Annotated in this window: 218 protein-coding genes and 1 tRNA gene (1 of these 219 cut by a window edge); 131 read left to right on the plus strand and 88 right to left on the minus strand. The window is 37.1% G+C overall.

All coding sequences use genetic code 11. The annotated features are described in order from the left end of the window. The first annotated feature begins 112 nt into the window (after positions 1–112). Entirely contained in the window at positions 113–949 is an 837-nt protein-coding gene (locus Q763_RS00005; protein WP_035129570.1) for a LytR/AlgR family response regulator transcription factor, read from the plus strand. A 90-nt stretch (positions 950–1,039) separates the two neighbouring features. Next, positions 1,040–2,503: a S41 family peptidase gene (locus Q763_RS00010; protein WP_035129574.1), complete on the plus strand. Its 1,464-nt coding sequence runs from the start codon at positions 1,040–1,042 to the stop codon at positions 2,501–2,503. A 28-nt stretch (positions 2,504–2,531) separates the two neighbouring features. Here Q763_RS00010 and Q763_RS00015 read toward each other — a convergent pair whose 3' ends face one another. From Q763_RS00015 to gldJ, 8 genes are all read right to left on the minus strand, one after another. Beyond that, a complete protein-coding gene (locus Q763_RS00015) occupies positions 2,532–3,413 on the minus strand; it encodes an SDR family oxidoreductase (RefSeq protein WP_035129577.1) in 882 nt (293 codons plus the stop codon). A gap of 75 nt (positions 3,414–3,488) precedes the next feature. Further along, positions 3,489–4,067, minus strand: coding sequence for a Crp/Fnr family transcriptional regulator (locus Q763_RS00020; protein WP_035129580.1), 579 nt, complete (start codon positions 4,065–4,067; stop codon positions 3,489–3,491). 90 nt (positions 4,068–4,157) lie between these two features. Continuing rightward, entirely contained in the window at positions 4,158–4,913 is a 756-nt protein-coding gene (locus tag Q763_RS00025; protein WP_262493959.1) for an MFS transporter, read from the minus strand. Continuing rightward, on the minus strand, positions 4,850–5,416 hold the full coding sequence (locus Q763_RS18050; protein ID WP_262493960.1) for an MFS transporter: 567 nt from the start codon (positions 5,414–5,416) through the stop codon (positions 4,850–4,852). Before Q763_RS18050 ends, Q763_RS00025 begins: the two co-directional genes overlap by 64 nt. A 33-nt stretch (positions 5,417–5,449) precedes the next feature. Continuing rightward, the gene (locus tag Q763_RS00030; protein ID WP_035129594.1) at positions 5,450–5,674 is read right to left on the minus strand and encodes a hypothetical protein; all 225 of its coding nucleotides are present in this window, start codon (positions 5,672–5,674) and stop codon (positions 5,450–5,452) included. 4 nt (positions 5,675–5,678) lie between these two features. Next, on the minus strand, positions 5,679–6,272 hold the full coding sequence (locus Q763_RS00035; RefSeq protein ID WP_035129597.1) for a TetR/AcrR family transcriptional regulator: 594 nt from the start codon (positions 6,270–6,272) through the stop codon (positions 5,679–5,681). Between the two features lie 109 nt (positions 6,273–6,381). Further along, complete coding sequence (locus Q763_RS00040) at positions 6,382–7,668, minus strand: UDP-N-acetylmuramoyl-tripeptide--D-alanyl-D-alanine ligase (protein WP_035129600.1); 1,287 nt, start codon at positions 7,666–7,668, stop codon at positions 6,382–6,384. A 69-nt stretch (positions 7,669–7,737) separates the two neighbouring features. Further along, positions 7,738–9,408 carry a gliding motility lipoprotein GldJ gene (gene gldJ, locus Q763_RS00045; RefSeq protein WP_035129603.1) on the minus strand — a complete coding sequence of 557 codons (1,671 nt, stop codon included), beginning with the start codon at positions 9,406–9,408 and terminating at the stop codon, positions 7,738–7,740. A 208-nt stretch (positions 9,409–9,616) separates the two neighbouring features. Between gldJ and porU the strand changes: the two genes are divergently transcribed. The 10 genes from porU to Q763_RS00095 all read left to right on the plus strand — a co-directional run bounded on the left by porU (position 9,617) and on the right by Q763_RS00095 (position 29,082). After that, a complete protein-coding gene (gene porU, locus Q763_RS00050) occupies positions 9,617–13,471 on the plus strand; it encodes a type IX secretion system sortase PorU (RefSeq protein ID WP_035129606.1) in 3,855 nt (1,284 codons plus the stop codon). Between the two features lie 42 nt (positions 13,472–13,513). Then, positions 13,514–14,731 carry a type IX secretion system outer membrane channel protein PorV gene (porV, locus tag Q763_RS00055; RefSeq protein ID WP_035129608.1) on the plus strand — a complete coding sequence of 406 codons (1,218 nt, stop codon included), beginning with the start codon at positions 13,514–13,516 and terminating at the stop codon, positions 14,729–14,731. 208 nt (positions 14,732–14,939) lie between these two features. Next, positions 14,940–15,941: a pyruvate dehydrogenase (acetyl-transferring) E1 component subunit alpha gene (pdhA, locus tag Q763_RS00060; protein ID WP_035129611.1), complete on the plus strand. Its 1,002-nt coding sequence runs from the start codon at positions 14,940–14,942 to the stop codon at positions 15,939–15,941. 2 nt (positions 15,942–15,943) lie between these two features. Beyond that, positions 15,944–17,584 carry a pyruvate dehydrogenase complex dihydrolipoamide acetyltransferase gene (locus tag Q763_RS00065; protein WP_035129624.1) on the plus strand — a complete coding sequence of 547 codons (1,641 nt, stop codon included), beginning with the start codon at positions 15,944–15,946 and terminating at the stop codon, positions 17,582–17,584. Positions 17,585–17,718: 134 nt separating this feature from the next. Then, positions 17,719–18,672 carry a M28 family metallopeptidase gene (locus Q763_RS00070; RefSeq protein WP_035129627.1) on the plus strand — a complete coding sequence of 318 codons (954 nt, stop codon included), beginning with the start codon at positions 17,719–17,721 and terminating at the stop codon, positions 18,670–18,672. Continuing rightward, the gene (locus Q763_RS00075) at positions 18,673–19,350 is read left to right on the plus strand and encodes an SDR family NAD(P)-dependent oxidoreductase (RefSeq protein WP_035129630.1); all 678 of its coding nucleotides are present in this window, start codon (positions 18,673–18,675) and stop codon (positions 19,348–19,350) included. It begins immediately after the preceding gene. 15 nt (positions 19,351–19,365) lie between these two features. Continuing rightward, positions 19,366–19,965, plus strand: coding sequence for a SprT-like domain-containing protein (locus tag Q763_RS00080; RefSeq protein ID WP_035129633.1), 600 nt, complete (start codon positions 19,366–19,368; stop codon positions 19,963–19,965). 82 nt (positions 19,966–20,047) lie between these two features. Continuing rightward, complete coding sequence (locus Q763_RS00085; RefSeq protein ID WP_035129636.1) at positions 20,048–21,112, plus strand: mannose-1-phosphate guanylyltransferase; 1,065 nt, start codon at positions 20,048–20,050, stop codon at positions 21,110–21,112. 451 nt (positions 21,113–21,563) lie between these two features. Continuing rightward, entirely contained in the window at positions 21,564–25,310 is a 3,747-nt protein-coding gene (locus Q763_RS00090; RefSeq protein WP_157499238.1) for a T9SS type B sorting domain-containing protein, read from the plus strand. A gap of 13 nt (positions 25,311–25,323) precedes the next feature. Further along, complete coding sequence (locus Q763_RS00095; RefSeq protein WP_084595983.1) at positions 25,324–29,082, plus strand: gliding motility-associated C-terminal domain-containing protein; 3,759 nt, start codon at positions 25,324–25,326, stop codon at positions 29,080–29,082. A gap of 53 nt (positions 29,083–29,135) precedes the next feature. Here the strand turns inward: Q763_RS00095 and Q763_RS00100 are convergent, their stop codons facing one another. From Q763_RS00100 to Q763_RS00115, 4 genes are all read right to left on the minus strand, one after another. Then, positions 29,136–29,939, minus strand: a complete 804-nt coding sequence (locus Q763_RS00100; RefSeq protein WP_035129644.1) for an ABC transporter ATP-binding protein — start codon at positions 29,937–29,939, stop codon at positions 29,136–29,138. Continuing rightward, positions 29,939–30,679 carry an MlaE family ABC transporter permease gene (locus Q763_RS00105; RefSeq protein ID WP_035129647.1) on the minus strand — a complete coding sequence of 247 codons (741 nt, stop codon included), beginning with the start codon at positions 30,677–30,679 and terminating at the stop codon, positions 29,939–29,941. The genes Q763_RS00100 and Q763_RS00105 overlap by 1 nt, the downstream gene beginning before the upstream one ends. An 82-nt stretch (positions 30,680–30,761) precedes the next feature. Continuing rightward, positions 30,762–31,610 (minus strand): glycosyltransferase family 2 protein, encoded by an 849-nt coding sequence (locus Q763_RS00110; protein WP_035129650.1) that lies wholly within the window; start codon positions 31,608–31,610, stop codon positions 30,762–30,764. A gap of 95 nt (positions 31,611–31,705) precedes the next feature. Continuing rightward, entirely contained in the window at positions 31,706–32,230 is a 525-nt protein-coding gene (locus tag Q763_RS00115) for a methyltransferase domain-containing protein (RefSeq protein WP_035129652.1), read from the minus strand. Positions 32,231–32,331: 101 nt separating this feature from the next. Between Q763_RS00115 and Q763_RS00120 the strand changes: the two genes are divergently transcribed. Next, positions 32,332–33,801: an MATE family efflux transporter gene (locus Q763_RS00120; protein WP_035129655.1), complete on the plus strand. Its 1,470-nt coding sequence runs from the start codon at positions 32,332–32,334 to the stop codon at positions 33,799–33,801. Between the two features lie 65 nt (positions 33,802–33,866). On the opposite strand, the gene Q763_RS00125 is transcribed toward Q763_RS00120, so the two are convergent. The 3 genes from Q763_RS00125 to gcvP form a co-directional block, all read right to left on the minus strand. Beyond that, complete coding sequence (locus Q763_RS00125; RefSeq protein WP_035129657.1) at positions 33,867–34,925, minus strand: 3-oxoacyl-ACP synthase III family protein; 1,059 nt, start codon at positions 34,923–34,925, stop codon at positions 33,867–33,869. Positions 34,926–35,045: 120 nt separating this feature from the next. After that, positions 35,046–35,417, minus strand: coding sequence for a group III truncated hemoglobin (locus tag Q763_RS00130; RefSeq protein WP_035129659.1), 372 nt, complete (start codon positions 35,415–35,417; stop codon positions 35,046–35,048). 113 nt (positions 35,418–35,530) lie between these two features. Further along, positions 35,531–38,380: an aminomethyl-transferring glycine dehydrogenase gene (gcvP, locus tag Q763_RS00135; RefSeq protein ID WP_035129661.1), complete on the minus strand. Its 2,850-nt coding sequence runs from the start codon at positions 38,378–38,380 to the stop codon at positions 35,531–35,533. Between the two features lie 137 nt (positions 38,381–38,517). Here gcvP and Q763_RS00140 point away from each other — a divergent pair, with 137 nt between their 5' ends. Continuing rightward, positions 38,518–39,336 (plus strand): hypothetical protein, encoded by an 819-nt coding sequence (locus tag Q763_RS00140; protein WP_035129671.1) that lies wholly within the window; start codon positions 38,518–38,520, stop codon positions 39,334–39,336. Here the strand turns inward: Q763_RS00140 and Q763_RS00145 are convergent. From Q763_RS00145 to Q763_RS00165, 5 genes are all read right to left on the minus strand, one after another. After that, on the minus strand, positions 39,331–40,233 hold the full coding sequence (locus tag Q763_RS00145; protein WP_035129673.1) for a TIGR01777 family oxidoreductase: 903 nt from the start codon (positions 40,231–40,233) through the stop codon (positions 39,331–39,333). The genes Q763_RS00140 and Q763_RS00145 overlap by 6 nt on opposite strands. A gap of 29 nt (positions 40,234–40,262) precedes the next feature. Continuing rightward, the gene (locus Q763_RS00150) at positions 40,263–40,616 is read right to left on the minus strand and encodes a hypothetical protein (RefSeq protein WP_157499240.1); all 354 of its coding nucleotides are present in this window, start codon (positions 40,614–40,616) and stop codon (positions 40,263–40,265) included. A 3-nt stretch (positions 40,617–40,619) separates the two neighbouring features. Continuing rightward, positions 40,620–41,006: a hypothetical protein gene (locus tag Q763_RS00155; RefSeq protein WP_035129677.1), complete on the minus strand. Its 387-nt coding sequence runs from the start codon at positions 41,004–41,006 to the stop codon at positions 40,620–40,622. Positions 41,007–41,017: 11 nt separating this feature from the next. Next, positions 41,018–41,368, minus strand: a complete 351-nt coding sequence (locus Q763_RS00160) for a hypothetical protein (protein ID WP_035129680.1) — start codon at positions 41,366–41,368, stop codon at positions 41,018–41,020. Positions 41,369–41,430: 62 nt separating this feature from the next. Beyond that, entirely contained in the window at positions 41,431–41,934 is a 504-nt protein-coding gene (locus Q763_RS00165; protein WP_035129682.1) for a GbsR/MarR family transcriptional regulator, read from the minus strand. A gap of 89 nt (positions 41,935–42,023) precedes the next feature. Here Q763_RS00165 and Q763_RS00170 point away from each other — a divergent pair, with 89 nt between their 5' ends. Next, positions 42,024–42,650, plus strand: a complete 627-nt coding sequence (locus Q763_RS00170; protein ID WP_157499242.1) for a hypothetical protein — start codon at positions 42,024–42,026, stop codon at positions 42,648–42,650. Positions 42,651–42,696: 46 nt separating this feature from the next. Here Q763_RS00170 and Q763_RS00175 read toward each other — a convergent pair whose 3' ends face one another. The 3 genes from Q763_RS00175 to Q763_RS00185 all read right to left on the minus strand — a co-directional run bounded on the left by Q763_RS00175 (position 42,697) and on the right by Q763_RS00185 (position 46,505). Further along, complete coding sequence (locus tag Q763_RS00175; protein ID WP_035129686.1) at positions 42,697–44,727, minus strand: M3 family metallopeptidase; 2,031 nt, start codon at positions 44,725–44,727, stop codon at positions 42,697–42,699. Between the two features lie 121 nt (positions 44,728–44,848). Then, positions 44,849–45,331 carry a 5-(carboxyamino)imidazole ribonucleotide mutase gene (purE, locus tag Q763_RS00180; RefSeq protein ID WP_035129688.1) on the minus strand — a complete coding sequence of 161 codons (483 nt, stop codon included), beginning with the start codon at positions 45,329–45,331 and terminating at the stop codon, positions 44,849–44,851. Between the two features lie 19 nt (positions 45,332–45,350). Further along, positions 45,351–46,505, minus strand: a complete 1,155-nt coding sequence (locus Q763_RS00185; protein ID WP_035129690.1) for a 5-(carboxyamino)imidazole ribonucleotide synthase — start codon at positions 46,503–46,505, stop codon at positions 45,351–45,353. 198 nt (positions 46,506–46,703) lie between these two features. Between Q763_RS00185 and Q763_RS00190 the strand changes: the two genes are divergently transcribed. The 3 genes from Q763_RS00190 (at position 46,704) to Q763_RS00200 (ending at position 50,314) form a co-directional block, all read left to right on the plus strand. Continuing rightward, the gene (locus Q763_RS00190) at positions 46,704–48,167 is read left to right on the plus strand and encodes a glycoside hydrolase family 130 protein (protein WP_035129692.1); all 1,464 of its coding nucleotides are present in this window, start codon (positions 46,704–46,706) and stop codon (positions 48,165–48,167) included. Positions 48,168–48,238: 71 nt separating this feature from the next. Further along, positions 48,239–49,513, plus strand: a complete 1,275-nt coding sequence (locus tag Q763_RS00195; protein WP_052123158.1) for an MFS transporter — start codon at positions 48,239–48,241, stop codon at positions 49,511–49,513. Positions 49,514–49,711: 198 nt separating this feature from the next. Further along, positions 49,712–50,314, plus strand: a complete 603-nt coding sequence (locus Q763_RS00200; RefSeq protein WP_157499244.1) for a hypothetical protein — start codon at positions 49,712–49,714, stop codon at positions 50,312–50,314. A gap of 49 nt (positions 50,315–50,363) precedes the next feature. Here the strand turns inward: Q763_RS00200 and Q763_RS00205 are convergent, their stop codons facing one another. Together Q763_RS00205 and Q763_RS00210 are read right to left on the minus strand one after the other, a co-directional pair. Beyond that, a complete protein-coding gene (locus Q763_RS00205; protein ID WP_035129696.1) occupies positions 50,364–50,927 on the minus strand; it encodes a hypothetical protein in 564 nt (187 codons plus the stop codon). Positions 50,928–51,032: 105 nt separating this feature from the next. Continuing rightward, on the minus strand, positions 51,033–53,018 hold the full coding sequence (locus tag Q763_RS00210; protein ID WP_035129698.1) for a T9SS type A sorting domain-containing protein: 1,986 nt from the start codon (positions 53,016–53,018) through the stop codon (positions 51,033–51,035). Positions 53,019–53,204: 186 nt separating this feature from the next. On the opposite strand from Q763_RS00210, the gene Q763_RS00215 reads away from it, so the two are divergent. After that, entirely contained in the window at positions 53,205–53,813 is a 609-nt protein-coding gene (locus tag Q763_RS00215; RefSeq protein ID WP_035129700.1) for an acyloxyacyl hydrolase, read from the plus strand. A gap of 36 nt (positions 53,814–53,849) precedes the next feature. Here the strand turns inward: Q763_RS00215 and Q763_RS00220 are convergent, their stop codons facing one another. Continuing rightward, positions 53,850–54,734 carry a T9SS type A sorting domain-containing protein gene (locus Q763_RS00220; RefSeq protein ID WP_035129702.1) on the minus strand — a complete coding sequence of 295 codons (885 nt, stop codon included), beginning with the start codon at positions 54,732–54,734 and terminating at the stop codon, positions 53,850–53,852. A gap of 276 nt (positions 54,735–55,010) precedes the next feature. Here Q763_RS00220 and hpt point away from each other — a divergent pair, with 276 nt between their 5' ends. The 5 genes from hpt (at position 55,011) to Q763_RS00250 (ending at position 61,547) form a co-directional block, all read left to right on the plus strand. After that, the gene (gene hpt / locus Q763_RS00225; RefSeq protein WP_035129703.1) at positions 55,011–55,538 is read left to right on the plus strand and encodes a hypoxanthine phosphoribosyltransferase; all 528 of its coding nucleotides are present in this window, start codon (positions 55,011–55,013) and stop codon (positions 55,536–55,538) included. 18 nt (positions 55,539–55,556) lie between these two features. Next, entirely contained in the window at positions 55,557–56,129 is a 573-nt protein-coding gene (locus Q763_RS00230) for an adenylate kinase (protein ID WP_035129706.1), read from the plus strand. A 15-nt stretch (positions 56,130–56,144) separates the two neighbouring features. Further along, positions 56,145–57,425, plus strand: coding sequence for a hemolysin family protein (locus Q763_RS00235; protein ID WP_084595984.1), 1,281 nt, complete (start codon positions 56,145–56,147; stop codon positions 57,423–57,425). Positions 57,426–57,508: 83 nt separating this feature from the next. Continuing rightward, positions 57,509–58,510 (plus strand): GTPase ObgE, encoded by a 1,002-nt coding sequence (gene obgE, locus Q763_RS00240; RefSeq protein WP_035129711.1) that lies wholly within the window; start codon positions 57,509–57,511, stop codon positions 58,508–58,510. Between the two features lie 892 nt (positions 58,511–59,402). After that, positions 59,403–61,547, plus strand: a complete 2,145-nt coding sequence (locus Q763_RS00250) for a S46 family peptidase (RefSeq protein WP_035129716.1) — start codon at positions 59,403–59,405, stop codon at positions 61,545–61,547. Between the two features lie 76 nt (positions 61,548–61,623). On the opposite strand, the gene Q763_RS17305 is transcribed toward Q763_RS00250, so the two are convergent. Beyond that, positions 61,624–68,115: an alpha-2-macroglobulin family protein gene (locus tag Q763_RS17305; protein ID WP_052123160.1), complete on the minus strand. Its 6,492-nt coding sequence runs from the start codon at positions 68,113–68,115 to the stop codon at positions 61,624–61,626. A 156-nt stretch (positions 68,116–68,271) separates the two neighbouring features. On the opposite strand from Q763_RS17305, the gene Q763_RS00260 reads away from it, so the two are divergent. Next, positions 68,272–69,630: a UDP-N-acetylmuramate--L-alanine ligase gene (locus Q763_RS00260; protein ID WP_035129719.1), complete on the plus strand. Its 1,359-nt coding sequence runs from the start codon at positions 68,272–68,274 to the stop codon at positions 69,628–69,630. Positions 69,631–69,642: 12 nt separating this feature from the next. On the opposite strand, the gene Q763_RS00265 is transcribed toward Q763_RS00260, so the two are convergent. Further along, positions 69,643–70,227 carry a DUF1287 domain-containing protein gene (locus tag Q763_RS00265; RefSeq protein ID WP_052123161.1) on the minus strand — a complete coding sequence of 195 codons (585 nt, stop codon included), beginning with the start codon at positions 70,225–70,227 and terminating at the stop codon, positions 69,643–69,645. A gap of 86 nt (positions 70,228–70,313) precedes the next feature. Here Q763_RS00265 and radC point away from each other — a divergent pair, with 86 nt between their 5' ends. The 6 genes from radC to Q763_RS00295 all read left to right on the plus strand — a co-directional run bounded on the left by radC (position 70,314) and on the right by Q763_RS00295 (position 75,014). Then, entirely contained in the window at positions 70,314–71,012 is a 699-nt protein-coding gene (gene radC, locus Q763_RS00270; RefSeq protein ID WP_035129721.1) for a RadC family protein, read from the plus strand. Positions 71,013–71,099: 87 nt separating this feature from the next. After that, positions 71,100–71,732, plus strand: coding sequence for an ABC transporter ATP-binding protein (locus Q763_RS00275; RefSeq protein ID WP_232297483.1), 633 nt, complete (start codon positions 71,100–71,102; stop codon positions 71,730–71,732). Continuing rightward, positions 71,729–73,111: an ABC transporter permease gene (locus Q763_RS00280; RefSeq protein ID WP_052123162.1), complete on the plus strand. Its 1,383-nt coding sequence runs from the start codon at positions 71,729–71,731 to the stop codon at positions 73,109–73,111. Before Q763_RS00275 ends, Q763_RS00280 begins: the two co-directional genes overlap by 4 nt. Then, positions 73,104–73,610, plus strand: coding sequence for a hypothetical protein (locus Q763_RS00285; RefSeq protein WP_035129738.1), 507 nt, complete (start codon positions 73,104–73,106; stop codon positions 73,608–73,610). The genes Q763_RS00280 and Q763_RS00285 overlap by 8 nt, the downstream gene beginning before the upstream one ends. Before the next feature lie 7 nt (positions 73,611–73,617). Further along, the gene (locus tag Q763_RS00290) at positions 73,618–74,301 is read left to right on the plus strand and encodes a YjjG family noncanonical pyrimidine nucleotidase (protein WP_035129741.1); all 684 of its coding nucleotides are present in this window, start codon (positions 73,618–73,620) and stop codon (positions 74,299–74,301) included. Between the two features lie 2 nt (positions 74,302–74,303). After that, entirely contained in the window at positions 74,304–75,014 is a 711-nt protein-coding gene (locus Q763_RS00295; protein WP_035129744.1) for a hypothetical protein, read from the plus strand. 2 nt (positions 75,015–75,016) lie between these two features. Here the strand turns inward: Q763_RS00295 and Q763_RS00300 are convergent, their stop codons facing one another. Next, positions 75,017–76,294, minus strand: a complete 1,278-nt coding sequence (locus Q763_RS00300; protein WP_035129747.1) for a replication-associated recombination protein A — start codon at positions 76,292–76,294, stop codon at positions 75,017–75,019. Positions 76,295–76,383: 89 nt separating this feature from the next. On the opposite strand from Q763_RS00300, the gene Q763_RS00305 reads away from it, so the two are divergent. Then, on the plus strand, positions 76,384–77,226 hold the full coding sequence (locus Q763_RS00305) for a rhomboid family intramembrane serine protease (RefSeq protein WP_052123163.1): 843 nt from the start codon (positions 76,384–76,386) through the stop codon (positions 77,224–77,226). Here Q763_RS00305 and rlmB read toward each other — a convergent pair. The 5 genes from rlmB to Q763_RS00330 all read right to left on the minus strand — a co-directional run bounded on the left by rlmB (position 77,223) and on the right by Q763_RS00330 (position 84,012). Continuing rightward, a complete protein-coding gene (rlmB, locus tag Q763_RS00310; protein WP_035130628.1) occupies positions 77,223–77,957 on the minus strand; it encodes a 23S rRNA (guanosine(2251)-2'-O)-methyltransferase RlmB in 735 nt (244 codons plus the stop codon). The genes Q763_RS00305 and rlmB overlap by 4 nt on opposite strands. A gap of 61 nt (positions 77,958–78,018) precedes the next feature. Then, the gene (locus tag Q763_RS00315) at positions 78,019–78,516 is read right to left on the minus strand and encodes a lipid-binding protein (RefSeq protein WP_035129750.1); all 498 of its coding nucleotides are present in this window, start codon (positions 78,514–78,516) and stop codon (positions 78,019–78,021) included. Between the two features lie 12 nt (positions 78,517–78,528). After that, complete coding sequence (locus tag Q763_RS00320; protein ID WP_035129753.1) at positions 78,529–79,287, minus strand: immunoglobulin-like domain-containing protein; 759 nt, start codon at positions 79,285–79,287, stop codon at positions 78,529–78,531. A gap of 16 nt (positions 79,288–79,303) precedes the next feature. After that, positions 79,304–80,845, minus strand: a complete 1,542-nt coding sequence (locus tag Q763_RS00325; RefSeq protein ID WP_035129754.1) for a SusD/RagB family nutrient-binding outer membrane lipoprotein — start codon at positions 80,843–80,845, stop codon at positions 79,304–79,306. An 11-nt stretch (positions 80,846–80,856) separates the two neighbouring features. Continuing rightward, positions 80,857–84,012: a SusC/RagA family TonB-linked outer membrane protein gene (locus Q763_RS00330; protein WP_232297484.1), complete on the minus strand. Its 3,156-nt coding sequence runs from the start codon at positions 84,010–84,012 to the stop codon at positions 80,857–80,859. 486 nt (positions 84,013–84,498) lie between these two features. Here Q763_RS00330 and Q763_RS00335 point away from each other — a divergent pair, with 486 nt between their 5' ends. After that, on the plus strand, positions 84,499–87,240 hold the full coding sequence (locus Q763_RS00335) for a fibronectin type III domain-containing protein (protein ID WP_035129758.1): 2,742 nt from the start codon (positions 84,499–84,501) through the stop codon (positions 87,238–87,240). A 53-nt stretch (positions 87,241–87,293) separates the two neighbouring features. On the opposite strand, the gene Q763_RS00340 is transcribed toward Q763_RS00335, so the two are convergent. Then, entirely contained in the window at positions 87,294–88,958 is a 1,665-nt protein-coding gene (locus tag Q763_RS00340; protein WP_035129759.1) for a BamA/TamA family outer membrane protein, read from the minus strand. A gap of 182 nt (positions 88,959–89,140) precedes the next feature. Between Q763_RS00340 and rpsL the strand changes: the two genes are divergently transcribed. The 45 genes from rpsL (at position 89,141) to Q763_RS00560 (ending at position 121,353) form a co-directional block, all read left to right on the plus strand. Next, on the plus strand, positions 89,141–89,521 hold the full coding sequence (rpsL, locus tag Q763_RS00345) for a 30S ribosomal protein S12 (RefSeq protein ID WP_035129761.1): 381 nt from the start codon (positions 89,141–89,143) through the stop codon (positions 89,519–89,521). Between the two features lie 26 nt (positions 89,522–89,547). Further along, positions 89,548–90,024 carry a 30S ribosomal protein S7 gene (gene rpsG / locus Q763_RS00350; protein ID WP_035129762.1) on the plus strand — a complete coding sequence of 159 codons (477 nt, stop codon included), beginning with the start codon at positions 89,548–89,550 and terminating at the stop codon, positions 90,022–90,024. A gap of 23 nt (positions 90,025–90,047) precedes the next feature. Continuing rightward, on the plus strand, positions 90,048–92,171 hold the full coding sequence (gene fusA / locus Q763_RS00355; RefSeq protein WP_035129764.1) for an elongation factor G: 2,124 nt from the start codon (positions 90,048–90,050) through the stop codon (positions 92,169–92,171). A gap of 11 nt (positions 92,172–92,182) precedes the next feature. Next, positions 92,183–92,488 (plus strand): 30S ribosomal protein S10, encoded by a 306-nt coding sequence (rpsJ, locus tag Q763_RS00360; protein WP_035129767.1) that lies wholly within the window; start codon positions 92,183–92,185, stop codon positions 92,486–92,488. Positions 92,489–92,598: 110 nt separating this feature from the next. Then, complete coding sequence (gene rplC, locus Q763_RS00365) at positions 92,599–93,216, plus strand: 50S ribosomal protein L3 (RefSeq protein ID WP_035129769.1); 618 nt, start codon at positions 92,599–92,601, stop codon at positions 93,214–93,216. After that, positions 93,216–93,845: a 50S ribosomal protein L4 gene (rplD, locus tag Q763_RS00370; RefSeq protein WP_035129772.1), complete on the plus strand. Its 630-nt coding sequence runs from the start codon at positions 93,216–93,218 to the stop codon at positions 93,843–93,845. The genes rplC and rplD overlap by 1 nt, the downstream gene beginning before the upstream one ends. A gap of 7 nt (positions 93,846–93,852) precedes the next feature. Next, positions 93,853–94,143, plus strand: a complete 291-nt coding sequence (gene rplW, locus Q763_RS00375) for a 50S ribosomal protein L23 (protein ID WP_035129776.1) — start codon at positions 93,853–93,855, stop codon at positions 94,141–94,143. Positions 94,144–94,149: 6 nt separating this feature from the next. Continuing rightward, complete coding sequence (gene rplB / locus Q763_RS00380; protein ID WP_035129779.1) at positions 94,150–94,974, plus strand: 50S ribosomal protein L2; 825 nt, start codon at positions 94,150–94,152, stop codon at positions 94,972–94,974. A gap of 11 nt (positions 94,975–94,985) precedes the next feature. Further along, positions 94,986–95,264: a 30S ribosomal protein S19 gene (rpsS, locus tag Q763_RS00385; RefSeq protein ID WP_020213638.1), complete on the plus strand. Its 279-nt coding sequence runs from the start codon at positions 94,986–94,988 to the stop codon at positions 95,262–95,264. 9 nt (positions 95,265–95,273) lie between these two features. Next, the gene (gene rplV / locus Q763_RS00390) at positions 95,274–95,684 is read left to right on the plus strand and encodes a 50S ribosomal protein L22 (RefSeq protein WP_035129784.1); all 411 of its coding nucleotides are present in this window, start codon (positions 95,274–95,276) and stop codon (positions 95,682–95,684) included. An 8-nt stretch (positions 95,685–95,692) separates the two neighbouring features. After that, on the plus strand, positions 95,693–96,418 hold the full coding sequence (gene rpsC / locus Q763_RS00395) for a 30S ribosomal protein S3 (RefSeq protein WP_035129787.1): 726 nt from the start codon (positions 95,693–95,695) through the stop codon (positions 96,416–96,418). A 19-nt stretch (positions 96,419–96,437) separates the two neighbouring features. Next, the gene (gene rplP / locus Q763_RS00400; RefSeq protein WP_035129789.1) at positions 96,438–96,857 is read left to right on the plus strand and encodes a 50S ribosomal protein L16; all 420 of its coding nucleotides are present in this window, start codon (positions 96,438–96,440) and stop codon (positions 96,855–96,857) included. Between the two features lie 12 nt (positions 96,858–96,869). Next, entirely contained in the window at positions 96,870–97,061 is a 192-nt protein-coding gene (gene rpmC, locus Q763_RS00405) for a 50S ribosomal protein L29 (RefSeq protein WP_035129792.1), read from the plus strand. 17 nt (positions 97,062–97,078) lie between these two features. Further along, positions 97,079–97,336, plus strand: a complete 258-nt coding sequence (gene rpsQ / locus Q763_RS00410; protein WP_035129794.1) for a 30S ribosomal protein S17 — start codon at positions 97,079–97,081, stop codon at positions 97,334–97,336. A 2-nt stretch (positions 97,337–97,338) separates the two neighbouring features. Continuing rightward, a complete protein-coding gene (gene rplN / locus Q763_RS00415; RefSeq protein WP_035129796.1) occupies positions 97,339–97,707 on the plus strand; it encodes a 50S ribosomal protein L14 in 369 nt (122 codons plus the stop codon). Positions 97,708–97,719: 12 nt separating this feature from the next. Beyond that, positions 97,720–98,034: a 50S ribosomal protein L24 gene (rplX, locus tag Q763_RS00420; RefSeq protein ID WP_035129797.1), complete on the plus strand. Its 315-nt coding sequence runs from the start codon at positions 97,720–97,722 to the stop codon at positions 98,032–98,034. A 2-nt stretch (positions 98,035–98,036) separates the two neighbouring features. Further along, positions 98,037–98,588 carry a 50S ribosomal protein L5 gene (rplE, locus tag Q763_RS00425; protein ID WP_035129798.1) on the plus strand — a complete coding sequence of 184 codons (552 nt, stop codon included), beginning with the start codon at positions 98,037–98,039 and terminating at the stop codon, positions 98,586–98,588. Between the two features lie 3 nt (positions 98,589–98,591). Next, a complete protein-coding gene (gene rpsN, locus Q763_RS00430; RefSeq protein WP_035129799.1) occupies positions 98,592–98,861 on the plus strand; it encodes a 30S ribosomal protein S14 in 270 nt (89 codons plus the stop codon). A 71-nt stretch (positions 98,862–98,932) separates the two neighbouring features. Continuing rightward, the gene (gene rpsH / locus Q763_RS00435; protein WP_035129801.1) at positions 98,933–99,331 is read left to right on the plus strand and encodes a 30S ribosomal protein S8; all 399 of its coding nucleotides are present in this window, start codon (positions 98,933–98,935) and stop codon (positions 99,329–99,331) included. A 17-nt stretch (positions 99,332–99,348) separates the two neighbouring features. Beyond that, positions 99,349–99,891, plus strand: a complete 543-nt coding sequence (rplF, locus tag Q763_RS00440) for a 50S ribosomal protein L6 (RefSeq protein ID WP_035129803.1) — start codon at positions 99,349–99,351, stop codon at positions 99,889–99,891. An 11-nt stretch (positions 99,892–99,902) separates the two neighbouring features. Then, on the plus strand, positions 99,903–100,253 hold the full coding sequence (gene rplR / locus Q763_RS00445; RefSeq protein ID WP_035129805.1) for a 50S ribosomal protein L18: 351 nt from the start codon (positions 99,903–99,905) through the stop codon (positions 100,251–100,253). A gap of 7 nt (positions 100,254–100,260) precedes the next feature. Continuing rightward, on the plus strand, positions 100,261–100,785 hold the full coding sequence (gene rpsE, locus Q763_RS00450; RefSeq protein WP_035129808.1) for a 30S ribosomal protein S5: 525 nt from the start codon (positions 100,261–100,263) through the stop codon (positions 100,783–100,785). Positions 100,786–100,797: 12 nt separating this feature from the next. Continuing rightward, a complete protein-coding gene (gene rpmD, locus Q763_RS00455; RefSeq protein WP_035129810.1) occupies positions 100,798–100,980 on the plus strand; it encodes a 50S ribosomal protein L30 in 183 nt (60 codons plus the stop codon). 15 nt (positions 100,981–100,995) lie between these two features. Continuing rightward, positions 100,996–101,448, plus strand: a complete 453-nt coding sequence (gene rplO / locus Q763_RS00460) for a 50S ribosomal protein L15 (RefSeq protein WP_035129813.1) — start codon at positions 100,996–100,998, stop codon at positions 101,446–101,448. Positions 101,449–101,462: 14 nt separating this feature from the next. Continuing rightward, the gene (gene secY, locus Q763_RS00465; RefSeq protein ID WP_035129816.1) at positions 101,463–102,809 is read left to right on the plus strand and encodes a preprotein translocase subunit SecY; all 1,347 of its coding nucleotides are present in this window, start codon (positions 101,463–101,465) and stop codon (positions 102,807–102,809) included. 8 nt (positions 102,810–102,817) lie between these two features. Next, on the plus strand, positions 102,818–103,033 hold the full coding sequence (gene infA / locus Q763_RS00470; protein WP_035129818.1) for a translation initiation factor IF-1: 216 nt from the start codon (positions 102,818–102,820) through the stop codon (positions 103,031–103,033). Positions 103,034–103,043: 10 nt separating this feature from the next. Then, the gene (gene ykgO, locus Q763_RS17655) at positions 103,044–103,160 is read left to right on the plus strand and encodes a type B 50S ribosomal protein L36 (protein ID WP_002987490.1); all 117 of its coding nucleotides are present in this window, start codon (positions 103,044–103,046) and stop codon (positions 103,158–103,160) included. A gap of 2 nt (positions 103,161–103,162) precedes the next feature. Next, a complete protein-coding gene (gene rpsM, locus Q763_RS00475) occupies positions 103,163–103,537 on the plus strand; it encodes a 30S ribosomal protein S13 (RefSeq protein ID WP_035129820.1) in 375 nt (124 codons plus the stop codon). An 11-nt stretch (positions 103,538–103,548) separates the two neighbouring features. Next, positions 103,549–103,932 carry a 30S ribosomal protein S11 gene (gene rpsK / locus Q763_RS00480; RefSeq protein ID WP_035129822.1) on the plus strand — a complete coding sequence of 128 codons (384 nt, stop codon included), beginning with the start codon at positions 103,549–103,551 and terminating at the stop codon, positions 103,930–103,932. Positions 103,933–104,023: 91 nt separating this feature from the next. After that, positions 104,024–104,629, plus strand: coding sequence for a 30S ribosomal protein S4 (gene rpsD / locus Q763_RS00485; protein WP_035129825.1), 606 nt, complete (start codon positions 104,024–104,026; stop codon positions 104,627–104,629). Positions 104,630–104,649: 20 nt separating this feature from the next. Further along, a complete protein-coding gene (locus Q763_RS00490; protein WP_035129828.1) occupies positions 104,650–105,642 on the plus strand; it encodes a DNA-directed RNA polymerase subunit alpha in 993 nt (330 codons plus the stop codon). Positions 105,643–105,675: 33 nt separating this feature from the next. Further along, complete coding sequence (gene rplQ / locus Q763_RS00495) at positions 105,676–106,173, plus strand: 50S ribosomal protein L17 (RefSeq protein WP_035129831.1); 498 nt, start codon at positions 105,676–105,678, stop codon at positions 106,171–106,173. A 167-nt stretch (positions 106,174–106,340) separates the two neighbouring features. Further along, a complete protein-coding gene (carA, locus tag Q763_RS00500; protein ID WP_035129833.1) occupies positions 106,341–107,450 on the plus strand; it encodes a glutamine-hydrolyzing carbamoyl-phosphate synthase small subunit in 1,110 nt (369 codons plus the stop codon). 213 nt (positions 107,451–107,663) lie between these two features. Then, entirely contained in the window at positions 107,664–108,959 is a 1,296-nt protein-coding gene (gene eno / locus Q763_RS00505; RefSeq protein ID WP_035129836.1) for a phosphopyruvate hydratase, read from the plus strand. Between the two features lie 170 nt (positions 108,960–109,129). Continuing rightward, complete coding sequence (locus tag Q763_RS00510; protein ID WP_035129838.1) at positions 109,130–111,103, plus strand: tetratricopeptide repeat-containing sensor histidine kinase; 1,974 nt, start codon at positions 109,130–109,132, stop codon at positions 111,101–111,103. Position 111,104: 1 nt separating this feature from the next. Then, entirely contained in the window at positions 111,105–111,866 is a 762-nt protein-coding gene (locus tag Q763_RS00515) for a LytR/AlgR family response regulator transcription factor (RefSeq protein WP_035129841.1), read from the plus strand. Positions 111,867–111,969: 103 nt separating this feature from the next. Then, positions 111,970–114,102, plus strand: a complete 2,133-nt coding sequence (locus Q763_RS00520) for a T9SS type A sorting domain-containing protein (protein WP_035129844.1) — start codon at positions 111,970–111,972, stop codon at positions 114,100–114,102. A gap of 316 nt (positions 114,103–114,418) precedes the next feature. Beyond that, positions 114,419–115,702, plus strand: a complete 1,284-nt coding sequence (locus Q763_RS00525; protein ID WP_035129847.1) for a citrate synthase — start codon at positions 114,419–114,421, stop codon at positions 115,700–115,702. 176 nt (positions 115,703–115,878) lie between these two features. Beyond that, a complete protein-coding gene (locus Q763_RS00530; protein WP_035129850.1) occupies positions 115,879–116,793 on the plus strand; it encodes a dimethylarginine dimethylaminohydrolase family protein in 915 nt (304 codons plus the stop codon). Positions 116,794–116,814: 21 nt separating this feature from the next. Further along, positions 116,815–117,750 carry a citrulline utilization hydrolase CtlX gene (ctlX, locus tag Q763_RS00535; protein WP_035129853.1) on the plus strand — a complete coding sequence of 312 codons (936 nt, stop codon included), beginning with the start codon at positions 116,815–116,817 and terminating at the stop codon, positions 117,748–117,750. Between the two features lie 2 nt (positions 117,751–117,752). Beyond that, a complete protein-coding gene (locus tag Q763_RS00540; protein WP_035129856.1) occupies positions 117,753–118,166 on the plus strand; it encodes an RrF2 family transcriptional regulator in 414 nt (137 codons plus the stop codon). A gap of 80 nt (positions 118,167–118,246) precedes the next feature. Beyond that, positions 118,247–118,516, plus strand: a complete 270-nt coding sequence (locus tag Q763_RS00545; RefSeq protein ID WP_052123165.1) for a DUF2061 domain-containing protein — start codon at positions 118,247–118,249, stop codon at positions 118,514–118,516. After that, a complete protein-coding gene (locus tag Q763_RS00550) occupies positions 118,491–119,204 on the plus strand; it encodes a phosphoadenylyl-sulfate reductase (RefSeq protein ID WP_394331002.1) in 714 nt (237 codons plus the stop codon). The genes Q763_RS00545 and Q763_RS00550 overlap by 26 nt, the downstream gene beginning before the upstream one ends. An 11-nt stretch (positions 119,205–119,215) precedes the next feature. Further along, positions 119,216–120,109, plus strand: a complete 894-nt coding sequence (gene cysD / locus Q763_RS00555; protein ID WP_035130632.1) for a sulfate adenylyltransferase subunit CysD — start codon at positions 119,216–119,218, stop codon at positions 120,107–120,109. Between the two features lie 2 nt (positions 120,110–120,111). Then, on the plus strand, positions 120,112–121,353 hold the full coding sequence (locus Q763_RS00560) for a sulfate adenylyltransferase subunit 1 (RefSeq protein ID WP_035129860.1): 1,242 nt from the start codon (positions 120,112–120,114) through the stop codon (positions 121,351–121,353). A 42-nt stretch (positions 121,354–121,395) separates the two neighbouring features. On the opposite strand, the gene Q763_RS00565 is transcribed toward Q763_RS00560, so the two are convergent. Further along, on the minus strand, positions 121,396–122,028 hold the full coding sequence (locus tag Q763_RS00565) for a MarC family protein (protein ID WP_035129862.1): 633 nt from the start codon (positions 122,026–122,028) through the stop codon (positions 121,396–121,398). A gap of 115 nt (positions 122,029–122,143) precedes the next feature. Between Q763_RS00565 and Q763_RS00570 the strand changes: the two genes are divergently transcribed. Beyond that, positions 122,144–123,250, plus strand: a complete 1,107-nt coding sequence (locus Q763_RS00570; RefSeq protein ID WP_035129864.1) for a carboxypeptidase-like regulatory domain-containing protein — start codon at positions 122,144–122,146, stop codon at positions 123,248–123,250. A 77-nt stretch (positions 123,251–123,327) separates the two neighbouring features. Further along, positions 123,328–123,696 (plus strand): CoA-binding protein, encoded by a 369-nt coding sequence (locus Q763_RS00575; protein WP_035129867.1) that lies wholly within the window; start codon positions 123,328–123,330, stop codon positions 123,694–123,696. On the opposite strand, the gene Q763_RS00580 is transcribed toward Q763_RS00575, so the two are convergent. Further along, complete coding sequence (locus Q763_RS00580) at positions 123,671–125,182, minus strand: sodium:solute symporter (protein ID WP_035129870.1); 1,512 nt, start codon at positions 125,180–125,182, stop codon at positions 123,671–123,673. The genes Q763_RS00575 and Q763_RS00580 overlap by 26 nt on opposite strands. A gap of 77 nt (positions 125,183–125,259) precedes the next feature. On the opposite strand from Q763_RS00580, the gene recR reads away from it, so the two are divergent. Further along, entirely contained in the window at positions 125,260–125,880 is a 621-nt protein-coding gene (gene recR / locus Q763_RS00585; RefSeq protein WP_035129873.1) for a recombination mediator RecR, read from the plus strand. A gap of 2 nt (positions 125,881–125,882) precedes the next feature. Here the strand turns inward: recR and Q763_RS00590 are convergent, their stop codons facing one another. From Q763_RS00590 to Q763_RS00620, 7 genes are all read right to left on the minus strand, one after another. Then, the gene (locus Q763_RS00590) at positions 125,883–128,681 is read right to left on the minus strand and encodes a COG1470 family protein (RefSeq protein ID WP_035129876.1); all 2,799 of its coding nucleotides are present in this window, start codon (positions 128,679–128,681) and stop codon (positions 125,883–125,885) included. 8 nt (positions 128,682–128,689) lie between these two features. After that, positions 128,690–129,709, minus strand: coding sequence for a hypothetical protein (locus Q763_RS00595; protein WP_035129879.1), 1,020 nt, complete (start codon positions 129,707–129,709; stop codon positions 128,690–128,692). After that, positions 129,709–130,506, minus strand: coding sequence for a fimbrial biogenesis chaperone (locus Q763_RS00600; protein ID WP_035129882.1), 798 nt, complete (start codon positions 130,504–130,506; stop codon positions 129,709–129,711). Before Q763_RS00600 ends, Q763_RS00595 begins: the two co-directional genes overlap by 1 nt. Before the next feature lie 35 nt (positions 130,507–130,541). Next, entirely contained in the window at positions 130,542–130,946 is a 405-nt protein-coding gene (locus Q763_RS00605; protein ID WP_157499246.1) for a hypothetical protein, read from the minus strand. A 270-nt stretch (positions 130,947–131,216) separates the two neighbouring features. Further along, entirely contained in the window at positions 131,217–131,762 is a 546-nt protein-coding gene (locus Q763_RS00610; RefSeq protein WP_035129887.1) for a hypothetical protein, read from the minus strand. A 193-nt stretch (positions 131,763–131,955) separates the two neighbouring features. Beyond that, positions 131,956–132,480 (minus strand): hypothetical protein, encoded by a 525-nt coding sequence (locus Q763_RS00615; RefSeq protein ID WP_035129890.1) that lies wholly within the window; start codon positions 132,478–132,480, stop codon positions 131,956–131,958. 116 nt (positions 132,481–132,596) lie between these two features. Further along, positions 132,597–133,478: a helix-turn-helix domain-containing protein gene (locus Q763_RS00620; protein WP_052123166.1), complete on the minus strand. Its 882-nt coding sequence runs from the start codon at positions 133,476–133,478 to the stop codon at positions 132,597–132,599. A 310-nt stretch (positions 133,479–133,788) separates the two neighbouring features. Here Q763_RS00620 and Q763_RS00625 point away from each other — a divergent pair, with 310 nt between their 5' ends. The 14 genes from Q763_RS00625 to Q763_RS00690 all read left to right on the plus strand — a co-directional run bounded on the left by Q763_RS00625 (position 133,789) and on the right by Q763_RS00690 (position 150,490). Next, complete coding sequence (locus Q763_RS00625) at positions 133,789–134,766, plus strand: SDR family oxidoreductase (RefSeq protein ID WP_394331004.1); 978 nt, start codon at positions 133,789–133,791, stop codon at positions 134,764–134,766. A gap of 30 nt (positions 134,767–134,796) precedes the next feature. Continuing rightward, positions 134,797–136,068 carry a nucleotide sugar dehydrogenase gene (locus Q763_RS00630; protein ID WP_035129907.1) on the plus strand — a complete coding sequence of 424 codons (1,272 nt, stop codon included), beginning with the start codon at positions 134,797–134,799 and terminating at the stop codon, positions 136,066–136,068. A 2-nt stretch (positions 136,069–136,070) separates the two neighbouring features. Beyond that, positions 136,071–137,462 carry a UDP-glucose 6-dehydrogenase gene (locus Q763_RS00635; RefSeq protein ID WP_035129910.1) on the plus strand — a complete coding sequence of 464 codons (1,392 nt, stop codon included), beginning with the start codon at positions 136,071–136,073 and terminating at the stop codon, positions 137,460–137,462. A 10-nt stretch (positions 137,463–137,472) separates the two neighbouring features. Beyond that, a complete protein-coding gene (locus Q763_RS00640; RefSeq protein WP_035129913.1) occupies positions 137,473–138,702 on the plus strand; it encodes an oligosaccharide flippase family protein in 1,230 nt (409 codons plus the stop codon). After that, a complete protein-coding gene (locus Q763_RS00645; RefSeq protein ID WP_035129916.1) occupies positions 138,689–139,276 on the plus strand; it encodes an acyltransferase in 588 nt (195 codons plus the stop codon). The genes Q763_RS00640 and Q763_RS00645 overlap by 14 nt, the downstream gene beginning before the upstream one ends. After that, positions 139,276–140,295 carry an ATP-grasp domain-containing protein gene (locus tag Q763_RS00650; protein WP_035129918.1) on the plus strand — a complete coding sequence of 340 codons (1,020 nt, stop codon included), beginning with the start codon at positions 139,276–139,278 and terminating at the stop codon, positions 140,293–140,295. Before Q763_RS00645 ends, Q763_RS00650 begins: the two co-directional genes overlap by 1 nt. Beyond that, positions 140,288–141,421: a hypothetical protein gene (locus Q763_RS00655; RefSeq protein ID WP_035129921.1), complete on the plus strand. Its 1,134-nt coding sequence runs from the start codon at positions 140,288–140,290 to the stop codon at positions 141,419–141,421. The genes Q763_RS00650 and Q763_RS00655 overlap by 8 nt, the downstream gene beginning before the upstream one ends. Before the next feature lie 14 nt (positions 141,422–141,435). After that, positions 141,436–142,506 (plus strand): glycosyltransferase, encoded by a 1,071-nt coding sequence (locus tag Q763_RS00660; protein ID WP_035129924.1) that lies wholly within the window; start codon positions 141,436–141,438, stop codon positions 142,504–142,506. 62 nt (positions 142,507–142,568) lie between these two features. Then, on the plus strand, positions 142,569–143,687 hold the full coding sequence (locus tag Q763_RS00665) for a glycosyltransferase family 4 protein (RefSeq protein ID WP_035129927.1): 1,119 nt from the start codon (positions 142,569–142,571) through the stop codon (positions 143,685–143,687). A gap of 11 nt (positions 143,688–143,698) precedes the next feature. After that, positions 143,699–144,610 (plus strand): NAD-dependent epimerase/dehydratase family protein, encoded by a 912-nt coding sequence (locus Q763_RS00670; RefSeq protein WP_035129930.1) that lies wholly within the window; start codon positions 143,699–143,701, stop codon positions 144,608–144,610. Next, positions 144,607–145,155, plus strand: a complete 549-nt coding sequence (locus Q763_RS00675) for a sugar transferase (RefSeq protein WP_035129933.1) — start codon at positions 144,607–144,609, stop codon at positions 145,153–145,155. The genes Q763_RS00670 and Q763_RS00675 overlap by 4 nt, the downstream gene beginning before the upstream one ends. A gap of 103 nt (positions 145,156–145,258) precedes the next feature. After that, entirely contained in the window at positions 145,259–147,205 is a 1,947-nt protein-coding gene (locus Q763_RS00680) for a polysaccharide biosynthesis protein (RefSeq protein WP_157499248.1), read from the plus strand. Between the two features lie 106 nt (positions 147,206–147,311). Further along, complete coding sequence (locus Q763_RS00685; protein ID WP_084595986.1) at positions 147,312–148,088, plus strand: polysaccharide biosynthesis/export family protein; 777 nt, start codon at positions 147,312–147,314, stop codon at positions 148,086–148,088. Positions 148,089–148,090: 2 nt separating this feature from the next. Beyond that, complete coding sequence (locus Q763_RS00690; RefSeq protein WP_035129943.1) at positions 148,091–150,490, plus strand: GumC family protein; 2,400 nt, start codon at positions 148,091–148,093, stop codon at positions 150,488–150,490. A 40-nt stretch (positions 150,491–150,530) separates the two neighbouring features. Here Q763_RS00690 and Q763_RS00695 read toward each other — a convergent pair whose 3' ends face one another. The 3 genes from Q763_RS00695 to Q763_RS00705 all read right to left on the minus strand — a co-directional run bounded on the left by Q763_RS00695 (position 150,531) and on the right by Q763_RS00705 (position 153,552). Then, positions 150,531–151,268 (minus strand): tyrosine-protein phosphatase, encoded by a 738-nt coding sequence (locus Q763_RS00695; RefSeq protein WP_035129946.1) that lies wholly within the window; start codon positions 151,266–151,268, stop codon positions 150,531–150,533. A gap of 76 nt (positions 151,269–151,344) precedes the next feature. Next, entirely contained in the window at positions 151,345–152,469 is a 1,125-nt protein-coding gene (locus tag Q763_RS00700; RefSeq protein ID WP_052123167.1) for an Lnb N-terminal periplasmic domain-containing protein, read from the minus strand. Positions 152,470–152,481: 12 nt separating this feature from the next. Then, complete coding sequence (locus Q763_RS00705; protein WP_232297486.1) at positions 152,482–153,552, minus strand: putative type IX sorting system protein PorV2; 1,071 nt, start codon at positions 153,550–153,552, stop codon at positions 152,482–152,484. A 97-nt stretch (positions 153,553–153,649) separates the two neighbouring features. On the opposite strand from Q763_RS00705, the gene Q763_RS00710 reads away from it, so the two are divergent. The 4 genes from Q763_RS00710 to Q763_RS00725 all read left to right on the plus strand — a co-directional run bounded on the left by Q763_RS00710 (position 153,650) and on the right by Q763_RS00725 (position 157,199). Then, positions 153,650–154,399, plus strand: a complete 750-nt coding sequence (locus tag Q763_RS00710) for a CDP-alcohol phosphatidyltransferase family protein (RefSeq protein ID WP_035129949.1) — start codon at positions 153,650–153,652, stop codon at positions 154,397–154,399. Then, complete coding sequence (locus Q763_RS00715; RefSeq protein ID WP_035129952.1) at positions 154,392–155,276, plus strand: glycoside hydrolase family 25 protein; 885 nt, start codon at positions 154,392–154,394, stop codon at positions 155,274–155,276. The genes Q763_RS00710 and Q763_RS00715 overlap by 8 nt, the downstream gene beginning before the upstream one ends. 65 nt (positions 155,277–155,341) lie before the next feature. Next, on the plus strand, positions 155,342–156,751 hold the full coding sequence (locus Q763_RS00720) for a hypothetical protein (protein ID WP_035129955.1): 1,410 nt from the start codon (positions 155,342–155,344) through the stop codon (positions 156,749–156,751). 145 nt (positions 156,752–156,896) lie between these two features. Further along, positions 156,897–157,199: a hypothetical protein gene (locus Q763_RS00725; RefSeq protein ID WP_052123168.1), complete on the plus strand. Its 303-nt coding sequence runs from the start codon at positions 156,897–156,899 to the stop codon at positions 157,197–157,199. Positions 157,200–157,243: 44 nt separating this feature from the next. Here the strand turns inward: Q763_RS00725 and lptB are convergent, their stop codons facing one another. The 4 genes from lptB to Q763_RS00745 are packed head-to-tail and all read right to left on the minus strand — an operon-like array spanning position 157,244 to position 160,213. After that, positions 157,244–158,029, minus strand: a complete 786-nt coding sequence (gene lptB / locus Q763_RS00730; protein WP_035129961.1) for an LPS export ABC transporter ATP-binding protein — start codon at positions 158,027–158,029, stop codon at positions 157,244–157,246. Between the two features lie 24 nt (positions 158,030–158,053). Beyond that, positions 158,054–158,410, minus strand: a complete 357-nt coding sequence (locus Q763_RS00735; RefSeq protein WP_035129964.1) for a carboxymuconolactone decarboxylase family protein — start codon at positions 158,408–158,410, stop codon at positions 158,054–158,056. A gap of 2 nt (positions 158,411–158,412) precedes the next feature. Next, positions 158,413–159,243 (minus strand): twin-arginine translocase subunit TatC, encoded by an 831-nt coding sequence (gene tatC / locus Q763_RS00740; RefSeq protein ID WP_232297487.1) that lies wholly within the window; start codon positions 159,241–159,243, stop codon positions 158,413–158,415. 4 nt (positions 159,244–159,247) lie between these two features. Next, positions 159,248–160,213 (minus strand): KpsF/GutQ family sugar-phosphate isomerase, encoded by a 966-nt coding sequence (locus Q763_RS00745; protein WP_035129967.1) that lies wholly within the window; start codon positions 160,211–160,213, stop codon positions 159,248–159,250. A gap of 88 nt (positions 160,214–160,301) precedes the next feature. Here Q763_RS00745 and recQ point away from each other — a divergent pair, with 88 nt between their 5' ends. Continuing rightward, positions 160,302–162,500: a DNA helicase RecQ gene (gene recQ / locus Q763_RS00750; protein ID WP_035129969.1), complete on the plus strand. Its 2,199-nt coding sequence runs from the start codon at positions 160,302–160,304 to the stop codon at positions 162,498–162,500. Positions 162,501–162,587: 87 nt separating this feature from the next. On the opposite strand, the gene Q763_RS00755 is transcribed toward recQ, so the two are convergent. Next, the gene (locus Q763_RS00755; protein WP_035129972.1) at positions 162,588–162,824 is read right to left on the minus strand and encodes a hypothetical protein; all 237 of its coding nucleotides are present in this window, start codon (positions 162,822–162,824) and stop codon (positions 162,588–162,590) included. Between the two features lie 95 nt (positions 162,825–162,919). On the opposite strand from Q763_RS00755, the gene Q763_RS00760 reads away from it, so the two are divergent. After that, positions 162,920–163,990: a DUF2891 domain-containing protein gene (locus Q763_RS00760; RefSeq protein WP_035129975.1), complete on the plus strand. Its 1,071-nt coding sequence runs from the start codon at positions 162,920–162,922 to the stop codon at positions 163,988–163,990. Here Q763_RS00760 and Q763_RS00765 read toward each other — a convergent pair. Further along, positions 163,969–164,442 carry a hypothetical protein gene (locus Q763_RS00765; RefSeq protein ID WP_157499250.1) on the minus strand — a complete coding sequence of 158 codons (474 nt, stop codon included), beginning with the start codon at positions 164,440–164,442 and terminating at the stop codon, positions 163,969–163,971. The two genes, Q763_RS00760 and Q763_RS00765, sit on opposite strands and share 22 nt — an antisense overlap. Before the next feature lie 68 nt (positions 164,443–164,510). Between Q763_RS00765 and Q763_RS00770 the strand changes: the two genes are divergently transcribed. After that, entirely contained in the window at positions 164,511–166,067 is a 1,557-nt protein-coding gene (locus tag Q763_RS00770) for an NAD(P)/FAD-dependent oxidoreductase (protein ID WP_035129980.1), read from the plus strand. A 63-nt stretch (positions 166,068–166,130) separates the two neighbouring features. Here the strand turns inward: Q763_RS00770 and Q763_RS00775 are convergent, their stop codons facing one another. Further along, positions 166,131–166,802: a hypothetical protein gene (locus tag Q763_RS00775; RefSeq protein ID WP_035129983.1), complete on the minus strand. Its 672-nt coding sequence runs from the start codon at positions 166,800–166,802 to the stop codon at positions 166,131–166,133. Between the two features lie 98 nt (positions 166,803–166,900). On the opposite strand from Q763_RS00775, the gene Q763_RS00780 reads away from it, so the two are divergent. Beyond that, a complete protein-coding gene (locus Q763_RS00780) occupies positions 166,901–168,547 on the plus strand; it encodes a serine hydrolase domain-containing protein (RefSeq protein ID WP_035129986.1) in 1,647 nt (548 codons plus the stop codon). Here Q763_RS00780 and Q763_RS00785 read toward each other — a convergent pair. Continuing rightward, on the minus strand, positions 168,537–168,929 hold the full coding sequence (locus Q763_RS00785) for a DUF1398 domain-containing protein (protein ID WP_035129988.1): 393 nt from the start codon (positions 168,927–168,929) through the stop codon (positions 168,537–168,539). The two genes, Q763_RS00780 and Q763_RS00785, sit on opposite strands and share 11 nt — an antisense overlap. 140 nt (positions 168,930–169,069) lie before the next feature. On the opposite strand from Q763_RS00785, the gene idi reads away from it, so the two are divergent. From idi to Q763_RS00810, 5 genes are all read left to right on the plus strand, one after another. Continuing rightward, the gene (gene idi, locus Q763_RS00790; RefSeq protein WP_035129991.1) at positions 169,070–169,603 is read left to right on the plus strand and encodes an isopentenyl-diphosphate Delta-isomerase; all 534 of its coding nucleotides are present in this window, start codon (positions 169,070–169,072) and stop codon (positions 169,601–169,603) included. Next, complete coding sequence (locus Q763_RS00795) at positions 169,603–170,013, plus strand: 6-pyruvoyl trahydropterin synthase family protein (protein WP_035129993.1); 411 nt, start codon at positions 169,603–169,605, stop codon at positions 170,011–170,013. Before idi ends, Q763_RS00795 begins: the two co-directional genes overlap by 1 nt. 29 nt (positions 170,014–170,042) lie before the next feature. Beyond that, positions 170,043–171,005, plus strand: a complete 963-nt coding sequence (locus Q763_RS00800) for a type I phosphomannose isomerase catalytic subunit (protein ID WP_035129995.1) — start codon at positions 170,043–170,045, stop codon at positions 171,003–171,005. Positions 171,006–171,060: 55 nt separating this feature from the next. Next, entirely contained in the window at positions 171,061–171,327 is a 267-nt protein-coding gene (locus tag Q763_RS00805) for a hypothetical protein (RefSeq protein ID WP_035129998.1), read from the plus strand. Between the two features lie 79 nt (positions 171,328–171,406). Next, positions 171,407–171,480 (plus strand) — tRNA-Thr (locus Q763_RS00810). Positions 171,481–171,745: 265 nt separating this feature from the next. On the opposite strand, the gene Q763_RS00815 is transcribed toward Q763_RS00810, so the two are convergent. From Q763_RS00815 to Q763_RS00850, 8 genes are all read right to left on the minus strand, one after another. Further along, positions 171,746–172,468, minus strand: coding sequence for a DUF4369 domain-containing protein (locus Q763_RS00815; RefSeq protein WP_035130001.1), 723 nt, complete (start codon positions 172,466–172,468; stop codon positions 171,746–171,748). A 106-nt stretch (positions 172,469–172,574) separates the two neighbouring features. After that, a complete protein-coding gene (locus Q763_RS00820) occupies positions 172,575–172,922 on the minus strand; it encodes a hypothetical protein (protein ID WP_035130004.1) in 348 nt (115 codons plus the stop codon). A 208-nt stretch (positions 172,923–173,130) separates the two neighbouring features. Beyond that, on the minus strand, positions 173,131–174,510 hold the full coding sequence (locus tag Q763_RS00825) for an alpha/beta hydrolase family protein (protein WP_035130007.1): 1,380 nt from the start codon (positions 174,508–174,510) through the stop codon (positions 173,131–173,133). Between the two features lie 6 nt (positions 174,511–174,516). Then, positions 174,517–175,104, minus strand: a complete 588-nt coding sequence (locus Q763_RS00830) for a hypothetical protein (RefSeq protein WP_035130010.1) — start codon at positions 175,102–175,104, stop codon at positions 174,517–174,519. A gap of 4 nt (positions 175,105–175,108) precedes the next feature. Next, a complete protein-coding gene (locus Q763_RS00835) occupies positions 175,109–175,384 on the minus strand; it encodes a DUF2089 family protein (protein ID WP_035130013.1) in 276 nt (91 codons plus the stop codon). A 139-nt stretch (positions 175,385–175,523) separates the two neighbouring features. After that, positions 175,524–175,802 carry a DUF2805 domain-containing protein gene (locus Q763_RS00840; RefSeq protein WP_035130016.1) on the minus strand — a complete coding sequence of 93 codons (279 nt, stop codon included), beginning with the start codon at positions 175,800–175,802 and terminating at the stop codon, positions 175,524–175,526. A 202-nt stretch (positions 175,803–176,004) separates the two neighbouring features. Beyond that, positions 176,005–176,358: a DoxX family protein gene (locus Q763_RS00845; RefSeq protein WP_035130019.1), complete on the minus strand. Its 354-nt coding sequence runs from the start codon at positions 176,356–176,358 to the stop codon at positions 176,005–176,007. Between the two features lie 36 nt (positions 176,359–176,394). Continuing rightward, a complete protein-coding gene (locus Q763_RS00850; protein ID WP_035130022.1) occupies positions 176,395–177,288 on the minus strand; it encodes an EamA family transporter in 894 nt (297 codons plus the stop codon). 123 nt (positions 177,289–177,411) lie between these two features. Here Q763_RS00850 and Q763_RS00855 point away from each other — a divergent pair, with 123 nt between their 5' ends. Continuing rightward, positions 177,412–178,017: a murein L,D-transpeptidase catalytic domain-containing protein gene (locus Q763_RS00855; protein ID WP_035130025.1), complete on the plus strand. Its 606-nt coding sequence runs from the start codon at positions 177,412–177,414 to the stop codon at positions 178,015–178,017. A gap of 50 nt (positions 178,018–178,067) precedes the next feature. Here the strand turns inward: Q763_RS00855 and Q763_RS00860 are convergent, their stop codons facing one another. Continuing rightward, positions 178,068–178,475 carry a DUF2721 domain-containing protein gene (locus Q763_RS00860; protein WP_035130028.1) on the minus strand — a complete coding sequence of 136 codons (408 nt, stop codon included), beginning with the start codon at positions 178,473–178,475 and terminating at the stop codon, positions 178,068–178,070. Positions 178,476–178,603: 128 nt separating this feature from the next. On the opposite strand from Q763_RS00860, the gene Q763_RS00865 reads away from it, so the two are divergent. After that, entirely contained in the window at positions 178,604–179,827 is a 1,224-nt protein-coding gene (locus tag Q763_RS00865; RefSeq protein WP_035130031.1) for a DUF6051 family protein, read from the plus strand. 66 nt (positions 179,828–179,893) lie between these two features. Here the strand turns inward: Q763_RS00865 and htpG are convergent, their stop codons facing one another. Continuing rightward, positions 179,894–181,780: a molecular chaperone HtpG gene (htpG, locus tag Q763_RS00870; protein WP_035130033.1), complete on the minus strand. Its 1,887-nt coding sequence runs from the start codon at positions 181,778–181,780 to the stop codon at positions 179,894–179,896. 357 nt (positions 181,781–182,137) lie between these two features. Between htpG and Q763_RS00875 the strand changes: the two genes are divergently transcribed. Next, complete coding sequence (locus Q763_RS00875) at positions 182,138–182,587, plus strand: lipocalin family protein (RefSeq protein ID WP_035130036.1); 450 nt, start codon at positions 182,138–182,140, stop codon at positions 182,585–182,587. 29 nt (positions 182,588–182,616) lie between these two features. After that, positions 182,617–183,306 carry an OmpA family protein gene (locus Q763_RS00880; RefSeq protein ID WP_052123169.1) on the plus strand — a complete coding sequence of 230 codons (690 nt, stop codon included), beginning with the start codon at positions 182,617–182,619 and terminating at the stop codon, positions 183,304–183,306. Between the two features lie 52 nt (positions 183,307–183,358). On the opposite strand, the gene Q763_RS00885 is transcribed toward Q763_RS00880, so the two are convergent. After that, on the minus strand, positions 183,359–183,970 hold the full coding sequence (locus tag Q763_RS00885; protein ID WP_157499252.1) for a hypothetical protein: 612 nt from the start codon (positions 183,968–183,970) through the stop codon (positions 183,359–183,361). Positions 183,971–184,276: 306 nt separating this feature from the next. Here Q763_RS00885 and Q763_RS00890 point away from each other — a divergent pair, with 306 nt between their 5' ends. From Q763_RS00890 to Q763_RS00900, 3 genes are all read left to right on the plus strand, one after another. Further along, positions 184,277–185,236, plus strand: coding sequence for an ABC transporter ATP-binding protein (locus Q763_RS00890; RefSeq protein WP_035130044.1), 960 nt, complete (start codon positions 184,277–184,279; stop codon positions 185,234–185,236). Between the two features lie 127 nt (positions 185,237–185,363). Next, positions 185,364–186,377 carry a 3-oxoacyl-ACP synthase III family protein gene (locus tag Q763_RS00895; protein ID WP_035130047.1) on the plus strand — a complete coding sequence of 338 codons (1,014 nt, stop codon included), beginning with the start codon at positions 185,364–185,366 and terminating at the stop codon, positions 186,375–186,377. Position 186,378: 1 nt separating this feature from the next. Next, positions 186,379–186,900, plus strand: a complete 522-nt coding sequence (locus Q763_RS00900) for a L,D-transpeptidase family protein (protein WP_035130050.1) — start codon at positions 186,379–186,381, stop codon at positions 186,898–186,900. A gap of 107 nt (positions 186,901–187,007) precedes the next feature. Here Q763_RS00900 and Q763_RS00905 read toward each other — a convergent pair whose 3' ends face one another. Further along, positions 187,008–189,407, minus strand: a complete 2,400-nt coding sequence (locus Q763_RS00905; protein WP_035130053.1) for a TonB-dependent receptor domain-containing protein — start codon at positions 189,405–189,407, stop codon at positions 187,008–187,010. 357 nt (positions 189,408–189,764) lie between these two features. On the opposite strand from Q763_RS00905, the gene argS reads away from it, so the two are divergent. The 5 genes from argS to Q763_RS00930 all read left to right on the plus strand — a co-directional run bounded on the left by argS (position 189,765) and on the right by Q763_RS00930 (position 197,626). Then, a complete protein-coding gene (gene argS / locus Q763_RS00910; RefSeq protein WP_035130056.1) occupies positions 189,765–191,549 on the plus strand; it encodes an arginine--tRNA ligase in 1,785 nt (594 codons plus the stop codon). Between the two features lie 15 nt (positions 191,550–191,564). Next, a complete protein-coding gene (locus Q763_RS00915) occupies positions 191,565–193,061 on the plus strand; it encodes an SGNH/GDSL hydrolase family protein (protein WP_035130059.1) in 1,497 nt (498 codons plus the stop codon). Next, on the plus strand, positions 193,054–194,472 hold the full coding sequence (locus Q763_RS00920) for a LysM peptidoglycan-binding domain-containing protein (RefSeq protein WP_035130061.1): 1,419 nt from the start codon (positions 193,054–193,056) through the stop codon (positions 194,470–194,472). The genes Q763_RS00915 and Q763_RS00920 overlap by 8 nt, the downstream gene beginning before the upstream one ends. Then, positions 194,472–196,142, plus strand: coding sequence for an MBOAT family O-acyltransferase (locus tag Q763_RS00925; RefSeq protein ID WP_035130064.1), 1,671 nt, complete (start codon positions 194,472–194,474; stop codon positions 196,140–196,142). The genes Q763_RS00920 and Q763_RS00925 overlap by 1 nt, the downstream gene beginning before the upstream one ends. 89 nt (positions 196,143–196,231) lie before the next feature. Continuing rightward, positions 196,232–197,626 carry a peptide-N-glycosidase F-related protein gene (locus Q763_RS00930; protein ID WP_035130067.1) on the plus strand — a complete coding sequence of 465 codons (1,395 nt, stop codon included), beginning with the start codon at positions 196,232–196,234 and terminating at the stop codon, positions 197,624–197,626. Between the two features lie 61 nt (positions 197,627–197,687). On the opposite strand, the gene Q763_RS00935 is transcribed toward Q763_RS00930, so the two are convergent. The 3 genes from Q763_RS00935 to Q763_RS00945 are packed head-to-tail and all read right to left on the minus strand — an operon-like array spanning position 197,688 to position 201,712. After that, complete coding sequence (locus Q763_RS00935; RefSeq protein WP_035130070.1) at positions 197,688–200,231, minus strand: TonB-dependent receptor plug domain-containing protein; 2,544 nt, start codon at positions 200,229–200,231, stop codon at positions 197,688–197,690. After that, positions 200,228–201,142 carry a FecR family protein gene (locus tag Q763_RS00940; RefSeq protein ID WP_035130073.1) on the minus strand — a complete coding sequence of 305 codons (915 nt, stop codon included), beginning with the start codon at positions 201,140–201,142 and terminating at the stop codon, positions 200,228–200,230. Before Q763_RS00940 ends, Q763_RS00935 begins: the two co-directional genes overlap by 4 nt. Before the next feature lie 48 nt (positions 201,143–201,190). Then, positions 201,191–201,712: an RNA polymerase sigma factor gene (locus Q763_RS00945; RefSeq protein ID WP_035130076.1), complete on the minus strand. Its 522-nt coding sequence runs from the start codon at positions 201,710–201,712 to the stop codon at positions 201,191–201,193. A gap of 105 nt (positions 201,713–201,817) precedes the next feature. Between Q763_RS00945 and Q763_RS00950 the strand changes: the two genes are divergently transcribed. From Q763_RS00950 to Q763_RS00965, 4 genes are all read left to right on the plus strand, one after another. Further along, positions 201,818–202,495 carry a hypothetical protein gene (locus Q763_RS00950; protein WP_035130079.1) on the plus strand — a complete coding sequence of 226 codons (678 nt, stop codon included), beginning with the start codon at positions 201,818–201,820 and terminating at the stop codon, positions 202,493–202,495. A gap of 73 nt (positions 202,496–202,568) precedes the next feature. Beyond that, complete coding sequence (locus tag Q763_RS00955; protein ID WP_035130082.1) at positions 202,569–203,030, plus strand: hypothetical protein; 462 nt, start codon at positions 202,569–202,571, stop codon at positions 203,028–203,030. A gap of 400 nt (positions 203,031–203,430) precedes the next feature. After that, positions 203,431–204,771: a signal recognition particle protein gene (ffh, locus tag Q763_RS00960; protein WP_035130085.1), complete on the plus strand. Its 1,341-nt coding sequence runs from the start codon at positions 203,431–203,433 to the stop codon at positions 204,769–204,771. A 57-nt stretch (positions 204,772–204,828) separates the two neighbouring features. Beyond that, a complete protein-coding gene (locus Q763_RS00965; RefSeq protein ID WP_035130087.1) occupies positions 204,829–205,716 on the plus strand; it encodes a bifunctional 5,10-methylenetetrahydrofolate dehydrogenase/5,10-methenyltetrahydrofolate cyclohydrolase in 888 nt (295 codons plus the stop codon). A gap of 94 nt (positions 205,717–205,810) precedes the next feature. Here Q763_RS00965 and Q763_RS00970 read toward each other — a convergent pair whose 3' ends face one another. From Q763_RS00970 to Q763_RS00995, 6 genes are all read right to left on the minus strand, one after another. After that, entirely contained in the window at positions 205,811–208,681 is a 2,871-nt protein-coding gene (locus Q763_RS00970) for a fibronectin type III domain-containing protein (RefSeq protein WP_157499254.1), read from the minus strand. Between the two features lie 408 nt (positions 208,682–209,089). Further along, on the minus strand, positions 209,090–209,932 hold the full coding sequence (locus Q763_RS00975) for an oxidoreductase (RefSeq protein WP_035130091.1): 843 nt from the start codon (positions 209,930–209,932) through the stop codon (positions 209,090–209,092). 85 nt (positions 209,933–210,017) lie between these two features. Further along, positions 210,018–210,914, minus strand: coding sequence for an AraC family transcriptional regulator (locus Q763_RS00980; protein ID WP_035130093.1), 897 nt, complete (start codon positions 210,912–210,914; stop codon positions 210,018–210,020). 64 nt (positions 210,915–210,978) lie between these two features. Next, on the minus strand, positions 210,979–211,818 hold the full coding sequence (rluF, locus tag Q763_RS00985) for a 23S rRNA pseudouridine(2604) synthase RluF (protein ID WP_035130095.1): 840 nt from the start codon (positions 211,816–211,818) through the stop codon (positions 210,979–210,981). A 17-nt stretch (positions 211,819–211,835) separates the two neighbouring features. Next, positions 211,836–212,681 carry an alpha/beta hydrolase gene (locus tag Q763_RS00990; protein ID WP_035130097.1) on the minus strand — a complete coding sequence of 282 codons (846 nt, stop codon included), beginning with the start codon at positions 212,679–212,681 and terminating at the stop codon, positions 211,836–211,838. A gap of 38 nt (positions 212,682–212,719) precedes the next feature. Further along, the gene (locus tag Q763_RS00995) at positions 212,720–213,499 is read right to left on the minus strand and encodes a zinc ribbon domain-containing protein (protein WP_035130099.1); all 780 of its coding nucleotides are present in this window, start codon (positions 213,497–213,499) and stop codon (positions 212,720–212,722) included. A gap of 147 nt (positions 213,500–213,646) precedes the next feature. Between Q763_RS00995 and Q763_RS01000 the strand changes: the two genes are divergently transcribed. Further along, positions 213,647–214,177 carry a DUF6584 family protein gene (locus Q763_RS01000; RefSeq protein WP_035130101.1) on the plus strand — a complete coding sequence of 177 codons (531 nt, stop codon included), beginning with the start codon at positions 213,647–213,649 and terminating at the stop codon, positions 214,175–214,177. A gap of 1 nt (position 214,178) precedes the next feature. Here Q763_RS01000 and Q763_RS01005 read toward each other — a convergent pair whose 3' ends face one another. Further along, complete coding sequence (locus Q763_RS01005; protein ID WP_035130103.1) at positions 214,179–215,270, minus strand: Nif3-like dinuclear metal center hexameric protein; 1,092 nt, start codon at positions 215,268–215,270, stop codon at positions 214,179–214,181. Positions 215,271–215,365: 95 nt separating this feature from the next. Here Q763_RS01005 and lpxK point away from each other — a divergent pair, with 95 nt between their 5' ends. Together lpxK and Q763_RS01015 are read left to right on the plus strand one after the other, a co-directional pair. Further along, on the plus strand, positions 215,366–216,391 hold the full coding sequence (gene lpxK / locus Q763_RS01010; protein WP_035130107.1) for a tetraacyldisaccharide 4'-kinase: 1,026 nt from the start codon (positions 215,366–215,368) through the stop codon (positions 216,389–216,391). Further along, positions 216,363–217,175 carry a purine-nucleoside phosphorylase gene (locus Q763_RS01015; RefSeq protein ID WP_035130110.1) on the plus strand — a complete coding sequence of 271 codons (813 nt, stop codon included), beginning with the start codon at positions 216,363–216,365 and terminating at the stop codon, positions 217,173–217,175. The genes lpxK and Q763_RS01015 overlap by 29 nt, the downstream gene beginning before the upstream one ends. 1 nt (position 217,176) lies before the next feature. On the opposite strand, the gene gap is transcribed toward Q763_RS01015, so the two are convergent. From gap to recF, 8 genes are all read right to left on the minus strand, one after another. After that, positions 217,177–218,178, minus strand: a complete 1,002-nt coding sequence (gene gap, locus Q763_RS01020) for a type I glyceraldehyde-3-phosphate dehydrogenase (RefSeq protein WP_035130113.1) — start codon at positions 218,176–218,178, stop codon at positions 217,177–217,179. A 30-nt stretch (positions 218,179–218,208) separates the two neighbouring features. Next, positions 218,209–219,099, minus strand: a complete 891-nt coding sequence (gene lipA / locus Q763_RS01025; protein WP_035130145.1) for a lipoyl synthase — start codon at positions 219,097–219,099, stop codon at positions 218,209–218,211. 126 nt (positions 219,100–219,225) lie between these two features. Further along, entirely contained in the window at positions 219,226–220,086 is an 861-nt protein-coding gene (locus Q763_RS01030) for an energy transducer TonB (protein ID WP_035130148.1), read from the minus strand. A gap of 216 nt (positions 220,087–220,302) precedes the next feature. Continuing rightward, positions 220,303–220,878 (minus strand): RNA polymerase sigma factor, encoded by a 576-nt coding sequence (locus Q763_RS01035; protein WP_035130153.1) that lies wholly within the window; start codon positions 220,876–220,878, stop codon positions 220,303–220,305. Then, positions 220,869–221,975 (minus strand): glycosyltransferase, encoded by a 1,107-nt coding sequence (locus Q763_RS01040; RefSeq protein WP_035130156.1) that lies wholly within the window; start codon positions 221,973–221,975, stop codon positions 220,869–220,871. Before Q763_RS01040 ends, Q763_RS01035 begins: the two co-directional genes overlap by 10 nt. 105 nt (positions 221,976–222,080) lie before the next feature. After that, positions 222,081–223,094, minus strand: coding sequence for a UDP-N-acetylmuramate dehydrogenase (gene murB, locus Q763_RS01045; protein WP_035130158.1), 1,014 nt, complete (start codon positions 223,092–223,094; stop codon positions 222,081–222,083). A gap of 42 nt (positions 223,095–223,136) precedes the next feature. Then, positions 223,137–223,805, minus strand: a complete 669-nt coding sequence (locus tag Q763_RS01050) for a DUF2461 domain-containing protein (protein ID WP_035130161.1) — start codon at positions 223,803–223,805, stop codon at positions 223,137–223,139. An 11-nt stretch (positions 223,806–223,816) separates the two neighbouring features. After that, a complete protein-coding gene (gene recF / locus Q763_RS01055) occupies positions 223,817–224,896 on the minus strand; it encodes a DNA replication/repair protein RecF (RefSeq protein WP_035130642.1) in 1,080 nt (359 codons plus the stop codon). Positions 224,897–225,042: 146 nt separating this feature from the next. On the opposite strand from recF, the gene Q763_RS01060 reads away from it, so the two are divergent. The 4 genes from Q763_RS01060 to Q763_RS01075 all read left to right on the plus strand — a co-directional run bounded on the left by Q763_RS01060 (position 225,043) and on the right by Q763_RS01075 (position 228,240). Continuing rightward, a complete protein-coding gene (locus Q763_RS01060; protein ID WP_035130164.1) occupies positions 225,043–225,822 on the plus strand; it encodes a tetratricopeptide repeat protein in 780 nt (259 codons plus the stop codon). Between the two features lie 5 nt (positions 225,823–225,827). After that, positions 225,828–226,322 (plus strand): 6,7-dimethyl-8-ribityllumazine synthase, encoded by a 495-nt coding sequence (gene ribH / locus Q763_RS01065; RefSeq protein WP_035130167.1) that lies wholly within the window; start codon positions 225,828–225,830, stop codon positions 226,320–226,322. 429 nt (positions 226,323–226,751) lie between these two features. Beyond that, positions 226,752–227,114 (plus strand): anthrone oxygenase family protein, encoded by a 363-nt coding sequence (locus Q763_RS01070; protein ID WP_052123170.1) that lies wholly within the window; start codon positions 226,752–226,754, stop codon positions 227,112–227,114. A 115-nt stretch (positions 227,115–227,229) separates the two neighbouring features. Then, positions 227,230–228,240 (plus strand): aldo/keto reductase, encoded by a 1,011-nt coding sequence (locus Q763_RS01075; protein WP_035130169.1) that lies wholly within the window; start codon positions 227,230–227,232, stop codon positions 228,238–228,240. A 19-nt stretch (positions 228,241–228,259) separates the two neighbouring features. Here Q763_RS01075 and Q763_RS01080 read toward each other — a convergent pair whose 3' ends face one another. The 3 genes from Q763_RS01080 to Q763_RS01090 form a co-directional block, all read right to left on the minus strand. Continuing rightward, positions 228,260–228,925, minus strand: a complete 666-nt coding sequence (locus tag Q763_RS01080; protein WP_035130171.1) for a hypothetical protein — start codon at positions 228,923–228,925, stop codon at positions 228,260–228,262. A gap of 117 nt (positions 228,926–229,042) precedes the next feature. Next, the gene (locus Q763_RS01085; protein WP_035130172.1) at positions 229,043–229,912 is read right to left on the minus strand and encodes a hypothetical protein; all 870 of its coding nucleotides are present in this window, start codon (positions 229,910–229,912) and stop codon (positions 229,043–229,045) included. 105 nt (positions 229,913–230,017) lie between these two features. Further along, on the minus strand, positions 230,018–230,686 hold the 3' portion of the coding sequence (locus tag Q763_RS01090; RefSeq protein ID WP_035130174.1) for a S9 family peptidase. The gene runs 1,323 nt beyond the window's last position; the window shows 669 of its 1,992 coding nt (coding positions 1,324–1,992); its start codon lies off the right edge, out of view — the gene reads right to left on this strand; the stop codon is at positions 230,018–230,020.

Here is a 230,686-nt window from a genome sequence, read left to right on the forward strand (position 1 = left end):
GTTCGAATCCCTCATCGCCCACAAGAAAAAGAAAAACCTTCAGTGAAAACTGAAGGTTTTTTTGTTTTAAGCTAATTCTTTTAACTTTACATAAATAGCAAAATACACTATAGTGCAAAAAGGAATAGCTAAAATAATTAATCAGCGTTACCCAATATCCGAATCAAGGAGAGAAATATTTCTGTCGTCGTTTTTTATTGCGGTTATGGGTTATCTTTTTCTTATAGTTTTTCAGCCTTTTGGAGCTCATACTTTTACCAATAACTACAAGTACCTTTTACTGGCTCCTTATCCTATTATTGCATTTGTGGTATATAGTGGGGCTAATCTCTTTTTTCTTAAAAAATCATACAACTGGAATCTGAATAAAGAACTGGTCAAGCTGCTTTTTGTACTCCTTATTTGTTCTGGTTTCAATTATGTTTATAATATTTACTTTATTAACCATGTTTCATTTAGTATCAGTCATTTGTTGTTTATGTGTTTGTACACTTTTGCAATAGCTGTACCCATAAGTATGGTTTATGTACTTGCTCGCTACCTGTATTTAACTCAATCGTGGAATACATTTGAGGAAGTTGTTGAAAAAGTTGAGCAAACAGGAGAATTGCTAAACATAATACCTGATTCCGGTCAGGAGGGACTGACTCTTACAGAAGATGATTTTTTGTATGCCGAATCAGATGGGAATTATGTAACGGTTCATTGCCTTGAAGAAGGAGTCGTAACAAATCGGCTATTAAGACTTTCGCTAAAAAACCTTGAAACCCAAATTCAAAATAATACTGTTATTAGGTGCCATAGGTCATTCATAGTTAATACAGGTAAGGTTATAAAGGTAAAAGGAAATGCTCAGGGTTATAAATTGTTTATTGATGGGATAACTGATTTTGTTCCTGTCTCCAGAAATTATATTCCTAAAGTAAAAGTGCTGGTAAAAGTGCTTTGATATTCGTCACATTTTCTTGACAAACATAACATTTTCTGTGGGTTACAAAGGATTTTATTGATTTTTGCTACAATGCTAAAATCAAAGAACATGCGAACAAACCACCAAAAAAATCAAAATCTTTCTGTTGCAGGATATATCTTCAAACAAAGAAACCTGTTAATTATCCTGGCTGTAATTTTTAATACTGCTAATTCCCGCGCACAACTAAAAACGGATAATTTGTCCGGTAAATGGCATCTTGAAATGGAACATAATGATTTAGGACTTTCCCAAATTATTATGGAATTTAATGTAACTGGTGAAAATAATTTTGAAGGACATACCCGTAAAGATGCATTAAAGGATATTCTGGGCGGAGCAAAATCGATGCTTGCAAAATCATTTAATGACGGACTAAAAGGAGGGAGTATATTACGAATTGAAAACGGAACCTATTCTTCGGTTTCTGACTCTTTAAAGTTTACCGGAGTGCTTACTTCTCTGGTAGGTAATTATAATATTAAGGGATACGTTTTTCAGGGAAAACTTTCGGCGACACTAAATGATATGAATAATAACTACAAAGGTTCTATAAAAGGAGAAAGAAATACCCATTTGTTGCCTTTGAGAGATTATCATGCACTTTATAAGGAAACAGCTAGCCTAACCTACAATAAAATATTTAATAGGGATATAATGCAGACTAAGGAATGGAAAAGGTTTGACAGGAAAATGAATGATGTTTCTGCAAAGGTTCAGGATGATCTCGAAATGGTATTTGCCTTTTTCTATTATGCAGGTAAATTACCTATATCCCACTATATGCTTATGAGACCTTTTGGGGATGATGAGACTGAACAGAGTCATGATACTGAGGTTGCAACAGGAGTATCTGAAAATTATAAGCAGAGGGTATTTCTGGAAGAAAAAGGCGCTGGTGTAGGCTATCTCAAAATCACCTCTTTTGATGGTAGTGCTGCCGAAATGGATAGTGTTTTTAAAGTTATAGCTAAAAACAATTATAAGAATCTTATAGTGGATTTGCGTAACAACCCGGGGGGTAGTGTAGATGCGGGTATGTCGTTTGCTACACACGTGGCAGATAATACTTTTTACGGCGGGGTATTTCTTACTCAGAAATATTTTAATAACCATGATGAATTGCCTACGGTTGCAGAATATGAATCATTTCCGCACTTTACCGAATCCAATTATGATATGCTTATGCATGGTATTCATACTACCGAAGGATTGTGTTTAAAAGTTGTTCCGAAGGAACCGGTTTACGACGGAAAGCTTTACATATTAATCAATGGTAGAACAGGAAGCACATGTGAACCTTTGGTGTATGGTTTTAAACAAAAGAAACGTGCGGTAATTATAGGCAAGCCTACAGCTGGTGCAATGTTAGCGGCAGAGATGTTTGAATTGTCTGACGGATTCAGGATGTTTTTGCCAACAGCTGATTATTATTCTTTTGACGGACAAAGATTAGATAAAATAGGCGTTAAACCCGATGTTGAGGTGGAAGGTGACGCATTAGAATATGTTATGAGGCTTATAGCCGAATAAAATAAAAGCCCTGAAGTGAGGGCTTTTATTAAAAATAATTTTTACTCAAATCTTCCAGTAAACCTATTTGTTCAGGTTTCCAGCCAAGTATATTTTGGGTTTTTTCGCTGGAGGCATAAGCATCCATGCCAGCAAAATGTGTGAACCAGGTAAAGTGGGCTTCTGCTTCTGCTTCAGTTAGGCTTTTTAAAGGGAATGCGGTGTTTTCGCTAATAACACGGGCAATTTCCTTAAAAGGTACACCTTCTTCCGCTATAGGGTGAAAAACGACTTGTTCCGGTTGTTTCTCTACAATCAGTCGATATAAGCTGGCTGCATCTTCTCGGTGTACTCCTGGCCATCTGTTAAGTCCGTCACCTATGTAGCCCGACTGTCCGTTTTCCTTATCCATCCCTATAACAATAGGGATAAAACCATGATCATCCTTACCATGTACAATAGGCAGGCGTACTATATAAGCATTAACGCCTTTTGATCTTGCTTCGAGTGCAGCTTCTTCCGATGCTGCCCTTGGTACTGATGCCGAACTGGTAGGGGTATCATCTTCGGTAATAGCTTTTTCACTACGTAGTATACCAACGCCCGATGTTATTACCAGTGGCTTTTGGGTTCCTATAAGGGCATCGGTAAAAATTTCAATGACTTTCCTGTCATCTTCACAGCTCTCCTTGTATCTGGAAAAATCGTGATTAAAGGCCGTGTGGATTACAGCATCGCACGAAGTGGCTCCTTTACGGATAATTTCCGGGTCATTGATATCACCCATTAGTATCTGGGCTCCTGAATCTTTTAGTTTTTCTGCCGAAGCCTGAGATCGTACCAGTCCAAGTACCTCTATGCCTGCGGCTATTAAATCGTTTACTACTGCTGAGCCTACAAAACCTGAGGCTCCTGTTACAAATACACGCATGATAATAAGTTTTTGTTTGTAACAAAGCACGTTAAAAACAAACCGAAAAACGTGGTCATTTGACCATAATCAGCATTAGCGCTGTAGCTGGTTGTGGCGTATTCTTGTTAGTGTTTTAATAGATATGCCAAGGTATGAGGCTATCATTCGTAAAGGTAGTCTTGTTAGTAGTTTTGGGAAACGCTGAATAAAATCGTCGTATTTCTCTTCGGGTGTAGCGCTAAGTGTGGTTAGCATACGTTGCCTGCTGTAGTATATGTTTCGGGATATAATTTGCTGCGATAATTTGTTGAGTTCAGGGACTTCACTTAGTAGATTATTAAAGTCGTCTTTGTGCCATAGCAATACTTCGGTAGGTTCAACGGCTCCCATGTTTGTTTCGGCAGGTATTTCTTTATCATAGCTTTCTACGTCAAGAGTCCAACTATGTTCCGGGGCAAACTGCAATATGTGCTCATTACCATTTGCGTCAATACTATAGGTGCGTAATAGTCCTTTAGCGATAAATACTTTTTGTTTGCATACGTTTCCTGACTGTAACAGTAGTTCATTACGACGTAATGTTTTGCCGACTGCTTTACTACTTATATGATGTATATCATCTGGAGTAAGGTTGGTGTTTTCTTTTAGGTATTTCTCAAATTCGGGATGCATAGTATAAAGATAAGGAATATCTTGTTTTGTTTGTTATATCAAAAAGCCCCGTTTGTGCGGGGCTTTTCTAACTGCGTTTTTGATTGATGTTTATACTTTTACCGGAGTAGGTGTAGGCATTTCTGTTTTGGGGTTTATTAAAATATCTACTCTCAGTATAAGCAGTATTGATAGTAGTGTTATTATACTAATCACATATCCTAATACATCATAGTTTAGAAGTGGACTCGTTTTGGTTTGCTGATGTACTATATACCCGGCGCACACGGCAGCTATACCACCTGCAATTTGCTGTAATGATGAGGTTATTGCCATATAAGCACCACGATCCTTTGTTTCGGGTACTGCGGTATTCAATGTAGTTGCAGGCACCATTCGGCTCATTATGCCCATAAACAGTATCATGTTTATTACTATAATTTGCCATACCGGGATAGGGGGCAGGTTAGTATATATTAATATCATCACTATTGATATAAGTGAACCTATGGTGAATAATTTTAGTTTACTCATTCTGTCACTTAGTTTACCAACCACTGGCATGATGAATAATACTGCAAGACCTGTGAAAAAGAATATTATAGGTAGTTCCTCGTGCCTTACTTTGATATTGTTAACCAGGTATGCAGTGCCAAAAGGTTGTAGCATAAAACCTCCTACCGATAGTATGGCAATTGCCATAAAGCCTGTTTGGTATCGTTTATTATTTAATGTATGTAGTAAATGAACAAATGGGTTCTTATCTGATTTTATCTCAAGATGTTTATTTACGGGTTCAAGTTTTATAATGATAAGTGCTGTATTGCGATTGCCAGTACTACAATCATTAGGAATGATGAATGCCATCCCCAATTATTGGCAAAATAAAGTCCCAGTGGTATTCCCAGTATCTGGCTTGTGGCAAATGCCATTTGAATAAAGCCCATTACACGACCACGTTGCTCTAATATAAATAAGTCGGTTACTATGGCCAGTGATACCGACCCGATAACACCGCCAAAGAGACCTGTAACAATACGTGCGGCAACAAGTGTTAAGTAACTGTTAGCCATGGCGCAGCAAAAAGTTCCTAATATGAATCCTGTGTAAAAGAAAATAAGAAGTTTTTTACGGTCAAATTTGTCGGCAAAGCCAGCTGCAAGTAGTCCTGATATTCCTGCACTGAAAGCGTATGCTGATACGGCAAAGCCAAAGTTTGCAGTTGTCATATCCAGGTTTTTCATTAGGATGTCCCCTAATGGTGAGATGACCATGAAATCGAGTATGACAGTAAACTGCGTTAGTCCTAGCATGGCTATAACCAGTTTTTGATGTGATGAGAATTTTGCAATTCCTTTTTTGACGTCCATTTTTTTGATTGATGATTTATATTGATGATTTGTTTATAGTTCACTGCAGTAGTGTCCGGATTCTGTAACCAGTTGTATAATTTGCTGTGGTACTATATTAGTGGTTACTATTCTTAAAATGTTATCCTTATCTTCTGTATCGATGGACCATTCATTGATTAAAGGGTGTGTATTAAGTTTTTTTGCTACCTCACAGTTACTGCATAGTTCAGTTATGTCGGTTTTAAATACTAATATCTGAGGGTTTGTTTGTTTCATTTTATCAGGGTTTTAGACCTTTTATCATTAGGTCAAAAGTTTGTTTCATTACATCTTCGGTTAGGGTGAAGGGTCTGCCTCCTATGCTTTTCCCTTCCCTGTGGAAACCAAGTAGTGTATACAATGGTCCGTAAGCAATACTCCAAAAAACATCAAGGCATATAGGGTTAAGCTCTTTATTCGCTATTGCATGCTCAAAAAACGCTGTCATATATTCTTTAAAAGCTGTCAATTCCCCTGTTTTAAGTATTTCATCAGCATAGGGAGAATGTTTCATAATCTCAAAGCAGGATACCTCCATGGGGTTCTCTAAAGCAAAAGCTGATCTGTTTCTCCATTGTATCCACATACCTTCCTCAAAAGGCATGTTTGGATTGAAATCATTAATAACCATGCTGAAGAATTTTTCTGCAATTGTGGTTCCTACTTTTTTTATAAGATCATCTTTGTCTTTATAATATATATAGAGGGTTGCTACAGATATATTACATGCCTTAGCCAGTCTATTCATGCTGAAGGTATTGAATCCTTCCTTCACAATTTGTTCTATGGCTTTTTCGTAAACCAGTTTTTCTTTATCTGTATCCCTTGTTCTCATGTGGTAGTGTTTTGAGAGAACAAAGGTATATAAATAAATGAATATTCATTTATTTATGGCTAAAAAAGTTTTAAATAAAAAAACGCCTTCAAAATGAAAGCGTTATGTTTTATATGATATCAAGGGTTCTTTCGAGAGCCATCCCTCGTGAGCCCTTAATTAATATGGTTTTTTCCATTGGTTTGACTTTTTCCATATATGATTTAAAGTCATCAAAACTTTCATAGAAGTTTAAATGGTCATTGCTAATTTTATTAGCAAAGAAATCTTTTCCTATAAAATGGGTTGTTATGCTAGGGGTGTGAGATAGTTTCTCTACCAGTTTTTTGTGTTCTTCAAGGCTTTCTTCTCCCAGCTCAAACATATCTCCCAGTATTGCTATTTTAGATTTGCCTTCAAGTTGTATAAGGTTGTTTAATGCTGCCTCCATACTGCTTGGGTTTGCATTATAGGCATCCATTATAATATGGTTTCCGTTTTTTTCTATAAGTTGAGACCTGTTATTGTTAGGAGTGTAATTTTCAATTGCTTCCTTTATTTTTTGGTCACTTATTTTAAAGTTTGTTCCAATAGTTATAGCGGCATTTATATTGTTAGCATTATAAATTCCTATAAGATTAGAGTGTATTTCCAGTCCGTTATATTTAATGGTAACCATTGGGTTGGCTTCAATTTGGTCTATGCGTATGTCACAGTTGTACTCATCAACTGCAAAAGTAATGCGTGACATGTCTTCTGTTCTTTTATTCTGAATAGGGTCGTCCAGATTTACAAAAGCAGTTTTTGTATGGGTTTTAAGATAAGTGTATAATTCGCTTTTACCTTCTATTACGCCCTGTACGCCGCCAAAACCTTCCAGGTGTGCCTTGCCGAAATTGGTTATATAGCCAAAGTTAGGTTCGGCTATTTCGCAGAGTTGTTCTATCTCTTTTTTGTGATTGGCGCCCATTTCTACAATACCTATTTCGGTATCTTTTGTGAATGAAAGTAGGGTAAGGGGTACGCCTATATGGTTGTTGAGGTTGCCTATGGTGGCTGTAGTATTGTACTTTTTGGAAAGTACAGCATTTATAAGCTCTTTAGTTGTGGTTTTTCCATTACTACCGGTTAATGCAATAATGGGCAGGCCCAAGTAATGCCTGTGGTATTTTGCCAGTTGTTGTAGGGCGGTAAGCCCGTTTTCTACAAGCAGTATTTTATCGTTTGTTTTGTATTCCGGATTATCAACTACGGCGTATGCAGCTCCTTTTTTTAAGGCTTCTTCAGCAAAAGTATTGGCGTCAAATCTTTCGCCTTTTAGGGCAATGAAAAGAGATCCTGATTCTATTTTTCGGGTGTCTGTAGTAACAGTTCCGCATGATAGGAAGTACTTGTGTAGTTCTTCGGTAGTTGTCATATGTATATAAAAAAATAAAGCCCTAAGATAGGGCTTTATTTTTTTATATATAAAGATTTTAGTCTTTGATTAACCGCGGTGTCTAGCAGATTTTTTAGTAGACTTAGGACCAACTTTAGACATTGCACATCTGAATCCGATGAAGTCTGTAGCCATATCCTGTGGGTAGTATCTTCTTTGAGCAGGGTCTAACCAGTAAGCTCTGTCTCTCCATGAACCACCTTTGTAAACTCTTACGTTATCGTTAATAAGTGTAGTTCTCTTGTTAGATTTATCCCATGACCTTACCATGTTACCTAAACTGTCAGTTTCAACTGTGTGTTGAGGTGAGTCGTACATTTGACCTGTAGTGTTAACACCTTCTTCAGAAGAACCTCCGTAGTCATAGAAACGGGTAGACTGTCTGTCACCATCTCTAAAGTTACGGTTATCACTTCTAGTGTAGTTTTGTCTTAGGTATACATCTTCTTCCGTAATTGGAGTTCTCGCGATTTGACCAGGAAGGTTTCTGTACTGAATTCTACCGTTACTTAAAGTATCATATTCGATAGTTTCAGAAGTTACAATCTCAGCTCTACCGTCTTCACCAATTTGGTTTTTCATGTAAACGTTACCCCTGTAGTAGTTAAAGTCACTAGCTTCATCGTCTATTATAGGACGGTAAACGTCAGCAACCCACTCGGCTACGTTACCAGCCATGTCATAAAGACCAAAGTCGTTTGGTGGATAAGTTTTTACAGGAGCAGTAATATCTGCATTATCATCAGACCATCCTGCAATTCCTCCGTAGTCACCTTTACCTTGTTTGAAGTTAGCTAACTGATCACCTCTTTTTTGTCTTTTACCAGAACGTGTGTATTGACCTTTCCATGGGTATTTTTTACTACCACGGTAAATGTTGTACTCACGGTTACCTACAAGAGCTACAGCAGCATATTCCCACTCAGCCTCTGTTGGTAGTCTGTATTCAGGTGAAATTAATCCTGAAGTTCTTTGAGCATAAACGTTTGTAGCTTCGTCGTCACCTGCTAATTTGTTGTTACGACCTCTAAGAACAACTTCTTCGTTACCTCCGTAAGCTTTTGTAGGGCTTTCAAGGTAAGTTTCTGTATCAAAGTTGTTTTCGGCTGTTACATCAAGAATTTTGGCATCTCTTTTAAGGTAGCCTTCTTTCTCTAATATAGATTCATTTACACGGTTTGTTCTCCAGTCACAAAACTCAACTGCCTGAATCCAGTTAACTCCTACTACCGGATAATTTGCATAAGCAGGGTGTCTCAGGTAGTTATTGGTCATTGTTTCGTTGTAACCAAGAGCGCTTCTCCATACTAATGTATCAGGAAGTGCGCCTACATAAATGTTTCTGTAATTCTCTTCTGTTGGAGGGTATACTCTTTTTAACCAGTCAAGGTATTCCATGTACATAACATTGGTAACCTCGGTTTCATCCATGTAGAAAGATTGAACGTGCTGTTGGTTTGGAGTGTTATTCCAATCGTGCATTACGTCATCCTGAACTCTACCCATGGTAAAAGTTCCACCTTCTACTTCTACAAGTCCCGGAGCTGGCTCCTGTTGTTTGTAGTTAGAGTTGTGCTGGAAACCGCCCTTCTTGTCATTGATTTTCCATCCGGTTGCAGAGGAAGTGTTACCACTGCCTTTTTTGCTACAACTGGTGTAACCAACTGCTACCGTAACTGCTAATAGCAGTTTAAAAGCTGTAATCTTGTTAATTTTCATACTTTCTGCAGGTAATTAATTTCGTGGCGCAATATAATAATTAACCATTAAACCGCAACACGTTTTTAAAATTTTTAATAAAATTCCAAAATTATGTTAATAGTGTTTTTAAATAACGCACTATTTGAAGTAATATTGCAATCGTTTGACAGAAAAAAAAGTTTTTCTGTATCGTAATATATTTTTACTATTTGCGTTGTCACAATTGATGAAAAAGAATTTACTCCTTATTATATTACTATTTTCTTTACTTTCCTTTGGTCAGCAAAATACTGTTAGTATTAACTGGAAAGACGGGGAAAAGTATACGGTTACCGACAGGGTAGTTGTATCAATTCCGCAGTTTGACTATGTTAATATGGATTACAGGTATTTGACTAAGGAGTTGTTTTTTAGACTTAATATTCCAGTTAGTGGTTATGTTGATGCTTCTTCATTGCAAATTACTAATGTAATATATGAGGGTGTTGCTTTAGAAAAACTGGGTATTCTTGATTTGCAAAAAATACCTACATCATTAAAGCCTAATATTATATCGTCTCATGCCCGTAATGACTGGTATGCTAATTTGTACTTGTCTCCTATTATAAAGGATGGTTCAGGGTATAAAAGAGTAAAATCTTTTTCTTACTCTTTTGCTACAGCAGCGCGTAGGTTTAATCCTAAAGATACTCAGGTTGTAACTAATTCGGTTTTGGCTTCCGGGGAGTGGCACAGGTTTTATGTGGAGCGATCTGGAGTTTACAGGATATCCAAAAGTTTTTTACAGCAGCTTGGTGTTAATGTGAATGTTGATCCAAGGCGAATTAAAATATATGGTAACGGCGGGCGCATGCTTCCGTTAAAAAACAATATTCCTTATCCTGATGATCTTGCTGAAAATGCTATTGCTTTTATAGGGGAGGAAGATGGTAACTTTGGCGATTCTGATTATATACTTTTCTATGCTGAAGGTGTTGATAACTGGAATGTCGAGAGTCAGACTCATTCCAACCTGTTTGCAAACAGGTCGTATTACTATGTTACTTCACAGGGTGGGGAGGGTAAGCGTATAACTACTCAAGTTCAGCCAACAGATCCTGTTACTGCAACTGTTACTTCTTTTGACGATTATTATTATCACGAAGAAGATTTAGTTAATATAGGTAGAATAGGAAGGAAATGGCACGGCGAACAATTTAATGTAAATAATAGTCAGGATTTTGAATTTTCTGTTCCTGATATTGATTTGAGTACGCCGGTTTCGGTAACGGTTAATGCAGCAGCCTATTCAGTGGTGCCAACTTCTATGACGGTTATGGCTAATGCTCAAAGTTTGGGAACGATTTCTTTTGTCGCTGTTCAGGAGCATGATTCGGCTGAAGACGGTACCGGTGGAAATAATGGTTACACGGCTACATTCACACCGGCGGGTGGTACAATAACTGTTAATCTTTCATATAGTAACGGAGGGGTGCCGGGGTCTAATGCCTGGTTGGATTATATTATTTTAAAAGCGAAACGTTTTTTAAAAGGTAACGGTTCTCAGTTTAGGTTTAGGTATAATGCGGCTTCGGGTAATACCGGGGTTTTAGAGTATCAAATGTCTAACGCTTCCGGAATAAGTGAGGTTTGGGATATTACCGATATATATAATGTAAAGAAATATGTGAATGAAGGAGGACAAAGTCAGTTTTCATTCAAGGCAGAGTCGGGAGAGGTAAGGCAGTATGTTACTGTGGTGTCTTCAAACTTTTATACTCCGTTAAGGGAGAGTCAGGCCAGGGTGGCTAATCAAAATATAAAAGGTACTGTGTTTAATAATAGTCAGGGGCAGTTTGAAGATATCGATTATCTTATCGTTACTCCGGCATCATTGAATTCTGAAGCTGAAAGGTTGGCTAATATCCATAGGTTGCGAAATGGTCTTAATGTAAAGGTTGTTAATCTTGAAAATATTTATCAGGAATTCTCTTCCGGTAAGCAGGATGTGGCTGCGATAAGAAACCTGGTGAAATATATTTATTATAACGCATCAAGTGATGCTAATAAAATAAAATATGTTTGTTTATTTGGGGATGCGTCGTTTGATTTTAAAAACCGTATTCCTAATAATACTAATATAGTGCCTACGCTCCACGGTTATGATCCTTCTGGCTCAATACCTAATTATAATTCTACTAATACATTTGTTTCAGATGACTTTTTTGCTCTAATGGATCCGGAGGAAGGAGCTGTGCTTTTTAATGACCCTGTAGGTGCTGATATTGCTGTAGGGCGTATGGCGGTGAGTAGTATGTCTCAGGCAAGGGAAATGGTAGATAAGGTAGAGCAGTATCTTAATGAGGAGTCTTATGGTAGGTGGAGAAATGAGTATGTTCTTTTATCAGACGATTTAGATGATGGTGGAGATAACTTTGTTCCTATAATGGAGGGGGCTTATACAGATATTATAGAGCAAAAGCCTTTTATCAATGTAAGGAAAATATATACCGATGCCTATGTTCAGGAGTCTTCATCAGGAGGTTTTAGGTATCCGCAGGCTAAGGAGCAAATAATAAGGGCGGTTAATAATGGTGCTCTTGTAGTTAATTATTTGGGGCATGGTGGTGAAGACGGTATGGCTGCTGAAAGGATTTTTGAAAAATCAGATGCACAAAATTTAAACAATCAATACAAGTACCCTTTGTTTGTTACTGTTACCTGTGAGCTTACACGTTTTGATAATCCTTACAGGCCTACATGTGGTGAGTATTTGTACTGGAACAGTGCGGGTGGGGCTATAGGTCTTATTACTACAACCCGTTCTATATTTGTAAGTGTGGCTTTTAATTTTAATGGATTGCTGCCTGAAAAATTATTTGCATTTGATGGGGGTGATTATCCTTCTATGGCTGAGGCTATGAGGCGAACAAAAGTTCAGTTGGGTAATAAAAATTTAAGGGTTATCTCTTTTATAGGTGACCCGGCTCTTATGTTGGCAATTCCTAAGCCTAAAGTTGTGTTAACAGCTGTGAATGATGTTCCGGTTGATCAGTCGGTAGAAGTTTTAGAGGCACTTTCTTTTGTGAAAATGACAGGGCGTGTGACCGACGAGGCGGGTAATTCAATGAATACTTATAACGGAGAGCTTGGAGTTACGGTATTTGATAAGGAGATATTAAGGCAAACACTGGCTAATGATGAGCCTACTAATGAGAGTTTAAAATACGATTTCAATACTCTTGGTGAAGCAATCTTTAGAGGTAATGCTTCGGTAACGGGAGGTCAGTTTGAATTTAATTTTGTTGTTCCTCGTGATATACGTATACCTGTTGGTAATGGTAGGGTGAGTTTTTATTCTAAAAGGGGTAATGTGCTGGAAGATCAAACCGGGTATGATAATTCTATACAGGTAGGAGGTATAAATGAAACTGCGGAGGAAGATATTACAGGTCCTACTGTTAGGTTGTATATGAATGATGAGTCATTTATATCTGGCGGGATTACTAACGATTCGCCAATATTTCTTGCTTTTCTGGAAGATGAGCACGGTATAAACACAGCGAGTGGTATTGGTCATGATATAATAGCTATACTGGACGGGGATGAAACAAATCCGTTTATATTAAATGATTATTATGAAACGAATGTTGATAGTTATACTAATGGTAGCTTAAGATATCCGTTTAGTGGTTTAGAGCCCGGACTTCATACTTTAACTTTTAAAGCCTGGGATGTGTACAATAATCCGGTTACGGCAGAGTTACAGTTTGTGGTGGTGGGCGACGAAGAGTTACGATTGGAAAAGGTGCTTAATTATCCTAATCCATTTGTGAGTTATACAGAGTTTTGGTTTACCCATAACAGGCCATATGAGCCGCTTGATGTTCAGGTTCAGATTTTTACCGTTAGCGGAAAGGTGGTTAAAACCATTAACCAGTCGGTTACTACCGAAGGTTTCCTTTGCAGGGATATAAAATGGGATGGACGCGATGATTTTGGTGATCGTATTGGTAAGGGAGTTTATGTTTATAAGCTCACTGTGCGCTCGGCTTCAACAAATAAGAAAGCCGAAAAGTATGAGAAACTTGTATTGCTATAAGAAAATACTATATTTGTTACCTTAAAATTTTCAAAATAAAAAATGAAGAAAATAGTTTTATTTGCTCTTGCTCTTTTAGGAGTGCAAATGGCAAAGGCTCAAACACAAACAGAGAGAGTAATTACTACAGGTGTTCCTTTTTTACTGATAGCTGCAGATGCCAGAGCAGCGGGTATGGCAGACCAGGGGGTTGCTACTTCTGCAGATGTTTATTCGCAGCAGTGGAACCCGGCAAAATATGCTTTTGCGCTTAAAGAGTATGGAGGGTCTGCGAGTTATACTCCTTACCTTACTGATATTGCAAACGATATTTCATTAGCTCAGCTAACATTTTATAACAGATTTAACGATAGGAGTGCTTTTGGTGCCAGTCTTCGTTATTTTGGTTTAGGAGATATTGAGCTTAGGCAAAATCCTGATGATGTGCCTGTGGTAAGAAGTCCTAACGAACTTGCTTTAGATTTATCCTATTCGCTAAAACTTAGTGAGCGTTTCTCTATGGCGGTTGCAGGTCGTTTTATCAGTTCTAATTTAAGGATTCCTGAAACAGCAGGAGGTGGAGATGCCAGTGCAGCAACAACATTTGCTTTTGATGTAGCGGGTTACTACCAGTCTGAAGAGATTCCTTATTCTGATTTTGACGGTAGATGGAGAGCTGGTTTTAACTTCCAGAATATGGGGCCTAAAATCAATTATAATAATGATGATAGCGAAGAGAATGCAAACTTCCTTCCGGCTAACTTAAGATTAGGTGGTGGATTTGACTTTATTTTCGACGAGTATAATAAAATTGGAGTAAATGTAGAGTTGACCAAGCTTTTGGTTCCTACACCTCCGGCTGTTGTTGAGCCGATAGACTCTAACGGTGACGGAGAAATTACTCAGGATGAGCAAGCGACAGCTAATGCTCAGTATGCTTCAGATCTTCAGGATTACAGAAACACAGGATGGGTTTCAGGTATATTTAAGTCGTTTGGAGATGCACCCGATGGTTTTAGTGAAGAACTTAAAGAAGTTACTTATTCTATAGGTGCTGAATATAGCTACCAGGATGCCTTTATGTTTAGAGTAGGTTATTTTAACGAAAGCGAAATGAAAGGTGCACGTAAGTTTTTATCACTTGGTGCAGGTTTCAGGTATAATGTAGTTAAAGTAGATGTTTCTTATTTATTCTCTGCTTCGCAGGTGAGAAACCCGCTTGAAAATACACTTCGTTTCTCACTGTCATTTAATTTTGGAGACGACTACGACGAATATTAGTAGTTAAACATAACAGTAAATAAAAAAGGGATTTATTGCAAATCCCTTTTTTATTTTGTAGTGCAAAAAAAAGCCTAAAATACTTTGATTTATTTTTTTAGTTATTAACGGGATGTGTTATTTTTGCAATTCGCAAATTTGTGTGAGGAAACTTTTTGCGTCACAATCAAATTTTTTAAAGAACACATTTAGCAACATCTATTAGGAAATGAAAGAAATTACAAAAGAAGTTTATCTGAAATGGTATGAAGACATGCAGTTTTGGAGAAAGTTTGAAGACAAACTTGCTGCTTTATACATTCAGCAGAAAGTTAGAGGTTTCCTTCACTTATATAATGGCCAGGAGGCAGTACTTGCCGGAGCCCTTCATGCAATGGACCTTTCAAAGGATAAAATGATTACTGCTTACCGTAACCACGTTCAGCCAATAGGTATGGGTGTAGACCCAAGAAGAGTAATGGCAGAGCTTTTAGGTAAAGGTACGGGTACATCAAAAGGTCTTGGAGGATCTATGCACATCTTCTCTAAGGAGCATGGGTTTTATGGAGGTCATGGTATTGTAGGAGCTCAAATTCCTGTTGGAGCAGGTATCGCTTTTGCCGATAAATATTTTGAAACAGGCGGTGTAACACTTACCTACTTTGGTGATGGTGCTGCACGTCAGGGGTCACTTCACGAAGCTTTCAACATGGCAATGCTATGGAAACTTCCTGTAGTCTTTATTGTAGAGAACAACGGTTATGCAATGGGTACTTCTGTAGAGAGGACTGCTAACCATACAGATATCTGGAAACTTGGTCTTGGCTATGAAATGCCATGTTGGCCGGTAGACGGAATGAATCCTGTGAAAGTGGCTGAGGCTATGCACGAAGCTATGGAGAGAGCAAGAAGAGGAGAAGGGCCAACTTTCCTTGAAATGAAAACGTATCGTTACAGAGGTCACTCAATGAGTGATGCTCAACACTACAGAACTAAAGAAGAGGTAGAAGAGTACAAAAAAATTGACCCTATCACTCAGGTTCTTGATATTATCAAAGAAAACAACTACGCTACAGAAGAAGAGATTGAAACTATCGACCAGAGAGTGAAAGATCTTGTTGCTGAGTGCGAGAAATTTGCAGAAGATTCTCCGTACCCGGATCTAAGCGTTATGTATGACGTTGTTTACGAACAGGAAAACTATCCTTTTTTACCACATAAATTACAATAAAAATGGCAGAAATTATTACAATGCCACGATTAAGTGATACCATGACCGAAGGGGTTGTGGCTACGTGGCTAAAAAAAGTTGGAGATAAAGTAGAAGAAGGAGATATACTGGCAGAGATCGAAACAGATAAAGCGACTATGGAATTTGAGTCGTTTCATGCCGGTACATTACTTCATATAGGAATACAGGAAGGGGAGTCGGCTCCGGTTGATTCACTTCTTGCAATCATCGGTAAAGAAGGCGAAGATATTTCAGGCCTTCTAAGCGGTGGAAGTGCTCCTGCTGCGCCAGCTGCAGAGGAGAAAAAAGAAGAAGCTGCACCAAAAGCGGAAGAGAAAAAAGCTCCTGCTACAGAATTACCTAAAGATGTTAAGGTGGTTACTATGCCTCGTCTTAGTGATACCATGACCGAAGGTACTGTTGCTACATGGCTTAAAAAAGTGGGTGATAAAGTAGAGGAAGGAGATATTCTTGCTGAAATTGAAACCGATAAAGCTACAATGGAGTTTGAATCTTTCAATGAAGGTACACTTTTATATGTTGGAATTCAGGAAGGCCAGTCTGCTCCGGTAGACAGCGTTCTTGCTATAATAGGTCCTGCAGGTACTGATGTTAGCGGTATTGCCGATAACTTTCAGGCAGGTGGTACCACTGAAGCAAAAGAAGAAGAAGAAAAACCAGCTGAGTCTAAAACAGAAACTGCTGAAGCTCCTAAAGCTGAGGCTGCTGCTGTAAGTAATGATGGTGGTAGAATTTTTGCTTCTCCGTTGGCCCGTAAAATTGCTGAAGAAAAAGGTATTAACCTTGGTCAGGTAAAAGGTACAGGTGAAAACGGAAGAATTGTTAAGAAAGACGTTGAGAACTTTACTCCTGCTGCTGCGCAGTCTGCACCGGCTACTCAGGCTGCTGCTACTCAAACAGCTGCTGCACCTGCTGCAAAACCATTTGTTCCTGCAGGTGAGGTAAGCAGAGAGGAAGTTAAAAATAACCAGATGCGTAAAACTATTGCGCGTCGTCTTGCAGAGTCTAAATTCACTGCACCGGAATACAGCTTAACTGTTGAGCTTGATATGGATAATGCTATCGCAAGCCGTGCTCTGATTAATGCTGTGCCGGATACTAAAGTGTCGTTTAACGATATGGTAATTAAAGCAAGTGCAATGGCACTTCGCAAGCATCCACAGGTAAATACACAGTGGAAAGATGATGTTACTGTATACAACAAACATATTAGTATTGGTGTTGCTGTAGCTGTAGAAGACGGACTTGTGGTTCCTGTACTTCCGTTTACTGACTTAATGAGTCTTTCTCAAATAGGTAGTAACGTGAAAGATCTTGCGGGTAAAGCAAGAAATAAAAAACTTACTCCGGCAGAGATGGATGGTAGTACGTTTACCGTTTCTAACTTAGGTATGTTTGGTATACAGGAGTTTACTTCTATCATCAACCAGCCTAACTCGGCAATCCTTTCTGTAGGTGCTATTGTACAGAAACCGGTTGTTAAAGACGGTCAAATTGTAGTAGGTAATACTATGACAGTAACGCTTACTTGTGATCATCGTACTATTGATGGTGCTACAGGTGCTCAATTCCTGCAAACACTTAAACAATATATTGAGAACCCTGTAACTATGCTTGCATAAACTAAGGGGTGTTGTATTATATAAAATCCGTTCTGGTTATCAGGGCGGATTTTTTTTGGCAACATAGTCAGCTATAAATCCCTTTAGGTATAGCAATTGTTTTTTAGTATTTTAGCAAAACAAAACAAAAGATAATGAAAAAAGTCGTTTTTTTAAGCGTATCGTTAATCGCGCTGCTAACATCGTGTGCTGTTAAAAAAAGCAATCCTGAAGATTATAAGGTTAATGAGGAAAGTGTAATAAATACACTTAAATTTTTAACATCAGATGAGCTTGAGGGGCGTGACAGCGGTAGTGAAGGGCTTGAAAAAGCTGCATTGTATCTTGAAGATGTTTTTGCTAAAAACAGTATTAAACCTTACTTTGCTACATACAGGGATACATTGTCTAATTTTCCTAAGCCGGCTTACAATATAGTAGGGTATCTTGAAGGGAATGACGCTAAGCTTAAAAATGAAGTTGTGGTAATTGGTGCTCATTATGATCATGTGGGTATAGGGATGGCAGTAGCCGGAGATAGTATTTATAATGGTGCCGATGATAACGCATCGGGAACTACTGCGGTAACTGAACTGGTAAACTACTATGCTAAAGAGAAAACCAATAAACGCAGTATTTTATTTTGTTTTTTCTCGGCAGAGGAGAAAGGCTTATTAGGCTCTAAACATCTTTCGGCAAAATTAAAGCAGGCTAACATGGATGTTTATCTTATGCTTAATTATGAGATGATAGGCGTACCAATGCCTGCCGGTAAAGATATGGTTGCCTTTATGACAGGGTATGGAAAATCTAATCTGGCTAATAAAATAAACGAGTACACAGGTAAAACTTTTATAGGGTATTATGATTTTGCAATAAAGTATCAGCTTTTCAGGGCTTCAGATAACTATCCCTTCTATTCTGAATTTAATATTCCTGCACACACGTTCAGTACTACTGATATGGAAAGCTTCCATTATTACCATCAGCCTGGTGATGAATTTGATGAAATGGATACGGCTCACATGACTGATTTTATTCAGCAGATGATTCCTGTTACAGAGAAACTGATTAATGCAGATACCAGAGAAATTGTTTTAAAGGACTAAATGAAAAATATAATAATAACAGGAACGAGTAGGGGGATAGGCTATGAGCTGGCATTGCAATTTGCAAATGCGGGTCATAAGGTATTGGCAATTTCCAGAAAAGTTCCGCAGGCATTTATAGAAAATCAGAATATTTCCTGTCTTGCAGTTGATATTTCTGAAGAAGATAATCTGCAAAAAGTGCATGATTTTATAGCCAATACTTGGCATAGTGTAGATGTTTTAATACACAATGCCGGTGCACTTATCAATAAGCCGTTTGGGCAAATTACGGCTCAGGAGTTTGAATATGTTTATAAAGTAAATGTGTTTGGAGTAGCTGTCTTAAACAGGGTAGTGCTTCCTTTTATGCAAAAAGGCGCTCATGTGGTTACTATAAGTAGTATTGGCGGAGTGAAAGGTACTGTTAAGTTTGCAGGACTTGCTGCTTACAGTTCGAGCAAAGGTGCTGTAATAACTTTATCAGAGCTTTTGGCAGAGGAGTATAAAGAGCAGGGAATAGCTTTTAATGTGCTTGCTCTTGGCGCAGTAAATACCGAAATGCTTCAGGAAGCATTCCCGGGGTATGAGGCGCCGCTTTCGGCTGACGAGATGGCTAACTATATTTATGATTTTGCCTTAACAGGTAATAAATACTATAACGGGAAAGTGCTTGAGGTTTCTTCAAGCACACCATAATGAAAGAATTTTTAAGTGAAGCATGTAATTGAGCCTTATTTGCCTGAGCACGCCGTAGACAGCGTTTTTGAGCTGATTAGGGAATATGGTGTTCATCTTAAAATAGTAAACGATAGGGTTACACGTCACGGTGACTATCGCAGGGATACAAACGGTCATCATCAAATCACAGTTAACGGGAGCCTTAATAAATACAGGTTCTTAATGACACTGATACACGAAATAGCCCATTTAGTGGCATTTGAAAAATACGGACGAAATATCAAACCTCACGGGGTGGAATGGAAGTCTACTTTTCAAAAACTGATGGTTCCTTTTATACGCCCCGAGATTTTTCCGTCTCAGTTGCTGCCCTTACTGGCAAGGCATTTCAGGAATCCAAAAGCCAGTAGCGATACTGATGCTACACTGTCAATTGCCCTTAAGCAATTTGATGAAGTATCAGATAAAAATTATATTTTTGAAATTCCGTATGGCAGTCACTTCCGTATCTACAACGGTAAGATATTCCGTAAAGGTGCGCAAAGGGTTAAACGGTATGAGTGTCTGGAGGTTAGCACCGGTAAGATTTATTTATTTAATCCGAATGCCGAGGTTGAACTCCTGCCACATTAATTGTTAAATAGAGATTAAAGCATTTTGAAATTGACTATTAAATTAAAAACTTTACACTAATACAAAAAACGATTACCATATAATGAACGAAAATTATTATGCTGTTTTAATGGCTGGAGGAGTAGGTTCTCGTTTTTGGCCGGTAAGTACGGTTCAGTTCCCTAAACAGTTTCATGACATGTTGGGTACTGGTGAAACACTTATTCAAAAAACTTTTTCAAGGCTATCTAAATTAATCCCTAAAGAAAACATACTTGTTTTAACAAACGATATATATAACGATTTGGTACTGGAGCAGCTTCCTGATTTGTCTCCGGAGCAAATGGTGCTGGAACCGGCTATGAGAAACACGGCACCGTGTATTTTATATGCTACTTTAAAGATTAAGAAACTTAATCCTAATGCTGTTATGGTAGTAGCACCAAGCGATCACTGGATTGAAGATGAAGACGCTTTTCTGGATAATGTTCAAAAGGCTTTTGACTGCGCTTTAAAACAGGAAGTTTTAATGACGCTGGGCATACAACCAACTTTCCCTAATACAGGTTACGGTTATATTGAGTACAATAAACAGGATACCAATTTGATTAAAAAGGTATCTCAGTTTAGGGAGAAGCCTGATTATAAAACTGCAAAAGAATTTTTAAACAGCGGTAACTTTTTATGGAATGCGGGTATTTTTATATGGACGGTAGAGTCGGTATTAAATGCTTTTGTAAAATTTCAGCCTAAAATGTACGAGCTGTTTGATGCCGGTTACGAACATTATAATAACCCTGAAGAAAAAGAGTTTATTGAGGGAAACTATGTTAAGGCTGATAATATATCTATTGACTATGCCTTAATGGAGAATGCAGAAAATGTATATGTTCTTCCTGCTTCGTTTGACTGGAATGACCTTGGTACCTGGGGATCACTGCATGAAAAACTGGGTAAGGATGAAAATAACAATGCTGTTGTTAATGCCAGGGTTTTTCTTGAAAATGCTACAAATAATATTATTCGTACTGATTCTGACAAAACTGTAGTTATTGACGGACTGGATAATTATATTGTGGTAGATCGTGATGATATATTACTTATTTATCCAAAGGAAAAAGAGCAGGAAATAAAGAAGATTACTGCTATTGTTACCAAAAATCAATAAATTTTGAGTCAGGCTATTTTGTTAAATTTAACGTTTAATTAAGAAATTAAATGCTAATGTTCTATATTTATTCTTGAAAACCAACAAAATAGCTTGAAAAAGATTTGTCAGTTCATACCTGTTTTCTGTAAACAGGCGGTGTTATGTAATAATTTATCTTGTATTTAGTGCATAAATCTGCTTTTACGAATTACAGATTATCTTTTTTATAAAGGTTCAGTGAACTGATTAGATCTATTACCCTTTCCTTTTTTTATTTTATTTATTGCGGGTTTAACCAATGTTGTTTTTTAACAATTAATAGCGATAAAGGTTACAACTATTTGTATGGTGAACAGCATCTTATACAATAAGAGCTTACACTGCTTTTAAATATTTATTGTAGTATAAACACTACGTGAACGCTTAATGGTATGTGCTTGCTTGGAACAACCAACAAAACCGCTATATAATGAACATAAGCCTTACTGTAAAGCGATTACTTTTTATGTTTTCGCTCCTATTGTTTAGTATGGCAACTTTTGCACAGTTACCTGATTTTACTTTAACGGTTACCCCAACTGCTCAAACCTGTTTGGGTAATGGTGTTTTGGGATTTTCGGTATCAGGGGTAAACCCGTCGGCAAATATAGATTATACCATATACCTTTTACCCGATACTGCAACTCCCGTAGGGATTACTACTTCCTCCACATACAATAATCTTCAGGCCGGCGATTATATGGTTGTCGCTACGCAATCCTTATCGGGGCAATCAAATACACAAACACAAAACGTTACTATTGATGATGAAACTGTTGAACTTACTTATCTTTTTGAATTAGCTGATGCAATATGTGGTAACGATGGTCGTATTACGGTAAATGTAACTTCGGGTACGGCGGTATCTTATGAAATTTTTGCGGGTCCGGTAACAAGGCCGTTACAGGTATCTAACGTGTTTAATAATTTACCCGCAGGTTTATATCAGGTAAGAGTACATGATATTTGTGGTGATGCAGTTGTCGTATCGGTACAGTTAGTGCAACTACCTCCGGGATTGATTATAGGTGAACAAACAAATTTTAGTCCGGATCCTTTACCGGATTGTAATACTATAACAATTTCACATGTGTTTGGTCCTCCTGCAGGCTATGCTTTAGCATCTCCCATTTCATTTACCTATACGTTGTATCCTCCCGGCGGAGGTACTCCTGTTATAGTGACTCCTGAAATTGAGGGTTCTTCTGAAGTAAATATTCCATTTTATAACGGGCAGGAGTATAGTTATGATATAACTGCAGTTGATGCCTGTGGAAATGTATATACTCTTAACGATATTGTTATAACACCGGCCTTTACAGGTATTGGGATACAGGAGGTATTTGGTTGTGACGGGTTTACTTTTGGTTTTCAGTTTGCAAATTACATGGAGCCTTTCAGTATTGAGTTTCTTTCGGCGCCCGATGGGTTTATTCCTTCAGATTTTAGTACGCTTCATCCCAATTTTAATACCGTAGAAGATATTGAATATGGTTCTGAGTCCAATCCTGTGCCTGTAGGGGAGTATAGTGTAGCGGTAACCGATGGTTGCGGACATGTGGCTATTATAGATTTTGAGCTGGAAATCCCGGAGCTGGACGTGTCTGTAGTGACTCAAAGTGTAGGGTGTGAAGGTGTTTCTATAGAACTTGAGGTGCCTACAAGATTAATTACAGAAGCAACGCTTCTAAGCGCTCCTGTAGGGTACCCGGAAACTCTGCCGGAGGACCTTGAAACTTATATAACGGACGAAGGAAAGGTATTAATGACCGATGTACAGTTTGGGGTGTATGTTTTTGAAGTGACTGATTCTTGTGGTTTTACGTATACAAAAGAAGTTTTGGCGAGTCCTTCTTCATTTAATGTTAGTGTAGAACAAAGACCTGGTTGTGATGAAGGCTATGGCTCTGTAAAAGTAGAGGGAGTGGGTACTGATTTAACAATGGTAGTTATTGAGTCGGCTCCTTCAGCATTTACTCAGGCTACTCCTTATGATGTTACTTTTAATTTAAGCTCAAACGGTAATTTTTATATGAATTCCTTACCCGAAGGAGAGTATGTATTTACGTTTATGAATACCTGTGAAGGTACTATAAGTGTGGATATAACAGTTGAAGGGTATCATAAAACAGTAAATAGTTATACATTAACCGAGAACTGTGGTTCTTTTGAGCTTAATATTCAAAACGCAAGCAATGGTGTGACAACACAGCAGTTTTGGTTACAAAAATATTATCCTCAAACCGGAGACTGGGGGCATCCTCAAACCGGAGAGCTATATGATGAAGGTGTCCCTCCGGTAGCAGATAACTCTTTAGTGTTGATTAACAATGCAAATAATATAAATCTTGCTTTTAGCGGGCAGTTCAGGATAGTAAAATCATTCTATACCTACAGTAATGGTATTTCAACAAACTTTAAGTGTTTTGAGGTTTTACATGAATTCTATTTTATGGGAGGGCCTAAAATTTTAGATATATACAGCTTTCCTTGTGACGATGGTCTTGCCGAAGTAGCAGTAATGGCTGAAGGAATACCTCCTTTGGCGTATAGTATTATCCAGAAAGACGGAGAACCTTTTACTGTTGATAATGGGGAGTCTAATGTTTTTTCAGAACTGGAAGCCGCAGTATATACTATGAGGGTAACCGATGAATGTGGGAATTTTAGAACCGCACAAATTGATATTAACGAAGCCGATCCAATTGAAATTGAGGCTTCAGGTTTGTGTGACGGTCAAAATGGGCTACTTTCGGTGCCACCTTTTTCTTTCCTTAATTATGAATGGTATAACGGAGACGATCCCGATACTATTTTAAGTACTTCAAGTACTCTTGAGTTTACCCCGTTCAATGAGAGTAATGATACCGGAACTTATTATGTGAGGATTTCTACCTCTAATCCGGTTTCGTGTATGAATCAAACTCTTGAATATGTTGTGGTGCCTTCTTCCGGGTTAAATGCAGGCGATGATAGTGCTGTTTTGTATTGTAATGACGGACAGGCTGTAAATCTTGAAGCGTATTTAAGTAACCCGCATGATGAAGACGGGATATGGATTGATATGAACGGTACCGGAGCCTTAGCAGATGGTACTCTTGATATAGCTGGCTTACCGGAGGGTGTTTATGAATTTAAATACATGGTAACCGGTATGTGTAATGCAGCAGATGAGGCAGTGATAACTTTTGAACTAAGGGATATTCCCGAAGCTCCTCAGGTTGCACCTTTAGATGGAGTGTGTGAAGGAGAAATGATTCAGCTCACAGCTACCGATGTGCCAAATGCAGTTTACGAGTGGACAGGGCCTAACGGGTTTACGGCTTCGGTACAAAACCCTGCTATTGAGAGCGTAAGTATTGCCGCAGCAGGTATTTATGAAGTAAGAGCTGTAGTTAACGGTTGTGCTTCAAACTTAGCTACAGTAAATGTGAATGTGAGGCCATTGCCTCAGTTTGAATTACAGGGCGATGCCACATTGTGTGAAGGTCAGGAAGGACTCCTAAGTGTTATTGCTGCAAATTTTGATGAAGCTATAGCAAGTTATCAATGGTATTATGATGATGCTTTGCTAAACGGAGTAACAGCTGCCGATATTGCAATATATGAAACCGGAGTGTACAGGGTTGAAGTGAGTAATGAAGGCTGTGTAACCGAAGAGTCATTTAATGTAACCGAGAATAATGACGCTTTTGAAGTAATACTGGATAATGGCTGTATTGATTTTGAATATGGTGTTTGGGTAACAAATGCAGATGAGCTTGACGGTTATTTGTTTAACTGGACAGGTCCCGAAGGATATAATGCTGCAGGTACACAAATAATAATATCAGAAATGCCGGCAGGTATTTATACAGTAGAAGTTACAAACCCTGACGGTTGCAGTGTAACGGCATCTGTAAATATTGAAAACACCTATTGCAGGATACCAAAAGGGATATCGCCTGGGGACGATGATTTTAATAATGAATTTGATTTGTCTAATTTGGGAGTGCAAAACCTGAAAATATTTAACCGATACGGGCTTAAAGTGTATGATAGAGATGGTTATCTCAATGAGTGGCACGGACAGTCTGACAAAGGAGAACTCCCTACAGGTACCTACTATTATGTAGCAACGCTTTCGGCAGGGAAACAGGTAACCGGTTGGGTTTACCTTCAAAGAAGAACAAACTAAACTACTATAAATTATGTATAGAAATTTTATTCACTCAAAACGATGGTTATTTATACTGTCGTTGCTGTTGTCCTGCACAGCAGCATTTGCACAGTTGCCTTCCTTTACTGTTTCGGCAACAGCGACACCTCAAACCTGTTTGGGTAACGGATCGTTATCGCTTTCAGTTTCCGGAACCGATCCTTCGGCTACGATTGATTATACCGTGTACTTATTGCCCGATACGGTTAATCCGGTGGCTACTACTACCTCATCTACAGTAAACAGTCTTGATGATGGTAACTACCTTGTTGTTGCTACTCAGTCATTAGGAGGAAATTCAAATACAGCATCAACAAATGTTACTATTGACGATGAAATAGTAGAACTTAACTATTCTATAGTAGGAACTAAGGTGCGTTGCGGAAATGACGGAGCATTAACTATAAATGTTACTGCGGGTAGCGGACCTTTTAGTTATGAAATTATGTCGGGTCCGGTTACGTTTCCTGAGCAGGCCTCAAATGTTTTTAGTAACCTGCCGGTAGGTACTTACCAGATTAGGGTGCATGATGCCTGTGGCGATGCAAATGTGGTGACCTATCAGCTTACAGCATTACAGCCGGGTATTTATATAGACGATCCAAATATTGTTTATGAGCAACTTCCGTCCTGTAATACAGTAAATATTATATTGCCATATATTAACTCAAGTGCAAATACTCAAATATTTTTCCCTGTTGTATTTCAATTTACTGTTTATCCCCCGGGGGGAGGAACACCAACTATTGTAAGCCAAACGGTAACAACCGGAAATGTATCATCTTTTAACGAACTTCTGGCTACAATACCGTTTTATAATGGAGAGGAATATAGTTATGATATACAGGCTACAGATGCATGTGGTAATGTTTTTACACTTGATGATGTTGTGGTTGATGCAGCTTTTGATTTTACTCTTATTGAAAAGAATTTTGGATGTGAGGAATTTGTGTTGAATATTACGCCTTCTTTATATGGAGCTCCTTATACAGTAACGTTCCTTTCTGCTCCTGCAGGTTTTGTACCATCTTCTTTTAACGCATCACACCCTACATTTAGTACGCCTATGGCAGCATATGGTACACAGGCTAATCCGTTACCTATGGGGACATACAGTATTCAACTAACCGATGCCTGTGGAAACTCTGTAACTAAAGATATTGAACTTACTAATGAAGGTCAGCCTACTTATATAACCAGTACTGATCCTACCACCTGTTTAGGACAGATAGGTGTTACTTTTAATGGTAGGGTTTTAGTGGGGGCAGAAGTAACCGATGCTCCGGATGATTATCCTAATGCACTTCCCGATGATGTTTCGTCATTAATAGACCCTGAGACAGGATTGTTTTTGGATGATATTCCAATAGGTACTTATACAATTGTAATAACCGATGCCTGTGGGGAAGAGTATACTCTTGTTATTGAAATTGTTCCATTTGGTGATGGCTTTGGTTTAAGCTTCTATCAATATGCAGGATGTGCCCTTGGAGAAGGTTCGGTTAGGGCTGGGGTAACAGATAATACTATTACAAGTATCATAATTACTGCTGCTCCTGCTACATTTACAGAAACACTGCCTTATGATGTGTCTTTTAATATAGCCGACGGATTTTTATACATGAATTCATTACCTGCCGGTAACTATACCTTTACTGCTATAGATAATTGTGGTGTGGAGCATACAGATTCGGTGTTAATTGAAGGTTATGAAGAGGAACTTTCTGATTTTGAGGTTATACCTTATTGCGGGTCTTTTGATTTGACTTTTACGTATACTTCAAATAGTAACTATGCAGTTTCTTACTGGTTACAAAAATATGATGAGACTACTGATAGTTGGGGACATCCGTTAACAGGTAACTCGTATCCTGAAGGAACTCAGCCTAATATAAATAATTCAAAATTACTGGATAATGGAGAGTTAAACGTAAATCTGCCTTATATAGGACATTTTAGAGTTATAAGGGTTTTCTTTGTGTATTCTAATGGTATGACTTCTACAACGCGTTGTGTTTCTACAATACATGAGTTTGACTTTGATGCACAGCCTAAAATTGTTGATGTATACAGCCTGCCGTGCGGAAATGATGGCATGTATGTGGCTGTAGAAGCCGAAGGTATAGCACCACTTCAATACAGTATTACACAGCCCTCTGTAATTGATAACGGTACTGATAATGTTTTTGCAAACCTTACTCCCGGAACTTATAACTTTAGGGTTACTGATGCCTGTGGTAATTTTAGGAATGTACAGATGGATATAAGTGATTTGGAGCAGGTGGAAATTGTTGGAGCAGGCCTTTGTGATGGTGCTGAAGGGCAGCTATATGTATCGCAGTTTTCGTTCTTTGATTATGAATGGTGGAAAGAGGGAGCTCCGGGTACTATTTTAAGTACTGCTAATTCATTGGATTTTGCTCCGTTTAACTCTGATACCGATGCCGGTACTTATTATGTGAAAATGACCTCAACTGGAGGAATAGAGTGTGAGCAGGTGCTGGAATATGTTGTTGAGCCAGCCTCGGCTGCTAATGCGGGAGATGATGATACTATAACATATTGTAATGATGAACAGCCTGTAAACCTAAACGACTTTTTAAGTAACCCGCACGATGAAGGCGGTACATGGACCGATGTGAACGGTAGTGGTGCACTTTCGGGCAATATGCTGACAACAGCAGGACTCACTGCAGGGACATATCAGTTTAGGTATCGTGTAACCGATATGTGCGATAATATGGATGAGGCAATTATTATTGTTGAATTAAGAAACATTCCTGATGCTCCGGAAGCCGATCCTGTAGCTGCTGTGTGTGAAGGGGAGAATGTTCAGCTATCTGCCGCAACAGTCGCCAATGCAACTTATGAATGGATAGGTCCTGATAACTTTACTTCTACAGACCAAAATCCGGTGCTTACAGGTGCAGGACTGGCGGCTAATGGTATTTACCAGGTACGGGTATTGATTGACGGATGTGCTTCATCTTTTGCTGCGGTTGATGTGGAGATAAAAGCATCGCCTGATTTTGTTATTGATGGTGATACTTCGCTTTGTGAAGGTCAGTCAGGACTACTTAATGTAGTGCCCTCAAATTTTGATGAGAATGCAGTGACTTACCAGTGGTATTATGAATCTGATTTACTTGATGGTGTGGATGCTGCCACTATTGAAGTATTTGAAGTAGGTCAATACCATGTTGAAGTTAATAATGACGGTTGTATTACCGAAGAGGTAATTCAGGTTAACAGGAACACTAATGCTTTTGATGTGGTGCTGAATAACGGTTGTAATGATTTTGAATATGTAATTACTGTAGCTAACCAGGATGAACTGGAAGGAGCCAGCTATAGTTGGTCAGGTCCTGAAGGATTTAGTGCTGCCGGACCGGAAGTAGTAATATCTGAAATGCCAGCGGGCACATATACTGTTGAGGTTACTAATACAGAAGGGTGCATGGCTATAGCTTCGGTAGATGTTGAAAATACTTATTGCAGAATTCCTAAGGGGGTTTCTCCGGGTAATGATGGTAAGAATGATACTTTTGATCTTACTAATCTTGAAGTGCAGGAGCTACTTATATTTAACCGATACGGACTTAAAGTATATGAGAAAGAAGGCTACCTAAACGAATGGCATGGTCAGTCTGATAAAGGAGATTTGCCTACAGGTACTTATTATTATGTGGCTACCTTATCTGCAGGGAAACAGGTAACCGGATGGGTTTACCTTAACAGGCAGGAAAATTAATCAGTTATTAATACAACATAAAAAAAGCTTAGCAATTGCTAAGCTTTTTTTATTTATTCATCTTTAATGTTAAGATCTTGTTTTCTTTCTTCGTCATCTTCTTCAAGTAAACTTTCGCGTACTTTTTTAAACAGTTCAGATGAGTAAACAAACTCCACTATTGATTTATTTCTTGTTTCAAGTATTTGTTCATTAGTACCTTCCCATTCCTTGATGCCGTTTTTAAGGAAAACAATTTTCTCGCCAATTTGCAGTACCGAGTTCATATCATGAGTATTGATAACCGTAGTCATGTCATATTCCCGGGTAATTTCCTGTATGAGTTCATCAATAAGTATAGAGGTTTCCGGGTCAAGTCCTGAGTTAGGTTCATCGCAAAACAGGTATTTAGGGTTGTTTACTATTGCCCTCGCGATTGCTACCCTTTTTTGCATACCACCTGATATTTCGTTAGGGAATTTATAATTGGCATCAACAAGGTTTACCCTTTCAAGTACTTCGTTAACCCTGTCTTTAATTTCTCTTCCTCTTTTATTGGTAAACATTTTTAGCGGGAAAGCCACATTGTCTTCCACATTCATGGAGTCAAAAAGGGCGCTTCCCTGAAATACCATTCCTATCTCGGTTCTCAGACTTCTTTTTTCGTCTCTAGTAAGTTCAGAGTATATTCTTCCGTCAAAAGAGATTGATCCCTTTTCAGGTGTATGTATACCTAACAGGGTTTTTAGCATAACGGTTTTACCCGATCCGCTTCGCCCTATGATAAGGTTGGTTTTTCCGGTTTCAAATGTTGTAGAAATACCTTTAAGCACTTTGGTATCCCCAAATGATTTTTCTATGTCTTTAATCTCTATCATTAGCTTAAAAGTAATTGTGTTATAATGTAGTTTACAGTAATTATAACCACACTGGTCCATACAAATGATGTGGTACTTGCCTTACCTACTTCAAGTGCTCCACCCTTCATGTAAAAACCATGGAAGGAAGGTATTGTAGCCAGCAGCATCCCGAAAACAAATGTTTTAAGGAAGGCATAAAAAACATGGAAGGGTATAAAATCAGTCTGTATACCTTCAAGAAACTGATCGCTTCCTACAAAACCACCATATACTCCCGCAAGCCATCCGCCCATTATACCTAAAAACATTGATATAGCAATCACAAAAGGATATAGAGTGAAGGCTACAATTTTAGGGAATATAAGGTAGTTAATGGCATTTACTCCCATTACCTCAAGGGCATCAATTTGTTCGGTTACCCTCATGGTACCAATACTCGATGTGATGTACGAACCTGCACGACCTGCCATAATAATAGAAATAAAGGTAGGGGCGAACTCTAATATTACCGACTGTCTTGTTGCAAAGGCAATAAGTGATTTAGGGATTAAAGGGTTAGTAAGGTTAAGGGCAGTTTGTATGGCAACAACCCCGCCTATAAAGAACGATATGAATGCTACGATACCCATTGATCCTATAATAAGGTCATCTATCTCTTTGAGAATTAGAGACTTCATTACCGACCATTTTGTAGGTTTATTAAAAACCTCCTTAATCATAAGGAAGTATTTGCCTATCTGGTTTAATGCTTTAATCATTTAGTTTAAAAATAAAGGCTAAAGTACCGAATTGTAGCCAGTTTTTAGTATTACTTAATAGTTTTTTAATATGTGCAATTAGTTAAAATAGCTTCTGTTTTATTTTTTTCCAGCGATACTGTCTTATAAATTTTGCCTGTTCTTTAGTTACAAGCATGGGCTTGTTTTCCTTCTTGGCTTTAAAGTATCCGTTTATATAATCAATAAACAAACCGGGCTTGCCTTTTTTCATAGCTAGTTTTAGAGAAGCTATTGCTGTAATAATGAATCCGTAGCCCAGAGTATAAAAAGCAGCTCCCTGTTTGTAGCGTGCCGTTTTATCATAATTAGCTCCGGTAGGTTTAAGGTGTTTTACTTTTAAACGTTCCAGGGTAATAACTTCCCAACCGTAAAATTTGGCAAGGAGTTCATCGGCAGTGTCCCAACCCATAGCAGTTCTTAACCTGTCCATTTGCAGGAACAGTTCTTTACGGTAGGCTTTAAAAGCGCCACGAATGTGGTCTTTATCAGTAAGGCTTTCCAGTACCCATTCACCGTTTTTCTCTATATAAGCAAATCCGCCTGCCATACCTGCTTTTGGGTTGTTTTTAAAAACTTCCAATATTGACTCAAAATAATCAGGAGGTAAAATCAGGTCGGCATCCAGTTTTACGATAATATCATATTCCTCATCAATGGTTTCATAACCGGTATTAAAAGCCTGTATAACCTTGCTTCCCGGTAGATGAATAGCATCAGAAGCTTTGTTTACCAATGATAGCCACGAGTACTTATCAGTAAACTCCTGTACTATTTCGGCAGTCCTGTCGGTAGAGTTATCGTTTACCACTACTGCTTTTGCCGGTAATACGGTTTGTGCTGCCAGTGACTGCAGTGTTGCAGCCATGAAAGCTTCCTCGTTATAAGCCGGAATAATAGTGTAATATCTCATGGTTACAGAAGTTGGTGCAAATATCTTTAAAAACTTTCAGTTTATAAATTATTAGCAGCCCTAACTGTAATTATAAGGCAGAAACTTTGCGAAGATTATTTAGCCCTTTCGGCATATACGATGTAGTAGCGCGGAACAAAGTGTCTTAATAACGGACGGATGCCCAGTTTTTTTGTAGGATTGGTCCATTTTTTACGATCTTTAATTACCCATCCTGTCTTTTCAAGAAGCCAGTCAAGCTGCCAGTCTTCAAACTCATGGTAGTGCCTGTCCCACATATCGGTTTTACTTCTGTATGCAGGGCTAAACCATAGTCGTAACGGAACCGATATAATGATTTTATCGCTTTTTACCTTCTGTAAAACGGTGTACGGATTTAGTAAGTGCTCAAAAATCTCAAAAGCGGCAAATACATCATACTCCGTTTCTGTAATGGCACTCTGGTTGTTATCTATATCTTCTCCGCCGGTATTTATTACGGTATAACCTACCTCTTTCATGATTTTAGAAAAAGGATTTTCAATCCCAAGGTCAAGCAGGGTGTTTGTTGTTGGGATGTGCTTTTTTAAAAAAGCCAGTGTAAGGTTATAGCGCTTGTGCGGAAAAGTCTTTTCGTACATTTTTTATCGAATTGAGTTTCAAAAATATAAAAAAAGTATATCTGTAGTCTCATAAATGAAAAGTATATTTGTTGTTACTTACATACTTTTACATTTAACTATTGGGGAATAAGGTTATACATAAACAGGCATTTTTTTACACTGTAATTAATTACCTGGGAACTGCAATAGGCATTGTTTCGGCATTGTTTATCTATCCTTTGGATTATGGTTTTTCGGGGATTATTAAATTTATAGATTACCTTACCCAGCTTTTATACCCGGTTATGGTGCTTGGTGCTTCGCACGCACTTATTAAATTTTACCCTGCGCTTGATAACCAAAAGAGGAAACAACTGTTTAATTATAGTCTTGTTTCCATAAGTGTTGCATCACTTGTTGTGCTAGTACTTATTTTTATGTTTGATAAGTTAACAGGCTATAAGGACATAGTATTAGTTTATTTTTCTTTTCCTATTGCTATTTCGTTAGCTTTTATTGATTTGTTTAGAAAACAGGCTCAACAAATGCAGCGACTTGCCGTACCTACATTGTTTGAAAAAATAATGCCGAAGGTGGCATTACCTGTACTTTTTATACTGTTGCTTAATAATGTGCTTGGAGTAAATGAGTCGTTGTTTTTCTATGTACTTACCTATGTGTTTATATTTCTGTTTACGGGGTTTTACCTGTTCAGGTATTTTCAGCCGGGGTATAATTACAGGTTTAAAACACTGTTTGGGGAAATATCAAGGAAGGATTATTTTAGGTACAGTCTGTTTTCTTTTGCAGGAAGTTTCGGTTCGGTACTGGCCTTTAGGATAGACGGTATAGTGGTGTTCAACTTTATATCAGATGAGGCTAATGGTATATTTGGTAATGCGGTAACTATAGCTTCTGCAATGCAGGTGCCTGCTGTAGGCTTGTTTGCACTATATGCCCCGATTATATCCGACTATCTTAAATCAGAAAATTTTAAAGACCTTCATGTAAAATATAAGGAAACGGCAAGGCTGTTGTTTTTTATAGGAGCATTACTGTACAGCTCTATCTTTTTAGGGATAGACGACCTGTTTAGGTTACTGCCGTCTTACGATAAGCTTAGCCAAATGATACCTGTAATATGCATTTCGGGCTTTAGCGTGCTTATTAATATGGCAACCGGATTCAATACCGAAATCATTACTTATTCCAAATACTATAGGTTTAATATGATTGCCATATTGTGCCTTGTAGGGTTAAATGTGCCACTTAATCTTTTTGTGGTATATTATACTGACTGGGGTATAGAGGGTATAGCATGGGCTTCGTTCCTCTCGGTAGCTTTATTTAATGCCTTAAAAATGATTTTCATTTACAGGAAGTTCGGCCTGCTGCCTTTTGATAAGGATTTTGTTAAGATGGGACTGATATTCGGGCTTTCGCTTGCAATAATTTATATTTTGCCGGATGTTGGTAATAACCTAATTAACCTTGTTTACAAAACCGGACTATCGTTACTCATAAACATTATTGCAGTGTATAAACTGCGACTTGTATATCAGGTAAACGTATGGCTGGATAAAGCACTTTCGTTTACTAAAAAGAAATAACAGATAAATAATAAACTAAAAAAGGACAGCTTATCAGCTGTCCTTTTTTATGTTGTAGTATATAATTATACTTTGTATACAAAGGCGTTAACGTTCATACCAGCACCTACCGATGCAAACATTACAATATCACCTTTTTGAATTTCCTGATTTTCAAGCTGACCTTTAATTAGAAGATCATATAGGGTAGGGACTGTAGCAACGCTACTATTACCCAGTTTATGAATACTCATAGGCATTACACCTTCCGGCGGAGTTTTTTTGTGGAGTTTAAAGAAACGGTGGATAATAGCCTCATCCATTTTCTCGTTAGCCTGATGTATCAGTACTTTCTTAACATCCTCTATAGCAACACCACTTTTGTCAAGGCAGTCTTTCATAGCAAGCGGAACGTTAGTAAGTGCAAACTCATATATTTTACGTCCGTACATTTTAATGTAACGAACATCCGGGTCGTGTGTAACGTTGTATGAGTTTCCGAAGAAAAGGAAATACGCCTCATCATGAGTGAAAGATGCTGTTTCGTGTGCCAGTATACCGCCTTCGTCATCGGTAGCTTCAATAATACTTGCCCCAGCACCGTCAGAATAAATCATACTGTCACGGTCATGCGGGTCTACCACGCGTGATAAGGTTTCGGCACCAATAACAAGGCAACGCTTTGCCATACCTGCTTTGATATACGCCTGCGCCTGAATGACACCTTCTACCCATCCCGGACACCCGAATAAGATATCGTAAGCCACACATTTGGGGTTTTTAATTTTCAGGCTATGTTTAACGCGTGATGCCAAACTTGGTAGTATGTCTGTTTGAATTGCTCCGCTTTTTACATTACCAAAGTTATGTGCAAAAATGATATAGTCAATAGTTTCCGGGTCTATTTTGGCATCGTCTATAGCTCTTTGTGCAGCAAAATAGGCAATGTCTGAAGTAAGTAGGTCTTCATCCACATAGCGGCGTTCTTCAATACCGGTTATCTGTTTGAATTTTTCTGCTACTTCTTCGTTAGAATAGGGAAGGGGTTTTCCGCCTTCACCTAAAAACTCGTGCTGTGCAAACTCTAAGTTTGTTACAATCCTGGTAGGGATATAACTCCCTGATCCTGTTATTTTAATATTCATTGCTTGTTTGTTTAAAGCTAAGTTAACTATAAAAACGTTAGATTAACCCTAAAAGTACTATGCAAGCATATAAATTAAGGATATATAAAAATAAAGTCTTTAAAATAGTAAATTGATAATTTAAGTTGTATGAATTTTTATTTTCATAATTGTAGCGATACTTAATGCTCTTGTTTTTATTTTCTCGGCATTATTTCCTGAAAATAAATCATCTACCGATTGGTTAAAATGCCCCAGCCAAACGTCAAAATGTGTGTCTGTTAGCTTCTCTTTGCTGTTAAGGTCCAAATGTAATTGCATCACATTTTTTTTATAAGTGCCTGTATGAAGAACGCTTAATTCCCAAAAATCGGTTAGGTGAGGCAGGTGAGCCTCAAGGTCTATTTTAGCAACATCGGTAAATATATAGCTTATGGCAGGGTCGGTTAAAAGGCGGTTGTAAAACTCCCGCATCAATAGTGCTATATCCTCTCGTGTTTCAATGTCTTTCATTTTACTTTGGTATTTAATACAAAGTTAGCTACTATGGCATTGTGTTTTTATGATACAGGTCAGTATAAATAAAAAAGGCTGCCTAACGGCAGCCTTTTCAGGGAATATATTTCTTATTCTTCCATGTAAGCTTCGATTGGAGCACATGAACAAACCAGGTTACGGTCGCCATAAGCATCATCAACCCTTCTTACGCTTGGCCAGAATTTGTTTTCTGCTAAATACTCAAGTGGGTAAGCAGCTTTCTCTCTTGTGTATGGGAAATCCCATGAATCAGAAGTAAGCATTGCTAATGTGTGCGGAGAGTTTTTAAGTACGTTATTCTTATCGTCTGCAGAAGCTTCATCGATTTCCTTACGGATAGCGATCATAGCATCACAAAAACGATCTAACTCTTCAAGGTTTTCACTTTCTGTAGGTTCAACCATTAAAGTACCTGCTACAGGGAACGATACCGTAGGAGCGTGGAAACCGTAGTCCATTAAACGCTTAGCGATATCAGTTACCTCGATTCCGTTTTGTTTGAACGGACGGCACTCAATAATCATTTCGTGAGCAGCACGACCCATTTCACCTGTATAAAGTGTTTGGAAGTGACCTTTAAGTCTTTCTTTAATATAGTTAGCATTCAGGATAGCGTGGTGAGTAGAACTTGTAAGTCCTTCTGCACCTAGCATAGTGATGTAACCGTAAGAAATAAGACATACAAGAGCCGATCCCCATGGAGCTGCAGAAATTGCAGTGATAGCATTATTACCACCTGTAGCAATTACAGGGTTTGTAGGTAAGAATGGTACAAGGTGAGCAGCCACACATATTGGACCAACACCAGGACCACCACCACCGTGAGGGATAGCAAATGTTTTGTGCAGGTTAAGGTGGCAAACATCTGCACCAATTGTAGCAGGGTTAGTTAAACCCACCTGTGCGTTCATGTTAGCGCCGTCCATATAAACCTGTCCGCCGTTATCGTGAATAATTTGAGTAATCTCTTTAATAGATGCTTCGTATACACCGTGAGTAGACGGGTAAGTAACCATTAAGCAGGCAAGGTTATCCTTGTGAAGTTCTGCTTTTGCTTTTAGGTCTTCCACATCAATGTTTCCGTTTTCAGAAGTTTTGGTAACAACCACTTTCATACCTGCCATGTTAGCAGTAGCCGGGTTAGTACCGTGTGCCGATGCCGGGATAAGAGCAATGTTTCTGTGGTCTTCACCTCTTGACTGGTGGTAAGCACGGATAACCATTAGTCCGGCATATTCACCCTGAGCACCAGAGTTAGGCTGAAGTGTAGTGCCTGCAAAACCGGTAATAACATTAAGCTGCTCTTCCAGTTTTTTAAGCATCGTTTGGTAACCCTGAGCCTGCTCTAGCGGAGCAAACGGGTGGATGTTATTCCATCTTGGGTAGCTTAACGGGATCATCTCTGCGGCAGCATTAAGTTTCATGGTACATGAACCTAATGAAATCATAGAGTGGTTTAGCGAAAGGTCTTTACGCTCCAGTTTTTTAATGTAACGCATTAAAGCGGTTTCACTGTGGTATTTGTTAAACACCTCGTGAGATAAGAACTCGCTTGTTCTTATTAATGTAGACGGGATGTGTACAGTTTCTGCAAGGGCAGTAACAGCCTCGGCAGTTTTACCTGTAGCTTCAGCAAATACTGCAACAATATCATTAATATCTTTTAATGAAGTCGTTTCGTTAAATGCGATAGCAACAGTTTCACCATCTATATAGTAGAAGTTAATCTCTTTGTTTTCGGCAGCAGCCTTAACTTTAGCAGCATCAGCTTTAACTACGATAGTGTCAAAGAATGATGTGTTAGTTTGGTAAACACCAAGTTTGTTAAGAGCATCTGCAGTTGTAACAGCGCTGGCGTGTACTTTGTTTGCAATGTACTGTAGCCCTTTTGGACCATGATATACAGCATACATACCTGCCATAACCGCAAGAAGTACCTGTGCAGTACAAATGTTTGAAGTTGCTTTTTCACGCTTAATGTGCTGCTCCCTTGTTTGTAGGGCCATACGAAGCGCACGGTTTCCGTTTGCGTCTATGGTAACACCAATAATTCTTCCCGGCATACTTCTTTTGTACTCTTCTTTAGTAGCAAAGTAAGCAGCGTGAGGGCCACCATATCCCATTGGGATACCAAAACGTTGCGTAGTACCTACAACAACATCGGCTCCAAGCTCACCCGGAGAAGTTAATTTAACTAAGCTTAATATGTCGGCAGCAACAGCTGTCTTGATTTCTTTTTCTTTAGCCTTAGCGATAAATCCGGCATAGTCGTAAACCTGACCGTATTTGCCAGGGTATTGCAGGATAGCACCAAAGAACTCTTCAGAGAAGTCAAACTCCTCGTGGTTACCAATTACAAGCTCAACACCAATTGGGGTAGAACGTGTTTGAAGTACCGAAAGGGTTTGTGGTAATATCTCTTCGGAAACGAAGAATTTGTTTACGTTGTTTTTCTTCTGGTCGCGGGTACGAACATCAAATAAAAGTGCCATAGCTTCGGCAGCTGCGGTACCTTCATCAAGAAGAGAAGCATTTGCGATTTCCATACCTGTAAGTTCGATTACGGTAGTTTGGAAATTCAGTAAAGCCTCTAAACGTCCCTGAGCAATCTCTGCCTGGTACGGAGTATAGGCAGTATACCATCCCGGATTTTCAAAAATGTTCCTTTGGACAGCTGCAGGTACAATAGCAGGGTGGTAACCCAAACCAATGTATGACCTGAATATTTTATTTTTTGCTCCTAACTGATGTATGTGGTTTAGATACTCATATTCCGTCATGGCAGGATCCAGGTTTAGCGGAGCCTTTAAACGTATATCATCCGGTAAAGTTTCATAGATTAATTGGTCTATGGATTCGACACCAATGGTCTTAAACATGTGCTGCAGATCATTCTCCCTCGGGCCAATGTGTCTTAAAGCAAAAGCATCTGTTCTCATATGATATTGTTGCGTGTTTTTTAGAGGACACAAAATTAGTTAATTATATCCAAATTTTAATGTCTTTTTTATCGTGATTTTTAAGAATTTTTTAACCTAAACTAAAACCTGTTGAGAGATTGATTATTTTTGTAAGTATGAAAGTATTAAAACGGATATTTGACCTGTATTTACACGGTAGTATGCATGTGGCAATGTCGGTGCTGGCACTGGTGTTAATGACGAACCATATGTTTAACCTTCCGTTCAATTTTCATATGGCGGGTTTTGCCTATTGCGGTACTATGTTTAGCTACAACTTTATGAAGTATGAAAGCTGGTACAGATTTAAGAGGCCCATTAGCACAAACCTGAAAATCATTACGGCATTAAGCGCTGTGGCTTTTGTGGCTGCGGGTGTTTTTTTCATGATGCTGAAACGTCAAACCCAAATCACCGGGATTATCTTTTTTGGGTTAACGGCTTTGTATACGGTTCCTGTATTTCCTAAGCGTCCTAACCTGCGTAACCTCAGCGGTATTAAAGTATATATAGTTGCCCTTTGCTGGGCAGGTGTTACCACACTGATGCCTATTGTTGAGGTAGGTAATGAAATTGTAACCGATCTTATCCTTAAATTCTGTCAGCGATTCCTTTTGGTACTTATCCTTATCCTGATATTTGAGATTATCGATTTAAGTGAGGATGACCCAATGTTGCGTACCATACCGCAAATAATAGGGGTAAAGATGACCAAGCTCCTTAATCTGATACTACTATTGCCTTTCTATTTTTTAGAGTTTTTTAAAAGTACTATAGATAATATGCAGCTTATAGTAAATGTAGTACTAGTGGTAGCGACAGCCTTGTTTACTATATATGCCACTCCAAACCGTAGTAAATACTATACCTTATTTTGGGTAGAGAGTATCCCTATTTTTTGGTTTGGACTAGTGGTGTTGGCTAGTTATTTATAAATTTCGTAAAGCGGTACTCAATTCAGGGTAGGTAAATGTAAAACCGTTTTCCTGTAGTCGCTTAGGGATTACATTTCTGCTTTTTAGAATCAGTTCGGTTTCAGTGCCTATAATTTGTGCTCCTATTTCAAGCATTGTTTTGCTAACAGGAATCGCAAAAGGAGCTTTAACCTGTTTTACAATTGTTTTCATAAAGTCGTTATTACGAATAGGAGTAGGGCTTACTATGTTTATAACGCCTTCCGTTTTAGTATTGATTACAAATTCAACAGCACGGGCAAAATCATGCTCATGAATCCAGCTTACATACTGCCTGCCATTACCCTGTTTACCGCCCATCCCTATTTTTGCTAATTTCCTTAGCATAGGGTAGGCGCCTCCGTTTTTACCCAAAACGATAGAAGTGCGCAATGCTGTTTTAAGTGTTTGCTGAGTTTCGGTCTTAAAAAATACCTTCTCCCATGCACGTGCCACTTTCATTGAAAAGTCAAAGCCCTTATCGCCGTTTACCTCATCCATCTGTTTATGGTAAGAGCCTTTGTAAATAGTAGCTGTAGATGAGTTAAGCCAGTGTTTGGGTGGGTTTTTACATTGTAAAACTGCCTTGTTGAGTATTGCAGTGCTGTTGAGACGTGATGCCATAATCTCGTTTTTGTTTCGCTCGTTATACCTACAGTTTACCGATTTACCTGCCAGGTTAATAAGTACGTCGCTGTTTTCCAGTTCGGTTTCCCAATTACCAAAAGTTCGGGCATTCCAGTGTACATATTTTATATTACCTGTGGTTCGTGATTTACCACGGGTAAGGATAATAATCTCATCAACTTTGTTTTTAAAGTACTCGCTAAGAATGCTGCCGAGAAAGCCTGTCCCGGCAGCGATAATCATCTTTTTCATAACATTTTATAATTAAGGTAAGGTGTGGTTTATTCTTCTTTTGGATTTATAAATTTGTTTATCCTGTAGGTTACATATACAAAGTAGGCGGCGACCATCATTGGGATAATAAATACTGTGATGATTGTCAGGTCATCAGATATATAGTCGTTCCATCCTAAAAAAGCTATAATCAATGCTGTAATAGCAAATAACCAATAGTAAAGAATTAGGTTTTGTAAATTTTTTGCTAACTTTTTAAAATATAAGAATGTAATAGATGTTGCTATTAACAGTTGTAATGGTCCCAATACTATTTGAGCATACATTCCCATGAATATAGTGGTATATAAAAGTAGAGTTGCAAAAAAACAAAAGCGGTTAATTATGTGAAAAAATCTCATAGTTTACTGTTTATATGTTACATACTCTTCCGGTTGGTTTCCTTTAGCTTTTCTTTTTCCTCTAAAAAAGAAGTACAGATTTAAAAATAACATGATGCCTAAGTAAATAGAGAAACCACCTATTTTATAACTTAGGGTTTCTACCAAATCCTGATAAGAATTGTCATCAAGACTTATTTTTAAAATCATTAATGCAAAACCCAGGTTTAAAAGGTAAAATCCGGTTTCAAAAAGTTTGTTAGTGGCATTGGCTATTTCCTCACGACCTTTAAATATGTCAAGCATAAAAATCTTACTGTTTTTAAACAGAGTTCGAGATACTGTAAATGTTAGTGCTATAGCAACTGGAAGGTAAATGGCGTAACCGATTAATATTTTTGTAGTTTCCATGATAATTAAATTTAGTCGTTAATAATTTTTTGAACGTATTTGGTTAATATGAATATGTTTAGATAATGTAGTATGCAAAGTATGCTGATTATTATGGCCGACTTAACCGCTATGGTTTCTATAAGGCGTTTAAAAGTGTTTACGGTTTCCCAGTTTAGTAATGTCATTGCCGCATAGCCTATGTTTACCAGATAGTAGCCTAGTAGTAGTATCTTATTGATACGCAGACATAATTCCTTATCGCCATGCAGTAATTCCAATACATAGATGTTTCCGTTTTTATAGCAAATTTTCCCTACCACCACAATGATGTAAATAATTATGAGCAGGAAGATGACGTATGTAAGTATATTAAAATTCATCTTGTATTGTTTGTTTGAAACTTTCAGAAAAAAATGAAACTTTTGATTAAAAAAAAATGATGTTATTTCATCATCTTCATTAGTAGCTTGGTAAGCCAGTTGTCTTTATATTCAGTGGCTTTTTCAATTATATTGTCGGTTTTTAAAACAAACTCATAGAGCTTGTCGGTTTGTTCGGCAAAATACTTTCCTTCAGTCGTTTTGGTGTCTACATCGGCAGATACTTCTTTTAAAACTTTAAGTGCCGGTTTAATTTCACGTTTACTGCGCTCTTTGGCAATTTTGATGGCAAGCTCATCAAGGTCTTTCTCTGCTGTAAAAAACTCCCTGCGTTCTCCGTGCTTAAATTCTTTGTATACAATTCCCCAGTCAATAAGGGCACGAATGTTCATACTGGCATTACCACGTGAAATTTGCAGTTCCTCCATAATGTCTTCCATAGAAAGCGGTTCGTTACTTACCATAAGCAGGGCGTGTATTTGGGCCATTGTTTTGTTTATGCCCCATTGTGAGCCTAATGCTCCCCAAGTTTGTACGAATTTATTTTTTGCTTCTGTGAATTCCATGAACCAAAGGTATAAACTTATTTTTAAACTTTCAAAAATATATGAAAGTTTATTTTCTTTTAATGGTTATATTTACATAAAAGCTTGCTATGAAATGTGTTATGTTGTTGTTAGTTGCCCTGTTGGCATTGGGGTGCAAGGAAGAAAAGCATCCTAAAATTGAAATTTATTTATTAAAGCACAGATTAGCCTTTGTTGATGCTGTACCTTTTAAAGAAACTTCCAGATATAAGGAGATTGAATATGACAGGGCTAAGGATATTTTTAAAGATGCCCAGTTTGATACAATAAGGGAGGAGGTAGTCTTTGCAGGGCAGTTTGAGGCTGATTCGGTCGATTTACAGTCAGAACCTTTTATTGATGATAGTGATATTAAAGCCTTTGATTTAAAGGCTAATAAGCTTGTGTTGAGTAAAAAGGTTATAAAGCGGATTTGCAGTTTATATCCTGACAGAAATTTTGGAAAGCAGTTTGTTATAACTGTTGATAAGGAACCCATGCTTACAGGTTATTTTTGGAACACGCAATCGGCTGTTAACTGTAGGTGGTATTATATAGAATGTTTGGATAATGAGGCGTTTCCGGATAACGGTTTTGATGCAGATATTGTTACCTTATATAGTGGTGTGAATAGTGAAAAGGTAGAGCAGTATGGTTTTACACGACATAAAGAGCTTATCGCTGCCTTTGAGCAAACTCACAGGTTAGTAGAATAAAAAAACGCTGCTAATATTATTAGCAGCGTTTTTTTATTTGTAAAGATTAAGATAATAACCCGGCTCTTTTTAATAAAGCTTCCGGTTTAGGCTCCTGCCCGCGGAAACGTTTATAAAGCAGCATAGGGTGTTCTGTGCCGCCTTTAGATAATATGTTGTTCTTAAATTTATCGGCGGTTTCTTTGTCAAAAATGCCTTTCTCTTTAAAGTATTCAAAAGCATCAGCATCCAGTACCTCAGCCCATTTATAGCTGTAGTAACCGGAAGAGTATCCGCCCTGAAAAATATGAGAGAATGCAGTACTCATAGCATTTTCCTGTACATCAGGGTAAAGCTGGGTAGGTGAGAACTGTTCGATTTCAAAACTCTTAACATCACCTATAGCAGCCGGATCCTGTGCATGCCAACCCATATCAAGCAGACCGAAGCTTAACTGGCGCAGTGTTGCCATACCTTCCTGGAAAGCGGCACTGTCCTTAATTTTTTCAATGTACTCCATAGGGATAACTTCCCCTGTTTTATAATGGTGAGCAAAAAGTTCTAATGCTTCCGGTTCGTAGCACCAGTTTTCCATTATCTGGCTTGGTAACTCAACGAAATCCCAGTATACGCTGGTCCCCGAAAGATTAGGGTAAGTAGTGTTTGCCAGCATACCGTGAAGCGCATGTCCAAACTCATGGAATAATGTGGTTACTTCATTAAATGTAAGTAGCGATGGTTTGGTTCCTGTAGGTTTTGTGAAATTACATACTATAGAAACATGCGGTCTTTCGTTAACCCCATTTTTAATGTATTGTGATTTGAACGATGTCATCCATGCTCCGTTACGTTTCCCTTTTCTAGGGAAAAAGTCGGCGTAAAAAACAGCTACAAGATCACCGTTTGTATCTTTTACCTCATAAGTCCTTACATCCTTATGGTACTTATCTATATCATGAACTTCGGTAAACGAAATACCGTATAATTTCCCTGCAATGGTAAAGGCTCCGTTAAGCACTTTGTCCAGTTCAAAATAGGGTTTCAGCTTTTCATCATCCAGGTTGAATAATTTCTGTTTCAGCTTTTCTGCATAGTAAGCACCATCCCATTTTTCAAGATGATCCAGTCCGTCCAGTTCTTTAGCGAAAGCTGTAAGCTCTGCAAATTCTTTTTGTGCAGCCGGTTTGGCTTTTACTAATAAATCATTTAGGAAAGTGCGTACTTTTTCAGGGCTTTCGGCCATGCGTTCTTCCAGTACGAAGTCGGCGTGCGATTTATAACCTAAAAGATTAGCGCGCTCGTGGCGTAGTTTAACTATCTGTAATACGGTTTCCTGATTGTCGAACTCATTATTCTGGAAGCCTTTTGCCCCAAATGCCAGTGCCATTTTTTTACGTAGTTCCCTATTGTCGGCATAAGTCATAAACGGCATATAACTTGGGAAATCCAGTGTGAAAACCCACCCGTCTTTTTCAAGGCTTTTGGCTACTTCATGTGCCGCCTCTATAGCTCCTTCAGGAAGTCCTGAAAGATCATTCTCATTTGTAATATGCAGTTGGAAAGCATTAGTTTCTGCCAATACATTCTCGCCGAACTTAAGGCTTAGCTGTGAAAGCTCTTTATCAATTTCACGAAGTCTTGATTTTTTATCTTCCGGCAGGTTGGCACCGTTGCGGGCAAAGCTTTTATATTTCTTTTCCAGTAGTGTGCTTTGCTCCGGTGTTAGTGTAAGGCTGTCTCTTTTATCATATACAGCTTTAACCCTTTCAAACAAATCCTTATTTAAACGGATGTCATTACTAAACTCCGAAAGCATAGGCGAAACTTCCATGGCAATTTTCTGGATGTCGTCATTGGTTTCTGCCGAATGCAGGTTGAAAAAGATGCCCGATGTTCTGTCCAGCATGTCTCCGCTATAGGAAAGGGCTTCGATAGTATTTTCAAAAGTAACTTCTTCGGGGTTAGAGATAATTTTGTCAATCTCTTTTTTTGCAGCTGCAATCCCTTCGTTAAAAGCAGGAAGAAAATCTTCTGTTTTTATGGAGTTAAAGGGAGCTGTATCGTGTTTTGTATTAAATTTTTGGGTAAGTGAATTCATAGTCCTGTTTAAGATTTTTTAATCATAACCGTGTTGAAACGGTCAACAACTATACCAAAGGTATGCTTTTTACCCGATGCGTAAAAGCCATAAAAAAAGCTGCCCAATTGGCAGCTTTTAATTATTTCTGTAAACCTTCGGCAGCTTTGAGTACAGCTTCCTTCAGTTTTAATTTGTAAGCGATAATCTTATCTAAAACAGCTTTGTCGTGGCTTCCTAAAATTTGTGCTGCAAGTATACCTGCGTTTTTAGCACCGTTAAGGGCTACTGTCGCAACCGGAACTCCACCCGGCATTTGCAGTATAGAAAGTACACTGTCCCAACCGTCAATAGAGTTACTTGATTTTACAGGTACACCAATTACAGGAAGCGGAGACATAGAGGCTACCATTCCCGGTAAGTGTGCTGCACCGCCGGCACCTGCAATAATTACAGATATACCGTTGTGGTGTGCATTAGAACTGAAATCTACCAGTTTTTCGGGGGTGCGGTGTGCCGAAACAATATCTACGTGTGTTTCTATACCAAACTCCTTTAAAATGTCTATGGCGTCCTGCATTACCGGCATGTCTGATATGCTGCCCATTACTACTGCTACTTTCATGTTTTATATTGTTTAGGCCTTACTGGCTTATTACTTTAATTGTGTTCTTAACTTCTTCGGCAATTTTTCTGGCAACGGCAATGTCTTCATTTACAATGGTAACGTGTCCCATTTTCCTGAAAGGTCTTGTTTGCTTTTTACCGTAAATGTGTGGTGTAACACCATCTTTATCTAAAATGGTCTCAATGTTTTGGTACAGTACGTTACCCGAGTGTCCTTCGGCTCCTACAAGGTTAACCATAATCCCGGCAACTTTACTGTCGGTATTACCTAAAGGTAGGTTTAATATAGCACGCAAGTGTTGTTCAAACTGAGAAGTGTAGCTTGCTTCGATAGAGTAGTGCCCGCTGTTGTGTGGTCTTGGTGCTACCTCGTTTACAAGGATCTGGTCATCTTCCGTTTGGAACATTTCCACTGCAAGTAGCCCAACATGGTTAAACGATTCAGATACCTTTAAGGCTACTGCTCTTGCTTTTTCTGCTACAGCATCATCAATACGTGCAGGACAAATAACATATTCTACCTGATTGGCTTCCGGATGGAATTCCATTTCAACCACAGGGTATGTTTTTATCTGTCCGTCAGGGTTGCGGGAAACTATAACTGCCAGCTCGTTTTTAAACGGAATCATAGTCTCGGCAATACACTGTACATTGGCAACGCCTTCAAAGCTTTCCATGGTACGGATTACTTTTACGCCGTTTCCGTCATAACCACCTTCGGTACTTTTCCATACAAACGGAAGTGTTATTTCGTTATTTTCTACCGCTGTTTTAAGGTCGGTAAGGCTTTCAAATCTTTTATAATCTGCAGTTGGTATCCCGTTGGCAGTATAAAAGTCTTTTTGTGTGCCTTTATTCTGTATCTGTTTTAGAGTTTTTGGAGAAGGGTAAACCTTAATGCCTTCGCTTTCCAGTTTTTCCAGCGCGGCCACGTTTACATGCTCAATCTCAAAAGTAAGCACGTCTACCTGTTTTCCAAAGTTGTATACGGTGTCAAAATCCATAAGGTCGCCCTTAAAGAATTTGTTGCTTCCTATTTTGCACGGAGCCTCATCACTTGGATCAAGTACATACGTTTGTATGTCAAACTTCCTTGTGTCGTTAAGCATCATTTTACCCAGCTGGCCTCCGCCTAAAATCCCTAATTTAAAATCAGAAGAAAAATAATTCATTTATCGTGTTTCTTTTTTGCTGTGCAAAGATACTTAAAGCGTTAAAATTATTAGTCACCAAAAAACACTTTTATATAAGGAGGGTTTTATGATAAGGGTTTTCGGGTGTTTTTTTGGTTAATTTTAGCAAATAGTCCTCAGTATCATCAAAATAATATTCGTAATTTAGAATTTGCTTTCCCAGAAAAATTTTGATTTATGAGACTGAAAATTGACAGAAAACCTGAAAAAGTACTTCCGGATACAAGACGCGTAATAGCACGCTTTTTTTTTAACGGCGAAGAGCGAGCAGTAGCACTTATTAAAAGAATATTGGCTTTAGAGAAGGATGAGGTATTTGCTATTATTTCACCTTTACTTCAGGATTTTTCCAAAAGGCACAGGAGCATTACCCAAAAACTGATGCGTCACTGCGAACGCGTAAGGCATTATATAGAACTGGCAGGAGCTAATTTCAACGAGCTTGACGAAGACTGTAAACTGCTTATAGGTTCTTATTTTACTCATGAATATTCTATTGAGTCGGCGGCATTTTTTAATCCGTCTATCGTACCCGACCCCGATCAGACTAATCTTGAAGAAGGTCAGCTTCGTGTTATTATCAGTTTTAGGGCTGTGGGTGAGGGGCATGTTTCATCGGTGGTTTTCAGGAGGGCGATTATAGATACAGATGGTTCTATCACCGTGATACGAGCAGGGAAATATATTGATGAGGCCGAAAAGATACATAACCTTGTGTACCATAAAAGACAGTTTTTAAGAAAGGCGATAGAGGCTGATATTAGTGAGTTTTTTATACAGGTAGTTGCCGATAAGCTGGAAGACCGTTTTGATTACAATCAGTTAAAGGGACTGGTATATGAAGCCCGGGATAAAACCAGCGACCCAAAAGAGATTGCACAGTATAAAATGATATTGGCGCTTAGTGACAGTTACAGGCGTATAACCTTCTCTAAGGATACTGATATTAGCGACAGGGTTATTTTCCCTATTTCTGATTTTGAAAGTAAAGGGATTGAGGATGCCCGTTTTGTAAAGTTTACCGATGATAACGGACGTACCATTTACTATGCTACCTATACGGCTTATGACGGAGTACATATTATGCCGAAACTTTTAAAAACGACCGATTTTTATGAGTTCAGGACAAGTCCGCTGCATGGTAGTGGGGCACGTAATAAAAACCTAGCCCTGTTCCCCAGAAAAATAAACGGCAAGTATGTTATGCTGGCCCGTATTGATGGTTGGAATAACTACCTGATGTATTCTGATAACATAAACGAATGGGAAGAACCTGTTAAAATACAGGGGCCCGAATATTCGTGGGAATTTGTACAGATGGGGAATTGCGGTTCACCTATTGAAACCGAATGCGGATGGCTGGTTATTACCCATGCGGTAGGGCCTATGCGTCGTTATACTATTGGGGCTTCATTACTGGATATAGATGATCCGTCAAAAGAGATAGGTAGACTGAAAGATCCCCTTATTATGCCTAATCCCGATGAAAGGGAAGGCTATGTGCCAAACGTGGTGTATTCCTGCGGATCGATAATACATAACGGCGAACTTATTATCCCGTACGGACATTCTGATCACAGTTCGGGATTCGCATCGGTAAACCTTAAAACATTACTGGACAGGTTAAAAAGCGGAGGTTAAATAATTGTGTAATCTGCAATCGCATAATCTGCTGTCGTATATTTGCATAGAATTACGCATTTCAACTTTTTATGGAAAATAATAGTACCGGTAATGAATCCGGTTTCTTTAAGAAAAATCCAGTACTTAAAATAAAAGAATTTCGTTCGTTTTTATGTATTCGCTTTGGGCTCATTTTTGCCCTGAATATGCAAATTACCATTATCTTTTATTGGATATATCATCTTACCTCAAATAAACTTGCCCTTGGAGGGGTAGGGTTATCAGAGGTTATACCCGCAATTACATTTTCTTTTTTTGCAGGACATTTTGTTGACCTTAACGAAAAAAGGAAAATGGTGCTGTTGTGTATTTCAGCTTATATATTATTAGGGTTAAGCCTGTTTATGCTAACCACCCCCTATGCATTGGAAAGACTAGGTATTCAATACACCTTGTATAGTGTATATGCACTTGTTTTTTGTGGCGGTGCTATCCGTTCTTTTATGGGGCCATCGGTGTTTTCGCTTTTCGGACTTGTGGTGCCACGTAAAAACTATGCCAATGCAATAAGCTGGAGTAGTATGGCATGGCAAACCGGTTCGGTATTAGGGCCTTTGGCAGCAGGTGTACTTATTGCCTTTAACGGTATTACTATGGGTATGGGGGCAGTAGTATTTATAGAGTTGTTACTGCTTATCCCAATGCTGAGTATTGGGGTTAAACCAATACTTAAAAAAGAGCGTGAACCTATATTGCAAAGCCTTACACAGGGGATACGTTTTGTGGTAAAAACACCTGAGCTTTTAGGAGCACAGTTGCTGGATATGTTTTCGGTTTTATTTGGTGGTGCTGTAGCGCTGTTACCGGTTTACCAAAAGGAAATACTAATGGTAGATGAGGTAGGTTATGGTATACTGCGGGCAGCTCCCGGCATTGGAGCATTAATCACACTGGGTATACTGGCTTTTTTACCTTTGCGTACCAATCCGGGTAAAAAACTGTTTGTTGCTGTGGGCGGATTTGCCATTTCGATAATCATTTTCGGTATCTCAAAAAACTTTTACCTTTCTTTTTTTATGCTAATGTTTTCGGGTATGTTTGATGCGGTAAGTGTGGTAATACGCAGTACGATATTACAACTTGTAACCCCCGATCATATGAGGGGAAGGGTGGCATCGGTAAATACTATGTTTGTTAGTTCTTCTAATGAGTTAGGGGATTTTGAAAGTGGTGTTATGGCACACTGGCTGGGTACGGTTAGGGCTGTAGTTGTAGGCGGATGCCTCACATTGGGTGTTGTAGCTGTTACCTTTTTCTCAGCGCCACAACTGCGGAGGTTTGGTTTCCATGAGGAAGAAAAATAATTATGATGTGTTGAAACCCTTGAGTTTAAATTAATGAGTATTTTAGAGATATGATTTTTAATAATTTCACTGATGGCTATTTGTAAATTATGTAAGGTAGATAAGCAATTAATTAAAAAGTCTCATATCTTCCCGAATTTTCTGTATACTGATTTTTATGATGAGCAAAATCGCTTAAGGAAATTTGATATTAATGAGATGAAAAAAAGAAATCCTAGGATTTCTAAACCTCCTACAGGAATATATGAAGGACAGATTTTATGTAATAAATGTGATAATAATATTATAGGGGCTTTAGAAACTTATATGTCTCTATTGGTTAACTCAAAAAAAGGCACTAAAGTTAAAGGGAAGAGAATTGATAGTGGTCTAAGCGTTTTTGAAATTAGAAATATAGATTCTAAAAAACTTAAATTGTTTTTATTGTCAATTTTGTTTAGGGCTTCTATAAGTTCACTTTCAGAGTTTAATGATGTTAAATTGGGACCTTATGAAGAGAAAATAAGACTTGCCATTTTAAATAATAATATAGAGGAGCTTGATATTCAGATTTCAATTTTAAAATTTGCCAGAAACTCTAATTTTACAAGATTCATTGCTCAGCCAATTAGAAGTAAAATTGGTCATGCTACAGTTTACTCAATAATTATTAATGGTTATTTAATTATTTTCTTTATGAAAGAAAACGATATGTCAAAACAGCTTATTGATTTTAAGGTAAGGGACTCTGATAAATTAGAAGTTTTACAAGTTCCTAAAGCACAAGTTGAAAAGTTTATAATATCGTTGATGAGCCAATGAATTTAATTGTGCTTTTTCCTAAGAATGAGGAGTATTGTTGTTTAGATGTTTATCTCTTTTTAGCTTTTTCTATCTGCTTCAAAATATCTTTGGCTGCTGCTTTATAGGCTGCTGTATGTAACGGGAATCCCTGTGGGAGTATATGCTCCAGTTCGGGGTATATCCAGTCTTCCTTTTTTCCTATAAGGAAAAGGGTACGCATGGCATAGGCTTTATTGGCTACTTTGCCTACAGGGTTAATAAGCCAGTCAAAACAAGATTCGGTTATCTGGCTTATGTGTTTTCCGTTTAGGAAACCCGACTCGCTTTTTTGGTGCTCCTGTATAGCAAACAAACATATTTTTGATATGGATCGTATGGCACTGTCACTTGTAAAGTTTGACAGGTTATTGCAAAATACATCGAGGTATTCCTTTAGCCACTCAATTTTGTTTTCAAAAACCAGTTCGCTTATCCAACAGGCTTTGTGATGGTTTTTGTCTGATGTATTAAGGGCTGTTGCCATGAGTTCTGGTAACAGGTTACTGTTATTAAACACCATATTGCTTAGTTCATGCCTTATGGGACGATGCGCAGTGCTTTTTTCTATTTTAAGATAAAAATCAGTGTTCAAAATATCCAACTTAGTGGCGGGAAATTACAAAAAATAAGCCTTCATAAAAAACTAAAGGCAAAACATTACGTTTTGCCTTTAGCGCACAAAATTAGGAGATATGGCTTATTTCCTAATGAACATATGGGCTGTTTGGCTGTTTCCTCCCGTAAGTTTTAAAATGTAGGTTCCGTTAGAAAGTGAGCTAACATCAATGCTGTTGCTGTTAGGGAACGCACCTTTTAAAAGTGTTTTTCCGGTAACATCTATAATCCAGTAATCAGTTACTGTATTGTTATCCGGAAGCGTTATGTTAAGAATGTTTGATGTAGGGTTTGGATAAAGTGTAACCTGACTGTTAACAACAGGGTCATTAATGCCAAGAGAACAATCAGGGTTCATAGTAACTACTACAGGATTTTCAGATGTGTTTGAAACTGAGTTAGAACAATATTCAGGCCCTGCTTCAACATAGTAACTTCCCGGTTCGGTAATTACATAGATAACATCGTTAGCACCTTCAATCGCCTCCCCGTCTTTGTACCATTGTATACTACTGTCGTAAGGACTGTTTAGTTCGCATGTAATTGTTGATTCGTCACAAATCATCCAAGTGAAATTTTCATCATTTGGAACCACATCATCACTAAAGGTCATGCTAAAAGAAATACCTGCCCAGTTGTAGCTGTCAATCTGTATAGTGTTAGATTCATAAGTTTCTCCATCAAGAGCTACTACAACTTTAAATAACGCCTGGTCGTAAGTATACCAATCGTAAGTGAAAGATGCTTCAGTAGCACCATCTATAGCAACAAATTCATCATCAGTAAACCAATATTTGTAATACCACTGGTAGGTGTCATACTCCATGTCGTTAGTAACTGTAGCAGTACCATCTGTGTATGGGCAAAGCATAGTGTCGCCTGCAATAATTGGAGTTGGGTCAGCTGTAGTACATTCAGGATTATCCATTACTACTATAGGTAACGAAGTACTTGTGCTGTTAGGGCAAAATTCGGGAGCTGCAACAACATAGTATGTTCCTGCTTCTGTTATCGTATAATTTATGTCTGTAGCGCCTTCAATTGCTACATCATTTTTATACCATTGTACAACAGTGTATGGAGATTGTACAGCACTTGTTATAGTACTCTCATCACAAATATAGTAAGCCTGATTATCCGGGTTAAAAGTTACATCGTCACTGGTTTGTGTAGAAACAAGAAGTCCCGCCCAGTTGTAACTGTCAATTTGTATGGTGTTAGACTCATAAGTCTCTCCATCAAGGGTTACTACAACTTTGAATAATGACTGATCGTAAGTATACCAGTCGTAAGTAAATGATGCTTCGTTAGCGCCATCTATAGCAACAAACTCATCGTCAGTAAACCAAAATTTGTAATACCACTGGTAGGTGTCATACTCCATGTCGCTAGTAACTGTAGCTGTGCCATCTGTGTAAGGGCAAAGCATAGTGTCGCCTGCAATAACCGGAGTTGGGTCGACCGTAGTACATTCAGGATTATCCATTACTACTATAGGTAACGAAGTACTTGTGCTGCTAGGGCAAAATTCGGGAGCGGCAACTACGTGGTAAGTTCCAGCTTCAGTAATCGTGTAGCTCATATCGGTAGCGCCTTCAATGGCTACATCATTTTTATACCATTGTGCAACAGTATATGGTGATTGAGTAGAGCTTGTAATGGTGCTTTCGTCACAAATATAATAAGCCTGATTGTCTGGATTAAACGTTACATCGTCACTGGTTTGTGTAGAAACAATAAGCCCGGTCCATGCGTAACTGTCAATTTGTATAGTGTTAGATTCATAAGTCTGTCCGTCAAGAGTTACTACAACTTTAAATAATGACTGATCGTAAGTATACCAATCATAAGTAAATGATGCCTGTGTAGCACCATCTATAGCTACAAAATCGTCGTTAAGAAACCAGTATTTGTAATACCACTGGTAGGTATCATATTCGGTATCGTTTGTAATTGTAGCTGTGCCGTTAGTGTATGGGCAAAGCATGGTATCACCTTCAATAGAGGGTGCCTGTGCAACCGATAGAAGCGGTATAAAGCACAGGAAAAATAGTAATAGCTTTTTCATAGATACATAGTTTTTAGTTTGAAGAGTAAAATTACTTTTCAGTACTTATGTAGCTGGTGTTAAAGCCCGGACAAAGTGTGACATTTTTATTTATTAGTGTGACGTTTGAAGTTTATTGTTTTGATAATCAGTTTTTTCTTAATTTTATATAATTTTGGTGCACCAAAAACCAGTTAAAATTTAAAGATGCTCAGATTACTAATGTTATTATGTGCTACGGGGGCTTTTGCTCAGGAGGTACACAAAAATCAGCAGTTTTATGTAGGAGGCTGTTATGGCTTCGGTAATGAATTTGGTAACAGCAACTATTCTTTTAGTAACAGCTATGTACAAATTCAGTTTTATTACTCTTTTAATCCTTCAAAAAAATGGGAGTACCTTGTGGCTTTCCAGCCTGAAATCAATTTTGCCAAACACCAGCTGCTTAATCCTTATTTTGTAACACCCGATGAACCGGATTATGAACAGAAACGAAGAGAGTTTACACAGTTGAAAGACTTAAATCAGTATGCTTTTAATGTGGCTTTTTTTGCGAAGTATAATTTTTCCAAAAGTATTTCGGCTTATGCAATGTTAAATGTAGGACCAACAATTAGTACTAAGGAGACCGAGAGGCTTACTCGTGGGTTTACATTTAATGATGTGCTGGGAGTAGGGGTAGCTTATAATACGGGAAGTGTAATATTTGATGTAAGGCCTAATGTAAGGCATGTGTCAAATGCAGGGCTTAACGAATCAAACGCAGGGTTTAATACTTTAAATATATCATTTGGGTTTATTGTCCCAATGGGATAAGGCGGAATTCAATTCCGCCTTATTTTTTCAGCGTTCTTACTTTTTAATGAACAGTTTGGAAATGTAGTTTCCGTTACCTGCAATTTTTATGATGTAAGTTCCGGGAGTAAGCTCTGTTGTACTAATGTTATTGTTTTGTGATAGTGTACCGTTAAGTAATGTTTTTCCGGTAAGGTCGGTAATGGTATATTCTTCCAGTCCGGAATCTTCAGGTAAATTTACGTTTAGGTAGTTTGTACTTGGGTTTGGGTAAACTTTAATTTCATTAATGTCAATTTTTGAAGTGGTGCTTTTAAGCTCTATTCCCGGGTTACGGCCACACTTTGTTAAGGTTACATTAATCCCAATGCCGGGTGCTTCTATGTGGTCAGGGCACATAGTTGGTGCTGCCTGCACACTATAGGTCCCTGCCTGTGTAATAGCATATGATGAACTGTTAGCTCCAAGGATAGGCTGTCCGTTTCTATACCACTGAATATTCTCGGTAAAAGGCGGGCTGTTTATTTTTAATACAAAACTACTGCCGGCACATAAGTAATAAGTACCCTTACTACCATCATAGTAAACGTCTTTTGATGGTTCGTAAGTTAAATACATAGGAGTCCATACATGAGTAGCAATAAAAAGAGTATTTGATTCATAACGTACTCCGTTTACTTTTGTCTCCAGTTTAATTTCAGATAAATCATAATAATACCAGTCGTAAGTAAAAGATGCCTGTGTTGCACCGGGGATAATTTCAAAAGTGTCACTATAGTATCCTTTTTTATACCATTGATAAGCGTCATAAACGGTAGAATTTGCCACCTGTGCAGTACCATCGGTGTTGGGGCATAACATAGTGTCACCTTCAATAATGAGTTCCTGTCCTGATGCTAATCCGCATATCAGAAACAGTGAAAAAAGTAATAGTTTTTTCATAATGAATAATTGGTATTTAATTGGTTTAGCTTTTAAGATAGTAAAGCAATATGGGGCAGCAGGTCATTTTAAGATTTTTTTCACTAAAAAACTACGGGTTAATTAAATCTTAATTTTTTGATATTCAGTATATAGATTAAAAAAGGGTTTTAGTTATTGATTCCTTGAGCTGAATCAGAAAACATTTATACATTTTATTACAAAATAATACGGTATATAAATGAGGCAAATTCCTAATTAGTATATTTGCAAATTATATCAAACCTGTTAGTAAGCGTGATACAGCTTCATGATAAACAATTTGTACCCTTTATATCTGCTGCCGAAATTGATAAAACAATAGCCGGAATGGCGCAGCAAATAGAGGCTGATACCAATAATGAGGTTCCTGTTTTTGTAGGGGTGCTTAACGGCGCCTTTATGTTTTTAAGTGATCTTATGAAGCATTACAAAAAACCTTGTGAGGTTAGTTTTGTAAAACTGGCATCTTATGAGGGTACACAGTCTACAAATACGGTTAAGCAACTTGTGGGGCTGGATAAAAATGTGGAAGGGCGCACGGTTATTATAGTGGAAGATATAGTAGATACAGGCAATACAGTAGTAGAGCTTGTAAAAATGTTTGAAGGCAGGGGAGTAAAGCAATTAAAAATTGCCAGCCTGTTTTTTAAACCCGAAGCCTATAAAAAAGATATAAAGCTGAATTATACAGGCTTTTCAATACCTAATAAGTTTATTGTAGGCTATGGTCTTGATTATGACGGACTGGGGAGAAACATACCGGAAATTTATCAACTTAAATAAATATACTAATAACATACAATGGTTAATATCGTACTATTTGGAAAACCGGGTGCAGGTAAAGGTACTCAGGCAGAATTTTTAAAAGAAAAATACAACCTAACTCATATCTCTACAGGAGACGTTTTCCGTTACAACCTTAAAAACGGAACTGAGCTTGGAAAACAGGCGCAGGTTTTTATTGATAAAGGTGAACTTGTTCCGGATGCATTAACAATCAAAATGCTTCAGGATGAGGTAGAGAAGAACCCTGATACTAAAGGTTTTCTTTTTGACGGTTTCCCAAGAACAGTTGCACAGGCTGATGCCTTAGATGAGTTTCTTAAAACTAAAGGATGGGAAGTAACTGCTACAGTTGCACTTGAGGCAGATGATGAAATACTTGTACAACGTTTACTTGAGCGTGGTAAAACCAGCGGAAGAGCAGACGATCAGGACGAGAATCTTATAAGAAACCGTTACCAGGAGTACAACGAAAAAACGGCTCCGCTTATTGAGTACTACAAAGGTCAGGGTAAATTCTTTGCCGTAAACGGTATAGGTGAAATCTCTGAGGTTACTCAAAGGCTAAGCCTTATAATAGACAAGCTGTAACTAAAAGCCTAGCGATTGGAAATAGCCATAATATTATTTTTAATACTGCTTAACGGTGTTTTTTCCATGTCGGAAATTGCACTTATATCAGCACGTAAAAACCGACTGGAAACAGCGGCAAAAAAAGGTAACTCTAGTGCACAAACTGCATTGGATCTTGCCAATTCGCCTAATAAGTTCCTTTCAACGGTACAAATTGGTATTACCCTTATTGGTATTCTTACCGGTATATACAGTGGTGATAAAGTTACCGATGATGTAGAAGCGTTTATTGTTAAGTTTGAAGCTCTTGCTCCTTATGCCGATAGTATAGCTGTTGGGGTAGTGGTAGTGATACTAACATTTTTTTCGCTTATACTGGGGGAACTTTTACCTAAAAGGATAGGTCTTACATACCCGGAAAGTATAGCAAGAATGGTAGCCCTGCCTATGAAGTTTATCTCCATAATCACGGCTCCGTTTATATGGTTGCTTACTTCTTCGACCGACTTTTTAATGAAAGTATTTAACATTCGCCCTACGGCAGATGGTAAAGTAACTGAGGAAGAGATTAAGGCAATTATTAAAGAAGGAACCGAAGGTGGTGAGGTACAGGAAATAGAACAGGATATCATGGAACGTGTGTTTCATATAGGGGACAGGAAAGTAAACTCCCTTATGACGCACAGAAAATCGGTAGCTTACTTGTCTACTCAGTCTGACAAGGAAAGTATAAAAGGTATAATGCTGGAAGAGTTACATTCTGTATATCCGGTATGTGAAGATAATCTGGACGATGTGGTTGGTGTGGTATTGCTAAAGGATATTTTTGCCAATTACGAAAACCCGCAGTTTAACCTTCAGGAAATAACCAAAGAGCCGGTATATTTAATAGAACATACATCGGCTTATAAGGCACTTGAGATATTTAAGAAAACAAAAGTACACTATGCTTTGGTTACCGATGAGTATGGAGTATTCCAGGGGATAATAACCCTAAACGATATTTTGGAAGCGCTTGTGGGTGATGCATCCGACTTTTACCATGACGAGTTCCAGTTGGTTGAAAATAGTGACGGAACCTGGACGGTTGACGGACATTATCCGCTGCATGACTTCCTTACTTATTTTGATCTTGATGAACTTACTACCGATTATGAGGTAACAACCGTAAGCGGACTTATAATGACTGAGCTTTCGTATATCCCTAAACAGGGTGAGAAACTGGCTTGGAACCACTTTGAGCTGGAAGTGCTTAAAATGGATGGTGTTAAGATTGATAAGGTAAAAGTAAGGTCTATTAGTAAAGAAGAATAGTCTGCGTAAATTTGCAGACAAACAAACAATAATTGGTGATGGATTGGGTACAGCCCAGCGCCTGAAACCTGAAACATAAAGAAATGACAGAAGGGAATTTTGTAGATTACGTAAAAATATATGTTGCCTCAGGTAAAGGAGGTAAAGGGTCTACTCACCTGCACAGGGAAAAGTTTATTGAAAAAGGCGGACCCGATGGTGGAGATGGTGGTCGTGGCGGTCACGTTTACCTTGTAGGTAATAAAGGGCTGTGGACACTTTTTCACTTAAAGTTTGCAAGACATATTAAAGCCGGGCACGGAGGAGATGGTGGTAGCGCCAGAAGTACCGGTGCCGATGGTGATGATAAGTTTATTGAAGTGCCTCTGGGTACGGTTATTCGTGATAAGGAAACTAATGAGATTTTGTTTGAAATAACCGAACACGGAGAGAAAAAAATAATAGCAAAAGGAGGTAAGGGAGGTTTAGGTAACTGGCACTTCCGTAGTTCTACAAACCAAACGCCGCGTTATTCACAACCCGGGTTACCGGGGGAGGAGCTTGATGTTATCCTTGAGCTTAAAGTACTGGCCGATGTAGGTTTGGTAGGTTTCCCTAATGCAGGTAAGTCTACATTATTATCGGTGCTTACATCTGCTAAACCAAAAATTGCCGATTATCCTTTTACCACATTAAAACCTAATTTAGGTATTGTGGCTTACAGGGATTATCAGTCGTTTGTAATTGCCGATATTCCGGGGATTATAGAAGGTGCTGCCGAAGGTAAAGGTCTTGGACATTATTTTTTAAGGCATATTGAACGTAACTCTACGTTGCTTTTCTTGGTTCCGGCTGATACCGAAGATATTAAGAAGGAGTACGATATACTTGTAGATGAGCTTAGAAGGTATAATCCTGAGATGCTGGATAAAGACAGGCTGGTAGCTATATCAAAATGCGATATGCTGGATGATGAGCTAAAAGCAGAACTTAAAGAACAGCTTGACGAAGAATTTAAAGATATACCTTATATGTTTATCTCATCGGTTGCCCAACAGGGACTGGTCGAATTAAAAGATAAACTATGGCAAATGCTTAATGCATAAAGAAAGGTTTAATCCTTAACGATACATGAAAAATCCTGAGTACAATGTTCAGGATTTTTTGTTTTTAAAGGTTAATGTTTTCTAAAAAAAAGTAGTGTTGAGGTTTTAAGGTAGTGACAGCCATGTATATTTGGTTAATCACTAAACTAAAATGTTTGTTAATTAATGGAGGTGTTAAAAAAAATCATATCGTTTGTTTTAGATATTTTTTTTATAGGGCTGCCTGTTTTTATTATTTTTTGGTTCGCATTTGATTTTATAATCTTTAACAGATGTTTTCTTGGTAAAGAGGGGTTAAATGTTTTGTATTACGTGTTGCCCATCATAACAGGCTTGCTGTTGAGTGTAATTGTTGCAGTTTGGGTAAAAAAAATGAATAAGTATACACAAATGGTTTTTATACTGCTGTCAGCTTGTTATCAGTTTGTATCGTTGTGGTTCACTATAACTGTGTTTTGTGACAAAAATCAAAACCTTAATTTAGATCTTAAAATTTTTGTGTGGATATCCATAGTAATTTCTTTGGTTACAATGTTGGTCAGAAATTTTAAAAGACTTTCATTTAGAGATATTTCACTTATTAACATAGTTTTTTTTATTTGGATGATAGATTTTCTTTTTTTTGAGATAATAGCAGATTTTCTGTTATCACTGCTTTCTAAGGAAATGGTTAGAGGTTTATGTTAAGGCAAACACAAAGATGCAATTAAGCATCTTTTTTTATTTTTAAGCAGTAAAGAATCATGCGGTTTTTACGCCATGTTTATTTTACGAAATTCTCAAAAAAGAGGTATATTCGCAGCGCTAAAGCAATAAAGTTGATAATAACCGTGTAACAAAATATACAATACGGCTACTTATTGGCTAAACTTTTTAATCTTATAAAAATCAGATGAAAAAACTTATTTTGTTCCTTACCATGTCACTCATGGTAATGCCTGTAAGGGCAGACGAAGGTATGTGGTTTTTGATGTTCATTGAACGCTTAAACCACAGGGATATGCAAAAAATGGGCTTGCAGTTAACGGCTGAAGAAATTTACAGCATTAACAATCACAGCCTTAAAGACGCTATTGTACAGTTTGATGGCGGATGTACTGCAGAGGTTATCTCTAAAGAAGGTTTGGTTTTAACAAACCACCACTGCGGTTATGAAGCTATTGCCGAGCTTTCAACTCCTGAGGCAAACTACCTGAGAGATGGTTACTGGGCACCAACAAGAGGTGATGAGCTTAAGCCAAAAAGCCTTTCTGTTCGTTTCTTTGTAAGAATGGACGATGTTTCAAAAAGAATCCTTTCTAAAGTTAACGACAGTATGACTGAAGAAGAGAGACAAAAAGCGATTCAGCAGGAAAGTGCTCTAATTGAAAAAGAAAACAGCGAAGGCGGAAAATATGTTGTTTCTGTTCGTTCTTTCTTTGAAGGTAATGAGTACTACTACTTTGTTTACCAGGACTATAACGACGTTCGTCTTGTAGGTACTCCACCGGAGAGCATTGGTAAATTTGGTGGTGATACAGATAACTGGGAGTGGCCACGTCATACAGGTGATTTCTCTATGTTCCGTATTTATGCTGATGCAAACGGTAACCCGGCAGAATATTCTCCAAACAACGTGCCTTTAACTCCTAAGCATTATTTACCTGTAAGCCTTAATGGTGTTCAGGAAGATGATTTTGCTATGATATTAGGTTACCCTGGTCGTACTAACCGTTGGATGCCGGCTGCCGGTATTGAGCAAAATGTAAAATATGCTTATCCTGCATGGGTAGAGTCGTCTAAACTGGGTATGGACAGAATGAAGGTTTACATGGATCAAAGCGATGCAGTTCGTCTTGACTATGCTTCAAAATATGCTCAGGTAGCTAACTACTGGAAAAACCGTCAGGGTATGATTGATGCCCTTACAAAACATAAAACAGCCGAAACTAAAGCTAAAGGAGAGGCTAAGTTCAATAAATGGGCTAACAAAAAAGCAAATAAAGATAATTATGGTGATGTTATCGCTAACATAAACGCATACTATGCTAAGACAAACGAAAAAGCACGTCAGGACAATTACCTTATCGGACTTTTAAGAACAAGTACTTTTGCTGTATTGCCATACAGAGTAGGTGGTGCACTTATGCAGTATGCATCGGCAGGTGAAGCTCAAAGAGCTCAGGTACTGCCAAGAATAGAAGAGTTTGTTGCAGAAGAGTATAAAACATTATACATGCCTCTTGAAAAAGATGTGCTTGCTGCTCAGCTTCATTTATATGCTACAAAATCTACAGGATATGATATTGCTCCGCTTGTAGCTCAGTTAGGTAAAGAAAACAACTTTGATTATACTGCTTATGTAAACAATGCATTTGAGAACAGTATATTCAAATCTAAAGAAAGCGTTGAGGAGTTCCTTAAAAATCCAAATGCTGAGGCACTTCAAAATGATCCTCTATTCTTACTTTCTAACGATATCCTAACTCAGTACAGAGCTGTGCCGGATGATATTACTGCTCTTCAGGACAGTTATTCTAAATCTTTCCGTTTAATGGTACAGGGTATGAGAGAGGCTAACCCGAAAGTAAAATACTATCCGGATGCTAACAGTACATTACGTTTAACTTATGGTAAAGTAAGAACTCTTCCTAAAGACAGTCGTAATGATGCTGCTAAAAATTACTACACTACAATGAAAGGCGAAGTGGCTAAATACAAGCCAAACGATCCTGAATTTGACCTGCCTAAAAAACTTATTGAAATGTATGAGGCTAAAGACTTTGGTCGTTATGCTGATAAAGCAGGTTATATGCCGGTAAACTTCCTTACTGATAACGATATTACAGGTGGTAACTCTGGTTCTCCTGTATTAAACGGTAAAGGCGAGCTTATTGGTCTTGCTTTTGATGGTAACATTGAGGCAATGGCTGGTGACGTAATATTTGATAAAGAACTTCAAAGAACTATTAACGTAGATATTCGTTATGTACTTTGGGTAATCGACAAGTTCTCTGGAGCTAAGCACATTGTAGACGAAATGACTATTGTAGAATAATTTAATTATTATTTGTTCAAATAAAAAACGCCTCCCATATGGGAGGCGTTTTTGTTTGCCCTTATTTGGATTAAGGTTAAGGTGTGGTTTTTATTGTTATACCTTTTGTATGTCCCGAAAACTCTGGGGCATACATGCTTTGTATGGTTGATATACCATTAGAGAATGTTCCGGCATTATTTACTCTTACATCATATTCCAGTACATAAGTTCCTTTGTTCAGCCTGTCAAAAAAGAAGTTTGTAGCGGCATCTCTGGTTGTCATATAGTACCTTGTGTTTGCTGTATACTTATTGCCCGAAAAAACATCCATAGGTTCAAAACCCGAAGCTCTCATGTCTTTAAGATGAACATATTCCATGTCTTCGGTTATGTTCAATACAATTCTTACAGTAACAAGGTCGCCAATTTTTAAAGGTGAGTTAGTTGTAATTTTATTTAAGGATGCTTCACTTCCGTTTTTAATTTTCAGGTAAAGTTCTTTAGTGATATTCATTAATCCTTTTTGAGCATCCTGTATTTTATCAAGATCTTCAAAGTACTGCCAGAATAACCCTCCGTATCCCGGTACTTTACTTTTGTTTTCTATACTGAATTCTGATAGCTCTTTAGAAACTTCAGAGTTGTCCCACTCCAGTTTTACATATCCGGTTTCAGCTTCTTTTTTTGTTTCAGCCAGTTTGTTGTTCAATGAAATGTTGTCTCCACATTTTATGGTAGTGTTTTCTTTAACCGATAACCAGTCAGTTCCCTGTATTAATAAGGCATAAACGGCTTCGGTAGTAGCTTTGGTGGTTGACCAGTGTTTGTTTTGTTTATTTTTTATAAGCCATACCTTCATTGCATCTGCCGACTCCACATCATTATCAATTTCAATTATTGCCTCAATTAAAAGCGCCTGCGTCTCAATAGGTGATTTATACCAGTACCACCCAGCCTTGTTTTCTATCCAGTACATACCCCATTCGGTATTATTGGAAGAAGTTTCCCTAAGGCTTTCGGTTATTTTTTTTGCGGTGATGGTGTCGCCAAACCTGTTGAGTGTTAAGGCAGCCATTCCCTTTTCATATAGAGGGTAGTCAAGCCAGTTGGTTTTAATAATGTTTAAATATTTGTCTATCCTTGCTTTAAGGCTGTCTTTTACAGGGTATTGTTCTGTATAAAAGCTTCTTGTGTATAAATAATGGAGTGATGAATAGGGGGTGGTTAAAACTAATTTTTTATTGTTTTTTGTTCTCTCATTATCGGTTCTAATAAAATGGTCATCAATGTGCTCAACTCCTCTTTTGGTAATACCTTTAATGGAAAGGTTTGTAGTGTCGGTTATTTTTAATTTTAACAAATGACCCAGTCCGGCAAGTATATGTCGGGTAATATACTCGTCAGTTCTGCCTCCAGAAAACCATGGGAAAGCACCGTTTTCCTGTCGGTCTTCCAGTATTGCAAGGTTGGCTTTTATACCATTTTCCATTTTATCAAATTCAAAAAGGAGAGCCATTCTGTTTTTCTTTTCCTGTTCGGTTTGAGCATCCAGTAGCCATGGAGTTTCTGCCAGTATAATTGATTTAAGCTCTTCGTTCTGTTCAAGCTTAGATGGTTTTCCTTCTTTTTTCCAAGTATCAAAAACTTCTTTAATTTTAGGGTTACTTTTTAATACCGAAGCCGCAATTGCATTAGCATAGATCCTTGAAAAAAGCTGTTCAGAACATTCGTGTTCAAACTCCATAAGGTATGGTAATGACTGTAATGCTATCCATGCCGGATTTGAAGTGTATTCAAAAACCACTTTATGATTTTTAAGTGTGGACGACGTGTTGTTTTTTAAATGCTTTAATGTATACTGTTTTGTTTCATTCGGTTTAACCCATATAGGTATACTTTCGGTTACAAGTGTCCTGTTAGTTAGAACGGGAAGTAAACTTTCTACACCATCAGTATAATCGTCGGCTTTGGCAATCATTTTATACTGTATGCCTTCAATGCCGCGGGGCACAGTAATTGTCCAGTTTACAACAGTATTATCTTTGCCTGTAACTGTAAAAGGTTTGGTATTGTTACTGTTTGAGGCAATACTGTCTATTGGTTGCATGTTCATAGCATTGTATAGTATAAGCATGGCATTTCCTGTTTTAGGTACAGTAGTCATGTTTCTTACCTTAGCACTAATTACGATAGTATCGGTTTCCCTCAGAAAGCGAGGCATATTTGGCACGATCATCAAATCCTTTTGAGTAATTGCCAAATGTTCCAAATAGCCCGAATCCATTTGCCTGCTATGGGCAAACAGGCGAAGTCTCCACTCGGTTAATGCTTCAGGGGAAGTGAAGCTAAAGGTAAGGTCACCATTTTTATTTGTTGTTAAATGAGGATAAAAGAAAGCTGTTTCATTTAGGTTTTTTCGGGTTTCTACCTTTTTCAGTTCTTCTTTTTGCTTTTCAATACCGTCATAAGTTGAAATAACTATTACCCCATTAGCGCCACGGTTTCCGTAAATTGAAGTTGCAGCGGCATCTTTTAATACTTGCACATTAGCTATTTGGTTTTGATTAATACTTCTAAAACTATCTTCATCAATAGGTACACCATCTATTATAAATAGAGGCGCGATATTACCGTCTATAGTGCCTGCACCTCTAAGTGTTATAGTACTGTCACCTCCCGATAGGGAATCGGTAACTATTGATACCCCGGTAACCTGTCCCTGTAAGGTTCTTAGTGCAGATGCATTTGCCCTGTCTGCAATTGCTTCGGCAGTTATGCCTGCAACTGCCATTGCCGAATTTTGTGTAGTTGTACTTCTGTAAACATCTTTTACTATTTCACGAAGAAACATTTCTTCTTTTAGAAGAATATTATATATGTACTGGCTCCCTACAGCAACTTCCTGCCTTTCATATCCTACAAAGCTAAATTGGAGAACAGATCCTAAAGCTGCTTCAATTGTAAACTCTCCGTCTAAATTAGTTTGTGTGGCTATTTGGGTTCCTTTTACATGTACATTTGCTGTTGGTAAAGGCCCCGCCTCATCACTAACAATTCCTGTTATTTTTATTGTCTTTTCATTTAAATTTTTGTTTCCGTTGGTTTTAGCAGCATCTTTATAAATAAACCAACTGTGATTAATGTTAAATCCGTAACTGTTTATTTTATCGGGAGATGTTGAAAAAGGTACTTCGGTGTATGTGTAAGTATCAAAACCACGTGAGCTGGACTTGCCTCCTGTAGTGGTTTGTAAATAAGGTGTACTGTAGTATTTGTAATTGTTTTCTTTTAAATAAGGCCAGTCTGTCCATGAATCATAAGTGAATTGATCAAGTGAAGTGTCATACATAGATGCCAGTACTTCAAATTTCTCTTTTTCAGTTCCTTTTATACTAAACGACCATGTTTCGTTATTTCCCGGTGTTAGGTTGCTACGAAGGGTAGAAGACGTTATTTTAAGATATGAATTACTTGTTTTCCTGAAATTATATTCTTCTTTTTCAGTGAAAAAATCATTTTGCCATACGTAATAAAACTTTATTTGAACATTTTCAGTCTTAGGAGATAACGGTACTTTAATATTAGTTTTGTTATTTTGTAAGTGAGTTATTTTATCATAACTGCGATTACCGTTTTCATATGCTTCTACAGCTACATAAAGATTTTCAAGTTTAGATGCCAGTTCCAGTTCTACATATCCGTCGGTCATGTAATTTGTGTTAAGCTCTTTATATCTGAATATGTATTCACTAGGCTGTTTTTCTTTATTTTCAAAAGTGAAAGTTCTTTTCTCTTCAATAATGTGGTTTGTTGTATCGGTAGCCGAGATAACAATTTCATATTTCCCAGTATCCCATTCTTTAAGGTTTGGGCTAAGCCTGAAGGAACCATCTTTTAGTTGTACTTTTTGAGATAATATTACTCTTTCCCTCTCCGGAGACTGGGACTCTTCTCTGCTTTTATATGGGATATAAGGGAAATTCTTTTCAAATTCTTCCTGGCTTATACTCTGTATCTCCGGCTCATACCATGGTCTTTTCTTTTTTATTGATTGTTTGTTACAAGATAATTTATAGATTGTTATTTCGGCAACAGCAGGTATAGGATAATCATTAAGGTTATTCGATTTAACTAAAATTCCGTCTTTATGTTCTTCTGTAAGATCATAAGGTATATAATAGTTTAATTCCAAATCATGATAACCGGTTTTTATCTGGAGTTCTTTTTCCTGTGTTTCACCATTAATATCTGTTACTTCAATGTTTATTTCATAGCTAAATACGGGTAGTTTGTTTTCGTCCGACCCTTCTATAGCTTCGGGAGTAAAGGGTATTGAAAATTTTCCGTTTTTATCTGTTGTGGTTTCCCCCTTTATAGGGGTAAAAGAACCACTTATTCCTGATTCTGAGTAGTGTCTAGGTCTGTCTATTACATATTTTACTCTTGCTTCAGTTAAATTTGCTCCGCTTAATGCTGTAGCTTTTCCGGTTACAATTGCCGGTTTATTTATAATAATAGCTTCTTTAATTGTGTCAAACTCAATTTCAAAGGTTGGTCTTTTATATTCTTCAACCTGAACCCTTTTTGAGAAATAATCAAAGTTTACGTTTTCATTATCCCAAAAAGGATGTTCACCTTTTCTTTTATTATATGCCTCATCTAGTTCATAATCTTCGTCTTCATCAATTTCTATTTCAAACTCTCCGGTCATTGCGTTTTTTGGAATTTGAAATTCTCCTGAAAATGATCCGAATTCGTTTGTTTTAAGGCGTAAAATTTTTAGTTCGTTATTTTCATCATCATATATGTATACACTAACATAAATGTTTGGGACTGCGCTGTAAATAGAATTAACCTCTTGGTTTATTATGCCTTTAAAATATATGGTTTGCCCGGGTCTGTATATGGCCCTGTCGGTAAATACTTTACCAGAGACATTTATTTCCTGCTTCTCTTTCTTTTTGTTTTTTTTCGGATAGTAGTAATGAACCGAAGTAGTACTGTTTAGGGTGTCTTTCTTGTTGTATATGAGTGGAGTTTCGTATTTTTTACTACTTTTTTGATTATGCTTATGTTTTGGATTTTGTACAATTGCCAGTCCCTCATTGTTAGTAACATATTTTTTTTCGGCATATATAATTTTTACATTTTTAACTGGCTCGCCACTTTCCCTGTTAAGAATTCTGTAGTAAGTATAATCTTCTTCATTTTGTTCTACAGAGGTAAGATCTGTCACTATAATTTTTGCTGGTTCAGAATAGTTTTCATTGGTTTTTGTAGGAGAAATGTCCATTAGGTAATAGCCTGCCTGTAAGGGAGGTAATATGATTTCTGTATTATATTCAAAATATGGAGCCCTTTTAGGTATGTCATATTTTAGTATGGTAGGGGTAATTTCTTTTGTAGTGTCTATTTTAAAACCGGCATTTACTTTGTAAAGTTTTACATATAGAGAGTCAAAATTTCTAAAGTTTACTTTAGCTAAAAAAGGCTTATTAGGTATAATGTATTTTTCTGTTTCAATGCTGCAATATTTATCGCTAATAGAGTTTTTAAGCAATGCCGCATCATCTGCAACATGGTTTATTCTGTAATTGGTTATTATTTCGTCGCAAATTTCAATAGCCTTTCCACGGTATTCAGGGTGGTAATCTTTTTTTGCTATAGTAAGGTATAGCCGTGCCATTTTAAGTTTTGCTTCAAATGTAAAAGGAGATTGTTTCCAGTTATTGCAGGCTTCTGTAAGTGTGTTAAGGTATACCTCTTCCTGATTTTCAGGTTTGTTATAAGTGTAGTTTTTATTAAAAAAAGTAAGTCTTCTTAAAATGGCTCGTTGTAGGTTTAAAGTGTCTCTTTTATCGTGATAAAATTTTTCAATATCCTGAAATAAACCAAAAGCTTTGCTGTTTTTTGGGTAATCTGAGAAATCTGCATTTCGAAAAGTTTCACTCTTTTCAAATACTAAGTTTGTTTTTCTGGAGTATAAATCAATATTTAACTGGTTTATATATTGCTCAAAAAGAAAATCGTATAACGAACGGCTGGTTTTTGTTAGTATGGGGTTAAGATGTACAATGGCATCATAGTCACTTAAAGGTATTTTATACAGCGCCTCTCTGTTTTCAATACTTTTTATATAGGCTTTTTCTATTTCTTCACTATAGTTTGTACTGCTCCATTCCATTATGTTTTCGGGTGTAGCATTTTCAACATAAGTAGTGCTGTTTATTTCATATTTAAAGCGCTGGTAATAATCGTTTAATGCACTGGCATATAGGTATTCGATTAAAGCCTTACCTGGTATACTCGCTTTTTTCTTTTCCTGTTTTAAAAGTTTGAAAATCTTCATTTGAGCATTTTCTTCTAGTTTTTGGATATATCTGGCTTTGAAAAAGAAGGCTTTTATTATTTGCGGTTCGTTGTGTTCTTTTCGGGCAAGTTCAAGAATTTTGTCTGTTTCAGCATCGGCCGATTTTATTTTTCCGTCAAGTTCGTAGTTAATTACTTTTTCCCATTTATAATTATAATGCTGTGCATGTATGGTAAAACTTATTAATAATGTGAGTAGGAGTAAGGCTTTTTTCATGGTTGGGAGGTTTTTATAGCCAATCTACCGCATTTTTGTTTAATGCGGTTGGCTGTTGTTGTGCTATGATTTTATTACTTTTGGTATTTAATACTATGGAGTATTATTTTCCCTTTAAGGTTGGGAAGCTTATGTAAAAAAATAATCTAAAATTAAATGCGTACACATTTTATAGCAATAGGAGGGAGCGCCATGCATAACCTTGCACTGGCACTTCACGAAAAAGGATATGTGGTTACCGGTAGCGATGATGCCATTTTTGAACCATCGCGTACAAGGCTTGAAAACAAAGGGCTTTTGCCTCAGCAAATGGGATGGTTCCCTGAAAAACTTACAGCCGATATTGATGCCGTAATTTTAGGGATGCATGCAAAAGCGGATAATCCTGAGTTGTTAAAAGCACAGGAACTGGGACTTAAAATATATTCGTATCCTGAGTTTTTATATGAGCAGTCAAAAAATAAAACCCGTGTTGTTATAGGTGGTTCTCATGGAAAAACTACCATAACCAGTATGATTCTTCATGTAATGAACTACCATGATATAGAGGTAGATTATATGGTAGGGGCTCAACTGGAAGGTTTTGATACAATGGTGCATTTAACCGAAGAAAACGATTTTATAGTACTGGAAGGTGATGAATACCTTTCGTCACCTATAGACAGGAGACCCAAGTTTCACCTGTACCAGCCTAATATTGCACTTATAAGCGGAATTGCCTGGGATCATATTAATGTGTTTCCAACCTATGAGAACTATGTAGAGCAGTTTGAAATTTTTATTGAAAAAATTACAAACGGTGGTATACTGGTTTATAATGAAAACGACCCGGAAGTTAAGCGTGTAGCCGAAGCTGCTTCAAACCCAATACGTAAACTGCCATACCATACTCCGGATTATTCGGTAGAAGATGGTGTGACATATCTTGAAACTCCCGAAGGTGCTATGCCTATTGAGGTGTTTGGAGAGCACAACCTAAACAATCTTGCCGGCGCTAAGTGGATATGCCAGAATATGGGAGTAGATGAAGCCGATTTTTATGAGGCTATAGCTACTTTTAAAGGGGCAAGTAAACGACTGGAGAAAATAGCCGAGAACGGTAAAAATGTTGCTTATAAAGATTTTGCCCATTCGCCAAGTAAAGTAGCTGCCACTACAAAAGCAGTTAAAGATCAATACCCTGACAGGAAACTTATTGCCTGCCTTGAGCTGCATACTTACAGCAGTCTTAATGCCGAGTTTTTAAAAGAGTATGAAGGTGCTTTAGATAAGGCCGATGTGGCTGTAGTGTTCTACTCGCCTGAAGCGGTAAAAATAAAACAGCTTGAAGCGGTTACCTATGAGCAGATAGCGAAAGCTTTTAACAGGGAAGACCTGATTATTTATACTAATCCAGAGGCTTTTAAGGAGTATTTATTCCACTTAAAATATGATACCGAAGGCGTAGCATTGCTACTTATGAGTAGCGGTAACTATGGCGGACTTAATTTTGACGATGTGAAAACATTACTATAAAAAAAGAGGGACTTAAAGTCCCTCTTTTTTGTACCGGTAGTGCCCGCTTACAGAATAGTCAAAGAGGCAGTCTTCTAAAACTTGTCCGCTGCCTATATTGTGTACAATCATATAATTGCCTGATTTTCCTTTTTTGTTTACTACGATCCCAATGTGAGGTACTTTACCGTTTAACATCCAGGTAACAAGGTCGCCCGGTTTGTAATCACTTCCCTTTTTTGTTACTGTTAGTTTTTCTCCTTTACGGGTAAAAAAAGTTTGTAGGTTAGGTACTCTGCGATGATCAATATTAGTGTCGGTAGATTTTAAACCCCATGACTTAGGGTATTTCGAGAAGTTTGCCTTCATGTCCTCGTGTACTTCCTTTTGCAAATCAATGCCTAATTTGCGGTAAGCGCGTATTACCACATCAGTACATACACCGGTGTGTGCAGGGACATCGCCGTTAGGATATTTGATTTTTACATAAGAAGGGTCATATCTTACATGATCTTCAGTAAGAGTAATTGCAGCATCCGAAAGGCGTTCGTAGAAGTCTTTTTCTACATCTGCCTTAAAAATGGAACCGATAAGGAATAATAGTAAAAGTTGCTTCATTAATAAGGTGTTTAGTAGGTTAACGTAATATTTTTATAAAATAGTATGCGGTTTTTAATTAAATTCGCAAACCTTACTTTAATAAAATGGAAGAAACCACAGGAAGCTTTTCAATAAAATATTGGGCAGAAGACGACAAACCACGTGAAAAACTAATACTTAAAGGCAAAACAGCTCTTAGTGATGCCGAACTCATAGCTATACTTATCGGGTCGGGCAGCCGCAATGAAAGTGCTGTTGAGCTAAGTAAACGTATCTTAAAAAGTGTCGATAATAATCTTAACGCACTCGGTAAACTCTCAGTAAAACAATTAATGACCTTTAAGGGGATTGGAGAAGCAAAAGCGGTCACCATTGCTGCCGCTGCCGAGCTAGGACGAAGGAGAAGGGAGGAAGATACTGTAGACCTGAAAAAGATAACTTCAAGTAAAGCGGTTTACGAAATCATGCAGCCACTTATAGGGGAATTGCCACATGAGGAGTTTTGGATCCTGTACCTTAATAATTCCAATAAGGTAATTTATAAATCCCAGCTTAGTAAAGGTGGTATAACCGGTACTATTGTAGACGTGCGTTTGGCATTTAAACTGGCATTAGAGCATAATGCTACAGGGATGATATTGGTACACAATCATCCTTCGGGAGCATTACAGGCCAGTGAACCCGACAGGCAGATAACTAAACAAATGCAGCAGGCAGGGCAAAGCCTTAGTGTAAATATCCTGGATCATGTTATAGTAACCGAGAAAGCCTATCTCAGTTTTGCTGATGAAGGTTTTTTATAATAATGCGGAGAAATCCATTAAATGTTAGGTTAATGCCGTTTTATTATCGCCCTATTTTCGCTAACTTGCAGGGCGTCTAAATAAAGAATGATGATTACTACAAAAGATATTCACTTTTCCTATGGTAAAGGCACCTCTTTTCAGTTTCCCAATATAGTAGCCTCAAAGGGAGACAGTTTGTTAATAACAGGAGGGTCGGGAAAAGGTAAAACTACATTGCTGCATATTCTTGGAGGCTTACTAAAGCCGGAATCAGGAGATGTGCTTATAGATGAAACAAGTCTGTCGTCTCTTTCAGACAGGAAACTGGACCATTTTCGCGGTAAAAATATAGGGCTGGTATTACAGCAGGCGTACTTTGTGGCGTCACTAAGTGTACTGGAAAATGTGGTGCTGGCATCATGGCTGGCAACAGGTCATCAGGCGACCGAAAAGGCAAAACAGCTTTTGGAACAGTTAGATCTTAAAGATCACTTGCATAAACTGCCATCACAGTTAAGTATAGGTCAGCAACAAAGGGTGTCAATAGCCCGTGCGCTAATCAATGAGCCTAAGTTACTCCTTGCAGACGAGCCTACTTCAAGTCTGGATGACGAAAACGCCTATAAGGTAGCTGATATGCTTTCGGGGCTGGCAAAACAATTTGGAACTGCTTTGGTAATAGTTACTCACGACCAGAGGTTAAAAGACCGTTTCCCTAATCAAATCACTTTATCATGATTACTAAAATTGCCTGGAAAAATATATGGTTCAAACCGCTTAATACTATACTAAGTATAATATTATTAACGGCGAGTGTGGCTATAATTACCCTGCTTATATTACTGCAGGATCAGTTTGAAAAAAAATTCAACGATAATATAGACGGTATTGATATGGTACTTGGTGCTCAGGGTAGCCCGTTGCAGCTTATACTGTCATCGGTTTATCAGGTAGATGCACCTACCGGTAATATTGATTATGCCGAAGCTAAACAATGGATGAATCACCGCTTTGTGGAAACAGCTATACCATTAGCCTTTGGTGATAATTACCATGGCTTCAGGATCGTGGGAACAACTCCCGAATATCTTACAAAGTATGGAGCAGAGTTAAGCGAAGGGAAAGTATTTGAGCATAACTTTGATGTGGTTGTAGGTAGTGCTGTGGCACAAAAAATGGATATTAAGGTTGGTGATAAGTTCTTTGGTTCTCACGGAGATTCAGAAGAGGGTGAAGTACATGATGATCACGCCTATGTAGTAACCGGTATTGCTTCACACACAGGTAAGGTAGTAGATAATTTAATACTATGTAATATACCTAGTGTTTGGGCTATGCACGATCATGAGCACGAACACAATCATGATGAAGAAGGAACTGCAGAGGCACATAATCATGACGACCACGATCATGACCATCATGACCACGAAGCAACCGAAGAGATGCATGATCATGAGGAACATGCTGTGGCAGAAGAGGCCCATCACCACGACGATGACCATGATCACGACCATCACGCTGAAGAAGCTCACGATCACGATCATGTAGATGTTCCGGTAAGCGAAGAAGGAAAAGAGATTACGGCTGTACTTCTTAAGTTTAAAAGTAAAATGGCTATTGTTACCTGGCCAAGGCTAATACCTCAAAATACAAAAATGCAGGGAGCACTTCCGGCTATAGAGATAAACAGGTTGTTTACACTATTTGGTATCGGGTTAGATGCTTTGCAGTATCTGGCTTACGGCATTATGCTTATATCGGGTATCAGTATCTTTATTGCTTTGTTCAATACGCTTAAAGAGAGAAAGTATGAGTTTGCTTTATTACGTGTTAACGGGGCAAGCAGGCTTCAGTTATTAATGCTGGTGCTTATAGAAAGTCTTTTACTTTGTGTTACCGGATATATTTTTGGAACGATTGTTGGACGATTGGCATTAAGCCTTATTTCGGGTTCGTCTGAAAGCGAATTTAAAATTTCGTTTAATCCCTTAGAGTTTGTGTGGGAAAAAGAAGGATATTTATTCCTGCTCACTATCTTTGTAGGGGTTTTAGCAGCGGTTATACCTGCGGTTAAGGCTTATGGTTTAAATATTTCTAAAACACTGGCAAATGCGTAAAAATTATTTAGTAGTAGCAGTTATTATGTTCTCGGGGTTAATGTTGATGTCTATGCGTACACCATCTGTAAACGCTTCGGGTTTTATAAAGCAATCAACGGTTAAAGACAATATAGAGGTTTTTGCAGATACACTATCGTGGAAACTTTTGGGTGAAATAAAATATGTAAAAAAGGCGAGTGATGATTATCCTGAGGGGGTAATGTTTCCGGTAGTGAATTCAACACTAAAAGCAAAAAGCAAAAAGACTATAGTGATGAGTGGTTTTATTATACCTATAGACAACAAAACGTATGCGCTTAGTAAAAACGTTTTTGCTTCTTGTTTCTTTTGTGGTCAGGCGGGACCTGAAACCATTATGGGGATCAAATTCAAGGATCCAAATATGAGACTGAAAACCGACCAGTATGTAACATTACAGGGAACTTTCAGGTACAATGACAGTGATGTGGACGACTGGATTTATCATATTGAAAATGCCGTTATAGTAAAACAATAATCAGTTTATGAAACTTCCTGAAAAGAAAGCTGTTTTTTTTGATCTTGACCATACCTTGTGGGATTTCGAGAAAAACTCAGCCCTTACTTTTGAAGCCATATTGCAAAAGCATGAGGTAGGAGTAAATATTCCTGAGTTTATAAAATTATATATTCCCATTAATCTTAAATACTGGAAAATGTTTCGTGATGGTCATATCGGTCAGCAGGAACTAAGGTATAAAAGACTAAAGGAAACTTTTGATGCTGTGGAGTACAGTATTGATGATGAACTTATCAATACACTGTGGGAAGATTATATAGAACTGCTGCCTACCTTTAATCATTTACACGATGGTGCGGTAGAAATACTGGAGTATTTAAGTCCTAAATATAGCCTTCATATAATAACCAATGGGGTACAGGAGGTAGGTAAACTTAAAAATTCTGAAATTCATCATTATTTTGAAACAGTAACAAATTCTGAACATGCAGGGTATAAAAAACCCGATGCCAGGATTTTTGAATATGCTTTAAAAGCAGCTAATATAGAAAAGCCTCACGGTGTTATGGTAGGTGATTGTATTGAGGCCGATGTACAGGGCGCTTTAAATTGCGGACTGGACGCTATTTATTTTAATGAAAACAAACTGGCGGTAAAAGAAGGGATATCCCAAATCAATCACCTGCTGGAGTTAAAAAACTTTCTCTAATTATGAAAAAACTTATCCTTCTTGCTTTATTAATTTTTGCTTCATCGATTAAAGCACAAAGCACAGATGTTAGTGATTATAAATATGTTGTTATTCCTCAAATCTTTGACTTCCTTACAAAGAAAGATGAGTACAACCTTAATACTATCACTAAAATGATGTTTGAGAAAAAAGGGTTTGAAGTTTATTTTGCCGGTGAGGAACTTCCTTTTGAAGCGAAAATGGACCGTTGTAAGGTATTGTATGCAGATTTGATTGCAAATTCTAAGTTTCTATCTACAGGTATTACCATTGTAATAAAAAACTGTGTGGATCAGGAAGTATTCAAATCAGACGAAGGTATAAGTAAAGAAAAAGAATTAAGAAAAGCATATTATGCCGCTTTAAGAGAAGCTTCTCAGTCATTTAATGCTTTGTATTATCAATATAAAGGAGAAAATGCAACACCTCTTGTTGCCAGTTCTAAAGAAGACGGTACTTCGGTTAAAAAAAGAGATAATCAATTGTACGCTAAACCTACTTCATACGGTTATGAGCTGCTTGATAAGACCGAAAAAACCGTGCTGAAAATGTATAAAACTTCTCAGCCCGATTCTTATAGTGCTAAGATGGAGGATGTAACAGGAGTTGTATTCAAAAAAGATGAAAAATGGATTTTTGAATATTACTTAAATGATGAGCCTGTAACCCAAGAGCTTAATATTAAGTTTTAATATTAATAATTATACTTGTCTCTCCACCTGTTTTTAAGAAAATCACGGGTGGCATTTTCACGACTGTTATTTCCGGGTTCATAAAAGGCAGTGCCTTTTATATCATCGGGTAAAAACTCCTGATCAACAAAGTTGTTGTTGTAATCGTGTGCGTACTTATACTCTTCACCATAGCCCAGTTCCTTCATTAATTTGGTAGGAGCATTGCGCAAGTGGAACGGTACAGGTAAATCACCTGTTTGTTTTACTACCTGCTGTGCTTTGCCAATAGCCATATATGAGGCATTACTTTTTGGCGAAGTAGCAAGGTAAACAGCACACTGGCTTAATATAATTCTTGATTCCGGATATCCAATAGTCGAAACGGCCTGAAAAGTGTTATTAGCCATAATAAGGGCAGTAGGGTTGGCATTGCCAATATCTTCAGATGCCGAGATAAGCATTCGTCGGGCAATAAATTTTAAATCCTCTCCGCCTTCAATCATTCTGGCTAACCAGTAAACAGCACCATTAGGATCACTCCCTCTAATCGACTTAATGAAAGCCGAGACAATATCATAATGCTGTTCTCCGGTTTTGTCATACATCACTGTGTTTTTTTGAGCAAGATGCATAACCCTATCATTGGTTATTATAATGTCATCTCCTTCAGATGCATTAATAACTAACTCAAATGTGTTTAGGAGTTTTCTTCCGTCACCGCCCGAAAGGCGTAGTAAAGCTTCGGTTTCCCTAAGGTCTATTTTTTTCTGTTTCAGTATTTCGTCGGCTTCCATAGCTCGGTGCAATAAAGCCTCTAAATCTTCTTTAGAAAAAGCATTAAGTACATATACCTGACATCTTGACAATAATGCGGGTATAACCTCAAAACTCGGGTTTTCGGTAGTTGCACCTATCAATGTTACCCATCCTTTTTCTACAGCAGCTAACAGTGAATCCTGCTGCGATTTACTAAAACGATGAATCTCATCAATAAAAAGGATAGGGTTTTTAGAAGTGAAAAGTCCGCCGCTTTGTTTGGCTTTTTCAATAACATCACGCACTTCCTTGACGCCCGAATTAATAGCACTCAGTACATAAAACGGTCTTTTAGACTCTTCGGCCATAATTTGTGCCAGCGTAGTTTTACCCGTTCCCGGAGGACCCCATAATATTAATGATGGGATTACTCCGCGTGCAATTTGATGGGTTAACGATCCGTTTGGACCAACTAAATGCTGCTGACTTATATACTCAGATAATTGTGTAGGGCGTATGCGTTCTGCTAAAGGTGCTTCCATGGTGTAAAATTACTGATTTATGACAAAATTGCACTAAGACAAAATTGGTTAAATTATTGTGTGTTTACAAAAAGCTTAACACACTATTTATGACCGATAACCAATTTAAATTTTCACCTTCTGTACTGGCATGGCCGCTTTACTTTGTATTACTGCTATGGATAGTGTTTTGGGCTGACGGAAAGTTTCACCTTCATTTAACCGAATTTGGTATTTATCCACGTACACTAAAGGGCTTGAGAGGGATAGTGTTTAGTCCGTTTCTGCACGGTAGTCTTGAACACTTATATAATAACTCTATTCCGTTACTGGTGCTTATTGCCGGGTTAAGGTATTTTTACCGTAAGCAGGCACTGCAGGTTCTTGTATATGGAGTGTTGCTGTCTGGCTTTATTACTTGGTTAATAGGGAGGGAGTCCTATCATATTGGTGCAAGCGGACTTATATATGTACTGGTAAGCTTTATGTTTTTTAAAGGAATGCAAAGTGGCTATTACAGGCTGGTAGCTCTTTCACTTTTAATTGTGATGTTTTACGGAGGTATGATTTGGTATGTGTTTCCTGATATTGAAGAAGGGATATCATGGGAAGGGCATTTAGGCGGACTTATTACCGGTATACTTTTCTCAAGAATTTATTCTACGCCACAATATAAAAAACAAATTACTTACGATTGGCAAAGGCCTGATTTTGATCCAAGCCAAGATCCCTTCATGAAACGCTTTGATGAGAATGGTAATTTTGTAAATCCTCCTAAACCTGAACCGGAAGAAGAATTTACTGATGCACATGGCGAGCCCGTTACACAAAGTAATCTTACTACGGCATCACATACACACAATGTGCCGGTGTTTCGTATAGTTTATAATTATATCCCTAAACCAGCTGAAGAGAAGGGGGAAGGAGATATAGAAGAAGAAAAGGCAGACTAAAGTCGCTGCCTTACTGCTTCATATAAAAAGGCGCCACAGGCAACCGATACATTTAACGATGAAATAGTTCCAAACATAGGTAGTTTGGCTTTTTCGTCTACTATTTTTAAAACAGAAGGGTTAATTCCTCTGTCTTCAGATCCCATTATAATTGCAACAGGTTCGTTAAAAGCTACATCATAAATTGTGCTTTCGGTTTTCTCGGTAGCAGCTATAGTTTTAATGCCCGAGCCCTGTAAGTGAAAAATAGCATCCTTAATATGCTCAACCTTACATATAGGTACATTAAAAACAGCTCCCGCTGATGTTTTAACCGTATCACCATTCACTGGTGCCGATCCCTGTTTCTGGATAATAATGCCGTCAACTCCGGTACATTCGGCAGTTCGGATAATGGCTCCAAAGTTACGGGCATCAGATAATTGATCCAGTATAAGGAAAAGAGGAGTTTTACCACTTTCTAAAACAATTTCAACAAGCGTTTCTAAATTATGGAAGCTTACAGGTGCAATAGTAGCCACAGCTCCCTGATGATTGTTGTGTGTAAGCCTGTTTAGTTTTTCTACCGGAACATAGCTAAAATTAACGCTGTTTTTCTTGATGGTTTTCATCAGTTCACGCATCAGGTCTCCCTGAGCGTCTTTTTGAATAAAAACCTTATCAACTTCCTTACCGGCATTTATGGCTTCCATAATGGCCCTTATCCCAAAAATCTGATGTTCTTTTTCCATGCTGCAAAGGTATAAAAAAACCACCCTTAACAGGGTGGTTTTAAGAGACGAAGTTTCTCTTTTAATACTCATCTTCCAAAAAGCCGGTTCTTTTGTGTCCTGCGAAGATGATTATTGTACCCGGATCATAACTAAACTCCCCTTTAAAGTAAATACTGTCTGTTACCACTCCAGATTCTGAGTGTGCAGCATTTTTAAGTACTTTACCATCGGTTACATTAAAAGTACTTCCTGGGTCCACTAAATTTTCTTCATCAGTGGTGGTAAAAGTAAGGTTGCTTAAATTTACAGCTACAGTACCTTTTATATAGTAACCATTTTGGTTATCATCTATGTACATTCTACCGTCTCCGGCATTAGTGTCATATGTTTTATGAAGTATGTGTTGAGCCAATACTGAGCCCGATGCTTCATCTATAATGTCTATCCACCACTCGCCGTTCATGGCTACAGATGGTGTGGTTTCCATGCCATAGTCATCATACCCGTCTACATCACATGAAGTGATAGAGAAGGCAAAAATCCCTACAAGCAATAATAATCTTTTAATATTTTTCATGGATTACCTTTTTTAAAATTGAACTTGTGTAAGTGTACTTTCAAACGTATATGTTGTGCCCGAAACGTTCCAAACAGTTGTTAGTACAAGTGTTTTTGTATCTGGATCAACAGTTAGAGCAGTTATTTCAGAACTACCTCCAAAATATCTGTTTGTTTGTGTACCTGGGAAACTAAAGTCGTTAGACGGGATATCGTTTGCAACAATAACTCCTCCCGGTGTTTCTGAAAAATCAATAGCTCTACCAAATAAATACCAACCTCCAAAAGAATCTGATATTTGGTAACTACCATCAGCATTTTTCCATATTAACATGTACTCAATGTCAGTATAGTCTTCAGGATTAGTAGATGGCTGAGATCCGTTTCTGAAAACCGTACAGGTGTAAAGTCCTTCAATGCTTGTTACAAGGTCTCCCGTATTAGCTACAATAACCTGTCTTGTTGCAGAGTCGCTAAAACCATCTACGTTTGTTGCAGAGTATTCCTGAGTGTATATGTCAGAAATACTGGTGTCAAGCGTTGTAGATGTATTGTTTCTGTACCGGCCTACAAATCGGATATCTACAGGTACTTCTACTCCGTCAATTGTTGCAACAGCACCCGGATCAGTATATGATTCGTCAACGTTTAAAAGAACTTCACCTCCATTAACCTCAATTATAGGGTAAAAGGTTGTTTTAGATTCGACTGGGTCTTCATATCCGCACGATGCTAACATAGCAAGGGATAAAAGTAAACCGGTCTTTAATGTTTTATATATAATTTTCATGACTTCAGTTTTTTAATTATTCAGTTTTCTGATCCCACCAAACATTATCTGTTAAGCTGTTATGCTGAGTTATGTTCGGGTTTCTGTTTACTTCATCGTCCGGATAGAATAATATACTTGGTATTTGTACATTAGGTAAAGTTGATATAGCCGACGGTATTCTGTTACCCATGCTATAATCTTGTGTTCCCTCAGGTACTACTTCAGGGAATTTAGTTCTTGTAGCTTCAATATAAGCTTCTATGTTGTTTACATAAGGAAGTGAAGCCCATTTTTGAATCATTACTTGTCTTAATAGTGTTTCTGTGTCACCGGTTGCGTTATACTCATAAGCACCTCCTGCTCCTGTAAGAGCTGTAGCTGCAGCTGTAGCATCAGCAACAGAGAATACTGGCTCAAGGTTTTCATCAGCATCTGTTAAATCATTATCCTTTTCAAAGTAGTTTGCATAAGTAAGGAATGATTGTAGTACACCATTGTCATATTTTGCCTGAGCTCCGGCTCCTGCAGCATAGCGTATTAAAGCTTCTGCCTGAAGGAAGTTGCTTTCTGCCATAGACATTAGGAAGACAGGAGTTTTAGGCCAAATATTTGGTCTTCCGTAAGAAGCTGCTGTGTTGTTAAAATCGTTACCGGTTCCCTGAGAGATAGAGGGGAAGTTTAATGGATTAGTTCCCGACGGTCTGTAAACAGCCTGAATTCTTATGTCACCATTTGCTTCATAAAAATCACGTAGTGTATTACTTGCCACATTGTTTACATCACCAAGTCTGTCAATCTGAACTTCGTAGAAAGGATTTCTCTGGTTTTGAGAATCTCCGAAGTTTGTAAAGGCAGCATCAGCCGTGATGAAGTTATCTTCAGCGATTAACGCATTAACGGCAGTTGCATTAGCCATTGATGTGTAAGCCATTCTAATATACATTTTTAGTTTTAATGTATTTGCAAACTGTACCCATCTTGCTACATTACCTCCGTATATCTGATCCTGAGATCCAACACCTCCGTTAACTGGATTTGCCTCATATGCAGCTACTGCAGCATCTATTTCGGCCATTAAACCAGTATAAACATCTTCACCCGAAGTTACAGCAGGTGTAATGTTGTTAATACCCTGTAGAGCTTCTGTATAAGGAACTCCGTCAAATAAGTCTACAAGTAGCTGAAATGTATATGCTTTTAAACAGGTAGCGATAACTACAGTTCCTGTATCACCATCCTGCTCAGCTTCGTTAATAACGAATTCAAGATCGTTAAGGCATCCTGCATACAATTCAGTCCAAAGCCTGTCGGCATATGATGTTGTTAAGTTGTATTGATCAAAAACTTCATATTGGCTGGCACTAGGGGATTGTGTGTGGTACTGAGCCCAAAAACCTCCTAAGTTTGTTAATTCACCACCCAGAACAGTTACAAGGGAAGCCTCGGCAGAAGCAAGGGCCAGCCCTTTTGTTATTTGCGTAGGTGAGTTTGGATCAGTATTTATATCCAAATCATCTTCACAGGATGTAAAGACTATCGCAAATGATAGTAAGAATATTTTAAATATATTTTTCATGATAATTTTTTTTAAAAGTTTGCTTTAATGCTGAAACCGATACTTCTTGTTGAAGGGTTCGCGCTAAATTCACCAAACTGACTAGCTAAGTCTGTACCAAATGTTGAAGCTTCAGGGTCAATGTACTGATTGCTTCTAGGTGTCCATAAGAATAGGTTACGACCAATGGCAGATACCTGTAATCTTTGAATAAATCCGTCACCTAATAATTCAGATGGTAAATCGTAGCTTAAAACAACCTCTCTTAATTTAATGAACGACTTGTCTATTACTGTTGCTCTTGCAAGCGCATCAGCTCTGTAATAATCATCCATGTGCTCTACATCAACTGCAGTTGTGTTAGGAGAGTAAGAAACGCTACCGTCATCAGCTACATTTTTAACAACAGATCCAGGAACGATAAATGGCTGACGATCGTTGTATGTTGTTGTTATAGAGTTACCTGTAAATCGTGTGATATCTGCAGTACGGGAGTACATTAAACCTCCCTGACGAATATCAAATGTAAAATCTAGTGTAACGCCTTTCCATCTAAAGGTATTTCCAATACCCATAGTGTAGTCATATTGAGTGTCACCATAAACTTCTTTCACAGATGATGCAATTGGAACACCATTAGCATCAACTACTATGTTTCCGTCAGGATCTGTTTCCGGAACACTACCCATAATAAGAGCAATAGGTTCTCCCGGTCTTGCTATGAGTGATGTTGTACTTAAACCACCTAGGTCTACCTGTTGGATACGTGGGTCAAGCTCCTCTAGTATTGCATTGTTTGTTGCAAAGTTTACCGAAGTACTCCACTCAAAACCATCAGTTTTACTTCTTATAAGGTTTAAAGTAAGTAAAGCTTCAAAACCTTTGTTAGATATAGTACCAATGTTTGCAGTTTGGTTTGTATAACCACTACTTGGTGCTAACGGAAGGTTTAATATCTGGTCTTCTACTTTTGCATCATAGTATGTTGCATCAATCGAGATTAAGTTATCAAAGAATGAAGCTTCAATACCTACTTCAAACTCTTTTCTTCTTTCCGGTCTTAAGTCTGGGTTTGCCAGTCTGTTACCTACTTCATAACCTGTAATTCCGTTTACAGGGTAGTTGTAGTTTCTAAAGCCTTGGTTGTCAATACTACCTAAAGTATATACTGATAGTACCTGGTATGGGGTTGTATCAACCCCTGTTTCACCATAACCAACTCTTAACTTACCGTAATTAACTACATTTTTAATTTCCGGGAAAGTGTTAGTAAATAACCAGCTCATGTTAGCACCTCCGTAAAATACAGATCTTTGATCTTTTGGAAGTGTAGAGTACCAGTCATTTCTTAAGTTAGCTGTGAAGTATAACTGATCGTTAAATGAAACTGTTGTTGAGTTATATAGACCATATAGTTTTCTTGAGTTTCTGGTAGATGTAATAGTTGGTACATCAGCACTATTAGCAAACGAATAGAATCCCGGTATATCCTGAGTAGGTACACTTGCCGCAAGTGAACTACCTTCTCTTGTGTTAGCATTGAAACCAAAAGTTGAAGCTAAACCTACTTTTTCACTTAAGTCAAAATTTAGGTTATAAAGTATATCGTGGTTTAACTGCTTAATAGTATTGTGAGCTTCTGCATAAGTACCCGGTTGCTCTGTAGATGTGCCATCGTTAGGGCTTCCTGGATCTGCATCAACTTCAGCAGTCCATATTCTTAGTTTATCACTGTATTGGTCTAAACCAAAACGATAAGATACACTAGACCATTTGTTTATTTCATAAGAAAGTTCGATAGAACCATATACTCTTTCTTTGTTATAGTCACTACCGTTTTCGTTAAGAGTAAAATATGGGTTGGTTACACCATAAGGGGTGTAGTAGTTAGATACATTGTGGAATGGGTTGTTGTAATCTGCAAATTCTGTGATTGGAATATCAGTAGGAATCTGCATAAGGTTATTGAATGTATTAACCCCTTGTCCTGTAGATACAGCACTACCGCCTGTATTAACATAGTTTAAATTACCACTTAAAGTGAAGTTTTTGATTTTTGAACTACCTGATAAACCTATAGTATTTCTTTCAAAAGAATCAGAATCTGTAGGATATATACCGTCCTGTTGCAGGTTAGAGTAAGAAAGTCTTACGCTGCTGTCTCCGCTACCACCTGAAACAGATGTTGTTGTAAATGTTGAAGTTCCAATGTCAAAAAAGTTTTCAAGCTGGTCTTCCTGGAATACATAAGGTTTGATAAGTTGAGAGTTGTTCACAACATTACCCCATGTACGTACAGTTCCGTCAAAGCGAGGACCCCATGAACCGTTTTCACCTAAATAGTGAACACCATCCCATCCCTGTCCGAAAGTAGACTGGTATTTAGGGGTTCTTAAAATTGAAGTGAAGAAAGTTGTTGTAGAGAAGTCTACAGCCAGTTTTCCGGCTTTACCTTTTTTAGTTGTAATCATGATAACACCATTTGCAGCACGCGAACCATAAAGTGCTGTTGCAGATGCACCTTTAAGTATTGTCATACTTTCAATGTCATCAGGGTTAATGTCTGATGATCCACGACCAAAGTCATAACCTCCGTTTAGGTCGTCTGAAAAGTTTGTGTTATCATTAATTGGAACACCGTCCACAACATAAAGTGGCTGGTTACTACCACCAAGTGTACTAATACCCCTGATGATAACCCCTGATGAGGCACCCGGGTCTGTAGATGCATTGGAAATTACAACACCGGCAACTTTACCTTTAATGGCGTTAGCAATGTCTCCCTGTGCACCTTTCTCGATCTCTTCAGATCTAATGGTTGATGTGGCGGCACCAATCGATGCCTTTTCACGTTTAATACCTACCGCTGTAATTACTACGGCATCCAGCTCGGTAGTGTCGTCTGCTAAAGTTACATTTACTGTGGTTGATGAAGCAGGAATTTCCTGTGCTTTCATCCCAATGTAACTAAAAACCAGAACCTGATCAGGACTGACTTTGATTTCATACTTACCATCGATGTCCGTTTGAACTCCGTTTGTTGTTCCCTTAATTAAAACGTTAACACCCGGAAGCGGAAAACCTGTCTGGTCTACGACAGTACCAGAAACTGTCCTCTCCTGCGCAAATGAGATTTGCATTATCAACGCAAAGAAGAGCGTCAATAATCCCTTTAGTTTTGTCTTCATTGAAATAGATTTGAGTTAGTTAACCAAATTTCTTATGTTGAAACTATTATTCCAAATTTTTTGGGATATATTTTAAAATTTTAAGAGATTTTTAAGAATTTTTGTAGGAAAAAATAAGCTAAATTGTAGTGATTGTGTGTTGATTTAAAGTTAATATTGTTAAAAGTGTTATAAAAAGTTAAATTTTTAGATTTTTTTAACAAAACGTTCTTCGCATTTCTTTAACCCTAATTTAAAGATGATGTAATTTAAAAACCATAGCAACATCCTACTTTTGATGCGGACAAAAAAGTAATAGTAGATTAAGTAGTTTTAGTTTAGTTTGAAGGAGCTATCTGTGGAGACAGGTAGCTTTTTTGTTTTTGTAGTTTTTAGGTTTATGAGGTGCAGTTTTGTTAACCCATACTTAAACTTATTGTAATCGCTATCGTGATTAGTAAGGATAATTTTGCGCATCATTCATCATAAAACTTTAAATCATAAACAATGAACAGAATTTACTTAATGATTTTTTTCTGTGCTTTGAGTTTAGGTAGTTACGCGCAAACGTTAAATCCTTATTTACAGGCACCAACCACAAACTCAATTTATGTTAACTGGAAAACAGAATCAAATCCGGAATCAATAGTTGAGTACGGAACAGCAGAAAGTAACCTGACTAATACGGTTAACGGGACGAATCAAATTTTTAATGATACGGGGTATCAGGATAACTATTATTATCATACTGTTAAGATTGAAGGACTTTCTTCAAACACAAAATACTACTATAGGGTTAAAACCGGAGAAGCGGTTTCTGAGGTTTACTCTTTTAAAACGCTTCCTATGCCTGGAGAGGCTGCTACAGAAGACGGACATCTTCGTTTCCTTGTATTGGGAGATAATCAAATGAGAAACGTTCCCCGTTTTGACTCATTAGTATCGGCAGCAAAAAGAAAGATAGCTGATAAATGGGGTGTAGATGCTGATCCGGCAGATAATATTGCACTTACCGTTATGGTAGGAGATCAGGTAGATGTCGGTACGCTGGATCATTACGAAAATGTACACTTTAAAAAGAATAAGGCATTATCGGGCTATCTGCCTATACAAACACTTGTAGGTAATCATGAAACTTATGGTACACTGGGTATGCAGGCGTATTATGATCATTATATACTGGATGAGATGTCTTACCAGGGAATTACTTCAGGTACCGAAAATTATTATGCTAACCAGGTAGGTAATACTCTTTTTATAGCTTTAGATACAGAGCATACCGGTTTACAGCAGCTTAACTGGGTTACTCAGGTTCTTGAGGCGGCAAATGATGACGATACAGTAGACTGGATTATATCTCTTGGTCACAGGCCTTATCAGGCAGAACAGTATGTGGGTGATATATCTACCTGGGTACGTAATACTGTTATGCCGGTTTTGGTAACATCGCCAAAACACATTTTACATATAGGTGCCCACCATCACCTGTATCACAGAGGGCAGTTAAAAAATACACCAACCTATCAAATCATATCAGGTGGTGTGGCCTGGGATCAATATTGGGGTATGGCTGTTGAAGAGGATTTTGAAGATGTGCAGAAAACAATATCAAACTGGATTTATCAGATAATTGATATCGATGTGAACAACGGTACTTTTGATGTGGAAGCTTACTCTATAGGTAGTGTGTATACATGGAAAGATAATGAGCTTATGGATGAGTTTCACCGTTACTTAGGTTTAGAGTCTCCGGATACACCAACAATTGAAAACGATTTTAACGGTGGAGATGTTGAACTTCCGCTTGTAATTGAAAGTAGTGAGTATGCTACGGCTTCAGATGAACCTTTAAACTCTACACAATTCTTAATAGGTAAAACACCTGAGTTTGATATTATAGAGAAAGATGTTTACAGGGATTTCGAAAATCTTTTCGGTCCTGTAGGTACGCAGGTAGATACAACTGCTAATATAAATGAAGGGGTAGATATTACTAAGCTTACTATAGCTGAAAACGAAATTCCAAACGGACAGTATTTTGTTAAACTACGTCACAGGGATAGTAACCTTAACTGGAGTGAGTGGAGTGAGGTTAAGTCATTTAATGTTATAAATAGTGAGTTTGCTAATACACTTATTCAAACCGATACTATTGCTTATGCGCCTAATACTCCGGTTACAGTTTCATATTCAGATGCGCCGGGTAACAATACTGATTGGATTGGGGTGTATAAACTAGAGCAGGAGCCGGGTAGTGGTAGTCCGTCGGAAGACTGGGCTTACCTTAACGGACAAAATAGTGGTAATGTGATTTTTGATGGGTTTGCTGATTACGGAAGGTATTATGCTGCTATTTTTGAAAATGACAGTTATACTGAAGTGGCCGACAGACAGGTGTTTTATGTTGGACCGTTTGTAGAGTTGAGTACAGATGCGGAAGTATACGGTTCTGGTGATGCGGTAACTCTTTCTTTTGAAAACGGACCACAGTTGCAAAATGACTGGATAGGTGTTTATAAAGTGGGGCACATACCGGGAGATGTAAACTCTACACAATGGCAATATGTAACTTCGGCTGATGGTAGTTTTACTTTTGAAGGGTTAGCTGACGGGTATTATTATGCAGAGTATTATTTACAGGATGGTTATTACAGTATAGGTAATAAAGTGTTTTTCCAGGTAGGTGAGCAAATCACTCAGCTTATGATTAACAAAACGGTTTATAACTTAAATGAGAATATTATTGCGACCTGGACCGATGCGCCTGGTATAATAAAAGACTGGTTGGGTATTTACCATGAAGGTGATGATCCAAATGTTGATGAGCTTGTAAGTTATACTTATTTTGATGGGCAGCCGGAAGGTACTAAGGTTATTCCTGATGAGAATATGCCTGCCGAGCCGGGAGATTACTTTATAGTAATGTTTACTAACGATTCATACAATGAAGTGTCTAACAGGATCTCTTTTGAAGTTGAGGACGATAGTATGGGTGTGCCTGAATACAGTAGTGAAACGGGAGTAATGGTTTATCCTAATCCGGTTAAGAAAGGTGAAAAAACCTATATCAAATCAAAATACCCAATTGATAAAATTGATATGTTTGATATGACAGGTAATCTGTTCTATTCGTCTAAAAATATAAACGATTATAATTATTCGTTAATCAACCAGAGTTTACCAAGCGGTGTGTATGTTTTAAAAATACATTCTAATAAGGTGTATACTGTTAAGGTGATAGTAGACTAATTACTTTTATATGTGTAAACAAAAAGCCGCTTAATTAAGCGGCTTTTTCTGTTTTAAAAAGTAGTTCTAAAGCTTAGATGTACAATAGAGTTGGATAGCTTTATGGTTTGATCTTTTGTGCTTCCGTTAGCATATATAATATTAAAGAGTCCGGTTTTGGTTAGTAGCCCGAAACCAAAACCTAACCCCAGAAGGTTGTCTTTTATGTTTGATGTTTCATCCTGAATGTATCCGTAATCGGTAATGGAATGGATGTACATGTTTGGGGCGAGTACATAGCGGTATTCTGCCATCAGGGCGGTATAAAGGTTTGCCTGTAGGCTATTCTCATTAAACCCTCTAAAGGAGTTAATTCCTCCAAAACGATACAGTTCACTCACTATATAATTATCGCTTTCTAAATAAAACGTCTGATTCTTGAGGTTGATTATATTCCTGTCGTTTAGGTATAGGTTGTGTGATGCTTCCAATTGAATAAAATACTGGTCACTGCTTCCGGTTTTGGAGTCACGTTGCCCCAGTCCGCCTTTTAGTTCAAGGCTTGTTTTTTCAGGGAATAAAAAATCGTTGGTGTTGTAATTAGCATACTCATAAGTGGTGGTCCAAAAATGATTGGAGTAGTCGCTAAGGGTGCTGCTGTTGAAATTTTGAATATCTACCGATTCGGTTTGCTGGTAACCTAAAAACAGTTTTGAGTTATAGCTAAAGTAATAGCCAAGGTTAAGGTCGGTTACCGTGTTTTGGAAAGTGCTGTCCTGCTTAAATATTTTAAGGCTGGCTTTTATTCCAAGCGGACTCTTAAATATATAGGGTAGCTCCAGTGCTGCGTTAAAGGTGGTTTGTTTTTGTCCGTCGCTTTTCCAGTACAGGTTAAACTTCTCGCCGGAGTTTAATACGTTATTAAGCAGGATGTCTACATATCCGTTAAAAATAATGTTATCGCTATCGTCGTTGGTAAAACCTATAAAACCGTCAAAAGTATTTGGTTTTCCTTTTTCAAGGTATACATATATATTAGTGCTGTCTTCTTTAAAAAGGATTTCAGGGTAACGGGGTTGGGTTACAAAGCGCAATGAATTGAAGTCTTTGTAAATGCGTTCCAGGTTACTTTGGTTAAAAGTTTTTCCTTTATACTGTCGCAGTATATTTCGTCTTATCCCTTCGGGGAAATTTTTGTATCCTTCTATAGTCAGTCCGTTTATGGTTCTCTTCTTTTCTGTTTTTAGCAGTAGGGAAGCATAAAGGGAGTTGTTTGCTTTATTGTAGTCTGATAATTGTACCGAGCTTATGGAGTAGCCTTTCTGTTCCAGTAGTTTGGTGTTAGATGTCATAAAGCTTTCGGCTTCTTCCAGTGGTATTGTGATGGTGTCTTGAGTAATGTTGAGAAGCTCTTTCTCTTCTCCCGATATTTTTCCGGTGTATATATATAAGGACTTGGTTTTGATGCCGGTACTAAAACTGTATACAAAAGTGGTATCGTTTGTTTTTATATAATCCTGAATGTGTGCTTCAAGGTATCCTTTCCTTTGTAAGGTGGTGGTTAGTTTTTTTGCTTCGTCACTTACAGATTTTGCATTGGGGTGTGATTTGTTGTAACCAACAGAATCGATAATTTTCGTTTCGGTATCGGTTTTGCCTTCGGCTTTCAAATAGTAATTTTGGGCGTTTGCCCAAAAAGAAAAAAACAAAAGGGTGTATATGGATAAAAGGTATTTCAATTTTTGAGTCTTGATACGGTAAAAGTAACGCAAAAAAAGTGCAAAAAATATATTGGGGCAATTTTGAATACAATTCGTTTGAAAATTAATGGATTAAGATTTGTTTTGTAATTTTTAATTTATACATTTGCATCCCCGAAAAAAGCGGGTTTTTAAAACATAAGAAATTTTTAATATTAATTATGCCAACAATTCAGCAATTAGTAAGAACAGGGAGAGCCCAGATAACTAAGAAGAGTAAATCGGCTGCTTTAGATTCTTGTCCTCAAAGAAGAGGGGTTTGTACACGTGTTTACACTACTACACCTAAGAAACCGAATTCTGCAATGCGTAAAGTTGCAAGGGTTCGTTTAACAAACGGTAACGAGGTGAATGCTTACATCCCAGGTGAGGGTCACAATCTACAGGAGCACTCGATAGTATTAGTTAGGGGTGGAAGGGTTAAAGATTTACCAGGAGTTAGATACCACATTGTACGTGGTGCTTTGGATACTGCCGGTGTTAACGGTAGGCTTCAAAGAAGGTCTAAGTATGGTGCAAAACGCCCTAAAGACAAAAAGTAATTTTAAAAAACTTTTAAAGTAAAGACATGAGAAAAAGACAGGCCAAAAAAAGACCTCTTTTACCAGATCCAAAGTTTAATGATCAGTTAGTAACACGTTTTGTAAACAACTTAATGTGGGACGGTAAAAAATCAACTGCTTTTAAAGTATTCTATGATGCTATCGAAATCGTAGATCAAAAGAAACAGGACGAAGAGAAATCAGCATTAGAAACTTGGAAAGATGCTATTAACAATGTAATGCCACACGTTGAGGTGAGAAGCCGAAGAGTAGGTGGTGCTACTTTCCAGATCCCAATGCAGATCAGACCAGATAGGAAAATCTCTATGGCTATGAAATGGCTGATCCTTTATGCAAGAAAAAGAAATGAGAAATCTATGGCTCAAAGGCTAGCTTCAGAAATCTTAGCAGCTGCTAAGGAAGAAGGTGCTGCTGTTAAAAAGAGAATGGATACTCATAAGATGGCAGAGGCTAACAAAGCATTCTCTCACTTCAGATTTTAATTCATAAAGAAACATTATAAAAAATGGCAAGAGATTTAAAATATACAAGAAATATAGGTATTGCTGCTCACATTGATGCCGGTAAAACGACAACAACTGAGCGTATCCTTTTTTACACGGGTAAATCACACAAAATTGGTGAGGTGCACGATGGAGCTGCTACCATGGACTGGATGGCGCAGGAGCAGGAGAGAGGTATTACTATTACTTCTGCTGCTACGACTTGTACATGGAACTTCCCTACAGAGCAGGGTAAGCCACTTCCGGAGTCTAATCCATACCACTTTAACATTATCGATACTCCGGGTCACGTTGACTTTACAGTAGAGGTAAACCGTTCATTAAGGGTTCTTGACGGACTTGTGTTCCTTTTTAGTGCAGTAGATGGTGTTGAGCCACAATCTGAAACTAACTGGAGACTTGCAGATAATTACAGAGTTCCTCGTATGGGATTCGTAAACAAAATGGACCGTCAGGGTTCTAACTTCCTTGCAGTTTGTCAGCAGGTTAAAGATATGCTTAAGTCTAACGCTGTGCCAATCGTTTTACCGATTGGTGATGAGGCAGACTTTAAAGGTGTTGTAGATCTTATCAAAAATCAGGCTATCGTATGGCATGATGATACACAAGGTGCAACATTTGATATCGTTCCAATTCCTGAGGATATGAAAGAAGAAGTTCATCAGTACAGATCTCAACTAATCGAAGAGGTTGCTGCTTATGATGAGAATCTTCTTGAGAAATACATGGAAGACGAAAACTCAATTACAGAAGAAGAAGTAAATGAGGCATTAAGAAAAGCTACTATTGATATGGCTATTATCCCAATGCTTTGTGGTTCTTCATTCAAAAATAAAGGAGTTCAGTTCATGCTGGATTCTGTTTGTAAATTCCTTCCTTCTCCACTTGATAAAGAGGCGATTGACGGAACTAACCCTGATACAGAGGAGCCTATTTCTCGTAAGCCATCTGTAAGCGAGCCGTTCTCTGCGTTAGCATTTAAAATTGCTACTGACCCTTATGTTGGTCGTTTAGCATTCTTTAGAGCTTACTCAGGTCGTCTTGATGCAGGTTCTTATGTGTTTAACACTCGTTCAGGTAATAAAGAGCGTATTTCCCGTATCTACCAGATGCACGCTAATAAGCAAAATGCTATCGACTTCATCGAGGCTGGTGATATTGGTGCTGCTGTAGGTTTTAAAGATATTAAAACCGGAGATACCCTTTGTGATGAGAAACACCCAATCGTACTTGAGAGTATGAACTTCCCTGATCCGGTAATCGGTATCGCTATTGAGCCTAAAACTAAGGCTGACGTAGATAAAATGGGTATGGCTTTAGCAAAACTTGCTGAAGAAGATCCAACGTTTACAGTGAGAACTGATCACGCTTCAGGACAAACTATCATCTCTGGTATGGGTGAGCTTCACTTAGATATCCTTGTAGACCGTCTTAAGAGAGAGTTTAAAGTAGAGGTTAATCAAGGTGAGCCACAAGTTGAGTACAAAGAGGCTATTACACGTTCTGCTAACCACAGAGAGGTTTATAAGAAACAGTCTGGTGGTCGTGGTAAGTTTGCTGATATCGTGTTCAAACTAGAGCCGGCAGACGAGAACGTAGTTGGTCTTCAGTTTGTTAACGAGGTGAAAGGTGGTAACGTTCCTAAAGAATTTATCCCTGCTGTTGAGAAAGGTTTCAAAGAAGCTATGAAACAAGGTCCTCTTGCAGGTTATGAAATGGATAGTATGAAAGTTACTCTTACTGATGGTTCATTCCACCCTGTGGATTCGGATGCATTATCATTCGAATTAGCAGCTAAAATGGGTTACAAAGAGGCTGCTAAAGCTGCCGGAGCTGTAATTCTTGAGCCAATCATGAAGCTTGAAGTACTTACTCCTGAAGAGAACATGGGTGATATCGTAGGTGACCTTAACCGTCGTCGTGGTCAAATTAACAACATGGACGACAGGGCAGGTTCTAAAGTAGTTAAAGCTAGCGTACCTCTATCAGAAATGTTTGGTTATGTAACTACTCTAAGAACGCTTTCATCAGGTCGTGCAACTTCTACAATGGAGTTCTCTAACTATGCTGAAACACCTTCTAACATCGCAGAGGAAGTAATTAAAAAAGCTAAAGGAAACGCTTAATTAAAAAGAAAATGAGTCAGAAAATCAGAATAAAATTAAAATCATACGATCACAGCCTTGTAGACAAGTCTGCAGAGAAGATCGTTAAAACTGTAAAGAGTACAGGTGCAGTTGTTACTGGTCCTATTCCGTTACCAACTCACAAAAAAATATTCACTGTGCTACGTTCTCCACACGTAAACAAAAAATCAAGAGAGCAGTTTGAGCTAAGCTCTTACAAAAGACTTCTTGATATTTACAGTTCTTCTTCTAAAACTATTGATGCTCTTATGAAATTAGAGCTTCCTAGTGGTGTTGAAGTAGAGATCAAAGTGTGATAAAATAAACTAAGAAAGCAAGTGTCAGGCTTTTGGATTATCCTTTAGCCTGATACTTATTCTTATATAAGAGAAAAAATTTAAATACGTAATTATAATTAATTTTTAATATGTCTGGGTTAATTGGTAGAAAAATCGGCATGACCAGTATTTTCGATGAAAACGGAAAAAACATTCCGTGTACAGTAATCGAAGCTGGACCATGCGTTGTTACCCAAGTCAGAACCAATGAGGTTGACGGGTATAAAGCGTTACAACTTGGTTTCGATGACAAGTCAGAAAAGCACACAACAAAAGCGGCTCAAGGTCACTTTAAGAAAGCTGGAACTGATGCGAAGAAAAGAGTCGTTGAATTCAAGTATTTTGAAGAAGAGCATAACTTAGGTGATGTTCTAACTGTAGATTTGTTTAATGAAGGTGAGTTTGTAGATGTACAGGGTGTATCTAAAGGTAAAGGTTTCCAGGGTGTTGTTAAGCGTCACGGTTTTGGTGGTGTTGGACAAGCTACTCACGGTCAGCACAACCGTCTTAGAGCGCCAGGTTCTGTAGGTGCGTCATCTTACCCTTCAAGAGTATTCAAAGGAATGCGCATGGCAGGTAGAACAGGAGGAGAAAATGTAACAGTTCAAAACCTTAGAGTTTTAAAAGTAGTAGCTGATAAAAATCTACTAGTTGTTAAAGGATGTGTTCCTGGACACAAAAACTCTTACGTAATCATTCAAAAGTAATGGAAGTAAAAGTATTAGATATCAACGGAAAAGAAACAGGCAGAACGGTTACTCTTTCTGATTCTGTATTCGCAATTGAGCCTAATAATCACGCGGTATACCTTGATGTAAAGCAGTACCTTGCTAACCAAAGACAAGGAACTCACAAAGCTAAAGAAAGAGCTGAAGTTACAGGAAGTACCCGTAAGATTAAAAAGCAAAAAGGAACCGGTACTGCACGTGCAGGAAGTGTTAAGAGTCCAGTGTTCAAAGGAGGAGGTACAATTTTCGGCCCAAGACCAAGAAGTTACTCTTTCAAACTGAACAAAAACCTTAAACGTTTAGCGAGAAAATCTGCTCTAACAATCAAAGCAAACGAGTCAAATTTAACAGTAGTTGAAGACTTCACATTCGAAACTCCAAATACTAAAAATTTCATTAACGTTTTGAAAGCTTTAGGGTTAGAGAATAAAAAATCTCTATTTGTGTTGGGTGATACAAATAAAAATGTATATTTGTCGTCACGCAATTTAAAGGCGTCTAATGTTGTAACTACCTCAGAATTAAACACTTACGCGATTTTAAACGCGAATAATTTAGTTCTTTTAGAAGGTTCGTTAGAAGGAATTCAGGAAAATTTAAGTAAATAATAGGGCAATGAGTATCATAATAAAACCTATCATTACCGAAAAAATAACCAAAGACGGTGAACTTTTCAACCGTTTTGGTTTTGTTGTTAATAAAAAAGCAAACAAAATCCAGATTAAAAATGCAGTTGAAGCTGCATATGGAGTTACTGTTGTTAATGTTAACACAATGAATTACAGGGCTGATAGAACAGTTAAATACACTAAGAGTGGTTTAATTAGCGGAAAGACAGCAGCTTATAAAAAAGCAGTTGTTCAAGTACAGGAAGGTGAAACAATAGATTTTTATAATAATATCTAATAGAAAATGTCAGTTAGAAAATTAAAACCTATTACCCCGGGTCAGCGTTTTAGAGTTGTAAATAGCTTTGACACTATTACAACTGATAAGCCGGAGCGTTCATTACTCGCACCGAAAAAAAACTCAGGAGGTAGAAATAGTCAAGGAAAAATGACCATGCGTTACACAGGCGGTGGTCACAAACAGAAGTATCGTGTTATCGATTTTAAAAGAGCTAAAGCCGGAATCCCTGCTACAGTTAAAACAATCGAATACGATCCAAACCGTTCAGCTTTTATTTCACTATTAGCTTATGCTGATGGTGCTAAAACATACATCATAGCTCAAAATGGTTTACAAGTAGGTCAAACCGTGGTTTCAGGAGAGAATGCTGCTCCTGAAATCGGTAATGCTTTACCTTTAAGCAAAATTCCTCTTGGAACTGTTATATCTTGTATCGAGCTACGTCCTGGTCAGGGGGCAGTTATTGCTCGTAGTGCCGGTACTTTTGCTCAGTTAATGGCTAGAGATGGTAAATATGCTACAATCAAAATGCCTTCAGGTGAAACAAGGTTAATCCTTTTAACTTGTTCGGCTACAATTGGAGCTGTTTCTAACTCTGATCACCAATTAGTTGTATCTGGTAAAGCAGGTAGATCTAGATGGTTAGGTAGAAGACCGAGAACTAGACCAGTAGCGATGAACCCGGTTGATCACCCAATGGGTGGTGGTGAAGGACGTTCTTCAGGAGGTCACCCACGTTCAAGAAAAGGTTTACCAGCTAAAGGTTACAGAACTCGTTCTAAAGTTAACCCGAGTAATAAGTATATCGTAGAACGTAGAAAGAAATAATTAAGTAAGATATGGCACGTTCATTAAAGAAAGGACCTTTCGTTCACTATAAATTAGAAAAGAAAGTTCAGGAAAATATCGAAAAAGGTAACAAAGGAGTTGTTAAGACTTGGTCTAGAGCTTCTATGATTACTCCGGATTTTGTTGGGCAGACTATAGCAGTACACAACGGACGTCAATTCGTTCCGGTTTATGTAACAGAGAATATGGTAGGTCATAAATTAGGAGAATTTTCACCAACAAGATCGTTTAGAGGTCACGCTGGTGCAAAAAATAAAGGTAAAAAATAATAAGAAGCTATGGGAGTTCGTAAAAGAGAAAGAGCAGAGCAGACAAAAGAAGCTAAGAAGCAAGTTGCATTTGCTAAGTTAAATAACTGCCCTACTTCACCTAGAAAAATGCGCATAGTGGCAGATCTAGTAAGAGGTCAGAAAGTAGAGCTTGCTCTTAATATATTAAAATTCAATAGTAAAGAAGCTTCTCGTAAACTTGAGAAATTATTGCTTTCTGCAATAAACAACTGGCAGCAAAAAAATGCTGACGCAAGTTTAGAGGATGCAGGACTATTTGTAAAAGAGATCAGAGTTGACGGCGGTATGATGCTTAAAAGGCTAAGACCGGCTCCTCAGGGTCGTGCTCACAGAATAAGAAAACGTTCTAACCACGTTACAATCGTGTTAGGAGCTAATAATAACACACAAAGCAATTAATAAGCAGTATGGGACAAAAGACAAATCCAATAGGAAATCGCCTTGGTATCATCAGGGGTTGGGATTCTAACTGGTATGGTGGAAATGACTACGGTGACAAACTTGCCGAAGATCATAAAATCAGAAAGTATATCCATGCCCGTTTAGCTAAAGCAAGTGTGTCTAAAGTAATCATCGAGAGAACTTTAAAGCTTGTAACCGTTACTATCACTACTGCCCGTCCAGGTATCATTATCGGTAAAGGTGGTCAGGAGGTAGACAGGCTAAAAGAAGAGCTTAAGAAAATTACTGACAAAGAGGTTCAAATCAACATCTTTGAAATTAAAAGACCTGAACTTGATGCTCACCTTGTAGGTTCTAGCATTGCACGTCAGATTGAAGGCCGTATCTCTTACAGAAGGGCTATCAAAATGGCAATAGCGGCTGCTATGCGTATGAATGCAGAAGGTATCAAAGTTATGATATCTGGTCGTCTAAACGGTGCTGAGATGGCACGTTCAGAAATGTTCAAAGAAGGAAGAATTCCTCTATCAACTTTCAGAGCTGACATTGATTATGCATTAACTGAAGCTCATACTACTTATGGTAGAATGGGTATCAAAGTGTGGATCATGAAAGGCGAGGTTTACGGTAAGAGAGACCTTTCTCCGTTAGTAGGTATGGATAAAAAACAATCCAAATCTTCAGGGTCAGGAAAACCACAGGGTAAATCTGGTCAACGCAAAAGAAAGTAATTATTTAAACTAAAGAAAAATGTTACAGCCTAAAAGAACTAAATACCGTAAGGTACAGAAAGGTAAGATGAAAGGCGTGTCTCAAAGAGGTCACGAACTTTCTAACGGAATGTTTGGTATAAAATCTTTAGATTCATCTTTTATTACTTCTCGTCAAATAGAGGCTGCTCGTATCGCTGCAACCCGTTATATGAAAAGAGAAGGTCAGTTGTGGATTAAAATTTTCCCGGATAAGCCTATCACAAAGAAACCTCTAGAGGTACGTATGGGTAAAGGTAAAGGTGCAGTTGAATACTGGGCTGCTGTTGTTAAACCGGGAAGAATAATGTTTGAAGTTGGCGGTGTGCCTTTATCAGTAGCAAAAGAGGCTTTACGTCTTGCTGCTCAAAAGCTACCAGTAAAAACTAAGTTTATAGTTGCCAGAGATTTCGAAGTGTAATCTAAATTTATTATGAAACAATCTGAAATTAAAGATCTATCTGCAGCTGAGTTACAGGAAAAACTTGGTGAATTACAAAAAACATATACCGATCTAAAATCAGCTCACGCTGTTTCTCCAATTGAGAATCCGTTGCAAATTAGAACCGTAAGAAGGTCTATTGCACGTGTGGCAACTGAGCTAAGCAAAAGAGAGTTACAATAATTGTATTCTGCTGAAAGATGGAAAAAAGAAACTTAAGAAAAGAGAGAATAGGTGTTGTTACTAGTAACAAAATGGAAAAATCCATAGTAGTTGCTGAAACTAAAAAAGTAAAACACCCATTATATGGTAAGTTCGTGTTAAAAACTAAAAAATACGTTGCGCACGACGAAACAAACGATTGTAACATTGGAGATACTGTAAGGATCATGGAAACACGTCCTTTAAGTAAATCTAAATGTTGGAGATTAGTTGAAATCATTGAAAGAGCGAAGTAATTATGGTACAACAGGAATCTAGACTAAAAGTAGCAGATAACACGGGAGCAAAAGAAGTTTTGACTATCCGTGTATTAGGGGGAACGAAAAGACGTTATGCCTCTGTTGGAGATAAAATTGTAGTTTCAGTAAAAGATGCTACTCCTAACGGTAACGTTAAAAAAGGAGCTGTATCGACTGCAGTTGTTGTACGTACCAAAAAAGAAGTGAGAAGAGCCGACGGTTCATACATCAGATTTGATGATAACGCATGTGTATTATTAAATGCTGCTGGTGAAATGAGAGGAACTCGTGTTTTTGGTCCTGTAGCAAGAGAACTTCGTGAAAAACAATTCATGAAAATTGTATCATTGGCACCTGAAGTGCTTTAATTGTTTTTAAAGATGATAAAGCTAAAAATAAAATCAGGAGATGCTGTAAGGGTTATTGCCGGAGACCACAAAGGTTCTGAAGGTACAGTTCTTAAAGTACTTCGTGACAAAAACAAAGCGATCGTAGAAGGCGTGAACATGGTGTCTAAGCACACTAAGCCAAGCGCTCAAAACCCTCAGGGTGGTATCGTGAAGAAAGAAGCTCCTATCCACATTTCTAACCTTGCACTTGTTGATCCTAAAACTAAGGAAACTACAAGAGTTGGTGTAAGAACTGAAGGAGATAAGAAAGTGAGATTTTCAAAAAAATCTAATCAAGTATTATAGTGATGGCTTATATACCAAGATTAAAAGAAGAATATAAGAGTAGAGTTATTTCTGCTCTTACAGAAGAGTTCGGTTATAAAAACGTTATGATGGTTCCAAAACTTGAAAAAATCGTTTTAAGCCGTGGAGTTGGTGCAGCTGTGTCTGATAAGAAATTAATCGACTATGCTGTAGAAGAGTTAACAAAAATCACTGGTCAAAAAGCAGTGGCTACTATTTCTAAAAAGGACGTTGCGACTTTCAAATTAAGAAAAGGTATGCCAATTGGTGCTAAAGTTACTTTACGTGGTGAAAGAATGTATGAGTTTTTAGACAGACTTATCACAGCTTCTCTTCCACGTGTTAGAGACTTTGGTGGTATCAAAGCTACAGGTTTTGACGGTAGAGGTAACTATAACCTGGGTGTAACTGAGCAAATCATTTTCCCTGAAATTGATATTGATAAAGTTAACAAAATCGCAGGTTTAGATATTACATTTGTAACTTCTGCACAAACTGATAAAGAAGCGAAGTCATTATTAACTGAATTAGGTTTACCTTTTAAAAAGAACTAAGTCATGGCTAAAGAATCAATGAAAGCCCGCGAGGTGAAAAGACAAGCGTTAGTAGACAAGTATGCTGAAAAGAGAAAAGCTTTATTAGAAGCCGGAGACTACGAAGCACTACAAAAACTTCCTAAAAATGCTTCTCCTGTACGTTTACACAACCGTTGTAAATTAACAGGTAGACCAAGAGGGTATATGCGTCAGTTTGGTATTTCACGTGTAACTTTCCGTGAAATGGCTAATCAGGGGTTAATACCGGGTGTTAAAAAAGCCAGCTGGTAATAAAAGAATTATAAATTGGTTTCAGGTTCGGCCTTTTTAAGGCCGAAAACCGTTACCGCAAATTAATATATATGTATACAGATCCTATCGCAGATTATCTAACAAGAGTTAGAAATGCAGTAAGAGCTAACCACAAAGTGGTTGAAATTCCTGCTTCTAACCTTAAAAAAGAGATCACTAAGATTTTATTCGATCAGGGATATATCTTAAGTTACAAATTTGATGATAACAAAGTACAAGGTACCATCAAAATCGCTCTTAAGTACGACAAAGAAACTAAAGAGCCTGTAATTAAGGATATCCAGAGAATTAGTAAACCAGGTTTACGTAAATATGCAGGTGCTACCGAATTACCTAGAATATTAAACGGTCTAGGTATAGCTATCGTTTCTACATCAAAAGGATTGATGACCGGAAAACAAGCTAAACAACACAATGTTGGTGGTGAAGTAATCTGTTACGTATACTAATAATAAAGACTTATACAATGTCAAGAATAGGTAAAAATCCAATTGCAATACCGTCTGGAGTAACAGTTGATGTTAAAGATGGCGTTATTACAGTAAAAGGAAAAAAAGGAGAACTTACTCAGGATTTTACAGATGTTACTGTAAAAGTTGAGGAAGGACAGGTAATTGTTGAAAGATCTTCTGACAACAAGAACGACAGATCTAAGCATGGTTTATACAGAGCCCTGATTAATAATATGATTATTGGTGTATCTGAAGGCTTTACTAAGTCGCTAGAGTTGGTAGGTGTAGGTTACAGAGCTTCTAACCAGGGTAATAAACTTGATATCGCTCTAGGTTTTTCACACAACATCGTTTTAGACGTTGTTTCTGAAGTAACAGTAGAGACTGTATCTGAGAAAGGTAAAAACCCAATCATTAAGTTATCTTCTCATGACAAACAACTTTTAGGTCAGGTTGCAGCAAAAATCAGATCTTTCCGTAAGCCAGAACCTTACAAAGGAAAAGGAGTTAAGTTTGTAGGTGAAGAACTAAGAAGAAAAGCAGGTAAATCAGCTTAAAAATTAAGACTATGTCATTAACAAAATCTGAAAGAAGACAACGAATTAAGTTCAGAATCAGAAAGATTGTAAGCGGAACTGCTGCTCAACCAAGACTTTCTGTTTTTAGAAGCAATAAAGAAATCTATGCTCAAATCATAGATGATGTGAACGGTGTTACTCTAGTTTCTGCATCTTCAAGAGAGAATGAAATAACTAAAGGTACTAACATTGAGACTGCTGCAGCTGTAGGTAAACTTGTTGCAGAGAGAGCTTTAAAAGCTGGTATTGAAACCATCACTTTTGACAGAGGTGGGTACCTTTACCACGGACGTGTTAAATCATTAGCTGAAGGCGCTAGAGAGGCCGGACTAAAATTCTAAGAAAATTATGTATCATAATTATAAAAACGTAGAACTAGTAAAACCAGGCGGACTTGAATTAAAGGATCGTTTGGTAAGTGTTAATCGTGTTACTAAAGTTACAAAAGGTGGTAGAGCTTTCGGTTTTTCTGCTATTGTAGTTGTAGGAGACGAGAACGGAGTAGTAGGCCACGGTCTTGGAAAATCTAAAGACGTATCTGAAGCTATCGCTAAGGCAGTAGAAGATGCTAAAAAGAATCTTGTTAGAATCCCTCTATCAAGCCAAACTGTACCTCACGAACAAAAAGGTAAATTTGGTGGTGCACGTGTACTACTAATGCCTGCTTCACACGGTACCGGAGTAATTGCCGGTGGTGCTGTGCGTTCGGTTCTTGAATCTGTAGGTATTCACGATGTATTATCAAAATCTCAAGGTTCATCTAATCCTCACAACGTGGTAAAAGCAACTTTTGATGCTTTATTACAAATGAGAAGCGCAGCTACTGTAGCTAAGCAAAGAGGTGTATCTTTAGAAAAAGTATTTAAAGGTTAATTCAAGGAAATCATGGCGAAAATATTAGTAAAACAAGTACGAAGCAAAATCAACTGTCCTCTTAACCAAAAGAGAACACTTGAGGCTTTAGGTCTTAGAAAAATGGGACAAGTTGTTGAACACGATGCAACTTCTGCTATCCTTGGAATGGTAAACAAAGTTAAACACTTAGTTTCTGTAGAAGAGACTAAATAACAATAACACACTGTTATGGATTTAAGTAACTTACAACCGGCTGAAGGTTCAGTTCACAATAAGAACAAAAGAGTAGGTAGAGGAGAAGGTTCAGGAAAAGGTGGTACTGCTGCACGTGGTCACAAAGGAGCTAAATCTCGTTCTGGTTATTCTAAGAAGATAGGTTTTGAAGGTGGTCAAATGCCATTACAGCGTCGTGTTCCTAAGTTTGGTTTTAAAAACATCAACCGTAAGGAATATGCTGGCGTAAACCTAGATACGCTTCAGGCTCTTGTAGATAACGGAATCGTTACAGATACTGTAGATTTTACAGTACTTGTAGAGAGCCGCTTAGCTACAAAAAATGAACAGGTAAAGATTTTAGGAAGAGGAGAGCTTAAAGCAAAACTAAAAGTAACTGCTCACAAATTTACGGCTACCGCAAAAGCTGCTATCGAAGCTGCTGGAGGTGAAGCTGTAACTTTATAATCTTTTATAGTCACATGAAAAAATTTATAGAAGCGTTTGTCAATGTTTGGAAAATAGAAGAACTAAAAAACAGAATTTTAGTTACTCTAGGATTATTACTTGTTTACCGTTTTGGTGCTCACGTAACATTACCGGGTATTGATGCTACAAAATTAAATGGCTTAACTAATCAGGCCCAGAATGGTATTGGATGGCTTATTGATGTATTTACAGGTGGTGCGTTCTCGCAGGCGTCTGTATTTGCTTTAGGTATCATGCCTTATATCTCTGCGTCTATCGTTGTCCAGTTAATGGGAATCGCAGTTCCTTACCTTCAAAAGTTACAAAAAGAAGGTGAGAGCGGCAGAAAGAGAATCAATCAGATTACCCGTTGGCTAACAATATTAATCACTTTAGTTCAAGGTCCTGGTTACATCTATAACCTGTACAGAACTTTGCCTAGAGAAGCTTTTTTGATAAGTTCAGACTCTGTTCCTTTCATTTTCTCTTCTGTGGTTATCTTAACTACAGGTACAATTTTTGCAATGTGGCTAGGTGAAAAAATTACCGACAAAGGTATTGGTAACGGAATTTCACTGTTAATTCTTGTTGGTATTATCGCAAGAATGCCTCAGGCTTTTGTTCAGGAGTTCACATCTCGTGTATCTGAGAACAACGGAGGTCCAATGCTTTTGGTTTTTGAGGTAGTAGTATGGTTGTTAATTATTATAGCTTCTGTTCTGCTTGTTATGGCAGTAAGAAAAATACCTGTGCAGTATGCTCGACGTACTGCCACAGGAGATTTCGAACAGGATATTGCAGGTGGTAACAGGCAATGGATTCCTTTAAAGCTTAACGCTGCGGGAGTTATGCCGATTATCTTTGCTCAGGCTATCATGTTTATACCGGCAGCACTAGCAGGTCTTTCTGAGGCTGACGCTGCTAAAACAATTACTGCTCAATTCCAAAATGTGTTCGGTTTAGCGTATAATATAGTTTTTGCACTATTAATTATAATTTTTACGTACTTTTACACCGCGATTACAGTACCTACTAATAAAATGGCGGATGACCTTAAGAGGAGTGGAGGATTTATACCAGGTGTTAGACCGGGTGTTGAAACTTCAGATTACCTAGACAAAATCATGTCTTTAATCACATTCCCGGGTTCATTATTCCTTGCAATTATTGCCGTGTTCCCGGCAATTGTAGTGAGCTTAATGAATATCCAGTCACAGTGGGCTTTGTTCTATGGCGGAACATCGCTGTTAATCATGGTTGGGGTTGCAATAGATACTATCCAGCAAATCAACTCATATCTGTTAAACAGACATTATGACGGTTTGATGAAAAGTGGTAAGAATAGAAAAGCGGTAGCTTAATAATTTTTATGGCAAAACAAGCAGCAATAGAACAAGACGGATCAATTATAGAGGCATTGTCAAATGCCATGTTCCGTGTAGAATTAGAAAACGGGCATGTTGTAATTGCTCACATTTCCGGTAAAATGCGTATGCACTACATTAAGTTGTTACCTGGTGATAAGGTAAAGCTGGAAATGAGCCCTTATGATTTGTCTAAAGCAAGAATTACTTATAGATACTAAAGCTATTAAAATGAAAGTAAGAGCATCAGTAAAGAAAAGAAGTGCCGAGTGCATCATTGTGCGTAGAAAAGGCAGATTATACGTGATTAATAAAAAGAATCCTAGATTTAAACAAAGACAAGGATAATTATGGCAAGAATTGCAGGGGTAGATATACCTAAAAACAAAAGAGGAGTTATTGCTTTAACTTATATCTTTGGTATTGGTAGAAGCAGAGCTAAAGAGATTCTGGAAAAAGCTCAGGTAAGCGAAGATAAAAAAGTACAGGATTGGAATGATGACGAGATCGGTAGCATTCGTGAGGCCGTTTCTTACTTCAAAATTGAAGGTGAACTTCGTTCTGAAATCCAACTTAACATTAAGCGTTTAATGGACATCGGATGCTACAGAGGTATCCGTCACAGAGTTGGTCTTCCATTAAGAGGTCAGCGTACCAAGAATAACTCTAGAACAAGAAAAGGTAAGAGAAAAACTGTTGCTAACAAGAAAAAAGCAACTAAATAATAAGTAGTAGTATGGCTAAAGCGAATACAAAAAAACGTAAAGTTGTTGTTGAGTCAACAGGCGAAGCTCATATTAGTGCAACTTTTAACAACATCATCATCTCTTTAACTAACAAGAAAGGTGAAGTTATTTCATGGTCATCTGCAGGTAAGATGGGCTTCAGAGGTTCTAAAAAGAACACTCCATATGCAGCTCAAATGGCAGCAGAAGATTGCTCAAAAGTTGCTCTTGAGGCAGGTCTTAAAAAAGTAAAAGTTTACGTTAAAGGTCCTGGAAACGGTAGAGAGTCTGCTATCAGATCACTACACAATGGTGGTATTGAGGTTACAGAAATTATCGACGTAACTCCACTACCTCACAATGGATGCCGTCCTCCTAAGAGAAGAAGAGTTTAATTTATTATAACTAGAGTATAACCAAACAGGAATACGGATTATCGGAGGAGGAGACCTGAATTCATAATCCCCTGTTTAATTATTTTTTAAAATGGCAAGATATACTGGTCCTAAAACTAAAATCGCCCGTAAATTTGGTGAGGCGATCTTCGGAGATGACAAGTCTTTCGAAAAAAGAAATTACCCTCCAGGGCAACATGGTTTAGCTAAAAAGAGAGGTAAAAAATCTGAATATGCAATCCAGTTAATGGAAAAGCAAAAAGCTAAGTACACTTACGGTGTTCTTGAAAAGCAATTCAGAAACCTATATGAAAAGGCAGCTGCTACTAAAGGAGTAACAGGTGAAGTGCTTTTACAACTTTGTGAAGCTAGATTAGATAACGTAGTATTCAGAATGGGTATTGCTCCTTCTAGAAGAGCTGCAAGACAAATCGTTTCACACAGACACGTTACTGTAAACGGTGAAGTTGTTAACATTCCTTCTTACCACCTTAAGCCAGGAGATAAAGTTGCTGTTCGTGAGAAATCAAAATCTCTAGAGGCTATCGATCGTTCTTTATCAAACTCTGCTCATGTTTACGAGTGGATTACTTGGAACAACGATACTAAAGAAGGTACTTTTGTTTCAGTACCTGCAAGGATACAAATTCCTGAAAACATCAAAGAACAACTAATCGTTGAGTTGTATAACAAATAAAAATTGACATCAGTCGAAATATGGCAATATTTAATTTTCAAAAGCCCGATAAAGTTATCATGATCGATTCTACCGATTTCCAAGGTAAATTTGAATTCAGACCTTTGGAACCGGGATATGGATTGACTGTTGGTAACGCATTAAGAAGAGTTTTGCTTTCTTCTCTTGAAGGTTACGCAATTACTTCTGTTCGTATCGAAGGAGTTGACCATGAGTTCTCTACAATAGCTGGTGTTGTTGAAGATGTTACTGAGATAATCCTTAACTTAAAACAAGTTCGTTTTAAGCGTCAGATTGACGACATCGATAACGAATCTGTTACTGTATCAGTAACAGGTAAAGATCAGCTAACAGCTGGTGATTTCCAGAAATTTATTTCAGGATTCCAGGTGTTAAACCCTGAGCTTGTTATCTGTAACATGGACAGCAAAATAAACATCAACCTTGAACTTACTATCGAGAAAGGTAGAGGTTATGTGCCTGCAGAAGAGAACAAGAAGCAAAACGCAGCTATAGGAACTATTTTTACAGACTCTATCTTTACTCCGGTAAAGAATGTTAAGTATACAATAGAGAACTTCCGTGTTGAGCAAAAAACCGACTACGAAAAACTGGTTTTTGAAATTATCACCGATGGTTCAATTCATCCTAAAGATGCTCTTACAGAAGCAGCTAAAACGTTAATACACCACTTTATGCTGTTCTCTGATGAAAGAATTACACTTGAGGCCGATGAAATAGCTCAAACAGAATCTTATGATGAAGAATCTCTTCACATGAGACAACTGCTTAAAACTAAGCTGGTTGATATGGATCTTTCTGTAAGGGCATTAAATTGTTTGAAAGCGGCTGAAGTTGATACATTAGGAGACTTAGTATCGTTTAATAAAAATGACTTAATGAAGTTCCGTAACTTTGGTAAAAAATCTTTGACCGAGCTTGATGAGCTTGTTGCTTCTAAGAATTTACACTTCGGGATGGATTTAACGAAATATAAATTAGATAAAGAATAATCTGGGCCGTAAAGGTTTTAATTACAGACAGCAATGAGACACGGAAAAAAAGTAAATCATTTAAGCAGGCAAGCTGGCCATAGAAAGTCTATGCTAGCTAACATGGCTTGCTCCCTTATAGAGCACAAGCGTATCAATACGACTGTTGCTAAGGCGAAAGCCCTTAAGCAGTTTGTTGAGCCTCTTGTAACAAAGTCTAAAGAAGATACAACTCACAACAGACGTATCGTTTTCTCTTACCTGAGAAACAAATATGCAGTTACTGAGCTTTTCAGAGAAGTTTCTGCTAAAGTTGGTGATCGTCCGGGTGGATATACTCGTATCATTAAACTTGGTAACCGTCTTGGTGATAACGCTGATATGGCAATGATCGAGTTTGTAGACTTTAACGAACTGTACAACGCTGCTAAGAAAGAAGCTAAGAAAACTACTCGTAGAGGTAGAACTAAAAAAGCTGCTACTACTGCTGAAGCTCCTGCGGCTGAAGCTCCTGCTGTTGATACAGAAGAAAACAAAGAAGCTACTGAATAATCATGGTAAAACTGATTTTTCAATAATATTAAAAAGGATAAACTTTATAGTTTGTCCTTTTTTTTTGACCTGATCAACCCGGTTTTTTAAAGCAATTGATTAGGAAATTTTAGAAAGATAATTTTTTGAAGTAACTTTGCACGCAATACAGCAACAAACATTTATAAATGAAATATTCAAATCGTAACAAAGCCATACTTTTATTAGCAGATGGTACTGTTTTTTATGGTAAATCTATAGGGATTGAAGGAACAGTTTTTGGTGAGGTATGTTTTAATACCGGTATGACCGGTTACCAGGAAATTTTTACAGACCCTTCTTATTTTGGTCAAATTATGGTGGCGTCTAACGCTCACATTGGTAACTACGGTACTAATGAAGAGGATGTAGAGGCTGATCGTGTAATGATTTCGGGTCTGGTTTGTAAAAACTTTAGCTTTAACCATTCGAGAGTTAATTCTACAGAAGGACTTAAAGAGTATTTTGAAAAGAATAACCTTGTAACTATATCTGATGTAGATACAAGAGCACTTGTGAGCTATATACGTGATAACGGTGCTATGAATGCCGCTATCTCTACAGACGGTACTTCTTTAGAGGAACTTAAAGAACAACTTGCAGCTGTACCAAACATGGACGGACTAGAGCTTTCTTCTAAAGTGTCTACTAAAGAGCCTTACTTTGTGGGTAACCCTGAGGCTAAATATAAAGTATCTGCACTTGACCTTGGTATTAAGAAAAACATTCTTAGAAACCTTGTTAAGAGAGACTGTTATGTAAAAGTGTTTCCATACAACTCTACATACGAAGATTTAAAATCGTTTAATCCTGACGGGTACTTCCTGTCAAACGGTCCTGGTGACCCGGCTCCGCTAACAGGTGCTCAGGAAGTAGCTAAAAATATTCTTGAAGAGAACCAACCGGTGTTTGGTATCTGTTTAGGGCATCAGGTTTTAGCTTTGGCAAACGGTATTGCTACTTATAAAATGTTTAACGGTCACAGGGGTATTAACCACCCAGTAAGAAACATTCTTACAGGTAAAGGTGAAATCACTTCTCAAAACCACGGTTTTGCTGTAGTGAGAGAAGATCTTGAAAAGAATCCTGAGTTTGAACTTACACACGAGCATATTAACGATGGCACTGTGGCAGGTATGAGAATGAAAAACAAAAACTGTTTCTCTGTACAATACCACCCAGAAGCAAGCCCTGGTCCGCACGATGCATCTTATCTGTTCGATCAGTTTATTGAGAATATAGAAAAAGCTAAAAATTAAATTTTAAACGCTTTTTTCTAACAAATAATGAATTTGGGCTAATATTTATTAGCCCAAATTCTGTTTATAGAGGTTTTGTAAATGAAATTTACGTTAAGATGCAGAAACTAAAACGATTGCGTTTATAAGTTTTTAAAAATAAGGCCTTTTCATTTTTCAAAATGTTTAAATTTGTTTGGTTAACTAAGAAAATAACAAACTAAAAACTATATAATGAGTATTATTATTAAAGTACACGCTAGGCAAATACTGGATTCTCGAGGAAATCCTACAGTAGAAGTTGATGTAATTACAGAAAATGGTATTCTTGGTAGGGCAGCTGTTCCTTCAGGAGCTTCTACAGGAGAGCACGAGGCAGTAGAGTTGCGTGATGGCGGTAAGTCTTATATGGGTAAAGGCGTGCTTAAAGCCGTTGAGAATGTAAATACAAAACTTGCAGGTGAGATAGTTGGGATGTCTGTTTTTGAACAAAACTCTATAGACAAATCCATGATTGAGCTTGATGGTACTGCTAATAAATCAAACTTAGGAGCTAACGCTATTCTTGGTGTGTCTCTTGCGGTGGCAAAAGCTGCAGCAAACGAACTGGGTATGCCGTTATACAGATATGTGGGAGGTGTTTCTGCTAATACACTTCCTGTTCCAATGATGAACATCATTAACGGAGGTTCACATTCAGATGCTCCTATTGCTTTCCAGGAGTTTATGATTATGCCTGTAAAAGCAAACAACTTTACTCATGCAATGCAAATAGGTACAGAGGTTTTCCATAACCTTAAAAAAGTACTTCATGACAGAGGTTTAAGTACTGCTGTTGGTGATGAGGGTGGTTTTGCTCCAAATCTTGCAGGTGGTACTGAGGATGCTCTTGATACAATTAAGAAAGCTGTAGAGAATGCAGGTTACAAGTTTGGTGACGAAGTAATGATTGCTCTTGACTGTGCAGCATCTGAGTTCTATGTAAACGGTAAATATGACTATAGTAAATTTGAAGGTGCCGAAGGTAAAGTGAGAACTTCTCAGGAGCAGGCAGATTACCTTGCAGAACTTGCAGGTAAATACCCTATCATCTCAATTGAAGATGGTATGTATGAGGATGACTGGGAGGGTTGGAAATACCTTACAGAGAAAATAGGTGATAAAGTTCAGCTTGTTGGTGACGATTTATATGTTACAAACGTAGAGCGTTTATCAAGAGGTATTGAGCAGGGTATTGCTAACTCAATCCTTATTAAAGTAAACCAAATTGGTACACTTACAGAAACTATCGCAGCTGTGAATATGGCTCACAATGCAGGGTATACATCTGTAATGTCTCACCGTTCGGGAGAAACTGAAGATAATACTATCGCTGATTTAGCTGTTGCGCTTAACTGCGGACAGATTAAAACAGGTTCTGCCTCACGTAGTGACCGTATGGCGAAGTATAACCAGCTTCTTAGAATTGAAGAAGAACTTGCCGAAGTGGCTTACTTCCCTAAAGAAAGAGCTTTTAAAGTTAAAAGATAATACAATAAGCTTACTTAAGCTTTGCTTGTGCAAAAGCGCCTTCGTATTTACGGAGGCGCTTTTTTTATTCGATTAATACAAATTCTAAATCAAAAGCTTCAAATACTCATCTGCTGTCAATAAATCAAATTGAAATCATAAATTTGTTAATGACAATTAATGTGTTGCATATGAAGTTTTTAAAAACCCTTGCCGTAATAGCCTTATTTCTGTTTAACTGTACTGCTTTTTCCCAAAACAGGGTGCTGGATAGTCTGTTAAATCAGTTAGATAAAGCTTCTACAGACAAAAAGAAGGCAGAACTGCTTAATGCAGTGTCGTCAGAATATGTAGAAAACAATCCGGAATTGATGATGCAGTATGCTCAAAAGGCATTAAAGCTTTCTAAGCAGAAAAACTTCAGGAAAGATGAAGGGGAGGCCTGGTTTAACTTAGGTAATGCAAATATTATGCTGAGCAGGTATACCGAAGCTTTGAAGAGCTTTACCAATGCTCAGGATATTTTTGAACAACTCTTGCCTGAATCAGCAGATAAAAAAGATGAAATAAAGGCAAATTTGGCTAAAACCTACGGGAGTATAGGTATAGTTTGTTCAGAACAAAATAATTATGCAGGTTCGCTCGAATATTATTTTAAAGCGCTTAAACTTTATAAGGAAGCAAAGCAACAGGAAATAGTATTAAGGTTGTATAACAATATAGGTATTGTTTATAAAGCCCAAAAGGAATATGATAAAGCTTTGGAATACTTTAATAAAGCACTTGCCATACAAAAAGAAATTAGCGATAGTACTAGTGCAATAACCATTACTAATATCGGTAATATTTATCTTCTTGAAAACAAACCTGAAGAAGCATTGGCTTCTTTCCAGGAGGCTTTAACGATATTTAATGATCACGAAAACAAAAGAGGTCTGGGAGAGCTATACAATGCTATGGGGCAGTATTATGAGAAGACGGGTATGTATGTAAGGGCTGAGGAAAATTATTATAAAGGACTGAATGTTTTTGAGGATGTAAGCGAGAAATATGGCGCGTCTGCATCGCTGGCCTATCTTGGTGATCTTTATGCGAAACAGGGTAATGATGCTAAGGCGCTGGAGTATTTAGGGAAATCATCTGTCTATGCAGAAGAAATAGGGGTGCTTGAGCAGATAAAATCGTCTGAAAAGAGTATAAGCGAACTGTATGAGAAAAAAGGTGATTATAAGCAGGCTCTGATTCACTATAAGAAATTTGAAAAGGCTAAGGATAGTATTAATAATGCCGAGAATATTAAAAACATGGTTCGAGAAGAAATGAACTATGAAATGGAACGCAAGGCCGAAATGCAAAAGGCTGAGGCCGATAAAAAGCAGGCGATTTATAATGAGGAAGTAAAACGCCATAACCAACAGATGTTCTTTGTGGTGCTGTTTATCCTGTTACTTTTCGGAATAGTCTTTTTAGTGTCTAACAGGCGTCAGCTAAAAAAAACACTTACACTTCAAAAGGAACTGGCAGAGTATGAGCAAAAGGCACTCCATTTGCAAATGAATCCGCATTTTGTATTTAACTGTTTAGGTTCTATATCCAGTTTCATTGTGCAAAACGGTACTGATTCAGCGATAAAGTATCTATCCAAGTTCTCTAAATTAATGCGCCTTACACTGGAGTACTCTAAAGAATCACTGATTCCGATTGATAATGAGATTGAAGGGTTACGTAATTATCTCGAACTGGAGCAGCTTAGGTTTAACAACCTCTTTGAGTTTACTATAACAAAAGATCCCGATATTGAAGATGATATGGCTATTCCGCCATTATTGTTGCAGCCGTTTGTGGAAAATGCTATTTTGCATGGTCTGGTTCCTAAAAAGGAAAAGGGTGTTATAAAGGTTGATTTTGCTTTAGATGGAGAAAAGCTCATTTGTACGGTTACCGATAACGGTATTGGCTTTACCAAATCGAAAGAAATGAAAGTCAATTCGGTTACAGTACATAAGTCAATGGCTTTGGAGATAACCCGTAAAAGGCTGGAAGTAATTCAGGCATTTACCTCAAAAACCTCAAAGGTTGAAATTCAGGATATGATGACAAGCGAAGGACAATCAGGAGGGACAAGGATAGTTTTAAATTTACCAATACAGTACGCAACTAACTAATATGATAACAGCTTTACTAATAGATGACGACAGTAATTTAAGAAACGGTATGAAAGGACTATTGTCCCTTTATGCTCCGGATATAGAAATAGTAGGTGAGGCCGATAGTGTGAAAACAGGTATTAGTGCCATTGAATACCATCAGCCCAATGTGGTGTTTCTGGATATTTTACTGGGTGACGGAACCGGTTTTGATATACTGGAACAGGTAATGCAGCGAAAAGGTAGGTTGTCCTGTCATGTGGTGTTTATTACGGCACACGAACAGTATGCAGTAAAGGCATTCCGTTTTAGTGCTCTGGATTATTTGCTTAAACCGGTAGATCCCGAAGATTTAAATAATGTGGTCGATAAGATAAAAAAGACACTGTCGGCATCTGATAATTATGCGCATATTGACCTGTTGCTGGAGAATATAAGCAAGAAGGTGGATAAGTTTAAAAGGATAGCGCTTTCTACTTCCGACGGAATTCATCTTTTTGAGGTAAAGGATATCATTCGTTGTGAATCGCAGGATAATTATACTAAGTTTTATATAAAAGACAGTAAGCCTATACTGATAGCTAAAACGCTTAAGGAGTATGAAGATTTATTGTCTGAACACGGTTTTGAACGTATACATCAGTCGCATTTAATAAACCTGGCTTATTTAAAATCATATATCAAGAAAGACGGAGGTTATGCTGTTATGGCTGATAATAGCCATTTGCCAATCAGTCAGCGTAAAAAAGAACGCCTGCAGGAGCTATTAAAGTCAATGTAGAGACGAATTCTAACTGGGAGTTAGCAAATTCTAAACGACCGGTGTGCTGAGAAACAGAATAAAATATATTTGAAAAACCGATTAACCACACACATAAACTAACATGAAAAAGAAACTACTTTACTTATTACTCTTGTTTTCGGGTATTGCCAGTGCCCAGATAGTGAATATACCCGATGCTAATTTTAAGAATAAACTACTATCGGCAAATACAACTAATAATATAGCTAAGGATGAGAATGGTGTTGCAATTAAAATAGACCAGAATAATGATTATGAAATCCAGGAAAGTGAAGCGCTTCTGGTTTGGGAATTAAGCTTGTTTAGTGCAGGAATGGCAGATGCTACGGGTTTGGAATATTTCACTAATTTGAGAAGTTTAGAGTGTGCCAATAATAGCGATCTTGTTTATTTAGACTTGTCGAGTTTAATTAATTTAGAAGATTTTAATTGTGATGGAGGGACCGGTCTAGGGTTTTTAAGTTTTTCAGGTTTGTTCAATCTTCAAACAGTATATATTTCAGATACCAATCTTGAGACTATTGATCTTACAGGTGTAACAGGAGTGCAGGAATTTGAGTTAGAAGGTGTTCCTGTAACAAGTTTAGATTTTTCTGACATGATAAATCTATATAGCTTGGCTCTTTCAGGTACAGAATTGGTTAATCTTGATTTAGGTGACGCGCCGTTGGTGACATATATTAATTTATCATATAATGATGTGTTAGAAACAATTAGTATAAAGAATGGAGCTATTATTCCCAGTCCGTCAAATATTCACATAAATAACAATAACCCACAGCTTAATTTTATTTGTATTGATGAAGATGAATTATCACAAATTGAATTGGTTGACGGTATAGAGAATATTGTTGTGAGTACGTACTGCACTTTTACGCCCGGAGGTGATTATAATACTATAACCGGTACAGCTGTTTTTGATGCTGATAGTGATGGTTGTGGTCCGGAAGATTTTCCTTACCCTTTTGTGAAATTGAGTATTAATGATGGTGTTGAAGGTGGTTATACTTTTACAGGTGTAAACGGGGAGTATAGTTTTTATACTCAGGATGGTAATTTTACAGTGGTTCCTGAGTTTGAGGATAACTGGTTTACGGTAACTCCTGCTTATGTAAACTTTCCTGTTGTAGATAATTCGGTTTCAGTTCAAAACTTTTGTATAGAGCCAAATGGGGTTCACAACGATGTAGAGGTGGTTATGGTTCCTATAACTCCGGCAAGACCGGGATTTGATGCTATTTATAAAATAGTGTATAAAAACAAAGGTAATCAGGTTGTATCGGGTACTGTGGGGTGTGAATGGGATTATGAAACACTTACACCACTTGTTTTAAATCCGATGGCCGATGATATAGCTCCGGGGGTTTATGGATGGAATTATACAAACCTGCAGCCTTTTGAGAACAGGGAGATATTAATGACCTTACATGTAAACAGTCCGACAGATACACCTGCTGTTAATATTGATGATGTATTGCCATTTACAGCAAATATAGACGGAGGTACAGATGAAAACCCTAATAATAACCAATATATATTTAATCAAACTGTTGTAGGCTCCTTTGATCCTAATAATATCATTTGTATTGAAGGAGAAACATTACCTTCAAACGCAATAGGTGACTATTTGCATTATGTGGTTAATTTTGAGAATACAGGTACAGCTCCCGCATCTTTTGTGGTTGTGAAACATGTTATAAATGAAGCTGATTTTGATATTAATTCAATTCAGATTTTAAACAGCTCGCATCAGGTAGAAGCCAGGATTCAGGATAATGTTATTGAATTTATATTTGATAATATAAACCTTAATGCTGCCGATCATGGTAATATACTGTTCAAACTAAAATCGAAACAGGATTTACAGGAAGGCGATAATGTAATGAATGAAGCCGGTATTTATTTTGATTATAATCTTCCGGTAGCGACTAATCAGGCGGTAACTGAGTTTGAGGATATAATGGGACTGGACGACTTTATAAAAGATAATTCAATTAAGGTGTATCCTAATCCGGCAAAAGATGTGTTGAGTGTTAAGGGAGATGTAAATCTGCGCTCTGTGAGTCTGTATGATATTCAGGGAAGGTTGTTACAGACAGTAATGCCAAACGACGTTCAGGTTACTATAGATATCGCAATGAGAGCCAAAGGTATTTACTTCCTTAAAGTAACTTCTGATAAAGGGGTTAAGGTTGAAAAAGTGATAAAAGAATAAACGATAAAAGTAAACTTCATGTTGAGAGGTCGGTGTTTTTTAAATGCCGGCCTTTTATTTCTTGTTTCTGATAAAAGCGAACTTTCAGATAATTAATGGTTTAGTGTTATTTGGATAATTAAAAAATAGATTTTTAACACTAAAAACGGTATTAATATTGCATATTTTTCAATATTGTTAGCTTCAAACTAATAACTTTTGTTTTTTATCTGCAGATTTAACGATTTTAATAAGTAATTTACTTCCTAAATAAATTGTAATTTATTAAATTCGCAGGAATATAATTTTACAAACAAAAATAAACTCAAATAACATCATGTCAAATATCGCTATATTGGAAATTGATGGCAAAAAATATGAGTTTCCGGTAATCGTGGGAACTGAAAATGAAGTAGCTATCGATATTAATAAACTTAGGGGCGAAACCGGCGCCATAACTATAGATCCGGGGTATAAAAACTCAGGTTCATGTACAAGTAATATCACTTTTTTAGATGGTGAACAGGGAATATTACGTTACAGAGGTTACTCAATTGAGGATCTTGCCGAAAAGTCTAATTTTTTGGAAGTAGCCTACCTTTTAATTTTCGGAGAACTTCCTACTGCTGCTCAGATAGAGAAATTTGAGAATGACATAAGAAAATACACGCTTGTTAATGAGGAAATGAAAAACATCATTGATGGTTTCCCAAGAACAGCTCACCCAATGGGAGTGTTAGCATCTTTAACAAGTGCGCTTACTGCATTTAACCCTAAATCAGTTAATGTAGATAACGAAAAAGAAATGTATGAGGCAGTATGTAAAACTATGGCTAAGTTCCTGGTTATTGCTACATGGACATACAGAAAAAATATGGGTTATCCGTTAAACTACTACGATAACACTAAAGGGTATGTAGAGAACTTTATGCGTTTAATGTTTGAGCTTCCTACAGGTCCTTATAAAATGAATCCTGTTGTGGTTAATGCGCTTGATAAGCTATTTATCCTTCACGCTGATCACGAACAAAACTGCTCTACATCTACAGTAAGAATGGTAGGTTCGTCACACGCAGGTTTATTTGCTTCAATTTCTTCGGGTGTATCTGCACTTTGGGGACCACTTCACGGTGGTGCTAACCAGGCAGTACTTGAAATGCTTGAGGCTATCCAGAAAGACGGTGGAGATGTTGAGAAATTCCTTGCTAAGGCAAAAGATAAAAACGATCCATTCCGTTTAATGGGCTTCGGTCACAGAGTTTATAAAAACTTTGACCCAAGAGCAAGAATCATCAAAAAAGCTGCAGATGAAGTTCTTGCAGATCTTGGTGTAGATGATCCGGTACTTGATATCGCTAAGAAATTAGAAAAAGCAGCTCTTGAAGATGAGTACTTCAAATCAAGAAACCTATATCCTAACGTAGATTTCTATTCAGGAATCATTTACAGGGCTATGGGTATACCTACAGAAATGTTTACAGTTCTTTTCGCAATCGGTCGTTTACCGGGTTGGATTGCTCAATGGAAAGAAATGAGAGTAAACAAAGAGCCTATCGGTCGTCCAAGACAGGTTTATACCGGAAGTCCGCTTAGAGATTTTACTGATATTAATAACAGGTAATCAATCCTGTATGATATATAAAAGTCCTGCATTGCAGGACTTTTTTGTTGGTATATTGTCAATTTGTAGTAAAATTAGATATGCTCTGTTGAAAAATTGATAATATTTAAACTAACATCGTGGTAAATGTTTATAATTAAGGGGCATTTTCTATATTTGCCAAAAAGCCAGAAACCATGTTGAATCTGAACATTAAAAACGAAACATCACGATTAAGGGCTGTAATATTAGGGACAGCTGTAAGTAACGGACCTACACCACAGGTACACGAAGCTTACGATCCTAAATCACTGGAGCATATACTTGCCGGTACTTATCCGGTAGAAGAGGATATGGTCAATGAAATGGAAGCCTTTAATGAAGTGTTTAAAAAGTATGACGTTAAGGTTTATAGACCTGAAATTATAGAGAACTACAACCAAATATTTAGTCGTGATATTGGGTTTGTTATTGAAGATGTATTTATAAAAGCCAATATACTACCTGATAGGGAGAGAGAGCTGGAAGCTATACAGTATGTGATAGACCAGATAGACCCTGCTAAAGTAGTGCGTCCTCCGGAAGAGGTTCATATTGAAGGGGGAGATGTTATGCCCTGGAACGATCATATATTTATAGGTACCTACAAGGGTAGCGATTATAAAGATTATATTACTGCCCGTACCAATATGCAGGGGGTAAATTACATAAAAGAGCTTTTCCCTAATAAAATAGTTAAGGAGTTTGATTTGGTTAAGTCTAAAATCGAACCAAGAGATAATGCACTTCACCTTGATTGTTGTTTCCAGCCTATTGGTACAGATAAAGGTATTATATACAAAAGCGGTTTCCGTGAAGAGGCAGATTATATGTATCTTGTTAACCTGTTTGGAAGAGAAAACCTTTTCCATATAGAAAGAGAGGAAATGTATAATATGAATTCTAACGTGTTTTCAATAGCTCCTGATGTTGTTGTGATTGAAAAGAACTTTACAAGACTAAAAAAATGGCTTCTTGAAAAAGGCTTTACAGTGGAAGAAGTTCCTTATGCCGAAATCGCAAAACAGGAAGGATTATTAAGATGTTCAACATTACCGCTTATAAGGGATTAATAATATCCGTAAATTTACACTATGAGACAGATTACTGATACTATATTGATGATACGTCCGGTTGCTTTCAGGATGAATGAGCAAACCGCGGTAAATAACTATTACCAAAAGGTGATGGATAACCTTTTGCCGGATACGGTAAACGCTAAAGCACAGCAGGAGTTTGATGCTTTTGTAGATAAGCTTAGAGCTGTTGGGGTAAATGTTGTTGTTGTGGATGATACAGTGAACCCTGATACTCCCGATTCGATATTTCCTAACAACTGGGTATCATTCCATGAAAATGGGGATGTGGCGCTTTATCCAATGTTTGCTGAAAACAGACGTTTAGAAAGAAGAGAAGATATACTTGATCTTTTGGAAGAGAAAGGTTTTCCTATTGAGAATATAGTAGATTATACATCGGCAGAGGAAGATGATATTTTCCTTGAAGGTACAGGAAGTATAGTGCTTGACAGGCAAAACCAAAAAGCTTACTGTGCGCTGTCTCCAAGGGCGGAAGAAGAGCTGTTTATTGAGTTTTGTGAAGACTTTGAGTATACTCCGGTTATATTTGAGGCATTCCAAACAGTAAACGGTGAGCGTAAACACATTTATCATACTAATGTTATGATGTGTGTAGCCGAAACTTTTGCAGTTATTTGTGCTGACTGTATTGATGACAAGAAAGAGCGTAAAATGGTGCTGGATAACCTTAAGTCAGACGGGAAAGAAGTTATTCTTTTAACAGAGCAGCAACTAAACCATTTTGCAGGAAATATGTTACAGGTTAGAGGCAATAATAATAAGAGTTATCTCGTTATGAGTGCTTCGGCTCATCAGGTTTTAACAAAAGACCAGATTGCAAAAATTGAAAAACATACAGAGATTTTAAGTTCAAGCTTAGATACTATTGAGGCCTGTGGTGGCGGAAGTGCCCGTTGTATGATGGCCGAGGTGTTTTTAACTAAAGAATAAATATGCTGTCTAAAAAAACAAAATACGGATTAAAGGCTCTTATCTACATTGCGAAGCATTCGGGTACAGAGCCTGTCCTTATTTCCGAAATTTCGGATAACGAGCGTATACCTAAAAAATTTCTTGAGGCTATATTGCTTGATTTGAAAAAACACGGAATATTAGGGTCCAAAAAAGGAAAGGGTGGAGGATACTATCTTCTAAAAGACCCCAACGAAATTACAGCTGCTACACTTATCAGGGTATTAGACGGACCTCTTGCTATGTTACCTTGTGTTAGCCTTAATTACTACGAAAAATGTGATGATTGTCCTGATGAAGCAAAATGTAACCTGAATAAATTTATGGCTCAGGTAAGGGACAATACCCTAAGTTTACTGCAGCAAAAGTCCTTATATGACTTAGCGAAATTATAACAATAAAAAAATTTTTGTTATTAGTCTAGTATTTCTATAGACTAATAGTATATTTGTCCTGAAATTAAAGATATTACAATATGTTGTTTGATTTGATAAGGGCTAAAAAAATCTTTCCGCTAAAGGAGGGGCCAAGGGTTTCGGCTATAAAGGCTATTACCTGGCGTATAGTAGGAACAATCGATACTATGATTATTTCCTATATACTGACTGGAGATATTACAATTGCATTTTCAATAGGAAGTGTAGAGGTAATGTCTAAAATGTTCCTTTACTTTTTACACGAAAGAGCTTGGGTCAAATTAACCAGAAAGAATGATGAAAATGGAGAAGTTAAAGTATCTGAATAAAGAGTTACAGGGTAAAACTATACAGGATGCCCTGGCATTTGTTTTGGAGAATTTTGAAGGTAAAAAAGTCTTCTCTACATCATTTGGTATAGAAGACCAGCTGCTAACGCATTATGTTGCCCCACATTTTGAGAAGCTTTCGGTATTTACATTAGATACCGGCAGGCAGTTTAATGAAACGTATGAAGTGTTTCATAAAACCCAGAAAAAATATCCTGATTTGCATATTGAAACTTTTTTCCCTGAGGAGAAAGATATAATGCAATATGTAGCTGCTAACGGTATAAACGGGTTTTACGACAGTATAGAGAAAAGAAAGTCGTGTTGTTACATGCGTAAAGTAAAGCCGTTGCAAAGGGCTATTAAGGGAGCCGGCTTATGGATAACAGGATTACGAGCCGAACAGTCTCAAAACAGAGAGAGTATGGAGTTTTTAGAATGGGACGAGGCTAACCAGTTGGTAAAATACAATCCGTTATTGCATTATTCCCTTAAACAGGTAGAAGAGGAAATAAACGAATATAAAGTTCCTGTGAACAGTTTGTACAAAAAAGGTTTTTTAAGCATTGGTTGTGCACCATGTACCAGAGCCCTGGCTGAAGGCGAAGATTTCAGAGCCGGACGCTGGTGGTGGGAAAACGGAAAAAAAGAGTGCGGACTACATATTCATCAGGATAAAAATTATTAATCATGACATATATACAATCACATCTTAAGACATTAGAAGATGAAAGTATTTACATAATAAGGGAGGTGGTATCTCAGTTTCAAAAACCGGTACTGCTTTTCTCAGGAGGTAAAGACTCCATAACACTTGCACGGTTGGCTCAAAAAGCTTTTTATCCGGCAAAAATACCATTCCCGTTCCTGCATATTGATACAGGGCATAACTTCCCGGAAACTATTGAGTTTAGGGATAAGTTAGTAAAGGAGCTGGGAGTAGAACTTATTGTACGCTATGTACAAGATAGTATAGACCAGAAAAAGGTTCAGGAAGAAACCGGTAAGTATGCCAGTCGTAATTCCCTACAAACGGTAACGTTACTGGATGCTATTGAGGAGTTTGGTTTTGATGCCTGTATGGGTGGTGCAAGGCGTGATGAGGAGAAGTCACGCGCTAAAGAACGTATCTTCTCTGTGAGAGATGATTTTGGTCAGTGGGATTCAAAAAAGCAACGTCCGGAACTGTTTAATATCCTTAATGGTAAAATTCATTTTGGAGAAAATGTAAGGGCATTTCCTATAAGCAACTGGACAGAGGAAGATGTATGGAATTATATCGCTCAGGAAGGTGTTGGCCTGCCAAGTATATATTTTGCCCATAAGCGTAAACTGGTTAAAAGAGACGGGGCTTTCCTTGCGCATTCTGACTATCTTAATCTGGTAGATACCGATGAGATTGTTGAAACAACAGTACGTTTCAGAACAGTAGGAGATATGACCTGTACGGCAGCATTTGTATCTGAAGCCAATACGATACCGGATATTATGTTTGAAAATAAATCTTCCAAATCATCAGAACGTGGTGCAAGAATAGACGATAAACGATCTGAGGCAGCATTAGAACAAAGAAAGAAAGGAGGGTATTTTTAATTATGGATTTACTTAGAATTAATACTGCCGGAAGTGTAGACGATGGCAAGAGTACGCTTATTGGACGTTTTTTGAACGACAGTAATGCACTTACTATAGAACAGGAAGAATTAATAGAAAGAAAAACCAGAGAGAAAGGTCTTGAGGATCTTGACTTTTCGGTTATTACAGATGGCCTTATTGCAGAAAGAGAGCAGGGTATCACTATTGATGTAGCCCATATTTACTTCTCTTCACAGAAGCGAAAGTTTATCATAGCCGATAGCCCGGGGCATGTAGAGTATACCCGTAACATGGTTACCGGGGCGTCAAACTCTGAGGTTTCAATTATACTTATTGATTCAAGGAAAGGACTACTGGAACAAACCTACAGGCATTACTTTATTAGTAATCTGTTGCGCTTAAAAACAGTAGTGCTATGTATCAATAAAATGGATTTGGTAGATTATAGTGAAGATGTTTACCTTACTATTGCTGCCGAGATCAATAAAATGACATCGAGGTTTGGCTACAAGCCTGATATTCATATACTGCCTATAAGTTCACTTAAGGGAGATAATGTTGTACATCATTCTGATAATATGCCCTGGTATAGCGGGCACACCCTATCGGAAGTGCTGCATAACATTAAACCGGGTGAGGCCGAAGTGGCCGATTTTAGGTTTGATGTACAGCAGGTACTACATGTGCAGAATAAAGAGTTTACAGACTACAGGGCTTATGCCGGTAGGGTAGTTAGCGGAAGTGTATCGGTAGGAGATGAGGTTACTATATTACCGTCCGGTATAAAAAGCGAAGTAGTAGAACTTCGTAGGTTTACTAATACCCAACAGGAGGCGAAAACAGGTGAGTCAATTCAGTTAAGGCTTAAGGATGATGTGGATGTAAGTCGCGGGATGATACTGGTTAAAAATGAAGAAGATTGTTTATTGTCAAAAGAAATAAGTGCAAAACTGGTTTGGCTTGATGAGAAGCAGTCGGTACCGGGTGGTAGATATTTACTGCAGGCAGGTACTAGGGTAGTGCAATGTAAACTTCAACAGATTGAAGCGGTTATCCCGCCGGAAAATCCTGAAGAATTACACGATGCGACAAACCTCAAACTTAATGATATTGCTAAAGTGGCTATAAAAACAGCTGCTCCGGCTTTTCTTGATGCTTTTGAAAATAACAGGCTTAATGGTGCCTTTATTTTAATAGATCCGCAAACTAACAACACCGTTGGAGTTGGTTTTTCGGATTAAGAGTCTTTATAAATAAGTAGCCCCGCAATTGCGGGGCTTTTTTTATTTTAGTGATATTGTACTCAGTATATTTACTACCGAACTGCTTATGTATTGTATACCTATGGCGATTACTATAAAACCTATTATTCTTGATATAGCTACAATACCCGATGCTCCCAGTATTCTGGAAAGGTAATGAGCACTTCGCATCACTAAAAATATAACTACGGCAACTGCTGCTATAGCTACACAGGTAATAACCTTTTGTGATATTTCTGGAGAATCCTGATACAGTGCTATAAGTAGTGACATAGATCCAGGACCGGCAAGCATAGGAATTGCTAATGGGGTAAGGGCGATGTCATTTCTTTTTTGAGCATCGTTTGCTACTTTTTTATTTACACCTCTTGTTTTACTGAACTTTCCTGTTAACAGTGCAAACCCCGAATTCACAATGATAAGTCCTCCTGCAATACGAAGGGCATCTATACTAATTCCAAAAAAGGCAAGAATATACTGCCCTATAAAGAAGGAGATAATAAGTATGATAAAAACGTTAATGGCTGTCCAGAAAGAAATACGCGAACGCTCGACTATTGAGTCATCCTGAGTTAGTCCAACAAAAATAGGTACTGCTCCAAGCGGGTTGATTACTGAAAAGAGTGCGGCAAAAATGTAAATGAATAATTCCATGAAAGGTTGTTTGTTTTATTTCAGGGTAAATTTAATAAGAAAATATGGGCTTTGCGAAGCCATGTATTTATTATAGCATTAATAATTTCGTTATTTTTAATGCCAAAACCACGCTATGAGAACAAAAATATTACCATTTATTATACTGCTTTTAATGCAGATTCCGGTTATGGCCCAGAGTGTTTCGGGTTATGTCTATGATGCTGCCGGAGATTTTCCGCTTGAAGGAGCTTTCGTTTATCTTGATGGTACTACCTACTCAGCCAGTACTGATTCTGAAGGTGCTTTTACCATAAATGTAGGTCAGCAGTTATCTGCAGCTTTAGTAGTAAAGTATATAGGATACCAGACTGCAATAATACAGAATCCGTTTTCTTACGAAACTAAAATAAAGGTGACTTTAAAAGAAGATACCATTAAAATGGATGAACTCGTAATTAGTGGTGAAACGGTTTTTAGCAGAAAGGAAATGCTTGCCGTTTTCAGGGACCAGTTTTTAGGGAAAACCAAAGCGGGGAATTCCTGTAAAATACTTAATGAGGATGATATAAGGCTTTATTATGAGGTTGCTACAAATACGCTAAGAGCAGAATCGGATAAGCCCATTCGTATTCAGAATAAAAGATTAAAGTATAATGTGGAGTTTGATTTGGTAGATTTTCAGGTGCATTACACAAAGAAGACACTTTCACCGTTTTCAATGCAAACCAGTTATTATGCCGGGACAAGTTTTTTTAAGGATGTGTCTGAAAAGGAGAATATCAAGAAAAAAAGAGATGAGGTTTATAGGGGCTCATTACTGCATTTTATGCGTACCATAGCAAGTAACAGATGGACTGAAGAACATTATGGTTTGTTTGTGGAAAGTATGCCTGTTAATCCTGCTGATTATTTTAAGGTAACCGATACTCTTGATTATAAAAAAGTAACCTGTTTAAAAACTACAGTAAAAATACTGGAAAGGCATGTAAGTGTAAGGATGACAGGAATGAGTAGCAGTGAAGCGGAAAAAGCTTTACAAGCTCCCAAAGAAAGAAAAATACGGTTTGCTGTTTTGCAGGATCAGGTAAACCAGTCGTTTTTTGAATTGAATGCAGATCATTTTTATATAGGTGAAAACGGACTGTTCTGGCCAATATCCAGTATTATTTTTGGAGGGTATTTCGGTGAACTGAAAGTGGGTGACATGCTACCGGCAGATTATACTTACACTGCTGATTAATGCGGTATGTTATCGTTTGGCTAAAACCATATGAATAAAGGTATTCTTTGCGTACTTTTGGTATAAAAGTTATTGTTATGAAAACAGAAAAGAAAACACTTGTTATGGGAGCTTCCGTTAATCCCGACAGGTATGCTTACAGGGCGGTAAAAATGCTGCAACAGCATGGTCATCCTGTAGTAGCTATAGGAAAAAAGGAAGATAATCTTGACGGGTTACATATAGAAAAAGAACTCGTGGATTTTGACGGGGTAGATACCGTTACACTATATCTTAACCCGATGAATCAGCAAAAATACTATGACTATATTATTGGGTTAAAACCTAAAAGAGTGGTGTTTAACCCCGGTACAGAAAACCCCGAATTTTATGCACTGCTTAAAGAGAATAATATTGAGGTAGAGGTTGCCTGCACTCTTGTTATGCTGTCGCTGGGGAACTACTAGGTTCAGCTTTTTTACTTATGCATAGTAATAGTATAAATGTAATTAGCCCGTTTATAATTATCAGTTCGTTGTCAAACACATAGTTGCCAAACAGCAATTTTGAATTCATACTAAGCAGTAAGGTTATAAATGGCGAGGCGATGCATACTAGAGGTGTAAGTTTATCTTTTAATGTAAGCTTCTTCATGATAAGGCCAAAGGCATACAGGCCAAGTAACGGACCATAAGTATAAGAAGCAATCCTGAATATCATACTTACTACAGAGGCATCATTAATAGCATTAAATACTATAATAACCAAAAACATAAGGAAGGAGAATGAGATATGTACCCAGTGTCTTGTTCGTACTATATTAGGCTTGTTAGCATTTTCTGTTTTATCCATGCCCAGAAAGTCGACGCAAAAAGAGGTGGTAAGTGCTGTTAAAGCCGAATCGGTAGTGGCAAATGTGGCTGCCGTAAGCCCAAGCAGGAAAATTACTGAAGGAACCAGTGACAGATGATGGAAAGCAATTTCAGGAAAAAGCAAATCGGTTCTTGGTATGCCGTTAACAGTAGGTACACTTAATCCGTTTTTATTGGCATAAATATATAGCAGAGCTCCAACTCCAAGGAAGAAAAGGTTAATCACAACAAAAATACCTGTAAAGGTAAACATGTTTTTTTGGGCTTCACCAATGTTCTTGCAGCTCAGGTTTTTCTGCATAAGATCCTGATCGAGTCCAACCATGGCTATGGTAACAAATATTCCGCCTAAAATCTGTTTGATAAAATGGTAACGGCTGGTAATGAAATCTTCAAAAAAGAATATTTTGGAATAATTACTTTGCTTAACGGTTTCAAAAGCTTCTGGTAGGCTAAGCTCTAAACTGTCGCATATAAAATATATGGTAAAGAATACCGATGAAACTATAAAAAAGGTCTGTAGCGTATCGGTAATAATAATGGTTTTCAATCCGCCTTTATAAGTGTAAGCAAAAATTAATAGTAGGGATATTAATACTGTTGCCCAAAACGGAACCCCAAAGGCGTCAAACACATAACGTTGCAATACAATAACTACTAAGTATAACCTAAACGCCGAGCCGATCGTTCGACTTATCAGAAAAATCATTGCTGCCGTTTTATAGCTATACTGGCCCAGTCGCTTTTCTATGTAACCATAAATAGATGTAAGATTTAGCCTGTAATAGAGGGGGAGTAATACTTTTGCAATAAGTATAAATCCTATTGCATTACCCAGTACAAACTGAAAGTATTTAAACTGTTCTCCGTTTGGTGAGCCTACCTCTCCGGGAACTGATATGAAGGTAACTCCCGAAAGGGCAGTGCCTATCATACCAAATGCAACCAGATACCATTTTGAGTTTTTATTGGCTTTAAAAAAGGCATCGTTACCGCTGTCTTTATTACTTACCAGCCTTGATATGGCTATTAATACTCCAAAGTATACTATTATTATGGATAAGATGGTTATTGGTTGCATAGAATTAGTTTATATACAAAACAAATAAAAAATATTACAATATACTCACAATTTACAGGTTTTGTACATTTGCATTTATGGAAATGTCTTCAAAATTATTGGAAAGGGCAGTGGCTGAAATTTCTCAGTTACCGGGTATAGGAAAACGTACAGCCTTAAGGCTGGCATTACATTTATTAAAACAACCGAAGGAACAGACAGAACACTTAACGGATGCTATATTAAAAATGCGTGATGATATTCAGTTTTGCAGGGAATGCCATAACATATCTGATGTGGAGGTATGCGAGATTTGCAGTAACCTTTCCAGAGATAAATCGATAGTTTGTGTTGTAGAGGACATAAGGGATGTAATGGCTATAGAGAATACCGGACTCTTTAAGGGTATATACCATGTTTTGGGAGGGAAGATATCTCCGATAGATGGTGTAGGGCCTAGCCAGCTCAATATACCCACACTGGTAGAAAAGGTGAAAAACGGTACGGCAAAAGAACTTATTTTTGCTCTTAGCTCTACTATGGAAGGGGATACTACTAACTTTTATATCTATAAACAGATAAAAGATTGTGATGTGGTGCTTTCGGCTATAGCCAGAGGTATATCTGTAGGTGATGAACTGGAGTTTGCCGATGAGGTTACTTTAGGGAGAAGTATTATCCACAGGGTGCCTTTTGAAAATAGTCTAAAAAATCACTAAGCCTATTTTTTCTTTTTCTTATTACCGGATGACTGACTAGGGAAACCACGTGAAGAGAATTTGCGGGTTTCTACACGTTTTTCTTTAATGTTCAGGTTAAATTTAACCTCTGCAATAGTGTCTGGTATTGCTTGGATATTCCTGTTGTTGTGTTCTATATCAACATATTCTGACACATCTGATTTCTCAATGGTAATGGTGTAGTATCCTTTAGGGACGTATAGCACAAAGTTACCTGCGTCGTCAGTTCTTGACTGGAATATATTTCCGGTATCATCTACAGCGATAATAGACAATCCGCCAAGTTTTTTGGTTATCTCATAACTTCTTTCCGTTTGGGTGTAGGATACAGAGCCTTTAATAGTTGAGGTTTTAGTAAGTCCAATGGATAGCTGAGTATCCTGGATAATATTTACAGTACGGCTGTAGGCATGCCATTCGTTTGAGTTTACAGGGCGTATTTCATAATCTCCCGGTGGTAGTGACCTGTATTTTATTATACCCTGATTGTTTGTTCTAAAGGCCTTTCCGCTAATTATGATAAGCTGGTTAGCTGCCGGACTATTTTCTGTTCCTTTACCGTCGTTTTCATAATATACATATATCTCAAGATCACTTTTAGAGCTGTCTATTCTAATTGGTCTGAACTGTTTAGTTAACCCCACCTGAAATGAATTTAAAGAATATGGGTTGTTTGAAATATCACTGTAATATCCGTTAACAAACAAGCTAAAGTCCGGAGATATTTTATAATCGGCTCTTCCGCTAAACTGAGTAATACGATTGTTAATGGTATTTGATGCAAATGTAGCACCGGTATATAAAATCAGTTTGTTGTCAAAAAACTTTAATACAGCACTTGGATTAACCATTATATTGTAAAAAGTTTTATTGGGATTTGTTTGGTAATTAGCAATTGCTTCGCCCAGATTAAAACTGTTATACTGATAGGTAGTAAGCAGATTTAAGAATTTCCACGAATATATTAGGTTTGCCTTTATATGGAATTGTGAAGGCTGATTTTCGATGTTGGTTTTAAAGCTACCGCCATCAACAATAAGGTTTACTGTTGATATATGATTACTATAGTTAAGACCTATATTCATACGGTAAGCATCCATGCTACGGGTTTGTGAACCACCTATATAAAGGGGCTCGTCACGCTTTTCGGAATATATGTTAGGTGATACAGATAATGTAATGTTAGAAAACCTTCTGGACGCACCTATATTGTAACGTGCCGTAGTAAATAAAGTTGAGTATAAAACCTGTTCGGTTAATGATTTTGGTTTAACCGACATATAATTGTAAACGGCCCACAGGTTGTATTTTTCCCTCGTCCAGTTTACACGTTCGTTAAAGTTTAAAACTCCTCTTTTAACTCCTGCGTAATAGCCATTACTTACAAAGTTAGTACTGCTGTAATAAAGGTTGCCCTGTTTACCTACGGCAACTATTTCTCCGGCAGCTCCGGCTTTGTTTGTGTTTGCAGCTTCATAGTTAGCATTGCTTAGGCCACCACCTGCCCTAAGAGAGAAGTTTTGTTTTTTTAGAACACTGAATTTTGAAGTTGCCAAAAGGCTGTTTATACCGGTAAACTTATCGTGGTCGTATATAAGGTTGCTTTCAAAACCTTTTTCTAACCATCCTCCGTTGTGAAAATAAGATGCCCAGGCAGAAGTTCCTCCGGAAGGATTGGAATAGTCGGCCAGATTGTACGACTTATCTATCCCCCCAACTTCAATCTTACTATCCTTAGATGTAGTATAGTACGCCTGGGCACCCCGCCCCACTAAGTTAATATCTGCAAATTTAGATACGTTACCTGCCTGTATGCCAAAATTATTATTTTTATATCCCAGCCATGTATTTCTTAAAAAGAGCTGGTTGGAATTAGTCCATAAATTGGCATCTATGTTTGTGTATATTTTACTGTCGTTTAGCTGAGCTTCTGCATTTGCATACAAATAATAAGCACTTGCATTACTGCTGTTTTCCAAATGACTTACAGTTATCTGATTCGTTTGGTTAAACGTTTGTGCATAGTCAGGGTTAAACTGTGTAGTATAGCGTCTGTCCTGTTTAATAGAGCTGGCACGTATGTTTGCTATACCAATAATATCACCGCTTTGATATAATGAGGTGATAGTCAGGTTAAAATCTTCCTGAGCCAGTATTTGTTTGGTCACCTGTTTTTTCAGGTATACCAAAGTATCTGTAAAGGCACTGATTTTTATACTTGTGGTTTCCATCATATCCTTAGCTATAAAGTTAGGATATCGGGTAACTATATCTATTTTCTGTTCGGTATTACCATCATTTGAAATACGTATAGGTATTGTTAATGTATCACCTACGTTTTCATAAATAAGGTTCGTTTCTAATAGAAACATTTTTACCAGTTTTCTTTCGGTTATTATAGCAGGAAGGATTACTGATTTTGTATTGTTCTTATTTGTTGTAAAAACAGCTTCTATAGAAGGTTTGTTTCCGGCCTTTGCTGTTCTTGATATAATTGCCTTTACAGGGATAAAAACCGAATCGTTTGGATTTAGGTTTACTGTTTTTGGTTTGCGTTGTACCAGGTAGAGGTCTTCGTGGTTACTGTGAACGTCAAACTCTCCTGTTAAGTTATTGTTTGTGTTATTTTTAATTTTTACAAAAGCATCTATTACGCCTGTGTTTTTTGAGTCGGGGTTTTGTCGGGCAAATTCAATAGAAAATTCACTTTCCTGAGCGTGAGATAGCTTCCCAACTGTCAAAAAAGCAATAACTGTAATATATTTAAAAATGCCCTGCATTATAACCCTTAGTTTGGTACAATTACAAAGTACACGTATGTTGTGTAAGTTCCCGGTGTTGCCGAAAGATCAAGTGCGTTTGGAGGTATAAAGAATCTTAAATTGAACTCGATACTTTGTACGTATTGTGACCTTATGGCTATTACCTGATCACTAGCCGAAAGGCTTATGGGTGAGTATATGGTTAATCCGGGAATATTTTCGTTTGTACTCAGTTCTACATTCAATATAGATACCGGTATGGTAGACGAGGTTGTGGCCGATGTCATCTCGTTAGCCGATGCCTTTACATTAAGCTGATAATTAGTTGGAGAGGTTACTTTTAGACCTTTAATAACCTGTTGTGAAACTCCGTTTGTGTAACTCTCGGCAGTATTATATTGTAGATTGAAAATGTTAGCTCCGTTTTGTAAGCTAACATTCTGCTGACCGTTGTTTCCCTGATAATTTAGTTGTAAACGTGCACTACTGTTTGTTGATTCTGTTCTTGTGGCAATAAGCTCTTCGGTTCCGTTGTTTTTTATTTTGTATAGTTTGTATTCGTATGCAGAATAGTAAGTTCCGTTAGGGTTTACAAGTAGATGATTTCCTCCTTGTATAACAAGGTTAAATCTAAACACCCTATTTACGGTTCCGGTTAACGGAACATTGCTGTGTATTAGCGTTATTTCGTTAAAGGTACTTAACTGAAAAGCTTGTGAGGAAACATTTATAAGAGAACTGTTTGACGAGTTATTGTTTTGTTGTTGGTTAAATTGAAGTGAACTATATTGTGCTCCAATAGTGTAAGAGTCGTGAGTGTAATCCTGAATTAATCTTACCGTTAATTTCCATTCGTTTACATTATTTGGCCCACTATATTTCTGGATGTTAACGGTAGACTGGTTTATTTCCGTTTTTCCGTTTACCATTTCGTTATAAGTGGTCATTTGTGGTTGTCCGCCTGCCCATGAGTTAAGCGTGATTTGTGCCTTACCCTGAAGGAAAGTTAACAATAATAATATAAGGGTTGTTTTTGCAGTTTTCATTACAGGCTAAATTCGAGTTCTGCTATTTTTATGACATCTTTTTCTCCATAAGTCAAAATTGCCGATACAGTATAATCGCCTTTAGGCAAGTCTTCCGGCAATATTTGCTTTAATGATCGTATGTTACCCGGTAGAGTATAGAATTCAGATTCTTTTAATACTGTTTTTTTACCGGTACTGTTATTGAATAGTTCCCATTTAACTGTACCGTCGGCCCATATTTTACTTTGGTTTTCAACCTTAAGCTCAAGGATTTTATTTTCCTGCTCATCGGCATAGCTTAAAAAATCCACAAAGTCTATAAGTGCTTCACTCTCTTTATTAAATGTATGGTATATTTTTACGCCCATCCTAACGGTAACCTGTATTGAAGCTCCGTTTTTGTCAGTTGTTTTTCCAGGATTAAGTTGGGTGAAAAATATCATTGAATTGTGTACAGGGATGCTTTCATCGGCATCCTGAGGTACTTTTAAGATAATTTCAATTTCTTTAGTTTCTCCCGGTTTGATAATAAAATAAGATGAAGGTAATATTTGAATCCAGTTTGAACATGAAGTTGAAATGGTATTAGCATCCAGTATTTGGTTTTTGCCATCTTCTTCATAACTCCAGTCGCTAAAAGAAGCGCCTATTTCCAGTTCCTTATTAGTAGGGTTGGTGATTTTTACAAATTGTGAGCCAGAAGCACCTTTTCCAAACTTGTAGTATAACCTGCCGGGTGTTAGTGATATTCCGGCTTGAGCAAAAACTGTATTTGCTGAAAGGAATAACATAATAGCTAAAAAGAATTTTTTCATGATTCAAGTTATTTATAACAGTAAAGTTATTGAAATTACTGAGGTACCACAGTATAAATTACATTAGTGGTGTATGTGCCCGGTTCTTTGTTTAAATAGTTACTGGTTTGTGAGGCAGGAATCGAATAAGTAACATGAAAACCTCGTGCGCTCTCACCTTCTCCGGAAGACACTATATTTGTGTTGGAGGTAGATAATGGCACAGGGCTATTTATTTGTAAACTAGCTGGTGCTGCGCTGCCTGATCCTGTTAGATCGTCACCCAGAGAAGTTGCTATCATTATGGTGTTAACCGGTAATGTAGTCATGTTTCCGTTTAACGAAAAATATTCCGTGGTAGCTCTCACATTTATCTCGTAACCATTGTTTGAGGTTACTTTAATGTGATTGGTTTGCTGACCCGATGAACTTCCGTTAATGTAATGGGCAGACAGGCCCATGTCTATGTTTACAGAGGGCTGTGTTACTTCTATACTAATTACCTGGCCGATTAAGACATTAACCTGCGTTTCGGCTGAACCGATTTGGGAGAAAGCAAAAAAGGGGCAAGATAGGAACAGAAGCAAATATAAGATTTGCGGTATTTGTTTCAATGGGGGGATTTTTCTTTGCCTTTATTGCATGCAAAATAAGTATACTGCATGTACAGAAAAGCACCAACTGTAACTTATATACAGTTGGGGCTGACTTCTAAAAACTTTCAGTATTTATTATAGCGCGTATAGCGAATAAGTCACTGTAGTAGTATATGTTCCAGCAGAGTGGTTAAGGTACTCTGAAGCGCTGTCTGAAGGAATTGAATACTCAATGTTGTAACCTCTTAGTGATTCACCAGTGTCACAAGATATAATTGTGTTTTCTGTTGAAGTACTTAAAGACTGAGCAGTAAGTGTTGGCGAAACAGAACTTTCTGAACCTGCACCAAGGTAAGAACCTAGTGTTGGAGTAACAGTAATAGTGTTGACAGGGATAGTTTCTGAACCTGAAGTAAGGTCTGAAGAAGCAATTACTTTAACTTCATACTCTCCTGTGGCACTAATTTGAACGTGATCAGCTTTTTGACCTGATGTGTTACCAGATTGGAAGTGTTCAGGGGTATTCATGTCGATGTCTACTGATGCATCAGCAACAGTAATTTCAAATGAACTTGCTAAGTTTACGTTAAGTGTTGTTTCAGCTGTGTCTTCTTGTGCGAATAGTGAGTTTGCAGATAATGCGATGATTGCAACAGATGCAACCTTGAAAAAATTAGTCATCAGTTTGTATTAATTATAGTGGGACAATTCTTAAATACCTAGGGGGGCTAAGTAATAAGGTTTACTTTTGTAAATTTTAACAGTGCAAATGTATGGAGTATGAAAGAGGTATGAGTAGTCAAAAAAATACTTTTTGCTATCATTTTAAGTTAAGTATAACATTATGCTATTATAATGTTATATATGTATGCTTTTAAGGCATTAGTATGGTATAGGTGATTAATGTAGAATACGTTCCTGTAGGTTTGTTTAAGTATTCTTCTCCTCCCGATACGTGATATTCAATATTGAATGACCTTTTAATGTCTCCGCTATTTGACAGTACAAGCGTATTGTCTGTAAGTGATAAAGTAGTAGGTGACAGGTTTATATTGCCTTGTGAATCACCTCCTATATTTCCTTGTGTTGGCGTAACTGTGACAGTCCCAATGTCAATAGTTGCTCCTTCACTGGTAAGGTTTGAAGCGGCAGAAACTCTTATTTCATAATTACTGCTGCTCATTATTTCAATATGGTCAGACTCGTTGGTAGATTTACCGTTGATATAGTCTGACGAGTTATTCAATGATATGGATACATTACTTTGGTTCTCATTTACTTTTATGCTTTGAATATCGTTTAAGTGAATATTCAGATTTGTGCTCGAGTTGCTTTGAGAGTATACTGTGTATGATACACAGTTAAAAACAACGATTAAAAGTAAAATCAACTTATTCATATATCCGCCCCTCTAAAATCAATACATTCCAAATATAGTAGATTAATGTATTGGTTGAGTTATGAGTGTATAAAGAAACGTTGAAATGAAAATAAATTCGACGAAATGCATAAATGTTACGGTAAGAGGTTGTTTTTTTGAGTTGAATACTCTCTATATTCCTTTGGTGACATGTTTACGGCTTTAGAGAAAAATCGTATAAAATTACTTGGTTCTTCAAAGTTTAATTCAAAAGCAATTTCTTTAATATTCATTGGACTATGTAGTAGTAATCTTTTGGCTTCCAGTATGGTTTGCTCGGTTATAAGTTTTTTTGGAGATTGTCCGTAAATGTTTTTACAGGCATCTGTAAGTTTTTTTACAGATGTGTTTAGCTGTTCGGTATAAAACCTTAATTGTTTCTGTTTTTTAAAGTTTTCTTTTATGAGTTGTCTGTAATTATGTACCAGTTCGTTCTCCGGATTTGTAATTTGATTAAAGCTTTCGGGAGTATGGGAGTGTGCTTTTTCGTGGCAATACAGTAGTAATCTCTCAATACTGTTGTGTGCAATCATGTATTCGATTTCATTATATGGTTGCGAGCATTGTTCTGAAAGGTTTTTATAATGTTGTTCAATGCTTATTTGAGTGGCATTGTCGAGTTTGAATTTGTATAGTTTTTTCGAGTTATCAAAAAAGTAACAGCTGTTAATAAAGTTGATGTCTGTTTCATGTCGGCAATAAAAGCTTTCCTCAAAACGAAGTACTAATACTTCAAAGGTGGAAGGGTTTTCTATTTTAAAAACCTGGTTGATACCTATAAAAGCACATTCCCCTTTTTTTATTTTTATTTTATTTATGTCTATTTGTAAAAAAACTTCTCCAGATCTCACATAGAACATGGTGTAGAAATCTCCGCGACACGAATGGTTTAATATTTCGGATTGTTGTGGGGTAACATAAAAGGCATAATAACCAAACGGATGGATGTTTTTGTCTATGTGTAGTTGTTTAATCATTTTTTGAATATGTCGTGTTTTTCCAAAAATATAAAAAACATGTTCTTGGACAACTATGTGTTTGCTTTTTCGTTGTGAGTGTGTTTTTATTCTGTAATGTGTTATTATATTGTTAAACAGCTGAACAGTTTATTTTGATGATAAAAAATGATATACTTTGCGCTAGTTATTTTGTAGATAAATAATAGTGCTGTTAAAATAGTATTTTAGGGGAAAAACCCTGTAGTTTAATTTAAATGTGGTTTAAGAATATAATCTGACTATATTTGCATGAATTTTTTAACAAAAAAACCAACCAAATCAATACATGATGGAAAATACAGCAAAAGTTTTAATTACTGGTGGAGCAGGTTTTATTGGTTCTAACTTATGTGATTATTTTTTAGCTAAAAATTACAAAGTAGTTTGCTTAGATAACTTTTCTACTGGTCACAGGAAAAATATAAATCATCTTTTAGAAAATCCTGACTTTACTTTAATAGAGGGGGATATAAGGGATTTTGCTGATTGTCAAAAAGCGGTTAAAGGTGTTAGTTATGTTTTACATGAGGCTGCTTTAGGTTCTGTGCCACGTTCAATAAACGATCCTATAACCAGCAATGATGTTAATGTTAGTGGTTTTTTGAATATGCTTACAGCTTCGCGAGATGAAGGTGTAAAAAGATTTGTTTATGCTGCGAGTTCTTCTACTTATGGAGATTCTGAGTCATTGCCTAAAGTTGAGCATAAAATTGGGAAGCCTCTTTCTCCGTATGCGATTACAAAGTATGTAAATGAACTCTATGCTGATATTTTTAGTAAAACATATGGCATAGAAGTAATTGGTTTGAGGTATTTTAATGTTTTTGGCAGACGCCAGGATCCTAATGGTGCTTATGCGGCAGTCATACCAAAGTTTGTAATGCAGTTTATGAAGCATGAAAGTCCTGTTATTAATGGAGACGGTAATTATTCCAGAGATTTTACATACATAGATAATGTTATTCAAATGAATGAACTTGCTATGTTGACAAAAAAACCTGAGGCTATTAATACTGTTTACAATACAGCTTTTGGTGATAGGACAACTCTTAATGATTTAATAGGTTATCTTAAGGATTTACTGGCAGAATACGACTCAGAAATAGCTAACGTTGAAGTTGTTCACGGTCCTAATAGGGCAGGAGATATTCCTCACTCGCTTGCAAGTATAGATAAGGCTTCGGGTTTACTGGGTTACGATCCTAAGTATTCCCTTCAGGCAGGTCTTAAGGAAGCTGTGAAGTGGTATTGGGATAATTTAAAATAATGTATTTCTTTTTTATATAAAAACAGGTTTATGAAAATAGCAATAATAGGGTTAGGTTATGTAGGATTACCATTAGCAAGGTTGTTTGCTACAAAATATTCTGTAGTAGGGTTTGATATTAACCAGTCCCGTGTTAATGAACTTAACTCTGGTAAAGATAGTACGCTTGAAGTAGAAGATGCTTTATTGCAATCTGTACTGAAAAAAAATGCATCTGAAGATATAGGGTTGTTTTGTACAACTAACTTAGAAGATGCAAAGGATTGTAATTGTTATGTAATTACAGTTCCGACTCCAGTAGACAGGAATAACAGACCTGATTTGGCTCCTTTATACAAAGCTAGTGAAACAGTTGGTAAAGTATTGTCAAAAGGAGACATTGTGATTTATGAATCAACAGTGTACCCTGGTGTTACTGAAGATGAATGTGTTCCTGTGCTTGAAAAAATAAGCGGTTTAAAATTTAATGAAGATTTTTATGCCGGTTATTCTCCAGAAAGGATTAATCCGGGAGATAAAGAGCATACAGTAGAAAAAATATTAAAAGTTACTGCCGGTTCAACTCCTGAAATAGGTAAGAAGGTAGATGATTTGTATAAATCGGTTATTGCTGCAGGGACTCACTTAGCTCCAACAATTAAAGTTGCAGAAGCTGCAAAAGTTATAGAGAATTCTCAAAGGGATATTAATATTGCTTTTGTAAATGAGTTAGCTAAAATTTTTAACTGCCTGAATATTGATACTCATGATGTATTAGAGGCTGCGGGTACAAAGTGGAATTTTCTTCCTTTTAAACCGGGACTAGTAGGTGGTCACTGTATAGGTGTTGATCCATATTATTTGGCACAAAAAGCTCAGGAGGTAGGTTATCACCCTGAAATTATATTAGCTGGTAGAAGGCTTAATGACAGTATGGGTGAATATGTAGCTTCTCAGGTAGTTAAGCTTATGATTAAGAAAGGGATAGTGGTAAATGGTGCTAAGGTGCTTATGCTGGGTGTTACTTTTAAAGAAAACTGTCCGGATGTTAGGAATACTAAAATTGTTGATGTTATAAGTGCTTTGAAAGAATATAGCATTGAAGTTGATATTTATGATCCGTGGGCTAGTCCTGAAGAGGTGAAGCATGAATACAGGCTTAATGTTACTAATATTCAACCGGAAGAAAAGTATAATGCGATAATTTTAGGTGTAGCACATAATGAGTTTAAGAACTTAAATTATGAAGTACTTAAAGCGGGCAATGGAGTTGTTTATGACGTAAAAGGAGTGCTTGGGGAATTAGCAGATAGTAAATTATAAAGATGGTAATTAGAAATATATGTTGTATCGGAGCAGGTTATGTAGGAGGTCCTACAATGGCTGTTATTGCTTATAAGTGTTCTGATATAAAGGTTACTGTTGTAGATGTTGATGAGACCAGAATCAAGGCATGGAATGATGAAGATATTTCTAATATACCTATATATGAGCCAGGACTGGAAGATATAGTAGCTGAAGCAAGAGGAAGGAATTTGTTTTTTTCTACTGATGTTGAAAAAGCTATTGATGAGGCTGAGATGATTTTTATTTCGGTTAATACGCCTACAAAAACTTATGGTTTAGGTAAAGGTAAGGCGGCTGATTTAAAGTATATTGAGCTTTGTGCCAGGCAAATCGCTTCTGTAGCTAAAACGGATAAAATTGTTGTAGAAAAGTCTACGCTACCTGTTAGGACAGCTGAAGCAATTAAGAGTATTTTGGATAATACCGGAAACGGAGTTAAATTCCAGATTTTATCAAATCCGGAATTTTTAGCTGAGGGTACTGCTGTTCAGGATTTATTGAATCCGGATCGAGTACTGATTGGTGGTGAAGCTGACGAAGATGGTTATGTTGCTATAAGTGCATTAGTTGATGTGTATGCAAATTGGGTTAACAGAGAAAAGATTTTAACTACAAATGTTTGGTCTTCAGAACTGTCAAAACTTACGGCTAATGCTTTTTTAGCACAAAGAGTCTCTTCAATAAATGCTATGTCAGAATTATGTGAGCAAACAGGGGCAGATGTTAATGAGGTAGCTAAAGCGATAGGTATGGATAGCCGTATAGGTTCTAAGTTTTTAAAAGCATCTGTAGGGTTTGGAGGGTCATGTTTTCAAAAGGATATCTTAAACTTGGTCTATATAGCAAAGAGTTATGGGCTTAATGAAGTGGCAGATTACTGGGAGCAGGTAATTAAGATGAATGACCACCAAAAAAGACGATTTGCTTCTAATATTGTTAAAACTCTTTATAATACCGTTTCAGGAAAAAAAATAGTTTTTCTAGGTTGGGCATTTAAAAAAGATACTAATGATACCCGAGAGTCGGCAGCAATTTATGTTGCTGATGATTTGTTAAATGAAGAGGCAAATATCGCTGTTTACGATCCTAAAGTTAGTGAGCAGAAAGTTTTAGCTGATCTTAATTATTTAGGAACAAGAAGTAGTGAGGTTAATGAGGAAAGGGTTATCGTGTCTGAAGATCCTTATGAGGCTTGTAAAGATGCTTATGCTGTTGCTGTTTTAACAGAATGGGATGAGTTTAAAACTTATGACTGGCGAAGAATATACGATAATATGAAAAAACCGGCTTTTGTTTTTGATGGTAGGAATATTCTTGATGGTGAAGAGTTGAGAAGAATTGGTTTTGTGTTTAAGAGTGTGGGGGTGTAAAAAAAGTTTTATGTTGAATAGTATTAAAATAAAGGACTTAAAGAAAATATTTGAAAATTTTATATCTCTTTCTTTATTGCAGGTTGCTAATTTATTTTTGCCTCTAATAACGCTGCCTTATCTTTTAAAAACATTAGGTGCAGAAAAGTATGGTATTATTGTTTTAGCGGCATCTTTAGTCGCATATTTTCAATCCGTTATAGACTATAGTTTCAAGGTTACAGCAACACGGGATGTTGCTATATTTAAAAATAGTTCATTAAAAGTTAATATTATTTATAGTAAAGTTTTTTTTGTAAAATTAATTTTCCTGTTCCTTTCATTGTTCGTTTTTTTTTTAATTGTTATTGTATATACTAATTTTTACTTAGAGAGATTTGTTTTTTTTCTTTCCGCTATAAGTATGGTTGGTTATAGTTTTTTTCCGGAATGGTTTTTTCTGGGTTTTGAAAAAATGAAGTATATATCAATAATTAATATAATAGTTAAACTATTCTTTACAGTATCGGTTTTTGTTTTTATAAGGGTTGAAAGTGATTATTGGTTACTACCTATGATGCAAAGCGCAAGCGTTGTTGTTTCTGGGATAATAGCGCAAATTCTTGTTTTTAAAAAATTTAAAGTTCGTATTTATTTATTAAAACATAAAACTATACAAAGTGTTATAAAGTCTAATTTTCCTATTTTCATTAATCAGTTTTTACCCACTATGTATAATAATTCAAGTACATTTTTACTTGGATTATTTGCCCCTTTAAGTCTAGTAGGTATTTATGATGCAATAAAAAAAATTATTGATATTCTTATAGTTATTGTGAATGTTGTGTCAAGAGTTTTTTTTCCTTATTTAAATAGAGAAAAATCTTTCTTTATAATTTATAAAAAAGGAGTTTTGTTTTTATGTATAGTTTTGATAGTGTTATTAAATTTGTTTAGTGATGAAGTGTTGAATTTTTTTAACATAAACTATGAATATTCGGTGCTAATTTTCTTTATTTTAAGTATAGGAGTTTTAGGTTATGTTTGTTATGATATTTTTGGTTTGAATTATTTTATTGTTAGAAGAAAAGATAGATTGGTTATGAAAAATACAATTATAACTTCTTTGATAGGGTTTGTTCTTTCTTTTCCTCTGATTTATTTTTTTGGGATTATTGGCTCTTCAGTTAATTTAACTTTTTCAAGATTATTGATGGGGGGACGATTGTTGTATATATATATCAAAGATGAAAAAAATTAAACATATATTTAAGTTTTTAAAAAACACACTAATTACTAATTATATTTATTTGTCTAAAGATATTGTTTTAGGGAGAAAAGTTTTTTTCAAACAAATGCCTTATATCTTAAAACATAAAAATGCTATTATTGAAATAGGTGACAATACAATTATTAATTCATCTAACTATGGGTATCATATTAATATGTTTTCACGTTGTAAGTTGTATGCTGATAGAGAAAATGCTCTAATTAAAATAGGAGAAAACTGTAGAATTCATGGGACATGTATTCATGCATACAATAAGATAGAGATAGGGAGAAATTGTTTAATTGCTGCTAATACTCAGATTATTGATGGGAATGGGCATAATTTATGTATGGATGAGCCTGAGAAACGTTTAATATCATCAGATATCGGTAAAGAGATAATTATAGGTAAGAATGTTTGGATTGGGGCTAATACGATAATTTTAGGAGGTTCTGTCGTCGGAGAAGGAAGCATAATTATGGCTGGCAGTGTGGTTAAAGGAATTGTTAAACCAAAATGTATATATGGTGGTAATCCAGCCAAATTAATTAAAAAATATGACTAATGAAAGTAGGGGTACATTATACTAAGGGAGGATTCACAGAGAGGTGGGTTGATTACTGTATTAATAATCAGTTAGAATATGTGTTTGTAGATTGTTATGAGACTAATATAATAAATGTCATAAAACAACAAAATATTACTCATCTAATGTGGCATTTAAATCATGAATCTCATAAGGATATTGAATATGGTCTCATGATTATGAATGCTATTGATTTATTAGGCGTAAAAACATTTCCTAATTACCAGTCTAGATGGCACTTTGATAATAAAGTAGTTCAAAAGTATTTGCTTGAAAGTATAAGTGCTCCAATTACAAAGAGTTATGTCTTTTATAATAAACAAAAAGCATTAGGTTTTTTAGAAAAAGCTGATTTTCCAATAGTTTCAAAATTAAAAAGAGGAGCTGGTTCTTCAAATGTGAAATTGATTCACAATTATCATGAAGGAGAGAAATATGTTAATAAACTTTTTGGAGAGGGGGTTTTTGCAACAAGCAAAGCATTTGAAAACTTAAATCAAAAGATAAGGGTTGCTAAAAAAATTAAAAATCCGTTAGAATTATCTAAAAAGTTTTTTAGGTATATTAAAAAAAATAAACAAGAGAGACAAAGCTCAGCGTTAGAAAAAGGGTATGTCTATTTTCAAGATTTCTTAAACAATAACGATTATGATACTAGAATTATTGTTGTTGGTGATAAGGCTTTTGGTATTAGAAGATTTAATCGTAAGGGAGATTTTAGAGCTTCAGGTAGTGGTATTTTAGATTATAGTGTTGGTAATATTGATGTCAATTTTGTTAAAATAGCTTTTGAAGTGTCAAGAAAGCTCAATACTGATTGTTTAGGTTTTGATTTTGTTTATAATGAGGGACAACCTAATATAATTGAAGTTTGCTTTGGGTTTAGCGTTGATGCTTATAATGATTGTGAAGGTTACTGGGATGAAAATCTAAACTTTATAAAAGGTAAATTTAATCCGCAGTATTTTATGATTGAAGATTTTGTTAAAAATGAATAATTTTTTTTTCTTTTTATGTTTGTTGTTTACAACATTTCAGTCAATTTATTTTTATTCTATAAATCTTGCGCCTTTTCCCTTGGTTGCCTTTTTTATACTTTTTTTTATTACAAGAGAGAGGTTTACTTTATTTGAATTAAAAATTATATTAACATTCTTGTGCTTAATATCTATTTCAATAGTTATAGGAATTCTTAATGAGCCTTATGTTTGGGGTTATAGGTTTTATTTTCCAAGAGTTGTTGGCTGGCTTTTGTTTCCATTTAGTGTTATTTTATTTAGAAAAGCTTTTTATTCTTTTAGAGTTGAAGAAATAAATAAATGTCTTAGTTGTGTGCTTATTGTGCATTTACTGCTCTTTTATATTCAGTATTTTTCTTTTAATTTTTTCAATTATAAGATTGATTATTTGGTTAGTATTACAGGAGAGGTTCAAAGAAACGGCGCGGCTAAATTAAAAGAGTATTCTACCCAAATGATAAGAACTTCTGGTTTGTTTTCTGAACCAGGCTCTTATTGTGTTTATATTTACATATTAGTAGTTATGAAATTTATTTTAAGAAGAAAGATAACTCTTTTAATGTTGATAGGTCTTGTTTCAATGATGTTATCTTATTCCATGACAGGAGTCCTGATGGTTGTCTTGTTTTTGGTATTACATCTTGATTTAAAAAGAATTTCATTTGCCAAGCTAGTTAATTATACTCTGTTGTTGGTTGTTGTGGCAGTTGTTTTATATTTACAGGCAAAAATTTTCTTAGGTCCTATATTAGATAGATTTAATAATTTAAGTGAAGATAGTTCAGCGTCAGCAAGATTTGAAGGGGGGATTGATAATTTTGTCTTTGAAGGACATCTTTTTTCAGGATTAGGTATTGGTGTTCTGTCAAACAATATTGAAGCAGTTTCGGTTATTCTTTCTGGTTTATTTGATTTTGGCATTGTGTTGTTGTCAATTTTTTTGTTTTTACATTTTGTTTATATATATAAATTGGGTAAAATTAGAAATATAGTTTTTCTTTTTGCTGTTTTATTATCGAATATATCTTTTAATCAAATAGTCTATACAATGTTTTTTGGTTTTTTATTGGTGAACTTCTGCGATAATATAACTAATAGGTGTTAAAATAATTTTTATAGATGAAAAATATTCTTATAGTATTACCCAATTCTAAGTTGGGAGGGGCAGAGCAAATTTTAAAAATGATTGCTGAATATCATAAAAATGATGCTGTTTGTGTATTTTTTTTATCTAAAAAAGCTTCTTCTAGTTGGGATTATATTAATGTGAATTTATATTATTCTTCTTTCAATAATAAATTAGGTGCTATCTTTTCACTTATATTTTTCTTATTAAGAAAGACCAAGTATTGGGATAGAATATATACTTCTCATGTTAGTATAACTGGACTCCTTGGTTTGTTTATTCGTTTACGTTTTTTTAAAAAGAAAAAATTTATAGCAAGAGAGTCAACTACAGTTTTTAGTAGGTTTAAGGGAGGGAAGCTTTTATTATATAAATTAATGTATTTTATAGGTTATTCAAAGGTTGATTTGTTAATATGTCAAACCAATGATATGAAAAATCAATTTGTTAAAGCTATGCCTAAATTAAATATGAAATTTAAAGTTGTGGTATTAGCTAATCCGATAAGTTTGGTTGAAGCTTCTGTAAAATCAGGTTTTATTTGTGAAGATGAGAATTATATTGTTTCAGCGGGTAGATTAATACCCGAAAAAGGATATGATATACTTATAAAATCATTTTCTAAACTTAAGAAAAATAAAGAATATGTTGGCTTAAAGTTAATTATTCTTGGGGAAGGAATTGAAAGAGACAGTTTGTTAGCCATAGTAAATTCTTTGAAGTTAGCAGATTCGGTGGTTTTTAAGGGGTTTGTTGATAATGTATATCCGTATTTTAAAAAAGCAAAACTTTGCGTGGTTTCATCTAGGATGGAAGGGTTTCCTAATGTGCTTTTGCAAATGATGTCTCAAAATAATAAGGTTGTTTCCACTTCTTGTGCAGGGGGTATTGAAGAAATTAAAGGCCTTTTTGTCTGTAAAGCTAATAATGTTAATGCTCTGTATGAATCGATGGATGAATGTTTAAGGAGAGATACAAGTTATTGCAGAATATTATTTGAAGAAGCTTTAAAGGAGAGAAGTGTAAGTAAGTTTACAGACGAAATAGAAACTTTTCTTCTCTAAAGAAATAATTATTGATCGCTGTAAAATTATAGACGTTTTTTTAATAGAATTATTTCAAGTTTATGAAAAAACTTTTGATGGTAGTTAATGTTGATTGGTTTTTTATTTCACATCGTTTATGTATAGCTCAGGAAACTATAAAACGAGGATGGGAGATAATTGTAGCCTGTGAAGATACAGGTCGTAGAAATGAAATAGAAATAGATGGTATTAGATTTATAGATTTCAAATTTTCACGTTCCGGCACAAATCCTTTAGATGAATTAAAAACACTAAAGCAGTTTTATAGTTTGTATAAAACCATTAAGCCTGATGTTGTACACCATATTACTTTAAAACCAGTTATATATGGGTCTATAGTGGCGAAATTGCTTAAAATTAACGGTGTTGTAAATGCTGTAAGTGGATTGGGTTACAATTTTACAGGAGGTAGACAAGGTGTAACTCAGAAAATAATGGTTAAATTAATGCGCTATGGTTTTAGTCGTGATAGATTAACTGTTATTTTTCAGAATGGTGATGATCAAAGGACGTTAGAGCAACTAAAAATTCTGTCAACTAAAAATAATATTATTAGGATAAAGGGTTCAGGTGTAGATTTGGTGAAATTTTCACACAGCCCTCTAACCTCTTTTGATCGTATAAGGATTTTATTTCCTAGCAGAATGCTTTGGGATAAGGGGGTTCGAGAATTAAGAGATGCTACAGATTTGTTGAAAGTAAAATACAAGAATAAAATTCAATTTGTGCTTTCAGGTTTAGCTGATAATGGTAATAAGGCTGGAGTTTCGGCGAGTTATTTAAATGACTGGCAAGATGGAGATTATGTTGTTTGGATTGGGTATCAAAAAAATATGGTAAAAGTTTACCAAGATTCACATGTAGTGATTCTGCCTTCTTACAGGGAGGGAATGCCTAAAACATTAATAGAGGCTTGTGCTATTGGAAGAGCTATAATCACAACTGATGCAATAGGGTGTAGAGAATGTGTAGATGAAGGTGTAAATGGATTTAAGGTAACTGTCGCTAATGCTAATGAATTGGCGAATGCTATTGAGGATGTGGTTAATAATACAGAAGCTATAATTGATATGGGGAGAGAGTCTCGCTTAAAGGCAGAAAGAGAGTTTGATGTTAACTCTGTTATTGATAGGCATATAGAGATTTATTCTGGTTTTTAATTTAAAAATACATGAAGCTAATTATAACAGGTGCGTCTGGATTTGTAGGTCAAAACTTTTTAGGATATTTGAAAGGAAAGGAAGTAGATGTTCAGGAGTTGTCATTGAGAGATATATCATGGGAAAATAAAATAGATTTAAAAGCCAATGCTATAGTTCATTTAGCTGGTAAAGCTCATGATACCCGTAAAAATGTTGATGTTAACGAGTACTTTGAAATAAATCTTGATTTAACAATAAAATTGTTTGACGAATTTTTAAAGTCAGATATAAAAGATTTTTTCTTTTTTAGTTCTGTGAAAGCTGTTGCGGACTGTGTTGATAGTGTTTTGTTAGAGAGTACTTTACCTAATCCTCAAACACCATATGGGATTTCTAAATTGAAAGCAGAGCAATATCTGTTAAGTCAAAAATTACCATCTGATAAAAGGCTGTTTATTGTTCGTCCATGTATGATACATGGTCCTCAAAATAAAGGCAATTTAAACTTGCTATATAAGATTGTTGAGAAAGGTGTTCCTTGGTTTTTGGCGGCTTTTAAAAATGAACGATCATTTTTAAGTGTTGATAATCTTAATTTTTTGCTGTATGAAATGATGATCGATAAAAATTTAGTTTCTGGAGTCTATAATTTTTCAGATGACCAAAGTCTTTCTACTAATCAATTGATTGAGATTATTTCTGATACTTTAGGGAAGAGGTCTAAGTTATGGAATATACCTATGTGGATTGTTAAAAATGTTGTAAAATTTGGTGATTTAATTCCTTTTATTCCTTTAAATTCAGAGCGATTAAAAAAAATAACAGGAAGCTATGTTGTTTCTAATGAAAAAATAAAACAGTCATTAGGAATAAAACAGTTACCTTTAACGGCAGAAAGAGGTTTAGTAATGACAATTAAAAGTTTTAAAAATAATAAATGATACGATTTTTTGATTTTATATTTTCATTGTTTGGAGTTTTACTCCTATGGCCAGTAGGCGTGTTGCTTTATTTGATAGGTTTGTTTGATACTGGTCGCCCTATTTTTGTGCAGAAACGTGTCGGTAAAAATAAGAAACCATTTAATTTGTATAAGTTCAGGACAATGCATGTTAGTACAAAATCGGTAGCTTCCCATTTAACAAGTGCTGCTTCCATTACAAAATTCGGAGGTTTCTTACGGAAATCTAAATTAGACGAATTACCTCAATTGATAAATGTTCTATTGGGAGATATGAGTCTTGTGGGACCTCGTCCTAATTTGTTTAACCAGATCGAGTTGATAGAAGAGAGAGATAAGAGGAAAGTATATGATTATTTGCCAGGTATAACAGGCTTGGCACAGATAAATGAGATTGATATGTCAACACCTGAAAAATTAGCGATTAAGGATGCTGAAATGTTACAAAACTTATCCCTGTCAAGTTATTTTAAGTATGTGCTTGCTACTGTAGGAGGTAAAGGACAAGGAGATCGTGTGAGGTAAATATTTATTTTTTAGAAGCGGTTATATTAAAGAAAGATAAAAAGAAAATACTTTATTTAATGTTTTCTTTTTAAGTTAGTTATAGTTTATAAATGTTTTTAGAGTGAGTGAGAATAAAAATTATGGTTGGTCTGATTATAGATTCTGGACGTCATTACATAATTTAGGTTATTTGCCACGTTGGATAATACTGTTACTGGATTTAGTAGTAGTTTCTTCTACGGGTATTGTTTCCTATGTGTTAATACATAGGACTGGTGTGTCTATAAAGTCAGATTTATACTTTTTAAGTATACTTATCTATCTATCTATAACATTACTGTCTTTTCGTGCTTTTCGTACATATGCAGGTATTATTAGACACTCTTCTTATATAGATGCGGTTAAAATATTTTTTGCCCAGTTTACTACGGCTTTTTTGCTTTTAGCTTTTAACAGTTTGTATGAAACTATTACCGGAAATCTTATTTATCTTAATGTCGCTATTTTAATCAATGCCGTATTCTCCTTCAGTTGTCTGTTTTTATATAGGGTATTAGTAAAACAGGTTTTTGAAAATTACTTTAATAGTAGTAATGGTAAAAAACTGGTAAGAGCTATTATATATGGTTCGGATGCTAATGCTATTGCTGTTGCTAATGCGCTGAAGTCTGAAATTCCCGGGCGATTCAAATTAGTTGGTTTTATAGATAAGTCAAGTCATAATAAATCAAAAATGATTTTAGGCTTGCCCATCTTGCAGCATAAAAAGAAAATATCTGTGGTGATGAGAGTGTTCAATGCTGAAGCATTGGTTATTGCAGATAAGAGCCTTCTGAAAGAGGAAAAGCTTGCTATTGTAGATGAATGTTTGGAATTTAATTATAAAGTTTATACAGTTCCTTTGATATCTGACTGGGAAGATCAAAAAGAAATTTCCAGAAAAATTAAAAATTTCCAAATACAGGATTTGCTTGAACGAAAACCTATAGTTCTTGATAATTATTCAATTTCTTCTCAAATTAAAAATAAAACCATACTTGTAACTGGTGCAGCAGGTTCTATTGGGAGTGAAATTGTAAGACAGGTTTTGCAGTTTAATCCTAAAAATGTTGTAATGGTTGATCAGGCAGAGACACCTTTACATCAACTGGGACTTGAGGTAAGTAGAATGGATTCTCAAGCTAATATTGTTTCTATTATTAGTGATATAAGAAATAGGGGGGCTATGGAAGAGGTTTTTAGGAAATACAAGCCTCAGGTTGTTTATCATGCAGCAGCATACAAACATGTTCCTTTGATGGAGGAAAATCCTTCTCAGGCTATTTTTGTTAATGTTTTAGGGACTAAAAATATTGCCGATTTAGCTTATGATTATAAGGTAGATAATTTTGTAATGGTTTCCACTGATAAGGCTGTTAATCCAAGTAATGTTATGGGAGCCAGTAAACGTATTGCCGAAAAATATGTTCAGGCTCTACACAATAAAATGATGGTGGAAAACGGACATTGCTCTACAAAATTTATTACTACTCGCTTTGGAAATGTTTTAGGGTCTAACGGTTCTGTGGTTCCATTATTTACCAAACAAATTGAAGCCGGAGGGCCAATTACTTTAACTCATCCAGATATCATCCGATACTTTATGACTATACCTGAAGCCTGTCAATTAGTTTTGGAGGCAGGGGCTATGGGTAAAGGAGGCGAAATTTATATATTTGATATGGGTAAACCTGTTAAGATTATAGATCTTGCAAAAAAAATGATTCGTTTAGCAGGTTTTATTCCTGATAAGGATATTGAAATCAAAATAATTGGATTAAGGCCAGGGGAGAAGTTGTATGAAGAACTATTGAACGATACTTCAAAAACATTACCTACGCATCATGAAAAAATTATGGTTGCTCAGGAGGTTTTTGATGATTTTATATGTTTAGGGCATCAGGTGGATGATTTGATAGTGACAGCTTCAAGTTACTTAGTTGAAGAGGTTGTTTTTAAAATGAAACAAATTGTTCCTGAGTTTATTAGTATGAATTCTGAATTTGCTACTCTTGATAAAAAGGGTTAAAATACCCTTTTAACTAATTATTCGTTTTTTTGCATGCAAAAAAAATTATCTTTGCGCTAGATTAACCAATATTTTCTTCTTAGAAAAATATATCCATACCATAAAAATGATAAGAAAGATATTACTTTTTTTTATTGCAGCACTTTTATTTACCTCATGTGTCCCTAGGAAGAAACTAGTGTACTATCAAAATTTGCCATCGTTTGAAGATGCTCAGCAAAATTTTGAAACCCGAATAAAAGCAGACGACTTATTGATGATAGTTGTTTCAGCTCCTGATGGTGCGGCGAAGGATTTTAATTTGCCAATAACTGGGGTGACCGGAACAACTACTTTTAGTGGTAGTATTGATGTAGCATCTTCTCAGCAAAGAATTCAGGCTTATACAGTAAATAAAAATGGGGAAGTTCAGTTGCCTGTTTTGGGGAATGTGAAAATAAGCGGACTCACAAAAGAAGAGGCTCTTGAGATGCTAAATGAAAAGTTATCTGCTTATCTTAAAGAATTTACAATTAATTTGAGGATTGTTAATTTTAAAGTAACCGTTGCCGGAGAAGTTACTAGGCCTGGTGTTGTTTCTGTACAGACAGAAAGGCTTACCCTGCCTGAGGCTATTGCAATGGCTGGAGATATGAGTATTTATGGTAAAAGGGATAATGTATTGGTAATACGTGAAATTGATGGTGTTAAGACTTATAATTATATAGATATGACTAAAGCTGATTTTATTAATTCACCTTTTTATTATCTTACTCAAAATGATTATGTGTATGTAGAACCGAATAAAACTAGGATAAACTCATCTGGTGTTGGTCCTAATGTAAGTGTGCTTATATCTGCAACTTCAATATTAATTTCACTTATTGCTCTATTAACTAGATAAAAATGCAAAACAATAATATTCCTGTTTTAACAGAAAACGAAAATGAAGTCGGTTTTGATATAAGAGCTCAGTTAGATAAATATCTGGTACATTGGAAATGGTTTACAGTGAGTGTAGTTGCTTGCTTGTTTTTGGCTTTTATATACTTAAGGTACTCAACTCCTGAATATAGTATTTCTGCTACAATTCTTATTAAAGATGAGAAAAAAGGAGGGTCAGCTAATGAGTTATCTGCCCTTAGTGAGCTTGGTTTTATGTCGGGCAACAGTAATGTTGATAATGAAATAGAGGTTTTAAAAGCCCGTACACTGATTCAAAATACGGTTAAGAATTTGAAGTTTAATGTAAGTTATTTTAATAAGGGGAACTTAAAAACTTCTGAAGCTTACATGAACTCGTTTGTGAGGGTTAACTTTTATAATACAACACCCGATTTTCTTGAATCAGATACCATTTTTTCAGTTAAACCTATTTCAGATTTAAAGTATGAATTATTAGATTCTGAAGGTGAAAAAGCAGGGGTATATTCTTATGGAGAATCATTGCCAACTAAGTTTGGAAATATGGTTGTGACTATAAATACTGATAGTCTTCCGACAAATGCTAAAAATGAAGGAAAAGAGGTTTTAGTACAGATAAAACCTTTAAGAAAAGTCACAGATGCATATAGGGGTAAATTACAGGTTAATACAGTTAATAAAATGACGAGTGTTGTTTCGTTATCCATAACTGATAAGGTTCCTGAGAAAGGAAAGGACTTCCTTGATACTTTAATAAGTATTTATAATAATGATGCTATAAAAGATAAGAACCTCGTAGCTGCTAATACTGAAAAATTTATTAACAAAAGGTTAGAGTCTTTAACTAAGGAGCTTGACACTGTTGAAAGAGATGCTGAAGGCTATAAAAGGGGAGAAAGACTAACAGACATTTTTTCTGATGTAAAACTATCTTTGACTTCGGCTGATGATTATAATAAAAGTGTTAATGCTAAAGCTGGAGAAATTGATGTTGTAAATTATATGATTGAGTTTTTAGATAGTGCTGATAATGATAGTACTATGCCAACCAATCTTATGCCAGAAGGAGATGCAGCTTCAATGATTAAGGAGTATAATGAGCTTGTTCTTCAAAAACAAAGACAGTCTGAGAGTATGACGGATGAGCATCCTCAGATGGTTGCTATAAATACTCAAATAGAAGGATTTAGAGAGAGTGTCAAGCAAAGTCTGGGGAACTTATTGTCTTCTCTTAAAATTGCTAAAAAGAATCTTGAAAGGCAGGAAAATATAATGCAGGGTAGAGTGGGTGAGGCTCCTCGTCAGGAAAGACAATTTAGGGTTATTGAGAGACAAAAGGAAGTTAAGGAAGAGTTATATTTATTTTTATTAAAAAAGAGAGAAGAAAATGCTATTACCCTTGCAGTTACTTCTCCTAATGCAAAAATAATTGATTCTGCTTTTGCTAAGGAAAAGCCAGTTTCTCCAAAAAGTAATATTGTTTTATTGGCATCCTTAATATTAGGCTTGTTAATTCCGTTTTTAATAATATATTTAAGAGAACTTCTGGACACGAAGATACATAGTAATGCAGATTTTGAACATTTAACCGTTCCTTTTCTGGGAGATGTGCCTAGGTCTGAAACAAGTAGTGAACTTGTTAATCTTCATGGTCGATCGGGTACAGCTGAGGCTTTAAGGATCATTAGGACAAATATGGAGTTTATGCTTAATAAAGTTACTGAAGGTGTTGCTAAAACTATTTTTGTTACATCTACTATACCAAAAGAAGGTAAGACTTTTGTATCAGTTAACTTGGCTACTACTATAGCTATGACTGGTAAAAAAGTACTTCTTATAGGTATGGATATACGTAACCCTAAGTTAGATGAGTATGTGAATATACCTTCTAAGGGACTTACAAATTACTTGTCTTCACCTAATGGAGCAAATCTTAATGATTATATTGTTAAGTATGGAGACTTTGAAAACTTCTATATACTTCCTCCTGGTATAATACCTCCAAACCCGGCTGAATTACTTATGGGTAATCGTGTGAAAGAGATGTTTGAAAAACTTCAAAAGGAGTACGATTACATTATAGTTGATACAGCTCCTGTTAGTTTAGTGACCGATACTATAATAGTTGCTCATTTGGCACATTCATTCATTTATGTGTCAAGAGCGAATTATCTTGATAAGAGGATGCTTGTTATTCCGGAAAATATGTACAAAGAAGGTAAGCTGCCTAATATGGCTCTTGTTCTTAATGATACCGATAGGAAAACAGGTTATGGCTATGGTTATGGGTACGGTTACGGCTATGGTTATGGTTATGGTGCCGATATGGATGTATCTAAATCAAGCTGGAGAGACAAAATTTTTGGAAAGAAAAAGCTGTAAGCTTTCTTTTATAAAACAGAATATAAAAACAATGCCTTCTTTAAAACTTAAAGAAGGCATTGTTTTTTAAAGCATCTTTTAAAGCGTCGTGCTTTTTAAAAGGTATTTTGCTTTTAAAAGCTGTAGCATGTTTCATGTGGTGTGTGTCTGATCCTGTAAAGTCAATTAATTTTTCATTTAAAAGTCTTTCAGCTGTTTTTAAAACACCTTCTCCGTAATATCCAGTAACAGAAAGCAGGTTTAGCTGAAGCAGGCACCCGGCTTTTTTAAGTCTGTAGTATTCTTCAAATTTTGAATGATAAAACAGATAGCGTTCAGGATGTGCGAGTACAGGTTTGTAGCCTGCGACCTGTAGTTCAAATAGAATGTCGTAAAGGTTAATTGGCGGATTAATGTATGACATTTCAACCAAAACGTAATTATCCTTAAGTGTAAGGAGTGATTCTGATTTGAATAATTCAACAAAGGTGTCATCCATTAAATGCTCTGCTGCGGCTTTAAATGGTGATGTTATATTTTGTTCTCTTAAAAAAGAAAGGGTGCTTTCTTCTTTTTGTAATATTCCTTCTTTAGTGTTGTTCCATACTCCCGGTAGTATATGTGGTGTAGCTGTAAATTGTGAGAACCCGTATTCTTTTAGAGTATTGATGAGTAAAAGGGTATCATTTTCATCTTTGGCGCCATCGTCAATTCCGGGTAATAAATGCGAGTGTATGTCTATATAGCCATCAGGGATTAAATCTGCCAGGGCTACCTTTGGTTTATTGAAAAAAAGCAAGGTATTAGGTTTAAAATTAGTGTCGTAAAATTAATATAAAACACTAATTCTAAACAGTACAGTTTGTTAAAATGTGCTAATTAGTAGTGGGGATTGCTTTCATTTTTCTGATTAAGGCTACTGAGTTGACTAATAAGAGTGGTAACATAAGCCAAATATGTACTTTAGTTATTGTTAGTGCCAAATAAACTGCTAAAAGGATAAATGATATGTATATAAGCCTTTTTAAGAGTGTTTTTTTGTTTTTAGTAATGAAGATGGCTATAATTATAAAAAGTGGATTAAATAGTAGTATATTGTAGTTTAATAATAGCTCGTTATGGCTGGAATATAAACTCACAAAGCAAAATAGTAATCCCATAAGACCTGCGAATACCAAATAAGTGTTGTAGCCTGCTTTTTTAATAGTAAGGATAAGTAATAAAAAGATTAAAAGTAAATAACTGTAAAAACTGTTTATAAAAGAAAAGCCTTTTGTTTGTTCTGTTTTTTCGATAATAGTTTTTGTTGATTTTGCTAAAGGTTGTCCGTTTTTAGTTTTGGTATTGCTAATACCTTCCATGAGTTCTTTAGGTAGAAAAAGCTTTTCAGATATTTTGTCTGTTTTATATCCAAATAAAAGGTTTATTCCCAGGTTTTCGTAAAAATGATTGTCCTGAAGATAAGAGTAGATAATCTCTCTGTATGTTTTTCCGCTGTCTGAATTTTCCAATGAAATAGTAACCTGTTTGTTAACTATGTCTGCCACCATAGTCGTACAGTTACGGTTTATGAATTTGTAGGTGTAATATTTTTTATCTGAAAAAAGTGTGCCGTTAAGTTCGTCGGCAATTTGTTGTTTTTGGTATTTTGTAAGGTTTAATGTCTGTTCATATACATCACGACCGTAATACTGGTATTCGTAAATAAAATCACGGTAAGAAGCTACTGAAACAAAATACTGTAAGTCTCCTTTTACGAATTTTGGGTAAAAGTTAGGCGTGTCAAAATCGAATGTCCCGAAGTTGTATACTGTATTTATGTTTTTTGCAGGATCAAATATCCTGATAGCTGTATGTCCGAATACTGAATATAGTTCGTTTCCCGGTCCACAAGTAAGTACACTTATTTCTGCTTTGTCTGATAAAGGGATTTGTGCAAAGGTTTTGAAGGTTGATAAGCTAATAAAAAGTAGGATTAATAAAGCTCTAAAACTTTGCATGGTGTGATTTGTTTATCTGAATATCCCTAAATCTACTTTGAGGGAAAAAATGTTTGAATATAATGCTGCACTCTGGTCGCCAATGTCGGTCAATGCATAATCAACTTCTATGCCTTTGTACTTAAATCCGAGTCCTATGTTAGGCTGAAAACTTAATTTACCGCTACCGTCAATTTCCCTTATGTTTTGAAAATTACCAACACCACCTCTTAAATAAACGATGTCGATATAACCAAATTCAAAACCAAAGGCCGGATCAAAACTGATTGACTCAGTAGATACCAAGTCATTAGTTTGGGCAAACTGCATATTTAAATTGGCCGATGCTAATATACTATAATCGTAGCGTATTATGAATTTTTTTGAGAAACCAAGTTGAGCTTTTGGTAATGTAATCTCATTAGTTTCCGGTAATTCCTGATTTTCACCCGGTATAGCATCACTAATAGTTTGGAATTCCTCTTCATCAATATTCCAAACGTTGTATGTGGTGGTTATGTCTCTAAGCATTAAGCCGAATTTCCAGTTGTCTTTAGTTTGGTATTGTATACCTATATCAAAACCAAATCCCCATGAGTTGGCGAAATCACCTATTACCCTTCTTATAACTTTTGCATTAATACCATACTGAAAGCCGTCTAACGGTAGCGAGCGGGCATATGATATGGTAACGCCATAATCAGCGGCAGAAAATAGGCTTATCCTGTTGTAGTCTATATTACCTTCGCTGTCTATTAGTTGTGTGGTATTCATAATATCATCCACACCAAATCTAATTACCGATATTCCAAAGGCGCTCCTTTCGTCAATAGGCATGGCAAAAGCGGCATAGTCGTATTGTGCTATATTGGCAAAATAACTGGCGTGCATAAGTGCCAGTTGTTTGTCTTTTACCTGTAGTAATCCGGCAGGATTCCAGTAGCCCGAGTTAACGTCTCCGGTATGGGCTGTAACAGCATTACTCATTCCCAGTGCAGCGGCATCTACCCCAATGTTCATGAATTCATTAGAGTACTTCCTGACTGACTGCGCATGAGCTAAAAAGGAAAAAAGCAGTATGGGAAATATAAATTTCTTTTTCAACGCTGTTAAATTTGTGCAAATATGAAATAAAAATCTCAATTACTAAACTCTATTTCTATTAACTTATTGTGTTAACTTTGCAGTAAAATTAAATGCTATGTCTGTTAAGAAACACATTCCGAACTTTATTACGTTACTAAATCTTGCTTCTGGTTTAATAGCTCTTGTGTATGCATTCAATACCAATTTACAAATGGCATTCTTTTGGGTTTGTATGGGTATCTTTTTTGATTTTTGGGATGGTTTCTTTGCAAGGGTACTAAAAGTTCAGGGTAAGCTTGGGCTTCAGTTAGATTCTCTGGCCGATATGGTTACCAGTGGTGTAGTGCCCGGAGTAGCGATGTATCAGTTATTGGCAAACATTGCTGATTTAACTGATGACTATAACCTATCTATAGATAATGGCTATTTAGGCTTACTACCTTATGTTGGTTTTATTATAACCCTGGCTTCCTGCTACAGGCTGGCAAAGTTTAATATTGACGAACGTCAAGCCGATTCGTTTATTGGTTTGCCTACACCTGCAAACGCATTGTTTATAATGAGCTTACCTGTAATATTGAACCACACCGGAGGTGAGGGTATGGTGTTTAATCTTTTAAGTAATCCGTTTATTCTGGTGGGTATAAGTTTGCTGAGTGCTTACCTGTTGAATGCAGAGATTCCTTTGTTTTCGCTTAAAGTGAAATACTTTAACTGGAAAAATAATAAAATACAATTCATATTTCTAATAGTATCGGTATTGTTATTGTCTTTCTTCCAGTACTTTGCTATTCCGGTAATTATATTGTTTTATGTAATACTTTCTGTAATAAACAATATGACTGCTAAACAGGCTAATGGATAACAGGCAATACAAAAAAAACTATAATAAGGCTTCCAAAAAAGCAAAGGCTGTTTACAGGGAAGATAACCGAAAGGTTACACCCGGTAAAATACTTAAGTATTCTTTTTTGGTTTTACTATTGTCTTTTGTTGTGGCAATAGGCTATCAGTACAGGCATGGTTTTTTATACTATTTGGGTTTTAAGACCAATAAGCGTATTGAAAAACTAACTAAAGAGGAACGCAAAATTGCCGACCTCAGAATTTATGAAATAGTATCGCGCCACAAGGATAAAGTTTTTGGTTTTGATGTATCTGAATATCAGGGTGATATTGATTGGGGTAAGGTGAAAGAAGGGAACGAGGATTTTGCCATGAAATTCGTATTCGTTAGGGCTACTGCCGGTAAGAATAAAACTGATAAACAGTTTAAGGATAACTGGAAGCAATCTGGTAAAAAAGGATTTATTCGCGGGGCATATCACTACTACAGGCCAAATGAAAACTCTATAAAACAGGCCGATAATTTTATAAAAACAGTTTCCCTGAAAAAAGGTGACCTTCCGCCAGTACTTGATATTGAAAAGATACCAAGTAAACAAAGTATGGATAGCCTTAAAACCGGACTTAAGCGCTGGTTGGATAGGGTAGAAACTCATTATGGCGTAAAACCGATTATTTACAGCGGGGAGAGTTTTTATACCGATTTTTTAAAAAAAGAATTTGAAGGCTATACTTTATGGATTGCCAACTATAGTTTTTTTGAAGAAGAAATAAGAAAGGAATGGCATTTTTGGCAGTTTACAGATAAAGCCACTATTGAAGGGATTGATGGTAATGTTGATGTAAATATTTACAACGGAGATATTACAGCATTACATACAATGAAACTACAGTAGTTATTTTTTATTATATTGATTAATAGTTTTCTATATATTTGGTTTTACCAACAAACCACAAAAAAATGAAAACTACACTTATTTGCCTGCTAACACTCTTGGTTAGCTTAACGGGTTTTTCTCAGGATTCCAAATTAACAGTAGCAATTTTAGGTGATCAAACGATTGCCGAAGTAAATATTGATACCGATGAGTTTATGACAGGTGTTAAAGCATTAATGGATAAGGTTGAAGAGGAAGGGAATGCCTTGCCGGAATCTTACCGACTTGCTGTAATGGTTACATTGCATAAAGATGCTGATGCCGATTTTGAAGTCTATTCTAAGCCTATGCTTGATGCTGATAAAGTTAATGCTATACTTAAAAAGTTAAGAGCAGTAAAAATGGGAAGGGCTAAGTTTATTGACTTTCCTGTGGCGATAGGTTTTAATGTAGGTAAGAATTTTGAAGAAATAGAAATTGCATCACCTTATGATAAAATAGTAAAGGCGTATGAGGAAGCCGATTTAGCTCAAAAAGTTTTACTTAATAAACAATGGGCTGCTGAACATTTACCGGTTTTAATTGCTTTTGAAAGTAGTGTTGAAGATAAGTTTAAGGGAGTAAAAGATTTTGGGATTGAGTTGTCAAAACTGGATTTCTCTAAAAAACAAAATATAAAAAGCCTTACCGATAATAATCATAATTACTGGAGAGCTACAATGGAGATGAGTTCGGGGAATCTGATAATACCTGTAACTAAAATCCTTATGCTAATGAGTCAGGGAGAATTTGATTATGCCTATAAGTTTGCTGAGATTTTGCCTATGTTTTCAGAAAATACTGCTACAGCGACAGTTTATCTTCGGGAAATAAACCAGAGGCTTGGTATTTTTGATGATCAGTTGCAGCAGGAAATAGGGAAGGGTATTGTTCTTCATGATAAAGGTAATTATGATGATGCTATTGCGGTTTATAAGGCTATTTTAAGTCAGTACCCTAATTCTGCCTGGACAATGTATGAGGTTTACTTTTCGGGTAATGCAAAAGGTGTTAAAGAGGGGAAAGTGAAGTTGGAAGACAGGGCAGAATGGGATAAGGCTAAAATTGCTATTTATGCTGCTAATCCTTTGTATAATATGGATATAAGGGCTAATACAGGTAAAGAGGCTTATCTGTTGTATAGGAGATTTGAGATGTCAACCCTTTTTAAAAATAAGGATGAACGTTTAAAGGATGTTTTTGAATATGCCGATATCGCTATGGATTTAGGGGTGTATGATTTTGCTGCTCAGCTTTTTTGGTTAACAGCTAATTATGATAAAGATGCTTCAGAGAAATCTTTATTGAGGTGCATGTATTGTTTAGAGAAGTTAGGAATCAAGAATTTAAAAGATAACTTTAATTACGATTTTGATGAAGCTTTCAGAACTATAGAGAATGATAAAGAAAATGAGATGAAAAACAGTCAGGCTTATCAGAAAATGAAAAAATAACATTTTCATTAGCAGGGAAGGCTAATGTTAGTTTTTTATAATTGACTACAACCAAATTTATTTATACTATGAAATCAAAACTCTTTTTTTATTAACAGCAGCTATTCTTGTAGGTTGTTCGTCTTCAAAATCATCGGGCTCCAAAATGCAGGTTGCTGATGATTATGGTTATTCTGAAAAAAATCCAATCAAGGTAGGAGGTGTTATGGATGGACCGGAAATGGACCGTGATTATCTCAACAGGCTAACAGGGCCTAATGGTGAAGCTGTAAAGTATACTCGAAGAGGTAGTTGCTGTCATTTTAAATCAAAAAATGCGATGATGGGGATGGGGCTTTTGGATATTTATGAAGTGGAAATAAAAGGAGATACTGTAAAAAAAGTGCTTTATCTTAATATGTATGATAAAGTTAAGCTTTTTGCTCCTAAGGGATTTTTAATGAAATAATAAATAAAAAAACGGCTTTTAAGGCCGTTTTTTATTTACTTATATTAAAAGTTTTCTTCGTCAGGGACTGTAGACGGAGTTGTTTGTTGCTGGAAGTCCAGTTTTTTCTTTCTTAATTCAAAGTTTTGTCCCAAATATACTTTACGTACCATTTCGTCGCTGGCAAGATCTTCGGGTACACCTGCCTTAAGGATGTCTCCCTGGAACATTAGGTAAGTCTTATCGGTAATGGCAAGAGTTTCCTGTACGTTATGGTCGGTAATAAGAATACCTATATTTTTATTTTTTAACTGCGCTACAATACGCTGAATGTCTTCAACCGCTACCGGGTCAACACCGGCAAAAGGCTCATCAAGAAGGATGAACTTAGGGTCGGTTGCCAGTGCACGGGCAATTTCTGTACGGCGTCGCTCACCACCCGATAAAAGGTCGCCTCGGTTAGTACGTATATGTTGTAGTGAGAATTCGTCTATAAGGGCTTCCATTTTAGCTTCCTGTTCTTGTTTAGACAGGTTTGTAAGCTGTAATACACTCAATATATTGTCTTCAATACTAAGCTTTCTGAAAACCGAAGCCTCCTGAGCAAGATAACCAATACCATTTTGAGCACGTTTGTACATAGGGTAATCGGTAATATCCATATTGTCCAGGTATATTTTTCCGCTGTTAGGCTTTACAAGTCCAACAATCATATAGAAAGATGTGGTTTTTCCGGCACCGTTAGGTCCCAGTAGTCCTACTATCTCTCCTTGGTTTACCTCAACCGAAATACCTTTTACAACGCTTCGGCCTTTATATGTTTTGACTAGGTTGTCAGCTCTTAAGATCATGTCTTAAATTTCTTTTTTTTAATATTATTCGCCCTGTCCCTTTTCTTCAAGCGCTTCCCAAAACTCGTAAGCTCTTCTAAGGTGGGGAACCACTATTGTGCCGCCTACCAGGGTTGCAATGCTAAGGGCCTCCATAACCTCTTCTTTGTTTAGTCCTTCTTTGTAGCAGGTCTCTAAATGGTATTTTACACAGTCGTCGCAACGTAATACTGCAGATGCCACAAGCCCCAGCAATTCTTTTGTTTTAACATCAAGAGCGCCTTCCATGTAGGCATTTGTGTCAAGGTTAAAGATACGTTTTATTATTTTATTGTTATCTGCCAGAAGCTTGTCATTCATTTTCTGGCGGTAGTCGTTAAATTCCTGTACTATATCGCTCATCTCTAATTAGCTTTTGTTATCTCACTTTTCTTTCCAATTCTTACAGCAATAAATATACTCAGTTCATATAGTATTGCCAGTGGTACTGTAACTATAACCTGACTTACAACATCAGGCGGAGTAACTACAGCAGCGACAATAAGCATAATCACGTAGGCATATTTTCTGTAATTCCTCAAAAACTCAGCAGAAACCAAGCCGGTTTTTGACAGGAAGTATATAATTATAGGTAACTCAAAAATCAGACCACATGAAATAACAGTGGTTTTTATAAGGCTGATGTAAGAGTCAATGTCAATCATATTTTCGATAATGTTGCTAATGCTGTAATTACCTAAAAAGTTGATAGAAAGAGGCACGATAATAAAATAACCAAAAAGAACTCCAAGGAAAAACAGTAATGAGGCAGAAAATAAAAATGCCATAGCATATTTACGCTCTCTGTCATAAAGTGCCGGACGTATAAATTTCCAGAATTCCCATAAAATTACAGGGAAGGCTAAAATAAAACCGGCTGTTATCGAGGTCCAGATGTCAGTTGAGAACTGACCGTCCATACGTCTACTCTGGATTTTGAAAGGCAGTTCGGTGATACAAAAACTTTTGTCTAAGTCGTATTTGTTTGCCAGGTCGCAAAAAAACTGGTAAGTAAGAAAATCTCCGCTTGCCGGAGCAAATATGATATTGTCAAAAATGAATTTACTGAAGATAAAAGCTATAACTCCGCAAATTAATATTGCTAATGTACTTCTAATCAATAACCATCTTAATTCTTCAAGATGGTCAAGGAAAGACATTTCTCCTGTGGTTGTTTTTTTAGCGTCTTTGGCCATTTATTTATACTATTCCTTCTTTTAAAATATCATGTAAGTGCAGTATACCTTTATACTCTCCGTTTTCCTCTACCACCAGCTGGGTGATAGCAAAATTTTCCATAGTGTTAAGGGCATCTGCTGCCATTTCGGTTGGTTTTATTGTTTTTGGGTTGTGCGTCATTATATCTTTAGCTACAACTCCGGCAATGTTATCCCTGTCGTTAAGCATTCTTCTTATATCACCATCGGTAATAATACCTACAACTTTTTCACCTTCTAATACGGCTGTAACACCAAGTCTTTTTGCCGATATCTCAAAAATAGCCTGTTTAATACTACTGTCTGGCAATACTGCAGGTTTGTGAGTGTCGTCCAGCATGTCGCCTACGCGCAATAACAGTTTTTTGCCCAGTGCGCCACCAGGGTGGTATTTGGCAAAATCGTCACTTTTAAAGTTGTTAAGCTCCATAAGACATACGGCAAGCGCATCGCCCAAAACGAGCTGTGCTGTAGTGCTGTTTGTTGGTGCCAGGTTGTTAGGACAGGCTTCACTTTCTACATACGCATGAAGTACATAATCGGATTCTTTTCCTAAAAAAGAATCTTTATTTGCAGTCATGCCAATAAGTATGTTGCCGTCGCGTTTTAATAACGGAGCGAGCACTTTGATTTCAGGACTGTTGCCACTTTTAGAAATACAAATAACAACATCTCCCGGTTGTACCATTCCTAAATCACCATGAATAGCCTCGGCTGCATGAAGGAAAAGAGATGGGGTTCCGGTAGAGTTAAGCGTTGCGACAATTTTGCTGGCTATAATGGCACTTTTGCCAATTCCGGTAACAACCAGTCTGCCTTTACTCTGGTGGATTATACCGGTAGCCTTTGCAAAGTCCTCATCAAGGTAGTTTACAAGGTTAGCAATGCTCTCGCTTTCAGTAAGTATGGTTTTTCTGGCTGAATCCAGTATTGCCTGTGTATTTATCAAGATTGTGAAATGTTTAAAAAGTTGCGCGTATTAAAGATTTTTGTATCTTTATGTTCTGCAAATTTATGTAAATTACTATTAATAAATAATGAAATCGACCGAAATTGACTTACACAAAGAGTTAAAAAAATATTTTGGTTTTAACAAATTTAAAGGTCTCCAGGAAGGTGTTGTAAAAAGTATCATAACGGGACAAAATACATTTGTTATAATGCCAACAGGTGGCGGAAAATCACTGTGTTATCAGTTGCCTGCTTTGGTGCTCGATGGAACAGCGATTGTAGTTTCCCCATTAATCGCGCTGATGAAAAACCAGGTGGATGCCATAAGAAGTCTTTCGTCAGAACAGGGGATAGCACACGTTTTAAATTCTTCCCTTACAAAAACAGAAGTGAACCAGGTAAAAAGTGATATCACTAACGGTATTACCAAACTTTTGTATGTAGCGCCCGAATCGCTTACTAAGGAAGAATATGTTACTTTTTTAAGAGGTGTTAAGCTGTCTTTTGTAGCGATAGATGAAGCACACTGTATATCAGAATGGGGGCATGACTTCAGGCCTGAATACCGTAATTTAAGGAGTATTATAAAGCAGTTGGGCGATGTACCTGTTATAGGGCTTACCGCAACGGCTACACCTAAGGTGCAGGAAGATATACTGAAAAACCTTGACATGTCTGACGCTAATGTGTTTAAGGCATCATTCAACAGACCAAACCTTTATTATGAGGTAAGGCCAAAGGCTAAAACAGTTGAGTCTGATATTATTCGGTTTATCAGGCAGCACAAAGGCAAATCGGGAGTTATTTACTGTTTGAGCCGTAAAAAGGTGGAGGAAATAGCACAGGTATTGCAGGTAAACGGTATTAGTGCCGTGCCTTACCATGCCGGACTGGATGCTAAAACACGTGCCAAGCATCAGGATATGTTCCTTATGGAAGATGTAGATGTGGTAGTGGCAACCATTGCATTTGGTATGGGTATCGATAAGCCGGACGTTCGTTTTGTAATTCACCATGATATACCAAAGTCGCTTGAAAGCTATTATCAGGAAACGGGTAGAGCCGGTCGTGACGGAGGTGAAGGGCATTGTTTGGCTTACTATTCGTATAAGGATATAGAGAAGCTGGAGAAATTCATGTCGGGCAAACCCGTGGCAGAGCAGGAAATAGGTTTTGCACTGTTGCAGGAAGTAGTTGCTTATGCCGAGACTTCAATGTCAAGACGAAAATTCCTTCTTCATTATTTTGGTGAGGAGTTTGACGAAGTGAATGGCGAAGGTGCCGATATGGATGATAATATTCGTAATCCTAAAAAGAAATCAGAGGCTAAAGATCAGGTGGTAATTTTACTGGAAACGGTTAAGAATACCAAGCAGATGTATAAGTCTAAAGAAATAATATTTACACTTACCGGTAAGGTTAATGCGCTTATAAAGGCTCATAAAACCGATTCTCAGGCTTTCTTTGGGAAAGGTAAGGAGTATGATGATAAGCACTGGATGGCGCTTATTAGGCAGGTATTGGTAGAAGATTATCTGTCTAAAGATATTGAGACATATGGAGTGCTTAAGCTTACGCCAAAAGGTGAAGCGTTTATTGCGAATCCTGTGTCATTTATGATGACAGAAGATCATGACTACGGTGACGATAGTGATGATGCGACAGTAACAGCAGCAAAATCCGGTGGAGGTACTACTGATGAGGCTTTGGTAAATATGCTTAAAGACCTTCGTAAAAAGGTAGCCAAAAAACTGGGAGTTCCGCCGTTTGTGGTGTTCCAGGACCCTTCGCTGGAAGATATGGCTTTAAAGTATCCTGTTAGTGTTGCCGAGCTGAGTAATGTACACGGTGTAGGTGAAGGTAAGGCTAAAAAGTACGGTAAAGAATTTGCCGACCTTATTGCCCGCTATGTTGAGGATAATGATATTGTAAGGCCGGATGATCTTGTGGTAAAATCTACAGGGGCTAACTCTGCACTTAAGTTGTATATTATCCAGAATGTGGACAGGAAACTTCCGTTGAGTGATATTGCCAGTGCGAAAGGTTTGGATATGGATGCCCTGCTTAAAGAAATGGAGCAGATAGTGTATTCGGGTACCAAGCTTAATATAAAATATTGGATTGATGAAATACTGGACGAGGATCAGCAGGAAGAAATTCATGAATATTACATGGAATCAGAATCTGACAATATTAAGGATGCACTTAAAGAGTTTGACGGTGATTATGATACCGAAGAGCTAAGGCTTATGCGTATTAAGTTTATAAGTGAAGTTGCTAATTAAATTAGCAATATATAAAATGATAAAAACAAAAGCCCTGAGATTTCTCGGGGCTTTTTTATGATATTTAGTTTTCAGTTTAATCACTGATTACTCTTCATAGAGTTCGCCACGATGAGGTTTGAGTGCATCGCGCACCTGTATCATGTGTTCATCGGTAACTACCATATAAGCTATGGCATGCATATCGCTTATTGCTTTAAAACCTGTAATGTTTAAAGGTAGTTTTTCTATGGCTATATATTCTTTTAAATGAATTTCATGGTGTTCTGCGGTTTTAGCTCCTGCAGGCCCTTTAAAATCCCATATCAGTTTTATTTTTCTCATGTGTAATTGTTGCAGTTAGGGAGGGTAAAGTTACAAAGTAGGTTTTATTCTCTGGGTAAAGTTTTTATATTTATAACCTTATATCAATAATTAGCATGAAACACTATATACTTACTGCTTTATTTATTACTTCGGTTTCCTTTGCACAGGAGCTAACTTTAGAAAGAGCCAACGGCCTTGCCGGACTACCGTTAAAATGTATGCAACAGGAGTTTCCTAATAAAATGGGACAGCTTATTGCCGATGCTTCCGAGTTGGGTACGCCCCAACAACTGCACCCTGCCTTTTATGGTTGTTTTGACTGGCATTCTTCGGTACACGGGCACTGGAGCTTAGTGTATCTGCTTAGTAAGTTTCCTGATATTGACAGGAAAGAAGAGATTATAAGTAAGCTACAGGTAAATTTGAGTAAAGCTAATATTGAGCAGGAAGTAGCCTATATGAGTAAGGGGCATGAAAAAGCCTTTGAGCGTACCTATGGCTGGGCATGGCTTTTAAAGCTTCAGTTGGAGTTGGAAAGATCTCCGGTTGCTGAGGTGAAAAAACTGGCTGCTAATGTAAAGCCTCTGGCCGATTTGATAACTGAAAGATATATAGAATTCCTGCCAAAGCTTAACTATCCGGTTAGGGTAGGTACACATACAAACACTGCCTTTGGGATGTCGCTGGCATGGGATTATGCCGTGTATTCAGGTAATGCAGAACTGCAACGTGTTATTAAGGAAAATGCCTTACGTCTGTTTAAAAATGATACCGATTGCCCTTTTGACTGGGAACCAAGCGGCACTGATTTTCTTTCGCCATGTATGGAGGAAATGGCAATAATGCAACGCGTAATGCCTGAAAAAGACTTTTTAAAATGGCTTAAAGGTTTTGCAAAGCAATTGTTTGATAAAAACTACAACTGGGAACCGGGTGAGGTGTCCGACAGGAATGACGGTCACCTTGTGCATCTTGACGGACTTAACTTTAGCCGTGCCTGGAATATGTATAGGCTGGCAAGTCAGTACCCAAAACAGTTTGGTCATTTAATTCCGTTAGCCAATCATCATTTTAATTATTCGTTACCGGCTATTGTAGATGGTAATTATGAAGGTGAACACTGGTTAGCTTCATTTGCGCTTCATGCTTTTGAAGAGAAGGCTTATTTATCTCTTAAAATGTAATATTGCTTTCGCATTGTTCCCTTAAAATCTTTAGGAGTTAAATTAATAGTTTTTTTGAGTTCTCTTTTCTGCTTATTTGATAGAGTGTCCCAGATGTTTTTTGATTTAAGATTGGTTATAATCCAATCGTTATCCGGGGGTATTAGTTTTTTGTTTTTTATTTTAAAGATTTCTGTTCCTTTATATCTTGATTTAGGGTTTTTTATAGTATCAAAAACAAGAATTAAAGTGTCTTGTTTGATACTCCAGGTTCCTACAGAGTTGTCATTCATCATGTCTCCTCTGAAATTTTTAATAAATGTACTGTCTTCTTTTAATTCGATAGACTGGCTAAACATTCCATATGAAGGGAAATTAGTTGAGTATCTTCCTGTATAGAATTTTTTTGAGCATGAAGTTATCATAATCAATGTGAAAAAAAAGATTAACGATAGATTTAACTTTTTTCGCATGTGAAGTGTTTATTATGGATATAAAATTAAACACCTAAAGTAATAAATTAAATAATTATTTTTGCGACATGCCAAGAGAACTCCAGATACAGGTGGCCCCAGAGGTTGCCGCACAGCAGCATTTGCTTACAGAGCATGTTGCTAAGCTTATGCAGGTTAGTCCTGATGAGATTAATCATGTCGCTATTGTAAAGCGCTCTATTGATGCGCGCCAAAAGGCTGTTAAAATAAATCTTAAGCTTGCTGTATACTGGAAGGAAACGTATACCGAAACCACTATTCCTTTGCCTGACTATAAAGATGTTTCTAATAGTAAGGAAGTGATTATAGTAGGGGCAGGGCCTGCCGGGTTATTTGCAGCGCTGCAACTTATTGAACTTGGTATTAAGCCTATTGTTATAGAAAGGGGTAAGGATGTACAGGAGCGCAGGCGTGATCTTAAAGCTATTAACCGAGAACATATTGTGGACGAAGATTCCAACTATTGCTTTGGTGAGGGTGGTGCCGGAACCTATTCTGACGGGAAGCTGTATACCCGTTCTAAAAAACGTGGTGATGTAGACCGTATCCTGAAACTTTTTGTGGCTTTTGGTGCTGCCGATAATATAATGGTAGAGGCGCATCCGCATATTGGTACCAACAAACTGCCTAAGATAATCAAATCCATGCGTGAAAAGATTATTGAGTTTGGCGGCGAGGTGCTTTTTGATACCCGTGTAACTGATATACTGGTGAAAAATAACGAAATTGAAGGTGTGGTTACTCAGAATAATGAAGTAATCAATGCCAAAAAAATAATACTGGCAACCGGACATTCTGCAAGGGATGTGTTTGAATTGCTGGACCGTAAAAAAATCTTCATAGAAGCAAAGCCTTTCGCGCTTGGAGTAAGGGCAGAGCACCCGCAAACCTTAATAGACAGCATACAGTATAGTTGCGATTTTAGGGGAGATTACCTGCCGCCAGCACCTTACAGTATAGTAAAACAGGTAAACGGCAGGGGGATGTATTCCTTTTGTATGTGTCCGGGAGGTGTAATTGCACCTTGTGCTACCAGTCCGGGAGAGGTTGTTACAAACGGATGGTCGCCTTCTAAAAGGGATCAGGCTACGGCTAATTCGGGTATTGTGGTAGAGTTAAAACTGGAAGATTTTAAACCTTTTGCCAAGTTTGGAGCGCTTGCAGGGATGGAATTCCAAAAGAGCATTGAACAAAAAGCATGGCATTTGGCAGGTGAAACCCAAAAGGTACCAGCACAACGCATGATTGATTTTACGCAAAGCAAAGTATCTGCCGATATTCCTAAAACATCTTATGTGCCGGGAACAACTTCGGTTGAACTGGGACAGGTATTTCCGGGATTCATTACTCAGGTAATGAGACAGGGGTTTGTGGATTTTGGTAAATCCATGAGAGGGTACTTAACTAATGATGCTATACTTCATGCTCCCGAATCAAGAACCTCATCACCGGTGCGTATACCACGTGATCCATATACGCTGGAACACTTACAGATAAAAGGACTTTACCCGTGTGGTGAAGGTGCGGGTTATGCAGGAGGTATTATCTCTGCCGCTATAGACGGGGAGAAATGTGCCATTAAATGTGCGGAAGAGCTTAAATAAATAATCTAGATATTGCAAAAAAAAGCAGCTTTAATAGGCTGCTTTTTTTATGTGTGATAAAAACTATTTTTTGTGCTTTATTGTATTTATTACCTTTTCTTCAAGTTCGTTTTTCTGTTCTTCATTGAGGTAGGAGTATACTAATGATAGAGCGAAATTGTTTTCTATTGTGACCAGGTAAGTTTGGTAAACAGGTACGCCTTCAACATCTATAGTAATGGTTGTTTGGTAAAAATCAATATTGTTTATTGTTCTTTTTTCAAACTCTTTGTCTAATTCTGTTACTGTTAAAGAACTTTTCTTGATTAGCATAACGGCATGATTAAGGTACTGCTCAGCTGTTATTTTTGTAGAGATATTTTTAACATTTTCTGCTATCAGCATAAAATTAGAGTTGTAATCTGTAAAATCATCTTTATCATCATACTTAAAAACAACCAGAAGGGAAGCTGTACTTATTTCAGTAGCTTTAATAAGGGCTTCGGTATTTTTGTCACCCGCGGCAACAATCTTTCTTCCTTCATTTGTTAGCTCCTTTATTTCTTCCTTGTTTTGCGGATGCCAGTCTTTAGGGACATTCATTTCAAGATTGAAAAAGGTGTTGATGTATTTTTCATTTCTTATTCGTCCGTAATCAAAGCCTTCTTCTTCATCAATTGGTTTTACAGAAGAATTGTTGCATGCTGCAAGTAATACAAAACTGATAAGTAACAGTACTTTTAAGGTTGGTTTCATAAATTTGGTTTTAAGTGGGTAAAATTAATAAATTACACTAATTAGCTACAGTTGTGTACGGTGAAAGTTTGTTTGTTATATTAGCGAAAAAATAATCTATGAAAAAAATATCAGCCTTACTCCTGGTATTGTTGCCTCTTATTGCTTTTTCGCAAAATAACTTTAAAGTAATCGATTCTGTTTTATCTGTTTACGATCAGGGTGTTGTGCCTGGTGTTTCTGTTAGTATTGCAAAAAACGGCAAAGTTCTCTATAGCAGAAATGTTGGTTATGCAGATATTGAAGCCAATAAAAAAATAGACGACAAAACGCTGTTTTGTATGGCATCTGTATCAAAACAGTTTACCGCTGCCTGTATTGTTATGCTGGAACAGCAGGGCAAGCTGAGCCTTGAGGATAAATTATCAAAATATTTTCCTGATTTTCCTGAGTATGCTAATACTATTAGCATTGTTCATCTTTTAAATCATACCAGTGGTATAAAAGACTACTTAGCATTATCTATGTTGAGAGGACATGATAATAAAGATTATACAAATGAAATGGTAGAAGATATGCTTAGAGTGCAGGAGCTTGACTTCGAACCGGGAAGTACTTTTTCTTATTCCAATTCAGGATATTGGTTTTTGGTAAGGATTATAGAAAAAGTATCAGGTAAATCAATTATTGATTTTGCTCAGGAGAATATTTTTCGACCTTTAAAAATGAAAAATACTCAATATACTTACGATCCGTACTCAGTAAAACATATGTCAAGAGGCTATGTGGAAACAGATGAAGGCTATGAAGTTGAACCGCAAAAAGAATATCTAATAGCAGGAGCGGGCGTTGTTTCTTCGGCGCAGGATATGCAAAAGTGGCTGTTTGAAATGCATACTCAAAAAAAATTTGGTACTGCCTTTTGGAATCGTATGCTTAATGAAGAGTTTTATGATTTGGGTAATAATAATTTTTCTACAAAAGGATTATTTACAGGAGATTACTATGGGGTAAAGCGTATTCAGCATGGGGGTGATGTTGATGGTTTTCATACTGTGGTAGAGTGTTTCCCGGAGCAGGGAGTAACTGTTGCAATATTTACTAATAATGATAATGTAAGTGTTTATGAGTTTAATAAACCTGCATTGAGCAGCTTGTTAAATTTGAAATATAAAAAAGAGGTTAAAAAAGAGGTTGTCCAAGCAGAAGAGCCACCGATTTTTGACCCCGTTAGTGAAACTGATTTAAAACAATATGAAGGAGATTATGGTTCTGACTTGGGATTGTTCTTTAATGTTAGTGTTAAAGACGGTGTTCTCTATGTTATACAGAAATGGGACGGAGGTGGTTATCCTGTTGTGCAGACAGGAACTAATAAATTTAAGATAGACGGAGACCCGATCTTTTTTGAGTTTATTGATATAAATAACGGAACGGCAAATTTATTAAAGGTGAACCAGGAAGACGGGGAGTATGTTTTTGAGAGAGACTATCAGTTGCCTGATTTTGATGATTATTTAGGGGAATATTACTCAAAAGTACTCAATGTAAACTATGAATTCTATATAGAAGACGGCTTGTTGGTGTTCAGGCCACAGGGAGTCGATGAGGTACATGTTGCCACTATAAAAGAAAAAGATAAAGCAACTAGCCCTTGGGGAGGCTTGTCTTTTGTAAGAGATAGTGAAGGTTTTATTACAGGCTTTTTGCTGTCACATGAAAGGGCCAGAAATATTGAATTTGTAAAAGTACCGGTTACGGAATAGGGATTTCCTCTTCATGTAGCTTATGTCCACCTTTATCATAGTAAATACAGGTCATGGCTACCATGTCTATTACCCATTTGTCTACACCATCCTGAGCGGCGTGTTGGCAAAAAGCCTTATAATCGGTTTCGCCTGCCTGATGGGCATTGAGGTGATGGATAAAATCAATGGGATTACCTGAGTCTGTAACTTCAAGGTTATCGTATTTTGGGTTAGACTGTACTCTGTAATTGTCACAGCCCCAGTATACGGTATGACCGTCTCTTACATAGGTGTTGTAGCGAATAACGCCCAGCTTTATTAGGTCCTGAATGTATTGGGGGAAATCGGCACCACTTTTAACATTAGAGTGCGCTTCTTCAATTTGGTCAATTGTAAACATACTCTTTAAATTTTAATATAAAGGTACGTAAAAGATTGATGTGTAATTATATAACCTTAAATATTAACAAAATAAGCCAAATTGCCAACAGGCTGCTTTTCCGCTAATATTTTCTTATTTTTGAAAGCTATTAAAATATCATGACAGAAGAAAAAGTAATACTTGTAAACGAAAAAGACGAGCAAATAGGGCTTATGCCAAAAATGGAGGCACATGAAAAAGCGTTGCTGCATCGTGCTTTTTCGGTTTTTATACTGAACTCCAAAAATGAGATTATGCTGCAGCAAAGAGCAGCCGATAAATATCATTCACCATTGCTGTGGACAAACACTACCTGTAGCCATCAGCGTGAAGGGGAGACTAATATCCAGGCAGGTAACCGCAGGCTTATGGAAGAAATGGGATTCCAAACAGAACTAAAAGAACTGTTCTCCTTTATATATAAGGCTCCTTTTGATAACGGTCTTACCGAGCATGAACTGGATCATGTTATGATAGGATATTATAACGGCGAACCTAATATTAATACCGAAGAGGCTGAAAGCTGGAAGTGGATGAGCATTGATGCCGTGAGGGATGATATGAAAAATCATCCGGAGCATTACACAGTTTGGTTCAGAATCATATTTGACGAGTTTTACCATTATCTGGAAGATCATAAATTACCTAACTAATGAGAGTAACTGTTAGCAGAAAAGCACATTTTAATGCCGCGCACCGCCTGTACCGCAAAGACTGGAGCGACGAGCAAAATGATGCTGTTTTCGGGAAATGTAACAATCCTAATTTTCACGGGCACAACTATGAGCTTATAGTGAGTGTTACGGGAGATATTGATCCTAAAACCGGATATGTTATAGATATGAAGGTGCTTAAGGATATTATTAATGATGAGGTAGAGCAGCCTTTTGATCATAAAAACCTAAATGTTGACGTACCTGAGTTTAGGGATTTAAATCCTACTGCCGAAAATATAGTGGTAGTAATTTGGAATAAAATAAGAAAGCGTATTGATGCTGCCATGGATATTGAAGTGGTACTATATGAAACGCCAAGAAACTTTGTTACTTACCGCGGTAACTAAAGCAACTATATTAATAATAAGATACTCAAATGGAATTATATCCGCTAATTTTTGAACCGATTTTAAAAGACAGGATTTGGGGAGGCACTAAGCTGCAGTCTGATCTTGGGAAAAATATACCAACACAAACTACAGGGGAGAGCTGGGAACTTTCGGCTGTGCCCGGAGATGTAAGTGTAGTTAGTGAGGGTGTATATGAAAACAAACCGTTGAGTGAATTGTTAGAGCAGTTTCCGCAGGAAATACTGGGGCAAAAAGTACATGAGCAGTTTGGGACTCAGTTTCCGTTATTGTTTAAGTTTCTTGATGCAAGAGATGATTTGTCAATACAGGTACATCCTAATGATGAACTGGCTAAGCAACGCCATAATTCTTTCGGGAAAACCGAAATGTGGTATGTTATGCAGGCCGATGAGGGTGCCAGGATTATTGTAGGTTTTAAGCAAAAGTCTAGTCCGGAGGAATATGTTGAACACTTAAATAACAAAAATCTTATTGAGATACTTAATGAGGTTAAGGTAAAAAAAGGAGATGTGTTTTTTCTTGAAACAGGAACTATACATGCCATAGGTGCCGGAATTGTTATAGCTGAGATACAGCAAACATCAGATATAACCTATCGTATATACGATTGGGACAGGGTAGATGTGCAGGGGAAATCAAGAGAGTTGCACGTAGAGCAGGCGCTTGATGCTATGAACTACGATACTACCGATACCCAAAAGCACTATACTAAAACAGAAAACAGTACTAATGTAATGGTAAACTGCCCTTATTTTACAACCAGTTATTTTCCGTTAAAAGGAGAGGCTAATGTAAATAAAAACGGTAGCAGCTTTACAGTATATATATGTACAGAGGGTGAATATACCTTTGAAGATAACGGAAAATCATATTCATTTAAAAAAGGAGATACGATACTGGTGCCTGCAGCCTTAAAGGATTTCTCGCTAAAGGGAGAAGCTACTTTGTTAGAAATATGTATTTCTTAACAGAGAAGGAGAAAATTAGTTGTAATTTTGCGAAGAATTTAAAATCAAAATAAAGATGGCAAGTGTAAGAACTTTAAAAAAAGACATTAATTACGTTTTAGGAGATATTATCGAGGCAGTTTACATTTGGGAGATGACAACTCAGGGAAAACCAACTCAGGAGTCAGAAGCTATTATAGATGAGGCAATTACTGTTTTTGATAATTTAATTACAAAAATTAACGCTAAAAACGTTGAAAATAAAAAAGATCATTTCAGAAAAATAAATAAAGAACTGGAAGAATCTGCTGGTCAGCTTGTTGCAAAAATCAATGCGCTGTAAGGAAAAATTTCAATAAAAAAGTGCAAATTTTTTTTTGGAAAATTCAAAACCAGTCTTATATTTGCACCCGTATTGAGATGCCGGTGTAGCTCAGCTGGCTAGAGCAGCTGATTTGTAATCAGCAGGTCGTGGGTTCGAGTCCCTCCATCGGCTCAATAAAAAAACCGCTTCAGAAATGAAGCGGTTTTTGTTTTTTGTAGCCTTTCCGTATTCATGTGATATTTCTGTATTATCTTCTTCATAGTATTTTTTATTTCAGGATTGTGAAAAAGCGGTTTTAGAACGAGGATTCGATAAAATGAATTAAGATGTGTTGCTAACGATAAAAAGTGTTTTAAAACGCTTCTTTTTGCGTAATAGCTGTAAAAAAAACAGCAAGGCACATACCTTGCTGTTTTCATATTTTAAAGAAAGAGTTTTATTGTACTGTATCCTCTTTTTTTCTGTTATCAATAAACTCGGTAAGCATTTTTCCGTAATGCGATTTTGCAATTTCAGGAGACATGCTTTTTTGTATAGTGTCCAAAAGTTTGATGTTAGCATCATACACCTCAGAAAGTGCTATATAAGGGCCTATTGGCTTATCTGCGTTATTAAGAGCGAAGTTTATAGTTGCTAAGTATCTTGTTTTAGTTATTTTTTCACTCGCTTTCTCAATGCTGTCAAGTTGCTGAGTGTTTCCTGTTTTTGTGGCCTCAAGGTTTCTCTCCATAAGGTCAAGGTTCATATTAGTATAGCGCTTTTTAATTTCCAAAAAGCTTTCATATAGTTTTTGGTTCTCTGAACCTGTAATTTTAGCACGGCTGTAAAAACCTTCAATGTCTGAATTAATTGTTATATCACCCGGCTCAGCAAAAAACGGAAGCTGATTGTCTACAGAATTGGTTTGTCCCCTGTCTAAAATAAGGTATAGCATTTCGGGTTCTTCTATATTTAAATCACTATTAAATGAAGAGTTGCCGTTAATGATAATACTATCCAGAGTCACAAGGTTAGTGTCTACTATTCTTTTTACGTAAAGCTTACCCTGTTTAAAACCTTTTATATTTCCTGATATATGCAGGTTGGTTCCGGCTTTATGTTCTTCTTTACAGGCAAAAAGTGCAGTTGCTGCAAACAGGGCTAAAATAGTTTTTTTCATAAATCAATACTGCGGTTAAATTTTTCGCAAAGTAATAAAATTTTACCGCTTTATGTAAATAAAAAAAGCAGCCTTAAGGCTGCTTTTTATGTATAAGTTTTTTTGGTTAATCGTCTAATAACATTTTTACCAGTTTGATATTCCCTGTATGAACCAGTTCTACAAAAAATGAGCTTATACCATACCCAGGGACTTCTGTTCCGGTTGTACATACTCTTGATGTTTGCTTTTTAGAAACCGGCTTAACAGGTGTAGCCTCTTCAGTTTTTACAGCAGATGCTGTAGTAGCTGTTTTTGCAACCTTAGCATTTTTAGTTTCCTGTTCTGTTTTGGAAAGTACAGTATTGTTTTCTGTAGGGTTTGGAGTGGTTTTGTTGTCATTACCATTATTGCCATTGTTTGCAAGAGCGGTAAAACTCAGTCCCATAAAAAATATAATAAATAAAGCTTTCATGTTCAGTAAGGTTTTAATTGTTTAAAGGTGTGCAGCTTTTTTAAGAGTCTAAATATAGTAATTTTTTGTATACCAAAGCATTAACTGTTGTTTTTTAAGCTTTTTTGAATTGGTTTTTTTATTTAATAATAGTTGTTTTTTTATACAGTTTTAAAATTAGTAGCAGAAAACATAATAATGTTACAGTTAATTGTTACTTTTTTTAAAATTATTTTACCTGTTGTTTTATCCACCCTGAAACTTCACTTAAAACTGCCGGAGACATAGTTTGCTCTATGTTACCATATTCTTGCGGTAGTCCTGTTGTACATTCCTGAAAAAGGTGATTAAGTCCGTCCAGTTTTTTAATAGTTACTTTTTTGTTTATAGCAGTAGCCAGTTTAATTCCGTTAAGGTTTTCATCCGGGGTTACCTGTACATCTTTAGATCCGTTAAGAGCCAGTATTGGGCATTTTGTATTTTTTAGCGCCTGTTCAGGGTTGTATTTTAAAAAGTAAACAAACCACGGACTTAATATGCCCTGTGCTTCAGATGCAGCATATCTGTCAATTTGTTCCTCTGTCGCACCCTGAGCGGCAAGGTCGGGACCCATATCTGCTTTAAATAATGCAGTTACTTTCTCTCTTCTGATTTTTGGGTCATTCTCGTTAATAACCACATCATATATCTTTTTGTTTTGAGCCTTACTCGATGCCAAAACCTCATCTGTAAGTCCGGATAGTTTTCCTAATGTGTAAGTTTGAAGTGTCATTAGTTCAGTAATTTTAATACCGGGCCCTGCCAGAAGCACTACAAAAGCAACATCCTTGTTCTTTTCGGCAACCATAGGGGCAATCATACCACCCTCGCTGTGTCCCAGTAAACCGATTTTCTTTTTATTTATTTCCGGTCTTGTTTTCAGGTAATTAAAAGCAGCTTCTACATCGGTAGCAAAGTCAGCACTGGTAGCTTTTTGAAAATCTCCTCCAGATTTGCCAACCCCTCTGTCATCAAAACGAAGTACAGCTATACCGTTTTTGGTAAGGTGGTCTGCTAAAAGTAAAAAGGGTTTATGATCGGCTATTTCTTCGTTTCTGTTACTTGGGCCACTCCCGCTAATTAGTATTACTGCAGGGTAGTTACCCGTTTTTTCAGGAAGGGTTAGTGTGCCTGCCAGTGTAATACCATCTTTTTCATTTTTAAAGGTAATATCTTCACTTTGGTAAGGGAATGGAGCTTTCGGTTCCTGCGGACGGTTTACACCTAAACCCTTAGATAAGTTTAACGGAAGGCTGGAGCCTGCCTGGCTAAAAGTTCCGTTAATGTTCCCGTCTTTAAAATCTCCTTTATATTGAACTCCGGCTGCAGGTACAGAGAAAGCCAATGAATTGTTACTGAAAGTTATATTGCTTAAAGGGATACCTTTAGCTCCCTGATCCGGGCTGTCCATGGTGCCGTTATATTCTCCGGCTTCATTTTGCGAAATGTTTACAACCATTCTAAGTTGTACTCCCTGAAATTCAAGCTTACCGTTCCAGGTGCCTGTAATATCCTGAGCTATGGCAAATGTTGTTGCCATTAAAATTATAAGTGTAAAGAGTTTTTTCATAATCAGTTAGTTTAATGCTGTGATAAAAAGTATTGAAAGTACCTCTGCCAGTATAATGGCGATGGTAAATAATACTTTATGTGTTATGGTTTTTAAATTGGTTGCTGTTTTAAAGCCGTTATATAGTAATGCTATTGTCCATATAAGGGTTATAATTCCTAATAAGGCTACTATAGATATGGTTATAATTTCGGTAGCGGTGAAAGATATAGGTGCTGGATCCAGCGGATTGATTTTAGCTGTTTTGACTGCAAATTCTTCCAGCGTATCTGCTGCAAAGTGTGTAAAGGGCATAATGCAATATATGCTTCGTGCTACCAGTACGGTATTTAAAATATCTATAGGTCTTACTCTTTTATTAATGAAAAACCCAATAGCGTACAATGTTGCAAAAAGGGAAGCGATATTGATGATATTATCTGTAATAGCCTGCTTTATTGTAATGTTTTTAACCAGATGCATATCTATCGCTCCGTCAAACCGGGCATTGAATATATAGCTTAAGTAAGTTGAAAGTACTGCGGCGGCCATTCCAAAAATAAATAACCGGGTTTCGCTGTATTTTTCAAAAGGATTAAATAATATTTTCTTCATGGTATTAATGCTGTTGTTGTAATTGTTTGATTTTCTCAATAAGATCATCCAGCCTGTTTCTAACGGTAGGGTAGCTTATGCCCATTTGAGAAGCCATTTGCTTTAGGCTGCCACTGGTAAGGAAAAACTGAAGTATGAAACTCTGTTCGTCCTGCGAAAGCTGTAAGTATACCGGAAGCGGGAAGTTACCATTCACGCTGGTGTTGCACTCCGGGCAGCTAAGCTGCGATACGTTTAGTGATGATTCGCAACTGGGGCATATAACAGGAAGTTTTGCCATAACATTAAGTTGTTTTAAATAAATTGTATTGCAATATTAATAAAATTAAAGTTATATTTAAAAAAATTAAAAATAAAATTTACTTTGGTTTAAATTAAGGCATAAAAAAACTCCCTGTTTAAAAGGGAGTTTAATAAAATTAAAATTTGTTTTTAAAATAATATTTTGAGTCTAAATCGTCGTCCTCCAAGGCGCTAAAGTTTTGCGACTTTGGTTTTGGTTTCTTTCCGGCTACCTTTTTCTTCCACAATTCAAAATTGTCGGCGGGCAGTCTCTTTTTCATAATTTCAGTTACTTCCTTCTCGGATAAACCAAATTCTTTTTTAATTTCTTCAAACGGCTTTCTTTCTTCCTGAGCCAAAGAAACTATTCTGTCTATAGCTTCCTTTTCAAGTTCCGTACGGTTACTCTTTTTCATCAGATGAAAACATTAATATCAAAAAATAAGTTTTAAAGTTTAATCAATATTACTAAAAAAAATAATTGATTTTAAGTTTGTAGGTAATTTTTGTGTTTTTTTAAAACTAATTAACAGTAAGGGGGTTAGCGTTGTATTATTTAAAAAAAATATTACATAATGGTTAAGTTTTTTTAAAGGTATGCAATGTCGCTTCCTGTTTTTAGATATAGCAGTAGGCCCAATACAACAGTGCAACCTGTAGCGGAAGTCTAATAAACCTTATTTGCTTAGATAAACCTAATGATGCATTGTCGTTTATGTACATATAAACGTTTGCCGGAAAAACAGCAATAAGTAAAGCCATGATTCCAAGTGCGGCATAACCAGATGTTTTAGGAATACATAATAATATACCCAAAACAACCTCGGCTACTCCTGCAATAACGTTGAGTGTTTTTGGAGAAGGGAACAGCGGCGGGATAATTTTAGTATACATTTTAGGAACCCTGAAATGATTGAGTCCGGCAAAAATGTACAGTGCTGCCATAAGGTATAAATGCCAGGGTAAGCTCATAAGTTTTCTTTTTATATAAAGATACTTAATTTGAGTTTATTTATCCCTTCGGTATTTTATATTCATAATTATTACGGCAAGTATAATAAGTACAATTCCTACCCACTGTATGAGGGTTACCTTTTCCTGTAGAAGGATAAAAGCCATGGTTACCGATACCGGAAGTTCCAGTGACGATACTATACTGCCCAGCCCTATACCTGTAAGGGGAAAACCTTTGTTTAAAAGTAGCGGAGGTATAATAGTCCCAAAGATGGCAAGAACTAGTCCCCATTTTATAAAGATGTCAAAATTGTAAGTTCCGGGCCATGTTATTGTGGTAAAAGTAAGTACTATAACTGCGCCTCCATACAGCATATACAGGCTGCGCTTTGATGGCGGAAGGTGCACCACTATACGGTTTGCGGTAAACATATTTGCGGTAAATGCCGCGGCGGCTAAAAGTCCCAATACTATACCGCGCCAGTCGGGAACCTCAGTTGTATTAAGTAAGTTGGTTGCCATTATGGTTCCGGCAAGTACTATAATAACAGCTATTACCTTTCGAAATGAGGGTAAGGTTTTGGTAAGGAGAGCTTCCAGTACAACCCCCATCCATACGGTTTGCATAAGGAGTACTATACCTATGGAAACCGGAATGTATACAACAGCTAAGTAGTAAAATACACTGGTAAAGCCCATAGAGGTTCCGGCGATTATAAGGTGAAGTTTATTTTTATTGGTAGCCTTTACAGCCGGAGTGTTTTTATTTCTCTTTTGGTAAAAGTTAATAATGAGCATTCCTATGATTCCCAAAATCATTTGTGAAGAAGTAACCTCGGCAGTAGTGTATCCCTGTTTGTAGGATAGTTTAACCATGGTGGCGAGCATGCCATAGCTGGTAGCGCCAAGACCCACCAAAAAAACGCCTTTTAATATATTTTTTCCCATTTTTCCAGATAACGATGCAAAGTTAATACTTAAGATTTATCATATAGTTAAAACAATGTTTATGCGTAGTATAATAAATCAACTAAAAATATAGTTATAGGTAATAACTTACATCTTAACTATATGACTGCCAAATTATACCTGTTGTTTTTTCTCTCTGTTTTTAGCTGTTCGGGGAATAAAAAAGAAGAAGCTAAGGAAGCTGAAAAAGATTATACTGCTACACATACCGAAGCTCTTAATTTTTGTAAAGAAAAAGGCTTTTGTGAAGATTATTACTTTTTGGTAGATATGAGTATACATTCGGGCAAGAACCGTTTTTTTGTTTACAGTTTTAAGGATACCATTGTGACCGATAAAAATATTGTAACCCATGGTAGCTGTGATAAGTTTGAAGAGAATCCGTACAAATACCAAACAGCCAAATTCAGTAATACGCCCGATAGTCATTGTTCTTCAAAAGGGAAGTATAGAATAGGTAATCGTGATTACAGTTCGTGGGGTATAAATGTAAAATACTGGCTACACGGACTTGAAGAAACCAATAATAATGCAGTCGACAGGGTAGTGGTACTACACTCCTGGGATGCGGTATCTAACAGGGAAATCTATCCGCAATACAGTCCGCTTAGTTGGGGGTGCCCTGCGGTGTCCGATAAGTTTATGAAAAAACTGGACGAGAAACTGAAACAGACAGCCAAGCCGGTTTTACTCTGGATTATAGAATAGAGTGTGTTTGTTAATCTGTTTATTTGTTTATGGGTAATTAAACCCACAAACTAACTGTGTTTCTTCGCCTCTTCAATCAAATCGCTTAGGTGAACCCTTAATGCTTTTACCGATATGCTTATTTCCCAAAACGATACGGCAAGTGAAGCCAGTAATAACAGCAGACTTAACCCGAAAATATAAGTGCCCCACAAGTTACTGCCTATAAAAAGCAGTGTCATGGCAAAAACCGAAAAGAAAAGGCTCAATACACCATACATCTGCATTTGGCGGATAAGCGTAAGCCGTTTGTTGAGGTTTTTAATTTCCAGCAGTATGCTTTTGGTTTCGTTTTCTTCATAGTTTTTTTTAAGTCCGCGTACAATGGTGGCTATGGTCAAAAACCTGTTGGTGTAAGCAAGTAGTATAAGTGAGGTGGCAGAAAATAATAGCGCCGGAGTTTCCAATGGAAGATTCATAACAAAACACTGATTGAATAGTGATATAAAGATAAGGCTTTTAAAATTTTATTAACATCATTTTTCGTAATTATGTCTTACAATACAATTGCGCCTTATTTCGTTATTTAAGTTTAAATCCAACCGCCATGTTGTACCACGATATTTATACACTTTTAAAACAGTCTTTTTCCCAAAAACAAGATAACTCATTTGTACCCGAACTTGATATTACCATGTCGCATTATTCGTTTACATCGGCAGATGCCAAACAAATGTTGCCGGGTAGTGATTCCCTGTTTTGCAGTAAGCACGATCATGCTTTTGATGACGTGGAACCGGGCGGTACAGGCGAAAATACCATAGTGGATGTAACCGACCATGAGATAAACGAAAACAACAGTTTTAAATATACCATAGTGCGTAAGGCGGGGCAGGAAAGGGCTAACGGTGCCATAATACTGCTACACGGACTTAACGAAAAAACATGGGACAAGTACCTGCCATGGGCTTATAAGCTTACGCAGGATACGGGTAAGGCGGTAATACTATTTCCTATTGCTTTCCATATGGACAGGGCTCCTGAGGTATGGAGTGACAGGAAGCTGATGTTTGCCGTTGCCGAAGAGCGTGAGAAACGTTCGCGTGATAATACGCAATGCTCGTATGTAAATGCGGCAATCAGTTCGCGTATGGATGCTAACCCTCAGCGTTTGTTTTGGAGCGGTATGCAAACCTATTCAGACATTATCCGTTTGGCAGATGATATAAAAGCTAATAAGGTGTCCGAGATAAGCAGTGATGCTTCGATTGACCTGTTTGGATATTCTATAGGCTCTTTCCTGGCACTGATAATGATGATGGGTAATCCTAAGAATATATTTGACAACTCCCGACTATTTTGTTTTTGCGGAGGGATGACCATAGACCGTATGTTCCCCGTTTCCCGTTACATTATGGATGCCCATGCGGCAGTAACCATGCAAAAGTCGTTTGCCCAGTTTTTAAGTTCTAACTTCGCTACCGATGGCAGGCTGGGGCATTATCAGGATACCGAACTGCACCCCGAAGAAAGCTGGTTTAAAACCATGGTACGTTACAACCATTTCCAGAAAGAACGTGAAAAAAGGTTTGGCGAACTTGCCACACGCATAAAAGCCGTAGTATTGGAAAAGGATGAGGTAGCACCACCCGCCGAAGCTTTAAATACCCTACAGGGCGGTTACAGGAATATAAAGGTTGATGTAGATATACAGGATTTTAACCACCCGTATACCCATATGGTGCCTTTCCCGTTAACGCAAAAGTTTAAGGAAGAGATTAATGCCTCTTTTGAGGATACCATGAAAAAGGCTGCTGCTTTTTTGGGGTGAGATTAAATAAAAAAACCTGCAACTTTCGCTGCAGGTCTATTATCTCAAGTCTATTTTCTAATAGTCTTATTTAATAAGGTCAAAACTACGTTTTACAAACGCGGTTAAGTCTTCACCCTTAAGCAGATTTTGCGATAGTTTAGCTAGGTCAAGCGCCTGCTTCACTAATGCTTCCTGGTGTGCTTTATCTCCACTGTTTAAAATGTTTGAGGTAAGTTCGTGGTTAGTGTTTACTACAAGGTTGTACATTTCCGGCATGTTACCCATACCAAACATACCACCGCCGCCGCTTTGGCTCATTTCTTTCATACGGCGCATAAACTCAGGCTGTGTAATCCTGAATGGAGCAGCACTACTATCCATTGCCTCAAGTTGTACACTGTAAGTTGTTTTTGGTACAATCTCTTCCAGTACGGTTTTTAGTTTTTCTTTTTCCTCGTCGCTTAGTTTAGAGATCTGTTCGTCATCTTTTTTGATAAGCTTATCAATATGATCAGCATCCACACGGGTAAAGGTCACATTCTCGTTGTCGGCCTCTAACTTCTGGATTAAGTGCGATACGATAGGTGAGTCAAGTAGTAGTACCTGGTAACCTTTCTCTTTAGCATCGGCAATGTAACTGTGCTGAGCATCTTTATCACTAGCGTATAGAATTACCAGTTTGCCGTCTTTATCGGTTTGGTTCTCCTTAAGATTTTCTTTCAGTTCTTCAAGAGTATAGTATTTATCATCTACTGTTGGGTATAATGCAAATGCACCTGCTTTTTCATAGAATTTAGGCTCGCTAAGCATACCGTATTCCAGTACAATTTTAATATCGTTCCATTTTTTCTCGAAGTCCTCACGGTTTTCGGTAAACAATGATTTAAGTTTATCGGCTACCTTACGGGTAATGTAGTTAGATATCTTTTTAACCGCACCGTCTGCCTGTAGGTAAGAACGTGATACGTTTAGCGGAATATCCGGAGAGTCAATCACACCTTTAAGCATGGTAAGGAATTCCGGTACAATACCTTCTACGTTATCGGTAACAAATACCTGGTTTTGGTATAACTGTATTTTGTCTTTTTGTACCTGTAGGTCGGCAGAAAGTTTAGGGAAATACAAAATACCTGTCAGGTTAAAGGGATAATCTACATTAAGGTGGATGTTAAACAACGGCTCCTCAAACTGCATAGGGTAAAGCTCATGGTAAAAGGCTTTGTAATCCTCATCGTTAAGTTCGCTAGGTTGTTTAGTCCACGCCGGGTTAGGGTTGTTTATAATGTTATCAACCTCAATTTCTTCGGCTTTGTAATCTTCAGGAGCATCTTCCGGTTTTGGAAGTGTTTCTGTACGGGTACCAAATTTAATAGGCACCGGCATAAATTTGTTGTACTTTTTAAGCAGTTCGCTTATACGGCGCTCTTCAAGGAATTCGGTAGAATCCTCAGCGATGTGAAGGATAATTTCAGTACCTCTTTCAGTTTTGTCACTTGGTTCAAGAGTAAACTCCGGGCTACCGTCACACGTCCAGTGTACAGCCGGCTCATCTTTAAATGATTTAGTGATAATCTCTACTTTATCGGCCACCATGAAGGCAGAGTAGAAACCTAAACCGAAGTGGCCAATAATACCCGAGTCTTTTGCAGTGTCCTTATATTTTTCAAGGAACTCCTCTGCACCCGAGAAAGCTACCTGGTTAATGTATTTTTCAACTTCTTCACCTGTCATACCAATTCCCTGGTCAATGATGTGAAGTTTTTTACCCTCTTTGTCCAGTTTTACCTCAATAACAGGGTTGCCATATTCTACTTTGGCTTCACCTATGCTTGTAAGGTGTTTTAGTTTAAGGGTAGCATCGGTTGCGTTTGATACCAGCTCACGTAAAAAAATCTCGTGATCGCTGTATAAAAATTTCTTGATTAGGGGAAATATGTTTTCTACCGAAACATTAATTTTTCCTGTTGCCATAGTATTGTTTGATTTTATTTTGCAAATATTGATGTGAGTACTTACTCAAATAAAATACCAAGACGGGTTTGGTGACAAATTGACATTTTAGGGCATGGTTTGTCAGTAATACAGCCGTTTTTATATGTTAAAAAAACAGGGTTTTAAGAAAAAATTAATTCTAGCCCTTGTTGCGAACCGGATTCCCTACAATCCCCCTGACAGCTAATGATTTACCGGAGTGCTAAAAACAAGTGTGTTAAATTAACCGATAATTCCTGTTAAAAAACGCATACCTCTATTGTTTGATAACCTAAAAACTGATTAACTTTATTCATTGAAAAGTGAGTATATAACCTAAAACTTAAAATAGCAGTTATGAAAAAAGTATTGTTTTTATGCATGTGTGTTATTGCCCTTGCCTCGTGTTCTTCACTGGATCAAAAATCGCAGGTAGGAATTAAGGGGAACTGGACAATATCACAGGTGTCTTATCCGGGATCTGATTATATAAAAGTGACTTCTTTTGATGTTGCCGACTCACAATGTTTTGTGGGAAGCTCATGGAAGTTTGTTAGTAATAATAACACTGGGGAAATGAGCCTTGCTAAGGCAGGATGCCCTTCATTTACAAGTCCTATTGTATGGAGTGTAACTAAAGAAGGTGCTTTTACCCTTAAAATAACCGAAGGAGAAAAAGCAAAAAGAGTTTCTCAGGGATACTATTTACAGGTAAGAAACCAAACGGAAAGTTCATTCCAGCTGGTTGATAAAGTAAACGTAGGTGGTAAAACTGTAGATGTGGTGTACCAGTTTAACAGAATGTAATAAATCAATAAAACAAAAAAACAGCATTTATGAAAACGACGAAAATTTATTTAATGGCTTTTGCCTTTATTTTCAGTATAGGTTTTACCTCGTGTGAGGCTACAAAGAATATGAATAATACCCAGAAAGGTGCCGGTATTGGTGCCGCAGGTGGTGCTATTATTGGCGGTATCATTGGTAATAATGTAGGTAAGGGTAATACTGCCCTTGGTGCTATTATTGGTGGTGTTGTAGGTGGTGCAGCCGGTGGTGTAATTGGTAACCAAATGGATAAGCAGGCTCGTGATATCGACGAGGCTTTACCTGGTGCCGATGTTGAAAGGGTAGGTGAGGGTATTAAAATTACACTGGGTGAGAACTCGGTTAACTTTGATTTAAACAAGTCATCTCTAACTTCTACAGCAAAAGGTAACCTTGATAAACTGGTACCTGTATTTAACGAGTATCCTGATACAGATATCCAGATATTCGGTTATACAGATAGTAGCGGTAGTGACGAGTATAACTTAAAACTGTCTGAGCAAAGAGCTGCTTCGGTAAAAACATACCTTGTAGGTAAAGGTATTAGCGGTGAGCGTATTAATACTGTAGGTCGTGGTGAGGCAGATCCAATTGCATCAAACGATACTAAAGAGGGTATGAGCAAAAACAGACGTGTGGAATTTGCCATTACTGCAAACGAAAAAATGGTTGAAGATGCTAAGCAACAGGCTCAGTAATTTCTAACTGAACTATACAAATAAAAAGCAGCCATCAGGCTGCTTTTTTATTTTATCTCCAGTCGGCATCGCCTTTGTTTTTACCTAAGTAAAAGGTAAGTCCGGCAGAAAGGTTTAAAAGTTTTCCTACCGATGGCGGATCGGTTTCTTTTGAATATCGTTCACCGTTAAAGTCATAATCCTGACTAAAGTTCATTATATAGGTAGCGTCTAAATGAAAGGCAACCCAGTCGGTAATTCTTACCTGAGGCGTAATTCCCAGCATAATAAGTCCTACATTATCTTTTGCAGGATATCTCATCGATTTGATGTTGGCATAACCCAACCCTGCATGTGCCAGTAAATTGAAACGGGTGTCGCTATGGTTTTTAAGATTTAATGTTCTTGCCAGATTATTAACTGCCTGTACCGAAAAACGGGTATAATCTGAGCCGTAATTAGGAACATTATCTTTCCTGAATTTGTCTGATCCAAAGTCAAATTTAATTCCCCAGCTTTCGTCAATCATATATCTGAAGGCAAATTCATAATGGGAATAATCAGAAAAACGAGCCACAGGAATACTGGCTCCATAACCTGCTTCCAATGAATACTGATCTGACTTGTTTTGAGAAAAAGCGCAAAAAGAGAGCGCCAACATACAAAGTGTGATGGTCTTTTTCATAGTGTATTTTAATGAGTTATGGTGTGGTGGGGATAAAGAAAGAAAAAATATTTTGAAGAATTTAAAATTTTAAAAACCGTTTAACAATTTTTCACGTATATATATTTAAACAAGTTGGTTTTTATCAAATATGCATTTGGTAAAATAATTATAAAGTGATGATTCACGAATGAGTTTGTTTATTTATTGGTTAGGTTGATAAGGGTGCTTTCTCCTCGTTTGAGATTGTGCCCTTATTATTTTTTATAAGCCTGTTAGTTTGCCTTAAATCACTTACTTTTGCAGGGTTAAAATTTATAATTTTCAATGCTTGCTGTAAAGAATATTTCCTTTGGTTATACTGAGAAAACCATACTGCACAACCTGAGTTTTACTGTAAAAACCGGGCAAAATATAGCTGTTATAGGCGAAAGCGGATGCGGTAAAAGTACCCTGCTTAAACTTATATACGGTTTATATGATATTGAGGAAGGAGAAATTACCTATAAGGGAGAGCCTGTACTTGGGCCTAAGTTCAATCTAATACCGGGTATGTCTTACATGAAATATCTTGCGCAGGATTTTGATCTGATGCCTTATATTACAGCGGCTGAAAATGTTGGAGCTTTCCTTTCTAATTTTTATCCGGAAGAAAAGCAGAGGCGTATTATGGAGCTGCTTGATATTGTTGAGATGAGGGAGTTTGCCGATGTTAAGGCGCAGTTCCTTAGCGGAGGACAGCAACAGCGTATAGCATTGGCTAAAGTGCTGGCACTTGAACCTGAAGTTTTGTTGCTGGATGAACCTTTTAGTCATATTGATAACTTCAGGAAAAACGCACTACGCAGAAATCTTTTTGCTTACCTAAAACAAAAAGGTGTTACCTGTATAGTAGCTACGCATGACAGTACCGATGCTCTTTCTTTTGCCGATGAAACCATTGTAATAAAAGGCGGTAGGATGCTTTCTAAAGCCAAATCAAAAGATATTTATTACAATCCGGCAGATAAATATACTGCTTCACTTTTTGGAGAGGTAAACGAAATAAAACTTGAGCTTTTAACGCTGACACAAAACCCTGAAGAAACGGTGTTAATCTATCCGCACCAGTTAAAGGTGGTGGAAGAAGGACCGCTTAAAGTAGTGGTAAAGCAATGTTACTTTAAAGGGAATCGTTATTTGATAAAGTCGGCTTTAAACAGGCAGGTAGTGTTTTTTGAGCATTATAAGGAGTTGCCTGTAAATAGTGAGGTCGATTTAGCAGTAGACAGAAATGCTTTTAGTTAATGCCTGCTATATGCTGTAAAGCAACAGGTTAAATGTCTTGCTATTAATTAAAAAATAAGTTAATTTACACTTCCTTTTTAAGGAATGTTTATTTTTGCGCCTGCATTTTTAATAAAACAATCAGTTTATGTATAATTCAAAGATTTCAGGGTTAGGCTATTATGTTCCGGAGAACGTGGTTACTAATGACGACCTTTCCAAAATAATGGATACTAATGATGAGTGGATTCAGGAACGTACAGGTATAAAAGAAAGAAGGCATGTAGTAAAAGGCGGTGGTGATACTACCACAACTATGGGGGTAAAAGCTGCTAAAGTTGCTATAGAGCGTGCCGGTATAGATAAAGAAGATATCGATTTTATAATATTTGCAACCCTTAGTCCTGATTATTATTTTCCAGGGCCAGGTGTACTTGTACAAAGGGATCTTGGTTTGAAAAGAACCGTGGGTGCTCTTGATGTAAGAAACCAATGTTCGGGTTTTATATATGCACTTTCGGTAGCCGATCAGTTCATAAAAACAGGTATGTATAAAAATATACTTATTATAGGTTCTGAACTACACTCTACAGGTCTGGATATGACTACCAGAGGACGTGGTGTTTCGGTTATTTTTGGTGACGGAGCAGGTGCTGCGGTACTAACAAGAGAAGAAGATAATACTAAAGGTGTCCTTTCTACACACCTTCATTCGGAAGGGCAGCATGCTGAAGAGTTAGCACTTATAGCTCCGGGTATGGGTAAGAGATGGGTTACTGATATTTTAGCTGAAAATAACCCTGATGATGAGAGTTACTACCCGTACATGAACGGGCAGTTTGTATTTAAAAATGCTGTAGTACGTTTCAGTGAAGTAATCAACGAAGGTTTGAATGCTAATAATCTGCAGGTTTCAGATATTGATATGCTTATACCTCACCAGGCTAACCTTAGGATTTCTCAGTTCATTCAGCAGAAATTCGGTTTAAGTAACGATCAGGTATATAACAATATCATGAAGTATGGTAATACCACTGCGGCTTCTGTGCCTATCGCATTAACCGAAGCGTGGGAAAAAGGTAAGATTAAAGAAGGTGATACGGTTGTACTAGCAGCTTTTGGTAGTGGATTTACCTGGGGTAGTGCTATCATAAAATGGTAAAATGAAAGTTCGCAGGATGATTCTTTTAGGAATGTTATCTGTCCCTGTTGTTTTGGGAGTGTATTATTTCCTTCCCGAAAAAACACTGTCTAAAGGCAGTGTGGTAGACAGGTTAGTGGTGTACAAATCAAAAAGGAAAATGCTTGCGTACAATGGTGATACTCTTTTAAAAACCTATGCCATTTCGTTAGGGAAAAATCCGTTAGGGCATAAACAGTTTGAAGGGGACAATAAAACTCCCGAGGGTGTTTACAGTATTAACGAACGGAATCCTAACAGTGCCTATCATAAAAATCTTGGAGTTTCGTATCCGAATAAGGTCGACAGGGAGTTTGCTGCAAAACAGGGTAAATCTCCGGGCGGACTTATTAAGATACACGGACTGAGAAACGACAGGGGGTATATAGGTAAGTTTCATCGCTGGAAAGACTGGACAGCCGGTTGTATTGCGGTAACCAATGAAGAGATAGATGAGCTTTACACAGCGGTAAAAGAAAATGCAGTAATAGAAATACTGCCTTAAAATAAAAATCCCGGAACATTGTTCCGGGATTTTCTTTTAACTAACTACTAATCTCAAATGATTGAAAAAAACTAAATTTCACTCTATTTGTTTACTTTATATGTTGTTTAAAACATGCCTCCGCTGCTTTGTTTTGTGTTGTTGTCACGGTACTTGCGTTGCATAGCTCTGTTTTTACCACCACCAAACCTGTAGTTCAGGTTGAAATAAACCGTTTGACTTTCCCAACGGAACTGTCCTCCCTGCGGGAACGGGTTTTGGCTGTCAAAGGCATAACGCATGGTTTTAAACATGTCGTTAAAGCGTAGGCTTAATGACATTTTATCATCAAGAAGGCTGTAACGAACGCCTGAGTCTATCTTATACATTTCCTTACTGTTGTTTTGTACTCCGTTTACAGGGCCTCTGTAAAAACCAAACAGGATAAAGCTTAATCTCTGGTTAACTCTCATGTTTGCGTTCAACCTTGCGTTAAAAGCATTTGCGTCTATCGATTTGATTACAAAATCATACTCTCCGTCAGGTTGCAGTATACTTACAGCACCTTTTTGCGAAATACTCGAAAAATCGATTGCCGGTTGTATGTCTATCCACTTTGCGATTCTGTAATTTGCCGAAAGTTCAAAACCATAAGAGTTGTTTTTGTCATAGTTGTCAAAACTCATTATCTGGTCGTTTTGATTCTCTGTGGTTTCATCAGGATATAAAACCCTGCTAATCTCGTCGTTTATCAGTCGGTAAAATACACCCCCTGTGATTGAAGACCCTTTACCAAACATTTTGGTATAGTTAAGTTCAACCGAATTGGTAAACTGAGGCTCAAGCTCCGGGTTACCTAATGAAGTGATTAATGGTGTAGAAAACTCCCTTATAGGTTTTGTTTGTTCTAAACTTGGCCTGTCTACACGACGGCTATAACTTAACTGAAACATATTCTTTTGGTCAAGGCTATAGGTTAGGTAAGCCGAAGGATAAACGGTAATATAGTCGTCATCAAAATTTACATTACCGGTTACAGACCTTGCTTTTACCTTATAGCTCTCAAAACGTGCTCCTACCTGATACCCGAACTTTTCAAATTTTTGTCCGAATGTTGCATAAGCAGAATAAATATCGGCATCATATGAATAATCAGAAACCGGATCGATGATTAATGGGTTGGTTGTTTGGTAATCGTTGTCTGAGCGGATTAATCTTGCCTCGGCACCCAGTTCCAGTTTTGATTTGTCACTAAGCGGATTTACATAATCAAGGTTTAAAGTCGCATTTTGACGTGTATCTTCAACCCTGTCCACATAGTTACTTGGAGTGGTTCCTGCAACAATATTATAAACACCTGCCTGAGCACTTTTGGTATCGTTTAGGTTTCCTTCAAAATCAAGAGTATGGCCTTCTTTATCAAATTTATGTTTGTAAGCAAGGTTGTAAGTGTTGTTGTGGTTTCCGCTAACAAAATCAGAAATTTGTGAAGTGTCGTCTTCTGTATCATTGAGGTAATCAATACCAATATCTATTCTTGAATCGGCATCAAAACTATTCAGGTTTACGTACGCAGAAATAGTGTTATTGTCATTGATGTAAAAATCAAGTCCGAATTTACCAAAGTAGTTCTCGTTATCATTATAGATGTCTAAATCCTGGAATGAGTTAAGGTCTGGACTATTTCTGTAAACTTCTCCCCAATTATAGCGTTTACCCAGGTTATTACCCATATTGGTAAAGAAATTCACTTTGCCTGAACGGTAATTCATATCAAGCGAATTGTTGTATTTAGGTACCTTACCAAAGGTGATACCAGAGTTGAAGTTTCCGTTAAACCCGTCGTTAGTGTTTTTGTGCAGGATGATGTTGATGATACCCGACATACCTTCCGGATTATATTTTGCACTAGGGTTGGTTATAAGTTCTATTTTCTTGATAGAGGTAGAAGGGATTTGTTTTAATAACTGTGCCGGACTAATATTAGTAGGTCTTCCGTCTACAAGTATTCTTACATTTTGGTTGCCACGAAGGGAAATGTTACCGTCCTGATCTACATTTACACTAGGTATATTGTTCATAATCTCACCGGCAGTTCCTCCCGCGGTAGTAAGGTCACGACCTACGGTGATAACCTTGCGGTCCAGTTTCTGTTCAATGGTAGATACTTCCTTAACAATCTCCACTTCCTGTAACTGGGTAGCTTCTTCAGTAAGAGTGATGGTACCCATGTCAAACGTTTTTACAGCCTCGCCAAGAGTAATGTCCCTTTTAAAGGTTTTGTATCCCATAAACTGGGCTTCAACAGAGTATTTAGCTAGCGGAAGGTTTTTGATATTGAACTTACCGTTGTCGTCTGTAATGATTCCGGTAACTACTTTGTCACCGTCTTTTACAACTATGCTAACATATGGAAGAGGTTCTTTAGAGTTTTTATCATTAACCTCGCCCGTTATACTGCCCGGGTTTTGAGCATACATAGAGAATAGGCTCCCAAACAGGAGCGCAAAAAGCAATTTGAATTTCATTTGTTCGAAAATTGATTGATGATTGATGATGTCTTCGTGTAGTTTTTAAAACATATACACTACACAAAATCCTCCAAAACGTTTTTAAATCTATTTATCCGCTTTGTTACACATAAGACAATAGAGTGCAGGAAATGTTACATATTTTAACATGTTTTTTTTCTTCTTTTTTTAAAAGTGCTCATTTATAGGGGGATAGTTTTTGTTTTAATTATTTGCAGGGTTGTGTGGTAGGTTTGTTTTAGGGGTATAGTGAGGTTATAATTTAAAATATGATTGCGGTAATTATTTTAAGGGTTTTCCTTTTAGCCTGTCAGGCAAATATTTTATCTTTGCAGGCTTAAAAACATTATAAAAATGGCATTGTCACAAATACTTACTTCCCATATCGAAAAAGCGATAAATGAATTGTTTGGTGTAACCCTTGAAAAGGTTGAACTACAGGCAACACGCAGGGAGTTTGAAGGCGATATTACCATAGTTATTTTCCCGCTGCTAAAGCTTGTAAAAAGCAATCCGGTAGAGCTGGGGAATAAAATAGGCCAGTACCTTACAGATAACTCAGAGATTGTTGACCGATACAATGTAGTGTCGGGCTTCCTTAATATTGTTATTGCAGACGCCTATTATGTAAACTTTTTTAATGATATAAAAGAAGATGAGAATTACGGACTGTTATCTCCGGAACCGGGAGACAAGGCTGTAATGGTAGAATATTCTTCCCCAAATACAAATAAACCACTTCACTTAGGTCACGTGCGTAATAACCTTTTGGGTTATTCGGTAGCCGAGATAATAAAAGCATCGGGTAAAAAAGTATATAAAACCCAAATCATTAACGACAGGGGTATACATATTTGTAAATCGATGCTGGCATGGCAAAAATTCGGTAACGGGCAAACTCCCGAAAGTACAGGCTTAAAAGGGGATAAGCTTGTAGGTAATTTTTATGTGGAGTTTGATAAGGCATACAAAGAAGAGGTAAATAAGCTGGTAGCACAGGGTTCAACCGAAGAAGAGGCTAAAAAGAATGCTCCGCTGATGCTTGAAGCACAGGAAATGCTTCGTAAATGGGAAGCAGGAGATAACGAAGTTGTTACGCTTTGGAAAAAAATGAATCAGTGGGTTTACGACGGTTTTGCAACTACATATAAAAACCTTGGTGTTAACTTTGATAGCTACTACTACGAGAGTAATACCTACCTGTTAGGTAAGGATGTAGTGGAAGACGGGTTGGCAAGAGGCGTATTCTTTAAAAAGGAAGACGGTTCTGTATGGATAGATCTTACAGATGAAGGACTTGATGAGAAACTGGTGCTTCGTTCTGACGGTACATCGGTATATATTACTCAGGATATAGGTACTGCTATTCAGCGTGTAAAAGATCATCCGGATGTAGGAGGTATGGTTTATACTGTGGGTAACGAGCAGGATTATCACTTTAAGGTACTTTTCTTAATCCTTAAAAAACTAGGATATGACTGGGCTGCAAATCTGTATCACCTGTCTTATGGTATGGTTGATCTTCCGTCCGGAAAAATGAAGAGCCGTGAAGGTACTGTTGTAGATGCTGATGATTTAATGGATGAAATGACAGCTACCGCAAAGCAGATATCTGAAGAGCTTGGTAAACTTGAAGGTTATAGCGAAGAAGAAAAAGCTGAACTATACAAAACAATAGGTATGGGAGCTTTAAAATATTACATATTAAAAGTAGATCCTAAAAAACGAATACTGTTTAACCCGGAGGAATCGGTAGATTTTGCAGGTAATACAGGTCCGTTTATACAATATACTTATGCAAGGATACAGTCGCTTATCCGTAAGGCTGATTTTGATTTTTCTGCGCCATTAAGCAGTGCTGATGTGGTGCTTCACGAAAAAGAAAAAACAGTACTTAAGTTAATTGCTCAGTATCCTGAAGTTATACAAAATGCTGCCGAAAGTCACAGTCCGGCATTAATAGCCAACTATATTTACGAGTTGGTAAGAGAGTATAATTCTTTCTACCAAACTGTAACCATATTGGGTTCTGAAGTAGAAAACGAAAAAATATTCAGGATACAGCTGTCTAAAAAAGTGGGTGAGACAATAAAATCTGCTTTTGCTCTGTTAGGTATAGGTGTACCTGAAAGAATGTAATAAACATCCAGTTTTGTGAGTCAGAAAAATAAGCCTTACTTTTTACAGTCGTTCGCTATTGTAGTATTGTCAATAGCGGCATTTGTTGGCTTTAAATCTTTTTTACCTGAAAAGATTTTTACAGAAACCGAAACCGTTAGCAAAAATGTAGTGGTAGATAGTTTACTACTGGATGCTATTGAGGTAGAAAAGGCCATAAAGGCGGAAGATACTGCTGCTATGGCAGAAGTGGATACACTGGAGGAATCAGAAATTGTTTTTGAGGAAAAACACGGTGTACAGTTTCCGCCCGAAACCTTTGAACAGTACAAAGGATATCAGCATCTTGTTGCCCTTTTCCAAAAATTATACGAACTGGAAGAAACCGGAAACGGTAATGTGAGGATTGCCTATTTTGGTGATTCCATGACCGATGGTGATATGATAGTGCAGGACTTCAGGTCTAACCTTCAGGAGAAATTTGGAGGTGAGGGAGTAGGTTTTGTAAATATCACATCAGAGTCGGCCGCTTCCCGTGGTTCGGTAGTGCATCAGTATTCTGGTAACTGGAAAACCCAATCCTACTTAAATGTAAAACGTCCTGACAGTCCGTTTGGTGTTAACGGATATGTATTCTTTACAAAACACGATACCATTAAACCTATATGGGTAAAATACAGGGCAGGAGGTTTAAGGCACATGAACAGGCTTAACAGCCCTACACTGTTTTATGGTAAGAGTAATAATACCGAAGCCAGTGTGGAATTTATAGCAGGTAAAGATACTCTTGTAAAAAAACTTAATCCTGTAAATAAGCTTAATACATTACTGGTCACTTCGGCTAATCCAAGGTCGCTTGAAGCCGACTTCATTAAGGCCGATTCTATTCCGTTTTACGGATTTAACTTTGATAACGGTAAAGGTGTGCATGTAGATAATTTCTCTAACAGGGGAAATTCAGGTTTGCCTATATCGTTGTTCAATACCGGTGTTATGAGAGCTTTTAATGATAAGCTTGGTTATGATCTTATAGTGTTACACTACGGTACTAATGTTTTAAATTACGGTTCGTACAATTATACATGGTATGAAAAGCGTATGGGGATTGTTGTAAATCACCTAAGGGAATGTTTTCCGGGTGTGGATATACTTGTCATTTCTACTGCCGATAAGGCTACCAAGTATGATATGGAAATGAAGACAGATTCGGCTGTTGTGCCTTTAACACTGGCACAAAAGCGTTATGCTGTACAAACCGAGTCAGGATTTGTAAATCTGTATACACTTATGGGAGGTGATGGATCTATGGTTAAATGGGTAGATGAGGAAATGCCTGCTATGGCTAATAAAGACTATACTCATTTTAATTACAGAGGGGCCAAAAAAGTAGCCGATCTTATTTATAAGCAACTTATAAATGGCTATGAGAAATACAAAACTTTAAAGAAACAGGCTGAACCAAAAGTGGAGGAAGAAACTCCGGTAAAGGAAAACGATTCTATAACCGTTTTAAAAGACAGTATTAATGGTTAAGAAGTTAGGTTTCATAGTATTTGCATTATTCTTTTTTGCTAATGCATTGGCTCAGGTTGATACTGATTCTACTGAGGTGAGTATGGATAGTATTGTTATAGATAGTACTGTGATACTTTCTGATAATATCATTACCAATTCATCAGTTTTAAATTCAGTTTTTGAAAAATTATTCCAAATAGAGACCGAAGGTAAAGGGCATGTAAATATTGTGCATATAGGTGATTCACATATTCAGGCCGATTTACTTACTGGAGCTATTCGTGAAAAACTACAGCAGGAGTTCGGGAATGCCGGTGTGGGTTTTTCTTTTCCTTATAATTTAGCTAAAACCAACGGAGGGTATAGTGTGAAGTTTTCGTCTAATGCTGCCTGGGAAAACAGAAGGAACGTTTACAGTCCGGACGGAACCGAGGTAGGGCTTAGTGGCATAGCGCTTACTACCAACGAAGATTTTGCTATGGCTATTGAGCCTCGTGATACTGCCAATGCCTTTAATACTATAAAAATTATTACGCCGTATAATTTACCAATGTTTGATGTGGCTACAAGCTCAAAAACTATTATACTGGAGTCAACCGAACCAAAGGTGATAACCCATAAAATTAAAAGTGGTGATGCACTTTCTTTAATAGCACAAAAGTATGGTACAACCGTTTCGCAGATTAAAAAAGCAAACGGGTTACGCAATAATAATATACGAGCCGGGAAGACTTTAAAAATACCAACAGGGGAAAAGATAAAGAAAGAGATAGAAAGATCGGAGTTTATTCCTCTTGCTTTGAACCAGGATAGTACCTGCTGTTATTATTACAGTGAGGAAGCCCTGTCAAAAATATACCTGCTGGCTAATAAAAATCAAAAACAATACAACCTTAACGGTGTTGTGTTAGAAAAAGATAATGCCGGAGTTTTGTATCATGCTATAGGCGTAAACGGTGCAAAAAGTTCTGATTACAATAAGTATCCTATGTTTTTTGATCAATTAAGGGCGCTTGAACCCGATTTGATTGTGATTTCATTAGGGACTAACGAGTCTTTTGATAAAATGTCTGCTTCAGATTATATGGTGCAGATGAATGGTTTTATAGACAGTGTAAGGGCGGCAAACCCTTATGTTTGTATTTTGGTTACTACTCCGCCACCTTCACTGTTTAAAAGAAAATACCCTAATACCTTTGTAGCCGATTATGCAAAAAGCCTTTGTGTGGAAGAAACTGAAAAAGGTTATGCTACCTGGGATTTGTTTACGGTAATGGGAGGGTTGTTTAGTGTAAACGACAATGCTAAAAAAGGACTGATGTCTTCAGACAGGGTGCATTATTCAAGAGACGGATATAAACAACAGGGTATACAGTTTACCGAAGCATTTTTAAACGCATATAATAATTTTAAAACAAACAGGGAATAATGCAGTTTACAGATTTTGTGCCGCAAATTTCATCTTGGCAGGACGTGTTGGCGTGGTTCGCATATAATCCAAAAGAACCTTTGCTGTTTAATTCGGCCCGTTTCCTTAAGCTGTTTGTTGTGTTTTACGGGATTTATCTTTTGTTGCGAAATACTTTTCGCCTAAGGATATTTTACGTAATCGCCTTCTCATTGTATTTCTATCAGCAGTCCAGTGGCTTTTACTTTTTGCTGCTGTTGTTTACTACATCGCTCGATTATACAGTGAGTTATTTTTTATACCGGGAAACCGATACATTCAGGCGAAAACTGTATGTGTGGTTCAGTGTGGTGGTGAACCTTAGTTTTTTAGCCTATTTTAAATATACCAATTTCCTTATTGGGAGTTATAATGATCTTTTTGGGGGTAGTTTTGATTTTCAGGATATTATACTTCCGGTGGGTATATCGTTCTATACCTTCCAGTCCATTAGTTATACTATAGAGATTTACAGGAAAGAGATTACTCCGGCAAAAAGCTTCCCGGATTATGTTTTCTTTGTGTCGTTTTTCCCGCAACTGGTAGCAGGGCCTATTGTTAGGGCTAAAGATTTTATACCAAAAATTTACGAAAAGCTTCATATATCAAGGGAAGAAGTTAACTACGGGTTGTTTCTTATTATTGGCGGACTTATAAAAAAGGCAGTAATATCAGACTATATTTCCATCAACTTTGTAGATCGTGTTTTTGATGCGCCAAACAGTTATACGGCTTTTGAAAATCTTATGGCGACCTATGGCTATACATTACAGATATACTGTGACTTTTCGGGGTATTCTGATATGGCAATAGGTATAGCTCTATTGCTCGGTTTTGAACTTCCGCCTAACTTCCGTACACCATACAAGTCGTCGTCTATTACTGAGTTTTGGAGAAGATGGCATATCTCGCTTTCTACCTGGTTAAAAGACTTTTTATACATATCTGTAGGAGGGAACAGAAAAGGGACTTTTGCAGGCTTCTTGTTTCCGTCGTTGTTCTTTTTCGGTTTAATACTTTGGGGTGTAACTTACGGACCTGATAGTAACCTGCCGTTTATATTAAGCCTTGGTGCCACCCTGTTATTTATACTTACGTTTGTACTTTCCAAAAACAAGGAAAAAACCATGTATACCAATTCCAACCTTATGACTACAATGCTTTTGGGCGGATTATGGCACGGTGCAAGCCTTCGTTTTATTATTTGGGGAGCATTACACGGTATGGCACTTTCGGTACACAAGATATTTTTGGAGTTTTTCCCTTCAAAAAAGAATAGTAAAACTACTGTTGGGTCGGCAATATGGAAAGTATTCTCGGTTATTCTTACCTTTCATTTTGTTGCCTTTTGCTGGATATTCTTCAGGGCAAAAGATTTTACTACAGCACTAGATGTAATTAATAATATAGGAAAAGTAACTTTTGAGCCCGAAAAATGGCAAACTATTGCGCTAGGGTATAAAAACGTATTCCTTTTAATGTTAATAGGTTATGTTTGGCATTTCCTTCCCGAAGGCTTTACTCAATTTATGAAACAAGCTTTTAATAAAACCCCGTTAGTGCTTAAGGCTGTTATTTTAGGACTGGCTTACTGGTTAGTATATGCAACAGCTTCTGCAGGACCACAACCTTTTATTTATTTCCAGTTTTAATACTTTTTCATAAAGTAGTTAGATAAGTTAGGTTTTTTTGCAAAAAAATTATTAAATTTCGCATCTTAACACATGCTTAACTATTAACTATGAGAAAAAAACTACTTTTTGCTTCTTTTTTGTGTTTCTCTTTATTTAGCAGCCCTACGCTAAGAGCACAGGAAGAGCCGTATACTTTACAGGTTTTTGAGGGAGCCGTATTTTATGGGATGTATGAAGCTACTGTAAGTGAGCCGGTTCCTGACGGAGCTATACGTAACAGTAATTCATCTTACGGGAAAATGCTAACTGAAGACCAATTAGCTTCGTTTGGTAATACGCTAACAATGACAGTTACCTTAAATCCGTTATGTGATAACTATGACAGGATTGGTAACGTAAACCTTGCTTTTGTTCCAAAAGGACAAACCACTTATGTGTATAATGAGGTTGACAGGATAGAGCTTGGACGTTTTATTACTCCTTTTATGGATATGAATGCTACGCTTCAGGAAGTGCCATATGAGTTTGATTTAGATAATATTACACAAATATTTCATGATGAGAGTATAACTTCTGTGTATGACCTATGGGTTGAACTTGAGGTTTACGGTTATCAGGGAGGTCCTGGTCAGGGAGGTGCTGCGGTAGAGATAGATGGTTGTTCTGACAGGAATGATGTTTATCAGGGTAACTTAGAGTTTACTTCTACAAACAATCCTCTTGTAATTAACGGAGATGATAATTTTTTTCTGCCGTTATCATACAAATATGAGCTTAAAAACTATACTCTTGACGGTACAGATGTGCTGGGAGAGACAGTTAGAACAATAAACTTTACTCTTGAAGAGGCTTTACCTAATGCTAAGTTTTACCTTATTACTTCAAACCACGGATCTAACTCAGGTGGTGAGGAGTATATCAGAAGACAACATTATGTTTATTTAGATGATGCAGAGGTTGCGACTTACAAACCTGGAGGAGTTTCTTGTGTTCCTTTCTTTAATTATAATACTCAGCCTAGCTGTATATATTATGACTGTTCACAAAATCCTTCACCGCCAAGACCGGATAATAATGCTGCTTGGTCTTGGAATAACTGGTGTCCGGGTGATAAAATTCCGATTAGGGTAATTGAGCTTGGAGATCTTGCTGCAGGTGAGCATTCATTTAGAATTGAAGTGCCGGATGCAGTGTTTAACGATGGTCAGGGGTATTTTCCAATGTCTGTATATTTACAAGGGTTTTCTCAAACTTTAGGGACTGAAGACTTCAGCACAACAGCATTTAGTCTTTTCCCTAACCCTGTTGTAGATATAGCTGAAGTTCAAACTGTAGACGGAAGTAGTATAAGCAATGTAACAGTTGTGAATACTCTTGGTCAGATAGTTTATTCTGGTACAAGTGAGAAAATGAATCTTTCTCAGCTTCAAAGTGGTGTATATATCGTTAACGTTAGGTTTGATGATAACAGAACCGCTACTCAAAAATTAATAAAGAGCTAATTCATTTAGATTGATAGTTTAAATAATTTTAAATCCGCCGTAAGGCGGATTTTTTTTATACCTAGAATTTTAACCTAACCATTGCATTAGGTGTTCTTTCAACCGAATAGGTGTTTACTACTTCAATAAGATCGGTTTCATCGTTTATACGGTAGTAACGGTTTATTGTATTCTTTTTGTTTAGCACGTTTAATATGGAGATTCCCATTTGCAGGGTAGCCATGTTTTTAAGTTTTAAAGAATAAAGGGCAGAGAAATTAACCTGAAAGAAGTTCTCTATGTTGTCATCATTTGGTGAGGCGTAGCTTATTTCAGGATACCCGGGAGTGTTGTATACCGGATCATTACTTAGAGGTGTTGTTTCGGGTCTTCCGGTAAACCATTTGCCTCCTAAGGCAAACTTAAGGCTTTTCCACTCATAAGTGGCGGCACAGTTAACCGTATGTCTTAGTTCAAGATTGTTTGGGAAGCCGGACGGATTAAAATCCTTAAAGTCGTACTTGTTATTGTTCCAGGTATAGCTAAACCATGCATAAAAACCGTGGAACTGTTTTTGTACCAGGAACTCTGTTCCAAACACTCTGTAATCTCCTGTTAGGTTAAGAAGCTCAAGCTGGTTTTGAAAGCCCTGTTCGGCGGTTGTGATACCCGATACCTTTTTGTAAAAATTTTCGAGAGAGACCTGCCATCCTCCGGATTTATAATAAACACCTGCCGATATTTGTCGACCTTTTTGTATAGGGATATCATTTCCGTTTGCCATTATCCACCTCCTTTTCTCAATGCCTAAAAAGTCTTGCTGTACCTCGGCAATCTGAGAAGTGGCCTGACTTTTAAATTCTCCCAGAGCTTCCAGTTTCCACTTGTTATTAATAGTGTAGTTAAATTGCAATCTTGGCTCTAAAAGAAAAGTAGACAGGCTGGAAAAATAGTTGCCCCTAAGCCCGAATTTTGCATAAAACCTACTGTTTTCGGGATTGTATTCTGCTTCGCCTATAAGTGCATGGCTTCTTAATACATCTTTTGTGGTTTGGAAATAATCAGGAGAGTTTATCCTGTTAGTGTTTTTTATTCCCAGTTCGCTGTATTGGTAGCCTGTATGTAATGTTAAGTATGGTTGTAGGTTAGTACTGTTGCTTAAACGGAATCCGGCGTCTACTATGTTGTTTTCCTGCTCTACAACCTGATTGTTTAGTAGAGCTTCGTTGTTTCCGTTTACGTGGTAGTAAGAGCCATATAATGTAATTTCACCGTAGTTTTTTTCGTTCCATTGTGATTTCCATGTAGCAGATCCGCCCAATGTAAGTTGTGATAAATTACTGTTTTTTACCAGTACGCGGGTAGAAGTAATTGTTCCCTGAGTAAAATCAAGTTTATTGTTTATACCTATAAAATCAATAAACAGATCACTTTTATCACTGGTTTTGAGATGGTACTGTCCGGTAAAATCATAGAAGTAGAACTCCTTGTCACTTTTATAGTTAACATCATTACTGTTACTAAGTTCGGTAACTACTGTGTTTTGAAAAATCCTTTTTGAATATTTGCTGTAGGCGGGTAGGTCTATGGCATCGGTAAAAGATCGTCTGGCAGATAGTTCCAGCCCTGATTTTTCTGATAGTTTTACAACCGAATAGAAATCGGCATTGATCATATTGGTTCCTATACCAAAGCTGCTGTCATCTATATTTTCAGATCTTGAGGATATATCAACAGCACTAGATACACTTTCGCCATAAAAGGCTGAAGTTCCGTTTTTGTATATTTTTATCTGGTGAGGCAAGTTAGGGTTGAAGCCTGATATAAGCCCGAAAAAGTGCCCGGTTTGAAAAAGCCGTATTCCGTTCCATAAAAATAGATTTTGATCGTGGGTGCCGCCTCTTACATTGATATTGGAAACGGTTTCGTCAATACTGCTTATGCCGGGTAATTGTTGCATGGTTTGCAGTACATCGGGCTCTATAAGTCCGGGTAGTATACCAAACTTTTTAGGTTTAATAACAAAGCTGCCATCATCCTTTTTAGAAATACCGGTTGTAAGATATCGTTCGGCAACAATCTCTTCAAGGGTAGTGGTGAAAATAAGTTTCAGGATAATAGTACGGCAATCGTCTTTAAAGCTGTTTACCGTTAATGTAATGGGTTCGTAAGCGGGATGGCTTATCTCTATAAGGTCGTTTTTGTTTCTAACGATTTTAAAGTAACCGTCCTTATCGGTTTCTACCTGTTCGTTGTTTTGGGAAGTGTATTTTATTAGCGCTCCTTCAATAGGGACGGTAAATTCATCCACTATATATCCACAAATATATTCCTCGCTAACGGGTTTGTAAACGCTTATGTATTTGCCCGATTGTTTAAAGCTAAGTCCGGTTTGTGTCCTGATATACGATAGCTTTTCTCCGATAAGTAAGGTTTGTTGCGGGGGTATTATTTTAAACGGACTAATATCGCTATTAAGGTAGCTGAATTTTACATTGTGCTGTTCTTCAATTTGTGCCAGTATGATTTTTAAAGGCAAAACCTTACCTGCATCCTGGGCATAGGTAGCCCGGATGAAAAAAAAAAATAGTACAGAAAATAAAAACAGTCCTTTTTTTAATATCATTCGGCCGATAAAATAACGGTGCCCTTGCCTGTTTTTTCAGCTTTTAAATGATACTTATCTGTAAAAAAGGCTAACGTAGTGTCAAGTTCGTTCATAGGCAGGGTACCTGTAAATACATTTTCAGGAGATAGGGAAACATTTTTATCCAGTTCTATTTTTACTGCATAATGCCTTTCTATTTCTTTAATAATATTTTCAGGCTTCTCGCTTACAAAAGTCACTTCGTTATTCATCCAGCCCGGTTGTGCAGCTTGTGTTTCCGGTATAGTTATTTCTTCTCCATTCTCAAAGGTAACACTTTCACCCGGAGTTAAAAATACTTCCTGTGATTTATAAGTAACTTTAACCTTACCCTCAAAACAGGTAACATCAAATCGGTTGTCTCTGGCTTTTACGTTAAATTGAGTACCTACTACGGTAACTTTTCCAAGCGGAGTATTTACATCAAATGTTTTTCCTTTTGCTACCTTAAAGTAAGCTTCACCTGTAAGGTCTACGCTTCTTTTTTTGTTCCAGTTCCATGATTTGAATTCGGCTTCCGAGCCTGAGTTCAAAACAACGGCCGATTTGTCCGGTAGCAGGAATTCGGTTTTTTCACCAGCCTGCGCTATTTGTGTAGTAGTATTGTTTGTATAGAAAACAAAAGTTAGGCACAATGCAATAATCAATACGGCAGCTATGCGCACCAGCCATGGCTGGTGTAACTTAACCACTTTAGTTTGCGGTGCCTGTCTTTTTTCTGTTATAGCATTATATAGCCTGTCGGTATCCGTTTCCGGAGCCTGCAGTTGAGCAGAATATTCTGCGATTTTCCTGTAAGTGTCAAACTCAGGTAAAGATTCAAATTCCTTTAGCTCCTTTTCATCCATCTCTCCTGCAAGCCACTTCGCTAATTTTATATCCTCTTTCATTATTATGTTTGTTGCTTTGATTTGTAAACAGTTAATTAAATAAATACCCTACCTGAAATTTTCAATTTCTTTTCTCAGTTGTAGTAAAGCGCCATGAATTCTTTTTTCTACGGCTTTTACACTTATGTCTAAAATCTCGGCAATCTCATAGTATTTTTTGCCGTCAATACGATGCATAAGGAAAGCAGTGCGTTGCGCTTCAGATAAACCGGCTATGGCCTTTTGCAGTTTTACCTTAAACTGATCTTCTTCCATAATAAACTCCGGGCTTTCTGAGGAAGAAGTAGGACCGTTGTGTTTTTTAGCATACTCCAATACAACCTTTTGGTGGGCTATATGGTTTAGGGAAGTGTTGTTTGCAACGGTGTAAATAAATGACTTGGCTTTTTCGGGAGGGACATTGGCGCAGTTTTCCCATAGCTTAATAAAAGCTTCCTGGGTAACATCTTCGGCACGTTCCTCATCGCCAAACTTATAATAAAGATAGTTTTTGAGCGTTTTTACGTGTGTTTTGAAGAAATTGGAAAAAAGCAATTCTTCGCAAATATTCGATATGGAGTTGTTTTTCATTTTCGGAGTGCAATATCAATGTGAAATTATAAAAAATAATGCAAACAGGTAGGGGTTTTTCCTTTTAAACTGTTTAATTATTGTCCGAAAACGGTAAAAGTGTATATGAAGTTCGTCAAAGCAAAAATAGATATTTTTTTTATTCTTATAACATTATTGCTGTTTTCCTGTCAAAGTGAAGAAAATATTGTTTTGCAGGATACTTCGGGCAATCTTATTTCGGAGTCAGAGTTGGTTGTCAAAATGATGAAAATTGCTCAAAACCCTGTGTCTGCCGATAATATTATAGATAGTACCGATTGTTTTTCGGTTAAACTGCCGGTTGTGGTTACTGCAAACGGTGAGGAAATCACTATTGCAAACGAAACGGATTTTACCCTTGTTGAAGATGTTTTTAATCAGTCTCAACAGGATGTTGATGAGGTGCAGGTGCAGCTTCCTGTTACAGTTGTTTATGCTGATTATACCGATGAGGTTATAAATACTCACCAGGAATGGTTGCAGGCAGCTACTTGTAATGAAAACGGAAGTGATTTAACCTGTATTGCCTTTGAATACCCTTTATCTGTAAATACCTATGATACGGTAAATCAAATTGCAGATGTTGTGGTTGTGGATGATAATATGGAGCTGTATGGTTTTTTAAACAACCTTAGTGATAGTGTATTGGCGGCAATTGCATATCCGGTTGTGGTATTGTCTCCGGACGGAGATGAAATTAGTGCTACAGATAATGAGGGGTTGCTTAATGCTATTAATCAGTTTGCGAATTTGTGCGAATAAATCGGAAAAAAGAGTTAAATTGTTGTAGTTGAAAAAATAACAGTAACGAATACTAACTTAAACTACTACAATTATGAAAAAACATGTTTTAAAATTAATGTTGGCATGCACTTTGATAACTGTATTGCTGTCGTGCAGTTCTGATGATGATAACTCACCAGTTAATACAGATACATCACAAATAGTGAGTGCGGCACAAAGTGGTACCTGGAGTATTACATCTTTTGTAGATTCGGGTAATGATGAGACAAATCACTTTACGGGTTATGCTTTTACCTTTGGTAGTAACGGAGTGTTAACCGCAGTGAATGGTGATACCACAGTAACAGGTACGTGGTCTGTAACTACAGATGATAGTAATGATGATAATCCTAGTGGTGATGTTGATTTTAATATCGCTTTTGCGTCACCGGCAGATTTTGTGGATCTTACTGATGATTGGGATATTGTTACGGTAACATCGACCACTATAAGCCTGATTGATGTGAGTGGCGGAAACGGAGGTACAGATACCCTAATGTTCCAAAAGAATTAAAATAATATCCTTTACTGTTTTTACGTAGGGGAATAACAATAAATGAAAAAGAAAAACTAGCTATCTATTTCGATAAACGGAAGCTTCAAAGTTATTTGAATTGCTATGAAAACTAAAAAGAGCCAAAGTTTATCTATGCGAAAAACCAGTCTGAAAAGGCTGGTTTTTTTATTTTCTTGAAAAAAAAATGAAAACAGGGTAGGGTGGAAAACCTTATGACTGTTTTACTATCAACACCGATTAACAGATGCAATAATCGTAAAGTTTGTGTTTTTTTTTAATATTCAAGTTTTTTCCTCAAGAAAACCAGTCCTAAAGGCTGGTTTTTTTATTGCATAACGCTGTTAACTTCAAAATCAAATTCTTAAATTTGCACCTTATAAAATCTGAACAATAAATTATGTTTGATAATTTAAGTGATAAGTTAGACAAAGCCTTTCATATTCTTAAAGGGCACGGAAAGATTACCGAAGTAAACGTAGCTGATACCCTTAAAGAAGTTAGAAGGGCATTACTTGATGCCGACGTTAACTTTAAGATAGCTAAAGATTTTACCAATAAGGTAAAAGAAAAAGCTATTGGCGAGAATGTATTGACTACATTACAGCCGGGGCAGCTTATGGTAAAGCTCGTGAAAGACGAGCTAACCGAACTTATGGGTGGCGATGTTGCAGGGGTTAACCTTTCGGGTAATCCATCGGTAATATTAATGTCCGGTTTACAGGGTTCGGGTAAAACCACTTTTTCCGGTAAGCTTGCTAACTTTTTAAAGACTAAGAAAAACAAGAAACCTTTACTAGTTGCCTGTGATATTTACCGTCCGGCGGCGATTAACCAGCTTCACGTAGTTGGAGAGCAAATAGGTGTAGAGGTATACTCTGAAGAGGGTAATAAAAATCCTGTAGAGATTGCACAAAACGCTATTAAGCATGCTAAGGCAAACGGCTTTAATGTAGTGATTGTGGATACCGCAGGTCGTCTTGCTGTTGATGAGGAGATGATGAACGAGATTGCAAACGTTCATAAAGCCATAGAGCCAAACGAAACGCTTTTTGTGGTAGACTCCATGACAGGTCAGGATGCTGTTAATACTGCAAAAGCTTTTAACGACAGACTTAACTTTGATGGTGTTATACTTACCAAGTTAGATGGTGATACCCGTGGTGGTGCCGCTATATCTATCAAATCGGTAGTGAATAAACCAATCAAGTTTATCGGTACAGGTGAGAAGATGGAAGCTATTGATGTTTTCTATCCTTCACGTATGGCCGACCGTATTCTTGGTATGGGTGACGTTGTATCGTTAGTGGAAAGAGCACAGGAGCAGTATGATGAGGAAGAAGCAAGAAAGCTTCAGAAAAAAATTGCTAAAAACGAATTTGGTTTTGACGATTTCCTTTCTCAAATACAGCAGGTAAAGAAAATGGGTAACATGAAAGACCTTATCGGGATGATTCCGGGTGCAGGTAAAGCCCTTAAAGATGTTGAGATTGAAGATGATGCTTTTAAACATATAGAAGCTATTATACATTCCATGACTCCGGTTGAAAGAAGTAAACCGTCTGTTCTTGATGCAAAAAGAAAGAACAGGATTGCTAAAGGATCGGGTACGTCCATACAACAGGTTAACCAACTGCTAAAGCAGTTTGACCAAATGAGCAAAATGATGAAGATGATGCAGGGAGGTGCAGGCAAAAACATGATGCGAATGATGGGCGGTATGAAAGGCATGAGGCCATAAGAAACTGTAGAGGCGCGGGTAACCGCGTCTTTTTTAATAATAATTAACAGATATAACATGCAGTTATTAGACGGGAAAAAAATTTCTGAAGACATTAAGAATGAGATTGCCGCTGAGGTAAAAAAAATGAAGGACAATGGTGAAAAAGTACCTCACCTTGCAGCGGTTATTGTTGGTAATGACGGAGCAAGCCTTACTTATGTAGGTAGTAAGGTAAAGGCATGCGAGCGCATTGGGTTTGAGTCTACACTTATAAAATTGCCAAGTACTATTAGTGAAACCGAGCTTTTAAAGAAAATTGAAGAGCTTAACCAGGATGATAACATTGATGGTTTTATCGTTCAGCTTCCGTTACCGGAACAGATAGATGACCAGAAGGTGCTTATGGCTATCGACCCTAGTAAGGATGTTGATGGTTTCCACCCTGAGAACTTTGGTAAAATGGCTTTGGATATGACTACTTTTATCCCAGCTACTCCGTTTGGTATTCTTGAGCTTTTAGAGCGATACAATGTACAAACTGCAGGTAAGCATACAGTGGTTATAGGTCGTAGCCATATTGTAGGTAGACCTATGAGTATCCTTATGGGACGTAAAGGTTTCCCTGGTAACTCTACTGTAACACTTACACACAGCCATACTAAAAACATTAGCCAGATTACTACTCAGGCTGATATTATCATTACAGCTTTAGGTGTGCCTAACTATCTAAAAGCAGAAATGGTGAAAGATGATGCTGTTATTATTGACGTGGGTATTACACGTGTTCCTGATGAAACTGCTGAAAGAGGTTACAGAATTACAGGAGATGTTGATTTTGCTAATGTTAGTAAAAAAGCATCATACATTACTCCGGTACCGGGTGGTGTGGGGCCAATGACAATTGCCATGCTGCTTAAAAATACTTTACTTGCAAGAGAGCAAAGAGCAATGAGAGGGCAATAATCCCTTTACTTGTTTATAAAAAACAAAGGCTGCTAATTTTATTAGCAGCCTTTTTCATTAAAAAAAACTATCAATCTGAATTAATTTAATGATGTTACTTTTTAAGAACTTTAATTTGTTTCAGTTCATTGCCTGCATGTACAGTAAGGAAATAAGCCCCTGATGGTAAAGAACTCATGTTTACCTGAGTAGTTTCTGTCCCTGCTTTTTGCTGTAATACAAGCTGTCCTGTAAGGTTGTATATCTCGACATTGTCAATTATAGTAGAGTTGCTTAATGTTACAATGTCTTCGGTTGGGTTTGGTTGGTAGGTAAAACCTTTAAAGGTATTGTTGTTAAGTCCCAGTTCTGCTTCGGTAGTAAACTCTACCATTTCCCAGTCACTCCATATTGGTCCACATTGTGTTCTTACAAATGCGTAGTATGTAGTTTCCGGCTCAAGTTCTGAGAAGTCAGTTGTGAAGTTTTCTGCATACGTCCCTTCTGCAGGAGGAGTATCGTTATCACCTATTGCATATTGGTATACGCTTGGAGTGGTGTTGCCTTCTGTCGTAGCCTCCCATGCAAACGTAGCACTATTTTCGGTAATATCTGATACTGTCAGATTGGAAGGGGTACCGCAGGCATTTTCTTCTACGCTAAAATTATCAACATAAATACTGCCCTGAGCGCTTTCACTTTGTGCATGGAACCCAAAGTAATAAATACTGTCTTCCTCTACTGTTACATAGTTAGTAGTTTGTGTTGCCGGAGTAGCATCGGTAATGGTATGCTCACCTATCATACCTCCCTGTAAAGCTGTTGCAGGGTTTGGGCTGGTGCTTAATGTTACCATTAGGCTTTCGGTAGTAGTGCCACTATCGTTACCGTAAGTATATTGTATTTGATAGAAAGTGCCTGCGGTTAGTTCTATTCCCTGTGTAAAGTACCATGCATCTGCATTGGCATCTGTTGCTGTATATATTAGAGTGTTAGAGTCAAAACCACTACCTGGGTTGCTGGCTGTAGCCCACACACTGCCGCTGTTTGCGGCGATGGTAGTACAGTTAGGTAAGTCCGGGGTCGTAGCCGACTCAAAATCTTGCATGTATGGCACGGTAGCTGTTTCTGTGCACGGTGTGGTAAACACTAAAGGTGCCGACCATTCTCCCATTACTGGACCGCAAAAGTTCTTTATAAACACATAGTATGTTGTTCCAGCTTCCAGTTCGTCAAAAGTTACGCTTAAGTCGTTAACCATAACCATACCTTCGTCTGAAGGAATATCACTGGTGCTGAAATTATAAAAATATCCCATTGAGGTACCACCCTCAGCAGCTTCCCATTCTACTGTAGCGGTTGTTGAAGTAATATCTGTAATACCTATGTTTTGTGGCATGCTGCAGGTCCATTCGTCAATGATTATATCATCTATATAAATGTTTCCCTGATCGGCATCACTATAGGCCTGTATACCGAAGTAATATACCCCACTGTTAGCACCTATGGTAAATGGTGAAGAGAAATACAACTGATCTTCGCCACTGCTTATATCTATGATTTCTGTAACTGTATTAGTCCATGTAGAAGGATCTGGCGAAGTGCCAAATCTCAGTCTTATATTTTCAGTGGTTTCAGTACTGTTGTTGCCATACCTAAAGCTTATTTTGTAAAAAGTATCAGCTTCCAGTTCTACAGGAGCCATTACAAAATAAGTATTAGCTGTTTCAGTATTACCACTATACATTAATGTGCCGCTTTCAAATCCGCTTCCCGGATTGCTAACAGATGTCCAGCCGCTTCCTGTATCAATAGTTACAGATGAGGTACATGTTGGAATTTCAGGCTCTGTAAGCGATTCAAAATCTTCTGTGTAAGGCAGTGATGTAGGTTCACACGGTGTAGTGAATTCAATAACTTCCCATTCACTGTTTATATCACCACATTCATTTTTTATAAAAGCATAGTATGTAGTGTTAGCTTGCAGTTCAGTAAGTTCCTTAAATAACTCTGTAACAGTTTCAGGTGAAGCTGGTGGAGTGTTTGTAGTAGAGTAGCCAAAATAGTATGCTGTAGAGGATACGTTTCCTCCTGTTGCTGCTTCCCATGATATTGTTGCACTATTATAAGTAAGAGCACTAGCTGTGGCATTTTCAGGAGTGCCACAAACAGTTTGCTGTAAGGAGAAATCATCTACATAAAGTTCACCCTGATTTGCTTCGCTTAAAGCGCGAAAACCTATATAATAGGTGCCGGTTTCTTCTACAGTAAAGAAATCCAGATCTTGTGTGTGTGGTATGGCATCATTTACGGTGGCAGCAAATAAAGGCATTGCATCTTCAGCAGTAGGTGTAGGTCCATAAGTTAGCATAATACTCTCAGTAGTCTCAGTACTATTATTACCATATTTAAACGATATTTTATAGTACGTTCCGGCTTCAAGTGCTATACCTTGTGTAAATAACCAACTGTTGGCTACAGCATTGCTTGGTATGTACTTTAGCGTGCCGTTTTCAAAACCAAATCCCGGATTTGTAGCGGTTCTCCAATGAGGAGTTACAGGAGCTACGCCTGTTGTACAATCAGGTAGTAAACTTGCTGTTGCAGTTTCAAAGTCCAGTGTGTATGGAGGCTGTGCAGCCGGACATGATGTGGTAGTAAAAGTCACACCGGTAGTCCAGTCGCTCCATACACCTGAACAAAATGACTTTACATAAGCAGTGTAAGTAGTGCCCGGTAATAGCGGATAATAGCTTGCTAAACTTGTTGTATCTGTATTGGCGCCCGATATTGGTTCAGCTGTACCTTCAACAAAACAGGTTTGATAAAATTGCACTTCGCTCCCTGTTGAAACAGCATCCCAACTAAGTAAGGCACTGTTAGATGTAATTTCTGTCACTGTTGCATTGGCAGGTACATTACATTGTGCGTTTGTAGTAAGTGCCCCAAGAAACAAAAAAGAAATCAGAAGAATAATTCTTTTCATAATAATTAATTTTTCTAAATAGTTAATAGTTGTAGTTTTTCTTACTCTTTGCTCTGCTTTTTGAGGGAAAAAGCGTGACAAATAGTTTAGCAACGTTAATGAAAAATTGAATTTTTTATAGTTAAAGCACTGGTATTGTGGTGGATAAAAAAGCGACAAATACAATGACAAAAAGCGACAGTTGTTTTTTAACTGTTTGGTTGTTAGTGTTTTATGTTTTTGTGTGGAAGATTTTGTTTTCTTTTTCCTACAACGTTTTCATTTTTTTATTTTTCTTTGGAGTATGATGAAAAATCAGTTTGGTTGACTGATTTTAATGTTTAATTAATGATTAATTAAACGGGAGGGTATAAAAAAACAAAAGGACTTACATACTGTAAGTCCTTTTGTAAAACAGGAATTGTAGATTTAAAAATCAGTAGCTTTAGTAGTTCCTTCCCATGCTTTTAATTCCTGTTCTAAGTTTTTAAGCTTGGTTTCCGCCATTTGGTATGCATCACTACCAAGGAAAAGATATAATGGCGGATTAGCAGTTTCAGAAACCTTGATAATTTGCTCAACACCTTTTACAGGATCTCCGGGTTGGTTACCGTTAATGGTGTTTTCATGTAGTGACTGTGAGTTTCTTGCCGAAGTATATGCTTCGATTGGGTTTTGTGTTGCCGCAAGTGAATCAGAGTTTAGGAAATTAGTCCTGAAATAACCCGGTAATACTAACGTTACGTTTATGTTGAAGTCTTTTACTTCTTCCGAAAGGGCTTCGGTGAACCCGTTTACGGCAAACTTGGTAGCGCAATAAATACCAAAACCGGGGAAGTTACCTATAAAACCGCCTACAGATGATATGTTGAAAATGTGCCCTGATTTCTGTTCACGTAAATAGGGAAGTGCTTTACGTATTACATTAAGGGTGCCAAATACATTCACTTCAAAGTTTTGACGTGCTTCCTTATCTGTAAGCTCCTCAACAGCGCCTACCAGTCCGTAGCCTGCATTATTAACAACGTTGTCCAGTTGTCCAAATTTTGCAACGGTAGCTTTTACTGCCTGTTCAACACTGTTCTCACTGGTAAGATCTACTTCTAACGGAAGTAAATTTTCATGTTCTCCGGCGGCAGCCAATAATTGGGCTTTACTTCTTGAAGTAGCAGCTACAAAATTTCCTTTCGCCAAAAGCTGTTTTACAAATTCCAATCCAAAACCTTTGCTGGCTCCGGTAATAAACCATACTTTTTTCTCTTTGTTTTCCATAATTGTTCGTTTTTTAATTATGGTACAAAGTTAATATCAGGATAGGGCTTAAGGCTTGCTCAGGTCAAACCAATAGTTGCAAAAATCAAACATTTCTGTATCGGGAAGGTGTTTGGGTGGTTTGCTTCTTGAAAAAGTTATTGAAATGCGAAGGCTCCTCGAAGCCAAGGCAGTTACTTATTTCGGCTATGTTCCAGTCTGTATGTCTTAAAAGTGCTTTAGCTTCAGCAAGTAAGCGTTCACTAATAAGAGTAGTGGTGGTTTTGCCTGTTGTTTGTTTGATGGCGCGGTTAAGATGATTAACGTGTACTGATAGGGTTTGGGCAAAATCATTAGCCGATCGCATACTGAAACGCTGTACAGGAGTTTCTATAGGAAATTGTCTCTCAAGTAGCTCATTGAATACAGAAGTAATACGGGAGTTGGCATTAGGGTGAGTGTACAGGTTTTCTGCCGGTTCGGTTTTAAGTGCAAGATGGATAATCTCATTAAGGTAGCCTCTAAGTAAATCATATTTAAAGGCATAATCAGAATTGATTTCATTCAGCATCTTTTCAAAAATAGCTGCAATAGCCTCTTCCTGAGTTTGGTTAAGAATGTAGGATGGTTTGCCTCCCAGAGTAAACATGGGTAACTCATTTAGGCTGCCCCTTATTTTTTCGGTGAAAAACGGAGCTGTAAATATACAGAAATAACCCGTAGGGTCTTCTGATAAGGATTCCCATGTGTATGGAACCTGAGGGTTAAAGAATACCAGAGATGTACCGTCTACCTCTAAGCTTTTATCGGCATAATGGTAGCGGTTTTTACCTTTTACAAAAGTAACCTTGTAGTAATCCCTGCGGGCGTATCTTACCTGTTTGCCGGGTTGCAGACAGTCTTCCAGCCTGAAAACATTAAAATGACCAATGCTGTCGTTAATGTTTTGTGGTACTTCTTTCCTTTTATCTTTATAAAACTGGGTAAGAGATTCTGATTCCATATTGAGGGTGATTGCGAAATTCAATCAAAGATACAAAATATTGTAATTCCCTTTGTCGTATGGATTACTTTCTCTTTCTGAAATCGCCTTTTCTGTTTCGGTTACCGTTTTCGTTTCTGCCCGTGCTTTTAGGTTTATTGGAAAACGGTCTTTTGTTTTCAGTTTTCGGTTTAGGTAAGCTGGCTTCTTCTGTTTTACTGGAATCAGATATAAGTTTGTTAAGTTCTTTTATCTCTGCTGGGGTAAGGTCGCGGTAACGGCCTACAGGCACGTCCAATGAAATGTTTATAATTCGTATACGTTTAAGCGCGGTAACCTCATATCCCAAAAACTCACACATACGACGAATTTGCCTGTTAAGTCCCTGTGTAAGTACAATCCTGAAAATGTATCTGCTAACCTGCTCCACTTTACACTTACGGGTTATGGTATCTAAAATTGGCACACCGTTACCCATTCGTTGTATAAAACGGTCGGTAATCGGTTTGTTTACCGTTACTATATATTCCTTTTCGTGGTTGTTACGGGCTCTTAGTATTTTGTTTACAATATCGCCGTCATCAGTCATAAAAATAAGGCCTTCACTGGCTTTGTCAAGACGTCCTATAGGGAATATACGGGTAGGGTAGTTTATGTAGTCTACAATGTTATTTCTAACATCGGGGTTAGTGGTGCATTCAATGCCTACAGGTTTATTGAAAGCCAGGTAAACGCTTTTTCCTCTTTTTTCGGTAATCAGTTTTCCGTCAATGCGTACTTCATCCTCAAGGCTTACTTTGGTTCCCATTTCCGGTACAACCCCGTTAATGGTTACACGGCCTTCTTCAATAAGTTTGTCGGCTTCCCTGCGGGAACAGTATCCGGTTTCCGAAATAAATTTGTTTAAACGCTTAAGCTCTTCCATTGTGCAAAGATACGCTTTTAGCTTTCAAAAAGGAAGGAGTATATTTTGTTGTAAAGGGCATCATCATGCATACTGTGCCCAAGTCCTTTTGTTGCTATAAATTCGGCATCCGGCCATGCTTCTGCTATTTTTTTACCCTCTTTAAACGATACTACTTCGTCTTTTTCATCATGGGCTATCAGTCCTTTTGCTTTTATTGTAGTGGCAAAAATACCGCCCGAAAACTCTTCGGTCTTTATTTTGAAGTGTTTAAAGAAGTGTTTTTTGAGTAACTGAATTACGTTTAGGTTCAGACTTAGTATACCGGCATAATTATTTAGCAGTGTGTTAAGGTCACTAGGTGCACCCAGTATCACCATTTTTTGGATAATCTCGTTAGGGTATTGTGACTGATAATGCACGGCAGTAGCTCCTCCCATGGAGTGGCCAATCATGTATTGCGGTTGGAATTCCTTCACTACGATATCTAAGAATTCAGAATAACGCGGAACGCTAAACTCATTTCCTGAAGATAAACCATGTGCAGGAGCATCTACAGCAATAATGGTACTGCCTGATTTTTTAAGGTAGGGCATAAGCAATTCCCATCGGGAAGCATTGCTTTCCCATCCGTGTACAAGGAGTACTTTAGTATCGTTACCTTTCCAGATGTAGGTTTGGAAAATAAAGTTGTTGTGAGTAATAATTTCAGCTTCGGCCTCTTTAAGTATATCGGGGAGATTGTCTTTCGATAATCTTCCGTCACGGGGCTCACTGAAAAATTTATATGCCAATTTACTTGCTTTCTGTGGAGCAATATAACTGAGTGTGTTTATGTAGAGTCCTATGGATTTAGACAGTATAAAGGTAATCAGTTTCTGCATGGCAGTTAAAAAAGCCCCGCTTTGGCGGGGCTTAAATATTATAATTTAGCGAACAATTGTTCCATTTTTTCTTTTTCTTCGTCAGCAAGCATACTGTCTACTAAAATTCTTCCGCTGTGCTCATCAGTAATGATTTTTTTGCGGGAAGCAATCTCCATTTGAGTTTGTGGAGGTATAGTAAAGAATGATCCGGCAGAAGCACCTCTTTCAATAGAAACAACTGCAAGTCCGTTTCTTACGCTTGTACGTATTCTTTTGTAAGCAGCAAGAAGTCTTTCTTCAATTTGCTCCTGATACTCAGCTGACTTTGCAATAAGGAAGTTTTCTTCTTTCTCAGTTTCAGCCATAATAGCACCAAGCTCTGATTTTTTATGGTCAAGGTGGCTTTGTTTAGCCTCAAGTCTTTCCTGAGACTGACCAATTACCTCTTTTTTATGCTCAATAGAAGCTTTCATCTCCTTGATGTGCTTTTCAGCAAGCTGGATTTCAAGCTCTTGGAATTCGATCTCTTTAGTAAGAGAGTTGAATTCGCGGTTATTGCGAACATTTTTTTGCTGCTCAGTATATTTCTTGATTGCAGTTTTGTGCTCGTCAATAGCGTTTTTCTTTTCTTTAATCTGATCCTCAATAGATTCCAGATCGCTTTTAAGTTTGTCAAGCCTTGTACTTAATCCTGCAACTTCATCTTCAAGGTCTTCCACTTCAAGAGGAAGTTCACCCCTTACATTTCTGATTTCGTCTATTCTTGAATCAATTAACTGTAAATCATAAAGTGCCCTTAACTTTTCTTCAACACTTAACTCCTTGGTATTCGCCATATTTATAAGTACTTAACTGGATTTGTATTTTCTTGCGATAAAATGATTGCAAAATTAGGGATTTTTTTCGTAAGATAATAAACCTATATAATTTTTTGTTTAATGGGGTAAGATAATAATTTATATTAGCATTTACAATATAGAGAGATGAATGTAAAAAATCAGATTGAAAAATCTAATAATGAGATTAGCGAAGGGCTTAAGTTAAAAGCTATAAACAGGTTGCGTAATCTTATTAATGCCTGTCCTGATAATATGGAGGCTAGGGAAGCACTTGCAGAGGTTTATTATAAAAGTGGCTTTTTTGATGCAGCAGGGCTATATTGGATACTCACCGAGACTGATAATATCAATATTAAGAAATGTGTGGCAGTTTATGAGAAATCAGTAAACTATTCACCAATCCAGATTTTAAGAGATATTAAATACAGGAGTGATAAATCAGGATTACCTGATTATGCTATACAAAAGCTTAACACTCTGGAAGCTGAAGCTTTAAAGAGGTCAAGATTGCATGAAAGTCTAAACTTTAAATCAAACAAACAAATATCTAATCCCCCTTTGTTTAAAGATAAGTTAGTGACGTTAATGTTGAGTTCTATTGTAGTAACAATGGGTATTGTTTTCTTTGTTGGGTTAGCAACTTCAGTTTCCTGGCTTTGGGGTGTTCTGTTTTAAATTAAAGGTAGTTAACAGGGTTAGTATTAGTTTCTGCTACTACTACATTGATGTTTATTCGCTGGCTTAAATATTCGGCAATATAATTTTTTGTGTAACGTTCGCTCTCAAAATGTCCTATGTCAGCCAGTAAAAGCCTGTTTTCTGCTTCATAAAACTGATGATATTTTAAATCGGCAGTTAAAAAAGCGTCTGCTCCTTTAGCAATAGCACTTTTTATGGCAAAACTCCCTGAGCCTCCCAATACAGCTACTTTTTTAATTGGTTTGTCTGTAAAAGCACTGTGCCTTATACCTCCGGCTTCCATTTTTTCTTTCACAAAAAGCAGGAAGTTCTTCTCATCCATAGGCTGTTCAAATTCGCCTATCATCCCTAAACCAATATTTTGATGTCTGTTTTCAAGGCTGTAAATCTCATAGGCTACTTCTTCATAAACATGGTTGTTAAAAAGGGCTTTCAGTATTTTAGATTCCAGATGTTTTTCAAAAGTTACCTCGACTTTAATCTCTTTATCTTCTACAAAATCACCAGGCAATCCTATAGCAGGATTACTGTCTTCATTTCCCTGATAGGAACCAAACCCCTGTGAGGTAAAGCTACAGTTTTCATAATTGCCTATGTTTCCGGCTCCGGCATCAAACAATGCATTACGGAGTTTTTCTACATTTTCAGGAATGGTGAAAGTGATAAGTTTACGGATGTAGTTTTCTTTTGGAATTAAAACAGAAGTGTTTTTTAATCCTAAAGCATCACAAAATATTTTGTTTACACCATGTTTATGGTTGTCTAAAGCGGTGTGTACAGCATAAATGGCAATATCATTTTTTATCGCTTTAATAATGCTACGCTCCACATAATTTTTTCCGGTAATTTTTTTGAGTCCCGAAAATAATATAGGGTGAAAACAAACTATAAGATTGCAGTTTTTTGCAATGGCTTCATCAACAACGTTTTCCAGGGCATCATGGCATACCAGTACTCCGGTGACTTCGTTATTGCTGTTACCGGTAAGCAGGCCTACATTGTCAAAATCTTCGGCATAGGCTAACGGAGCCATTTGCTCTAAAACGGCAAGTATATCTTTTATTTTCATGAAAATGGTATAGCGTAAGTCCAAATTTAAAAATTATTGTGTGTAAGACAATGCCGAAGTTGAATTAATAGGGTAAAAAATTTTACATTCGTAGTATGAAATTAATCAGGAAAATTTTACTTCCCTTCTCCTTACTGTATTGGCTTGTTATGGCTGTACGTAATTTTTTATACGATACAGGTTTTTTAAAGTCACAGCAGTTTAGTGTGCCTGTTATTGCTATTGGTAACCTGAGTACCGGAGGTACTGGTAAATCGCCTCAAACCGAATACTTAATACGGTTACTTAAAGATAATTACAGACTTGCCACCTTAAGCAGGGGTTATAAAAGAAAATCGGAAGGATATGTTTTGGCGGATATTAATGCGAATGCCGATATACTGGGAGATGAGCCATATCAGTTTTACAGTAAGTTTCCTGATATTAATGTGGCGGTAGATGCTAACAGGGTAAACGGTATTGATAACTTATTACAACTTAATCCGAGTCCTGAAGTAATTGTACTTGATGATGCTTACCAACACCGTAAGGTTAAAGCAGGTTTTTATATACTGCTTACTGCCTATGGTGATATTTATGCCGATGATTATTTATTACCTGCGGGGAACCTGCGTGAGGGTAGAAGCGGAGCCAAGAGAGCAGATGTGATTGTGGTGACCAAATGCCCTGCGGATATAACAGAAGCAGAGCAGGAAAAAATTAAGAAAAAATTACGACCGCAACCCGAGCAAAAGGTGTACTTTACTACAATAGAATATGATATTGTTGTTTATGGGGATGACAGTGAAATTTCTACAAAAGAAGTAAAGGAAAAAGATAAGGTACTGGTTGCCGGAATAGCTAAACCAAAACCGTTTTTCGATCAGTTAAAAAACAGTTCTGATGTATGTTTGACCTATCCTGATCATCATGATTTTTCAGCTAAGGATATTGATGATATACTTGCTGCCGCAAAAGACAGGATTGTGGTAACTACCGAAAAGGATTATGTAAGGCTTAAAGATAAAATGCCTGCCGGTAAACTGTTTTATCTGCCTATAAAAACTTCTTTTATTACTAACGGAGACGATTTTAATAAAACAGTTTTAAACTATGTGGGAAAAAGTTCAGCAAACGGTTAATTATCTTAAAGAAAAAAACAGTTATACTCCGTCATTCGGACTCATATTAGGTTCAGGGTTGGGAAACTTTCCCGATGATATCGATGTGGAATTTACTATCCCCTATAAGGATATCCCAAATTTTCCGCAAACTACTGTGGCTGGGCATCACGGCAATTTAATATTTGGAAAAATAGGAAACAAAAGCGTGGTTGCCATGCAGGGGCGCTTTCATTATTATGAGGGTTACAGTATGCAGGAGGTTACTTTTCCGGTTAGGGTAATGAAATTTTTAGGTGTGGAACACCTTATAGTCTCTAATGCTTCGGGAGGTGTTAATCCGTTTTACAGAGTAGGGGATATTGTCCTGATTTATGATCATATCAATTTTATGCCTCAGCACCCTTTGCGAGGTGCTAATGACGAGCGTTTCGGTCCGCGCTTTGTAAATATGAGCGAACCATACAGTCATGAAATGATCAATAAGGCGAAGGAAATTGCTGTTGAATTGCAGATTGATGTGAAGGACGGAATATACCTTGGGTTACAGGGGCCTACTTTTGAAACACATGCTGAATACCGAATGGTAAAAATACTGGGTGCTGATTGCGTAGGCATGTCTACCGTGCCTGAAGTTATTGTCGCCAAACACATGGGGATGGAATGCTTTGGTGTTTCGGTAATTACCGATATAAGTGATGAAAAAAGTGTGGCGACCGTAAGTCATAAAGAGGTGCTAGAGGCTGCAGCAAAAGCCGAGCCTAAAGTACGAATGCTTATAAAAGAGCTGATTGCCCGTTACTAGCTTATTTATTTAAATGAAGAATAAGGTCTATTATCCTTGATGAATAACCTATTTCGTTATCATACCATCCTACTACTTTTACCATTTTATCCAGTGCTGATGTAAGCTGTGAATCGAAAAGGCATGAATTCCTGTTGCCTAAAATATCTACCGATACTATAGGGTCTTCGGTGTAGGCAAGTATATCTTTCAGTTCGTTTTCTGATGCTTTTTTGAAGGCGCTGTTTATCTCTTCAATACTCACCTCACGTTTTACATAGCAGGTAATATCGGTTAGTGAACCGTCTGGTACCGGTACGCGTATACCACTACCGCCAATTTTGCCATCAAACTCAGGGAAAATTTTGGTAAGCGCCTTTGCGGCACCTGTGGTTGTAGGTACTATGGATTGTGCCGCACCGCGGGCACGTCTTAAATCTTTATGTGGCTGGTCGTGCAGGCTTTGATCTGTAGTGTAAGAGTGTACTGTTGTGATGTAAGCCTGATTAATTCCGCAAAGGTCATTAATCACCTTCATCATTGGTGCTGCATTGTTGGTAGTACAGCTGGCGTTAGAGACCACTTTTTCTGTACCTTCAAGTATGTGTTCGTTCACTCCCAGTACAACAGTTTTTATCCTGTCGTCTTCCGGTGGTGCCGAAAGTAATACTCGTTTGGCTCCTGCCTCAAGATGTTGGTTGGCATCTTCAAGAGTTTTAAATTTTCCCGTAGATTCCACAACAATATCAATGTCAAACTGAGCCCAGTTAATATCCTTAACTTGTCTGTTTCTTAAAAAAGGAAAGCTTTTACCATCAATGATAATCGAAGTTTCGGTATGGGTAACTTCATGGGGTAGTATGCCGTGAATACTGTCATACTTAATAAGGTGAGCCATTGTTTTTGCATCGGCAATATCATTAATGGCTACCACTTCAATTTCAGGGTGGTTAAGTAAGAGCCTGAAAAGGTTTCGGCCTATGCGACCGAAACCGTTTATGGCAATCTTTATTTTTTTGTCCATTGTTTTAAAAACAATTACAGCAAAAAGCTATTAAAGGATGTGTTTTTGTGCTTTGTATGAAGAACGTACAAGAGCGCCGCTTTCTACATGGCGGAAACCAAGCTCAAGGCCTATTTCCTCATATTTCTTAAACTGATCCGGAGTGATAAACTCTTTTACAGGAAGGTGTTTTTTACTTGGCTGCAGGTACTGGCCTATAGTAAGTACATCAAGGTTTACAGCTCTTAAATCGTGCATTGTTTGGATAACCTCTTCTTCGGTTTCGCCAAGTCCAAGCATAATACCCGATTTTGTGCGGTTAATGCCATTGTCCTTAAGGTAGCGAAGTACTTCAAGGCTACGCTCGTATTTTGCCTGTATACGTACCTCACGAGTAAGTCTTTTTACTGTTTCCATATTGTGAGAAACAACCTCTGGGGCAACCTCAATAATACGATCTATGTTTCTTTCAATTCCCTGAAAGTCAGGTATAAGAGTTTCCAGTGTGGTGGTAGGGTTCATCCTGCGGATAGCCTTAACGGTTTCGGCCCATATAATAGAACCTCCGTCTTTAAGGTCGTCACGGTCTACACTGGTAATAACGGCATGTTTAATGTTCATTAGTTTGATAGAACGTGCCACTTTTTCCGGCTCATCCCAATCTACCGTTTCGGGTCTTCCGGTTTTAACACCACAAAAACCACATGAACGTGTACAAACATTACCCAGTATCATGAAAGTAGCGGTCCCTTCACCCCAGCATTCACCCATGTTAGGGCAGCTTCCTGATGTACATATAGTATGCAGTTTATACTTATCTACCAGTCCTCTTAATTCAGTATATTTTTTCCCTGTAGGTAGCTTAACCCTAAGCCATTTAGGCTTTTGAGTAAGCAGTCCGTTTTGGGCAGTTGGTTTTGCAGTATCTAATACGGTTTCCATAATAAAAACTTTAGACTGCAAAGATAAGGTATATTTGTGGATATTATGTAATGATTCATTTTTATGGCTAAAGCTCTAAAAATGTTATTCTTTTATAAAGAAAAAGCCCCTAATCAGGGGCTTTTTTTATGATCTTATGTTAAGGGTTACGGGTAAGTTGTAAGCTGTTCTTACAGGCTTACCGTTTTTAATACCCGGATTCCATTTTGTTTTAATGCTTTTAAGTACTCTAATAGCTTCATCACCCATTCCGTATCCCGGATCTCTTAGCACTTTTATGTTTGACATTGTTCCGTCTTTTTCCACAATAAATGAAACAAATACTCTAAGCGTCATGTCTTTGCCAATATCCGGCGCGTTGAATCTTCTGCTAACCGTTTCGTAAAAAACAGATAGTCCTCCCGGAAAATCAGGTTTTACGTCTACTTTAATATATTCTATTATACCGGTTCCGTTTTCGTCTCCGTTAGTGGTTCCGCCATCTGTGCGATCTCCTGTTCCGTTTGGTGTGCCAATATTTATTTCTCCGTTAGGGTTACCCGGTGTAGTTACCTGCCCTGGGTCTGAGTTTTCAAAGTCTTCCATAGTAGGTAAAGTAGCAGTTACCTCGTTAGCACTTACTATAACAGGTGTTGTAAATTCTGTCGTAGCGGTTACAGGTGCTGCAGCTTCTGCAGGTGGTTCCGGTATAACAGGCTCCGGTTCCGGTACATCAGGAAGAGTAACCTCGTTTGTTAAATCTGTAATAACGATAGTTTCGTCAAGAATAGTTTTATTTTCAGCAACCACTGGTTCAGGTTTAGGGCCTAGTCTGTTTGCAATTACAGGTATGGAAATTAAACCTACTACTAGAGCAACGCCCAGAAATAAGGCAATAACTGTATGTTTAGGGTTTTGCTGACGAAGCTGGTAGGCTCCGTATTTTTGGTTACGGCCTTCAAAAACAAGGTCTATCCATTTTTTTTCGAAAACGCTTACTTTTGACATAATAAGATGATTTAAAGTTTGTTAATAAGGAATGATTTTTATACTAAAACGTTTTCGGTGTTTTTGATATTGTAAGAAATACTATAAAATTCTTATAATATTTTATTGTGTAAAAAAGTGATTTTTTACATTAAGAAAAATATCCTTGTTTATCTATGAGATGTAAAAGTGTTTTCTACAGATAAAGAAGGTTGAGTAGGGCAGAAAAGAATAGTTTTATTTTTTCTTTTTACCATTGCGTATAATATCGGCAAGTAGTTTTTTTGCTCTTAGCAGTTTTATCTTTACGTTATTAAGAGGTTCGTTAAGCTGTTCGGCGATTTCCTGATAGCTAAGTTCCTGAAAATAGCGTAGCTGTATTACTTCCTGATAGTGTGATTTTAACTGCTTAATGCACTCCAGAAGACTGGAAAGGTTTTGTTCCTTAATCAGTTCATCCTCTGCGCTGGGGGAGCTGTCTGCAATATTGTACGCCTGTTGATTTTGCTCGTCTGTGATTTCTATAAACAGTGAGGATTTCTTTTTTCTTAAAATGTCTATATGTACATTTTTAGCAATGGCTATAAGCCACGTATTAAAGGCATATTCAGGATTATAAGTAGCTATCCTGTCAAAAGCTTTTGCGAATGTTTCTATAACAATATCCTCGGTATCAGTCTCGTTTTGTGTACGTTTAAGCATAAAGCCATATACCTCGTTCCAAAAAAAATCTAATAAAAAAGTAAAGGCAACCTGGTCGCCCTTTTTTGCCTTTTCTATATTGCTTTGTATAAGTTGAGAGTTTATTTCCAAAGTACAGGTTTAGAGAACATGTTGCTTATATAAACATTAAGCTGTGTGAAGATAAGGAATATTTCGATAAAAGGGAACCAGTATATTACATCTTTCTCCTTTAGCTTACCTGCGCTGTAGCCTACGGTTAACCATGCTATAAGGTAACGGAAGCCTATTACAGGTACAACAAACATCCAGTCAAAACCGGCAATTAAAAGTCCGGCAGCGAATAGAGGAAATAATAGCTGGGCTATAAAAAACAGACGTATTTTTATCTTGTCTCCGGTTTTAAATTGCGAGTGCAGGTATATCTGTCTCTTTTTTTGTGCAAACCATTGCCCGAATGATTTTTTTGGAGGACAATAGGTAAAGCTTTCGGGGGTATAACAAATTGTAGTGTTTTTACCTGTAGCTACCTGATTAACAAACATGGCATCTTCACCGCTTCTTACATGCATGTGGCTCATAAAGCCATTAGCGTTAAAGAATTCCTCTTTTTTGTAAGCCATGTTACGGCCTTCACCGGTATAAGGTGATCCCATTTTTGCCCACGACATATATTGTGTTGCCCTAAGCATTTCGTCAAAACGGATTATTTTATTAAGAAAAGAGCGTTTTACTTTTTCATAAGCGCCATATCCCAGTACAATGGTTTTTGTTTGGGTAAACTGTGCGCTCATTTGTGACAACCATTCGTTTGAAGAAGGGTAGCAGTCAGAGTCAGTAAATAATAGATAGTCTTTTGTAGCAGCTTTGATACCTAAGGTAACTGCAAATTTTTTATTAGCCCAAAAGGCTTCGTTATTTTCTACCTTAACCAAACGTACGTTTGAGTACTGTTGTTCAAACTCTTCAAGTACATCGAGTGTTTCATCGCTAGAGGCATCGTCTATAAGTACTACTTCAAAGTCGGGATAATTTTGTTCGGCAATAAGGGGAACATATTTTTTTAGGTTTTCTGCCTCGTTCTTAGCACAAACAATAACAGAAACAGGGATTTTTTTCGGGCTGACTTTATCTGGTTTTGAAAAAGCAAATTTTCCGAAAACAATAAGGTAATAAAATAGTTGTATTGCGGTAATACCGATAAATATATAGAAGGTAATGTTAAGCATACAGGTATTTTTTGATTGGCGTTTTAATGGTGCAAAATTAGGAAAAAGTCTTGTTTCTTCCTTTTGTTTGTTGTTAAGTGTTAGGTAATAATTGTAATAAAAAAACTATATAATATTAACTTCAGCCTCAATACGGATGCCGAAGTTATTATATACGGTTTCCTGTATTTTTAGGGATAAGTCCAATAATTCCTGCCCGGTGGCGTTGCCATAGTTTACTAATACCAAAGCCTGCCTTGAATGTATACCTGCGTCGCCAAAGCGTTTGCCTTTAAAGCCTGACTGTTCTATAAGCCAGCCGGCGGGTACTTTTACTTCGGTTTCAGAAATTATATAGTGTGGCATTTCAGGATGTTTGTGATAAACCAAATCGAACGCTTCTTTTGAGATAATAGGGTTTTTGAAAAAGCTACCGCTGTTGCCCAGTTCTTTTGGGTCGGGTAATTTACTTTGCCGGATGTTTATTACCGCATCGCTAACATCTTTTATACTTGGCGTTATTATATTTTTTTCGGTTAGCTGTGCCATAATATCACCATAAGCTGTATTGATTTTATGGTCTTTTTTAGTAAGCCTGTATGTAACCGATACTATAATGTATTTGTTTTTTAAACTATTCTTGAAAATACTTTCACGATAGGCAAACTCACATTCTTCTTTTGTAAAGATTTTTATTTGCTGTGTTGCGATATCCATAGCTTCACACGATACAAAGGTGTCTTTTATCTCGGTACCGTAAGCGCCTATGTTTTGTATAGGGGTAGTGCCTACATTACCGGGGATTAATGACAGGTTTTCCAATCCGCCATAATTGTGTTGTATGGTGTAAAGTACAAACTCATGCCAGTTTTCGCCAGCCATGGCTTTTAAATGTACATGGTTGTCATCTTCAAAAACGACCTCTTTACCTTTAAGGTTTACATGTATAACTAATGAATGGATGTTTTGGGTGAGCAGCATATTACTGCCGCCTCCAAGTATGAATTTTTGTTTGCCTGAGTTTTCCTGAAGAACTTCTTTAAGTTCGTTTACAGAGTTAACTGAAACAAATTCATCGGCAAAAGCCTCAATTCCAAAAGTATTATGATTTTTAAGCGGGTAGTTTGAAATAATTTCCATAGTTATGGGTTAGTTTACCGATGGCAAAATTACATATTTTAACTACTCCTCGGTAGTCATTGCGCGGTTTATATACTCTATAAACGGTTGCATAACCAATAATTTTTTTGCAGTCTCTTTAATAAAGTTTTTACTGGCAAGGTCTTTATCGCTAAGCTTATGTGTTACTGTAAAGCTTTTCAGTTTTAAAAACTCAATTGCCGGATGGTCTTTATCATAATCTTTAGGAGCAGTTTTCAGGCTTTGTTCCCTGTCCAGTGTTCCGTAAAGTTTTTTGAATTCCTTATTTTCCAGTATCTCTTCAAGGTCTTCGTAAAAACCTGCAATCTCACGGCGCATTTTTTTCAGAGAAACCGGGTCAGGCATGTGTAGTCCTCCTGCAATAAAGCTGGCTCCTTTTTCTATATGGAGGTAATAACCACCCATGTTGAATTCCTTATTTCCTGCCGACATCCATATCCCCATATTGGTTTTATAGGGAGATTTGTCTTTAGAGAAACGAATATCTCTGTTTATTCTGAAAGAGCAGTTTTTAAACTCCAGATGCTTTAATGACTCGTCGCCAGTGCTAACTTCCCTAATCAGGGCTTCGGTTACAGCTTTGTAGTCTTTTTTATATTCGGCATATCTTTTTTGATTTGCCTGAAACCAATCACGGTAGTTATTTTGTTTAAGGTCTTCCAGAAACGGAAGTATGGTTGCTGGTAACATAATTGTATAAGTTATAAGGTAAAGATACGATAACTTTGGTGAGTAGACTTCACAATTTCTTCGGTACGTTCAGGGTGGGTGTCAGATATAAAAATCTGTCCAAAAACCTTGTCGTTTACCATTTGTACTATTTTAGAAACCCGGGTCTCATCAAGCTTATCAAAAATATCATCAAATAAAAGGATAGGGAGTACGCCGCTTTGTTTCTTCATAAAGTCAAACTGGGCAAGCTTAAGCGCAATCAGAAAAGATTTTTGCTGTCCCTGTGATCCGAATTTTTTAATAGGATGTTCATCTATCTCAAACGAAAGGTCATCTTTATGTATGCCTACACTAGTATATTGCAGTACCCTGTCACGTTGCAGGTTTTCTTCCAGTAGCTTATCAAGTGTTTGCTCATGCAGCTGACTTTGGTATACTAATGATATGTTTTCTGCCGAGCTGGTTATGGCATGATGGTGTGCGTTGAAAATAGGAATGAAGTCGGCCAGGAATTTTTTTCTTTTCTCAAATACCGAATGGCCTAATGCGGTTAACTGCTCATTATATATACCCAGTGTCTCTTTATCAAAAGTGTGGTTAAGGGCAAAATATTTAAGTAAGGCATTTCGCTGGGCAATAACCTTTTGATAGCTTATGAGTTCCTGCAGGTAAGTGGGATCCAGTTGTGAAATAACACTGTCTATAAACTTACGCCTGGTTTCGCTTCCTTCCATAATAAGATCATTGTCTGAAGGGGAAATGATAACCAGAGGTATGAAGCCTATGTGTTCTGAAAACTTATCGTATGCTTTTCCGTTTCGTTTTAAAACTTTTTTCTGTCCTTTTTTAAGGCTGCATACAATTTGTTCACTTCTGTCATTCTTTTCAAAAGTGCCGTCTATTACAAAAAAATCCTCTCCGTGCTTTATATTTTGTATAGCAAGAGGGTTAAAATAGCTTTTTCCGTAAGATAAATGGTATATTGCATCCAGTACATTTGTTTTGCCTATTCCGTTTTTTCCCACAAAACAATTAATTTTTGAGTCAAACTCAAAATTGCCTTCAGATATATTCTTGTAGTTTAGGAGGGATAAATTTTTTAGGTACATTTGTAACTGTGTTCTTGATAGTGAGAACATTGTATAATTAGTATACTTTTATAAAAAGAGCATGCAAATTATTGAAAAATATCGACAAAAAGGTATTTTAATATTCAATAAAAATTTTATTTTTGCGGCTCACTAAATTAAATTAGATGGCAACATATAACAAAAGAGGATATAAAGCTCCAAAACCAGCTGAGGTGAACGAAGTAGAACCGGAAGAAACTTTTGACGGTCAAAGTACAACTGAGGAAGTGTTCAATACACTTGACGAAAAAGCCTCAAGGACTGAAGAATGGGTAGCCAATAACCAAAAACCAATCATTATTGCAGTTGCTGTAATAGCAGTTGCTCTTGTAGGTTATTTGTTTTATGGACGCGTTGTAGTTGAGCCAAAAGAAACTGAAGCTGCTAACGATTCATTCCAGGCGCAACAGTACTTTATTCAGGCTTCTAATGCTACAACAATAACAGAGAAAGATTCATTATACAATCTTGCACTTAATGGTGGAGAAGCTAAAATGGGACTTTTATCTATCGTTGAAAACTATTCTGGTACAGATGCTGCAAACGTAGCTAATTATATGGCTGGTATGGCTTACCTTAATACAGGTAAATATAAAGAAGCTGTAGAGCGTTTACAGGAATATAAAGGTAAAGAGTTAACAACCGGTATTCTTGCTAAAGGAGGAATTGGTGATGCTTTTGCTCAAACAGGTGAAAACGAAGAAGCTTTAAAGTATTATGCTGAAGCTGCAAAAATGGGTGATGATGCTCTTGCTACACCTCGTTTTCTTTTCAAAGCAGGTCAAACTGCTTTAACATTAGGTAAAAAAGAAGAGGCTAACAAATATTTCAACGAGTTAAAAACGAAATATGAGTCGGCTCCTGAAGCTAATAATATTGATGCTTATATAGCAGCAACAGAATAACTGTAATGGCTACAGCTAACAAGAATTTATCACAATACGATAAAAACATGGTCCCAAGCGCGAAAGATTTTCGGTTTGGGATTGTTGTTTCAGAATGGAATGAATCCATTACTGAAAATTTATATAAAGGAGCTTTTGAGGCTTTAATTGAAAACGGCGCTAAAGAAGAAAACATTGTAAAATGGGATGTGCCGGGAAGTTTTGAGCTTATTTATGGATCAAAAAGAATGATTGATACCCAAAATGTAGATGCTGTTATAGCTATAGGCAGTGTAATACAGGGTGAAACTAAACATTTTGATTTTGTTTGTGAAGGAGTTGCGCAAGGTATTAAAGACCTGAATATTTTAACCGATGTTCCGGTGGTTTTTTGTGTGCTGACAGACAATACTTTACAGCAGGCTATTGATCGTAGCGGTGGCAAACACGGTAATAAAGGTACCGAGGCTGCTATCGTCGCTGTTAAAATGGCGAATTTAAGGAAAGAAACGCGAGGTTAATTCAACTATTTTTTGTTACTTTGTAGTGTAATTAAAAATTAAATAATTATTTAATTTTTAAAACCAAAAAATGCATATCTTCGTATAAAGATAAAAAAAAGCCGGATAAATTAAGGTAAGGTGTGGTTTACCGGCTTCCCTTCTATTTTCGAATAGAAGGGTTTTTCATTTTATAGGGTTACTGTTTCTGATAATCAGCTTGTTATAGCCCTTTCTTTTTTTGCATAATATATTTTTTGTTGTATTTTTCCAAAACCGTTTAGAAGCTACTATCAACTCAAAAAGATTATATTATGAATACTTTTACTTCTATTATTCATATTTTAACTTTATTGTCTACGGCGCTCATGGCCGGGTTATTTTTTTTCTTATTCATTTTCTGTAAACTCAGGACTTAGTCAACTTAATGATTCTGCCTATCTTTTGGCAATGCAATCTATAAATAGGGCAATACTTAATCCGGTATTTTTTATCTGCTTTTTTGGGACGGTTGTTTTACTTCCTTTAAATGCCTATTTACAGTATAATGGGAAGCTTACAATCAATTTTACATTATATAGTCTTTCGGCAGCGTTTTATGTCATAGGTCTGTTTGGTATTACTGTATTAGGGAATGTGCCCTTAAACGATACGCTAAATGCTTTTGATTTAGGAAATGCAAGTCAGGAGGCCGTTTCAGGTATGCGGGAAACTTTTGAAGGTCCTTGGAACAAATGGCATAGCGTTCGTACTGCAGCTGTTTTTGTTTCTCTATTATTACTTAGTATTGCTTCGGTACTTCCAAAAAGATAATTGTTTGAATTTTGTAATAATCTGATTGATTAGAGCAATATAAGTCGCTGATATTATGATGAAATTTGTGTAACTGCATAGCAGTTAAAATTCTAATCATATAAATCAAAAAACAATGAAGTACAATTTTTTAGGAAACACAGGACTGTTAGTTTCTGAAATTTGCTTTGGTACCATGACGTTTGGCGGAAGAGGATTTTGGGAGGCTATTGGTAAAATTCAGCAGGAAGAGGTAAACGGACTAATGAAGGCTGTAGTAGATTCGGGAGTTAACTTTATAGATACGGCTAATGTGTATTCTTATGGGGAATCTGAAAGGCTGTTAGGTCAGTCTGTAAAAGATTTAGGGCTGAACAGAAACGAACTTGTTATAGCTACAAAAGTGCGTGGTCGTATGGATGAAAAGCCAAACAGTATTGGTTTGTCACGTTACCACATATTTAATTCTGTTAATGAGAGCCTGCAACGTTTACAACTGGATCATATTGATATATTATATGTGCATGGTGTGGATAACCGTACTCCGGTTGAAGAAACCATGAGAGCGCTTAATGATATAGTACTATCGGGTAAGGTAAGGTATATTGCCGTATGTAACTGGCCGGCATGGATGGTGATGAAAGCACAGGGAATAGCAGAGAGGAACGGATGGAATAAGTTTATAGGCTTACAATATTACTATTCGCTTTCAGGGCGTGATATTGAAAGAGAAATTGTTCCTTTGGCTTTAGATCAAAACCTTGCTATTATGCCCTGGAGTCCCCTTGCGGGTGGTTTCCTTTCCGGGAAATACACAAGAGAAGGTCAGGCTTCGGGATCGCGCAGGGAGACGTTTGATTTTCCTCCTTTAAATAAGGATAAAGCTTATGATATAGTTGATGCACTTACACAAATAGGGGATACACACAATGTAACCTCGGCACAGGTAGCCCTAGCATGGGTACGCCAACAGCAGGGAATTACCAGTACAATTATAGGTGCTAAAAATATCAGTCAGCTTCAGGACAATATCAAATCGGTTGATGTAGATCTAACCGAAAAAGATTTACAATTGCTTGACGAATTGAGTGCGCTGCCAAAAGAATATCCGCAATGGATGGTAGAGCGTCAAAACACCGACAGATAATAAAAGAAAAAAGCTGAACTTATAGTTCAGCTTTTTTTATGATTCCGTCTTTTTCCAGTTGTTTTAAAAGAGTTTCGGTATAACCTTTTACAAAATTCTCTAAATCTCTAGGGTTGTAAGTGGCAGATTGTGCCGACCAAATAAGCTCTTCGCTAGCTGTATCATATAAGTTGCTTTCCAGGTAATAGGTTTTATCGGTGGTGTAATATCCGGGATCGTACATCATAGGGTAAACATTGGAATAGTATCCGTAAAAATTACCATAATATCCCATTCCCATACCCATTGGGTAGTAAGAGGTAGAACCGGGAACATATCGTGTAGAGGTTTCTTTGTCTTTTAATGCCACGGTAAAAATGGTTTGAGCATTTGTCGCTCTTATCACTTCAAGAAGTTCTTCTCTTGATGGCATATTGTCTTTAGTGAAAGTTCGTGTAAATACATTATGACTTTTAAAACTCTCTACATCTCTCTGGCTTGCCTGAAATGCCAGTTCGTTTTCCAGTACGGTTTTGGCACTCATGTTTGAAGTTAGTACAGCGATGAACACGCTTTTTATATTCTCATTTTTAATTTTCTCTTTATTAGCCCACGATCCCGTTATTTGGGTGTTAGATCCGGCACAGGAAATCATAAATATCGTTAGTAATAAAAAGAAAAACGGATAGCTTGTTTTTTTACTCATAATATGTTGTATTATAGTTGGTTATTTTAAAGATAAGATTTGTTTTCTTAAAATTTTCCCAATACAAAATAAAAAAGCCCCCTTAATAGGAGGCTCAAATAAAACTATTTTTATTGTTTAGTAGGTCACAGAAGGTATAAGTCCTCTAAGTCCCATATCGGTTAAGGTTTCTCCTGCTGATGGTTCAAACTTACCGTCAACATTTACCTCGTTCCATTCAAAACTGTTATTAATAGAGAAAGAAAGATTAATAGTTATATCTTCTGTTTCATTGCCTGTAATGGTAAGTCCGTTTTCAAATTCTCCTGTTAAAACACAAGATCCCTGTGGTATAGGAGACGATTCAAACAAAGGGTTTGGTACGGTAACAGCACCTTCGGGAGCCTGACCGTCTATGACATAGCCCAGTGTTTCAAAAGCCCAGTATCCCTGTAATTTATTAGCATTAACCTCTACGGTTTGTCCGTTAATATCAAAAGAGGAAATGTAGTTGTTGTAGCCTATAAAACTCGCCATGGTCCCGGTAAGTTCGTTACCTGAGTTTAAGAATTTAATTGTTCCGTTTTGATACGATACCGAAACTCTTACCCAGTCATAATTGCCTGCGCTTACCTGGCTTAAAGGTATGCTGAGGAAAACCTCGCCGTCCTGTCCCAGTATGGCTTTGTTAAAATCAATAGCCTGAGCACCTCCTGCTGTGGTTTCTTCTCCTTTGTAAATAACCTCGCCGTCGCCTAAAAGAGTATAAAGGTTTGGAGCAAGCTCAATATAATGGGCGCTCATGTAATTTACGATAGGGGTTTGGGCTGCGTTGCCTTCACCTATTTCGGCGGGTTGCCCTAAATTATTAAGGCGTACCTGATTTTTGTCAAATTTTAGCCTTATAACAAGGTTTGGTTCATTTTGTGTAGGTTGTGAATCATCTGAATTACTACAGGAAAACAGCAATGCGATGCTACTTAGTGCTAAAAATTTTAGTTTGTTCATGGTTGGATTTGAGTTTATGTTTGCGGTAAAAATACTATTTTACATTAAATAGGAAACAAAAAAAACCGGGTGCTAAACCCGGCTTTTTATGTGTAAACTGATTTGTTATTGTTTTAAATGTTTTGCAAAAAAGCCCACCATGCATTTGTAAAGCTCAAGCCTGTTGTCTTCATGTCCAAAACCATGCCCTTCGTTATATTTAACCATGTACGGTACGTCAAAACCACGTTTCCTTAGGTTTTCTACTACCTGGTCTGATTCGTTTATGTTTACTCTTGGGTCGTTGGCTCCTTGTACCACAAACAGAGGTTTGGTTATCTTGTCTACATTAAGGGCAGGAGATACCTGTTTCATTATTTCTATATCCGTTTGTGATGTTTCATCGTACCACTGGGCATAAACCTGTTTTAGGTAAGGCTTCCAATAAGGAGGGAACGATTTAAAGAAGGTAAATAAATTAGATACCCCTACATAGTCCACTCCGCAGGTATATAAATCAGGTGTTTTTACAAGACTTCCAAGAGTTGCCAGTCCGCCATAGCTACCTCCGTAAATGGCTATTTTAGAATCATCTATCATGCCAAGTGATTTCACGTAAGCTACACCGTCTTCAAGGTCGTTAAGCATTTTTCGTCCTATCTGTTTATTTCCGGCAAGGTAAAATTCTTTACCATATCCGCCGGAACCTCTGTAATTAACCTGTAGTGTAGCATAGCCCCTGCTGGCAAAAAGTTGCGTTTCGGGGTTAAAGCCCCATACATCTCTTGGTCCGTA

It is taken from the genome of Flavobacterium beibuense F44-8, assembly GCF_000769915.1.
Taxonomy (GTDB): Bacteria; Bacteroidota; Bacteroidia; order Flavobacteriales; family Flavobacteriaceae; genus Flavobacterium; species Flavobacterium beibuense.

Bases quoted from the DNA above. Each gene is read 5' to 3' on its own strand.
- Q763_RS00850 (WP_035130022.1), bottom strand. From the start codon at position 177,288: ATGGGAAAAAATATATTAAAAGGCGTTTTTTTGGTGGGTCTTGGCGCT.
- argS (WP_035130056.1), top strand. From the start codon at position 189,765: ATGGCATTGTCACAAATACTTACTTCCCATATCGAAAAAGCGATAAAT.
- Q763_RS00105 (WP_035129647.1), bottom strand. From the start codon at position 30,679: ATGATTAAAGCATTAAACCAGATAGGCAAATACTTCCTTATGATTAAG.
- Q763_RS00650 (WP_035129918.1), top strand. From the start codon at position 139,276: ATGAAAGTAGGGGTACATTATACTAAGGGAGGATTCACAGAGAGGTGG.
- Q763_RS00785 (WP_035129988.1), bottom strand. From the start codon at position 168,929: ATGTTTACAATTGACCAAATTGAAGAAGCGCACTCTAATGTTAAAAGT.
- ctlX (WP_035129853.1), top strand. From the start codon at position 116,815: ATGAGACAGATTACTGATACTATATTGATGATACGTCCGGTTGCTTTC.
- Q763_RS00950 (WP_035130079.1), top strand. From the start codon at position 201,818: ATGAAGTTCGTCAAAGCAAAAATAGATATTTTTTTTATTCTTATAACA.
- rpsQ (WP_035129794.1), top strand. From the start codon at position 97,079: ATGGAAAAAAGAAACTTAAGAAAAGAGAGAATAGGTGTTGTTACTAGT.
- Q763_RS00875 (WP_035130036.1), top strand. From the start codon at position 182,138: ATGAAAAAAGTATTGTTTTTATGCATGTGTGTTATTGCCCTTGCCTCG.
- Q763_RS00530 (WP_035129850.1), top strand. From the start codon at position 115,879: ATGTTGAATCTGAACATTAAAAACGAAACATCACGATTAAGGGCTGTA.
- Q763_RS00800 (WP_035129995.1), top strand. From the start codon at position 170,043: ATGGAATTATATCCGCTAATTTTTGAACCGATTTTAAAAGACAGGATT.
- rpsH (WP_035129801.1), top strand. From the start codon at position 98,933: ATGTATACAGATCCTATCGCAGATTATCTAACAAGAGTTAGAAATGCA.
- Q763_RS00335 (WP_035129758.1), top strand. From the start codon at position 84,499: ATGAACAGAATTTACTTAATGATTTTTTTCTGTGCTTTGAGTTTAGGT.
- Q763_RS00010 (WP_035129574.1), top strand. From the start codon at position 1,040: ATGCGAACAAACCACCAAAAAAATCAAAATCTTTCTGTTGCAGGATAT.
- Q763_RS00825 (WP_035130007.1), bottom strand. From the start codon at position 174,510: ATGAAAAAACTCTTTACACTTATAATTTTAATGGCAACAACATTTGCC.
- Q763_RS00725 (WP_052123168.1), top strand. From the start codon at position 156,897: ATGCAGGTTGCTGATGATTATGGTTATTCTGAAAAAAATCCAATCAAG.
- Q763_RS00590 (WP_035129876.1), bottom strand. From the start codon at position 128,681: ATGCAGGGCATTTTTAAATATATTACAGTTATTGCTTTTTTGACAGTT.
- Q763_RS00285 (WP_035129738.1), top strand. From the start codon at position 73,104: ATGCGTAAAAATTATTTAGTAGTAGCAGTTATTATGTTCTCGGGGTTA.
- Q763_RS00865 (WP_035130031.1), top strand. From the start codon at position 178,604: ATGTTGTACCACGATATTTATACACTTTTAAAACAGTCTTTTTCCCAA.
- Q763_RS00250 (WP_035129716.1), top strand. From the start codon at position 59,403: ATGAAAAAACTTATTTTGTTCCTTACCATGTCACTCATGGTAATGCCT.
- rplO (WP_035129813.1), top strand. From the start codon at position 100,996: ATGGATTTAAGTAACTTACAACCGGCTGAAGGTTCAGTTCACAATAAG.
- Q763_RS00150 (WP_157499240.1), bottom strand. From the start codon at position 40,616: ATGAGATTTTTTCACATAATTAACCGCTTTTGTTTTTTTGCAACTCTA.
- Q763_RS00890 (WP_035130044.1), top strand. From the start codon at position 184,277: ATGCTTGCTGTAAAGAATATTTCCTTTGGTTATACTGAGAAAACCATA.
- Q763_RS00065 (WP_035129624.1), top strand. From the start codon at position 15,944: ATGGCAGAAATTATTACAATGCCACGATTAAGTGATACCATGACCGAA.
- idi (WP_035129991.1), top strand. From the start codon at position 169,070: ATGACAGAAGAAAAAGTAATACTTGTAAACGAAAAAGACGAGCAAATA.
- Q763_RS00190 (WP_035129692.1), top strand. From the start codon at position 46,704: ATGAGACTGAAAATTGACAGAAAACCTGAAAAAGTACTTCCGGATACA.
- Q763_RS00320 (WP_035129753.1), bottom strand. From the start codon at position 79,287: ATGAAAATTATATATAAAACATTAAAGACCGGTTTACTTTTATCCCTT.
- ribH (WP_035130167.1), top strand. From the start codon at position 225,828: ATGGCTACAGCTAACAAGAATTTATCACAATACGATAAAAACATGGTC.
- Q763_RS00570 (WP_035129864.1), top strand. From the start codon at position 122,144: ATGAGAACAAAAATATTACCATTTATTATACTGCTTTTAATGCAGATT.
- Q763_RS00220 (WP_035129702.1), bottom strand. From the start codon at position 54,734: ATGAAAAAACTATTACTTTTTTCACTGTTTCTGATATGCGGATTAGCA.
- porV (WP_035129608.1), top strand. From the start codon at position 13,514: ATGAAGAAAATAGTTTTATTTGCTCTTGCTCTTTTAGGAGTGCAAATG.
- gldJ (WP_035129603.1), bottom strand. From the start codon at position 9,408: ATGAAAATTAACAAGATTACAGCTTTTAAACTGCTATTAGCAGTTACG.
- Q763_RS00550 (WP_394331002.1), top strand. From the start codon at position 118,491: ATGGAGAAGTTAAAGTATCTGAATAAAGAGTTACAGGGTAAAACTATA.
- rplP (WP_035129789.1), top strand. From the start codon at position 96,438: ATGTTACAGCCTAAAAGAACTAAATACCGTAAGGTACAGAAAGGTAAG.
- Q763_RS00020 (WP_035129580.1), bottom strand. From the start codon at position 4,067: ATGCATCCCGAATTTGAGAAATACCTAAAAGAAAACACCAACCTTACT.
- rplW (WP_035129776.1), top strand. From the start codon at position 93,853: ATGAGTATCATAATAAAACCTATCATTACCGAAAAAATAACCAAAGAC.
- infA (WP_035129818.1), top strand. From the start codon at position 102,818: ATGGCAAAACAAGCAGCAATAGAACAAGACGGATCAATTATAGAGGCA.
- Q763_RS00895 (WP_035130047.1), top strand. From the start codon at position 185,364: ATGTATAATTCAAAGATTTCAGGGTTAGGCTATTATGTTCCGGAGAAC.
- rplE (WP_035129798.1), top strand. From the start codon at position 98,037: ATGGCTTATATACCAAGATTAAAAGAAGAATATAAGAGTAGAGTTATT.
- Q763_RS00300 (WP_035129747.1), bottom strand. From the start codon at position 76,294: ATGGAAGCACCTTTAGCAGAACGCATACGCCCTACACAATTATCTGAG.
- Q763_RS00940 (WP_035130073.1), bottom strand. From the start codon at position 201,142: ATGAAAGAGGATATAAAATTAGCGAAGTGGCTTGCAGGAGAGATGGAT.
- porU (WP_035129606.1), top strand. From the start codon at position 9,617: ATGAAAAAGAATTTACTCCTTATTATATTACTATTTTCTTTACTTTCC.
- Q763_RS00685 (WP_084595986.1), top strand. From the start codon at position 147,312: ATGATAAGAAAGATATTACTTTTTTTTATTGCAGCACTTTTATTTACC.
- rpsC (WP_035129787.1), top strand. From the start codon at position 95,693: ATGGGACAAAAGACAAATCCAATAGGAAATCGCCTTGGTATCATCAGG.
- purE (WP_035129688.1), bottom strand. From the start codon at position 45,331: ATGAAAGTAGCAGTAGTAATGGGCAGCATATCAGACATGCCGGTAATG.
- Q763_RS00580 (WP_035129870.1), bottom strand. From the start codon at position 125,182: ATGCAACCAATAACCATCTTATCCATAATAATAGTATACTTTGGAGTA.
- Q763_RS00700 (WP_052123167.1), bottom strand. From the start codon at position 152,469: ATGCAAAGTTTTAGAGCTTTATTAATCCTACTTTTTATTAGCTTATCA.
- Q763_RS00305 (WP_052123163.1), top strand. From the start codon at position 76,384: ATGACCGATAACCAATTTAAATTTTCACCTTCTGTACTGGCATGGCCG.
- Q763_RS00835 (WP_035130013.1), bottom strand. From the start codon at position 175,384: ATGGCAAAACTTCCTGTTATATGCCCCAGTTGCGAATCATCACTAAAC.
- Q763_RS00920 (WP_035130061.1), top strand. From the start codon at position 193,054: ATGGTTAAGAAGTTAGGTTTCATAGTATTTGCATTATTCTTTTTTGCT.
- Q763_RS01070 (WP_052123170.1), top strand. From the start codon at position 226,752: ATGCAATCTATAAATAGGGCAATACTTAATCCGGTATTTTTTATCTGC.
- murB (WP_035130158.1), bottom strand. From the start codon at position 223,094: ATGGAAATTATTTCAAACTACCCGCTTAAAAATCATAATACTTTTGGA.
- rpsK (WP_035129822.1), top strand. From the start codon at position 103,549: ATGGCTAAAGCGAATACAAAAAAACGTAAAGTTGTTGTTGAGTCAACA.
- Q763_RS00210 (WP_035129698.1), bottom strand. From the start codon at position 53,018: ATGAAAAAGCTATTACTATTTTTCCTGTGCTTTATACCGCTTCTATCG.
- Q763_RS00955 (WP_035130082.1), top strand. From the start codon at position 202,569: ATGAAAAAACATGTTTTAAAATTAATGTTGGCATGCACTTTGATAACT.
- Q763_RS00605 (WP_157499246.1), bottom strand. From the start codon at position 130,946: ATGGGCCTGTCTGCCCATTACATTAACGGAAGTTCATCGGGTCAGCAA.
- Q763_RS00840 (WP_035130016.1), bottom strand. From the start codon at position 175,802: ATGAAAAAGAGTAACCGTACGGAACTTGAAAAGGAAGCTATAGACAGA.
- Q763_RS00645 (WP_035129916.1), top strand. From the start codon at position 138,689: ATGAAAAAAATTAAACATATATTTAAGTTTTTAAAAAACACACTAATT.
- Q763_RS00145 (WP_035129673.1), bottom strand. From the start codon at position 40,233: ATGAAAAAGATGATTATCGCTGCCGGGACAGGCTTTCTCGGCAGCATT.
- Q763_RS00945 (WP_035130076.1), bottom strand. From the start codon at position 201,712: ATGAAAAACAACTCCATATCGAATATTTGCGAAGAATTGCTTTTTTCC.
- rpsS (WP_020213638.1), top strand. From the start codon at position 94,986: ATGGCACGTTCATTAAAGAAAGGACCTTTCGTTCACTATAAATTAGAA.
- ykgO (WP_002987490.1), top strand. From the start codon at position 103,044: ATGAAAGTAAGAGCATCAGTAAAGAAAAGAAGTGCCGAGTGCATCATT.
- Q763_RS00820 (WP_035130004.1), bottom strand. From the start codon at position 172,922: ATGAAAGCTTTATTTATTATATTTTTTATGGGACTGAGTTTTACCGCT.
- pdhA (WP_035129611.1), top strand. From the start codon at position 14,940: ATGAAAGAAATTACAAAAGAAGTTTATCTGAAATGGTATGAAGACATG.
- Q763_RS00905 (WP_035130053.1), bottom strand. From the start codon at position 189,407: ATGAAATTCAAATTGCTTTTTGCGCTCCTGTTTGGGAGCCTATTCTCT.
- rplF (WP_035129803.1), top strand. From the start codon at position 99,349: ATGTCAAGAATAGGTAAAAATCCAATTGCAATACCGTCTGGAGTAACA.
- Q763_RS00675 (WP_035129933.1), top strand. From the start codon at position 144,607: ATGATACGATTTTTTGATTTTATATTTTCATTGTTTGGAGTTTTACTC.
- Q763_RS00710 (WP_035129949.1), top strand. From the start codon at position 153,650: ATGTCTGTTAAGAAACACATTCCGAACTTTATTACGTTACTAAATCTT.
- fusA (WP_035129764.1), top strand. From the start codon at position 90,048: ATGGCAAGAGATTTAAAATATACAAGAAATATAGGTATTGCTGCTCAC.
- eno (WP_035129836.1), top strand. From the start codon at position 107,664: ATGAGTATTATTATTAAAGTACACGCTAGGCAAATACTGGATTCTCGA.
- Q763_RS00075 (WP_035129630.1), top strand. From the start codon at position 18,673: ATGAAAAATATAATAATAACAGGAACGAGTAGGGGGATAGGCTATGAG.
- Q763_RS00925 (WP_035130064.1), top strand. From the start codon at position 194,472: ATGCAGTTTACAGATTTTGTGCCGCAAATTTCATCTTGGCAGGACGTG.
- tatC (WP_232297487.1), bottom strand. From the start codon at position 159,243: ATGGCCAAAGACGCTAAAAAAACAACCACAGGAGAAATGTCTTTCCTT.
- Q763_RS00900 (WP_035130050.1), top strand. From the start codon at position 186,379: ATGAAAGTTCGCAGGATGATTCTTTTAGGAATGTTATCTGTCCCTGTT.
- Q763_RS00490 (WP_035129828.1), top strand. From the start codon at position 104,650: ATGGCAATATTTAATTTTCAAAAGCCCGATAAAGTTATCATGATCGAT.
- Q763_RS00630 (WP_035129907.1), top strand. From the start codon at position 134,797: ATGAAAATAGCAATAATAGGGTTAGGTTATGTAGGATTACCATTAGCA.
- Q763_RS00600 (WP_035129882.1), bottom strand. From the start codon at position 130,506: ATGAAAAAATTCTTTTTAGCTATTATGTTATTCCTTTCAGCAAATACA.
- Q763_RS01005 (WP_035130103.1), bottom strand. From the start codon at position 215,270: ATGAAAATAAAAGATATACTTGCCGTTTTAGAGCAAATGGCTCCGTTA.
- rluF (WP_035130095.1), bottom strand. From the start codon at position 211,818: ATGGAAGAGCTTAAGCGTTTAAACAAATTTATTTCGGAAACCGGATAC.
- rplR (WP_035129805.1), top strand. From the start codon at position 99,903: ATGTCATTAACAAAATCTGAAAGAAGACAACGAATTAAGTTCAGAATC.
- Q763_RS00770 (WP_035129980.1), top strand. From the start codon at position 164,511: ATGCCAAGAGAACTCCAGATACAGGTGGCCCCAGAGGTTGCCGCACAG.
- rplQ (WP_035129831.1), top strand. From the start codon at position 105,676: ATGAGACACGGAAAAAAAGTAAATCATTTAAGCAGGCAAGCTGGCCAT.
- Q763_RS00280 (WP_052123162.1), top strand. From the start codon at position 71,729: ATGATTACTAAAATTGCCTGGAAAAATATATGGTTCAAACCGCTTAAT.
- Q763_RS00690 (WP_035129943.1), top strand. From the start codon at position 148,091: ATGCAAAACAATAATATTCCTGTTTTAACAGAAAACGAAAATGAAGTC.
- Q763_RS00805 (WP_035129998.1), top strand. From the start codon at position 171,061: ATGGCAAGTGTAAGAACTTTAAAAAAAGACATTAATTACGTTTTAGGA.
- Q763_RS01060 (WP_035130164.1), top strand. From the start codon at position 225,043: ATGGCAACATATAACAAAAGAGGATATAAAGCTCCAAAACCAGCTGAG.
- Q763_RS00155 (WP_035129677.1), bottom strand. From the start codon at position 41,006: ATGGAAACTACAAAAATATTAATCGGTTACGCCATTTACCTTCCAGTT.
- Q763_RS00125 (WP_035129657.1), bottom strand. From the start codon at position 34,925: ATGAATATTAAAATAACAGGATCAGGGAGTTATATCCCTACCAGGATT.
- Q763_RS00670 (WP_035129930.1), top strand. From the start codon at position 143,699: ATGAAGCTAATTATAACAGGTGCGTCTGGATTTGTAGGTCAAAACTTT.
- rpsD (WP_035129825.1), top strand. From the start codon at position 104,024: ATGGCAAGATATACTGGTCCTAAAACTAAAATCGCCCGTAAATTTGGT.
- Q763_RS00130 (WP_035129659.1), bottom strand. From the start codon at position 35,417: ATGAAAGACATTGAAACACGAGAGGATATAGCACTATTGATGCGGGAG.
- Q763_RS00640 (WP_035129913.1), top strand. From the start codon at position 137,473: ATGTTGAATAGTATTAAAATAAAGGACTTAAAGAAAATATTTGAAAAT.
- Q763_RS00165 (WP_035129682.1), bottom strand. From the start codon at position 41,934: ATGGAATTCACAGAAGCAAAAAATAAATTCGTACAAACTTGGGGAGCA.
- Q763_RS00095 (WP_084595983.1), top strand. From the start codon at position 25,324: ATGTATAGAAATTTTATTCACTCAAAACGATGGTTATTTATACTGTCG.
- rpsN (WP_035129799.1), top strand. From the start codon at position 98,592: ATGGCTAAAGAATCAATGAAAGCCCGCGAGGTGAAAAGACAAGCGTTA.
- Q763_RS00625 (WP_394331004.1), top strand. From the start codon at position 133,789: ATGGAAAATACAGCAAAAGTTTTAATTACTGGTGGAGCAGGTTTTATT.
- Q763_RS00325 (WP_035129754.1), bottom strand. From the start codon at position 80,845: ATGAAAAATATATTTAAAATATTCTTACTATCATTTGCGATAGTCTTT.
- Q763_RS00185 (WP_035129690.1), bottom strand. From the start codon at position 46,505: ATGAATTATTTTTCTTCTGATTTTAAATTAGGGATTTTAGGCGGAGGC.
- Q763_RS00030 (WP_035129594.1), bottom strand. From the start codon at position 5,674: ATGAAACAAACAAACCCTCAGATATTAGTATTTAAAACCGACATAACT.
- Q763_RS00160 (WP_035129680.1), bottom strand. From the start codon at position 41,368: ATGAATTTTAATATACTTACATACGTCATCTTCCTGCTCATAATTATT.
- Q763_RS01000 (WP_035130101.1), top strand. From the start codon at position 213,647: ATGAATGTAAAAAATCAGATTGAAAAATCTAATAATGAGATTAGCGAA.
- Q763_RS01040 (WP_035130156.1), bottom strand. From the start codon at position 221,975: ATGCTTAACATTACCTTCTATATATTTATCGGTATTACCGCAATACAA.
- Q763_RS00935 (WP_035130070.1), bottom strand. From the start codon at position 200,231: ATGATATTAAAAAAAGGACTGTTTTTATTTTCTGTACTATTTTTTTTT.
- Q763_RS01030 (WP_035130148.1), bottom strand. From the start codon at position 220,086: ATGTCAAAAGTAAGCGTTTTCGAAAAAAAATGGATAGACCTTGTTTTT.
- Q763_RS01015 (WP_035130110.1), top strand. From the start codon at position 216,363: ATGTGGGAAAAAGTTCAGCAAACGGTTAATTATCTTAAAGAAAAAAAC.
- Q763_RS00970 (WP_157499254.1), bottom strand. From the start codon at position 208,681: ATGAAAAGAATTATTCTTCTGATTTCTTTTTTGTTTCTTGGGGCACTT.
- rplC (WP_035129769.1), top strand. From the start codon at position 92,599: ATGTCTGGGTTAATTGGTAGAAAAATCGGCATGACCAGTATTTTCGAT.
- Q763_RS01050 (WP_035130161.1), bottom strand. From the start codon at position 223,805: ATGTTACCAGCAACCATACTTCCGTTTCTGGAAGACCTTAAACAAAAT.
- Q763_RS00635 (WP_035129910.1), top strand. From the start codon at position 136,071: ATGGTAATTAGAAATATATGTTGTATCGGAGCAGGTTATGTAGGAGGT.
- Q763_RS00665 (WP_035129927.1), top strand. From the start codon at position 142,569: ATGAAAAAACTTTTGATGGTAGTTAATGTTGATTGGTTTTTTATTTCA.
- lpxK (WP_035130107.1), top strand. From the start codon at position 215,366: ATGAAATTAATCAGGAAAATTTTACTTCCCTTCTCCTTACTGTATTGG.
- Q763_RS00930 (WP_035130067.1), top strand. From the start codon at position 196,232: ATGAGAAAAAAACTACTTTTTGCTTCTTTTTTGTGTTTCTCTTTATTT.
- gcvP (WP_035129661.1), bottom strand. From the start codon at position 38,380: ATGAGAACAGATGCTTTTGCTTTAAGACACATTGGCCCGAGGGAGAAT.
- Q763_RS00215 (WP_035129700.1), top strand. From the start codon at position 53,205: ATGCTCAGATTACTAATGTTATTATGTGCTACGGGGGCTTTTGCTCAG.
- radC (WP_035129721.1), top strand. From the start codon at position 70,314: ATGGAAGAAACCACAGGAAGCTTTTCAATAAAATATTGGGCAGAAGAC.
- Q763_RS00195 (WP_052123158.1), top strand. From the start codon at position 48,239: ATGGAAAATAATAGTACCGGTAATGAATCCGGTTTCTTTAAGAAAAAT.
- rplX (WP_035129797.1), top strand. From the start codon at position 97,720: ATGATAAAGCTAAAAATAAAATCAGGAGATGCTGTAAGGGTTATTGCC.
- Q763_RS00610 (WP_035129887.1), bottom strand. From the start codon at position 131,762: ATGACTAATTTTTTCAAGGTTGCATCTGTTGCAATCATCGCATTATCT.
- Q763_RS00995 (WP_035130099.1), bottom strand. From the start codon at position 213,499: ATGGCGAATACCAAGGAGTTAAGTGTTGAAGAAAAGTTAAGGGCACTT.
- rlmB (WP_035130628.1), bottom strand. From the start codon at position 77,957: ATGGAAAAAGAACATCAGATTTTTGGGATAAGGGCCATTATGGAAGCC.
- Q763_RS00040 (WP_035129600.1), bottom strand. From the start codon at position 7,668: ATGACAACTACCGAAGAACTACACAAGTACTTCCTATCATGCGGAACT.
- Q763_RS00230 (WP_035129706.1), top strand. From the start codon at position 55,557: ATGGTTAATATCGTACTATTTGGAAAACCGGGTGCAGGTAAAGGTACT.
- Q763_RS00880 (WP_052123169.1), top strand. From the start codon at position 182,617: ATGAAAACGACGAAAATTTATTTAATGGCTTTTGCCTTTATTTTCAGT.
- Q763_RS00515 (WP_035129841.1), top strand. From the start codon at position 111,105: ATGATAACAGCTTTACTAATAGATGACGACAGTAATTTAAGAAACGGT.
- Q763_RS00275 (WP_232297483.1), top strand. From the start codon at position 71,100: ATGATGATTACTACAAAAGATATTCACTTTTCCTATGGTAAAGGCACC.
- Q763_RS01080 (WP_035130171.1), bottom strand. From the start codon at position 228,925: ATGAGTAAAAAAACAAGCTATCCGTTTTTCTTTTTATTACTAACGATA.
- Q763_RS00085 (WP_035129636.1), top strand. From the start codon at position 20,048: ATGAACGAAAATTATTATGCTGTTTTAATGGCTGGAGGAGTAGGTTCT.
- Q763_RS00330 (WP_232297484.1), bottom strand. From the start codon at position 84,012: ATGAAGACAAAACTAAAGGGATTATTGACGCTCTTCTTTGCGTTGATA.
- recQ (WP_035129969.1), top strand. From the start codon at position 160,302: ATGAAATCGACCGAAATTGACTTACACAAAGAGTTAAAAAAATATTTT.
- Q763_RS00775 (WP_035129983.1), bottom strand. From the start codon at position 166,802: ATGAAACCAACCTTAAAAGTACTGTTACTTATCAGTTTTGTATTACTT.
- rplN (WP_035129796.1), top strand. From the start codon at position 97,339: ATGGTACAACAGGAATCTAGACTAAAAGTAGCAGATAACACGGGAGCA.
- recR (WP_035129873.1), top strand. From the start codon at position 125,260: ATGGAAATGTCTTCAAAATTATTGGAAAGGGCAGTGGCTGAAATTTCT.
- Q763_RS00660 (WP_035129924.1), top strand. From the start codon at position 141,436: ATGAAAAATATTCTTATAGTATTACCCAATTCTAAGTTGGGAGGGGCA.
- recF (WP_035130642.1), bottom strand. From the start codon at position 224,896: ATGTACCTAAAAAATTTATCCCTCCTAAACTACAAGAATATATCTGAA.
- Q763_RS00795 (WP_035129993.1), top strand. From the start codon at position 169,603: ATGAGAGTAACTGTTAGCAGAAAAGCACATTTTAATGCCGCGCACCGC.
- Q763_RS00525 (WP_035129847.1), top strand. From the start codon at position 114,419: ATGTCAAATATCGCTATATTGGAAATTGATGGCAAAAAATATGAGTTT.
- Q763_RS00315 (WP_035129750.1), bottom strand. From the start codon at position 78,516: ATGAAAAATATTAAAAGATTATTATTGCTTGTAGGGATTTTTGCCTTC.
- Q763_RS00290 (WP_035129741.1), top strand. From the start codon at position 73,618: ATGAAACTTCCTGAAAAGAAAGCTGTTTTTTTTGATCTTGACCATACC.
- Q763_RS01075 (WP_035130169.1), top strand. From the start codon at position 227,230: ATGAAGTACAATTTTTTAGGAAACACAGGACTGTTAGTTTCTGAAATT.
- lptB (WP_035129961.1), bottom strand. From the start codon at position 158,029: ATGATCTTAAGAGCTGACAACCTAGTCAAAACATATAAAGGCCGAAGC.
- Q763_RS00140 (WP_035129671.1), top strand. From the start codon at position 38,518: ATGAAAGTATTAAAACGGATATTTGACCTGTATTTACACGGTAGTATG.
- Q763_RS00615 (WP_035129890.1), bottom strand. From the start codon at position 132,480: ATGAATAAGTTGATTTTACTTTTAATCGTTGTTTTTAACTGTGTATCA.
- Q763_RS00620 (WP_052123166.1), bottom strand. From the start codon at position 133,478: ATGATTAAACAACTACACATAGACAAAAACATCCATCCGTTTGGTTAT.
- Q763_RS00575 (WP_035129867.1), top strand. From the start codon at position 123,328: ATGAAAACAGAAAAGAAAACACTTGTTATGGGAGCTTCCGTTAATCCC.
- Q763_RS00295 (WP_035129744.1), top strand. From the start codon at position 74,304: ATGAAAAAACTTATCCTTCTTGCTTTATTAATTTTTGCTTCATCGATT.
- rplB (WP_035129779.1), top strand. From the start codon at position 94,150: ATGTCAGTTAGAAAATTAAAACCTATTACCCCGGGTCAGCGTTTTAGA.
- gap (WP_035130113.1), bottom strand. From the start codon at position 218,178: ATGGACAAAAAAATAAAGATTGCCATAAACGGTTTCGGTCGCATAGGC.
- Q763_RS00035 (WP_035129597.1), bottom strand. From the start codon at position 6,272: ATGAGAACAAGGGATACAGATAAAGAAAAACTGGTTTACGAAAAAGCC.
- Q763_RS18050 (WP_262493960.1), bottom strand. From the start codon at position 5,416: ATGGACGTCAAAAAAGGAATTGCAAAATTCTCATCACATCAAAAACTG.
- Q763_RS00595 (WP_035129879.1), bottom strand. From the start codon at position 129,709: ATGAAAACTGCAAAAACAACCCTTATATTATTATTGTTAACTTTCCTT.
- rpsM (WP_035129820.1), top strand. From the start codon at position 103,163: ATGGCAAGAATTGCAGGGGTAGATATACCTAAAAACAAAAGAGGAGTT.
- Q763_RS00860 (WP_035130028.1), bottom strand. From the start codon at position 178,475: ATGAATCTTCCATTGGAAACTCCGGCGCTATTATTTTCTGCCACCTCA.
- Q763_RS17305 (WP_052123160.1), bottom strand. From the start codon at position 68,115: ATGAAAAAAGCCTTACTCCTACTCACATTATTAATAAGTTTTACCATA.
- rpmD (WP_035129810.1), top strand. From the start codon at position 100,798: ATGGCGAAAATATTAGTAAAACAAGTACGAAGCAAAATCAACTGTCCT.
- Q763_RS00200 (WP_157499244.1), top strand. From the start codon at position 49,712: ATGAAAAAAAGAAATCCTAGGATTTCTAAACCTCCTACAGGAATATAT.
- Q763_RS00115 (WP_035129652.1), bottom strand. From the start codon at position 32,230: ATGTACGAAAAGACTTTTCCGCACAAGCGCTATAACCTTACACTGGCT.
- Q763_RS00755 (WP_035129972.1), bottom strand. From the start codon at position 162,824: ATGAGAAAAATAAAACTGATATGGGATTTTAAAGGGCCTGCAGGAGCT.
- Q763_RS00175 (WP_035129686.1), bottom strand. From the start codon at position 44,727: ATGAATTCACTTACCCAAAAATTTAATACAAAACACGATACAGCTCCC.
- Q763_RS00520 (WP_035129844.1), top strand. From the start codon at position 111,970: ATGAAAAAGAAACTACTTTACTTATTACTCTTGTTTTCGGGTATTGCC.
- Q763_RS00780 (WP_035129986.1), top strand. From the start codon at position 166,901: ATGAAAAAAATATCAGCCTTACTCCTGGTATTGTTGCCTCTTATTGCT.
- Q763_RS00975 (WP_035130091.1), bottom strand. From the start codon at position 209,932: ATGGAAAACAAAGAGAAAAAAGTATGGTTTATTACCGGAGCCAGCAAA.
- Q763_RS00885 (WP_157499252.1), bottom strand. From the start codon at position 183,970: ATGAAAAAGACCATCACACTTTGTATGTTGGCGCTCTCTTTTTGCGCT.
- Q763_RS00540 (WP_035129856.1), top strand. From the start codon at position 117,753: ATGCTGTCTAAAAAAACAAAATACGGATTAAAGGCTCTTATCTACATT.
- Q763_RS00510 (WP_035129838.1), top strand. From the start codon at position 109,130: ATGAAGTTTTTAAAAACCCTTGCCGTAATAGCCTTATTTCTGTTTAAC.
- ffh (WP_035130085.1), top strand. From the start codon at position 203,431: ATGTTTGATAATTTAAGTGATAAGTTAGACAAAGCCTTTCATATTCTT.
- Q763_RS00560 (WP_035129860.1), top strand. From the start codon at position 120,112: ATGGATTTACTTAGAATTAATACTGCCGGAAGTGTAGACGATGGCAAG.
- Q763_RS00965 (WP_035130087.1), top strand. From the start codon at position 204,829: ATGCAGTTATTAGACGGGAAAAAAATTTCTGAAGACATTAAGAATGAG.
- Q763_RS00990 (WP_035130097.1), bottom strand. From the start codon at position 212,681: ATGCAGAAACTGATTACCTTTATACTGTCTAAATCCATAGGACTCTAC.
- Q763_RS00765 (WP_157499250.1), bottom strand. From the start codon at position 164,442: ATGCGAAAAAAGTTAAATCTATCGTTAATCTTTTTTTTCACATTGATT.
- Q763_RS00070 (WP_035129627.1), top strand. From the start codon at position 17,719: ATGAAAAAAGTCGTTTTTTTAAGCGTATCGTTAATCGCGCTGCTAACA.
- Q763_RS00855 (WP_035130025.1), top strand. From the start codon at position 177,412: ATGACTGCCAAATTATACCTGTTGTTTTTTCTCTCTGTTTTTAGCTGT.
- Q763_RS00760 (WP_035129975.1), top strand. From the start codon at position 162,920: ATGAAACACTATATACTTACTGCTTTATTTATTACTTCGGTTTCCTTT.
- Q763_RS00545 (WP_052123165.1), top strand. From the start codon at position 118,247: ATGTTGTTTGATTTGATAAGGGCTAAAAAAATCTTTCCGCTAAAGGAG.
- Q763_RS00025 (WP_262493959.1), bottom strand. From the start codon at position 4,913: ATGGCATTCATCATTCCTAATGATTGTAGTACTGGCAATCGCAATACA.
- Q763_RS00715 (WP_035129952.1), top strand. From the start codon at position 154,392: ATGGATAACAGGCAATACAAAAAAAACTATAATAAGGCTTCCAAAAAA.
- rpsG (WP_035129762.1), top strand. From the start codon at position 89,548: ATGAGAAAAAGACAGGCCAAAAAAAGACCTCTTTTACCAGATCCAAAG.
- secY (WP_035129816.1), top strand. From the start codon at position 101,463: ATGAAAAAATTTATAGAAGCGTTTGTCAATGTTTGGAAAATAGAAGAA.
- rplV (WP_035129784.1), top strand. From the start codon at position 95,274: ATGGGAGTTCGTAAAAGAGAAAGAGCAGAGCAGACAAAAGAAGCTAAG.
- Q763_RS00265 (WP_052123161.1), bottom strand. From the start codon at position 70,227: ATGAAGCAACTTTTACTATTATTCCTTATCGGTTCCATTTTTAAGGCA.
- Q763_RS00110 (WP_035129650.1), bottom strand. From the start codon at position 31,610: ATGAGATATTACACTATTATTCCGGCTTATAACGAGGAAGCTTTCATG.
- Q763_RS00815 (WP_035130001.1), bottom strand. From the start codon at position 172,468: ATGAAAAAAACTATTTTAGCCCTGTTTGCAGCAACTGCACTTTTTGCC.
- Q763_RS00260 (WP_035129719.1), top strand. From the start codon at position 68,272: ATGCGTACACATTTTATAGCAATAGGAGGGAGCGCCATGCATAACCTT.
- Q763_RS00735 (WP_035129964.1), bottom strand. From the start codon at position 158,410: ATGAGCGATATAGTACAGGAATTTAACGACTACCGCCAGAAAATGAAT.
- Q763_RS00720 (WP_035129955.1), top strand. From the start codon at position 155,342: ATGAAAACTACACTTATTTGCCTGCTAACACTCTTGGTTAGCTTAACG.
- carA (WP_035129833.1), top strand. From the start codon at position 106,341: ATGAAATATTCAAATCGTAACAAAGCCATACTTTTATTAGCAGATGGT.
- rplD (WP_035129772.1), top strand. From the start codon at position 93,216: ATGGAAGTAAAAGTATTAGATATCAACGGAAAAGAAACAGGCAGAACG.
- Q763_RS00090 (WP_157499238.1), top strand. From the start codon at position 21,564: ATGAACATAAGCCTTACTGTAAAGCGATTACTTTTTATGTTTTCGCTC.
- rpsE (WP_035129808.1), top strand. From the start codon at position 100,261: ATGTATCATAATTATAAAAACGTAGAACTAGTAAAACCAGGCGGACTT.
- Q763_RS00655 (WP_035129921.1), top strand. From the start codon at position 140,288: ATGAATAATTTTTTTTTCTTTTTATGTTTGTTGTTTACAACATTTCAG.
- Q763_RS00565 (WP_035129862.1), bottom strand. From the start codon at position 122,028: ATGGAATTATTCATTTACATTTTTGCCGCACTCTTTTCAGTAATCAAC.
- Q763_RS00845 (WP_035130019.1), bottom strand. From the start codon at position 176,358: ATGAGCTTACCCTGGCATTTATACCTTATGGCAGCACTGTACATTTTT.
- rpsL (WP_035129761.1), top strand. From the start codon at position 89,141: ATGCCAACAATTCAGCAATTAGTAAGAACAGGGAGAGCCCAGATAACT.
- obgE (WP_035129711.1), top strand. From the start codon at position 57,509: ATGACAGAAGGGAATTTTGTAGATTACGTAAAAATATATGTTGCCTCA.
- Q763_RS01085 (WP_035130172.1), bottom strand. From the start codon at position 229,912: ATGAACAAACTAAAATTTTTAGCACTAAGTAGCATCGCATTGCTGTTT.
- lipA (WP_035130145.1), bottom strand. From the start codon at position 219,099: ATGGAAACCGTATTAGATACTGCAAAACCAACTGCCCAAAACGGACTG.
- Q763_RS00100 (WP_035129644.1), bottom strand. From the start codon at position 29,939: ATGATAGAGATTAAAGACATAGAAAAATCATTTGGGGATACCAAAGTG.
- Q763_RS00830 (WP_035130010.1), bottom strand. From the start codon at position 175,104: ATGAAGAAAATATTATTTAATCCTTTTGAAAAATACAGCGAAACCCGG.
- Q763_RS00980 (WP_035130093.1), bottom strand. From the start codon at position 210,914: ATGGAATCAGAATCTCTTACCCAGTTTTATAAAGATAAAAGGAAAGAA.
- rpmC (WP_035129792.1), top strand. From the start codon at position 96,870: ATGAAACAATCTGAAATTAAAGATCTATCTGCAGCTGAGTTACAGGAA.
- Q763_RS00170 (WP_157499242.1), top strand. From the start codon at position 42,024: ATGAAATGTGTTATGTTGTTGTTAGTTGCCCTGTTGGCATTGGGGTGC.
- Q763_RS00015 (WP_035129577.1), bottom strand. From the start codon at position 3,413: ATGCGTGTATTTGTAACAGGAGCCTCAGGTTTTGTAGGCTCAGCAGTA.
- htpG (WP_035130033.1), bottom strand. From the start codon at position 181,780: ATGGCAACAGGAAAAATTAATGTTTCGGTAGAAAACATATTTCCCCTA.
- rpsJ (WP_035129767.1), top strand. From the start codon at position 92,183: ATGAGTCAGAAAATCAGAATAAAATTAAAATCATACGATCACAGCCTT.